The organism is Acinetobacter sp. WCHA55 (genome assembly GCF_002165305.2).
Classification (GTDB): Bacteria; Pseudomonadota; Gammaproteobacteria; order Pseudomonadales; family Moraxellaceae; genus Acinetobacter.
The window spans coordinates 1,730,148-1,960,833 of sequence record NZ_CP032286.1 but is presented as its reverse complement, the minus strand read 5'-3'; the positions used below and the strand labels follow the sequence as shown (position 1 = coordinate 1,960,833).

Genomic DNA, 230,686 nt, shown 5'->3' with positions numbered 1-230,686 from the left:
AGCATTAACTTCGAGTTTGCCAAAAACGTAGCACTTCGGGCTGAACGGGCAAAATTTGATTTTGTCTTTGTGGCTGATGGTTTATATATCAATGAAAAATCGATTCCTCATTTTCTCAACCGTTTTGAACCCATTACTTTACTTTCGGCACTCTCCAGTGTAACTAAACATATAGGTTTAGTCGGTACAGTATCAACTTCTTACAGTGAGCCATTTACGATTGCCCGCCAGTTTGCCAGTCTCGATCATTTAAGTGGTGGTCGTGCTGGGTGGAATGTAGTCACTACACCACTAGAAGGGACTGCAAAAAATCATACCCGCAAGCAGCATCCTGAGCACAGCCAACGTTATGAAATTGCAGATGAATATTTACAAGTCGCTAAAGGGCTTTGGGACTCATGGGGTGAAGGTGCTTTTGTTCGTAATAAAGAAACAGGACAATTCTTTGAACGCAGTAAATTACATACCTTGAATCATAAAGGAAAACACTTTGAAGTGGCAGGGCCACTCAATGTAGAGCGTTCGCCACAAGACCGCCCGATTCTATTCCAAGCAGGGGCATCAGGTGCAGGTCGTGCATTAGCCGCGAAACATGCTGATGCGATTTTTACCCATCAAGCCTCTTTGGAAGAGGCACAAGCATTTTACTTAGATGTGAAACAGCAAGTGATTAAGAATGGTCGTGATGCAGATGATTTGCTTATTTTCCAAGGGATTGGGGTCTTGATTGGAGATTCTGCTGAAGACGTAGAGCGTCAATATCTTGAAACTGCTGCTTTGGTCACGATAGAGGACGCATTAAATTATTTAGGTCGTTTCTTTGAACACCATGATTTTTCTCAGTATGACCTCGATGCACCATTTCCTGAACTGGGTACACTTGGAGAAAATAGTTTCAAAAGTGGTACTGATGAAATTAAGCGTAAAGCTAAAGCAGAGAATTTAACCCTACGTCAGGTCGCACTGCAATCGGCTACACCCCGGCCACCTTTTGCTGGCACAGTTGAAGAAGTGGCTGATCAGCTTGAACAATGGGTGAAAGAAGATGCCGCAGATGGCTTTATTATTGCTGGCGCAACACCAACAACTTTAGACACTTTTGTTGAAAAGGTCGTGCCCTTATTACAACAGCGTGGTCTATACCGCACTGAATATCCTGGTACAACGTTACGCTCAAGTTTTGCTTTAAAACGACCTAAAAATCAATTTGAACAATCTGAAAAGGAAAACATTCATGCGGTTGAATAAAACACCTGTGACGATTGGTTTAGCACTACTGCTAGGTGTTTCTCTGGTTGGATGCAGTAAGGAACAGGCCTCAACACAAGCAGCTAGCACAGCAGGTGAGCCTTCACAAACAGAAGATAAAACAGATTTTTACAGCCAAGAACTTGCAAAATTAAAAGCGAATATGACACCTATTCATGTGGCGCAAAACGAGCAAGCTAGCCAAAAAATCCCAAAAGATTATAAATTTGTGAATGCAGGTTATTTTACCGTTGCCACGATTTCAGGTGCACCACCATTAAGTGTCTTGGGACCAGATAACCAAACTTATATTGGAACGGAAATTGATATTGCTCGTTTGATTGCAGACAGCTTGGGCTTGAAACTGAAACTGGTTCGTACTTCATGGGAAGATTGGCCTTTGGGTGTCCTCAGTGGCAAATATGATGCCGCTATTGCCAATGTTACCGTAACCAAAGAGCGTAAAGAGAAATTCGACTTTGCGACCTATCGGCAAGACGTATTGGCATTTTATGTCGCAGAGAAAAGTAAAGTTAAAGCCATCCAAGGTCCTGATGATATTTCAGGTTTAAAAGTGATTGTCGGCTCTGGTACTAATCAGGAAAAAGTACTGTTGGACTGGATTGAAGATAACAAAAAGAAAGGGCTGCCACCAGCGCAAGCACTTTATTACGATGATGGTGCATCCGCAAGTTTAGCACTCCAGTCGGGACGGGTTGATGCTTTATTTGGTCCTAACGTTGCTTATGCATGGCAAGCAGCAAATGGTGCAAAAATCCGTTTAGCGGGTACAGCGCTGGGTGGTGGAACTCATCCCGCTGAATTAGGGGTAACCCTAAAAAAAGGCAGTGGCTTAGTTGATGCAGTACAAACTGCTTTAAATGGAGTGATTCAAACAGGTGAGTATAAAAAAGTCTTAGCTCGTTGGGGGACGCAGGCAGAAGCGATTCAGCATTCTGCAATTAATCCTCCAGGCTTGGGAGACTAACATGTACAAAGTTCAGACTATCGCGTTATTTGGTCTGACCCTGGCGGCTTTAAGCCTCACAGCTTGCTTTAACAATGAGAGTGCAACTCATACACAAGAAAATCGGTTAAAAACTGATTTTTCTGAAAAAGAGCAACAGACCTTAAGAAATAACATGGTGGCTATTCATAGTACTAAAAATGAAGAGGCAATTGCTCAATTGCCTCAGGGTTTTAAGTTTGTAAATGAGGGTTATTTTACTGTTGCTGTGGGAACAAACAGTTTTCCACCTCTACATGTTCTGGCAGAAGATAACCAAACGCGTATTGGTAGTGAAATTGATATTGCACAGTTAATAGCTGACAGTTTAGGTCTAAAACTTCAAGTGATTCCAACTTCTTGGGAAAACTGGCCACTCGGTTTGGCATCGGGAAAATTCGATGCCGTACTTAGTAATATTGCTGTCACAGAACAGCGTAAACAGAAATACGACTTTGCGACCTATCGCCAAGACATGTTGACTTTTTATGTGACCAAAGACAGTAAAATTCAAGCGATTCAAACGCCAGATGATATCGCGGGACTCAAAATTGTGGTCGGTTCTGGCACCAATCAGGAACGGTTGCTGCTGAAATGGATTGAAAATAATCAGCAAAAAGGGCTGAAACCAGCACAACCCATTTATTTAGAAGATGGTGCAGCAGCAGCTTTGGCATTGCAGTCAGGTCGTGTCGATGCCTACCTCATTCCGAATGTGATGGGCGTATGGCAACAGGCGAATGGTGCAAATATTAAAGCAGTAGGCACTTTAGATGGGTCATGGTCTGTTGCAGTTGCCGTCAAAAAAGGAACTGGGCTAGTCAATGCCATTCAAACATCCATTAATGCAGTGATTGCAAATGGCAAATATACCCAAGCTTTGACACGTTGGAATTTACAAAATGAAGGAATTTCAAAATCAGTCATTAACCCACTGATTCAGGATAAATAAGAGGTCATTATGCAAGAAAAATTTATCCAAATGCCCGTTGATGTGCCCGAAGCACAACCTTTGCTTGATCAGTTATTCGCTGAATATGAAGAAATCTATGGTGATTTTTTTGCGCGTCAGGATGCACAAGTGATTGATGAGCGTAAAAAAGCAACACATCGGGAGCGCTATGAAGGTGCGGAGGACTTTTTACCGCCACATGGATTATTCGTTGTGCTTAAACGTGATGATGAAGTCATTGCAATGGGAGCGTACAAACGTTATGACGCAGAAACCGCAGAGCTGAAACGAATTTGGTCACATCGCGACTTACGTAAACAGGGATTGGCCGCAAAAATAGTTAAAGAACTTGAACGAAGTGCGCTTGCTGCGGGATATAGCAAAATCTTTCTCACCACAGGGTTTAAACAAATTCCAGCAGTGAAATTGTATTTGAGTCTAGGCTATGAACCGCAGTTTGAAGTTACGCCAGATTTTAATTTTGATCGATACATTGGTGCGCCTTTACACGGTGGACTTCCTTTTAGAAAGACTTTACTGCAAAAGGAGGTCGCATGAGTTTAGAACACTATAAAATCATTCCAGCACGTCATCCGCTACGCTACATTGGTGTCGCATTTTCGATATTAATAATTGCTGTGGTCGCAGAATCGATATTTTCTAATCCAAACTGGGGCTGGCCTGTCTTTAGACAGTGGTTCTTTAACCCTGCGATTCTACAGGGTTTGATGATGACGCTGAAACTGACATTTTGGTCAATCGTTTTCAGTCTAATTTTAGGAACCATTGTGGCGATGATGAGATTGTCATCATCTTGGCTAATTCGCTCACTGGCATGGGTGTATATCTGGATGTTCAGATCATTACCACTGCTATTGGTGTTGATTATTCTCTATAACTTTTCTTATTTATATGAATATATCAATGTTGGTATTCCTTTTACCGACACGGTCTTTGCCCAGTTTAAAACCATCAATGCACTGGACCAGTTCTCAACAGCTTTAGTCGGTTTGGTGATTGTTCAAAGTGCCTATACTGCCGAAGTTATCCGTGGTGGCATTTTGTCTGTAGATCATGGTCAATTCGAAGCCGCAGCTGCACTAGGTTTGTCATGGTGGCGCCGGACTACACGCATTATTCTACCGCAATCGATTCGCAGCATCATTCCAGCCATTATCAACGAATGTGTAGGTTTATCTAAAGGCACATCAATTGTCTATGTTTTGGCAATGCCTGAACTCTTTTATACAGTACAAATGATCTATAACCGTAACCAAGAAGTGATTCCATTATTGATGGTCGCTGCCGTTTGGTATGTCATTTTAACGAGCGTATTTTCTCTCGTGCAGTGGTATATCGAAAAAATACTGGCAAAAGGAGAACGTAAGTCAGCAATTAATAGTTTTGCCTTTTTTAAGAAAGCACAGCCACACACGACTCAAGCACGGATAGGAGCTAGCTATGATAATTAATCAATCAACATCTCCTGCAAATGGTCATATTCAAGTGAGCCATGTATTTAAAAACTATGCAGGACATCCTGCATTACACGATATTAGTCTTGATATTCCAGCTGGCTCAGTGACGGTAATTATTGGCCCATCTGGGTCGGGTAAATCTACTTTATTGCGTACGATAAATCATTTAGAACGTGTAGATGCTGGATTTATTCAAATTGATGATGAGTTTATAGGTTATCGTAAAAAAGGCGATAAACTCTACGAATTAAAAGAACGAGATATTTTAAAACAACGCAAATCTGTGGGTTATGTGTTTCAGAATTTTAATTTATTTCCCCATTTAAATGTTTTACAAAATATTATTGAAGCTCCTTTAGCACATAAAAAGCTTAGTAAAGATCAAGCAATTTTAAAAGCCAATCAACTATTAGGTTTAGTCGGACTTCGGGACAAAGTTGAAGCATGGCCCAAACAGCTTTCTGGTGGTCAGCAGCAACGGGTTGCGATTGCCAGAGCATTAGCTTTAGACCCCAAAGTGATTTTATTCGATGAACCAACATCAGCTTTAGACCCTGAACTAGTTGGAGAGGTTTTGAATGTAATCAAAAGCTTAGCTAAACTAGGAAAAACCATGGTGATTGTGACACATGAAATCGGTTTTGCCCGAGAAGTTGCTGACCATGTGGTATTTATGGATCAAGGAAGAATTGTTGAGCAAGGTTCTGTTCAACAAGTACTAGAGCATCCCCATGAAGAACGAACCAAAAATTTTCTGTCACGAGTTTTATAGTATTAAATATTATTTTTTCATTATAAATAACGTTAATTTAAATAGAAAATCGTTGATTAATAATCTAATCAACGATTTTTTTATAATTCTAACATTATTTATAAGGTATGATTAAATCAATATAAATAGAATCAATTTTATCATCTATAATCATTTTAAATTAATTATTCTATAGAGATAAAAATGAGCAGACTTATTTACCTTGATTATGCAGCAACAACACCTATTCTCCCTGAAATCACTCAGGCAATTATTCGATGTTTGTCTATCGAGGGAGATTTTGGAAATCCTGCATCACAATCCCATCATTATGGTTGGGATGCTGCAAGACATATAGCAACATCTAGACAGCACGTTGCCAATTTAATTCATGCGAATCCTCAAGAAATTATTTGGACTTCTGGCGCAACCGAATCGAATAACCTCGCGCTGAAAGGAACATTAGATCAGTATAAAAATCAAAATAAACACATTATTACCAGTAAAATTGAGCATAAAGCTGTGTTAGATATCTGCGCAGACTTAGAAAATCTGGGATTTGAGGTGACTTACTTACAACCTGAATTCGGGACAGGACTCATTCATCCTGAACAGGTAAAACAAGCTATTCAACCCAATACCGTACTTATTTCCCTGATGATGGTAAATAATGAAATAGGGACTTTAACTGATATTCAAACCATCGGTAATATTGCACATCAACACCAAATTTTATTCCATGTCGATGCTGCCCAAGCCGCAGGAAAGACAAAAATTGATGTTCAGACGATGCATGTTGATTTACTCAGTTTATCTGGACATAAAATATATGGCCCCAAAGGCATTGGCGCATTATATGTTCGCCAAGACGTGCAAAAGCAAATAAAGACTCAAATCCATGGTGGGGGGCATGAGCAAGGGTTACGTTCTGGAACTTTAGCCACACATCAAATTGTAGGAATGGGGGAAGCTTGCAGACTGGCTAAAATTAATCTGGTTCAAGAACAACAGCGCATTCAAAATTTAAGAAAGAAATTTTTAACAGGTTTACAAGCACTGACCCCTGTAAAACTTAACGGACATCCTACTGAGCATGTTGCAAATTATTTGAATGTAAGTTTTTTAGGAGAACGAGCACAGGCTATTCTTTTTGCAATTAAACAAGTTTCCGCCGTTTCTAGTGGCTCTGCTTGCAATTCACATCATGCAGCTCCATCCCATGTATTAAATGCTTTAGGGCTTAATGAAGAGTTAGCTTCGAATACCGTGCGCTTTAGTTTTGGAATATATACCACGCAAGATCATATAGAAATATTATTGAAGCATTTAGTAATGGTTTTAAAGGAGCAAAAAGAAACAATACAGTTATCTTTTATCTAGACCTTAAATCTATAATTTATTTGGACTAGAGAACTAGAGTTTATTAGTAAAATATTCTCTAGTTTTTTTAACTGATAAAGATGATATGCAAATTTTGTGCAAGTGATGTTTATCCAGAAAAATACAAATTAGTTTTATTTTAATTTAGTACTTAGATGTATGGGTATCTAAAATAAAAAAAAGTGTGTGTGAAATCAAAATAGTGATTTTATATTTTTGACAATGGGTGGTACTTGGTGTGTGAGATATTGTGTTTTTAAATACAATAAATACATATTATTGTGATTTCGTTCTCAAAAATATCCATAAAAAAAATGTGCTTTTTATTCTTTATGTTACATAAAAAAACAATTATGTTTTTAATGTATATGTTTTTTTAAATATACATTTTTCAATTTATTAAAATATTTATTTGTATATATCTATTTGTTTTTAATTGAAAAAATAATTTTTAAAAAATCGGGTTTTTATTTTTTTTAAAGAAATATTGATAAGATATTTTAAAAAATCTTAATAAAATTTGTTGGTTTTGAGTGAGCTTATACATGTGTATTTTAAAGAATAATAAACTAGTGTAAAACTCTAAGAAGAAGAAGGAGTTTACTTTTAATACTCATTTTTTTATTTAATGAAAAATAAGAACGTACAGGCTATGAGTAGCTAAAAGTTGTTTAAGTTTAATAAGACCAAAAAAAAGTTTTTTTATTTTTGGACGGAAATAAAAAATCAATACCATTTCAGAGGGTTATTTGTATGGTTACTCAAATTTCAATAGTAGGTAAGGAATCTCATAAAGAAGCTGTGGCTAATATGGGAGGATCAAACAAAGTTCAGTTATCTAAAGAAAATCCTTCGGTAGTCAAGCTTCAGCTAAATAAAGATGAAGTTAAGAGTTTTTCAAAAGAAGGGAATGATCTCAAAGTTATTTTAAATAATGGAGAGGTTATAATAATTGTTGGTTTTTTCGCATCGGATAATAGTTTAGTTTTAGAAGGTAGTAATGCCTTAGTATGGGTAGATTTTGTTGCTAATGGCGATGCTATAAATGCAACATATTCAACTTTGAGTGATATTGAACCTTTGCTTTACGATGATAATGGAATGTCTGCATTAGCGTGGATTGCAATTCCATTAGCTGCGGGAGGTATGATCGCTTGGGCAGCAAATGATTCAGATGATGATTCAGGTTCTAGTTCTAAAGGTGCTACAGGTGAAACGGGTGCCACAGGTGAAACGGGTGCCACAGGTGAAAATGGATCTACTGGTGCTACAGGTGCTACAGGTGAAACGGGTGCTACAGGTGAATCGGGTGAAGATGGCAAGTCAATTTTAGACCTGCTTATCGAAGCTGGAGAGTTACCTGCAGATGCAACCATTACTGATTTAATTGAATATTTAAAAGGTGTGGATGGTGCGATTGGTGCGACAGGTGCATCAGGTGCAGATGGAAAATCAGCCTTAGAGTTATTGATTGATGCAGGTGAATTACCAACCGACGCGACTATTAATGATTTGATCAATTACCTGAAAGGGTTAGATGGAGCGATTGGTGCAACAGGTGCTACAGGTGCGGATGGAAAATCAGCCTTAGAGTTGCTAATCGATGCGGGTGAGTTACCACCGGGTTCTGATACGAATGACCTGATTGACTACCTCAAAGGTGCAGATGGAGCGACTGGCGCAACAGGTGCTACAGGTGCGGATGGAAAATCAGCCTTAGAGTTATTGATCGATGCGGGTGAGTTACCACCGGGTTCTGATACGAATGACCTGATTGACTACCTCAAAGGTGCAGATGGAGCGACTGGCGCAACAGGTGCTACAGGTGCGGATGGAAAATCAGCCTTAGAGTTATTGATCGATGCGGGTGAGTTACCACCGGGTTCTGATACGAATGACCTGATTGACTACCTCAAAGGTGCAGATGGAGCGACTGGTGCCACAGGTGCTACAGGTGCGGATGGAAAATCAGCCTTAGAGTTGCTAATCGATGCGGGTGAGTTACCACCGGGTTCTGATACGAATGACCTGATTGACTACCTCAAAGGTGCAGATGGAGCGACTGGTGCCACAGGTGCTACAGGTGCGGATGGAAAATCAGCCTTAGAGTTATTGATCGATGCGGGTGAGTTACCACCGGGTTCTGATACGAATGACCTGATTGACTACCTCAAAGGTGCAGATGGAGCGACTGGTGCCACAGGTGCTACAGGTGCGGATGGAAAATCAGCCTTAGAGTTATTGATCGATGCGGGTGAGTTACCACCGGGTTCTGATACAAATGACCTGATTGACTACCTCAAAGGTGCAGATGGAGCGACTGGCGCAACAGGTGCCACAGGTGCGGATGGAAAATCAGCCTTAGAGTTATTGATCGATGCGGGTGAGTTACCACCGGGTTCTGATACAAATGACCTGATTGACTACCTCAAAGGTGCAGATGGAGCGACTGGTGCAACAGGTGCTACAGGTGCGGATGGTAAGTCAGCACTAGAGTTGCTAATCGATGCGGGTGAGTTACCACCGGGTTCTGATACGAATGACCTGATTGACTACCTCAAAGGTGCAGATGGAGCGACTGGCGCAACAGGTGCTACAGGTGCGGATGGTAAGTCAGCACTAGAGTTATTGATTGATGCAGGTGAGTTACCACCGGGTTCTGATACGAATGACCTGATTGACTACCTCAAAGGTGCAGATGGAGCGACTGGCGCAACAGGTGCTACAGGTGCGGATGGTAAGTCAGCACTAGAGTTGCTAATCGATGCGGGTGAGTTACCACCGGGTTCTGATACGAATGACCTGATTGACTACCTCAAAGGTGCAGATGGAGCGACTGGTGCCACAGGTGCTACAGGTGCGGATGGTAAGTCAGCACTAGAGTTGCTAATCGATGCGGGTGAGTTACCACCGGGTTCTGATACGAATGACCTGATTGACTACCTCAAAGGTGCAGATGGAGCGACTGGCGCAACAGGTGCTACAGGTGCGGATGGTAAGTCAGCACTAGAGTTGCTAATCGATGCGGGTGAGTTACCACCGGGTTCTGATACGAATGACCTGATTGACTACCTCAAAGGTGCAGATGGAGCGACTGGCGCAACAGGTGCTACAGGTGCGGATGGTAAGTCAGCACTAGAGTTGCTAATCGATGCGGGTGAGTTACCACCGGGTTCTGATACGAATGACCTGATTGACTACCTCAAAGGTGCAGATGGAGCGACTGGCGCAACAGGTGCTACAGGTGCGGATGGTAAGTCAGCACTAGAGTTGCTAATCGATGCGGGTGAGTTACCACCGGGTTCTGATACGAATGACCTGATTGACTACCTCAAAGGTGCAGATGGAGCGACTGGTGCCACAGGTGCTACAGGTGCGGATGGTAAGTCAGCACTAGAGTTGCTAATCGATGCGGGTGAGTTACCACCGGGTTCTGATACGAATGACCTGATTGACTACCTCAAAGGTGCAGATGGAGCGACTGGTGCCACAGGTGCAGATGGAAAATCAGCCTTAGAGTTATTGATTGATGCTGGTGAATTACCAGTAGGTTCTACAGTTTCAGATCTAGCTGAATATTTGAAAGGTGAAACTGGTGCAACTGGATCTACAGGTGCCACAGGAGAAACTGGTGCTACAGGAGAAACAGGCGCCACAGGTGAAACGGGATCTACAGGTGCTACGGGCGAAACAGGATCTACAGGTGCCACAGGCGAAACTGGTGCTACAGGTGTAAGTGGATCAGCTGATTTGATTACAGGTATTACTTTAAATGCCGATGCAAATGGAAATGGAAAACTCAGTCAGCGCGAGCTTCTAGATGGGCCAAAAACAATAACGATTGGATTGGGTGCAGATGCCAAGGAAACGGATGTCATTATAGTAAATGGCACTCCATATGTGCTTACTCAACAAAATATTGATGCAGGAGAAATAGAAGTTTCTGTATCTGTATTGGAAGGGTTGAATTTCATACGTGTTGATGCCTCAAATAGCTATGGTCAGACAGATATAGACTTTAAATTCTTTGAAGTCGCTGATGGAAATTATATTGGTAATGTGAATGTCATAAGTGATACCAATGGAAATAACATTATTGATAACACTGAGCTAGGTGTAGGTAGTACGATCGATGTTCGTGTGCAGATTGGTGAGGATGTTCGCGTAGGAGATGTTGTTTCTTTGGGTGGTGTAGAACATACAGTAACGCAAGTTGACATAGATCAAAAATACGTAGAATTTTTAGATGTACCTGTAACACAAGGACAAACTGAGACGCTAGATGTCGATATTAAATCTAATACAGGGACTGAGTTGGATGATGCATCTAAAGATATAAAGATTGATGGTGCACCGCGTGACATCGTAAGTTCGATTGACTTCCCTAATGATGTAAATATCGTAGGTGGCGATGGCATACTGACTCCAACAGAGATGGGTGGTAAAAACTATACCCCTGTAAAAATTACATTAGGTGCAGATGCTCAGGTTGGAGATATCATTGTTGTCAATGGTGACAAATATATTCTGAATCCATTAGAGGTGAGCAGCCATACGTTAATAGTTAACGTATCAGTACGAGAGGGTCAAAATCCGATTGATGTTTCAGCAACGGATCAATGGGGTAATGTAGATCGAGTAACTGATTCAATCATTGTCGATCTATTACCACCTGTTGGAGGGGCTATCAGTATTTTTACACCTATTGCTGGTGATGATGTTATTGATACCAGCGAAGTTGGTGGGAATATTACGGTTACAGGGGCTGTAACGTTGCCTGCTGATACAGTCTCAGCAACAGTTATGGTAACGGTAAATGGTCAGGCATATCCTGCAACTCTAACCGGAAATACATGGACAGTATCTATTCCTGGCAGTCAGTTTGCTGGCGGTGCTGGTAATGTACATGCTGAAGTGACCTTTACTGACAGTGTTGGTAATACATCATTACCAGCAGTCGATAATGCAGCCTATACTTTAGATATTCCAGCAGTACTGAATGACTCAGTACTTGCAGGAGTTGGTGTAAATCCACCTGTTACAGGCAGCACTGTTAAAACAGGTACAAGCTTAGCTATGGATAGTACCTCAGCGCCAGTCACGGCAGTTGATGGAAATGGTACATCAGTGCAGTTGACTGTTGGCGGTGTCGCTTTGGTGTGGAGTGGAACTGGTACACTAGCAGACCCGTTTATTGCAACAGTAGCAGGTCTTGCAGAGCCAGCGCTGAGTATCACGATCAATAACAATGGCGATTACATTATTACGCAAAACCATAGTTTGGATCATGCATTAGTAGGTGCAGACAAAATCACGATTACTGTACCGGTTCTCAATGCTGGTCAACCGCATGATGTGCTAAAACTAGAAGTAGTGGATGGTATACCTGTTGCTTCAGCGGACAGTACAGCAGATTTAACGCAAACGATTACACAAGATGGTGAAACTCTAGTCGTGAGTGTTCCGCAAACTTATCGTGGTTCTGCTGTTGAAACTTTTGGTGGTGATGTTGAGGGAGCACATGTCAGTAAAGTGACTATTGAAGGTATCGCGTTTACTTATGATGGTACGACCGTGACGCCGCCTGCTAGCTTTGGTAACTCAGGAGTTGTTACGTCACATACTGTAACAGATAGTTCAGGTACATCTTTAGTTGTTAACACAGCTCGTGGTGAAACGGTTACAGTGAATTTAGACACTGGAAATTATACTGTAGAAGTTACAGGTCAAGGTCTAGCGACAAATGAAGCGCCTGTTGCGACCATTAATTCTACTGGTGGGTTACTGGGTATTGTTGATGCAAATGTATTGGGTGTAATTGATCTTTCACAAACACAAACTTTCTCAGTTTCGGATGCTAATAATAATTTAGTGAAGGTTGACGCTGGTTATGAAATACAAGGATTAATTGGAGCATTAGATACTGCAGTTAAGGCTGGTATTAGTGCAGCATTGAGTCCTATTCCATTATTAGGCAGTGTTCTTAGCAATATATTAGGCAGTAGTTTGAGTGCAGTATCAGCGTTGTTGGATACAACACTCGTTCGAACACTTTTGGGTAGTGCTATTCTAGATCCGTTGTTAGCGAATGTACAAACTGCTCTGAATGGTGAATTAAGGCTTGAATATGATGTTCAGCTAGCTACAGAGCTAGGGTTAAAAGTAACAGCTGTTCCTGCAAATAATAGTAATAGTTTCAAAGCTAGTTTGACAGTCGAGTCTTTGCAAGCTGGCGCAGAAGTAGATGCTTTAGCATTAAATCAATTTTTGAGTACAGTTCGAACCACAGATGGCCAAGGCGTTTTAGACTTGTTGGGTTCAGGAGTCCAACTCACAACAAATATGACACTAACAGCTGAAGATGCAAATGGTGCTGTGGGCTCAGCAACCCCATTGAGTACTTTGGTTGATGTTAATTTGATTACTGACGGAATCCAGTCGAATACTACTGTGATTAAAGATAACGGTTCCAATCTTAACCAAAGTGGTGCGACATCGTCTGTTCAAATCTTTGGCTTGGACGGCAACGATACCATCAAAGGCAGTGATTTTGCAGACATCATCCGTGGTGGTGCTGGAAATGACACAATTGATAGTGGTGCTGGAAATGACATTATCATTGGTGGAAAAGGCAATGACACGATGACAGGCTTCTTAGGTCGTGTGGTGTTCAAATGGGAAGCGGGAGACCAAGGAACTGTTTCATCGAAAGCTATAGACACAATTGTTGATTTTGATACTCGCTCTGTAGCACAGGGTGGTGATGCAATTGATCTATCTGGTTTGTTGTCTGGTGCGAGCCGTGTTGGCACGAACTCAATTAATATAGGACAGTACTTATACTTTGTTGAAGCTGGGGGGAATACAGAAATACATATCAGTTCAACAGGTGGTATTACAGATATTACAGCCTCCGATACGGTAAATGCAGTTGATCAGGTGATCGTACTTGACGATGTATCAGATCTGCTAGACCAGTTTAATAGCCAAGAAGAACTCATCAATTTCTTACTTAAATCTGGAAAACTGATCATTGGCGAACAAGTGCTTGACCAAATAACTTATGACAGTATTAAAGCTGATGATCAGCTGAATATCGATATTGAGATCAAAGATGGTGATGGTGATACTGATACACATAACGTGGACTTAACAGTTGGTAGTTTAGAAGACGCTAATCAATATCAGCCTAACTTTGATCCAAACAATGTTGCTCCTGAAATTAGCCTAGATGTATCGAGTCTTTTAGGTTTGATTGGTGTCGATGCGCTTGGCTTAGTGGATCTAAGTCGTCAGTCTTACTCAGTCATTGATCAAAACAACAACTTGCAACGTGTTGAATTGGTTTACCAACCTGTAGTTAATGTTGGCTTAACACGTGCTTACTTTAGCGTCAGTGCGGAGTTGGCTACTGAGCTAGGTTTGAAAGTGACCTCAGTGACAGATGGTGGTTTACTCAATCTACTCGGCTATAGCAATACATTAATCATTACGGCAGTCGATGGTGGAACAATCAGCAATTTAGCCATCAATGAACTTTTAGCAGCAGTTGAAATGCGTGCAGAAGATGGCACATTACTCACAGGTAATTTGTTGACTGCAAATGTACTTGATTCGGTTTCAATGACTGCTATTGATAGCCAAGGTGCCTCTTCAACGAAGAGTGGTGGAAGTTTAATTGATGTGAACTTACTCGATAGTTTCAGCAATGGTGATGAGTTTATATTTGAAGGCTCCAATGTCATTGATAATCTAAACCATTCTGCGGAAACAGAAGCTGTACGTTTATATGGCTATGCTGGAAATGACACATTAACAGGTGGTTCAGGTAATGATCTGTTACGTGGCGGAGATGGAAATGACACACTCATTGGTGGCGCAGGGAATGACTTGCTGATTGGAGGATCAGGCAATGACACACTCACAGGTGGTGCGGGTAATGACACTGCGCTATATGAACTTCTAGATAATTTAGATGCTAGAGGTGGTAATGGCACTGACACTTGGACTGATTTTACGGTTGGTTTGGGGGCAGATAAAATTGATGTTTCTGCGTTGCTCGATGGACATCAGACTGCGACTAATATAGGTAACTATATTTCTGTGACAACTGATGTAAATGGACATGCAGTGATTGCAATTGACAGAGATGGTAGTGGAACGAACTTTACTGTCAAATCAGACTTGTTGGTGCTAGAAAACATTACAGCCAGTAGTTTAGGCGCTACAGCAGAGGATCAACTTCAGACCTTATTAAATAATAATCAGATCATCTTCTAAACAGAAGGAAAGGAATAAAAAAGGATGCTTTGTGGGTTTAAACACAAAGCATCTCCTCTCTATGTATTTGATGAATTGGATATAAGTAATAAATGAAAAAGCATATTCGCCTAAATATGATTGTTAAAAATGAGGCGCATGTCATCTTAAGATGTTTGGCGTCAGTTAAACCTTGGATAGATTCATGGTGCATTGTAGATACTGGTTCTAGTGATGGTACTCAGGACATTATTCAAGACTATTTAAAAGACATTCCTGGGCAGCTATATGAACGGCCTTGGAAAAATTTTGGGTACAACCGTACAGAGGCACTACAGCTTGCTGTCTCAGAAGATCTGCCTGTTGCGGATTATCTCTTATTCATTGATGCGGATGAACAGTTACAAGCCGCTGAAGATTTTGTTTTACCTGCACTTACGGCGAAAGCCTATTATTTTCCAGTGATTTATGGCGCTTTGCGTTATCGACGTAATGCCATGATTTCTACAGCTCTAGAGTGGAGTTGGAAAGGGGTCATACATGAATATCTTCACTCACAGCAATTACATCGTTGGCAAACACTTGAAGGCTTGAACATATTTGTTCAGCATGATGGTGCTCGAGCAAAAAATAAAAATACATATCTCAATGATATTGCTTTGCTGGAACAAGGACTCATAGATGAGCCAGATAATTTGCGCTATGTTTTTTATTTGGCACAAAGTTACCGTGATGCTGGCATGTTTGAAAAAGCACGAGAGTATTTTTTAAAGCGTGCTGTAGCAGTTGGTTGGGAGGAAGAGCGCTGGATGGCCCAATTTCGGGCGGCACAAATGGCCGAACGTCTAGGGTTAGATGAAGACATCATTCATCGTGAATATTTAAAATCATGGATTTCAAATCAGTCGCGTGCTGAACCACTCTATGCTCTAGCACGTTACTATCGGCTAAAAAAAGACTTTGACTTAGCTTGCTATTTTGCTATGCAAGCTATCGATATTCCTAGCCCCAAAGACGGATTATTTGTGGATGCAAGTATCTATGAGTGGCGAGCATTAGATGAGTTGGCTGTTTCAGCAACCTATTGTAAAATATATAAAAAGAAAGGCCAGGAAGCCATGCAAAAATTGCTAACAGAAAAAAAGTACCCGAAGACACAGCAAGTGCGCATGTTGGCAAATGAGAAATTTTATAAATGAAAAAAAAGGAAATGATTCGCTCTGAATCAAAATCTGAATCCATCTTTTTAATGAACAAATGGTCGATTGCCGAAAAAAGAACGTATTTTATTTGTATGCTTAAGAATTCTGGTCTTTGGCACTCCTCTTTATATTTAAGTTTTGCTTTGTTGTTTCCCGTGACATTTGCAAGTGCCAACACAGAACAACCATCTTCTGTTAAAAGTAAAATCAATCAAATATGGCAGCCTAAACCTGACGATCAATCAAATACGATTAAAATTGATGATTTTAATCGTTTATTCACCAATACATCGTCAGTCCAAGAGTTACCCCAAATAACCGCCGCAGTGACGGCTGGCATACCAAGTAGTAGTGTAAGGTCTGTCGCTGTAACAAAAAGAAGCCAACTGGATTTTTTAGATGCGATTCGGCAGGCATTGCAACGTCGTCCGGAAATTACTCAAGGCATTGCGGAAGTTGCTCAGCAGCAAGCAAATATTGATACCGTCAAATCACAGTATTTTCCTCAAATTTCAGGAGGATTTAATACTGGTGACTTTACGACAGGAGAGCGTGGTCGACAAGTTTTTAGTATTTCTGCGACACAAATGCTTTATGACTTCGGCAAAGTAAAAAGTGCTGTGACAGTTGAACAAGCAAAGTTGATGCAAGACCAAGCGCAGTTATTACTTGAAATTGATGATATTTCATACCAAGTAGCCAATGCAATTGTGAACATCAAACGCTATGAAGAGCTCGTAAAAATTGCCGATCAACAAATTAGTGGTATTGGTCGTATCGCTGAAATTGCGCGATTACGTGCACAAGCTGGTATCAGTAGCCAAGCAGATCCGATTCAAGCACAGTCAAATTTAGAAGCAGCTCAATCGACCAAGGTGTTTCAGGAAGCCCAGTTGCATCAGTATCAACAAAAACTCAGAACTTTATTGGGATACGACGTTTCAAATATAAATGTAAATATGCCAAGTTTTTTAGTTGAAAAAGCAGGGTTATACGATGAAATTGATTTTAATAACGTTTCAAAAATGATGGCCGCACAAACGGCGGTTCAGATTGCAAAATTTCAGAAGCAACAAACCAAATTAAATGTTTATCCGACTTTTAATATTAAAGGCAGCCTAAGTCAGGCGGTAAATGGTCGTAATCCAAATAATAACGAAGATGATGGTTTTTATAATTCCATCATGCTCGAAGCTTCAAGCACCTTTTTTCAAGGTGGAGCAATTAGTGCGAGAAACCGTGCCGCTAGCTATGCAGAGGAAGCAGCCAAAGCACAAGTCAGCACTGTTTATTTAGATGTATTGGATCAAACTCGTTTGATTCAGACAGAAGTGGAAGGCAAGCAAAAGCAAATGGTGGTTCTTGCTCAACGACGTGAAACCACAAAACGAACCAAAGAACTCTATCAAGAACAATATAAATTAGGCACACGAACTGTTGTTGACTTGCTCAATGCTGAACAAGCAATACATGGCGCTGCTCAGGAAATTGAAGCTGCTCGCTATGATATTTATACAGCACTGATTCGATATATTGAAATTACTGGCCGTAGTAGAGCTGTTTATCAATTAAATAATACGCCTATTCAGGGACTTGAGGTGGTGTCATGAGCAGTTCATTAAATTACCAACCATGGCTAAAAGCAGTGCTTCGTATTGCAAAGCACTATCGTATTGAAACATCAGAAGAACAACTTCGTTTGCAACTCAACTGGAATCAAAGTGATTCTATCGTAGAGACTCTGACACTCATAACCCGTCAACTGGGGATGAGTTTACGTCAAGTACCATTCAGTCAAGATTTGCTCAATCCATGGTTATTACCTGTTGTTGTCGAGTTATCGGATGGACAAGTCGCTGTAATTGAAAAAGCAGATTCAGATGGCAATATCAGCATCCAATTCAGCGCTGACGAAGGGCTTACACAAACCTATACCATTACGAAGCTACAAGAACATATTCGCTTTGTTTATATCATTCGACCTGAAAAATCGGTGAGTGATGTCCGTGTCGATGAATACATCAAACCTTATGAAGCCAGTTGGTTTTGGAGCATCGTATTACAAGACTGGAAACGGTATATCGACATTATGTTTGCCTCTCTCATGGCGAATATCCTTGCATTAGCAACCGTCGTATTTTCTATGAATGTCTATGACCGTGTTATTCCAGCACAGTCAATCCCAACGTTGTGGGTACTGGCAGGTGGGGTATTAATTGCTGCAATTTTTGAGTTTTCGATACGCGTTGCACGGGTTTTCTTATCTGACATTATTGGTAAAAGAGCAGATTTAAAAATATCGGATCGGGTCTTTGGCCATGCATTACGCATTAAAAATAAAGAACGTTCAAAATCAACAGGGACATTTATTTCTCAAATTAGAGAATTAGAAGGGGTTCGTGAACTGGTGACTTCAACCACCATTTCAGCAATTGCCGATTTACCTTTTTTCTTGATGTTCTTAGTCATCTTCTGGCTTATTGGTGGCAATCTGTTTTGGGTCATGCTCGTGGTTGTTCCTTTGATGATTTTGCCGGGTCTACTGATTCAAAAGCCTTTAGCAAAACTAGCGAAAGAAGGTATGCGTGAAGGTGCAATTCGTAATGCTATGCTCGTTGAAGTGGTACAGGGTATTGAAGACATTAAACTGCTTAGAGCTGAGTCTCGGTTTCAAAATCAATGGAACCGCATGAATGAAATTTCTGCAGATATTTCCATGCGTCAGAGAAAGTTGGTGGGTGTGTTGAATGCATGGACACAGAAGATTCAAGGGTTGACCTTTGCTGTTGTCGTGTTAGTGGGATGTTTTGCGGTCATGAAAGGTGAAATGACAACGGGGGCATTGGTGGCATGTTCGATGTTGTCTTCTCGAATGCTTGGACCTATAGCCCAAATTGCAGGGGTACTTGGGCGCTTACAACAGGCAAAAGTTGCAAAAACAGGTCTAGATGAATTGATGAAACGTGCTGTTGATCAACCTGAACGGGGACATTTAATTCATCGACCTATGATCAATGGTGATTATGACTTAACAGATGTTAGCTTTAAATACAGCGATGGAGATGAAAAGCCCAACTTACACATTGCTAAATTGGTCATAAGAGCTGGCGAAAAAATTGCGATTCTTGGACGAAATGGTGCAGGTAAATCGACCTTATTACAGTTGTTATCGGGGATGCAAGAACCCACACAAGGCAAAATTAAACTTGATGGACTGGAATTAAAACTGATTGATCCCGCAGATGTAAGGCGAGATATGGGATTGCTCAATCAAAATGCACATCTCTTTTTTGGCACAGTTCGAGAGAATTTGACACTTGGGGCACCTCTGGCCAGTGATCAAGAAATTTTAAATGTCCTAAAAATCACAGGTGCACTCGATTTTATTCAAGCTAAAAAGGAAGGGCTCGATTTTCAAATTTTAGAAGGTGGTACAGGGTTTTCAGGTGGACAGCGTCAGGCTTTATTAATGGCACGCTTATTAATTTGTCAGCCGAATATTTTACTGCTTGATGAACCAACATCATTTTTAGATGAAGTCACAGAAAAACAACTAATTGATCATTTAAAGCACTGGTTAAGACCTAAAACTATGATTATTGCGACACATCGTCGTGCGGTCTTAGAACTTGTCGATCGGATTATTGTGGTGAACGATGGAAAGATCGTGATGGATGGACCGCGAGATCAGATTTTAAATCAATCAAAACAACAAAAAGCTGCTGAGGTGCTAAAGTCATGAGTCAAATGGAGTCGAGTAAAAAAAGCGTTTCGGCCCTCAACTTTCAACCGCCTTTACCGAGTGTCAGCAAGTTCATTTGGGTGATTTGTATTGGATTGCTCGTTTTACTGGCTTGGGCATGGTTTTTTGAATTAGAAGAAGTCTCTACAGGCTCAGGTAAAGTTATTCCATCGTCCAAAGAACAATCGATTCAGTCTTTAGAAGGCGGGATTTTAACTAAACTGTATGTCAGTGAAGGAGAGATTGTAAAGCAAGGGCAGGTTCTAGCACAGTTAGATCCAACGCGTTTTGCTTCAAATGTAGGTGAGTCAGAGTCACTCTTAATTGCGTCAAAAGCGACAGCGGCACGACTTCGTGCGGAGGTCAACGCTGCTCCCTTGGTGTTTCCAGAAGATGTACTAAAAATACCGAAGTTAGTCAGTGAAGAAACTGCATTATATCAATCTCGCCGTTCAAATTTAAATGATTCGGTATCTGGCCTAAGTCAGGCTTTGGTTTTGGTGGAACAGGAGCTTGCGATGACTGAACCCCTCGTCGCAAAAGGGGCAGCCAGTGAAGTAGAGGTGCTTCGTTTGAAACGAGAGGCCAATGACCTTCGAAATCAGATGAACGATATCCGCAATCAATATTATGTGAAAGCACGGGAAGAGTTGGCCAAGGCTAATATTGATATTGAAACGCAAGCACAGGTGATTAAAGGCAAAACCGATACCTTACAGCGTACTGTTTTCAAGTCACCTGTACGAGGTATTGTCAAAGAAATTGATGTCATGACCATTGGTGGCGTTGTTCCACAAAATGGAAAATTGATGACCATCGTTCCTTTAGATGAACAGCTTTTAATTGAGGCCCGCATATCGCCACGCGATATTGCTTTTATTCGACCAGATCAAGATGCTTTGGTGAAAGTGACGGCCTATGATTATTCAATTTATGGCGGTTTGCATGGAAAAGTGACGGTCATTTCACCCGATACATTAAGAGATGAAGTCAAACAAGATCAGTTCTATTATCGTGCTTATATCCGTACAGACTCTGACAAACTTATCAATAAGCAAGGTAAACAATTTAACATTACACCGGGTATGGTGGCAGTTGTGGATATTAAAACAGGGCATAAGACAGTGTTGGACTATTTAATTAAACCGTTTAACAAAGCCAAAGAAGCATTGCGTGAACGCTAATATCCACCCAACAGGTTTAAAGTAATTAAAGCCAACGACGACATTGCATACGTTGGCTTTTTTATTCAGTCATTGGTTTTAAAAATAAGAATCAGCGCTGAGAATTCGTTTGAAATAGACTCTATTGTTAAGAATTTAAGCTTTGGCTTTGGTTGAAACCCAACACAATAAAGCACCGAAGCAGACCATCAAAGCGCCCTGCCAAAAGCTGAAAGTTAAATGCGTACTTAAAATGACGGCCGAAACGACGGCCGAAAGTACAGGAATGAAATACGATGCGGCAGCCAATAAGGTGACATTGCCATGCAATATACCAATATTCCATGCACCATATCCCATCCCCATTGCAAAGGCTGCAAGGACTAAATAAATGGTGGGTTGCAGTTCAAAACTCAAAGAGCTTTCACCTAACAAAAACCATTTAACCCAAAGCACAATTGAAACTAAAATGAAAAAGAGAGTTACCCCATTTTTACCATTCGCCATTTTTGCAGTGAGGGTGCAATACGAAGCCCAAAGCACAGTACCGAGTAATGCCAAACAATAGCTAAGAGGGTTATTTTGCACATTGCTGAGCATGCCTTTAAAGCTTAATCCTTGATCGCCGCCCAGTACCCAACAAATTCCTACCAACGAGATAAAAAAGCCGGGTACGATGAGAAAATTGGCTTTTTGTTTATTAAATACAATCGCAAAGATAATGGTAAAGGTCGGCCACAGGTAGTTCACCATACCAACTTCAATGGCTTGTCGACTACTGGTTGAGTAACCAATGGACAGGGCAAGGCAAATTTCATAAGAGACAAACAGTAAACTTCCCCATATCAGATAAGGAAGAGGAAATTCTTTTAACCGAGGCCAACCAAATAAGAGCAACAAAAAAACAGAGGCCAACGAGTAAATGAGGGCGGCTCCACCAATCGCCCCAAAGCTATTGCTCACTTCCTTAATCAGAGCAATAATTAAACTCCATAATACAATGGCAGCTAGACCAATCCATGTTGCTTTTGTTGAGTTCATTTTGTTTGTAGTCTTTAACATATTCATTTAATTTGTAAATTCTGTTAAGTATTTCCATTGTTTGGTTTAAAACAGATTTACAGTGCAATTTTAAGGCCACTAAGCGCCGCCGACATTATACGAAAAAATGGGCGGCAGTCGCTTATAAACCTGATGATAAATCACGTGAATTTATTTCACATCAAACGGCTGTTCATGATGCTTAAGAACATGTGCCAAACTTTGTACAGCACGTTCGATTTGAATCAGCTCAAAATCTCCTAAACCAAGCACTAAACCAGAGCGTTTACGTTCCAAGGAAAAGGTTGGTGAAACTGCTTTAATTGCGATACCAGCATCCAGTACGTCTTGTGCGACTTTTCGATCATCCATGTAATGTGCAAGCCATAGCACCATATGCATGCCTTGATCTCCAGCTTGCAAATAGCCTAAGTGTTTTGGAATATAGCGTTCAATCATGTTAATCAAATATCTTCGGTTCTCTGCATAGGCATTGCGAATTCGTCGAATGTGGCGTTCTAAATAACCTTCTTGAATAAAGGCAGCCAGAACATGCTGATCAGCAGAGGGAGGATGACGATCGATCAAAACACGCAATCCACAAAAAGGAGCAACCAAAGCTTTGGGCAGTACGGCATAGCCGAGTCGCAGTGATGGGAAAAGTACTTTGCTAAATGTCCCTAAATAGATGACTTGTTCAGGTGCTAACCCTTGCAAGGCTGGAAAAGGCTGACCACTGTAGCGCAGTTCACTGTCATAATCATCTTCAATAATCCAAGCACTATGCTGTTTGGCCCACGTGAGTAATGCTGTACGTCTAGACAAACTCATCGGCATGCCGATTGGGTATTGATGAGAAGGAGTGACAAAGGCAGCACGGGCATTGGGCGCAAGGTTTATACCTGTATCGACCTGAATTCCTTCTTCATCCACGGGAACACGAACAATGTGTAAAGGTTGTATTGAGTTTTCTAGTAGAGCAGTTGTCCCTCTGTAAGCAGGGTCTTCGACCCAAACTTGGTCTTGTGCTTTAAATAGAATCTGACTACAGATATATAGAGCCTGTTGGATGCCACTGGTAATCACAATTTGCTCAGGTTCGCAGTGTACAGAACGAGAGCGTCGAACATAGTCAGCAATTGCAACACGTAAGGAAAATACACCTTGCGGATCATCATACCCAGAGGGTGCTGCGACGCCCCGTGCGCGGTAGCGATTGCCAAATTTTCTCCAAATATCATTTGGTTGGGTGCGACCAACAGGTACAGAGACTGCAAAAGGAAGATGGGGAAGCGGTTTAAATTCTTTCAATACTTCAGCATAGGCCTGAGCTGCGGTTGTTAGCTGAATGTGAGTAGGCAGAGTATTTCTCCGCTCCTGAGTTTGTTGAGACTTTGAATGCGATAAGGCATCTGAAACGAAAGTACCTTGACGCGCACGTGCCACTAAAACCCCTTCAGCTAAGAGTTGATCATACGCTTCAATGATGGTGCCACGCGAAACACTCAATGTCATCGCCAATTCTCGCGATGAAGGTAAAGGATCGCCTGCTTGTAAATCACCATTTTGTACTGCTTGTCGTAAGGCTTGAATCAGTTGGGCGGCTATTTGTCCCTGCATTTTATTAAGCTTTGCGATAGAAGGAAGTTCTACAACTTTTGCCATTCTTGCCATAATTCTGGTCTACTCAAAGTAATACATACTGGTACTTTTGAATAATCCAATTAAACCAGAGAATTTACAACAACAAATACAGCAATAACGAGCTCAAGGAGGCAAAGCTGTGTATATCCCTGCAGAATTTGAAGTCACTCAAGTTGAAGAGCTACATCAGCTCATACAGAATTATCCATTGGGTATTTTGTTTACCCATGGACGAAGTGGTTTAGATGCAAACCATTTACCTTTTGAGTTACAAGTCGATCATACAGAATTTGGGATATTACATGCTCATGTCTCTCGAAATAATCCTGTTTGGCAAGACCTGAAGAATGGTGATGAAGTGTTGGTGGTCTTTCGAGCTGGAGATGCGTATATCTCACCACAATGGTATCCGAGTAAACAAGAGCATCATCAGCAAGTGCCGACATGGAACTATCGAGTGGTACATGCTTATGGTCGTGTGACTATTCGGGATGATGAACGCTATGTGCGTGGTGTGGTGGCACGTTTGACACGAACTCATGAAGCAACACAGCCAGAGCCATGGAAAATGTCGGATGCACCTAAGGATTATCTTGAACCTATGTTAAAAGCAATTGTGGGGATCGAAATCGAAATTACTCAGTTGCAAGGCAAATTGAAACTCGGCCAAAACAAAGAACACCGAGATATTCTGGGTGTGGCGAATGCACTGAAAGAAACTGGGCAGGTTGAGATAGCAGATGCGATGCATTTGATTGCAACATCAAAAATTGAGTCAATCTAGCCACAGATTATCCAATTTAACGAATTAAAATATAAGGAATTAGCTATGCAGTGCTTCAAGCCTGTAGTTTTACAAGGTGAACGAATTACATTAAAACCGCTTAAGTTTGAACATGCACCAGCACTGTGTGATGCAGTGTGTGATGGCGAGTTGTGGAAACTGTGGTATACCCGTATTCCTTCACCTGAGCAGATGACGGCCGAAATACAACGTCGACTAGATTTACAGCTGCTGGGCAGTATGTTGCCATTTACGGTGGAAGAACGAGACAGTGGTCGGCTGTTAGGGATGACGACTTTTATGAATATTGAAGCCGAGCACCGCCGTGTTGAAATTGGTTCAACATGGTATAGCCAGTCCGCACAGCGCAGTTATGTCAATACGGAGTGTAAAAATCTGCTACTTTCGCATGCATTTGATACTTTGAATTGTATTGCGGTTGAGTTTCGTACGTCTTCTTTTAATTTTAAAAGTCGGGCTGCGATTGAGCGTTTGGGGGCAAAATTAGATGGGGTACTTAGAAGCCATCAAATTGTACAAAACGATATTTTAAGAGATACGTATGTGTACAGTATTTTAAAAACTGAATGGCCTGCAGTACAGAAGAATTTGAGGGCGCTCTTGAATCAGTAATAACGTTTTGTTTAGTTGACGCGTTTCATTAGAGAAAAATAATACATAAAAAAGCGGCATTATTTTTATATGAAAATAATGCCGCAGATATACAACTAAATGATCAATGATATTTGACCTATATTTACCAGTCGTATTTCAAACCCACTCTAAAGTTGGTTGGCGCACCATAATAGCTGTTGGTGGTCGATAGATGATATTTCTCATTAAACAGATTATTTAAATTGAAATTCACTAAAAGATTTTCATTGATTTTATAACGTGCCATCAAGTCAACCAATGCGTAGCTATCTTGTGTGAATCGAGTCTTAGTTGGCACATTATCTTGATAAATTTCACTTTGCCAGCGTAGTCCGCCACCGATTGTTAAAGCTTCGTCGAGATAAGGCAGGGTATAAGTGGTAAAAAATTTAGCGGTATTGTTTGGGATATTGGTATTTAAATTATTACCATCTTTGTCCTGAGAGATATTTCGTGAAAAGCTTGCAGAAACTTGCCATGTATCTGTTAGTTTCCCAGTAGCTTCTAACTCAAAACCGCGACTTTTTGTACCAGATTCTGTACGGTATGCTTGAGAGCCATCTGGTGCAGTTTCCCCCTCTATTGCAATGCTTTTATTCTCTTCTTGGGTTTGATAAATGGCAGCACCGACGTTTAGTTGGTTATCAAAGAATTCACCTTTAATCCCCAGCTCTGTACTATTTCCGACCAGTGGATCGATATAGCTACCTGTGGTGGTTTGCTTGTCTTGTGGTAAGAAAATATTGGTATAACTTGCATAACCTGTCCATTGCTCTGTTAAGTCATAAGTAATGCCCACATAAGGAATGAATTTATTTTTTTCTTCACGTATTGAGGTAACCAGTTTCTGATCAGAGTTGGTGTAGTCTTTATCTACGCGTTGCCAATTTTCTAAACGTGTTCCTAAAATCACAGCCAATGGATCTGCCAATTTTAAACGTATTGCACCAAATACTGACTGGCTTTTTTCATCATTGCTGTACCATCCTCCAATCGGCATTTCAGGGCGTGTAGGCGTATTTCCGTCCCATTCGAAAATATTATCTAAAGTACTTACACTCCAACCCGAATAGGTTGGACGTTTATTTTTACTTCTGGCATAGGTTGTACCTAAAACCACATCATGGGTTTGGTTGAGTAAGTCAAATGAACCATTTAAGGTTAAGTTAAATAAGTCCTGAGTTGGTTCATAGTCCCAATGAGATCCATAAAGTACAGCACCAGCCCCTGTTTCTTTATTAATTCCTGAGCGTGAGTACCCATAACCGACAATTTCATCAGATGCTGTGATCGTACGAGATATGACACCTTTGAGTTTCCAGCGTTCGTTAAACTGGTGTTCAATATCTGCAAAATAAGCTGTTGTTGTTCGATCGGACTCACTCCAACTTGCGGCATTTGAGTCTGAACGTGACCAATCAATTAAGGTGCCATCGGTATAAAATGAAGGTAAACCACCACGGGCAATACCTGAGATATCCATTTTTTGATAACTGAGGCCTAAACTGGCTTTAGTTTTTTCTGTAAGGTCTGCCTCAACAACACCATAGGCAATTTTACGTTCTTCACTATAGCGGTCGATATAAGAGTCGCCTGTTTGATAGGCTAAAACGGTACGTCCGCGAATCGTTCCTGTTTGGTTTAATGGAGATGAGACATCGACATCGGTACGATAAGTGTCCCATGAACCTGCGCTCGCACTGACCGAGGCTTTAAAGTCTTGTAAAGGTTTTTTACGTACCATATTAATACTGGCACTGGCAGAGCCTGCACCCGTCATTAAGCCATTGGCACCACGTACGACTTCAACTCGGTCAAATAAAGCGGTGTCCTGACTTTGGAAGATACTGCTATATGAACTCATCAGCTTTACGCCATCGAGCAAATAGTTATCAACCGTTTGACCACGTGCATAAATAGGCGATAAGTCACTACCAATGTTGCCGCTTTGGTTAATGGTTAAACCTGCGGCCTGTGAAACAACATCGGTCAGTTGCGTGAGGTTTTGATCTTCCATTTGTTGGCGGGTAATGACACTCACCAATTGTGGCGTTTCTTTGAGTGAAAGTGCCAAACCTGTCGAAGCTGTGGTGGCTTTGGCTGTATAAGAACCCGAGCCTTCAGTCGTTAAGTTATTGCCTGAGTTTGCTGTTAAAGAAATAGTCGCGAGCTGAGCCGTTGCATCTGCACTCATTACTTGACTACTATTTGCACCTGAAGCATTTTTGGCTTGGCTATGAATGGCTTCGAGTTGAACTTCTCTTGTTTGAGTTTGAACTCGTTGTTTTGCTTGAACACTATAGCCGCCATTGTTGACTTTGACTGCAAGCAAGGCATGGGGCTGCAATAACGCAGCCAACGCTTGATCGAGAGCATAATTACCTTTTAGCGCCTTCGCTTGCAAATTTGAAAGAGCCTTTGAGTCATAGCTGATGGTTGTCCCTGTTTGGATTGCGAGTTGTTTGAGTGCTTCATCTAAAGGGAGTTGAGTAAAGTTCACAGGATACGTTGTGGTAGCATAAACAGCAGTGGTAGCGAAGCTTCCTGCCATCAGTGGCATGCCCCATAAAACAGCGCGAATAGCCATCGCTAATCTACATTTTGCCTGATAATCCTTCATGCGGTGTTCTCGACTGGGAGTGTATTTCTGTATAAGTCGAGTCAGCTCAAAAAAAGGGTCATATTTTTATCTTTTTTTTATTTTTAATAGATATGAACTGTAATAATCCAGCTCAAGCTGATGAGTATAGGCCAAGTTCTCTAGACTTTGCTTTGGGCTTTTTAATGAAAACACCCCTGAAACACGAATTTTTTCTAACTCAGGATCAATAAAATAAGTTCCATTTTGATAACGATACAATTCATCCAATACTTTTTTAAGTGGCCATTGTTCTACAACCAGTAAATGTTGTGTCCAATAGGGTTGGTCATTTTGAAGCGGGTAGATGACTGAAATTGTATCGGCATCAAAACTGGTACGTTGGCCTTGTTGTAAAAGTTTGCGTGTATCTGTTTTGGCAGGATATAAGGCTACTGCATGTTCATAAACTTTGACTTTAGTGCGATATTCGTCTTCTTGGCGAACTGTAAACTGTGTACCTAAGGCTTCAATCTTTCCATCTTTGGTCGTGACTATAAATGGGCGATGCTTCGGATCTTTTGCCGTCTGAATATAAATCTCACCTTCAACCAATTCAACTTGTCTGGTTTGTTTTGAAAAGTCGATATTGACATAACTATTACTGGCTAAAATCAATTCTGTGCCGTCCGCTAAAGGCACAGTTTTAATTTCACCCACTTGACTATGGTAATCAGCTTGTAGCTTTGCCCAAGGGATACAATAAAGGCTTAAGCCAATAATGCAGAACCCTGATAATCCAAACAGCATATTGTGTTTTAAAGAGGTGCTAAATGTATGTTTAGACTTAACTAAGGTATCTGGTTGGAAAGAATTGGGTAAATCAGACAATCCTTGTGTAAAACGTTCAATCTGTGAAATAGCCAAAGCATGTTCTTTATTTTTTGACTTCCACTGCTCAAATTGCTCTCGTTGTTCCTCGGTTACCTCTCCAGAATGAATCAGTACTAGCCAATCGGCTGCTTCATCTAGGATATGATTAGGTAAAGAAGAGTGCTGTGGCATAAGTGTTATAATAAGATGAATTAATCAACAGGATTATAAAGACTTATACAAGCTAAAAAAGCCTGCTTCATATCTCTTTTTACCGTTGCCTCAGAAATATTCAATTTCTCACTAATCACCCGATAGGTGAGACCATCTAACTGGGACATTAGAAAGACCTGTGCTGTACGCGTTGGTAGCTTCTCAAGCATGCGATGTACTTGATAAAGCGTTTCTCGAATGCACACCTCATGCTCTGCCGAAGGGTAATAGTTTTCAGGTAACTGAGCCAAAGCATCTAAATACAACCTTTCAACATGTTGATGTCGCCAGTGATCAATAATCACATGTTTCGCAATACTCATGAGCCATGCTTGAGGCTCTTTAATTTTTTCAAAACAGTATTCACTTTTAAGTGCACGATAAAACACCTCCTGACTCAGGTCTTCAGACTGATGATGGTGTTGCAATTTATGTTTAAACCATGACAACAGCGTGGTTTGGTGTGTGCTGTATATCTGGCTAAACCACATTTTTTTTTGGACATTTAAGTTCATATTTTCAACTCATGACCCTAGAAAAATATCCTGAATCTCAGCAGTAAAAGTGGAATAAGCAAATGAATGCTTGAATATTAATGATAATCATTATTAAATGCAATTACAAAATGCAACATTTACTGTGAGCTTTTTTAGGTTTTCATACGTCTTACAAATAGATATGCGTGATTTGTAATAAGAAATTTCAATTTTTTAAATACTTAATTTGATCAAATTTTAAAAAATTGTATGTTCTTACCGTTTTGAACAGTACCTGTTGGGCGAGAATTTTTTGTAATGAATAGGAAATGTAATGAGTGAGCCATTGAACAATAACGACCCAGCAAAGCATTTTCTTCATCGTCGAACATATTGGATTGGATTGATTATTGTCATTTTGTTGTTAGGCATGGGAGGGCTGTATTGGAAAAATACTATGTCGCAGCCTAGCGAAGAATATAGTCAATGGGATAAACCTGTGCCTGTACGTGTTGTGCCTGTACAGCGACAAGACTTGCAGGTGGAAATTAAAGCCATCGGTACAGTTGTTTCGACCCATACAGTGAATGTGCAAACTCAGGTTTCTGGTGTTCTCAAGCAGATTTATTTTAAAGAAGGTCAGACAGTCCAGAAAGGACAACTTCTTGCTCAAGTTGACCCTGCACCATTTCAAGTGGCTTTGGCACAGGCAGAAGGCACACAACAGCAAAACTTAGCGCAACTCCGAAATGCAGAAACGGAGTTAGCACGTTATCAACTGCTTTTTAAGCAAGACTCAATTGCTAAACAACAAGTAGAGCAACAGCAAGCTCTAGTCAATCAGTTGAAAGGGCAAATACAGGCCAATCAAGCTGAGGTTGATGCAGCAAAATTACAATTGTCTTATACCAAAATTTATTCACCAATTAATGGTCGAGTTGGTTTTCAACAGAAAGATGCAGGTAATTTAATACAGGCCAATGACACGACAGGTTTGGTTAGCATCACTCAAGTTCATCCTATTTATGTACAGTTTTCAGTTGCTGAACATGATTTGGCTCATTTGCGTAACAACATGAAACAGGGACATCAAGTCCCAGTCAAGGCATGGGATAAAGCAGAACAAAAGCAACTTGCGGTTGGGCATGTACAGGCGTTGGATAACCAGATTGATGCCAATACAGGCACATTAAAGATCAAGGCCATTTTTGATAATCGTGATGATGTCTTATTTCCCAATCAGTTTGTCAATGTTCGTTTAAATGCACACACTATTCGAAACACTGTCAGTATTCCAAGTGACGCCGTGCAACATGGGGCCAAAGGGACTTATGTGTATATCGTTAATCCGAAGAAAAAAGCAGAAATTCGTATGCTCACATTGGGTTTGAGTTCTAACGGTCAGATTCAAGTTTTAACAGGATTAAACGGTACGGAGCAGGTGGTTTTAGAAGGGATTGATCGCCTTGCAGAAGGAAAAGAAGTACAAATTGTCTCGGATCAACCCCAAGTGATGGCAACATCAAGACCTGCTGTTGGATAAGACATGAATATTTCAAAGTTCTTTATTGTCCGTCCAGTCGCAACCACGTTGTTGATGTTGGCATTGCTGTTTAGTGGACTATTGGTTTGGCGACTTTTACCTGTGTCAGCCTTGCCACAGGTCGACTATCCGATTATTCAGGTCTATACCTTTCAGCCTGGGGCAAACCCTGACACGGTACAACGGACTATCACCGCACCGCTTGAACGGGAAATGGGCAAAATTGCGGGCTTAAAGCAAATGTCTTCGCAGAGTTCTGTCGGGGCATCTGTCATTACCTTACAGTTTGAGTTAAGTGCTGAACTGGGTGTAGTAGAGCAAGAAGTACAATCTGCACTAAGCACTGCCAGCAGTAAATTGCCAAGTGATTTGCCAACACCACCTGTATATCGAAAGGTCAATCCAGCCGATGTGCCTGTCATTACCTTAGCAATTAGTTCAGAAACTTTACCCCTCACCACGGTCTATGACATGGTGGATACTCGGGTGGCACAAAAACTGTCTCAACTCACGGGTGTGGGTATGGTGAGCCTTGCTGGTGGGCAACGACCAGCAATACGTGTGCAAATGAATCCTGCTGCACTTGCCGCTTATAAAATGAGTGCCGAAGATGTCCGTACCGCAATCAATGCCGCCAATGCCAGTCAACCCAAAGGCAGTTTTGATGGGCCATATCGCAGTACCATGCTGGATGCCAATGATCAAATTCGTTCAATTGGAGACTATGAAAGCCTTATTTTACGCTGGAATAACGGTGCCCCGATTCGATTAAAAGATGTGGCACAGGTGATTGAAGGCAGTGAAGACCGCTATATGGCGGCATGGGCAGACAGTCAAGCCGCCATTTTGGTGAATGTACAGCGCCAACCGAATGCCAACGTGATTCAAGTGGCCGATCAGATTAAGCAGTTGTTGCCTGAACTTCAAAAGAACCTGCCTGAAAACGTCAAAATTCGAGTACTGACCGATCGTACCGAGAGTATTCGTAGTTCAATCCACGATGTACAAAAGGAATTGGTTTTTGCCGTCTGTTTAGTCGTAATGGTGACTTTTCTCTTTTTGAGAAATTTATCTGCAACCATTATTCCGAGTATTGCTGTTCCACTGTCAATCATTGGTACGTTTGTACTGATGTATTTTTTAGGTTTTTCAGTCAATAACCTGACCTTAATGGCACTGACCATTGCCACAGGCTTTGTGGTGGATGATGCGATTGTGATGCTGGAAAATATTGCACGACATCGTGAAGCGGGTGAAAGCCTGATGCAAGCGGCATTCAAAGGGTCGAAGGAAATAGGTTTTACGCTCATTTCTTTAACTATTTCATTGATTGCAGTTCTCATCCCGCTACTGTTTATGGGGGATGTCGTCGGGCGTTTGTTCCATGAGTTTGCAGTGACTTTGGCGGCTGCAATTGCGATTTCTTTGGTTGTCTCTTTAACCTTAACGCCGATGATGTGTGCTTATTTGCTCAAAGGCAAAGCATCACTAAAAGAAGCAGAGCATCAAACTTCAGCGAATAGATGGAGTTTGGATGGCATCATTCAGCAGTATGGAAAAGCTTTGCAATGGGTATTTCAGCATCAAACCCTGACACTAACAGTTATGCTCAGTACAGTGTTATTCGCAGGGTTCTTGTATTGGATGATTCCGAAAGGCTTTTTCCCTGTGCAGGACAGTGGCGTTATCCAAGTAGTGACCGAAGCCCCAGACGATATTTCATTTCAAGCCATGAGTGAGCGCCAGCAAGCACTAGCGGCTGAAATTTTAAAAGATCCCGCTGTTGAAAGTCTGTCTTCATTTATTGGTATTGATGCCAATAACCCAAAACTCAGTAATGGCCGAATTCTTATTAACTTAAAGTCACATGCAGAACGAGAAGGTGCAGATCAAGTGATGGCACGTCTGCGTGAAGAGTTGGGTTATGTTCAGGGTATTCAAGCTTGGATGCAACCTGTGCAGGAGCTAAGTATTGAAGATAAAATTAGTCGAACTCAGTATCAGCTCAGTTTGACAGCAGCAAAAACCACAGACTTGGCGTTATGGACACCTGTCTTGGTAGATGCTTTACGCCAACAACCCGAGTTTGCAGAAGTGAGCAGTGAAAACGCTGGGCAAGGTTTACAGGCATATATTGATGTCAATCGAGATGCAGCAGCGAGATTCGGCTTAACAGTAGAAGACATTAGTTTGGCTTTGCAAAATCTATTTGCACAGCGACAAATTGCAACTTTATATACCCAGTCGAATCAGTACCGCATTGTACTCGAGCTGGCGCCAGAATTAACTCAAGGTATACAAGCTTTAGAGCAAACTTATATTCATACAGCCAGTGGAGAGCCGATTTTACTCAGTTCTGTGGCAAGCATTGTGCAAAAACGTGTCCCAATTATTTTACAGCAACAAGCTCAGTTTCCTGCCAATGGTATCTCTTTTAACCTTGCAACAGGCGTCGCTTTGGGAGATGCCATCCAAGCTATTCAACGTGTAGAACAGCAGCTCAATTTACCTGCTGAAGTTAAGCTTCAGCTACAAGGGGCGGCGGCTGCATTTGAAAACTCGCAGCAGCATACCTTTTGGTTGGTAATTGCAGCGATTGTGACCATGTATATTGTGCTTGGGATGCTGTATGAGAGCTTTATTCATCCCATCACTATTCTTTCAACCTTACCGTCTGCTGCAATTGGGGCTTTATTGGCGCTGTTTATGGTAGGTCGACCACTCGATATGATTGCTTTAATCGGCATTATTTTATTGATCGGTTTGGTGAAGAAAAACGGCATCATGATGGTGGACTTCGCTTTGGCAGCGCAGCGCCAAGAGGGTCTTTCGCCTCAGCAAGCGATTTATCAGGCGGCGTTGATGCGATTCCGCCCCATTTTAATGACGACACTGGCGGCATTGGTCGGTGCTATTCCACTCATGTTGGCATCAGGGTCGGGAGCTGAATTACGCCAGCCTCTAGGAATTGTCATGGTTGGTGGCTTGATTTTAAGTCAGGTGTTGACCTTATTTACCACGCCTGTGGTCTATTTGTTTTTTGACCGTTTACAGCATGCTTTTCAAAACCCAAAGCTACCTTTTGCTGAATTTGATGAAACAAGGAGCGAGTCTTGAAACTGCTCTCTGCTTTGGTTCATCGTCCTGTTACTGGTGTGTTATTGGGCATTGCAATTGTGTTGCTTGGTGTATTGGCGTATTTCCGCTTACCCGTGGCGTCTTTACCTCAGGCAGATATTCCGACCATTGTGGTGCGGGCCAGTTTACCTGGAGCAAGTCCTGAAAGTATGTCGGCAACTGTTGCAACACCTTTAGAACGGGCCATGATGGGCGTTTCTGGGGTAAAAGCGATTAATTCCTCTAGTAGTCAAAACGCAACGCAAGTCACTTTGCACTTTGACTTAGATACGGACATTAATGAAGCAGCGAGAGAAGTACAGGCTGCGATTAATACTGCAATGTCGCAACTTCCATCAGGGATGCCTAGCCCACCTGAATATTTCAAGGTTAATCCCAGCCAAAGCCCAATTTTTTATTTGGCATTGAGTTCAGAGCATTTATCTGCGGGTAAATTATATGAAATTGCCAGCAATCAACTCCAGCCCAATCTTGCGCAGATAAGTGGAGTTGGTGAAGTTGAAATTGATGGCGCGTCTATGCCTGCGGTGCGGATCACCTTAAATCCGAATGCACTCATTGCACAGGGCGTTTCATTGGAACAAGTCCGTACTGCAATTGAAAAAAGTAATACAGTACAAGCGTTGGGCGTGGTTGAAAGCGATCAACTTCGTTGGCAAGTTGCACTGTCGCATGATTTAAAACAAGCGCAAGATTTTGCCAACTTGGTGATTCATCGTAATGCTCAAGCAATTGTGCGTTTAAAAGATGTGGCTGAGGTGCAAGATTCTGTTGAAAACCGCTATGTCAGTGGTTTTCATAATGGTAAACCCGCGGTGATTATCAAAATCAGCCGTCAACCCAATGCCAATACCGTGGCAACCATTGATCAAATAAAAGAAAAACTGCCTGAACTAAAATCACTCATTCCTGCAGATGCACAATTGACTACGGTGATGGATGGTTCTGAAATCATTCGCGCAGGCTTAGCGGAAGCGCGAGATACGCTGTTGTTTTCCATGCTGTTGGTCATTATTGTCGTTGCTTTAATGTTAGGGCGTGTACAAAGCGCCCTTGTACCAAGTATTGCCATGCTGGTGACGTTGGTGGGTGCTTGTAGTTTGGTGTATTTGGCAGGCTTTTCGTTAAACAACCTCTCCATTATGGCGGTGATTGTCGCTATTGGATTGGTGGTGGATGATGCGATTGTGGTGCTAGAAAATATTGAGCGTCATATTGAGCAGGGAGACTCTCCTGTACAGGCTGCCATTAAAGGGATTCAGGAGGTGGGGCTGACTTTAGTGGCCATGAATTTGGCATTGGTGGTGATTTTCATTTCAGTGCTGTTTATGGGCGGTGTAATTGAGCGGCTGTTCCGCGAGTTTTCACTGACCTTAGTTTTTATTGTGCTGTTGTCCGTTTTTGTGTCCTTGGTGTTAACACCAAGCTTATCTGCACATTGTTTAAAACCGCTAGAGAGCGACCAACATCAACCTTTATATCAATTTAGCCATCGTTGCATGCAGCAGTTCAATCATGCTTATTTAACATCTTTAAAATGGATGCTAGCACATGGCTATGTCGTGATTTTATTTTGGCTAGGTGCGATAGGTGCTTCATTCTATGTCTATCAGCACCTCCCTAAACGAGTATTGCCTGAGCAAGATACAGGACGAGTTGAGGCTTTTATTCGTGGTGATGACGGGTTTTCTTTTCAAATTATGCAACCCAAAATTGCAGCCTTTAGCCAAAGCTTGCTGAGTGATCCTGCTGTAAAAGATGTGGTTGGAACTTCAGGGGGAGCAGGCGGAACCACCAATTCCTTTTTCATGGTGAGTTTAAAACCCAAATCGGAACGTGAGGGGCAAAGTTCACATGCCATTGTCGAGCGTATGAAAAAAAATGCGCCGTGGCAGGCTGGGGCAATTTTCTCAGCACGTGTGGAACAAGAATTAGAACTGGATGATCCTTTTTCAAGTGGCAGTGGTCAAGATTATATGCTGTTACTACAGTCAGATGAGGTTGCACAGCTACGCCAATGGGTGCCGAAAGTTGCACAGGCCATGCAAAAACTGCCTGAACTTGAGGAAGTCGAAACCATGGGGGATGAAGGTGCGCAGCATGTCACCCTAGATGTAGACCGTGAAGCAGCGCGTCGTTTGGGAGTCGACATTGAAAGCATTTCGAGTGTATTGAATAACTCATTTTCACAGCGTCAGATTTCAACCATTTATGATCAGACCCAACAGTTTCATGTGGTCATGGAAGTAGATAAGCACTTCACGGAATATCCTGAATCCTTAGCCAATGTACAAGTTCCCAATAAAAATGGACAGGCTGTGCCACTGCGTAACTTTGCGACATGGTCTTATGGAATTACCAATGATCGAGTGTATCGACGTAATCAATACGCCGCGATGGGTATTGGTTATGTGGTGAAACAGGGCTATAGCTATGAACAGGCTGATGCCGCGATCCGATCTGTCCTCACTGAAGTGATGTTGCCAAACAACGTTTTTATGACCACAGATAAAGATGTAGAGGCAGAAAGTTTACAAGCGGGATTAAGCACCCCCTTACTGATTTTTGCGGTGATTGTGCTGATTTATATCGTGCTTGGGGTGACCTATGAAAGTGTGGTGCATCCATTAACGATTTTATCGACCATACCGGCTGTGGCTTTGGGTGCACTGTTGACCTTATGGATATTTAACTTTGAGTTTACCCTGATTGCATTATTGGGCATGTTTTTACTTATTGGTATCGTAGTGAAAAATGCCATTTTATTGATTGATTTTACGTTATATGAACGGCGTGCAGGAAAGTCAGCGTATCAAGCTGTGTTGTCTGCTGCGGCGCTACGTTTTCGCCCAATTTTAATGACCAATACCGCAGCATTATTAGGTGCGATTCCGCTGGCTTGTAGTTGGGGTGAAGGGGCAGAGTTACGTCAACCTTTGGGTGTGGTCATTGTGGGTGGTTTGGTGCTTGGACAGCTTTTAACTTTGTATACAACGCCTGTTTTGTATTTGCTCTTTGAAAAATGGGCTGAATCTTGTTCAAGATTTAAACGTAAATTTATGCTGCAAAGATTAGGCAAATAGATAAAGAAATAGGAAAATAGAATGTCAGGTTTGGTTTATAAAAATGTCTTCAGCCTAAGTTGTGTATTGTTATTGACTGCATGTAGTTCTACGGCAGTCATACGTCCTCCTGAATATAAAACACCGATAATTCAAGTGGCTGATCAATACAAATATGCGGTGCTTAATTGGACAGAAACTGCAAAGTTAAAAGGTAAGGCTGTTGCATGGTGGGACATTTATCAAGACCCTGTTTTAAGTCAACTGTTGCAACAGTTAAATGCAGAAAACTTAAATCTAAAACAGGCCGAGGCACGCTATAGACAAGCCAATGCTTTACTTGAGCAGCAAAAAGCCAGTCGTTCTGTCAATCTAAGCTTAGAAGGTGCTGTCAACCGTAATGGCGCAAAGCATACTTCTCCAAATAGCCAGTTTAGTACAGGGGTTCAGGCCAGTTGGATTCCAGATGTGTGGGGACGTGTAGCGAAAGCGATAGAGGGACAACAGGCAAATTTAGAAGCGGTGCAGGCTGACTTAGCCGCAGTCAAGTTAAATCAGCAGTTATTGGCGACTGAGGCTTATTGGAACATTCGTGTTTTGGATGCGCAGCTTGATGTATTAAAGCAGACCCAAAAAAGTTACCTACGTTCGGTGCAAATTTTAAAAAATCAATATACAGCAGGGATGATTGCGCGGGCAGATGTGATACAGGCAGAAACGCAGTTGAAACAAGTGCAAATACAGCAAATCGAAACGCAGCGTGAACGCAATTTACAGGAAAATGTGCTGTCAGTCTTACAGGGTAAAAGTGTGACTGAGTTTCAATTGGCAAAACGTCAGCAACGTTTGAGTATACCTGCTGTACCTGCGCAGCTACCCAGTCGTTTACTCATTCAACGTCCCGACGTGATTCGTGCAGAGCGGGAGCTTGCGAGCACACATGCGCAGTTGGGTTTAGCGCAAACGGCTTGGTTGCCAGATATTAGTATTAGTCTTAATACGAGTTTAAATAGTCAAGTGTTGGGCCAACTGTTCCAAGCCCCTGCATACTTATGGTCTACGGGATTAGAAGCGGCTTCGGTTATTTTTGATGGTGGAAAACGTCAAGCTGAAATTGCCCAAGCACAGGCAAGCTATGACGAAAAATTAGCAGCCTATAAGCAAGCTGTACTTACGGGCTGGAAGGAAGTCGATGATGCCTTAATGCAGACTTCAAGTTTGAAGCAACAACAACTGGAACAAGCTCAGTTACTACAACTGAGCAAAGAAAATGAACAAGTGGTGATGCGACGTTATAACGCAGGTTTAGTCAGTTATTTGGAAGTGGTCACGGCGCAGAATTTAAGGCTACAAGCTGAACAGAGCACATTAGAGTTGCAACAAATCCAATTAAAAAATACAGCGCAATTAATCACTGCATTGGGTGGGAATATTTCCTAACCCTTGATTTTTTCACATGTTTATTGACTCAAATGGCAAAGCCTTGCATCTTGGTTTTCAGATGCAAGACTTAAACTATTTATTTGAAAGTAACGGTGAAACAGAAAGTATGTGTTATTGGATACTGATTATAATGAACAGACTGTTTATAAAAACAGTGCGCCTGATACTGCCCCAAAGAGCATGACCCACAGTGGATGAAGTTTTTTAACTAAGCTTAAACCAGTAGCGACGATAACGATTGCGATGAGTAACCAGTTCTGAGCAGATGCAGCGGCAATAATATAGGCACTAACCAAAACCAAGCCGACGGTAACTGGTTTCAACGCCTTTTCAAACACGCTACGTAGTGGGTGATCCTTAAACTGATTCCAAAATTTGAGTGCAAATACAGTCAGTACAGAAGAGGGACCAAACTTCGCTAGTGAAGTCACGAACAGTCCAGCAGGCCCAGCCACATGCCAGCCGACCAAAGGTACAATCATCATATTGGGGCCAGGTGCCGCTTGAGCCATGGCAAACATGGTGCTGAACTCTGTAGCAGTAAGCCAGCGATGCACTTCAACCACCTGATGTTGCATCTCAGGCAAAATGGCATTGCCTCCACCAAAGGCCAATATAGAAAGCTGGGTAAAAACGATGGCTAAGGTGAGTAAAATCATGCGTTTTTTCCTCTTTTTTTCAAGCTTAAGACAGCGACATTGATGCCTACTAAAATCAGTAAAGTCAGTGCCAGTGGAATTTTAATGATCAACATAAAGACGATGGTTAGCGCGATAGTAAAGATTGTGAGGTAGCTTTTCAGAATCGGATTCAACATTTTTAAACCCATGGCAAACAGTAAACCTGCTGCCGCTGCTGCCAATCCCTGAATCATGTGCTGAATCACGGGGATACTTTGAAATTGTGCATAGAGTTCATACAGCAAAATCACAATCACCGTCGGTGCAAAAATTAATCCGAGAACGGCACTAATCGCACCTTTAACTCCCTGAAATTCATAGCCAATCGCAACAGCCATATTGATGATGTTCCCACCAGGGAGAATTTGACAGACACCCAATAAGTGTGTGAACTCTTCCGTGTTGAGCCATTTTTGGTCTTCTACAACCATTTGGTGTGCAAGTGGCAATACACCACCAAAGCCCATGAGTTCCAGCTTCATAAAGCCTGCAAATAGTTCCCGAGAAGTCGGGTGGGTTATTTGTTCAGCAGGGAGCACTTCAGTGTTCATGTCTTTCACCTTTTGTTGAATGAGCTCAGTATGAACCTGTAGAGATATGTTGAAAAATGCTATTTTTGACGTTATATATACTGAAAAAGTATGTTTGATGGGGCAGACATGATTGATATCCATAAACTTAGAGCATTTGTTGCAGTGGTAGAAGAAAGTAATATTTCACATGCCGCTGTTCGTTTGAATATGCAACAACCACCGTTGACACGGATTATCAAAAGCTTGGAAGAAGAACTGAATGCTCAACTGTTAAAGCGTTTGCCGCGTGGTGTTGAGGTCACAGAAGCAGGTAAGGTTTTGTACAAAGAAGCCCTTGCGATATTGGCGCATGCACAGTTAATTCCCAAACGTGTGCAGGATATTTCTTTGGGGGTCGAAGGTCAGATTAATATTGGCTTTACCAACTCGGTTGGCTTACATCCATTTTTACCAGCGTTGCTGCGTAACTTTCGGGAAACTTTTCCACGTGTTTCAATTCATTTGGAAGAAGATGGCAGTAGCTCGCTGATTGATTCCATTAGCAATGAAAAAAATGACATTGTGTTCTTACGCAAACCTGCACCGATTGGCCTCGGTTTAACCAGTTTGCATGTACTGGATGAGCCGCTCATTGTGGCTCTACCCAACAATCATCCTTTGGCTGAGCAAGCCGAACCGATTCATTTGCTGGATCTTGAACCACATGATTTTGTGCTATACCGACGTTTAGCTGGGCAAGATTTATTCGATAATATTTTGGCCAGTTGTTATCAAGCAGGCTTTAGTCCAAAAATCGTACAAGAAGCACCACGTTTAACTTCAAGTTTAAATTTGATTGCTGCCGGAATTGGCTTATCCATCGTGCCTGAAGCCATCCGTGACTTTTGGAATAAGCAGATTGTTTATAAAGCGCTCAAGGCGAATAATCCGTGTATTGCACCCATTTATGCAGTGTATAAAGAAAATATAGACAATGTCCGTTTGCAGCACATCTTAAAGTTATTGCAATAATTCGTTGAATATTGAGCACTTTATTCTGCCTGACAAGCGCTGACTTAAAGTGTTAAGGTAGAGTATTGATGTGATGTATCCAAGTTTTATAGATATAACGAATGCTCGTACAGAGTAAAAATATAATATTTAGTGATATGAGGTGTTTAGCCCATGTTTTTTAATAAAGTTTCTTTTGCACTCTCAACTGTGCTTTCTTCCTCTGTGTTGTTGACAAGCGGTTGTACATCCAGTCCGTCTAGTACGGTTTCAAATACACAACAAATGAAAAATGCATTATTAGTCTATGGTGGCCCCATTTTAACCATGCAAGGCATGCAACCCAGCTATGTCGATGCCATGTTAATTCAAGACGGAAAGATTCGTTATACAGGCGCATTGTCTGAGGCCGAAAAGCTTGCGCCACAGGCTAAACGCTTAAACTTGAATAACAAGACCGTCATTCCTGGCATTATTGATGCACATAGCCATTTAAACTCTGTCGGTATGCAGCAAACTGTGGCTAATTTATATCCGCCACCAGATGGTAATGTGGTGAGTATTGCCACACTTATTCAAGCAATGAAGGCGTGGGCAAAGCAAAATCCACAGTTTATAAAAGCCACTTCTGGTTGGATTATTGGCAATGGTTATGATGACGCCCAGCTACAAGAGAAAGCCCATCCAACAGCCTCGGACTTAGATCAGATTTCAACGACTCAACCCGTGCTGATTTTGCATCAGTCTGGACATTTGGCTTCTGCAAATCACAAGGCACTCGAATTGTTAGGCATTAATGAAAAAAGTAGCAATCCTAGTGGTGGGGTGATTCGACGCGTGGTCGGGACAAATATTCCAAATGGTGTACTGGAAGAAAGTGTCGTGATTGAGGCAATGATGCAAGCTTTTAAAACCGTACCACCTGAAATCATGCAACAGATGGCATTGACTGCAGTACAGACCTATATGGCAAATGGCTATACCACGGTACAAGAGGGACGAGCTGATCGTGGCACTTCAGAGCTTTGGCGTAGTTTGGCCAATCAAAACAAATTAGCGATTGATGTTGTCTCTTATCCTGATATTAGTTCTGAACAGGCATATATGCTTGAAAAAGGAGTAAGTAAAAATTATGTGAATCACTTTAGAATTGGTGGCGTGAAAATTAGTTTAGATGGTTCGCCCCAAGGTAAAACAGCATGGTTAACCGAACCTTATGTGGTTCCACCTGAAGGGAAAGATAAGAACTATCGTGGTTATCCTGCATTTCCAGAACAAAAAACAGTTCAGCACATGATTGATTTGGCTTTCGAGAAACAATGGCCTATTTTGGCACATGCAAATGGTGATGCCGCGATTGATCAATACCTCAATGTGATTGCTAATGCGCAAAAGAAGTATGATGCTTCAAAGCGACGTGATGTGATTATTCATGCGCAAACCATGCGTGAAGATCAACTGGATCGGGCGAAACAGCTTCACTTGATCCCCTCATTTTTTTCTTTGCATACCTACTACTGGGGCGACTGGCATGTGGCGCAAACATTAGGTGAAAAGCGTGCTGAACATATTTCACCGACGGGTTCAGCATTAAGAAAAGGCATGATTTTCACCGAGCATCATGATGCTCCTGTCATCCCACCGAAAAGCATGATGGTACTGGATGCAACGGTTAATCGCACTACACGAACAGGCAAAGTTTTGGGTCAGGCGCAGAAAGTCAGCCCGTATATCGGACTTAAAACGATGACAGACTGGGCTGCATATCAGTATTTTGAAGAAGATATTAAAGGCACATTAAGTACAGGGAAATACGGTGACTTTGTTATTTTAAGCGCCAATCCAATCACTATTGAACCGTCTAAAATCAAAGACATCAAAGTCCTTGCAACTTATAAGCAAGGACAGTTGGTTTATCAAAGATAAAGTTGTTTAGCGGCGGCTAAACCTGCGACTGAAAAGGTCATGAGATGTTTGACCAAAAGCGCAGGTTCAACTTTCGAAACATTTTTAAGTGGCCCAGGTAAGTTTGAATCAGCGATAATCAGCATCATGCACGGTGCAACTGTGCTCAAAACGCAGGCGAATAATGCAGGGTGGTTTTCATCAATACCTGAAACTTGGCTAATGATCTTTTTGATTAATAGAAATTTTCTTGCGCCCTCAGTTTGCATAAAATCGTATAAATGTGTGGTGGGCGAAAAAAGTTCACGAATAAATACTTTGCTGTGCCACACATCCGTTTCAACCAATTTGCTGATCAGGGTTTCAAAAAAAACCTCTAGTTTTTCAGTTGGGGTGCGGGAGCTGTTTAATAAAGCCAACAGCTTTTCTTCATCAATATAATGCGTATGTGCTTCGGCTAATACGGCACGATATAGACCATCACGACCGTCGAAGTGATAGTTAATGGCAGCCAAATCGACTTCGGCAAGCTTCGCAATCGCTTTGCTGGTGGTTTTTGCAAAACCATTCTGAGCAATTAAACGACCTGCTGCATCCAAAATTTTCGACTTGGTTAAGTCACCATCGCTACGTCCAGCTCTAGACATTGTTTACTCTGCGTAAAAAATTATGAGAGGAGTATATCTTTTTTTACTTAATTATTGTAGTTTAAATTTAATTTAAATTTAAACTTGTATTAAAAATAAGCAAAGGTCTGGTGTGCATGAAAAAGAGTCACGTCGCGGTGCTGATTGGATTGGTCTTGCTTGGATCGGCAGTCGCATATTGGTGGTTGAATCGAGATAAGGACTATGCGCAGCACATCGTGTTGTATGGCAATGTTGATATTCGACAAGTCTCTCTTGCTTTTGAAACCGCAGGGCGTATTAAAAATATGACTGTTCAGGAAGGCGATCGTGTCAAAAAAGGCCAAGTGCTAGCGAATTTAAATACAGAATCTTTAAGTATCCAAGCCCAACAAGCCAATGCGCAATTGCAGGTTCAACAGCAAGCTTTAAATAAGCAAGCCGCAGGCAATCGACCTGAAGAGATTGCTCAAGCAAAGGCACAAGTTGGATCAGCTAAAGCACAACTCGAAAATGCCGATAAACAATATCAACGTCTAGCGGTGTTAAACAATAGTTCGCTAGGCCAAGCGGTGAGTAAACAAGAAGTTGATGCAGCTAAAAGCACTATGAAAACAGCCGAAGCGGCTTTGCGTGAAAGTGAAGCCAATTTGCAGTTGCTGTTAAAAGGGGTGCGCAAAGAAGATCGTGAAGCGGCAAAAGCACAATATGACTCGACTAAAGCGAGTTTGGATTTGATCAAATATCAAATTGCACAAAGTGAATTACGCTCACCTGTGGATGGTGTTGTACGGGCACGCTTACAAGAGGTGGGCGATATGACGACATCTAGCAAATCGGTTTATACCATTGCTTTAACTGATCCAAAATGGGTACGCGTCTATGCCAGTGAGACAGAGCTTGGACAAATCAAAATGGGGTCAACGGCCACCATTCTGCGTGATTCACAACCAGATCAGCCGATCATTGGAAAAATTGGTTATATCTCCTCTGTTGCTGAATTTACCCCGAAAACCGTTCAGACCGAAGACATTCGTACCACGTTGGTCTATGAAGTTCGTATTTATGTCAATGATCCGAATGACCAGTTGAAAATGGGGCAACCTGTGACGGTCCATATTGATCAATCTTCCAAAGCAAAAACAAGCGAGTAAGTCGATGTCTTCAGATTGCGTGATGATCGCTCAGGATTTAAAGCAAGTTTTCAAAGCTGAGCAAAAAGGCGCTGAAGATGTGTATGCGCTGCAAGGACTGAATATGCAAATCAAGGCAGGACAATTGGCTGCTTTGGTTGGGCCTGATGGCGCGGGGAAAACCACATTGCTGAGATTGATTGCAGGTTTGTATGAGCCTACTGCTGGAAGCTTGGAAGTTCTTGGGATTGATGTGGCCAAAGACCCTCAGTCTGTACAAGATCGTATCAGCTATATGCCTCAGAAATTTGGTTTATATGAAGATTTAAGCATTCAAGAAAATTTAGATTTATATGCCGACCTACATGGTGTACCTGCGGATGTACGTAAAGAACGCTTTGATCGCTTGCTTAAAATTACCGATTTAGCACGATTTTCAGAGCGACCTGCGGGGAAGTTATCTGGAGGGATGAAGCAAAAGTTGGGCTTGGCTTGTACTTTAGTTCGTTCACCAGAGTTATTACTGCTCGATGAACCCAGTGTTGGGGTTGACCCGCTATCACGCCGTGATTTGTGGATCATCATTGAACAGTTAGTGAAAGATGAGAACTTGAGTGTCATTATCAGCACAGCGTATATGGATGAAGCGGAACGTTGTCATGATGTGTATGTCATGTTGGAGGGGCAAGTCCTCAAACAGGGTTCACCTGAAGCACTGACAGACTATGCCAAAGGTCAAACATGGCAAGTGAAACCGAGTCAAGGGATGAAGGCGAGGGTGTTACAAGCACATTTACTGGATAATCACAAATACATTGCAGATGCAGTGCCTAAAGGCGATGTGGTACGTTTTATTACCCGAACTGAACATCCGATTCTTCCGCCTGATCAACTGCCACAAGGTGTTGTTGCAGAAGCGAGAGCAGCAGAACTTGAAGATGCATTTATGTTGCTTTTGCATGAAGCAAAGCATGTAGAAAAAAACACCGTAGACTCAGGTGCGGCTGAGAATAACGAACTGGCGATAACAGGATTAAACACAGATCAAAGCAATGTTCAAAGCTATGCCCAAAGTAATGCTCAAAGCATTAATGCGAACATCGTTCAGACCAAGCCGATCAATGCTGAAAAAGTCCCGAATACGAAAGTGCGTTTAGACAGCAACGCAGATTTAGATAGTAACGCAGAAGCACCTGTCATTGTGGTTCAGGATCTCGTGCGTACATTTGGTGATTTTACCGCCGTGGCCAGCACTTCGTTTAATGTATCACGCGGGGAAATTTTCGGATTGCTCGGGCCAAATGGTGCAGGCAAAACCACGACGTTTCGTATGCTGTGTGGTCTGCTTCCTGCCAGTAGTGGTGTACTCGAAGTAGCGGGGATGAATCTGCGTACAGCACGTGCACAAGCGAGAGCCAAAATTGGTTATGTATCTCAGAAATTCGCCCTATATGGCAACTTAAGTGTTTTGGATAACTTAAAGTTTTTTGGCGGTGCGTATGGATTATCAGGCAAACATCTAAAGCAACAAATTGATCAGGCATTACATCAGTTTGAACTCAAGCCACATGCTAAAAGTGGTGATTTACCCAATGGCTTTAAGCAACGTTTGTCGATGGCAGCAGCACTGTTACATCAGCCTGAAATTGTGTTTTTAGATGAACCTACCAGTGGTATCGACCCATTGGCGCGACGTGCGTTCTGGTACACCATTGGTGAGCTCGCCAATCAAGGCATTACTATTATTATCACCACACATTTTATGGAAGAAGCAGAATATTGCGATCGTATCGCGATTCAGGATGCAGGGAAAATGTTGGCACTTGGTACACCCAAAGACATCCGAAGTATGGTGCATGGTGAAGGTGTCAATGATATGAACAGTGCTTTTATTGCCATTGTGGAGCAATCTCGTGCGAATCAGCAAGCAAAAGAGGCGAGCGTATGAGACGAGATCAAATGAGGAGAGCTGTATGATTCATCGCTCAGCATTTTGGACAAGGCTCATTGCACTGACACGCAAGGAGACGAAGCAGTTATTGCGTGATAAAAGTAGCATGGCGATCGGTTTTATTTTACCCATTATTTTGATATTGCTTTTTGGATACGGCCTGTCTTTTGACTTGACCAATGGTCGTGTCGGTGTGGTCGATCAAAATCCGACACCACAAAGTAGCCAAGTCCTCAGTGGTTTAAACGGCTCGAAATATATCACGGTGATCCATTATCCAAGTTTTGCACAAGCGCAAGCAGCAATGGGGAATGATGATATTGATGCCATTCTCAATTTGCCCAGTGATTTTGCAGCGCAATATGCCAATGGTTCTGCCACGGTGCAGATTATCAATAATGGTCGTTCCACCAGTATAGCGTCTTCACTACAGGGCTATATTGCCAGTGCCTTAAATATGGCGAGTTCAATACAAGCTGACCGTACCAACAGCAGTTCAACTGCAGGTGTAATCAGTGTAGATCAGCGCATGTGGTTCAATGAGTCGGGCAATAGTACCTGGTTTTTAGTGCCTGGTTTGATTGTATTGATTTTGACTTTGGTCGGTGCATTTTTAACGGGGTTACTGATTGCACGTGAGCGAGAACGTGGCACTTTAGAAGCAATGTTTGTAACGCCCATTCGCCCGTTGGAAATTGTTTTATCCAAGTTAGCCCCTTATATCGTGATTGGTATGGTCGATATAGTGGTCTGTCTGTTGGCGGCATATTACTTATTTGAAGTTCCTATTCGCGCATCACTTTTATCGGTGATCAGTGCATCATTTTTATATTTAATGGTGTCTTTATTACTAGGGTTAATGATTTCAGGGGTATCGAAAAGTCAGTTCCAAGCCAGTCAAATGGCACTTTTAGCGAGTTTCATGCCTGCCATGATGCTGTCAGGTTTTGTGTTTGATACACGAAATCTGCCTTTAGTGGTGCAGATCATTAGCAATGTATTGCCTGCAACACATTATATGACCTTGATCAAAACCTTATTTTTAGGCGGAGATGACTGGTCTTTATGGCTCAAAGAATGTGGCATTTTGTTGATTTATATTGTCGTGCTCACTGTAATTACAGCGCATACATTGAAAAAGCGTCTGAGGTAAGAACATCATGCAACAACTCATGGCAACATTTCAGCGCTGGTTTCATTATCTTGTGGTGCTGACCAAAAAAGAATTTTTGACTATTTTGGTTGATCCTGCCAATCGGATAACATTGATTATTCCTATATTTCTGCAAGCTCTGCTATTTGGTTATGCTGCCAGTTATGATGTCAATCATGTAGATTATGCTGTGCTGGACCAAAGTCACAGTCAGGCTTCGCAGCAAATACTATCGCATTTGGATGGTTCGGGTGTATTTAAACGCACAGCAGATTTGCAGAATACCGCTCAGATTCAACAGGTTATCAATGACCGTTCAGCACTTGCAGTGATTACGTTTCCCGCAGATTTTGAGGATAAGCTCAATAAGAATGAATCCTCGGCAATCCAAGTGGTCTTGGATGGTCGGAATTCGTCTACAGCAGGCATGGCTGGCTCTTATATCAGCAGTATAGTCACTCAGGTCAACCAAGAGCGGTTGGGTTCAACGTCCTCAGTTACCGTTCAATCACGCACATGGTATAACCCAAATTTAGAGTCCAGATGGGGCATGATGCCATCTTTGATTGCAACATTAAGTATGATGCAGACGCTTTTACTTTCCGCGTTATCTGTGGCGCGGGAGCGGGAGCAGGGAACGTTTGATCAGCTCTTGGTGACGCCTTACACACCGACGCAGATTATGATTGGTAAGGCAATTCCACCTATACTGATTGGTGTGATTCAGTCTTCGATTATTTTAGCGATCATCCTGTTTTGGTTTCAGATCCCGATGAATGGTTCATTGTTGCTGATTTATTTTGGATTGTTTGCATTTAATATTGCAGTCGTTGGTGTTGGGTTGTCTATTTCGGCGATTGCACTGAATATGCAACAAGCCATGCTGTATACTTTTTTTCTGATTATGCCTTTGACGCTTTTATCAGGTCTGTTAACGCCAGTTCAAAATATGCCAAATGTGTTGAATTGGCTGACTTATGCCAACCCGCTACGCTTTGGCATTGACTTGGTACAACGAGTATATTTGGAAGGTGCGAGTTTTGCGCAAGTGAAATGGGACTTTGTACCGATGCTGATTTTGGCACTGATTACCTTGCCCTTAGCTGCATGGTTATTTAGAAATCGGCTGTCATAATATCGTGATATCTTTATGTCTCGTTTATCGATACAGACAGTGATCAGGCATTTGACGTTAAATAATGCAATCAATATCGGTTCATGATTAAAAAAAACGATTTTTGCATTGTATTTCTGGCTTAAGCTTTTTATTATTGCCCGCTTGTTTTCGCGATCAGCTTGGAATGGAACCTTGAGTAATTTTCTAACCGAACACCTGATTCATCGAGATGAAGACTTCATGGTCATCCATAAGCCTGCAGGTATACTCACCGTTCCAGGGAAGACAGAAGACTTACAAGATTGTATGATCAATCGTTTAGTCAAACTAGAACCGAAAACCCTACTGATCCACCGCCTTGATCGCGATACCTCAGGTATCTTGGTTTTTGCTCTCAGTCGTTGGGGACAAAAATCTATTTCTCGTCAGTTTCAAGAACGCCAAACCGATAAAACGTATCAAGCGATTGTGGCTGGCCATTTAGAGGGTCAGGGCACCGTTGATGTGCCTGTGATTTATGATTCATCCCGTCCACCGTTACATATTGCAGAGCCTAGTCATAACAAGCCCGCTGTGACAGAGTGGAAAGCCATTGAACACTTTGAGATACAGGGTCAGCCCGTGACTCGTGTGGCGCTCACCCCCATTACAGGACGTTCGCATCAACTTCGTGTACATATGCAGTTTTTAGGTCATCCTATCGTGGGAGATACGCTCTATGCTGTACCTGACCTGCAAAATTTGATGCCACGTTTGTGTTTACATGCAGAGCGTTTGAGTTTTCATCATCCCCAAACCGATGAACGTATCGAATTTGTTTGTCCAGTACCATTTTAAGTACGTGGAATCATCAAATTTGCTCACTTTTTTAGTGAGCTTTATGTCAAAATATATTGCTTAAAGGTGTATAATTTTGCTCAAATATCAAACAATGTTTGAGCATTAAATTTGCAGTCCTAACTTGTAGATAAAGGTGGAAAAATTGCAGCAGTTTGCTATTGGTCAACGTTGGTTATCAGATACTGAAACGGAACTAGGTTTAGGAGTTCTTATTGATGTAGATGAGCGATCTGTCAGCATCTTATTCCCTAAAAGTGATGAAACACGTGTTTATGCACGGAATAATGCACCTTTATCACGTATCATTTTTAACGTGAACGATGAATTACAAGATCAAGAAGGTACCAAGTGGACGGTTGAATCACATGAAGACCGTCATGGTGTGGTGCGTTATAACGTTGTACGTCGTTTAGAAGATGGCACGGAAGAGCGTAAATCACTGAATGAGACTCGCATTGGTGCTCAAATTCAGTTGTCTAAACCGCTTGATCGCTTATTGGCAAGTCAGATTGACTATAAAGAATGGTACGACTTACGTATTGAAGCGATGTTAATGCAAGCCAATATGAAGTCGAGCCCACTGCGCGGCATGGTCGGTTCACGTGTCGGTTTGATTCCTCATCAGCTGTATATTGCACACGAAGTAGGTCAGCGTTTTGCACCCCGTGTCCTTTTAGCCGATGAAGTTGGTTTAGGTAAAACCATTGAAGCTGGATTGATCATCCATCAACAGCTTAAAACAGGTCGTTCAGAACGTATCCTGATTTTGGTACCAGATTCACTGCAATATCAGTGGATGATTGAAATGCGTCGTCGTTTCAATTTGAACTTCTCATTATTTGATTTAACCCGTACAGCTTCAATCAAAGAACATGACCCTGAACTGAATCCATTCCTGACTGAACAATGCATTATTGCGTCAATTGATTTAATGATTGACCATGATGACTTGCGTGAACAAGCCCTAGAAGCTGGTTTCGATCTGTTGGTGGTCGATGAAGCACATCACTTGATGTGGAATGAAGAAGACGGTGGTAATGACCGCTACGACTTGATAGAAGAGTTAGCAGAAAAAACGCCGGGTGTTTTATTATTAACGGCAACCCCAGAACAGTTGGGTGTAGAAAGTCACTTTGCGCGTTTACGTTTACTTGACCCACAGCGTTTTAGTTCGCTGGATCGTTTCTTGGATGAAGAAACCCAGTATCAACAAACTGCAAAAATTGCTGAAGTACTGATGTCAGATATGCCACTTGAAGAAGGGCATTTAGCTGCATTAGAAGGTTTGCTAGGACATCGCATTGAAGATGCACCCGAACAACGCTTCCGTGCCATTCATGAGCTTTTAGACCGTCATGGTACAGGGCGTATTTTGTTCCGTAATACCCGTGAAGCCATTCAAGGCTTCCCAGGCCGTGACTGTCAGCCTGCACCTTTGCCTGCACCAGAAAACTGGTCTAAAGATGGTAAATTGCGTGAACAAATGTGGCCAGAAGAAGCACAGCTTGATGGTGCGTGGATGGAAGCTGACCCGCGCGTTATGTGGCTCATGGAAAAACTACGGACAGACTTAAAACACAAAAAAGTGTTGCTCATTGCACGTAGTGGTCCCGTGGTTGAAGCACTTGAAAATGTTCTCCGCTTACATGCGGGTATTCGTACTGCCATGTTCCATGAAGGTATGAGTTTACTTGAGCGTGACCAAGCGTCAGCTTACTTTGCTGAAGAATCTTATGGTGCACAAATTCTACTGTGCTCTGAAATTGGTTCTGAAGGTCGTAACTTCCAGTTTGCATCAGATTTGATTTTATTTGACTTACCTGCAAACCCAGATGTACTTGAACAACGTATTGGCCGTTTAGACCGTATTGGTCAAGAAAACCGGATTCAAATTCATGTGCCGTATCTAATTGGAACAGCACAAGAACGTATGTTCCGTTGGTATAACGAAGCATTAAATATTTTCAGTAATATCTCGCCAACTGCGCAAACTTTACAAGAAAACTTTATTGTTGAATTGAAAGATTGTTTACTGGCAGACAAAGGTCAGCAGTTTGATGACTTACTCGAAGCAGTTAGTGTACAACGTGAAGCCTTAGAAGCAGAGTTACAATCAGGTCGTGACCGTTTGCTTGAATACAACTCTTGTCGTCCAATTGTGGCGCAAGAAATTGTACAAGCGCTTGAGTCTTATGATGACAACACCACTTTGCCAATGTTTATGAAACGCTTTATGGCGTCGACAAACATTGATTTTGACGAGCAAAGCAACGGCACAGTCATCATTAAGCCAACTGATCAAATGCAAGTTCAAGGTTTAACCTTGGATGAAGAAGGCATGACGGCAACCTTCTACCGTGATCAAGCTCAGATACGTGAAGATGCTCAGTATTTAACTCTTGAGCATCCATTTACTGAAAGTGTGATGGAAATGATCAACACCCAAGGTTTTGGTAGTACCAACGTTGCAGTGTTGAAATCAGCAGCTTTACCACAAGGTTCGGTGTTGTTGGAAGTGTGGTTTAAGGTCGATGTAGTTGCACCAAAAGCACTGAATTTGCCTTCAAGTTTACCGCAGCAGTTGGTTCGTGTTTTGCTGAGTGAAAAGGGTCAAGATCTGTCGCAGAAAATTGCGCCTGAAATTTTAAAACCGTATTTGCATCATTTGGATGGTAATAGCTGTCGTCAAGTCGTGAAAGCACGCCGTGAAGTGATTGAACAGCGTTATGTGCAAGCATTAGAGCTTGCGCGTTCGGCTTTACCGAACTTCGTGCAACAAGCGAAAGAAGTCTACGGCAGTAAGTGGCAATACGAAATTGACCGCCTGACTTACTTAAAGCAGTTTAATCCGAGTATTCGTGAAGATGAAATTTCACGTCTACAAAAACTGCAAAAAGAGGGTCTTGGTTTGCTCGATGGCCTATCAGTGACACCAGAAGCAATTCAAGTGATGGTTGTGGTTAAACCATAATTGGAATTGCTGTATGAAAAGCACCTTCGGGTGCTTTTTTTCATGAATCCTTAAAAAACGACGTCTAAGTTGTATTTGAAAAGTAATCCATTGAAATTTTAAGCGCTTGCTTATGCTAGAATTTTTGCCATTAAAACTCTAATGTTTCGAACAATAAATTATGTCTAAAGCTCTAGTAACAATGGGTTCAAAAACAACACATGGTGGTATCGTCACTGAGTGTGAAAACAGTTTTGTGATCAATGGTATTGCTGTGCATTTAAATGGAATGAAGCATTTTTGTCCAAAGTGTCGAATGGTGGTTTCTGCGATTGCAGCAGATCACAGTACAACAGTCTTGGGGCGTGCTGTGGTAATTGCCGGAGACAAAACCAACTGTGGCGCTACTTTCTTAGGCAATCAAAGTCTAACTGTTTCTGCAAAGTGATCTCAGATCTATCACGGAATATTTTTAAAAAGTGGCCGAAGTGATCAAAGTCCATGACTTAGAATTCATCCTGCGCCATTTCGTTTAAATTAAAAAACGATTATGGTAAAGAAGCTATAAAAATAGATTTGAATGACATGAGCAAACCAGCCTTACACTTTACCCATGCAAATGGCATTCCCTCGGGCAGCTATCAAAAATTCTTCCAGTTTTTAAATAAAGATTTTGATGTTAAAGCGATCCCGATGATTGGCCTAGATCCACAGTATCCTGTGGAATACCGTTGGGAAGCGTTGGTGGATCAAGTTATTTTAGATATTGAGCAGCAGTTTCCACGGCAACAAGTGATTGGTTTAGGGCATTCTTTTGGCTCGTTACTCACACTTATGGCGGCTTATAAAAAACCTCAGTTGTTTTCTCAAGTGATTATCATGGACCCACCGTTTGTGATTGGTTCCAAGGCCTTTTTATTTGAAGCATTACAAAAGCTGGGATCGAAGTCCATAGAAAAACTTACCCCAGCTGCGGTGACCGTAAAGCGTCGTGATCATTGGGAAAGTATTGAGCAGGCCAGTCAGGCGCTCAGACCGAATCGTATTTTTAAAGACTTTGATGAACAGTGTTTTGCGGACTTTATAGCCTGTGGTTTAAAAAGTGATCCGACTCGAAATGGGGTGACGCTAACCATTCCCAAACATACTGAAGCTGAGATCTTCAGGACAGTGCCTGCATGGTGGTGGCGTACCCCACGCAAAGCACCTGATATGCCGATACATGTGTTGACTGCAAAAGACAGCCATTTCTATAAGCAAGGTTTACCTCAAGGGATGAAAAAAACCTATGCGATTGACTATAGCGTGCTTGAAGGTGGGCATATGTTTCCGCTAGAACAACCGAAGCAAACTGCTGAATTTGTGCAACAGCTCATTGAAAAACAACAGCGAAACAAATAATAAGATATTTCAGTGAATTTGTTGGGTGTAATCGCAGATTAGCGAATCATCGCTTCATCCAAATGACGTGAACCTTCCAAAATCATGCGAATCATGATCATGGTTTGTTCAGCCATTTTTTTACGTTCTACACTTGGCATATCAATCACTTTGGCACCCATATTGAAAACCAATTGGGTGATTGCCATGGATACTAATTCAGGATGGAAGAGTTTGCTATTATTTAAGCGTTCTAAACGAATTAAATCGTCTTTAAGTTCTTGCTGGAAATAATTCAATTGTCTTTCGACCGCATTTTTATAAGATGCTGAACCTGTATATGCTTCGCGTAATAGCAGGCTTAAGTTGCCGTCATCCGCATCCAGTTGCTCAATAAAAACTTCGACTGAGCTACGAATAATACTTTCTTGGCGAATAGCCTTAATACGTGCTTCATGCAAAATTTGACGTAGCACAACACCTGCACGTTCAATTAACTCGATAGCCAGTTCATCGGTATCTTTAAAATGACGATAAAAACTATTTGGCGCAATGCCTGCTTCACGTGCGACTTCGCGCAAGCTTAGGGATGCAATACTTTTTTCAGGACCAATCAAATTTAAAGCAGCTTGAAACAGTTCATCTTTTGTGATCGTTGCTTTTCGACCAACACTACGTGCAAGCACTGGTGCATGTTTTTTTGAAGCTTCATGCTCTGTGTTGGTTGTATGGGTTTGAATGGTGGTCGGTGTCATATTTATCAAGCAATTAAATCAATCAGTTCATTATAGCTCCACTGGTCGGCATTGTGAAACGAAACGAAACAATAAGAATATATATACAAATATATATACATGTGTATAATAATTCAAAATCAATGGCGTGGTCCTTTACTATGCAGATCCTTGAAAAAACTAAATCTCCTTTAACTGAGTATGCTGAGAGTGTTTTAGACCGACATACAGCTAACTTTTGGCTTCAAAAAATCAATCCACTTTGGTCGATACACCAAGCTTTAGGTAAAGTGGTAAAAAAAGAGCAAGTGGCAAACGATATGGTGAGTTTGACGCTGCAAACCAACCGCCATTTCCACATGGGGCAAGCGGGACAGCACCATCCTGTATATGTAGTGGTTCAAGGCGTACGTTATGAACGTACCTATAGTTTGACCCAGATTGATGGGCAACATGTCTTGCTGAATGTGAAAAAAGTAGACCAAGGCAAGGCAAGTCATTGGCTATGTGAACAGGCTCAAATCGGCGATATTTTAGAATTCGGCCAGCCTTATGGTGATATGCAATTAACCGTAAATGATCAACAGTTAATTTTACTTGCTGCGGGCAGTGGTATTACCCCCATGCTGAGTTTACTGAAACGTTTAGAGCAGACTGCCAAGCTGAAAAAGCAGCCTGTACATTTGATGTATTGGGTGAAAAAACATACTGATGCAGCTTTCAAAGCATATTTTGAACAGTTGGCAGCACAATACTCTGGCTTCACATTCAGCATGCTTTATACCCAAGAGTCAGATGAAGGTGAACGTTTAAACCAAAATCATATGTCTGGACTGGATCAGATTGAAAATGCAACGGTATATGCATGTGGCCCTTCAGGGTTTGTGGCTACGGTTGAGCAGCTTTTCGCTCATGCCAACACCTTAAAAACAGAAGCGTTCAGCATGAGTCCATTTGCAAATGATGATGTTGGTTTTGTGAATATTACCTTAACAAAGTCGAAGAAAATTTTAAGTATTCCCAAAGGCCAATCTATTCTTGCAAGTTTGGAACAGCAAAATGTCAAGCCTCAACATGGTTGCCGTATGGGAATCTGTAATAAATGTGCTTGCAACAAAGTGGAAGGTTCAACCAAAAACTTGGTCAATGGTGCACAAAATTCTGAGCCTGGTAATTTTCTAAAAATTTGTGTCAATACGGCACAAACTGATCTTATTGTTGATTTATAAGGGGAATAAATACAATGAATATGCCTGTTAAAGTTGAATATTTTAAAAACCCGAAGAATCGTGAGTTAACAACATTTGAGTTAGATGAGCTTGCACGTGAGCTAGATGCCATTAAGCAAGAAGTACTAGATGATATTGGCGAGAAAGATGCACAATATATTCGTCGTGTCTATGCAGCGGTGCGTTATGCGTCTATCGCAGGTCGTGCATGTTTGTTTGCAGGTTGGTTCCCACCAGCATGGGTGTTGGGCACTGGTCTACTGAGTTTTGCCAAGATTATGGAAAACATGGAGTTGGGTCATAACGTGATGCACGGTCAATATGACTGGATGAATGACCCTAAGTTTAATGGTCAAAATTATGAGTGGGACATCGTAGGTACAGCAGACAATTGGCGTCAGACTCATAACTATAAGCATCATACTTATACCAATATTAAAGGCATGGATGATGACATTGGCTATGGTCTGCTTCGATTATTCCCAGAACAACGTTGGAAACCAGGTTATTTATTACAACCGATTTATAGCATTCCATTTTGTTTGTTGTTCCAATGGGGCGTTGCGATCCAAAACTTGGAATTAGGCAAATACTTCAAGGGGCGTAAAAGCAAAGCGCAGACTTTAGCTGAATGGAAACCTATGCAGCGCAAAATTGGTAAACAATTGTTTAAAGATTATGTGTTTTTCCCACTCATTGCAGGACCTGCGGCGTTGCCTGTGTTTACAGGGAATTTGGTTGCAAATGGTATTCGTAATATGTGGACATTTAGTGTGATTTTCTGTGGTCACTTCACCAAAGATGTCGAAGTTTTCCCGAAAAAAGTATTGGAAAATGAAAGCCGTGGACATTGGTACATGCGCCAAATTCGTGGTTCGTCGAATTTAACAGGTTCAGAAGCATTCCATATTTTGACAGGCCACTTAAGCCATCAAATTGAGCATCACTTATACCCAGATGTACCTGCGCGTCGTTACCGTAAAATGGCACCGAAAGTACAAGCAGTGTGTGAAAAGTATGGCATTAACTATAACAATGCCAGCTTAGTAAAACAGTATGGTAGCGTCATCAAACGTATTGTGAAATATGCGTTTCCCTTTAAAAAGTAAGTAAAAAAGCCACTTCATTTGAAGTGGCTTTTTTGTTATTTGCTAAATTGACGTAATGTCTTTACCAGGTGATTGTAATCACCTTGTTTGGCGATATTGAGCACATGTTCGATTTCGTGTTTTAACCATTTTTGTTTTGAAGCATTAAAAGCGAACTGCGCCAATAACACAAAGGGACTTTCACCGAATTTGATCGAAAGACCTTTGACATACTTGGGTGGAGATAACTGTTCCATACTGATGCCTTTTTTATAATTTAAGTGGATTGGTTCTCAAAATATTTTTATTAGGTAAAATTTATCATAAATATATTTTTTGGTAAATAAAACATACTGAATTTTAATAACAAATATATTCAAAAAATTAATATGATTAATTATTAATCTAAGCTTAATAATTAGCTTATTTGACGATGATTTGATGTTTTTGACAAGTCGGGAAGGCTTAAATCTGTCCCTACCAAGTAGCTAAAATCGGCCAAAGATAACATTTGCTTATCTTCAATACTGTTTCCATAAGCATAAACGGCATGATAGCTATCCAGCTCATATCTTTCTTGGATACGTTGAGCTTTGTACTCACAACTACAGTCCGCAGTAAGATAACGCCCTGTATAGCGTTGTTGGTCTTGTTCAACTTGGGTGCAGATCAGATCAATTGAGAGTATTTCACACACATATTTTAAATAGATATCAATTGAGGCTGAGACCAAAACCACATCATCACCCAAACTTTGGTGTTGCTTCAGTTGGCTATAGAGTGCTGGGTTGAGTCCTTTGATTAAAAGTTCTGCATAGCGTTTTGCATAAGCGTCAATTTCGTTCACTTCCGCTTGCTTAAACATCGCATGGAAGAGTTTAGAGCGCATATGATGGGCAGGATAAAAACCCAAATAATAACTTTGAATATAAGGCAGGACTTTTAAGCCTTGTAAAGCAATATGCCGCTTTGAATGTACATAGAAAATGAACCCCGTAAAACTGTCTTTGTCATACAGGGTGCCATCAAAGTCAAATAAGGCTAGATTTTTATGTGCTTTGCACGTTGCATGCATGTTTGATAACGTCCATTGACACGAGTGGCAAACCAGTTGGTATTATAGTCACGGCTGAGCTTTGGACCAGAAATGACGACTTCTGGCATCATGGCATAGAAAGGTTCTTTTTTAGTGACTTCTTGATAAAGCTTAGTCACAGCGCGATAGGTTGCTGTATCTTCAAATTTTTTCTCTTTCTCTTTTTTCAGGTCAGAGCGAATTTGACGTGGAGTAACCAAAATATTATGCTGGGCGAAAACACTGATGAGTTCGCGTTCTGATTGACTCTTTGCAGATTTAGGTGAGCCATCTTTACCATAAAGTAACAAGTCACCGTCTAAATCAAGCTCAGCTTCAGTTAAGTCATTCAACATACTTTGGAAGGCTGCATTTCGACTTGAGTACATACCTGAATTATAGTCGGCAAAACGGTAAAGGGGTTTGTCATAGTCAGCAGGGTACATCATCAGTCGGTGGATGCCGTAGTACAGACCACCATATTGACTATAAAGGTCAGTACGTAAGTCAGCCATGCTGCCACCTTCACGTTTATTGTCTTTGGCATAACCGATGTGTACTTGCATTGAACCCAACGTGGTAATCGGATTCATTTTTTCACCCACGTCCTGACCGACAAGTTTCGCTGCGCCTGTGAGTGCGCTGACGTGATAATGCTTTGACATATAGTCAAAAATTTCACGGTACAGTTCATCCAGTTCACGTTCTGTTTTAACGCGGCGCATTTGACTTAAGTAGTTATCTTCAGGACTCGGTTGCTCTTTTAAAACCTGTTGGAAATAACCTGCGATGGTGCCACCAATGGCATCGCCGAGCTTATCTTTAAATTTTTCATCTAAACGATCTTGTACTTCTTTCACCGCTTTTTCACCCAAACCATAAACTTGCGGATCTGCAACAAAGTTAGACTCTTGATCAACCACGGCAATGATCGAACACATATTCTCTTTATTTTGCGGAATACCAAACTGCTCTGAAATATCGTAAATATCTTCAGCCCATGAACGGCGGTCATTTACACGTCCGGGAATGATGCGTGCGATTTGTTCAGCATTGAGCTTAGGCTCATCATCTGTCCACCATGAACGATCACCGCAGGCAGTTAAGCCTATAGATATGGCCAAGACACTTAGCGTTTTTAAACCAGAAGAAAGAAACAGCTTTTTATTCATAAACAGAGAACACATGATATAAGGTGAGCCGAAACAGCAGGTGCAGTATACTATGTCGGTCGAAAAAGTGATGAATTTATATGTATATTGGTCGGTATACGCTGTCAAATCATTTGATTATTGTTCCGATGTTAGGTGGGTTCGGTTGTTAAAAAGAATGAATATTATTCAGTCTGTTATCGGTTTTATTTTGGTACAGAATTTAAGCAATAGTTTAAGGGGAGCTTAACTCATGACGCTTCCATTTTTAAATATTCTTTTTTAATCAATCAAGCCCGAAATAGACTGTATGGACTCTCTAAAAAATTTGGGATAGCCCTGCTTTAATTTTTGGCGACATGCTGAAATGAAAATATAGGACGTTACCTATCAAGTTGAGTTGATACTAGTAAAAAACTACTAGCTAGAAGCTGTTAAACAAGCTTTTTTTGATTTTAGTGAAGATTTTCTTATCAATATGGATAAAAAAGCATTTCATGTGGAGTTAGGGGAGAGTAATAAAATAATATGTTAACACCTATCTATTACACAATAAAAAGCTTATAGTGACGGTATATCTGAATTATTTATTGTATTTACTAAAGTTATCTCGCACATTATTTGAATCTGCGGTTTACCCGATGTATATGATTTAAAATATTAATTCTTATATTTTTCAAAATTTAAGAGAATATTTATGTCAAACATTACAACTGGTACCGTTAAGTGATTTAATGAAACTAAAGGTTTTGGTTTTATTTCTAGCGATACTGGAGAAGACGTTTTTGCACACTTTAGCGAAATCCAGTCAAACGGTTTCAAAGTGTTGAATGAAGGTCAACGTGTTCAGTTTACGATTGTAGCTGGCAAAAAAGGCCCTCAAGCAAGCTCTATCACAGTAATCTAAAAAATACTGCGAATTAAAAAAACCCGCTACATAAAGCGGGTTTTTTAGTGGCAATTAATTTTATTGCTTGGTTGTTAAGGGGGCTCAATCTTTAGGGCGTAATGGCCTTACTGAAAAATGATATGAACAAATCTTAATTTGGTTATAAAAAATCTTTTGAAGGATTTATTAGCAATAGTAGAAAAATCCCTAGATAAAGGGATTTCAATGCCATGTAATCAATATGAGAATAGAAATGAGGTGAAATTGTGATATTTGCTATGACACCGTAAAAGACTCTAGGAACGAGTTTAGTGATGAAAGTGTAAGCTGACTCGGAAAAATGGAGTGATTTATGAGTATTGTTGAATTACATGAAGTGAAGCGCCACTTACACTATGCCGATGATAGCAATGATGTTTCATTAAAAAGCTTTATTGTTGCTGCTGACGCTATAATTAAAAATTATATTACAGATAATTTTGGATCAGAATATCCATCTGCCATTAAACAGGCTGCTTTACTATTAATTGAATACTGGGAGCAGCACAGAAAAGATGGGGGAGAGACTTCAGTGAATGGTAACTACCTACCGATACCTGTACTCTCTTTGCTTAATTTATATCGTAAGCCCGCTATTTTTGATAAGTGATGTAGAGCGTTTGCAATAGGGATGAGGAGGCACATTTAGGGTATTATGTTTAAAATTAAGATAATATTAATTGAGAATCATTTGTATTTAATGTGTTCTTACGTTAGATTTTTTTTAGAATAAAATAAAATTTGACAATGATATTTCATTAACCCAGTTCAATTGATTCTACAGAGGTTGTTTTTTCTCTACTTTAACAAAAAATAAAATTAGGTTAAATTGTACCGATCGTTAAAATAAATATGAGAATAGAATAAGATGAACAAAAAATTTGAACTACATATACTCAGCCAGATCTACGACTTTCTAATGGAAAGGGAGGGATTCGCCGCTCTGAATCTTCATTTTAAAGTTATGGAGTTTTTTAGGGAGTTACATGTGGGGGACAAGAGCGATTTTATTGTTTTGGCACCCAATATAATTTCAGGTAATTTCGGTGAGGTTACTCATATTCACTTATTAAATATTCCTCATTTCCATGAAAAGGACAAATTTATTCATTGGGCTCAGAAAGCTCTAAATCGCTAGGTACCTAATTTGTAAAGAAAGAGAATGAGGTTGTTTCATAAATTAAACATTCAAATTTTTAGATTTTGATAAGTTATATTTTTAAATCGTGCTAGGCAAAAATGATGAAAATATTTGCAATAGTAAGTTTAGTTTTAATGCTTGGATTAACGGCATGCCAAAAAAGAGATACAGATACGAAAGAGCAGGATAAAACCACAACACCACATTCTATGGATAAAGATCAATAAGAAAAAGCTTGCCAAATGGTGGGCTTTTTCAAGAGTTAAAATGGTATAGTGGGGCTGTCGTTTAAGTACTTTTTCTATGTCTGAAACCTATGAATACATTATACCCAAATAAGTATATTTGGTTTCTTGCCTACACATAAAGTTTTTATAAGTAGTGTAGGAAGGAAGACAAAATTAGTTTTCGCTGATAATACTTTTGTTTAAAGTACAGTTTCTGATTGGGCTTCAAGTAATTCGGGTCTTGATTTTAGGAAATCAATATGGTCTGAAGAGCGTAAGTCGTTTTTAGACAGTGAAAAAAACAAGATTAAGCACTTTTGAGCCTTTCATCACTGAAGCAAGTATTGGTTAAGCGCTAGTATTTTTATGCTGCTCATGTAATAACTGCTTATATTACAAATAAAGTTTGCTTTGTGTGTGCTTAGGGCGTATAAGGCTAACTCGTTGATGCGGGATGGAGTAGTCTGGTAGCTCGTCGGGCTCATAACCCGAAGGTCGTTGGTCAAATCCAGCTCCCTCTACCAACGAAAAGATTCAAAGTTTATAGCCTAGTCTTCACAGATTAGGCTTTTTTATGGTCGGTTAATTTTATACATAGCGGTTTTTAAGAACGTGCTTTTTATAGAAGTTACTGAAATGGTGTGTAAGCTATGAAACAACAGTATTTCTAGAAAATATTGGACTGTAAGTGACGTAAAACAGATTGAAGTTTTATTCTGATTCTAAAGGCATAATGGGTTTCCCAAATAAACCAATATTTTTATCCCCCCATTGTTTTAATGCAACCAAAATAGGTGCTAAAGAAGTGCCGAGTGTAGATAATCGATATTCTACTTTAGGTGGAACAACGGCATAAACCTTTCGTAGAATCAGTTGATCCTCCTCAAGTTCACGTAATTGTCTAGTGAGCATTTTTTGAGTGACATTTGGAATTTTCTTCCTCAGTTAGAGGTGGTCCCACTTGTTTGAACAACTAAAAGCGTATTTATAAGTGATATTCCGCTCTAGTTAAGCCACCTTGTTTTGTTGGGGTAGCTGATCATAGTAAAACTCATTTGGTGTCATTTTGTCTAGACTCGAATGAGGTCGTTTCAAATTATAAAACTCAAAATATGCACTTAATTGCTTTTTCGCATCTGTGACACTGCTATAAGCTTTGAGATACACCTCTTCATATTTAACGCTCCGCCATAATCGTTCAACCATCACATTATCTACCCATCGACCTTTACCATCCATACTGATTTGAATGCCATTTGATTTCAATACATCAATAAATGCATCACTGGTAAACTGGCTGCCTTGGTCTGTATTAAATATTTCAGGTCGACCATATTTTTCAATCGCTTCATTTAAAGCCGAAATACAAAAATCCACCTCCATACTAATCGATACCCTATGCGCAAGTACCTTGCGGCTATGCCAATCAATCACAGCACATAAATAAACAAAGCCTTTTGCCATAGGGATATACGTTATATCCGTAGACCACACTTGATTACTGCGCTGAATAGCCAACCCTTTGAGCAGATATGGATATTTACGGTGAGCTTGATTAGCCTGGCTTAAATTTGGTTTGCAATATAACGCCTGAATACCCATTTTCTTCATTAAAGTACGTGTATGACGTCGTCCTATATGATGTCCTTGACGATTCAACAAATCACGCATCATACGACTGCCTGCAAAAGGATATTGCATATGTAATTCATCAATACATCGCATCAGCTTCAGATCTGATGCACTCACAGGTTTTGGGCGATAGTAATAACAACCACGGGAGACTTTCAGCAGCTTAGCTTGCTTAGATACTGAAATCTGAAGTGAGTCGTCGATTAACTTTTGTGGTTGAAGCGGCCCAGTTTCTTCAACACACCTTCTAAAAAATCAATTTCTAATGCCTGCTCACCGATTTTTGCATGTAGTTTTTTTAGATCGATGGGTGGTTCTGTTGGAGCTTTTGATTGATCGAAAGCTTGCGAGGAAGCTGAGATCAATTGATTTTTCCAGTCAATAATTTGGTTTTGATGAACATCAAACTCAGCACTCAATTCAGCAAGTGTTTTTTCTGCTTTAATCGCAGCAAGTGCTACCTTAGCTTTAAAATCATTTGAATGATTTCTTCTTGGTCTACGTGCCATAAAATACTCCATATATTGATGTTTATAACATCATTTGAGGAGCAGAATATCACTTATAGGAGTTGTTCAAATTTACGGATCCATCTCTGTTCATTAAACCTTAAAACATCATCTTCTAATAAATGCCATAAGATAATACTCTTCCATTTACCATCAAGTAATCCTATAGCAGCTTCAACAGAGCATCCTGGTGTGCAATCAAAACGCGAATGTTTGAGCTTACCCATTTCAATAGTATCCTTTTGGTAACTATAAGACGAATTTGTCTGTATAACTTAAAAAAGAATATTAAGTAAACTTAAATAACAAAACAAGAGGATAAGTGAATGAAGGCTATTTCTTATATTGACGGTATGGATCATGGATTTCAAAATCCACTGATAGATATCGAAAAAGTGATACCGAGCTTAAATGATCGGGATTTGTTGATTAAAGTCAAAGCGATTTCGGTTAACCCTGTCGATACTAAGGTGAGGCGAAACCCTGTCGCAGCAGGCAACACACGTATCTTAGGATGGGATGCAGTGGGTGAGGTTGTTGAAGTCGGTTCTGGTGTGCAATATTTTAAAGTCGGAGATCCGGTCTGGTATGCAGGTGATTTAACTCGGGATGGGAGTAATGCTGAATATCAAGCAATCGATGAGCGGATTGTTAGCTTAAAACCCCAAAGCCTGAGTGATGCTGAAGCGGCTGCACTGCCATTAACCGCTATTACAGCGTGGGAAATGTTATTTGATCGTTTCAACGTTGATTTAGACAAAGCTGATAATATTATAGTGATTGGAGGCGCTGGAGGTGTAGGATCTATTGCGATTCAATTACTCAAAGCGAAGACAAATTTAAAAGTTATTGCTACAGCATCTAGGGAAGAGACTAAAGCATGGGTTAAGTCTTTAGGGGCTGACTATGTTATTGATCATACCGAAGATTTAAACACGCAAATCAAAGCATTGGGTTTAGATGCACCTCGATATATTTTTTCAACGAATCAAACAGAAACGTATATTCCTCAAATTTCTAAGTTAATTGCTCCACAAGGAAAGTTTGGCTTAATTGATGATCCGAAATCATTGGATATCAGTGCGTTTAAGTCTAAGTCAGTTTCTGTGCATTGGGAGTTTATGTTTACACGTTCAATGTTCAATACAACAGATATTGAACAACAATCTCAGCTCTTACATCAGGTTGCAGAATTGGTGGATAGCCATAAAATTAAAACTACGCTGAATCAGACTTTAGGTAAAATTAATGCAAAAAATTTAAAACTTGCTCATGAACTGATTGAAACTGGCCGAGCGAAAGGAAAAATCGTTTTGGAAGGCTTTTAACTAGTTTTAAGCTAAACTTAAATAAGTGGATTAATTTTTAAGTTAAACACTTGAAATTATACATTTAGGATCAATATTCTGAACAAGGCCATTCTGGGGTTCAGCGCACTAGGATGGCTTTTCTTCTTTTTGAAATAGTTTCATTTATACACAGAACAAAGAACCTCTAGAATACTTTTTTTAATTTATTAAATGTTATGTTATAACGTTTCTTTTATTAATGGGGTGAAAAATGAAACACACATCTTTGATGACGCTTATTTTGATGATTATTCAACAGGCACATGCAGAGCAAAATGTTAAAGCTTTAGATACGCTTGTTTTTCAAGCGGATAAGACCGAAAAGACTTCAGTTATTGTAGAGAAAGAGAGAATCGAAGTATCAAATACACTTGGAGATGCACTTAAACATATTTCAGGAGTGCAAAGTACATCCTTTGGTCCAAATGCTGGTGCACCCGTGATACGCAGTTTATCGGGTAATAGAGTGAGTATCCTTGAGCATGGCCAAACGATTAATGGGATGAATGCCATAAGTGGTGATATTAATATTCCATTTGATCCGCTCTTTACGAAAAGTGTTACCGTTCATAAAGGCACAAATTCAGTTAGATATGGAGGGAACGCCATTGGAGGTAGTGTTGATATTGATACTGGGCTGATTTCAAAAGAGTTGGAAGATAAAAGTCGAAGCTTAGATATCGCTTATAACAAAGGGTTTAATGATTTTAATGCACACGGTATTCGTTTAAATATAAACAATCAAAAAAACTTAAGCACAAATGTTCAGTTCTCAACTCAGAGTATTTCTTCGTATAAAATACCAGGATCAAGCAAAGCTACAGTATGTGATACAGCGGTTTTTCCGAGTACTGGAGGTGTAAACTCCGCATTAGCAAGTGCATGTCAAAGAGACTCTCGGATCTCAAATATGTTTAATAAAGCACATAATCAGTATTTAGATAAGCACGTTTTAGAGGATATCGCGAAGAACCCAGAAAATTTCTATGATTATTATGATGGTTTAGAGTCTGCTAAATACACAGATGAGGCAATCTCAAAACGGTATGTAAATGGTTCATTAAAAGAGTTTATTAATGATCCGAACCCAGATTATGTGCCTGGCACGGCTAAGTATGTACAGAATAAAATTAACAATGATGTAACGCCGAATTATAAAAAGAAACTGGGTAACAGCTATGCTAGAAATGAAAACATGGCGATAGGGACAACTTATTTCTTAAACAGTGGTTATATCGGCGTGAGTGCCGACTATAAAAGTAGTGAATATGGTGTTCCAGGTTTTTCTATGGAAAACAAATCTTTTCAGAGCTCTTATAGTGATGGCTTACCTGTGGGGGTAAAAATTGAACAGGATCGTTTCACCTTAGATTCACTGTTTAGAGAGCCATCAAATCTACTGAAGAGTGTTCACTTTAAAGCATCTAGACTGTCAAACACATCTGGAGAGTACATTGGTGCAAGTAAAGCCAATGAGTATAAATTTGATACTGATACTGCGGAGTTTCTATTTGAACACATACCTTATAAAAATCTCACTGGCGAAATAGGGACGTCTATAAATGCCAGACAGGTTAAGGGCACTGGTTCAGAACGTTATTTACCGAATGTGAATACAACTTCTCATGCGATATTCATTCAGGAAAAACTAGATTTCAATCAATTTTCATTTGATGCTGGTTATCGTGTCGAGAAAGTTAAAGATGAGATTCAGGACCAAAGCTTTAAGTTGGCGCGTAATGCTTCAAATAGCACGCTTGAAGATAAGTCCTTTGGTCTGAATAGTTTTTATATCGGATCAGAATTTAGAGTTACAGACTATTTGGGTTTCAGACTTCAGTACAGTGAGTCTGAACGAGCACCTGAAATCAATGAACTCTACGCCAGTAACCCTCACTACTCAGTGATGACCCAAGAAGAAGGAAATCAAAAACTCAACAAAGAAGTCATGCAGGGTGTAGAGTTTATAACCACTCTGAATTGGGGCTCGACCAATATTGTAGTTTCATTGTACCAAATGGATTTTGAGGACTATCTGTATTTGTCCCACTCAGGTGCCTCTATGCGGAACCGTTTACCACTGAAGTATTGGAAGCAAACCGATACAAAAGTGAATGGTTTTGAGTTGGATATGAACCATACATTTTCTCTCGACAACTTTGGGGATTTAAAAGTAGGTGGCTTTTCAGATTTGGTCAAAAATAAAGCGACAGATCCTGATCGTTTACGTTTAGCCAATGATGGAATCTATTTGCCCAATATGCCAACCAACCGCTATGGTGCAAATGTTGAGTGGACATTAGAAAATTGGTCAGCACGCCTGTCTAGTATTTATTACGATAAGCCTCGTTACCTAGGTAAAAATGTGGGGGAGGAAGTCCCATTGCCTGCATACAATCTGCTTGATTTAGACATTCGTAAAAAAGTGACGTTGAAAAACGCCAGTTTTGATCTTTTTATCAATGGCTCTAATTTGCTGAATGAAGATGCACGGCCGCAAAACTCTCCATTGAAATATATTGCACCCTTACCAGGCAGAGCTTTCCAATTAGGCATAACGATGCATATTTAATAGGCTTTGTTGCACAAAGCAATTCTTAAAGGCTTCTTCATCAATATAATTTCCAGATGAAGAAGCCTGCATCTAAAATTTATTGTACAACGAATTGGTCCTCATATAACCAAGCTCTAATCAAGCGATGAAATATTTCAATTTGGTTCGATCCTCAGACTAAATGGTATGCTCAGCCACAAGCTAAGCATGGAAGAAATCAAACCTATTTTGATACAGCAATTCAGTGCTGTTTGATGATCAAATCTATCTTTCGACTTTCTTTGCGTATGGTCACTGGCCTTGTGCAAAGCCTAATTCAACTCAGTGGGTTAAGTTGGACAGCACCGAATATCAGTGATATTCGTATTCCACACTTTGCCGACGACAAAAGTAGATTGATATTGCGATCAGCTATCAAAAAAGTCATGAAGGATTACATTTATTGATAGCCTCAACTGGCCTTAAATTTCTAGGCGAAGGTGAGTAGAAACGCAAGAAACATCAGCCTAAATATCGTCGGCAATCGCGTAAACTACATATTGGTATAGATGCTAAAACCTTGCAAATACGAGCTGTAAAGCTCACAACAAATCATGTCAGTGATTCACAAGTCTTGGATGTTCTGTTGAATCAAATCCCATCTGATGAGTGTATTGATTCTGTCTATACGGATAGAGCATATGACACGAAACAATGCCGACAGGTCATTGCAGATCGGAAAGCACATGCAGTGATTCCGCCCAGAAAAAATGTAAGACCATGGAAAGATAAGAAATTGGGATCTTTAGAGAGAAATGAGTTATTGAAAAGGATTAAACATCTAGGAAGAATGCTTTGGAAAAAGTGGACTGGTTATCATCGACGTAGTTTGGTCGAAATCAAGATGCATTGCATCAAATCTTACGAAGCAGTGCTTCTCAGGCGATAAACTCAGTGCAAGGAGTTTTGACAGTCAACTCAATGAAGTCCATGCACGTATAACCGTGTTAAATAAATTCACAGAATTGCGCCGACCTCATACCCAAGTTGTCACTTAAATTTGAGCAACTTAGAAAAGCTCTATCTTTTAAATCTTTATGCAACAAAGCCTATTTTGAGTATTTCATAGTCACAGAACACATGATAAAAGATGAGCCGAAAGTATAGATGCAGTATACTGTGCCGGTCGAAAAAGTGATGAATTCATATGTATATTGGTCCGTATCAACTGTCAAATAATTTGATTGTGGCTCCTATGGCAGGCGTAACTGACCGTCCATTTAGATCGCTATGCAAATACTTTGGTGCAGGGCATGCTGTCAGTGAAATGATGACATCAGATCAAACGTTACTGATGAGTAAAAAAAGCTTATATCGTGCTAATTTTGATGGTGAATTGGCGCCTATTTCAGCACAAATTGCAGGATCAGATCCCAAAGATTTAGCGAAAGCTGCACAATATCAGGTTTCAAATGGTGCTCAAATTGTGGACATCAATATGGGGTGTCCTGCCAAGAAAGTCTGTAATAAGCTGGCGGGTTCTGCACTTTTAAAAGATGAAGACTTGGTGGCTCGAATATTGGATGAAGTTGTGGCTGCAGTTGATGTACCTGTCACACTGAAAACGCGTTTGGGTTTCTTAAATGGGCATGAAAATATCTTACGTGTAGCGAAACGTGCTGAAGAGGCGGGTATTGCAGCGTTGGCATTGCATGGCCGAACCCGTGAAGACATGTATTTGAATACGGCTCGTTATGATTTGATTAAAGAAGTCAAACAGCTCATTCATATACCAGTGATTGCGAATGGGGATATTGATAGTCCAGAAAAAGCCAAATATGTGCTCGATTATACTGGTGCAGATGCAATTATGATTGGTCGCGCTGCGCAAGGGCGTCCATGGATTTTTCGTGAGATCGCGCATTATCTGGAGACGAGTGAACATTTGGCTGCACCAAGTATTCAAGAAGTAAAAGAAGTTCTACTTGGACATCTTGCTGAACTGTACACATTTTACGGGGAATACTCTGGTTGTCGAATCGCACGTAAACATATTGCTTGGTACACCAAAGGTTTACGTTCAAGTAATGAGTTTCGTCAGAACATGTACAAAGTGGAAAGTACAACTGAACAATTCAAAGTTGTCGCAGACTACTTTGACCAATTACTTATCCATGGTGAAACCATGAATGACGTACAAGTTGAACAGGTCAATTTGTTGGAAGCAAAATAAATAAAGCTCCATTTATGGAGCTTTGAGTAGATAGAGTGACTTAATAACTGACTTGTTGCATTTCAACCAACAGTTGGTTAATTAAGTCAGGGGCTTCCATGGCACGAATTTGCGAAACATTCGTACCTGCCCAAAATGCGCCAAAACCTTGATCACCTTGTTTGGTCGCTGCGGCATGTAATTGTTTCCCTAGATCATAACAGTATGGATATGCAGCAACCGTAGGGCGGTTTGGTAGATCAATTTGAGTATGCCAGTGACCGAGTAAACCCCGAGCGGGGCGACCTGAAATACTCGCACTAATTTGTGTGATGTGCTCATGGAAAAGTGCATGACGGTAGGCATCATTGGCATTTGATGTTTTACATTGTACGAAAGCTGTTCCCAACTGTACCGCACTCGCACCTAGACTTAACATTTGCTGAGCCTGTGTACCATTCATAATGCCACCTGCAGCAATAATAGGACACCGACAGTGCTGAGTCAGAAGTTGTACAAGGTCGACCGTACGTATTGCACTATCAAAATGTTCATTAAAAATCCCGCGGTGTCCACCTGCTTCTATGCCTTGAGCAATAATAAAATCAATTCCTGCTGCTTCAATAGCCCGCGCTTCCGCTAGGTTGGTTGCAGAAACCATAGTTAAAATGCCAGCGTCTTTTAGAGCCTGTATTTGATGCGGATGCGGAATACCGAAGTGGAAGCTCACGGCTTTAGGACGAGTTTCAAGCACGACATTTAAAAACTCATCGTTGTCCAAAAAGCTAGGATAAATACAGTGCAGTTGAGTGGGTGGTTCTGCATCATATTGTTCAAAATGAGGACTTACAAAATCAATCCATGTTTGTGCGACAGTTGGATCAAGTTCAACGCTTTGATGACAGAAAAAATTAACTTGAAAAGGTTGTTCAGTCAGTGCTTGGGTTTTTAAAATTTGAGTACGTGCGGCCTCTGCGGTGTTTGCACCTAATCCAAGTGAGCCTAGCCCGCCTTGATTTGAAACCTCCGCTGCAAGCTCTGGTGTAGAAACACCGGCCATCGGTGCAAGGAAGATAGGATGCTTAATTTCAAGGCGTTCTAATAATAAAGACATGTACTTGCTCCTTTTACATATAGACACTTTGCCCAAGCACTGCAAAATTGGCAAATAATATTCAGTATTTTTTCGAAAAATATCTAAAGCAATCACGTTTATTTTTCGGTTTTTAGCGACAAGCCATGTCGTTGGGTATGTGTATTTGCAATGCTTTTAGTCTGAAATTTTTTATACTTTTATTTTAGATTTTACCGAGGATCATCATGACCGATCGTATCCGTGAAAAGCTACAGATTCTAGCTGATGCAGCTAAATATGACGTGTCCTGTTCGTCCAGTGGTAGCAATCGTAAAAACAAAAACCAAGGTTTGGGGAATACTGGAAACGGTATTTGTCATAGTTATACAGAAGATGGTCGCTGCGTTTCATTACTTAAAATTCTCTTTTCAAATGTCTGTATTTTTGATTGTTCCTACTGTGTTTCTAGACGCTCTAACGATGTCAAGCGAGCCGCTTTTACTGTACAAGAAGTGGTGGATTTAACCATCAACTTTTATCGCCGCAATTATATTGAGGGGTTGTTTTTAAGTTCAGGTATTTTCAAGTCAGCTGATTTCACTATGGAGCGAATGCTAGAAGTGGTGAAAAAGTTACGCCTTGAAGAAAACTTTAATGGTTATATTCACCTAAAAACGATACCAGGTGCTTCCCAAGAGATTATTACCGAGGCGGGTTTATATGTAGACCGCATGAGTATTAACTTGGAAATGCCAACGGAAGTTGGTCTAAAGCAGTTTGCACCTGAAAAATCGCATGCAGAAGTACAAAAGGACTTAGGTATTGTACGCGATCGCTTAATTCAGTTAACGGATGAACGGCGTGTGATGCAGCATGTACCTAAGTTTGTACCCGCGGGACAAACCACTCAGATGGTGGTGGGTGCACATCAAGAAACAGACAAAGATATTATTTTAATGGCAGATCACCATTACAAAGTGTATCAGCTCAAACGAGTGTATTTTTCAGGTTATATCCCAATCAATGAACAAGAAAAAATGCTTCCTGTCGTGGGTTCTGCGCCACCATTATTAAGAGAAAATCGGCTGTACCAGTCGGATTGGCTCATGCGTTTCTATGGTTTTGATGCGCAGGAAATCGTGAATGATCAGTATCCGAATTTAGATTTGGACATTGACCCGAAGCTAAGTTGGGCATTGCGTAACCCTGAGCATTTCCCTGTTGATATTCAACATGCGGATTATCGTATGATTTTACGTGTTCCGGGTATAGGTGTTCAATCGGCTAAAAAAATTGTGCAAGCTCGGCATTTTGGGCAGATTCATATCGATCAACTAAAGCGTATGGGTATTGCTTACAATCGTGCACAGCATTTTATTCGCTGTGCAGACACGCCAAAGTTTAAAAAAGAGCAACAGGCGAACCAGATTCGGCAGCACATTTTGCAATCGGGGCAATCTAAATATCAAAAACAGCTTTCACCTCAACTGGGCTTTGGTTTTTAGTATGTCGATATATTGTTTTGATCAAAGCATGACTGGGTTGCTGAGTTGTGTGTATAGGAGCTTTCAGTTTAAAGATTTTGACGTCAAGCTTGCATCTAACAATTCCCAAGCCAGCTTATTTGATGAATGTATTGAGGTTACTTCAAATGATGAACACGCAGAGCGAGTTTGGCGAGGGTTAAAGCAAAAAATTACGGCTGAAAGTCTGCGATCTTTTTATTATTGCTTTCTGTCTGAGCAGGAGCAGGCGCATCAACAGCTTTTTAATTTCTGTATCTATGTGTTTAAAAATACTTATGCTGTAGATCGTAACTATGCGCATGCGGATGTATTGGCGGTTGCGCAGTGGGCCAAACAAGTGGGCAGAGAAAAGCACCGTATAGAAGCTTTTGTCCGCTTTAAAAAATGTCAGGATGGATTATTTTTAAGTTTGGTACAACCAGATTTTAATGTTTTACCGTTGATAGAGCGGCATTTTAGAAACCGATATCAAGATCAAAGATGGTTGATTTATGATGAAAAAAGAAATTTTGGCATTTATTATGATTTGATAACCGTCCATCAGGTGAAGATGGAGGTTGACCAAATTGATCATGCACACAAAGTCGGACACAGTCAGTTTTTTAGTGTTGAATTAGATGATGATGAGTTGCTGTATGACCAGTTATGGAAAGATTATTTTAAAAGTATCAATATTGAGGCAAGAATAAATATCAAACTACATGTGCAATATGTGCCTAAACGCTACTGGCGTTATATGAATGAAAAAACAATCTAGCGAGATACCAGTAAGACGTTGACTCATCATTTTCTATGGTGTTTTGGGTGTTATGGGAAGGAGAACAGACGTTAAGCAATTCATACTAATTAAAAAATAAGCTGTTGCACCAGTAGAATGGAACCCCAATCATCAGTAATAGTGCATCTGAGTAGTGGCTCAGAGAAAAATGTGCAAGCTTAAAATTGATGATAAATGATGCTGTAAATAGTAAAAAGCCCATTTAATCCATGGGCTTTTTACATTTTAAACAGGTAGTCTGCTATCGTTTATCGTGTTGTTGACGTTAAACATGCACATTAAACAGGGAGCCAATCCAACTGGCAAACAGCATTGCGAAAATCCCCCATAGCGTCACGCGAAATGCACCTGTCCATATAGAAGTCCCAGAAAAGTAACTCGATAAAGCCCCTAAACCAAATAACGATAGTACCCCTGTAAGAGCAACTGACTGAGTCAGATAGCCTTGAGGGCTTAAGACAATAGCCAGCATGGGAAACAGAGCACCTAGTGAAAAGGCGAGTGCAGAAGAGCCTGCGGCTTCAAGTGGTTTAGCACTGGTATTTTCATGGATGCCTATTTCATCACGGGCATGTGCAGACAGTGCATCATGTGCGCTGAGTTGTACTGCGACTTCATGCGCTAGTTCGGGTTCTAGTCCACGTTGTATATAAATTTGGGTCAGTTCTTTAAGTTCTAAGTGCGGGTTTTTATCTAACTCTCTGGCTTCATGTTTTAAGTCTGCTTCTTCAATATCTGATTGAGACTTCACCGAAATATACTCACCCGCAGCCATAGAGCTTGCACCTGAAATGAGCCCTGCAATACACGTGATGAGTAAGGTATGGCTGGTTGCGCCACTGGCTGCCATCCCCATAATCAAACTGGTCACTGAAATGATGCCGTCATTGGCACCCAAAACCGCTGCACGTAGCCAACCAGTACGATGAATTAAATGAGGTTCAACATGGTGAGAATAGGACATGACGATAGATTATCCTCAAATTTTAAAGTTATGATTTATTTAATAATGCACGTTTCATCTACTATAGCACAGACCATAAAAAAGCCTCCGAATGGGAGGCCTTTTTAAGCTTAGAAATATTATTGCGCTTTTTCTTTCACATCAGCAGCGCCTTGTTCTACTGCACCAGCAACATGAGCTGTTGCTTCTTTAGAGGCATTTTTAACATCTTCAGCAGCAGCTTCAGTTTTCGCAGCAGCTTCGTCAGCGGCAGCACCAATTTTGGCAGATGCTTCATCTGCAGCTTTTTGAGTGTCAGATACTGCTTCACTTGCAGCTTGGTTAATGTCATGACCTGCTTGTTCAGCAGCATTTTCAAGGTGTTCACCTGTCGTTGCACCTGTTTCAGGCGCTTTTTCTTTTGAACAACCTACTAAAACAACAGCAGCAGCAAGACCTAAAGCAATAAGTAATTTATTCATTTTCATATCCTTTTCGTTTTATACCCAAAAGCAGGGGGTGGGCAAAATATAATCTACTTTGAATGTAAAGCAGACTGCATTATTGTTAAAAAAATGTAATTTTTTATAAAAAACAGCGTGATAAAAGGCTTATAAGCAACACAGCTTATAAGCCTTTAGCAGAGAAGAGCCTGAGAGGATTACAGTCCAGAACGAATAATATAGTCAAAAGCAGACAGAGATGCTTTCGCACCTTCACCTGTAGCAATAATGATTTGCTTGTAAGGCACAGTCGTACAGTCACCTGCGGCAAATACACCTTTGACATTGGTTTCGTTGCGATCGTTAATCACAATTTCATTACGGTTTGAAAGCTCAACAGCAGTCTCTTTTAAGAAATCGGTGTTTGGCAATAAACCAATTTGTACAAAGATTCCTGCAAGCTCAACCGTATGTTCTACATCGGTTGCACGGTCTTTATATTTCAATGCCGTCACTTGCTTACCATCACCCACAACTTCGGTTGATAGGGCATTCAGGATGACTGTGGTGTTAGGCAAGCTATGCAATTTGTCTTGCAACACTTGGTCTGCACGTAGTTTGGTATCAAACTCAACCAAAGTTACATGTTCCACAATCCCAGCAAGATCAATCGCAGCCTCGACACCTGAGTTCCCCCCGCCAATTACAGCAACACGTTTGCCTTTAAACAGTGGGCCATCACAGTGTGGACAGTAAGCAACACCACGAGTGCGGTATTCTGCTTCACCCGGCACATTCATTTCTCTCCAACGTGCACCTGTTGAAAGGATGACTGTTTTAGATTCAAGCTTCGCACCATTTTCTAAAGTGACTTCAACCAAGCCATTCGCGGTCTCATCTGCACCTTTGATGTTAGAAACACGCTGTAAGTTCATGATGTCCACACCGTACTCACGTACATGTGCTTCCATTTCAGCAGCAAACTTTGGCCCTTGGGTCTTTTGAATCGAGGTGTAGTTTTCAATGTCCATGGTATCCATGACTTGACCACCCATACGTTCAGCCACGATTCCGGTTTTAATACCTTTACGTGCTGCATAGATGGCTGAGGTATTTCCCGCAGGACCACCACCAATCACTAAAACATCAAAAGCAGCTTTGGCATTGAGTTTTTCAGCTTCTTTGGCTGCTGAATTGGTATCCAGTTTGGCAATAATTTCTTCCAAAGTCATACGGCCTTGACCAATATGATTGTTGTCTTGGAACACCATTGGCACAGCCATGATTTTGCGTTCTTCAACTTCATCTTGGAAGAATGCACCATCAATCATGGTTGCTGTCGTACCCGGATTGTAAATGGCAATCAGGTTCAATGCTTGCACCACGTCTGGACAGTTATGACAGCTTAAAGAGACAAATACGTCAAAGTTAGACTGGATCGCTAAACCTTTGATTGAAGCCAAAACTTCATCCGATACTTTGGGTGCGTAACCTGAAGTTTGTAACAATGCCAAGATCAAAGAGGTAAACTCATGTCCCATCGGTAAACCGGCAAAGAAGACACGAGGCTCTTCCCCCGCTTTTGCTACACCAAAGCTAGGTGCACGTGAGTTCTGACCATCAAAACGTGCAGTCACTAGTGGAGACAGTGCTGCAACCTCTTCAACCAATTCTTTGATTTTGTCTGATTTCTCAGAACCGTTCAAAGTCGCAACCAATTCAATCGGACCTTCAAGGCGTTCAAGAAGTGTTTTTAATTGAGCTGAAGTATTTTGATCTAACATGGTTAAGCTCTCCAAAGCAGTCTGTAAAATTATTTGATAAAAGAATCATAGAGTAAATCTGAAAATAGATAAAACAGTTTGTTTTTATTTTAATAATCGGTTTTATAGATTTTAAGGTTTTTTTTTTATTATTTCATAAAGCTATATGGGGGATTTAAATGATTTTTCAACTGATTTGCAGTTTAGGCAGAATAAATTAGGTATGATCAAGACAATTAAAAAATAGGGAATCAAGTGATGCAATTACAACGCGGTATTTATCAGCATTATAAAGGGCAGTTGTATCAAGTTTTACATGTGGCTACGCATAGTGAAACCGAAGAAAAACTAGTGGTTTATCAGTGTCTATATGGCGATTACTCGATTTGGGTGCGTCCATTTGCCATGTTTACTGAAACGGTAATGCTAGAAGATGACCGTGAAGTTGAGCGCTTTAAATTGATTCAAGAAGTATAAACAACGCTAAGTAAAGTAGAGGGGGATTTGATCATGCATGCAGAATTTTTGAGTAAAGTATCGACCTTATATCATCGCTTTCAAGAACATGATAGTACGCAAACAGATCGTATTGCACGCTTTCGTAATATTGAGCCTGAGTCTGCACAGTTTTTGGCACAACTGGTTCATATTCAACAGCCTCAGCAGATATTGGAAATAGGAACATCAACAGGTTACTCAACCTTATGGCTGGCTTATGCTGCGCAGCAAGTGAATGCTCGATTAACCACTTTGGAAATTGATGCTGAGAGAAGTCAACAAGCAGCTAGCCATCTTGCGGATTTCAATTTATCCAATGGTGTTGAGTTTTGGGTGGGTGACGCAGCTGAATATTTGAAGCAGTCGCAAGTCACCTTTGATTTTATATTGCTAGATGCTGAGCGTGATGCTTATGTCGACTATTGGCCAGATTTGAAACGACTAATGTGTGTTTCACGCGGAGTTTTGGTGGTTGATAATGTTCTATCACATGTGGATCAAGTCACGGACTTCATCGCGCGTATTCAGCAGGATGAGCAGTTTAACTTGTCTACATTAGCGATTGGTGCGGGTTTGTTGGTAGTGACGTGGAATTATGAAAAACAATCAGGATAAATCCTGATTGTTTGAGTTTCAAAAATTAATGAATACTTAAGCGTGTAAAGTGCAAATCATATTCTAAATATTTATGAACAAAGGCTGTTTTATTATTACATCGAACTAAGTTGTTATAAATAAATTCAGGTACAGGGTGGTACAGCTCGCCTGAACCATCGGCATAGAAAATTTTTAAATAGCGTGTAGAAGCATTGTATTTCCAAGATGTTACCGCAATTGTCCCCATAAGCGACTCCCCATCATCTCAATGGAATCACAGCAAATGGCTGCTTCTTTTAAACTTATGCCAAACTTGAAAAGTGATGTATTACAGTTTTGTAAATAAAAAAACCGTACACAAAGTACGGTTTTTTTTAAGTGATCAATTAACGCATTTTCGCAAGGAAACGACCTACACGGGTAATGGCTTCACGTAGTTCATTTTCAGCAGGGAGGAATACCACACGGAAATGATCTGGTGTAGGCCAGTTAAAGCCTGTGCCTTGAACCAGAAGTACTTTTTCCGCACGAAGTAAATCAAGCATCAGTTTTTCATCATCTTGAACTGGATAGATTTCTGGGTCTAATTTCGGGAAACAATACATCGCGCCTTCAGGTTTAACACAAGATACACCAGGAATGTCATTCAACATTTGCCAAGCAATATTACGCTGTTCGTACAAACGACCACCTGGACGAATTAAATCATTGATTGATTGGTAACCGCCTAAAGCTGTTTGGATCGCATACTGTGCTTGGTGGTTGGCACACAAACGCATAGAAGCGAGCATGTCTAAACCTTCAATATAATCGACCGCACGAGACTTATCACCTGTGATGGCCATCCAGCCTGAGCGGTAACCCGCAATACGGTATGCTTTAGATAAACCATTGAATGAAATACAGAGTTGGTCACCCGCTAACGCTGCTACAGAAACATGCTCAATACCGTCATAAACGATTTTGTCGTAAATTTCATCTGCAAACAAAATCAAATCATGCTTTTTAGCCAATGCGACAATTTGCTCAAGTACATGACGTGGATAAACTGCACCTGTTGGGTTGTTAGGATTGATAATCACGATACCGCGGGTACGTGGTGTGATTTTACTTTCCATATCCACAACATCAGGATACCAAAAGTTTTCTTCATCACATTTATAATGAACAGCTGTACCGCCTGAAAGATTTACCGCAGCCGTCCAAAGGGGGTAGTCTGGCATAGGCACGAGCATCTCGTCACCATCATCTAACAAGCCTTGCATGGCCATCACGATCAATTCAGAGACACCATTGCCGATATACACGTCATTGACATGCATATCTAAGATGCCTTTTTGTTGATAGTACTGACAGATGGCTTTACGCGCAGGGAAAATCCCTTTTGAGTCGGTATAGCCCACTGCATTTGGCAGGTTTAAAGCAACATCATTAATAATCTCTTGAGGAGCTTCGAAACCAAACGGTGCAGGGTTACCAATATTAAGTTTAATAATTTTATGACCAGCTTCCTCCATTTCATTGGCCGCTCGTAACACTGGTCCACGGATGTCGTAGCATACATGCTCGAGCTTAGACGATTTTTTTATTTCGCGTGGGGTGTGGAGAGTGTTCGGCATTTTGATGTTCTCGGAAAGAGTGGAGGTCACTTTTGCATAACGGTATAAATAACTTTTAAATGTTTCAGTTGTCACCAGATCGAGATCATGTTCATCTCTGAGTAAGGCAACAATTTTTTCATGCGTAAAACCCACCTGTTGATATTGTTTAATCGTAGGCAGTAGATGTTTAAAAATAACGCTCTTTTTTTGCGACATTTTTTAATCCTAAGCAAGAATGTCAATAAGACTAACACTAAATTTGCTCACAAAAAAGCATTTAAGAAAATAAATTGCTTACCATTTTTATAAATTGCTTTCTTTTTGCTTTTATTGGAATTATAGGTCTTTTGTAAATTGTGAATTAAACACTAGAAATTTTAAGATGAATCACGTAAATATAGGATTATCCTATTTTAAATAGCAAGATAGAAAGGGAAGTAATCATGGGAAAACTCAATAAAACAGACCGAGAATGGCAAAGAGAGTTATCACCTGACGAATTTCGCATTACGCGACAAAAGGGGACGGAACCAGCCTTTACGGGGAAATATTGGAATACGAAACAAGCAGGCACTTATGTATGCCGTTGCTGTGGTACGCCATTATTTAATTCTGAAAACAAATATGACAGTGGTTGCGGCTGGCCAAGTTTTTATAAGCCACTCAATACGACTGTGATAGAAGAGCATCAAGATACAACACATGGCATGGTGCGTACCGAAATTGTATGTCATCACTGTGATGCTCATTTAGGCCATGTTTTTACAGATGGACCTGAGCCAACAGGTTTACGTTACTGTGTAAACTCGGCTTCATTAGAACTAGAAACACAAGAAAAAAGTGATGAGGATACTTATCCATGACCAACATTTATCAGTTTGAAGCGGAATTGTTAGATGGAAAAAATAAATCTTTTGCTGACTATGAGGGTGAAGTGCTGCTCATCGTCAATACGGCCAGTAAATGTGGTTTTACACCACAATTTGCAGGGTTAGAAAAAATTTACGAGCAATATCATGCGCAAGGGTTTGAGGTGCTAGGCTTCCCTTGTGATCAATTTGGGGGTCAAGATCCGGGTAGCAATGAGCAAATAGGAGCGTATTGTCAGAAAAACTATGGGGTGACTTTTCCCATGTTTTCCAAAGTCGATGTTAAAGGCCCAGAAGCCCACGCCATATTCCGGTATTTAACCAATAACAGCAAAGGGATTCTCGGCAGCGGCATTAAGTGGAATTTTACAAAATTCTTGATTGGTAAAGATGGTAAAGTAATTAATCGTTATGCGCCAACCACTAAGCCTGAAGCGATTCAGGCAGATATTGAAAAAGCATTACAACAATAATCGGTTGATGTGTCGTCTGTGATGAGAGAGCAAGGTACTTCAGTTGAATTTTGGAGTGATCCGTGCATGCCCTATGTGGAAACACGTCGGGCGTGTACAAGTCATGCTTGTTATAAAGCCCATAGTCATCCGACATTTTCAATTGGTGCGGTGGATCAAGGCAACAGTATTTTCACTAGCCACTTCGGTGGAACGCAACAAATAGATGCGGGTACCTTGGTATTGGTTCCTGCGCATGTAGAACATGCTTGTAATCCTGTTCTAGATCAGGCTTGGAGCTATCAAATGATGCATTTAGATGCACGTTGGTTGAACCAGTTATTACAAGAAACTAGACATGAGTATACTTGTCATGACATTCCGCAGTTCAAACCTATGTTGTATAAACAGCCAAAGATGTATCAAGACTTTAGCTGTCTTAACAGGCAATTATTTGATACTGAACTGTCGTATTGGGAAAAAGAACAAACTTTAATCACAACACTTACTGAGCTTTTATTTCCATATATTCAGCTAGAATTGCTTGCTCCCCAACACTATGCACAGCAAGAGTTTAAGCAGCTTTTATCGATGATTCAGGATGCTGATTTGTTTTTATCATTAGAGCAAATGTCGCAAGAAGTCCAGTTGAGTCGATATGCCATTATTCGGTTATTTAAATCATCTCTAGGTATGACGCCGCACGCTTATCAATTGAATCATAAAATTAATGATGCACGCACTTTTTTAAAACAAGGTATGGATATAGCACAACTCAGTTATACACTCGGCTTTAGTGATCAAAGTCATTTTCATCGTGTTTTTAAAAGTTTAACGGGTACCACGCCAAAGCTCTATCAAAAGCAACATCGCGCAATTTTATCCAAGAGTTGATCATTATCCGTCATTAGGCTTATCTCACTTTTAAAGAGGGATAAGTGATGGAACTTTTTATTGTTATTGCTGTGACGCATTTTGTGGCTTTACTTTCTCCTGGCCCCGATTTTTTCCTCATTCTGATGACGGCATTAAACAATGGTCAACGAAGGGCACGATATACAATTTTTGGTATAGTGGCTGGGAATGCTTTTATTCTAGCGCTGATTTTTACTTTACTGGGGTGGCTTGGACATATTCATGCTTATGTTCTGCTATTGTTACGCGGATTAGGTATTGCTTATTTATTGTATTTGTCTATGCAATGTTTTCGCTATAAGCATCATGAGAATGTTGAAGTTCAAGCGTGTGATCCTGCACCTCCTCAAACGAGAACTCTATGTTTTACTCAAGGTTTACAGTCAAGTTTGCTGAACCCTAAAAATATGATGTTCTATAGTAGTTTGATATTGCTGGTTTATTCAAAATTTGATGTTTATACCTTGCTTTTAATGAGTCTCTGGATGGTGACTGTGGTTCTGATGTGGAATCTATTGTTGCTTAAGTTATTGAGTTGGAAGCGCTGGAATCATTTTTTAACCCAGCGGCTCAACTGGCTTTATAAGTTGTCAGGGTGCTGCTTTGCCTTTTTTGCACTCGTTTTGCTATTAGGTTGACTAGTCAGATGAGAATCTTGAAGTAAAAGTAAATCAGTTGTCTGATGTCATAAGTTATAACAATGGAATAATTAATTCTCATTTGAATTTACAATTTAAATGAGAGTTAAATCAGTTTGATTAAGACCAATTCTCATTTACTATCAGGCTCGAATTTTAGATTGATGAAAAGGGTAGGAAATGGTTAAGCTGAAACCATTGGTGTTAATGATGGCATGTGTATCTGGCTACAGCATTTCATATGCTGCCGAAGCTCCAGTATTCGTTGAATCTGACTCCTCATCTCAGGCAAATGATGTGACAGCTTTGGAAACAATCCGTATAGTTGCGAGTGCTGATGCTTCTGCAAATGGTTTAATGGAGGCTTTCGCTGGTGGACAGGTTGCGACTGGCGGGCGAGTAGGTGTCTTTGGTAACCAGAAAAATTTAGAAAACCCATTTAGCTTAACCAGCTATACCAACCAATACATTCAAGAACGTCAAGCAAAGAGTGTTGGGGATGTTTTACAAGCTGATCCATCCGTTCGTTTAGCTAAAGGTTTTGGTAACTTTCAGGAAACTTATTTTATTCGTGGTTTCGTTTTGGCCTCTGATGATACAAGTTATAATGGCCTGTATGGGATTTTGCCACGTCAATACATTCCTACAGAATTATTTGAGCGAGTTGAAGTTTTCAAAGGTGCTTCGGCATTTTTAAATGGTGCAATGCCGGGAGGTTCTGGCATTGGTGGTTCTGTTAACTTGGTGCCTAAACGCGCAGCCAATGAACCGCTCAAACGTGTAACAGCAGGTACAGATTTTAATGGCGGTTACTTATCAACTGATGTATCTGAACGTTTTGGTGAAAATGATCAATATGGTGTACGTGTAAATACGGCATACCATGGCGGTGATACAGAAGTTGATAAAGAAGATAATTCGCTTGGATTGGCTTCGATTGCGCTTGATTATCGGGGTGATCAACTGCGTTTATCAGGTGATTTAGGATACAACAACAACCGTCTTAAAGAAAACCGTCCAAGTTTGCGTTTGACCAATGCGGTAACTTCGGTCCCAAGTGCATCACAATATGCGGATTATCATGGACAATCATGGACATATTCTAATGAGGAAGATGTCTTTGGTAGTTATCGTGCAGAATATGACTTTAATGATGCTATGACTGCTTATGCTGCTTATGGTTTCCGTGTTAGTGAAGAAGCGGGCGTATATTCTAGTCAGCAACTTAGTAATACGGACACGGGCGCTGCTTCTTTATCTGCCTCAACAATTTTACGAAAAGATAAAAACAATACGGGTGAAGTAGGTATTAAAACTAAATTTAATACTGGCACATTAAGCCATAATGCCGTTCTTTCTGGTTCGATATACCGAGCAGATAAGCGCTATAGTTATGGTTATGCTACAGGAGTGGCTGATAACTTCTATAACCCTATTTATAGTAATGAGTCTAATATTGATAAATGGCTAGGTTCTAAAGGAACTTATCCAAAAGCGAATGTGGCGACTTTAAGAAGTGTGGCTTTAGGCGACAATATTTCCGCTCTAGATGATCGATTAACGGTTATGTTTGGGGCGCGTTATCAAGAAATAGATCAAGATGTTTATTCATATGGGGTCTACAAGCACAACATTAATAAAGATAAAGTGACGCCTGCAATGGGTGTAAGTTATAGAATTACGCCTGAATTGGCGGTTTATGGCAACTATGTCGAAGCTTTGGTACAAGGTGATGGACTGTTAGACAGCAGTACTGGTAACTATTATGTTGCCGATCCTTTTGTGTCAAAACAAAAAGAAATTGGCTTGAAATATGAAAATGGTGCAATTGGTGGTGGTTTAAATTATTTTAATACTGAACGCCGCAAAGCTGCTGTAAATACGGCAGGTTCAGCCCAATTTACTGATGCGAAAAATATTCATCAGGGTATTGAATTTAATGCCTATGGTCAATTAACCGATGCAGTTCGCATCTTAGGTGGCGCAACGTGGATTGATACTGAGCAAAAAGAAACGTATCAAGGTTTGTTTGACGGTAACCAAGTGATTGGTGTGCCAGAGTTTCAGGCGAATGTAGAAGCAGATTGGAAATTACCTGTACCACAAGATGTTTCAATTAATGGTCGTGTGATTTATACTGGTAGTCAGTACGCAAATAATGCAAATACATTAAAATTAAACGATTGGACGCGTGTAGATGTGGGAGCGAATTATAAAACCCAGATTAATCAGGTTCCAACAGTAATTAATTTTGGTATTACCAACTTATTTGATAAAGAGTATTGGGCTTCAGCAAGTACCAATGATTATACATACTTAACATTGGCACAACCTCGTACATTTACTTTAAGTGCATCATTTGATTTTTAATCGAATGAAAAAGAAAACCTCCTTTATAGGAGGTTTTCTTTTTAGATGAGCTTGTTTACAAAATCGCTTTTAAGCGTTTAATCACTTGCTCACACTGTGCAAGATCTGCAACTAGTGCAAGACGTACATGGTTTTCGCCTGGGTTACCTTGCTCAGTATTTCGTGACAAATAACGTCCAGGAAGTACTTTGACATGTGCTTTTTCCATGAGCATTTTTGCAAAAGTTTCGTCATTATCTACTTTTAACCAGTAGTAAAAACCTGCATCTGGTTTTTGTAGGGGCAGTAAATGGCCTAATTCCTTTTGAAATAAATCAAATTTTGCGCGATATTGCACACGATTTTCTTCAACATGCGCTTCGTCATCCCATGCTGCAATCGAAGCCAATTGGTGCTGTACAGGCATCGCCGCACCATGATACGTACGGTATTGTAAATAAGGTTTGAGCAATGCTGCATCACCCGCGACAAAGCCAGAACGCATACCCGGTAAGTTTGAGCGTTTAGACAGTGAGTGGAATACGACACAGTTTTTGTAGTCGTCTCGCCCTATTTCAGCACAAACCTCGAGTAGACCCACAGGTGCAGTATCAAACCAAAGCTCTGAGTAGCATTCATCTGATGCAATCACAAAACCATATCGGTCTGACAGTGCGATTAATTTTTTGAATTGTTCTTTTGATAAAACCGCACCAGTCGGATTGCCCGGTGTACAGACAAATAACAGGGCAGTTTTCTCCCAGACTTCAGCAGGTACAGCATCAAAGTCACCGAGATAACCATTTTCTTCGGTGCAATTTACAAAGTATGGTTTTGCTCCAGCAAGTAAGGCTGCACCTTCATAAATTTGATAGAACGGATTAGGCATCACCACATAAGGCGCATCTTCACGATTCACCAATGCTTGCACAAAAGAGAAAATTGCTTCACGGGTGCCAGAAACAGGCAATATATTGTTTTCTGCACTAATCTGATTGAGTTGAAAACGACGGGTCAGCCAGTTTGCAATACTGGTGCGTAATTCGGGTATACCTTTACTGTTTGGATAGGTCGATAAATGCTGAAAATTATCGATAATGGCTTGTTTCACAAACTCGGGTGCAGGATGCTTAGGCTCACCAATCGAGAGTGGAATGAGGGGTAAGTCTGCGGGAGTAATATCCTGAAATAGTTTATTCAACTTTTCAAAAGGATAAGGGTGTAAAAGGGATAAACTCGAGTTCATGAAACAAAATACCAGTGTGTATTGTTAATGTTGACCGCAGACCTGACTAGAGGCTTCATCTAAGGCTGATTTTAGTTGTGCAGCAAAAGTTTCAGCTTCAGTTTCAGTCATGGGTTGACCATCTTTTTTGGTGACAAAGAAAATATCTTCGGCACGCTCACCTAGGGTGGCAATTTTAGCAGAGTGAATATCTAGACCTTGCATCATAAACAACCCGCCTACTTTGGCAAGTAAGCCAGGATGGTCAAGTGTTGCAATTTCGACCATGTTTTGTTGCAGTGCTTCATTCAACGTAATATCAACGGTGTTTTCAATGTCGAAATGGCGTAGCTGACGAGGGATGCGACGCTGCATGAGTCCTGGATATTTATCTGAATTGGCTAAGGCATCTTTTAATGCTGACAGCACTTTTGCTTCACGTTCAGGGTCTGTTAGCAGCGTACCAAAACGGTCAAGAACGACATAAGTGTCTAAGCTAAATGCTTTGGTCGCGGTAATAATACGTGCATCTTGTACGTCCAAATTCATACGATCTAGAATAGCAACCGTTGTTGCAAACAGATTGGGCTGATCTTGGGTATAAATAAAGATTTGTACTGCATCTTGAGCAAATTTACGCTGTGCACGCATTAAAACCAACGGTTCAGGGTTATCACCGTGCTGTAAAATAGCGCGTGTATGCCAAGCAATTTCATCGGCAGATTCTTTGAGGAAATATTCATCTCCCAGTTCTTGCCAGACTTTTTCGACATCATCTAGTGCAAACTCTTCGACTAGTTGTTCGCTGGCAGAAAACTTGGTGTCCTCGATGAGCATTTGATAATCCACAGGACGGCCTAAACCTGAGCGAATCACGTCACGTGCATGCGTATAGAGCTGACGCATCAGTGATGCGCGCCACGTGTTCCAAAGCGAGGGATTGGTGGCATTAATATCTGAAACAGTCAAGGTATACAGATAGTCGAGATGTTCCATGTCGCCCATTTTCTCAGCAAACGCTTTAACCACATCGGGGTCAGAAATATCTTTCTTTTGAGAAGTGACAGACATGAGTAAATGGTTTTGGATGAGCCATGCGACAAGGTTGCATTCACGTTCGGTAAAACCATGGCTACGACAGAATTCAATCGCATCGCTTGCACCCAGCTCACTATGGTCACCACCACGGCCTTTAGCGATATCATGGAAAATGGCAGCCAAATATACAATGTCACGACGTGCAAGACGTTGGAACACCGAACTCACGACAGGGAAGTCTTTGGCAAACTCAGGCTCTTTGAAACGGTTTAAGTTGCGCAGTAGCAGTAAGGTATGTGCATCAACGGTATAGATATGAAACAAGTCATACTGCATCAACCCCATAATCTGCCCAAATGCAGGAATATAGTTACCTAAAACGCCATAACGTTTCATTGCTACCATGGTTTCATATAAACGATGCGGGGAGCGAATGATGGCCATAAACAGGGCTTGATGTGCTGGATTATCTCTATATTTTTGGTCAATTCGTTTAGCTGCCAAAACTAATAGTCGTAGCGTACGCGCGCGAATGCCTGTAATTTCAGGTCGATTGGCCAATATATAGAAAATTTCTAAAATAGCACTTGGGTTTTCAGAGAAAATCTTATGGTGTTGAACGGCTAGCTTACCGTCAACTAGTTTAAAATTTTCATTGATTTCTTCAATGTTGCGCTCATAGTTCGGCAGGCGTGGGGTAATTACAGATTCATTGAAATAAGCCAATAGCATTTCATTCAGCGTGGTGACTTGTTGAGCGCTTCGATAATAACGCTTCATGAATTGTTCAATTGGATAATTCGGTGATTTGCCTTCTTCACGAACATAGCCAAACTTTGCGGCAATGTCACGTTGATAGTCAAACAGTAAACGGTTTTCATCACGTTTCGTTAGGCGGTGTAGGTGATGACGAATTTCCCAGAGGAAGCTTTCGGCTTCTTCTAATACACCTAACTCAAACTCCGAAATAAAGCCTAAATGCACCAAGTCATAAATACGATTGACGCGGAAATGCCGCTTGGCAATCCAACCAATTTGGTTAATGTCTCGAATGCCGCCCGGCGCATTTTTTATATCGGGTTCTAGGTTACTTTCCGTAAAGTTATGCTGTGCATAGCGCTTGGCTTGTTCTTCCATTTTTGCATCATAGAAGGTTTTGTCTGTCCATGTTTGCGAAACAATGCGACGAGGCCATTTGGCTAAGTGTTCATTGCCCGTAATTAAACGGGATTCGATGAGGGCGGTGGCAACAGTTAAGTCAGAGGTTGCTTGCTCAACACAGTTGGCAATGGTGCGCACACTAATGCCGGGCTTGAAATTGCCAACATCCCAAAGTGAAGAAATAAAGACAGAAATAAGTTTTTCTTGTTCTTCACTAAACTCATCTTCAGACAAGATCATGATGTCTACGTCTGAGTAAGGCAACATCTCGCGGCGACCATAGCCACCAACGGCAAATAAACTTAAGTCTGTCTGATCGAGTTTTGCATATTTCCATAGGAAAATAAGTGCTTCATCGGTCATATTTGAACGCGTTAAAATGACATCACGGATGGATTGGCCATGATCAAAACTTTCTTGTAATTGATTTTCGACATCACTACGCCATTGATTAATCGCTTTGATGTCGTGATTACTGCTGACATAGTTAAGCAGTGGAGAAGTATTGATCATGAACCGTATCCGTATATTTTAACAACGCTTAATTTTGATGAACGCTAACCAGTGTAGCAGCTTGTACAGCTAGTTCACGCGCTTGGTCAGTTGTTTCTGCACGTGCTGTCGCAACGCCCATACGGCGACGTGTAAAGCCTTCTGGTTTCCCAAAAATGCGTAAATCAGTATTTGGGTTTGCCAAAGCAAGATTTAAGCCAGAAAAAGATAAGTTATTTGCATCCATACCTGCATAGATCACGGCGCTTGCTGCAATGCTGTGACGAGCTGTATTTACAGGTAGGCCTAAAATTGCACGTGCATGTAGTTCAAATTCACTTTGGAACTGAGAGGCAAGCGTCACAAGACCTGTGTCATGTGGGCGTGGTGATACTTCACTAAACCACACTTTATCACCTTTGACAAAGAGTTCTACACCGAAAATACCACAGCCACCCAATGCGATGGTGACTTTATTAGCAATACGTCTTGCTTCGTCGAGGGCCACTGGTGACATGGCTTGAGGCTGCCAGCTTTCAACATAGTCGCCTGCGTCTTGGCGGTGACCAATTGGGTCGCAGTACGAAGTTTCAATATCACCTGTTTCAGGGTTTTTTGAACGGACTGTTAATAGCGTAATTTCAAAATCAAAATCAATTTGAGATTCTACAATTACTGTCCCTTGATTTACACGACCACCTGTTTGTGCATATTCCCACGCAGCATCAACTTCTGAGAATTCTTTTACGCGGGATTGGCCTTTGCCAGAAGAGGACATGACCGGTTTTACAAAGTTTGGATAACCAATGTCATCACATGCAGCACGGAAAGATTCTAAAGTATCTGCAAAACGGTAAGCTGAGGTTGGTAACCCCAGTTCTTCCGCAGCTAAACGACGGATGCCTTCACGGTTCATGGTTAAATTGACCGCTTTTGCAGAAGGGATGACGGTTGCAATATTATCTTGTTCGATTTCAACCAATACTTGCGTTGCAATGGCTTCAATTTCGGGAACAATGAGATTCGGCTTAATTTCCTGAATGAGCTGTTTCAGCGCTGCCGCATCTGCCATATTCAAGGTATAGGCATAGTGTGCCACTTGCATTGCAGGAGCATGGTCGTAACGGTCAGCAGCATGAACTTCTACACCTAAACGTTGTAAAGAAATCACAACCTCTTTCCCTAGCTCTCCAGATCCCAATAGCAGGACTTTAAATGCTGAAGGCTGAAGTGGAGTACCAATAGTAACGCTCATGTAAATCATCCATGCTTGATTTTATGGGCTTTTAGCATAGCAGAACTCTTAAAAGTGTTCAGGGTTCATTCACATAAATTAATGATATTGTCCAACAATTTTTTTTATAATGCTGTGCATTCCAACATCAAAATTTTCATGCAAAAGGATGCCAAATAAATTTTTTAAATCAAGCTGGAAATGACTTGCATAAATTGAATAGCATTAAAGAGCACTTCAAGTTCCGATAGATGTAAGATATGGGCTAAAAAGGCATAGGAATATAGGTATAGACCAAGCCATAGCTCAGTGCGGCGGTAAGTGTAGCAGGGACGATTTGCTTAAATTTGAAATAAAGCCCAGCTAATACAATAAAGCCGATCAACATGGCAAAACTTTTATTGGGCGTGTCTAATAAAGGAGGCAAAGTCGCAACCACGAGCATTGAAGTAATCGCCGCGATACCAATCGAACCCAATGCAATTTTCAACCATAAAGCACCGCGTTTCTGTGAACCTTGCTGGAACTTTTGAATGACGAAGAATGGGCCAAAACGAGAGGCAAAATTTGCAATACCCACTAAAATGCCGACCAAGATAATTTCGATATTCATGCTTGATCTCCCATATGTTCCGGGTCTGGATTTTTCAGTACATAATGCTTAAACAAACCTGCAAATATACCCGAACTAATACCAATAAAAATCGCAGCGGATAAGTCGATAAAATAGCAGGCAATGGCAGATACAAGAATGGTCACAGCCACAACAAAAGTGTGTTTCTTTTCAAAAGCTGCCAATAAGAAACTTAAGAACAGTGCAGGTAATAGAAAGTCTAGAGCGGCTTGTAAAAACTGGGGTAAATGACTGACTTGGTCTGAAAACATTCCACCCAGAAAAGAACCTGTAGCCCATGCGAGCCAACTAAACAGGCTTAAACCGAGCATCCAAGACTCAGACCACTCTTGACGACGTTGTGACAGTTTAATCATGCCTGAGGCAAAGACTTCGTCGGTTAGTCCCCATGACCAAATAGCGGTTTTTTTTAAGTTCAGTTTATCTTGAATTAAGTTTTGTAGCGCAGGGCCATAGAGTAAGTGACGAATATCTAGGGCAATGACAGTGAGGGCAGTCATCCAAATAGACGTGCCACTACCCAATAGTGCAACCACTAAAAACTGACTGGCCCCTGCATACATTGAGCAGGATAAAAATAAAGCCTCCCATGCACTAAAACCAAACTGGGTTGCAGATACACCAAAGGCAAAAGAAACAGGTAGATAGGTAAAGATAATCGCTTGGCTATCCTTAGCCCCTTGCCAAAAGCCAGCAGCTTGCGCAGAAGTGGGATTAAGTTCGGACACAACACACCTTGAAGAAGACTTTATCGATGGGTCAAAATTGATTGTGTATTGTAACTGAATTCACTAGCATAGTGCCCAATTGTTTGTTGAGGCGTTTAACCATGTTGAAGCTCGAATTACGTACTTTAGGGCTGACTGCTATAATTGTAAGCAGTTTACTTTTACAAGCTTGTGGACAGTCAGAGCAAGCTCCTGAACAAAAAGTAGAAATTAAGGCAGCGCCAAAAATTACCAATGACGCTACGGAATATGCCCAGCGTGCTTGGGTATTTATCAATGAAGTAGACGGCTTGGTCTATAACAAGCAACTGGATCAGATTGAAGCCAAAGTCCGTCATCCTGCACGTAAACTGAGTACGGACTGGCGTATCAATGTCAAAATGACAGATTCAGTAACCGAAGGGAAATACGCACTGTGCCGTAAAGCCTTGACCAGTTTAGAAGTATGGGCACGTGAGACTTTAGAGGGTTCTTCGAGTGTTGCACAGAAACAGAGCGATTATGAACGTGATAAAGCACAATGTCGGGGCGCAATTGATAACCCAAGTTTAGGCAATACGGACCCTAAAAAAGTAGGGGTTTAAGACCTAAATAGTGTGACCAAAAGCGAGTTTTTACAACTCGCTTTTTTATGGTTGTCGCTTTAATGAATACCACAATAAAATATTTGTATGCATTAAAATATAAGAATTAAGTCGAATTTTGTTGCGATGTGTGCACTAGTTGCTTGCCAAACACGGTGGCAGCAGTTTTAAGTTGGAAAGACAACTAGCCAAGACGTTAGGCCGTGTAGCAATATTTTTATACATCCTTTCTATCTGAATTGCGCTCTTAAGGCGCACACTTGATAGTCTATTCTGAGCTATGTGCCATTTTGTGTAGCTTTGCAGGATCTAAAATCTTAATCTTTTTAAAAGCAATTGCCAGTATCCCTTGTTTTTCTAAGTTTTGAAGTTCTTGGTTGATGGTTTGGCGTGAACACATCAACATTTGAGCCAGTTGCTCCTGTGATAAATGGATTTCATCATTGGTAATCGACAGATGGTTGCCATAGCCGCTTAAAATAAAAAGTAAGCGTTGAGCCAGTCGTTGACTGATATTTTGACTTTGGATTGCAATCAGTTCTAAAAAAGCGAGGCGTAACTTCTGTGAAGCAAGCTGTGCAACATGAAACCAAAATTCTGGGGTGGCTTGGATAAATTCTTCAACATCGCGTTTAGGTAGATGGAGCAGGGTACTTTTTTGAATAGCAATCGCATCGTGAGAACGTGGTTGCTGATCTATTAATGAAATTTCTCCAAACCACATAATCGGTTCTGCGATTGCTGCAACGGCTTCTTTACCTTCAATATCAACGTGACCTAAGCGAATTGCACCGTTCAAGACGGCATAGATGCCATCAAATAAATCCCCAGAGTGAAAAACAGCTTGGTCTTTTGCAACGTCAATATATTTGGCATGTTGCACAATATATTGTTGATAGGCTTGTGGTAGTTTGGCGAACCAATTGTTATTGAGTAATTGTTGTTGATGTTGAACTTCCAGCATTCCGCGTCCTTTCGTGATTGATCGAGCAATTTGTCAAGTCGACGACAACTTGATGGGCTGTTTTCCTTTAGAGTTATTCTATATCGTGATCAATATCATGCAATAAGGAAATACAGTATGAGTAAATTAGAAAAATTATTAAGTCAGTATGCCGCTTATCATCTTGATCATAAAAATATCGTGACCCACTTTGTCGGTATTCCGCTGATTGTGTTTTCAATTATGTGTTTAACCGCAAGAGCTGGCATGACTATTGGCAGTTTTGAAATTACTTTGGCGATGGTTTTGATCTTAGCGAATATTGTTTACTACTTGAGCCTAGATCGAGTTTTCGGTGTGATCATGCTGGTGATTTATGCGCTGGCTTATCCATTGGCGTATAAAATCGCACAGTTTGATTTGGGGCTTTGGTTAAGTCTCAGTATTGGTATTTTTGTGGTTGGCTGGGCATTCCAGTTTGTTGGGCATTTCTATGAGAAGAAAAAACCGGCCTTTATGGATGATGTGATTGGCCTAGCTATCGGTCCATTATTTGTTTTGGCGGAAATGGTGTTTATGCTTGGTTTTAGAAAAGACATCGAACAACGCATGTTGGATGAAGCGCGTAAACAGCGTGCAGCAATGGATAATAAGCATGTCTCTGTGACATCACATTAACTGAATTATTTTATCGATAAAAAAGCCAGTGAATTTCACTGGCTTTTTTATGCTGTTTTAAGATGTCTTCGCGACTTTATGTGTATCTAGTTGAGCTTTGGGTGTATTGGGGCTTGGAGCATCAGAATCTTTATGGGATTTATGGGTCATATCATTGGCTTTCATTGAATCATGTTTCACCATTTTATTTTGCTTCATAGCTGGATCATGTTTGGTCATTTTATCTTGTTTCATGGCTTGATCATGTTTTGTCACATTCATGGTTGCGACGCACTTACCACCCTTATGATTTGTACCTGTGCCACCCGACAGTGTTGTCCCTTGTGGGCATGCAAATGCTGTAGCGCTAAGTGTTGTGAATAAACCTGCTGCAATAAATGTGCTGATCTTTTTCATTTTCGTTTGTTCAATAAAGGCATTAGTGCCTGTGATTAAATTAGCGATAATACAAAAGAATAGAAGTTAGAATATTGTGTGAAATCCAAATGAATCAGGTGTTCATCTGTTATTTAATGCTGTTTTTAAGCTTGGTTTAAGCTTATAAAAAAACCCGATTGGTATCGGGTTTTTTTATATTCGAAATATCTTATACGTTAAAGCGGAAGTGTAGAACATCACCGTCTTGAACAATGTACGTTTTACCTTCTAAACGCCATTTACCTGCTTCTTTCGCGCCTGCTTCACCGTTGTATTGAACAAAATCGTTATAAGCAACACATTCAGCACGGATAAAGCCTTTTTCGAAGTCAGTGTGGATCACACCTGCCGCTTGAGGTGCAGTTGCACCGACTTTAACGGTCCAAGCACGAACTTCTTGTACACCCGCCGTGAAGTAAGTCTGTAAACCTAAAAGACCGTAGCCTGCGCGAATTACCACGTTTAGACCTGGTTCTTCCATACCTAAAGCTTCAAGGAACTCAGCACGGTCTTCGTCTTCAAGCAGTGAAATTTCAGCTTCGATTTGGTTACAAAGCGGAACAACGATTGCATTTTCTTCAGCTGCAAGTTTTTTTACAGCATCTAAATGCGGGTTGTTTTCAAAACCATCTTCTGCAACGTTTGCAATATACATGGTTGGTTTTAAAGTCATTAAACCAAAACCACGGACCAGTTTACGTTCGTCGTCGTCTAGGTCAGCAGCACGGGCAGGTTTGCCTTCATCAAGTAAAGGTAAAATTTTGTCTAAAACTGCTTTGGTTGCAAGCGCTTCTTTGTCTCCACCTTTTGCAGATTTTGCTAAACGAGTCACTGCTTTTGTTACAGTTTCTAAGTCAGCAAGTGCAAGTTCCGTGTTGATGGTTGCGATGTCATCAAGCGGGTCAATTTTACCGTTAACGTGTATGACGTTTTCATCTTCAAAACAACGTACAACGTGAGCAATCGCATCCGTTTCACGGATGTTTGCAAGGAATTGGTTACCCAAGCCTTCACCTTTAGATGCGCCCGCAACTAAACCTGCAATATCCACAAATTCCATTGTTGTTGGAATTACGCGCTGAGGTTTTACAATCGCTGTTAATTTGTCTAAACGTGGATCTGGCACAGGAACGATGCCTGTGTTTGGTTCAATGGTACAAAATGGGAAGTTTTCAGCAGCAATAGCAGCTTTAGTCAATGCATTGAAAAGTGTAGATTTACCAACGTTCGGCAAGCCGACAATACCGCAATTAAAACCCATGAAATAACTCACAACGTGTTATATAAAAATTGCCAGTGATTTTACATGAAAGCCATGACAAAGTCAGGTCTCAGGGGAGAAGAATCAAAGTTGTAAATCATGTTGTGGGCAGAACTTCCTCATTTATGCCCTCTGTACAAGTCTTTTAGGTCTTTTCCTTTAATAAAGAAACAAGATTTAAGAGATCAGTTGCATGTAGGTCATTGCCTATGTAAGGACTGGAATCTTTCATAAAAATGGCGTGAATTTCATATTGAAATTCCCTCCTTAGAAAAAGGAGGGTCTAAAAAACTTCAGTGGACAGTATAGACTCTGCTTTATATGGGAAATGGGATTAAACCTTCCTTTTATCGAGTTGATTTGCCAGATTGTCTCCAATCGCTTGTACACACATCACCAAAATCACGAGCACGACAATCACGGCCAACATGATCTGCATATCAAAACGCTGATAACCATAGCGATAGGCAATATCACCTAAACCACCTGCACCAATGGCACCTGCAATGGCAGAGGAGTTAATCATGGTCACAATGGTTACAGTAAAACCTGCGACAATTCCGGGTAGCGCTTCAGGTAACAACACATGCCAAATGATTTGAGTGCGGTTACAACCGATCGCTTGCGCAGCCTCAATCAATCCTTGATCTACTTCGCGTAAACTGACTTCTGCAATCCGAGCAAAAAATGGGGTTGCCGCCAAAGTTAAAGGAACAACTGCTGCCCAAACGCCATAACTTGTGCCTACAATCCAACGTGTGAGTGGAATGAGGGCCACCATCAAAATTAGGAAGGGAACGGAACGGGTGATGTTTACCAACCAGCCTAAGCTATGGTTAATACTTTTAGAGGGATAAATGCCATGCTCAGAGGTACTGACTAAAACCACCGCCATAGGTAGACCAATGAGTAAGGCAAAAAATGCAGATGCGCCGACCATGATTAAGGTGTCGATAGTACCTGTCAGTAATAAATCAATGAGTTGGTCGTGCATAGCCAAGTACCTCTACATGTGTCACATGCGCTTTTAGTTTTTGTAGTAATGATTGAATTTCTAGGCCCTGTGTGGGAACAGCAATAATCAATGTTCCAATTAAATGGTTTTGAATGGTGTCGACCTGACTTTGATATAAATGAACAGTTTGTGGAAAGTACTCCAAAATCTGTTTTAAGTCTGGTGGATGATGCGCATCTGAAGTCGAGCGAATTTTGAAAATGGCATGTGTATCGAGCTGCGTGAGTTCCGCATTTAAGCAAAAAGGCAAATCGAGTTGTTCTAGATTCAGCAGTTCTTGGGTAATGCCTTGTTGGGGTTGAGAGAACACAGACCAAACTTCACCTGATTCCACAATTTCACCACCATCAATGACCACTACCTGATCGCATATTTCCCGAATCACTTGCATTTCATGGGTAATCAATACAATGGTGATACCCAACTTTTGATTGATCTCTTTGAGCAAGGACAACACCACAGAGGTACTTTCTGGATCGAGTGCAGATGTTGCTTCATCACAGAGTAAAATTTCAGGATGGTGAACCAGTGCACGGGCAATACCGACACGCTGTTTTTGACCACCAGACAGTTGTGATGGGTAATGCTGAACCTTATCGCTCAGCCCAACCAACTGTAAAACTTCATTGACTCGTTGTTCGATGTCTTGTTTAGGATAGTTGGCAACGATGAGGGGCAGTGCGACATTTTCATAAACTGTTTTGGCAGACATTAAATTAAAATGTTGGAAAATCATGCCAATACGTTGGCGGAGCTGAATTAGTTCCGCATGACTCAATGTTGCCAAGTCTTGCTGATGGATATGAATATGACCTTCACTAATACGTTCTAAACCATTTAAGGTGCGGAGCAGGGAAGATTTACCCGCGCCACTTTTGCCAATAATGCCAAACACTTTCCCTGTCGGGATGTCGAGGTCAATATTTTTGAGTGCATGTACACTATGCCCTTGTACTGCATAGTATTTGTTTAAATTACGAATTTTGATATGTGGAGTGGAAAAATCCACATGAGAACCAAAGCTGACCATTCTTTTTCTCCTTATTTCCAGCCTTCAAACCACAGACCTTGGCCAAAATCACGGTCTAAAATTTCTTGAACATGTTTTGAGTTTTGGAATGCTTGCACAAAAGTCGCAAGTTTTTGGTTTTGATCTGGATAATCTTTACGTGTCACAAATAAAATGGCGTATTTCTTGTCTATCGGATCAAGAAAAAGAGCATGATGCGGATCTGTGACTTTGGCCATTTTTAAATAATGTGGGAAGCCAAAAATTAAATCGGCATCATTAAATGCATGGGCAGTTTGTGGTCCTTCTACTTCAATAAACTGAAGTTGTTTAGGATTGCTCACAATATCTTTTACGGTAGACAATTCATTGTTGATATCTTTGAGCTGAATCAAACCTGCACGATGCAGTAAAATCAGTGCACGTGCCGAATTCACAGGGTCATTGGGAATAACCACACGGGCTTGAGTGGGTAGTGCATCTAAGGACTGATATTTTTTAGAATATAGTCCGACATGACTTCCTGTTCCTGTGGCGAATGCATGCAGGTCATAATTTGTTTCGCGAATTGCATTGCGTAGAAAGACGCTTTGCTGAAAAAAGTTGGCATCAATGTCACCATTTTGCACGGCAACATTTGGCGCATGCCAGTCCGAAAATTCAACCAGTTTGACCTGAATACCTTGCTTTTTTACATCATCTGCCACGCTTTGCAGCAATTCGGCATAAGGTGGGCTAATGCCAATCGTTAAGACATCATCCTGCGCATGGCTTTTGCTATAGCGGTAACCCGCTAGAGCAAAAATTGCCACGATGACACTTAAGCCAATCATCCATTTTTTTCGATTTTGAGTGAAAGATTGCGTCATGGCTTATACTCACTTCCAACCTGGGAACCAAAGTTTTTCGCCAATTTCACTATTCAAAGTCTGTTTAACTTTGTCCGATGTTTGATAAATCTTGATGAACTTTTCAAGTTGAGCGGCTTTCTCTGGGTGTTTCTGTTGGTAGTCGTCACGCACCACAAATAAAATCGAATACAGGGTATTGGTGTTGTCATCTAAGATCAGCGCATCATTTGGGTCAATGGTTTTTGCAAGACGTAAATAATGTGGATAGCTAAAGACCAAGTCAGCATCATCAACGGCACGTGCAGTTTGTGGACCTTCAACTTCAATAAACTGAAGCTTTTTAGGATTGCTCACAATATCTTGCAGATTCGATAGATGATTGTTTGGGTCTTTTAAGCTAATCAATTTAGCCTGTTGTAACAGTAAAAGCGCACGGCCTTGGTTGACTGGATCATTTGGAATAACTGTACGTGCATTTTCAGGAATCGCATCAATCGAGTCATATTTCTTTGAATATAAACCGACGTGTGTGGTGACGCCTTTATCCAGTGCTTTCAGTTTAAATTGGGTTTCTTTGATGGCGTTATCTAAGAAGGGCTGATGCTGGAAATAGTTGGCATCAATATCACCATGGTTGAGCGTGATATTTGGAGTGTTCCAATCTGAGAATTCCACCAGTTTGACGTTGATGCCTTGCTGTTTTGCTTCTTCTACAGCCACTTTTAACGGATTTGCAAAGGGTGGGCTGATCCCAATCACCAGTTCAGTGTTACTCGATTTTTTATGATAAGACCAAGCCACTAGTGCGATGACGATAGCGGCGACAATTACCCCAATAATGGTAAATTTTGTTTTTGCAGTTTGAGCCATGATATTTCTCGTATTTTAAAATTTATGCGGTTTGTTTTTGCTGTGTTTGAGTATGAGGGGACGAGCTTTGACATCGATACTGCTGTACTGGGTGGTCTGCGGAGAGTCGGTCACCTTGAGCGAATAATTTGTGGCGTAAACTACCTGATTCATAGGCAGTTTTATAACGGCCACGCTCTTGTAACTCTGGGATGACCCAACGAATAAAGTCTTGATGTGACTCTGGAGCAACGGTTCGTGTAAGGTTAAAGCCGTCTACGCCAGTTTTATCTAATAGCTGAATGAGTTTTTCTGCTACGGTTTTTCCGCTCCCGACTATTAGCGGGTAGCGTCCTCCCAATACATGCTGGGCTTTTAAATCTGTTCGGGTAACTTTTTGCTCTTTAAATTTGTTATTGACCGAGGCAATGCTATTGGTTTGTTTATAGGGAATCGCTTCATCATCTGTGAACTGAGCCAAATCTATTCCGACTGAACTTGAAAAATGCGCCAAACCTGCTTCTGGACTGGCATAGCGAATATATTCAGCGAGTTTTTCTTGAGCCAACTCATCTGTTTCTGCCGTCACGACACTAATACCGACAAAGAGTTTAATAGCTTGCTCATCGCGCCCATGGCTGAATGCAAGGGCACGAATTTTATTGACTTGCTGTTTAAGTTTTTCAGGCGTGTCAGCACCAATAAACATGGCTTCAGCATGTTGGGTTGCAAAGGCTAAGCCTTTGCTTGAGGCGCCTGCTTGATAAAGCACAGGTGTACGTTGAATAGATGGGGAAACCTGAAAAACGCCCTGACTTTGGAAAAATTTGCCATGATGCTGAATGGCATGAACTTTTGAAGGGTCAGTAAAGACACGGTTTAACTTATCCTTTTGTACGGCACCGTCTTCCCAAGAACCTTCCCAAAATTTATAGCAAAGTTCGAGAAACTCTTCGGCTTGTTCATAGCGCAAGTCGTGATCTTTTAAACCTTTTTGACCAATTAACCGTTCTGCGCTGTCTAAGTAGCCGGTGACAATATTCCAGCCAATACGACCGTGGGTTAAATGGTCGAGGCTTGCAAAGCGCCGTGCAAATTGGTAAGGCGACTCATAGCTCAGATTCACAGTAACACCAAAACCTAAGTGCTGTGTAACGGCGGCCATAGCAGAAACGAGTGTACTAGGGTCATGGCTTGGAAGCTGAATCGACTCTTTTAGGGTTAAATCCAGACCATTTTGATAAACGTCGTAGACACCCGTAATGTCGGCGATAAATAAACCATCAAATAAACCGTGTTCTAAAGTTTGCGCCAAATCGGTCCAATAGCTGAGCTCATTAAAACGATGTGACTCATCGCGTGGGTGTGTCCACAAACCGTGATTGATATGACCTACGCTATTCATATCAAAGGCATTCAGAATGATTTGTTTCGGCTTGTTATTTTGAGATGATAGTGTCATTACAATGTCCCTCTGCGTGGCGGAAGTACCCCGTTAAGGAGATAATTAGCAATGAAGTAATATTTCCAACGTGATGCATCGTGTAGCGTGTGAACACGTGCATTACGCCAAAAGCGGTCTAGGCCATCTTCACGTTGACTACCACGACTACCTGCCAGTTCAATCAATTTCGAAGCAGCTTTTAAAGCCGTTTCTGTGCTGTGGGCACGAACTTTCGCTACATCCAGTGATGCTTTAGCAATGCTATCAGCGGTTGGATGGGGACGTGCTGTGTCAATGGAGCGTGCCGCTTGTTTGAGTAAGACTTCACTGGCACGCACATCGGCAACCACTCGTCCCAGTTCAAACTGTGTTAAAGGATCATCGGTTGCCTGTTCAACAGCAGAGTCAATCCAAGGACGAGCCTGACGCACACGAACCAGTGTTTCCTCAAAAGCAGCACGCGCAATGCCCGTTTCAATTGCAGCATGCATAATTTGAGCAAAAGGCCCTACCAGAGTCGGTCTGGAAAATGCTGTATCAAAAGGAATAATATCTTCTGCACCTACAGCGACATGATTAAATTTGACTGTACCGCTGCCTGTGGTACGTTGACCAAAACCTGACCAATCATCAATGAGTTCTAGTCCTGAGCTATTCCGTGGGATAAAGACCAGAAACTCTTTGTCATCGGCATCTTTGACTAAGGTCGGTATGCGGTCTGCAAACAGGCTGCCCGTGCAATAAAACTTTTCACCATTGACTTCATAGCCTTGTTCCGTTTGGCTCAGTGCAGTTTGTTTTTGTGTTGCATTTTTAGTTTTAAACTCAGCCAAGGCATTACCAAAGCGAGCGCCTTTGAGCACTTCTGCATAGAGTTTACGCTTTTGTTGTTCAGTGCCGTTATTACGTAAAACCTCTAAGGCATAGAAATGGTTCTGTGGAATTTGTCCAATCGAACCATCCACACCACTCATCAGCGCAATAATTTGCGCGACAGTATAACTGGAAACATCGGCTCCCCCGAATTCCTTCGGTACAGTAATGGCCCAGAGTCCAGATTGGCTATAGGCTTCAATTTCCTCAAAAGGCAAAATTCGTTCAGCATCGCGTTGGATAGCCTGCTGTTTAAACTGCTCAGCCAAATTTTTGGCAATTTCTAAGGCTTCAGCATCACTTTGAATGATATGTGCATACGCCGTGTCTTGGGATTGAAGAGGAAGAATGGGTTGAAATGAAGTCATTATGCTCTCCTTAAATCCAAGCGTGGCGGGCAGGGAAAGTGTTATTTAAATAGTAGTTACCCAGTGCATGCAGCTTCCAGCGGATCGGGTCGTGTAAGGTATGTACGCGTGCATTGCGCCAATGTTGATCTAAGTTATGTTGGCTTAGGCTCGAACGACTCCCACCAAGCTCTAGGAGTTTTTCAGAAATTTGTAGTGCAGCATCGTTAGCATAGACCTTGGCTTCGGCGACTAAAATAGAGGCTTTAGCTGCTTGTTCCGCACTGACAACGCTCAGTTGGTCGAGCTCATCTAAATATTCTGCAGCTTCATCGAGCAGTAGGATAGCGGCATCTAACAGGACAGCGAATTTGCCGACTTCTTGTAAGGTGTAATGTTCAAAACTGGCTTTCTCAACCTGCGCATCGACAATCGGTCGGGCTTTTTTAACTGCTGACAAAGTATCTTCAAATGCAGCTTCTGCAATACCGACATCAATCGCAACTTGCATTAACTGCGAGAAAGCACCACGGTAATTGACGTCTTCAACCAGTTTCCGCTCATCAAAGATAAGTCGTGGATCGACTTCAACCCGTTGTAACTTTACTGTGCCACTTGACGTTGTACGCTGACCAAAACCGTTCCAATTATCAATGATTTCGACACCTTGTGCTGCGGCATCAACAAGCGTCAGTACCACATAACCTTCAGGGTGAATGGCTTTAATGGCTAACCAATGGGCAAAGCTACTCCCTGTAGAATAGAACTTTTCACCATCGACATAGTAACGACCATTTTCAATGCTTAATTTTGTATTTAATGTTTTAGTGTCTTTGGTATTTCTTTCAGGGCCGCCATTGGCAAGGCGTTTACCTTTTAATATTTCATTAAAAATAAACTTTTTTTGTTGTTCGCTACCCAAGATATCAATCATGTTGAGTAGCGCAATTTGGTTTTGTGGAATTTGACCGACACTTGAGTCGGCTTTATTAATAATGCGAAAAACCTGAGCTAAAGTTTTATTGGAAACAAATGCACCTCCAAAAGCTTGTGGAATACGAATACCGCCTAATCCTTTTTGGCTAAATAACTCGATTTCAGCAAAAGGAAGTTGGCGGTTCTGATCACGTTGATCCCGACCTTCTAAGGCAAAGTCAGCGACATGATAGGCTGCATTAATCGCATCCTGATCATTTTGTATCACGTGAATATTTTTAGAGAGAGTATGAGACATAAAAGCACCTTTACTTAATCTCTATACGCTACTTGGGATTATTTGAATGATTAAATGAAGGATTTTGAATTACTTAGCAGCTAAAAATTTAAAAATAAAATATGCTAAGTTTAATCAATTAGATGAAATGCTAAGAATTTGAAAAATAAGGAATAACTAATTTAACGGAGGAGTGGATAGTACGATTAAAGCCTTGCTTATCAAGATTTGAGATATTGTAGAGAAAAAAACGTATAAATTTGATAAAGGCTGTTGAACATTTACTAGGCAGTTTTGAGTAAAAAGTACATTGTAAATCCTAAATACAGTGACTAAAGTATCCAACTGAAATAGATGGTTTTTCTGAAAAGCCAAAATAGAAAAATAAATGTGGAGCATTTATGAGAACTTTATACCAGTTTCCTTTATCTCATTTTTGTGAGAAAGCTCGCTGGTTGCTCGATCATAAAGAGCTAGATTTTGTTGCACAAAATGTGGTGCCTGGGGTTCACCGGGCTTTTGCACAATTAAAGACAGGGCAAAATAAATTGCCTATTTTACGTGATCAGGACAAATGGGTCGCAGATACCACCGAGATTGCATTATATCTGGATGAACGTTATCCAGAACATCGACTGTTACGTAATGAAGCACAGCTTCGTAAAGAGGCTTTAGATGTTAATGCACTATCCAACGACTTGGGATTGCATGTGCGTCGTTGGGGGTTGGCCCATGCATTATCCGATAACGATCAATCGTTACAGATTATGTTGGGCGAAAAGGGGTATTTACGTAAATTTGAAAAATACACCAAACCTTTAATGAAAACTTTGATGTCGAAAGGCTATGAGTTGAATGCAGAGAAAATAGAGCATTCCAAAGCCGAAATGCAGCGTTTAATTGAAGTATTAAATGAGAAGTTAATTGCTAATCATGGACGTTACTTTGTCGGGGATCGTTTAGGTTTGGCGGATATTGCTGTGTGTTCGATGTTAGCTCCTGTGCTGGAAATTAAAGGGACACCTTGGGAAAAAGACCATGAGGAAAGTCTATCTGAAGAATTCAGTAACTATAAAACATATTTAACCAATTTACCCTTGGGGCAGTATGTTTTAAGAGTCTATCAAACCGAGCGCAATGCCCGAGTCGACTGGCGTGGCATTTAGGATCAACTGTAGTCAAATAGGCAAAGGCGGACGTTATACATCAAGCCTTTGTCTGCTATTTAAAGAAAATGATGTGGTGTGTTGAATAGAAAGTTTCTCAGTCTATTTGTAATTTTTATAAAAAATTATAGCAATTTTTTGCCTAAATGATTGATATATTTTTATGAATTTGAAAATAAATGAAAAAATATGCAAATAAGTTTTATCTTTCATCTGAAAAGCTTAATATGAAATAAACAGCTATAAACATGATGCATTATGAGAGTTAAAAAATGGAATTAGACCGTTTTGATAAGCAAATTTTAGAAATTTTAAGTAATGAAGATATCAATCTAAACGAATTATCAGAGCGTATTAATTTATCGGTCAGTTCGGTGCATCGTCGTATTAAGCATCTGATTGATAATGCGATTATGACTAAAGTTAAGCGAGATATTAACTATCAAAAACTCGGGTTTAGTCTACATGTTTTACTCCAAGTATCTTTGAGTAAACATGATACCGACACTTTTTCCAAGTTCTTGGAAGAGTTGGAAAGCATTCCTGAAGTGACCAATGCCTTTTTAGTGACAGGGCAGTCAGCAGATTTTATTGTTGAAGTTGTGGCAAGAGATATGGAAAATTACAGTGATATTTTACTCAAACGCATTGGTAAAATTGAGCATGTGGTGGCACTTCATTCAAGCTTTGTGATTAAAGAATATAATGTATTTAACTGTAGCGGTTTGTTGAGTAAGGTTTAGCGTATGCTGAAGTTCTATGCAGCTACTGAGTATCAAGCATCTTGCCATCAAAAATTTGTATACTATCAGCGACAACTTTTAGCTCTCATACCCAAAGCACAGATTGAACATATTGGTTCATCTGCCATTCCTCATGCAGTTTCTAAAGGTGATTTGGATATTTATGTGGCTGTTGATGTTGTAGATTTTGACTCAGCCATCGCTAGTATTTCCAGTTTAGGTTTTGTTGAAAAGCTTGATACCTTAAGAACACATGAACTGTGTATGCTAGAGTCGCTACAGCAGGATGATGTTGCTATTCAATTGGTTGTGAAAAACTCTCAGTGGCAAAGTTTTTTGATCTTTCGTGATTGCTTGTTGAAAAATCAGAATTTAGTCATGGCTTATAATCAATTAAAACACGACAGCCAGCATTTAAGCATGGATAAATATCGTTGCAAAAAAGCAAAATTTATTGAAAGTGTATTAAATCAGACATAAAAAATGCGCTCCCAAAGTTATGTTTGAGCGCGCATTTTGATCAAGCAAAGATTAGGCGTCTAATTCTGCCAACACCGCATCAGAGAACTCAACGTTGGTATAAACGTTTTGTACATCATCTAAATCTTCCAGCATATCAATCATTTTCATGATCTTTTTCGCTTGGTCGATATCAGAAATTTCAGCTTTTGTTGAAGGGCTCATGACCACTTCAGCATTATCAGATTTTAAGCCAGCAGCAGTTAAAGCATCTTGCACATCACCAAAAGATTCAGGTGTAGTAATGACTAAGATTTCATCTTCATCCACTTCGATATCTTCGGCACCTGCTTCAAGGGCTACGTCCATGATTTGATCTTCTAAAGACACATCTTCAAAAGTGATCTCACCACGCTTTGTGAATAAGAAAGCAACTGAACCATTTGTGCCTAAGTTACCATCTGTTTTTGAGAAACAGTGACGCACATCCGGTACAGTTCGGTTTAAGTTGTCAGTCATGGTTTCTACAATAACTGCAACACCACCAACACCATAACCTTCGTAGGTAATTTCTTTTAAATCGTCGTTATCTTCACCACCAGCACCACGTTGGATTGCACGGTTGATGACGTCACGTGTCATATTCACAGAAAGTGCTTTTTCTACAACCGCACGAAGACGTGGGTTGCTTGCAGTATCAGCACCGCCAAGCTTTGCAGCAGTTGTTAATTCACGAATAAATTTGGTAAAAAGTTTACCACGGCTAGCATCTTGTTTTGCTTTACGATGCTTAATATTGGCCCACTTGGAATGACCCGCCATGCGAAATATGCTCCTTGTAGATTGGCTTTGTGCCTATCAAATTGTGCAAATTCTACCATAAGCACTTTTTTATGCGAAAGTAGGTGTTTTTCTGAAATGAGTCAGATTAAACAAAAAATAAATAAAATTGTTTGAAATAAAGTCAGTTATTTCAAATTTAGATTGTGAAGCAATTCATTTCAAAAATGAGCCCTCAGAAAGAATTGATTTAGACCTAAAAGAGAGGGGCTATTCACATTCTTTTAGGTCATTTAGATGAGCTTATTTGGGATCATTTCTAGGTTCGGGAATTTCGATATCTAAACCAACATGCTCTTTATAAAGTGCTTTAATGAGGGCTAAATCATGATCTAACTCTGTGGGATAGATTTTTCCAAAAATACCCCCTTGTTTGGTTTTTGAGTTCGCGTACATAAGTACAATAGGGACATTTGCGGCTTTTGCAATATGCCAGAAGCCTGTACGAATCGGTTTACGTGCTTCGCCTGTTTTTGCACGGGTTGCTTCTGGTGCAATCACCAAGTTGAATTTTTCATGTTGAGAAAAGTGTTCAACCATTTGCGACACGATGTCTTTATTTGACTTACGGTCAACTGCAATACCACCAATCGCCTCGAGTATCGGCTTCATTGGCCCTTTGAATAATTCTTTTTTAATTAGGGTATGGATTTTCATATCGTAGATTTGAAAAATGGCCAGAGACAAGACAGCATCCATCATAGAAGTGTGTTCAAATCCAATAATGACTTGCTTATCTTCTAAAACATTTGGTTCCACATGGTATTTCCAGCCTGCGAGCTTAAATGCAGACTCGCCAATCAGTTTCTTTAACATGAGCATAAATATACAAGTGTTCTTTAAAGTGGCTAATGTCTGCTTGTTTGGCGTTTGAGTCAAGCCCTAACTTAATTCTGATCAGACATTAGAGGTCAGATTTTTCCATTAGTAGGCTAAATAATTGTGATTAAAAGGTATGTAATAAGTCTTTATAGATATTTATTAATAGAAAATAAGTATAATTTTTTTAAAAATACTACTATTCATAATCGAAATGAAAGATTAGACTTTGGTCTAAGAAAAGAGTATGAACTTTCATGCTTTAACTTTGGTGTAACAAAGTTCAGGATTGTTAAAATGACTTATCTTTCGACTTTTTTATGGGCATTTGTCCTTTTCGGTTTGGTTGTTCTGTGGTCGGTTGTTGAATTTTTCATTGAGTCCCGTAAGAAAAAGGAAATCAGTATTTAGTAGTAATAATGTATAAATGCACTGATTTTTGATGCTAGCTATAAATAGCTTGATTGACTTAAAAATTTAATTTTCAATCATCTATAATCGTTGATAGCTATTATTCTAAATGAGATACTTTGTTAGAGCATCATGTTTAGATGCTTGAAATTTATACTTTCTAGCCATATATAGCCTGTTGGATGTTATGTTCACAGTTGTTCAATGCTTAACTTAGCCATATTTTTGTGAGTAGTGAGGCTAAGTGATTACAGGATAGGGTTCTGTAGGAGTGTATAGAAACAATGGGGCACGATCAGTCATGACGGCTTGACTCATATCATTTGAATCTATAGCTGCAAGTTTAGGCAAAGAATTTGTTAGAGTTATCGTCAAAATGCCTGAAAATAAGATTTGACAGGAAAATCTAAAGCAAAGACAAATTAGGTCGTGATTCTGAGAATGGTGAAGATTGGAAAGGATTGCTTAAATGAAAATTTCGAATTTTTTTTAAATAAGCAGAAACGACTAATACTTGAATTCAAAATGTTTATATAAAAATAGCCCATAAAAAACCACCTAGGATTAATGCACCTAAGTGGTTGTTTTATATGGTGGGCCCACACAGACTTGAACTGTGGACCAACGGATTATGAGTCCGCTGCTCTAACCAACTGAGCTATAGGCCCTAATATCTTGAATTTGTTATATATCAACAAGTTCAAGCGAAATGAATACTAGCGAAGATTTTTTAAAAAAACAAGCTTTTTCATACTTGGTTGTACAGTATCCCAACAATTAGAAGATTTGAATATTAATACGTAAGTAATTTAGAAAATGATGAATTTTTCAATGCTGTTGAATTAATTTATGCATCTAGCAAGTGGTGCTACTAAATTGTTTAGGTCAATACATCAAGTCGAACTAAGTATAGACATTCCTAATTCTGTGCAAATGCTGATTATGTAGGCTCTGACCCGCAATCAGTAGCAATAGAAAGGATATAGGGGACTTTGGCCAAAATCTAATGCCATCAGCCAAAAGGCTCTACTTTCATAATTTTAGACCTTATTTTTTAGCGGGTGAGAAGTACAGGGTCCTCAATGTTATAACCTGTTTCAAAAGGAATTCCGAGATATTGAACAGTCACCAGTGCTTTTTGTTGATGAGGAACCCTATAACTTTGCGAAATGCGCAGCCCATTTTTATAGTCCACTGCCTTGTGTACGGGACTTTTCAAATTGCTGTATTTCACTTGATATTGATAGCTAAACTTCGGGATGGAGATTTTAGGGTCATACCAAGAAGGTTCTTTTGAAGTCTTTTTACTGAGGACGTGAATTTTAACCTGCATGGGTTGAATCGGCGTTAACGCTTTGAGTCTTTTTTTTATTTTTGCAATGTCACGATCAAACTTCTGGCTGTCTTGATCATAGTCAATTTTTTGAGTTTTTGGATTGATATATAACGATTTTACTTCAATCAATTTAGAGGGCGTTTTGCTGTTAAGTTGATAATAATACAATTGTGGCAAACGACCACGACCATCTAAATAATGTCGCATCACATAAATTTTTTGATCAGCTTGGTCTAGTCCTAAAACTTCAATATTTTGTGGCCCTCCTACAGTTGCAAAACTGTGGCTTGAAAAAAATAAGGTACTGAAAAGTAGCGGGTGGATTATTTTCATCGTCATGATGCACTTCACATTTTTAGTCATTATGGTTCAATTTAAGAGTTGTAAATCTAAAAAAAAATCAAATTTAGCGTAAAGATTTAAGTATTTTGAACACGTTGAATGACCATTTGGGCTACGTTTTTTGTAAGTTGATCAAGTCGCCCGAGCGCAGTTCCTAGTAGCAAATACTGGTAGCTACTTAATGTATTTTGATAATCAATGGCGATATAAAAAGTGCCTTCAGGTTTCTCAGGCGTCGCACTTCCTCCAGGTTTCAATAATCCTGTACATGAGACAATGATATCGGCATGATGAAACAGTCGATGACCGTGAATAGCCATAGCTTCTGTGACTTCAATCGACTCTGCTGTATATTGCTGAATTAGTGCTGGATCTATTTTTAAAATTTCACATTTGATACTGGGATCGTAACTGACCAGTCCACCCAATAAAATGTCTGCGCCACTATGCTTATAAATAGAAAACTGACTGGACAAATAACCAGAACTGGCACTTTCGATAAAGGCAATGGTCAATTTTTTCTGTTCTAGGAGGTTGCAGCATTGTACTAATATTTGCACGTTTTTAACCTCCTGATGTTCATTAGGTTGATCTATTTTGTAGCTTAGTCATAAACACGATACACACCAACAAAACGATTACATGCTTTGTTTTCACTTTTTACAGAAAGAATGGCTTTTTGAAAGTTGAACTGATAATGGCAGTTGTTTTCATTGTCCGTGATGTTTTGTTTCTGATCTGGTGTAGTGTAGGCCAAAAATGAAATGGTTTGAGTCTCTATACGATTATTAGGATTACGGTAGGCGATCCCTTCAATCTTAATTTTATCTTTAGACAGTTGATGAACTTGTAGGTGCACAGGTTGCTTAGCAATCGTCCCATGTTCAAACTTTAAATAGTGTTGGGTCAAACTTTGATTAAGTGAAGTATAGAAATTCAGATCATCAATTCGAAAGTCCATCTGCTGCTGATAGCAGGCTAAGGATTTACACTGCTGTAGGCGGTTTAGCCATAGTTGATGGGTATCGACTAATAAACGCTGAGGCGCATCACTGATTAGAAAAGCAGTCACGGATTGAGTGTTTAAGTTTTGTCGAATATCTGCGAATTGATCACTACAGATCTTTTTAAGGCTAGATGAGGTCGGATCATCACAGTTAATGACTTGAGCATAGCTAAAGCTAGTACAAAGACAACTTAGACACACTAAAATACTAAATTTTTTCATAAGTTTTATGTCGGTTTTCAACAGCATGATCGCTTATACTTTCACTATGTTGCGCTGCTTGTAACTATAGCGAAAGAGAAAGCGTGAATACAAGATTTCTATCATTTATTTCTTAAAGGAAACTGAGCATGGTTGCACATATTCGAATTGGGCAGGGACTTGATGTACATGCTTTTGAAGAGGGTGAATTTGTCACACTAGCAGGTATTCAAATTCCGCATACACACGGCTTAAAAGCACATTCAGATGGTGATGTGGTTTTGCATGCTCTAACAGATGCATTATTGGGTGCATTGGCTTTAGGGGATATTGGTCAACACTTTCCAGATACTGACCCTCGTTTTAAAGGAGCAGACAGTCGTGTATTACTCAAACATGTCTATCAGCTCATTTTAGATCGTGGTTATCAGTTGAATAATGCTGACATTACTGTGGCATGCGAACGACCAAAGTTGGCCCCGCATAATTTAGCGATGCGCCAAAGCATTGCAGACGTTCTTGATGTTGAAATCACGCAGATTAGCATCAAAGCAACGACCACGGAAAAGTTGGGCTTTACGGGGCGTCAGGAAGGTATTTTATCTACAGCGACAGTGCTGATTTCTCACGCAAAATGATCAGGATTGATCATAGCCAGCTTTAATTCTTGACTTGCTTTACGACCTTGAAGTTGTACGGCAACAGCATGCGCCAAACCTGTCCATGTGTCATTTGGTTCCCAAATTTGATGCATGGCCTCGTGAGCCGTTGGCATATCGATATTCATATAATATTGACGATATAAATACATCAAACTACTGACTCGATAGTTTTCTGAACAATGGACCCAAATGGTTTGTTCTTGCACCAAATGATCAATCATATCTAAGACCAATAAGCATTGATCATCAGATGGTGTATCCCATGAAATAGGCACATGTATATAGTTTAAACCGAGTTCTAAACAGATTTGATCTTCATTCGCTAAATAGTTACCGCTATTACTGAGCGCAAGATTGATGACCGTGTTTACGCCATACTCTTTAATTTGCTGTAATTGCTCAGCAGTCGGTTGTCCAGAAGTAAACAAATGCTCGTGGATAAATTGAAAGTTAAGTGTTTGGCTTAAGTATGTTTCAATAGCGTTCATAATTATTTCTTAATCATAGAATGAAAAACGCCATCCGAAGATGGCGTTTTTTAAACTTATCGGTTCGGTAAAACGTCTTTGAGTGCTTCGTGCATCTCTAGTAATACCTTTTCTGTGGTATCCCAGTCAATACAACCATCGGTTACAGATTTACCATATTCGAGGTCGCATAAGTTTTCAGGAATTTCTTGACGTCCACCTTTAAGGTGACTTTCAACCATAATGCCAATAATAGACTTATTACCATCAATGATTTGTTCTGTAATATTTTTCAAAACAAGCGGTTGAAGGAACGGGTCTTTGTTCGAGTTTGCGTGACTGGTGTCAATCATGATTTTGGTGCTAACTTTCGCTTTAGCCAAGGCTGCTTCTGCTTCTGCTACAGAACCAGCATCGTAGTTTGGCTTGCCATTACCACCACGAAGTACCACATGCGCATACGGATTACCTGAAGTACGAATCACAGACACTTGGCCTTGGTTGTTTAGACCCAAAAAGTGGTGTCCATGTTTAACCGACTGCATGGCATTGGTTGCAACAGTTAAACCACCATCTGTACCATTTTTGAAACCTACAGGTGAAGATAAACCTGAAGACATTTCACGGTGTGTTTGGCTTTCAGTAGTTCGTGCGCCAATTGCTGACCAAGAGATTAAGTCTTGGTAGTACTGTGGTGAGTTTGGATCGAGGGCTTCGGTCGCGCACGGTAAGCCTTTTTCATTTAACTCAACCAAAAGCTTACGACCAATACGTAAACCTTTTTCAATGTTGAATGAGTCATTCATGTCAGGATCATTGATTAGACCTTTCCAACCCACAGTGGTACGTGGTTTTTCAAAATAAACACGCATTACGACATAGATTGAGTCTTTAATTTTATCGCTTAAAACTTTTAGACGGTCTGCGTATTCATGAGCTGCAACTGGGTCATGAATTGAACATGGACCAATCACTACAAAAATGCGTTTGTCTTTACCATCTAAAATATTGCGAATCGTTTCACGACCGTGAAGTACAGTTTGATATGCAGACTCAGTGAGAGGCAATTCAGTTTTTAATTCCGCTGGCGTAACTAGCGGATGAATGCTTTGTAAATTCACGTCATCGATGTCGTTTTGGGTAATAGAGTTTGACTGTAGAGTATTCATTGCCGTCACTGGTTCGATCGTATTAAGTTGCTTTATAAGCTGAATATAACACGGTTTAGCTGAGAAAAGGTTATAAAAAAGTCGAATGAATCTTTGAAAAAAAAGTGATGAATCTTAGGTTTATTTTAAATCAGAATGCCTACACTAAGGCATTCTTAACTGTTGAAATTTGAACAACTTGAGCAGTCTCTGCAGGCTTCACTGGTTTGGCTTTGATCGGATTCAACATGAAGTTCACACCTAGCGCAAACAGGGTAATACCTAACACCTTACGGATGATCTTTTCAGGAAGGCGTGAACTAATCAGTGTTCCAATAATAATTGCTGGAATAGAACCTACCAATAACCACATAAGGAGATGGAAGTCGACGTTGCCTGAAGTCATATGACCCAGACCTGCAACGAACGTAAGTAACACTGCATGCACAACGTCAGAACCAATAATACGGATCATCGGTAGGTTGGGGAACATAATGACCAAAGCCATGATTCCGAAAGCACCTGCACCAACTGATGATAGTGTCACGAAGACCCCAAGAACTACACCCATCATCACAATGTATTTACGTTTATTGCTGGTTTGAAGCTGAACTTTTTCTAAGTCTTCAGTCATATCTGGGAGTTCATCTTTACGTAATTTGTTGAAAAATTTTTCAATTTGATTACGGAAGACAATCGATAAACCTGTAATCGTCAACATGAAACCTAAAACCATGGTGAGCACGGCTTTATAGTGAGTAGATTGGCTCAAATAGTTGTCGAGTACCCAGTGCGTTGCAAAGGAAGCAGGAATACTGCCAATTGCAAGCCAAAGCACAATCGGCCACACAATGTTTAGCTTTTTGGCATGTACAAATGAACCACAGAATTTTGAAATTGCGGCATAAAGCAAGTCTGTACCAATAGCAATGTGAGGTTCAATTCTGAAAAGGCTAATGAGGATCGGCGTCATTAATGAACCACCACCCACGCCAGTAATTCCCACACAAAAACCGACTAAAACACCTGCGAGAATAAATTCGAGTGGACCAAACATTGTTATATGCCAAAATATCAAAAAACGTGCATATCTTATGATGTTTTCATATAAGTCGTTGTCTTGATTGTTGATTTACTTATTCTAAAAAGAGATATAGAAGTTATTGTTTGAGCTGTAGTCGCGCTTTTATTTTTATGCTTGCAATTGTTAGTAACCATAATAGATTAAGGCCTATCAGTGTTCGTATAACATAAAGAGGGGCTAGCTTATGCTTTTTCCATTGCTCAAAATCCGCTGTGGTCGAGCTATAGGTCATATCGAAGTGTTGCCGGCGTGGATCAGCTAATGTGATTTGATTGAATATTCTTATTCTAAGGGACAGCAAATTTAACAAAAAATGAAAAAGGAGCTGCATCTAATTTGGACACTTAAAAGGGTTCTCACAACTCATGTTATTCCTAAGTAGAAATGTCCTACCTAATAACCAAATAGAAATGTCCTATATGGACATTTCCAAGTCAAGCACAGGATTTAGATTTCGTTCTTGAATTGCTGTTTTCTGTGCACGTCTGCTTGGCATCTTTTGAGAACGATTACGTTTGTTTTGCTGTTCCAGTTCTTCATGCTGTTGTTGGATATGATTCAGAACAGCACCCAACCGTTTATTCTCAACAATCTCTCGCTGATTCAGCTGACTTAATTTATCGAAGAGGCTGTAATTGATCTTTCGGCTATTATGCATGATGGCTACAGTACCATCCGGGTATTCAAGGAACTCAAGATACTTACCGATCAACCTTTGATTTTCTTCGGTGTTTTCCAGGAGATATACGCATTTATCATAAGTAATCGTCAGACTATTCGTGACTCTGCGGGGTTCACGCCAAGTAAAAATATCATCTAATTCTTCGGCTGTTTCAGTGATAGACCGATGTAGATTCTTAGGATTAAAAGCCATCTTGGCGAACTTCTGATTGAACTCCTCAATGAAGCAGGGTAGCCAGACATTAGCTTGCTCAATCGAACAGATGCCTTTCAGGCGCATCTCCTTGATCAGACGGTCCTGAAGGGTTCTGTTGGCCCGTTCCACACGGCCTTTGGCCTGCGGTGAATTAGCGAAGATGATATCGATATTCAGGGTGCTGAGTACACGTCCAAACTGGGTAATCTTGGTGTCTTTCTTGCTGCTTTGATTCACTCTAAAGACTGAATGTTTGTCGCTGTAAAACGCTAAAGGCTTACCGTGCTGTTCGACATATAAGCGTGTTGAAATCATATAGTCAAAGGTTGATTCTGACTCACAGAAGCGTAAATGCTGCAATTTTCCTGTAGCATCATCGATAAACACCAGCAGACAGCATTTAGCAGCGCGTCCTTCAAACCAGTCATGGTGTGAGCCATCAATTTGGATCAGTTCACCAAAGCAATCCCGGTTGTAACGAGGCTGATACGGTCGTTTCAGGCGCTTGGATCTAGGCATCCATAAGTCAGCTGCAATCATCCAAGAACGCAGGGTTTCTACTGAAAGATCGAATCCATGTACGGTGGTAAGCTTTTCATGCGCTAAAGTGGGTCCGAAACCATGCAGTTGGTCAGAAACAATATTGAGGCACTTGAGTCTGAGTTCTTCAGGAAGTTTAGAATTGCTGATTTGGCCACGACCGGCATGGGCTAATGCAGATGGACCTTGAGCTTTGTATTTCTGCAGTAAGCGTCTGATCTGACGTTCTGAAATATGAAGTAGCTGAGCAGCCTGGGATTGAGTTATGCGTTGATCGCAGATTTCCTGCAAGACCGACAATCGTTTAAGTTCTTTATCCGACATAGACACCAACATATCAAACCGTCCGCTAAGGAAATTGCAGAAGTGCATATTCTAAAAGCGGACATTTTTACTTTGGAGAAACCGGACATTTCTATTTTGGAGTTACAACTCAAGTTCGTATAACCGCCATTATGTTAAATAGGATTTTTAAGCTATCGAAACTAGCCATTAGGATTTAATATCTAGACCAATTCATGCATATTAGATATAGGATCTAGTCTTATGAAAATAAAAGGTTTTCTTTTAAACCAAAATCCTATCTTTTTTGATGGAAATGCCCATATTTTCAAGAACTCTCCAACGCTAAAAATAGAAAAGCTCTGGGGTATGTGTAATAGAAATTTTAGTGATGTTGCTAATAAAAACTACGCTAAAGTAATTCAATCCGTTTTTTCTAAATATAAAGTAAAGGAGCAGGTTCACTCATTTGAGTCCACTGGGAGAATATTAGAGTTTGATATTTCATGCTCTATGTATGACTGTCTGGCATATGAAGAAACCAATGGATTCTTCGATGAGTGCGATTGTCCGCCCCCAGAATTTTGGATTGCTTATATTGACGATAAGTTATTTGCTTATATTCCAAAAGAATACCTAGATATAGCAAATTTAGGTATCGAAATATCTATGAGCGGGAGCTTGCAATGGGTCCAAACATTAGTAGATTAAATTTTTACTCGTTTATAAGATTTTCTAAAATTAACATAATGCACGTTATGCGAAATACTTGAAATTTTCCTATAAGCATCAACATCTTAGTCAAAGCTATTCTAGGGTTCAGTGCACTGGAATGACTTTTTAGTGATTTTTTATGCTCTATGGTTGATAAATGATCAAACTTTCACGGTTTTATGTAGTTTCATTTAACACTAAAACAGAAAAAAATGTCTAGATGAAATAACAACAGATGTCCAAGTAGTTATTGATTTTGCAATCTAATGAATAAATGCCTCCTTTTTGGCATTTTTTAGGTTCCAAAAAACACGCTCCACATAATAAAGATCGATCTGCTTTGCCGTAAATTGGTGACGATGTGATGACTGGTCACATAGTGTTTGAACAGGTTTTCCCATTAATGCACAGTTTGCGATCCATAAATGATGCTGTTGTTTGAATTTCAACGTACTCATCCGTCCTTTACCGACTTCAACAGTGATTTCACTAAAGGTTTTGCTCTGAATTTGAGTGGGAACCCAACTGCTCGGGAAACAAATAAAGACAGTTAGGTTTAAAAAGACCGAAATCAAAAGTGTCCAGCCAAAATGATGCTTCGACCAACTCCAGAGCCGTTGAAAGGGTGTGATGATTTCTTGTTGTAACCAATCTAAAGTTGAACGCAATGTTTGCCCTATGAAAAGGTGTATAAAAGTGCTTATTATTAAGCGTGTTATAACTAAAAAATCACGATGCTTCAACTTAAATGATTTTGATCAGTCTATAAAATTCTGTTGAGTTTTTTTGTTTATATTGAATCGCACGGCTTTTTATTTACCTCATGATCTAAATAAGAAGTGTGCGAGTTTAGAATAAATGCTTAGCTAGATTTGGTTGTTTTCTTGGGCTTTAAGTCATTGATGCGCAGAATCAGGATAAAAAGGATAGGGCTTGCAAATATAAAGAAACTAACACTTCCTACACCGCGACCCGTGTATTGAATCAATAAAGTTAATGCTACAGCCAATACAGCAAAAGCAAAATAGCGACAGATTTGATAATGTTCTGCACATTTCGACCAATGTGATTTGTGAGTTTTAGGTCGTTGCTTTTCACTCACCAGAAAAAGGATATAGCAGGATAATGCGATAAGGATCCCAGTAATGATATAGATCATGAGTGGGTCTCCTGAGCAGCAGTATTGGCATATTTTTTCTGAATTTTTTGTACAGCTTTTTGTTGAATGGGCTGGATTTTTTGATGTAAGAAAACAGCCAATATAGCAAGGATGATGATCATAAGATCTACTCGCAAGAATAACCAATATTCATGTAAGTCATGCACATATTGGTGGCTGATTAAATAGTAAAGATTGAAAATAGGCAAAGATACAGTCAGTAAAATGAAGACTTTCAGTTGAGTTTTCCAAAGGTGTTGCTGTGGAGTGAGTAATGCAATGACTAAACTGAGTAACCAAGTGCCGAAAAATGCGTAGATTTCGTAGTTGGGTTGACCAGCTTCTAACTGAAGTAAACGGTTTGCACAAAGATAGCTGAGCATGGCAATTGGCAAGCCAATGATGGCAGCCGTATTTAGGCGGTTAACCACATAATGTCCAAAGTGGAAACTTTGTTTCTTATTTTGTAGCTGACGTTTTAAGCTCCAGAGTAAAAGTCCAGACGCAATCATGGCACAGCCTAAAAGCCCTGAGAAGAATAATGCAAAGCGTAATAAGGGCTGCGCAAAGTGTGCCATGTGTAAACCATAAACTCCATTATTGAGCGTGGCAATTGCACTATTATTCCGAGTGTCACCGAGTAGGGCACCAGATTCACCGTTAAAACTAAGTTGAGCTTGGTTTCGCGTGATGCTTCGGTCAGTTGACTCAACCAAGTTCACTTGAGCGATATTGGTATTGGGGTGTTTGACCGTAATATTGTCAATCTCTGTTTTACCCCAATGTTTCTCAGATTGTTGTATGAAGTATTCAATCGGTCGCATCGTAGCAGGCGTCGGTTTAGCCTCAGAGCTGATGCTAAGATTTCTAATTTCATCAAAATATTGGAATGGTTGCTCTGGATAAAGTTTCTTCATACCATTGGGAAGAATGAGATAAAAGAAAATGGCTAAACCAGTGAATGTAATGGTCAGGAAAAAGGGCAAAGCAATGACAGAGGTGACATTGTGAAAATCTAAATACGAGCGTTGCCCCTTGAAGGCTCTTAGGGTAAAGAATTCGGTGAATATCTTTTTGTGTGTGATGATGCCTGAAATGAGGGTGATCAACATTAAGAAGGAAGCAATAGTGACTAAAAGCCTACCGATGAAATAGGGCACACCATACAACTGATAGTGAAAGCCATAGAAAAACTCACCGCCTTGAGTTGCAGATAAGGTAACTTCTTTACCTGTATTTGCATCCAAAGTCTTATTTTCGTAGCCTCCATCGGCCTTTTGCCAATAGATCTTATTAACAGGCGAGCTAGGACTAGCTACACCGATATACCAACTTTGCGCATCTGCGGCATTTTTTTGTAAGTATTGATATGCTGACTGTATCGCAGAGTCTTGTTTGACTTGCATGGTGGCAAATTGAGGTTGCATCCACAGATTTATTTCATGACGATAATAGGTCGCAGTGCCAGTTAAAAAAATTGCAAACAATAGCCAACCAAATGTCAGACCAAGCCAAGAGTGTAGCCATGCCATTGATTGGCGAACAGATTTTTGCATGGTTTAACCTACGAACTTCAGCAATAGAAAAAAGCAAAGGGAAAGCGAAAGGGTTGAAGCGCTTAACTTTTTCAGGGATTGAACACAAAAGCTTACAATGACAAAAATGATAAAGAAAATAAGGGATAGAAAAGCGGCCAAATAAATGGATTCTGCTTTAGCTAAGTGAGGGTGAAAACTAAGGGTAAGCAGTTCTGACAAGATAGATGTACATAAATAGCCTAAGCCAAATGCGATCAAAAACCGATACAAGACCTTTATAGGGTATTTAAGCTGACTTAGGGGCATAAAGATCACATGAATGAAGTCATAAAGGGAGCTTAAAGTTGTATTCACCATGCATTGAGCCTAAATTTAATATTTAAGCAAAGCACAATTATCTCTATTACGAATCTAAGCAATCTACGTAGTCAAAATACTGGGATTGAGCAGTGTAAATAGAGCAACCAAGCACAGATAAAAATAACGATAATGATTCTCAGTAATTCTATGTTCTTATAGGTCTCTAGCGCAATATTTAAATGATCGAAAATTTAAATTAACCCAACTTTTTTTCGTATTCTTTAGATGTGTCAAATTAGTCATTCATCTTATTTCTGCAGTTCAAATAGAAAGAGTCGACCAATACCCATCCCAAAAGACGCTATGTTATGATGCATGGGCTGAAAAATAAGGAATAGTACTTTGCAAAATCGGAAACTTAAAATTGGAATTGTAGTGGGTGAAGTATCAGGCGATACTTTAGGTGCTAAACTTATTCGCAGTTTTCGTGAGCAAGGAATTAATGCAGAATTTGAGGGCATTGGCGGCCCACAAATGATTGCAGAGGGTTTCAAGAGCTATTATCCGATGGACATTTTGTCTGTTATGGGGCTGGTTGAAGTTCTTAAAGACATTAAAAAACTTTTTGCTGTGCGTGATGGACTGGTAGACAAGTGGACTGCTCATCCTGTCGATGTATTTATAGGGATTGATGCGCCAGACTTTAATTTACGTCTTTCAAAAAGTTTAAAGCAAAAACAGCTACCCATAAAAACTGTGCAGTACGTTAGTCCTTCCGTTTGGGCATGGCGTCAGGGACGAGTGCATGGCATCAAAGCCTCCATTGATTTGGTGTTGTGTTTATTTCCGTTTGAAAAAGCATTTTATAAAAAATGGGATGTTCCTGCTGCGTTTGTAGGACATCCCTTGGCTAGCCAATTGCCTTTGGAAAACCCAATTTTACAAGCCAAAGAAGAACTGGGTTTAGATCTGACCCAAAAGCATATTGCTTTACTGCCGGGAAGTCGACGCGGTGAAATTGAAAAGCTCGGTCCACTGGTGTTAGATGCTGCAAAATTGCTCTATGCCAAATATCCAAACTACCGCTTTGTGATACCTGCGATCAACGATGCACGTAAGCAACAAATCGAAGCTTTGCTTAAGCAGTATCCAAAAGCACTGGTCGACCAAATTGATTTGCTTGAAAACTCAGGCACCGAGTCTAAAATTGGACGCCAAGTGATGAACGCCGCTAATATTGTGGCTTTGGCATCGGGTACAGCAACCTTAGAAGCTATGTTGTTACACCGACCAATGGTGACCTTCTATAAGTTGAATTGGCTCACCTATCATGTGGTGAAATTCTTGATCAAGATTCCTTATTACTCATTGCCGAATATTATTGCAGGCAAGAAAGTGATACAAGAGTTAATCCAAAAAGATGCAACGCCTGAGAAATTGGCGGCTGAAATTGAAAAATTAATGAATATTGAAACCGCACAGATTCAAGCCATGCAACACATTACGATGCATAAACAGTTACTTGCAGGCAATAGTGAAAACCCTGTACAGGCGATTTTAAATATTTTAGATTAATTTTCTTTAAAACATAGTAAAAGTGCAGTGAGAAACAACCCAAACGTATTTGGGTTGTTTCTTTTTATTTTAAGGTTTTAGTCCAACAGCTTTGGCACGTGCAGCGTGTAACTTTTTATAACTGTCGATTAAACGTAAGTGACGGTCTAAACCTTCAAGCTTCATACTGGTTTCTGTTAAACCATAGAAACGAATACGACCTTCAACTGTGCCTATTACCGCATCCATACGTTCGTCACCGAACATACGGCGGAAGTTGTCTTCATATTCTTCCAGTTCCATGTCATCATCCAACATCACTTCGAGCACGACATTCATACACTGGTAGAACAGACCACGTTCAACGGTATTGGTATTGTATTGTAAGAATGCCTCAACCAAGTCTTTTGCTTCCTCAAACTGCTCTAATGCAAGATAGATGAGTAGTTTAAGTTCTAGCAGAGTCAATTGCCCCCATTCGGTATTGTCATCAAACTCGATCCCGATCAACGTCTTGATCTCAGTATAGTCGTCTAACTCACATTCTTCTAAACGTTCAACTAGTGCTTCAAGCTGTTCGTCATCTAAACGGTGTAAGTTGAGGATGTCTTCACGGTAAAGTAGCGCTTTGTTGGTGTTGTCCCAAACCAAGTCTTCAACCAAGTAAATTTCTGAGTAACCCGGCACCAAGATACGGCAGGCTGTTGCACCCAAATGTTGGTAAATGGCCATATAGACTTCTTTGCCCATGTTTTCCAAAATACTGAACAGTTCATCAGCTTCATCAGCATTTGAGTTTTGGCCTTGATTGGTGAAATCCCACTCGACAAATTCATAGTCTGATTTGGCACTAAAGAAGCGCCATGAAACTACACCACTTGAGTCAATGAAGTGTTCAACAAAGTTATTAGGTTCGGTGACTGCATTTGAGCTGAATGTTGGGCGAGGTAAGTCGTTCAGACCTTCAAAGCTACGACCTTGCAGTAGTTCAGTTAAGCTACGCTCAAGTGCAACTTCAAAGCTTGGGTGTGCTCCGAAAGACGCGAATACACCACCTGTACGTGGGTTCATAAGGGTCACACACATGACAGGGTATTGACCGCCTAGAGAAGCATCCTTAACCAGTACAGGGAAACCTTGCTCTTCTAAACCTTGGATGCCCGCTAGAATACTTGGGTATTTCGCTAAAACCTCTTGTGGCACATCTGGCAGGGTCAGTTCACCTTCCAAAATTTCACGTTTAACCGCACGCTCAAAAATTTCAGATAAGCACTGTACTTGTGCTTCAGCTAAGGTGTTTCCTGCACTCATTCCATTACTGAGGTATAAGTTTTCAATCAAGTTCGATGGGAAGTAAACCACTTCAGCATCAGACTGGCGAACAAAAGGCAAAGCGCAAATACCGCGTTCAGTTTTCCCTGAGTTGGTATCGTATAAATGCGTACCTAATAGTTCTTCTTCAGGGTCATAAATTTCAAGTGTATATTCATCCAGAACGCCTTCTGGCATTTCACCATTTGGACCTGGCATGAACCATTTTTCATCTGGATAATGCACAAACTCGGCATTGGCAATGTCTTCACCCCAGAACTGGTCGTTATAGAAGAAATTACAATTCAGACGTTCAATGAACTCACCCAGCGCAGAAGCTAAAGCACTTTCTTTGCTTGAACCTTTACCGTTGGTAAAACACATTGGCGATTGAGCATCACGAATATGTAAAGACCATACATTCGGTACAATGTTACGCCAAGAAGCGATTTCAATTTTCATGCCTAGACCAGCCAAAATACCTGACATATTGGCAATGGTTTCTTCTAAAGGCAGGTCTTTACCCGCAATGATGGTGCTGGTTTCAGAAGCAAGGCTTGGAATAAGTAGAGCTTGTGCGTCAGCATCAATGCTTTCTACTTCTTCAATAATAAATTCAGGGCCTGTTTGAATCACTTTCTTAACCGTACAACGGTCGATAGAGCGCAAAATACCTTGGCGATCTTTTTCTGAAATATCCGCTGGGAGCTCAACTTGAATTTTGAAAATTTGTTTATAGCGGTTTTCAGGGTCAACAATGTTGTTTTGAGACAAGCGAATGTTGTCGGTTGGGATGTCACGTGCCAAACAGTACACTTTGACAAAGTAAGCCGCGCAAAGCGCAGAAGATGCTAAAAAGTAGTCAAATGGACCGGGTGCAGAGCCATCACCTTTGTAGCGAATCGGTTGATCGGCAATGACTGTAAAATCATCGAACTTCGCTTCTTGGCGAAGATTATCGAGATAATTAACCTTGATTTCCATGCTGGCACCTAAATTTTCTTATATGTCAGCATGGACATACAAGAGATGAAATATTGAAAAATAAGCCGAATCACGGATGAAAACTGGACTTAAAAAAGTGTGGCTAGAGCGAAAAAGAACAAACAAGCAGTGGTTTGAAGCCATCTCTAGCAAGGATGCGGGATATTATAGTGTGATTTTCACAAGATGCTAATCTTTGTCTGCAAGTTCAAGGTATTTATGTGGGCACAGAAAGACATAAGTAGAGTGAAGATTGCTATTAAATCATTACGGACGAGCATTCTAAGTTGGGTTTGGATGATTTCTATATTGGCTTGGGCTCATTTGATACTGTCGTTTAAAGCTTTGGCTAAACGCCGTTTCTGAGTTGTATCCGACCCGATGTGCAATTTGTTGAATTGTGCCTTGTCCATTGCGCAGGTATTGGGCGGCTAAACGCAGACGATGTTGTTGCAAATAAGCCAAAGGGCTGGTGCCTAAAATTTGGCTAAACAATGTGGCAAATTTAGATCGTGACATACAACACTGTTCTGCAAGGGACTCAACTGTCCAAGGCTGTGCAGGTTCTGCATGAATTTTAGCAAGGGCATTGGCTAGTTCAGGATGAGATAAAGCACTCAGCCAATTGTTCGAGTCTTGCAGCGCGTCAATATAATCACGTACGCATTCAATTAATAAAATACTCACCAAATGATCCAAAATTTTGTCGCGACCCGGGCGTATGCGTTGGACTTCTAGAGCGAGAAACTGCAATCCAATTTGCAACCATTCAGGAACCGTGCTGAGGTCTTGGTGTTGCAGGTGAATAAATGCGGGTAAGGCTTGTACCAACGGACGCGCCATAATAGGGTCCATATGTGCATGTAAGGCCAAGATTACGGTTTTTTGTTGTGTCGTATCACTTCCAAAAGTGACTTCTTTGTGTTGGTTTTGAGCAAATAAGTCAGAAATATCGAATACTTCTAATAGTTGGTCTTTGCTTGATGACCGACATTCATGACTTGGCCCCGAAGGGAGTAAGATCAGATCACCTGCTTCCACTCGTATGCTTTGTTTGTTTTCTAGGTAAATATTGAAATCACCTTGTAATACCGCATAGGCCATCATGGTGGATTGTTCGCTATAGCGAAAAGCCCACTCACCATACGGTTTAAGGTAGAGGTACTCAGATTGGTTGAGGTGTATATCTTCAAAAATTTTACTTAAAGCATCCATACGTTACGATTTCTATTCTTTATTTTTGGGTCTTGATATTTGATTTAGGGTCAATTTTAGTCATTTGAGGTCAAGGACGATTACGCTGTTTTCTTGGACGTTAGCAACTGTTTTTTATGTCCCATTTCTAGAAATATAAAGGCATAACAAGAAAATTGGAAGAATGGTAATGAATGCATCAGTGAAAATGACGAATTCTAGCGTAGTCGTTAAAAATGCAGCAGGGATGGATAAAAAGCGTTTTGGCTGGCTCTTGAGTCCTGGGCTTCCTGTGATTGGCATGGGCATTTTAGCGGGCTATCATTTTGGTCCAAAACCCACTAAGAAAATATTTGCCTTAGGTGGGCCACTATTATTACATGTCATCATTCCAGCGGTCGATGCTTTGGTTGGTGCAGATGAGAACAACCCTTCAGATGATGAAATTAAGGTCTTGGTGAATGACCCGTACTATGACCGTATTGTGAAATTGTTCATTCCGCTACAAATGGCAGCCAACCTGTTTGCAGGTTATGTGGTGACCCGCCAAAATGTATCAATGCTCGATCAAATATTATTGGGTGTCTCCATGGGGGCAATTAATGGAGTAGCAGTAAATACAGCACATGAGTTGTGCCATCGTCCTAAAAAATCAGATCATTATTGGTCACATATGACTTTAGCGCCGTTGGTCTACAATCATTTCCGTATAGAGCACCCTTATGGACACCATAAACGTGCTGCGACACCCGAAGATCCTGCTTCATCGAAAATGGGCGAGACTTTTTATGAGTTTTGGCCACGAACTGTTTTCGGCGGGTTGAAGTCAGCGGTTGAAATTGAACATAAACGCTTAAAACGAAAAGGACTGTCTTTTTTTTGCAAAGAAAATGAACTGTTTCATGGATGGGCAATGAGTGCGGGCTTTCATGCAATCATGTTGAAATTGTTTGGTAAAAAAGTAGCGCCATATCTGGTGACACAGGCATTTTATGGGGTGAGTCTGTTCGAAATTATTAATTATATTGAACACTATGGTTTAAAGCGTAGCCAAAAAGAAGATGGCAGCTATGCGCGAACCATGCCTGAACACAGCTGGAATAATAACAACATTGTGACGAATTTATTCTTATATCAGCTACAACGCCATTCAGATCATCATGCCTATCCAACCCGCCCATTTCAGGCCTTAAGGCATTTTGATGAAGCCCCAGAGCTACCGAGTGGTTATGCCACCATGTTGATTCCAGCATTAATTCCAAAGCTGTGGTTTAAAATGATGGATCAACGGGTGTTTGATCACTACCAAGGTGATTTGACCAAAGCCAATATCTTGCCTAAGCGCCGTGCTCAAATCTTTAAAAAATTCGGATTAAGTGCTGACTAGGCGACGATATTTCAGCGATAACAAGCTGAATACATGGTTGACATCGAACTTACAGTCATTGCTTTACTGAGTGCTTGTAAGTTCGATGCTCATGTAAGGGTCTACCGCTAAACATTCCTTTTTAAAAGGCTTATACTGCGATGTATGTAATGAAAATATTGAACAGTAATGACACCAGCAACCAAACTTTTGAAAGCCAATAAAATCGAATTTTCTATTCATGAATATGAGCATGATGCCAATGCCAAAAGCTTCGGACTCGAAGCTGCGGAAAAATTAAACTTACGTGTCGAAGAGGTGTTTAAAACACTGTTAGTGACCGATGAAAAAAACTATTTTGTTGCAATTCTTCCTGTACATCATCAGTTGAACTTGAAAAAAGTGGCGCAGGCAGTGGGGGCAAAAAAACTAAAAATGTCCGATCCTAAAGATGCAGAACGACTGACAGGTTATTTGGTCGGAGGGATTAGTCCTGTAGGGCAGAAAAAAAAGTTAAAAACTGTAATTGACCAAAGCGCGGAACAACTGGAAAAACTATATGTCAGTGGCGGTAAACGTGGATTGGATATCGGTTTAAAGCCTCAGGATTTGGCCAAAGTACTTTCTGCTAGTTTTGCTGATTTGTTGGATGAATAAACAGCGAATCTTGCGTTTACTTTTAGTTTATTTTAGAGCCCATTCAGGTCATCTGAGTGGGCTTTTTTCAATCTAAGATAGAGAAAATTTATAGTTCAGATCAATTATAAATTCATAAACTATCATTTAAAGCTATGGTGTAATTTCATATACTCTATATTTAAAAAACTGATTAATAATTTAAAATAAATATAAAACAATAATTTATGTTGTTTTTTATGTGGTTTTTCCAAAAGCAAACAAAATTGCAAAGATAAATGATAATAATTACCATTAGCATGTTTTACAGCGTTGGCCAACGTGAACACCTTTAAGAAACATAATTACATGAAATGAGCTTGGAATAAGCTTTTATAAGAGGATATGGTCAGATGAAAGAGCAAGCCAATCGCTTGGCGATGCAACATCTAGTCAATGCATACTCACAAGAAACAGGCAATTCTAATTTGCTTGAGAAGTATCAACAAAACTCAACTCAACTCGCGTTTAGCCAAGGTTTGACGCTGTTATCTTTACCACTCAATTTAATTCAAGCGCAGCTTTTTGTTCCGTTAAGCTATGTCAGCCGTGTTGGGCGGCATCGTATTGCTGCTTTGCCTCAAATTTTTCAAAAAGGTCAGAAGCTTAACTTTAGCTCAGTTGCAATGGTCAGTCTGCTACTAGAAGAGTTGGTTCAGCAAACCCAAGGTCAAGTAGACGCAGCCTCATTATTAGAGCGTTGGATCCAAAGCCGTGATGCTTTACAACAGTTTTTAAATATCCGAGCAGATGATTTTGACGAGCTTGTTCAGGCTGAGCAAAGTTTTATCGCATCTGAACAAGCTTTGATTTTAGGGCATAGCATGCATCCTGCGCCAAAAAGCAGAACAGGCTTTGTACATGAAGACTGGCAGAAATATTCACCTGAAGCCAGAGGACAAACTCAACTTCACTATTGGCTAGTAGCACCCGAATATATTGCTGAAGGAACAGCACTTGAGAACCCTTTTTCAGAACAATTGAAGCAAGAAATTCAATGGCATCTCTCAGAAGCCGAAAGAGTCACGCTGTCTACCTATTCACATTATAAATTATTACCCTTACATCCGTGGCAAGCCCGCTATTTACAAAGTAAAGCGTGGTTTAAACGTTTAAAAACGAAATTGAAAATTATCGACTTGGGTGAAAAAGCATGGCTCTTCTCACCAACAACATCTGTTCGCACTCTAGCTAGTTTTAGTGCGCCGTGGATGCTGAAACCTTCGCTTTCAGTGATGATTACTAACTCTATACGTGTCAACTTAGCCAAAGAATGCCATCGCGGTGAAAAGACGCATCGGCTTTGGCATAGTGAATTGGGCCGAGATATTTTAAAACAATGCCCAAGCCTAAAAGCGGTCAATGATCCTGCATGGATTGCTCTACAGCTAGATGGTGAAATTATTGATGAAACAATCTGTATCGTGCGTGATCAGCCATTTGATCTAAAACAGCAAGTGACATGTATTGCTTCATTATGTCAGGACCATCCTATAAAAGAACGCAATCGTTTTAACGCATTATTTGAGCAAATCGCAGTTCAACACAGGCGAGATGATAAAATACAAATTGCCCACGACTGGTTTAAGGCTTTCTTAAATATCAGTCTGAGCCCACTCATGTACGTTTATCATCGTTATGGTATGGCCTTTGAGTCGCATCAACAAAATGTCTTGGTTGAGTTGAAAGATGGCTGGCCACAGTGGCTATGGCTACGGGACAATCAAGGCTTTTATTATATCGAAGAGTTTGCAACTGAAATTTTACAACAGTTCCCAGAGTTGAATGACAAAGCTCATGCGGTTGGCCCAAAGGCATTTGTTGATGAGCGTTTTAGTTATTATTTTTTTGGTAATACCTTATTCGGCATCATTAATGCCATTGGTGCAACAGGCTATATAAGTGAACACGATTTACTTACAGTGCTTCAGCAATATCTATTGGAGCTTTTAAAACAATATCCAGAGAGTAGTTTAATTCAGAGTTTGTTGTATCAGCAGACTTTACCCTATAAGGGCAACTTGTTGACCCGATTATATGAACTAGATGAATTAATAGCAGCTGTTGAAAATCAGTCGGTCTATATTCAGTTAGCCAATCCGTTATGTATCAAACAAGAGGATGCTCTCTATGCTTGATTTTATTGCGATTGGCCTTGGGCCATTTAACTTAAGCCTTGCCAGTCTGTTGCATGAAAAGACGGAATTAAGCTATCTGTTCTTTGAGAAAAAAGCGCAGTTCGACTGGCATGCAGGTATGCAACTCCCCAATACAGTTTTGCAAGTTCCATTTATGGCAGACCTGGTGTCGATGGTCGATCCGACTAGCCCGTTGAGTTTTTTGAATTATTTAAAAACACAACAGCGCTTATATAAGTTCTACTTTCTTGAACAGCAACACATTCCACGTAGTGAATACAACCATTATTGCCAATGGGTGGCAGATCAACTCAGTCATATTCAATACCAATCAACAGTTAAGGCCATTTATGCTAAAAGTGAAGGTTATGAGGTCGTGGTTGAACAAGGTGGCCGTTTTATCCGTTACTTGTGCCGAAACCTAGTAATTGGTTCAGGTAACTTGCCTTATTTACCTGATTGTTTACATAAGTTACAGCAGCAAGTTCCTGAGAAATGTATTCATTCATCAGACTATTTGACACATCAAAAAGAAAAACTAAAAGGTAATGTCGTGGTCTTAGGTTCTGGCCAGTCTTCTGCTGAGGTTTTCTTGGATTTGTTCGATCAGCAGTATCAACATGATCGTACCAAAATAGCAGACTTCAAGTTGCACTGGCTGACGCGTTCCAATGGCTTTTTCCCGATGGAATATGCCCCTTTGGGGTTGGAACATTTTAGCCCGAACTATACCCAGCATTTTTACACGCTTTCGGAGTCACAAAAAGCTGCGCAGTTACAAGATCAAGCGTTGTTGTACAAAGGTATTAGTGCCAAAACCATACGAGATATTTACCAAAGGCTCTATCACCGTAGTATTGCATCTACCCCGCAAAAAACACATTTGCATGCGCAAATTCAGTTGCTTGATGCTGAGTTGATGGAAAGTCAGCACATCAGATTAAGTCTTGAACATACGGTAACTAAACAGCGCTTCTATATGGATGTTGACTTTGTGGTTGCATCCACAGGTTATTACAGCCCTGAGTTTTCATTTTTGAAATATTTAAAACCTTTGATTGCAACCGATCAAATGGGGCGCTGGAAAGTCAGTCAAGATTATCGTTTACAGCATAGTGCGATGGGCGAAATTTTTGTGCAAAACCAAGAGATGCATAGTCATGGTGTTGGTACACCAGACTTAGGACTTGGTGCATTTCGAGCAGCGACGATTGCCAATCAATTGCTCGGTTATCAGCTCTATGAAATAGGAAGTAATGAGCAGACTTTCCAGCACTTTAAACCTGAGTTAAACCCCGAAGTGTATGTGCAGCATGGCATATCCACTCAGAGGGTATCAGTTTCAGTTCATTCTTTATCCAAGTCCAAAAATACTGAACAGCAAAAAATACAAACAGGTCTACATCCATCTATGACGGCCTATACATTCGAGAAAATAATATGAACTTTGCACAACTTCAAGTGAATCAGAAACAGTGGCGTTCAGCAGGACAGCGTTTAATCGAAATGGCGATTGCTGAATTTTTATATGAAGAAATTATTCAAGTGACTCATTTAAGAGACCACAGCTATCAACTTCTTTTGGATGATCAAAGCTATACCTTTAAAGCTCAGAACTATTTATTGGGACATTGGCAAATTGAGGAGGGTTCGGTACGCGAGTTGGGTGCGGTTGAGGATATTCCTGCATGGAACTTACATACTTTTATTCGCGCCTTTTCAAATCAAACTGAAGTTAAGCCTTTTACTAAGGCGTATTTGATCAAAGAAATGAACAATACATGGTTAGCTGAAGCGCATTTATTTGATGAAAGTCGTTTAAGCAGTGTAGCGGTATTGACCGCATCGCATTATGAAATTGAAGGTATGCTCCGTGGTCATCCGTGGTTAATTATGAGTAAAGGTCGGATGGGTTTTGGTTATGATGACTACTTAAGTGCAGCTCCTGAACTTTCGCCAACTGTAAAAGTACTGTGGCTAGCAGTCCATCGTGATTTAGCAGAGTTCCGTTCTACCAAGGAGTGGCAAGCAGGGACACTTTATCAACATGAGTTAAGTGCAAAAGAACTTGCAAATTTTGAACAAAAATTACATGACAGAGGCTGTTCTTGTCGTGACTATTTCCTCATTCCCGTACATGCATGGCAGTGGCACCAATGGTTAATGCCAACCTATGCCAATGAAATTGTAGATCAGCGTATTATCGAGTTAGGTATTGGAGACGATGACTACGTGCCGATGCAGTCGATTCGCACGCTTTGCAATATTAGTCAGCCTGAGCGGCATTATGTCAAATTGCCTGTCAGTATCTTCAATACGGCGGTATATCGCGGGTTACCGTCTAAACGAAACTTAGCAGCTCCAGCCGTCACAGCTTGGTTAAAGCAGATTCAATCTCAAGATCCAGACTTGAAGCAGTCAGGCGTTGTATTTTTAGGTGAAGTTGCAACTTTGACTATTCATCAGCCTTGTTTCGATCAGATTGAAGGTGCGCCTTATCAGTTTAAAGAACTGTTTGGATGCTTATGGCGTGAAAGTATAGACCCAGTGATTGGAACTGGTGAACAGGCACTTTCTCAAGCGGCTTTATTACATCGTGACATCGACGGACAGTCAATATTAGCTGTGCTGGTTCAGGCCTCGGGTTTGAGTCCATTACAGTGGTTAAAACGCTTTGCCGAAGTATCGGTCACGCCACTCTTAATTTGCTTGTACAAATATGGCTTGGCTTTTTCTCCACATGGGGAAAATACCATGCTGATTCACGCCAATGGCGTACCGCAGAAAATGGTGCTGAAAGACTTTATTGATGATGTCAACTTGGTCGATGAAGACTTCCCAGAGTTGGCAGGTTTACCTATTGAGGGACAAATTTTACTGCGACATCCTGCGCAGGAACTCAGTCATTTTATTTTCACTGGGCTGTTTATGGTGCATTACCGCTATATCTGTAATGTATTCCTACAAGACTATCCTGAGCATAGTGAAGTTGAGTTTTGGCAGACCATTTCATCAGTGATTGAGGCGTTTCATCAGTCGCATCCAGAGTTGGCAGAACGTATTGAAAAATTTGCCATGTTTAGAGCCGAATTTGAAAAAATTTGTTTAAACCGAGTACGTCTATTTACTACTAGTTACAACGACGAAGCAGAACGTCCTGTCCCTGTATTTTTAGATCCAATTGCCAATCCAGTCAGCCCTGAAACCTTAAAACGCTGGTCAGAACAGGTGGCGAAATCAACAGAAGATACAACCACAAAGCGTATCGCATCGTAAAACACTAAAAAATTAGAAGGCTTCCACATGAAAACACTGTCACAGCAACTTCCCGATTTTTATGAATACTATGAGAATGAGACGCAATTTTACTTGCGCCAAGTGCAATACCCCCAGGACTTAGCACTGTTACATAAATGGATGCATGAGCCCCACGTTATACCGCAGTGGCAGCTGAATAAGTCGGAAATCGACCTTGCTGTTTATTTTGAAAAAATGCTGGCTGATGATCATCACCGTTTGTTGATCGTAGGGGTGGATGGGCAGGATGTGGGCTATACCGAAATTTATGAAGGCAAGCGTGACCGCCTTGGGCGTTATTACGATGGCGATGCTTTAGACCTTGGTTGGCACTTACTGTTTGGTGAAAAGTCAGCTTTCGGCAAGGGCTACTTGCGCCCAGTAATGCGCTTGTTGGGTTTTTACATTTTTGAGAATGCGCCATCCGAAAAAATTGTTGGTGAGCCTGACCATACTGTTAAACCTTATGCAGCAGTAGTGGAAGAAATGTGCTATGAGGCACAGCGCCTAATTCCGATGCCTGAAAAAACAGCCATGTTGTATTACTGCTTTAAACATAAATTCTATGAAAAATTTGGAGGGTATTTAACTCATTCAACTGCATTTATGCAAAACCACAACCCACTCAATAGGACTGAGGAATTTACATGAGCTATAGCTCAGAACATATACACATCATGAATATGCGATTTTCGGAGGATGTTACAGTCGCCGAATTTGAACAATGGCTCAGCCAAATTGAACGTTTTTTCTTAAAAAAACAGCACTTTGCTTTGGTCATGCAAACCGACGTTGGTACGGAATTTCCAGAAGAATACCGTCAATTGCAAGCGGCTTGGTACAAAACATACAAACAGCTTTTTTTTCAATATTGCTTGGGTTTAGTCCGAATCGCACAAGACCCGGCAGATCAACAACGACTGAATACACCCGCACTGCATGCTGCGTGGCGGGTGCCTTATTACGTCACGCTTGATCATTCTGATGCACTGCAATGGGCAGTGCAGAGGTGGATATGCAAAACCTAAATTCACAAAGAGCAACACGCCAAATCTCAGCTTTGAGCCTAGCCGTTGTTATTGTTTTATATCTGGCGCATGCCTTGCCTTTGTATTTTTACAATGTGGCATTACCCGCTATTTTGCGACATCAGGGGGTGGATTTACGTTGGATTGGAATGTTGTCACTGCTTTATATTCCATGGGCTTTTAAATTTTTATGGGCACCACTGATTGACCGACTCTATATCAAGAAGTTAGGGAAACGAAAAACATGGTTGCTTTTTACTCAAATAGCATTGGTTCTTGGCGTTCTGGCCTTGGCTTTTACCCAGTTCTTTTACGGATTGATCGTATTTGTTGTGATTGGTTTATGGATCTCAAGCTTTGCTGCGACTCAAGATATTGCTATTGATGGCTATACCGTTGAAGCTTTTTCAGAGTCCGAATACCGTCTAGGCAGTATGGCACAAAGTATTGGGGTCGCTTTGGGGAGTATGTTAGGTGGTGCGGCAACATTATGGTTGTACCAATATTACGGCTGGGAAAGCGCATTGGTGTGTTTAGCAGTCATGACAGCATTGACCATGTTTGCTGTTTTTTACATTCAAGAGAATGCAAGTGAACAGGCGAATATCGCTAAACAAGCTCCAAGCTTAATCCGTGCTTTTAAACGGCCAGAGATTTTATCGGCCTTAGCACTGATTTTATGCTATCGCGTGGTTGAAGCACCTGCAATGGCGATGCTCAATCCGATGCTCATTGACCAAAAATGGACGCTTGCTCAAATTGGGGTGCTGATGTCTGTGATTGGTGCAGGCATGGGTTTGCTCGCTGCCGTTACGGCAGCATTTCTTCTGAAAAAGTTGCAAGCTACTCAGTTGCTTATTTGGGCGGGGTGGTGTCGAACGGTGTTGTATGGAGTGATTGGCGCAGCCATTGTTTTGGGCTGGTTAAACCAGTGGCATTTACTCTTGGGGGGATTTGTGATTGTCATGCTTGCGATTCGTTATGTAGCAATGACTTCACTCTATGCCTATTTCATGCAGAGCAGCTCTAAAGAACAGGCAGGCACGGACTTCACCATTTTGGTGTGTTTTGAGCTGCTGGTTTATTTCATCGGGGGAGCTACATCGGGATTTTTAGCCAAATCACTCGGATATGGCAATTTTTATATGGTATTGGCGGTTGCGTCTGTGGTCAGTGTACTGCTGAGCCAATACATCATTTCACGTCATCAAAAAACTCAACAAAATTTTTGAATCAAGAAAATGAATAAAAGGAAAAAGATATGAGCCGTTTTATGTTACCTATGCAGTTGACTTGTTTAACACTTGCTGTATGTACACAGTTGTATGCACAAGATGATGTCACTACAACATTAGATAGCCAAACAAGCCGTGTTGAAGCTAAACAAAAAGAAGCTACACAACTGGCACCGATTGTGGTGACAGCAACTCGTTCTGCAAAGAGCATTGCGGATATTGCGGGGACAGTTTATAGCATTGATCAAGCTGAAATTGAAAAACAGGCCAATGCAGGAAAGAGTATTGCAGATATCTTGGGAATGTTAGTTCCATCTCTGACACCGAGTAGTGGAACGACCTCAAACTATGGTATGACCATGCGTGGTCGTGTGGTGCAATACATGATTGATGGTGTTCCGCAAACAGGTTATCGCGATGGGTCACGTCAGTTAAATAGCATTCAACCGTCTATGATTGAGCGTATTGAAGTGGTTTCAGGGGCGACCAGTATTTATGGCTCGGGAGCAACGGGCGGGATTATTAATATTATTACCAAACGTGGTGGTCAAGACCCAATTAGCTTTGAAAGCAAAGTTGGGGTGACAGCGGGTAATAACATTAAATCAGATGCTATGGCTTATGAAGCATCACAAAATATTTTGTTTAACCAAGGTGCGCTACAAGGGGCTTTCGGTGCCAGTTATACCACTCGTGGTGAAATTCAGGATAGCCATGGTAACCGTATTGGGCCTGAAGTTGCGCAAACAGACCGTCAAGATACGGATACATTGGATATTAATGGTCGTTTGACTTGGAATATTTCAGATAGTCAAAGTTTGAGTTTTGGTGCTCAATATTTTAATGACGAACAAGACAGCGAATATGGTCCTGACTATGGTCCGAGTTTAGCCTATTTAAGACGTGACCCAACCTATACTGCCAGTCTTGCTGCGGTCAAAGGCATGCAGTTAGAGACCCAACCGCAAACCGAACGCTACGCATTTAATACGCAATATGAAAATCAAAATGTATTGGGGCATACCTTAAATGCTGAAGCGTACTATCGGAATGAGCAAGCACGCTGGTTTCCTTCTGCTCAGGCTATGGGAGGTGGTTTATATCTTGTTTATCAGTCGGAAACAGATATTGATGTTTACGGTGCGCGAGTTGCCTTGCAGAAACAATTTGATTTAAATGGTCGGAAGTTGGGACTCAGCTATGGTATTGACTATGAAAATGAACAAGATGAACAAAATATTCAAATGTACGATAGTGCTGCATTTGTGGCTAGTAACGGTCTAAATTATAAGCCTTTTAATTATTATGCTTTTGGCCCAGATGTCGAAACAGAAAAGTTGGGTACCTTCATTCAAACAGACTTTGATGTGACAGATCGCTTAGGTTTAAAAGCAGGGGTGCGTTATGAACGTGTAGAAAGCCAAGTGGATGAATCAACGCCTTATTTAGAGGCAATTACCGCTGACTTGCAACCAGGCTACCAAGCCAAGACTTTAAATGGCGGTAAAGTAAAGCATGACGCGACATTGTTTAATGTGGGTGCAGTTTATCACTTAAGCGATGCTCAACAAATTTTTGCAAACTTTTCCCAAGGCTCAAATTTACCTGATATTCAACGTATGCTTCGTGATGTACCTGCAAGTTTTACAGTCAACAGCCAAACCATTGACCCAATTAAAGTGAATAACTACGAGTTGGGTTGGCGTGTGCAAGCTACAAATGGTCTAAATGCGGGCATGACCACTTTTTATAATGACTCAGATAAAAGTTTAAAGTTTGGTCGTCCAAACTATACCATTGAAGTTTTAGATACAGATGAGCGCGTTTATGGTGTAGAAGGAAATGCGTCATATCGACTACAGCCAAATTGGACAGTGGGTGGAACCATGGCGTATACCCGTGGACAGTTCAAAAATACTGCTGGGAAATGGCAAGAACTAGACGCAATTCGTGTTGCGCCACTGAAAGGCACAGCATTTTCTGAGTGGCAGTTTAGCAATGACATGAGTCTACGTGTTCAAGCCTTAGCTATTGGTGGTACGGATAAAGCTAAAAAAGATGCTATAAAATATGGCTCAACGGTTCCTGCGGAAATCAAAGGCTTTGCAACGATGGATGTTATTGCCAATGCAAAAGCAGGTCCTGGTACGGTCGGCTTTGGTGTGTATAACGTGTGGAATACAGACTACAAATCAGTCTATAGTCAATCGGTTGAGTCGGTTTATGGGGCTATTTCAAGCTTAGCAGCTCAAGGTCGAACCTATGGTTTGAGCTACACATTAAAATACTAACTGTATGTCTAGAGGTAGCGCTCAGCTACCTCTTAACTTTGTAGTCTCGCCTTAAAATATGGTTCAAATAATAAAATGAATAGCAATAACAATATTTTTATTGCAGGTAGTCTTGCTAATGGCGCCTGTTTCTCAATGATTTTACCTTTGCTTGCGCCCTTTATTCGGCAACTAGGGCTGACTGAGCTGCAAGGTGGTGCATTGGTGTCGGCTGGGGCATTAGTCATGGCAGTTTCTGCTATTTATATCGCTAAGCAAACCCAAAAATTCAGCATTTATCAACTATTAAGTGTTGGTTTCACTGGTATGGCGTTGACATGGGGCTTATTTGCAGGTGTTCTCAGTTACGGGCTGAGTTATTCCATGTCGTTTATTGTTTTGTTTAGCTTACTCATATTGACTCGTGCCAGTACGGGCTTTTTTATGGCAATGCCACAAATTGCACTGCAAAGTTATGTCATGACGACGTTTCAAAGTGAGCAGGAACGTAGCCAGAACATGGCCAAGTTTGGCGCACTAAACAGTATAGGTGTTGTCATTGGGCCTTTGGCGACGACATTATTACTGACATGGAGTATGTTGACACCACTTTGGGGTGCCGTAGCTATTTTAACGGGTATGGCGGTTTGGATTGTACTTGGTTTTCAAGCAAAGCAAGCGCCACAGGTACAGGAACAAGCGGATACTACGGTGAAATTAGACACTCTGCCGACAGAAAAATTGCAATGGTCAAAATTAGGGATTTGGTTGTTGCTGGGTTTTAGCTTATATGTTGCGATTGTCACCCTGAATTTAACCGCTGGTTTTTATATCCAAGATCGCTTCCATTTCGATACCTATCAAAGTGCAATGTATTTTTCTCAGTGTTCATTGATTGTGGGGATAGCACTCGTTTTGATGCAATTGGCGATTTCAAAATGGTTTAAATGGTCAATCAAACAATTACTTTGGGTAGGTCTTGTGACGATGGTTTTTGGTTTAATGCTTTCACTGAGTGCTAGTCAGATCTGGATTTTCCAAGCGGCTTATGTTTTTTATGGCATTGCCGTGGCTTGTTTAATCCCAGCTTTCACCACAGGTGCAGCTCAAACTGCACCAACCACGCTACAAACTAAAATAGCCAGTTTATGTACAGCTACGCAAGCACTGAGTTTTGTTTTTGCACCGTTATTAAGTACAGGCTTATATCAGTGGAAGCAGCATTTACCCTATTATTTTCTATTGGCGTTGATGACGGGGCTAATGCTGTACTTTAGCTTTAAACACATACAAGCAAACAAGGATCTCAGTAGCGTGGCATGAGATCCTTGATCAAGGATGCTTAACCAAGAAGATAAACGACAGCATGAATTAAACTTGGGCCAAACAGCACCATGAAAATACCGGCTAAAACCATACTGAGACAAGCCGCGACACCTTCTTCTTTATGACGTCTGAAAGCAGTACTGGTACCAAAACCATGTGCGGCACTACCCAAGGATGCACCTTGAGCAAATTTAGAATCCAGTTTTAGAACAAGCAATACGCTGTTAGCCAAGAGGCCACCAATGATACCCGTAATCACGGTGAATAAAATCACCAGTTCGACTGAGCCTCCGACGGCTTGCGTGACTTCCATGGCAAAAGGGGTAGAGATAGAGCGGCTCATCAAACTATAACTGGTCACAGCATCGAAATGGAACAAACGTGCCAAGTAAAAGGAGCTGATTACACCAACCAACATACCCACGATAATGCCTAAAGCAATCGAAAAAGCATGCTGCTGAATGACTTTGCGATATTCATAGATTGGGATGGCAAATGCGACCGTTGCAGGGCCTAACATCCAGACCAACCATTTGCTGTAGTACATATAGTTGTCATACTGAATGTTGAAAATTACTAGACATAAAATAATCAGACAAGGAATAAAAACCGCTGGTGAAAGCAACACATAAGGGTATTTCTGATAAAACTTTTTACCCCAAAGATAGGCCAGTATAGTTCCTATAAAACAGATTAAGGCAACGAAATGAATATGCATGATCGTTCCTTATATTTGACTATTTAGCTGAGGTGACTGTTTCGGCTTTTTTTGAAATTTAGCTTCAAGCTTAAAGCCCAATAAAACACAGTAAGCAGTACAGGTCATGACGCAAATAGTCCCAAGGAAAATGGATAAAACCAGTTGCCAACCTTGGGTGAGAAAAAGATGCTTATATTTGATTAAGCCAATAATACAGGGAATGAAAAACAACAACAGTTCAGCTAAAAGCAAATCCGAACCCGATTTAATCCAGTCCAGTTTAAATAGACCAGTTAACAGAATAATAAGCAAAAGCGTGAGACCCACAACCCCACCTGATACTGGTAAAGATAGGGCGGCTTGTATCAGCGTTCCGAGATACCAAATCCCAATCAACAAGCCTACTTGAAGAGTAGAACGATAAGGCAATTTGAACGAACGCATTGGAAGACCACAGAGTATAAGTTGTTGGTGTTATTTTAAGTTTGACCTCATCTTATAATTATGAATAATAAAATAATAATTATGCTTAATTGGAATAATTTTGGATTTTAAAGCGCTAAAAATATTTGTGCAACTGGTGAAAAGTCACAGTTTTAGTCTTGCAGCGGAGGAGCTATCTGTGACTCAACCCACTATTAGCAAATCTTTAAAACAATTAGAAGACGAGATAGGACTGCCTCTATTTCATAAAGGTGAAGCAGGGCGCAAGCGAGAAGTCAAACTGACCTATATGGGAGAACAGGTTTATCTACATGCTGTGCAGATTTTGCAGCAGGAGCAACAGATTTTTGAAGCGGCGGATCAAATTCGTGGGCTGAAACAAGGTGTGCTGAAATTGGGGTTACCACCTTTAGGTTCAGTACTACTGAGTTCTTTAATCGTTAAGTTTCACAAATTGTATCCCAACATTGAATTGAACTTTTTAGAAGTCGGTGCAACAGGCATTGAAGAAGCCATTTTGGCTAAAAAAATTGACGTTGGGATTTTATTGGGCGAGTTAAAACCCAGCATTCAAGGTATTCAAATTATAGATTCACCGTTGTATTTGCTTTCCAACTACGCTTCACAGTGGAGAAAGCGCGATGTGGTGCAATTCGCTGAACTCAAAGAAGAGTCGTTTTTACTATATGCAGACACCTTTAGTTTAAACCATGTGATTCTAGATGCTGCAATGGCGGCTGGTTTTGAACCTAAAGTGTTATGCAAAAGTAGTCAGTGGGACTTTATTGCCAAAATGGTCGAGTCAGGTGTCGGTATTGCTTTATTACCACAAATTTATTGTGAGCAGTTAGATCGCGCAAAATTCAGCGTTAGTCTAGTGGAACAGCCAAGCTTGCGGTGGAACTTAAATATGGCATGGAATTCTACAGTTGTGATGAATCCTGCAACTCGTGCATGGTTATCGATCATTGATGAATATAAAGATCAAATTCATTTTTAGATGTCTTGTTTTTAGAAATACTTTATTAAAAAATGACCATTATTGTTACAATTGGGTTACCCAATATTACTTAATAACTACAAAAAAATGTCTTAATACTAATTTTATGGTCAATAAATAAACAAATATGTTTCATAAAATCAGATCAGAGTCTCTGTGCCCGATTTTTGTATAGTCTAAGTGTAAACATAAAAACGGAGGCTAAATGTTTAAATTTAAGAATGATGTTGTGCATGGTGCGCTTTTTGACATGGATGGAACAATGTTTGATACTGAGCGTTTACGGTTTCAAACCTTGAAACAGGCGTCCAAAGAGCTGATTGGGGTAGAGTTTTCAGATGCCTACCTTATGGCATGTTTAGGCTTAAGTGCAAGAAGCGCGGAGGCCTTGGCGCAAAAGCAATATGGACAGGAAGTTCCCTATGCTGAGATTCGTAAGCGGGCAGATGAATTAGAATTAGAAACAGTACGCCAATATGGTGTGCCGATTAAAAAAGGTTTAGTACAAGTTTTAGAACGCTTACGTAAAGCAGGATTACGTATGGCTGTGGCGACCTCTAGTCGAAGAGCGATTGCTGAAGAGTATTTAATCAATGCCAATGTTTATAAGTTTTTTGACGTCTTAGTGTGTGGTGATGAGGTTGAAAAGGGGAAACCACATCCTGAAATTTTCTTAAGTGCGGCACAAAAGCTGAACCTCGCACCTGCACAGTGTTTTATGTTTGAAGACTCTGAGAATGGTATCCGCTCGGCACATGATGCTGGGGGGATTTGTGTCCTGTTCAAAGATATTAAAGAACCCAATACAAATATGTTGGCACACGCCAATTATTATTTTGAAAATATGTATGACTATCTAACGGAATTAGATATCTACAGCTCGCATCTGGAAATGCCCAATTTACAAGAAAGCTTTCCACAAACTCTAAATCAACTGACCGTGGGAATTCATGGATTTGGTGCCATTGGCGGAGGCTATATTGCACAAATTTTGTCGCATTGGGATGGTTATACGCGTCCTAAGAAAATTTATGCGTCTACCCGAAACAGTTTATACCGTTCAGCTGTAAACGCTTTTGGGGCGTATTGTATTCGCTATGGGCAAGTGTCTTATGATGAGCGTATTGAAAATATGCATATTATCGATGCTGAAGACTTGCAACAGATGCATGCCATGTACGTCGAGTCGAGTTTAATTGCGATTTGTTTGGCTGAAAATGCTTTAGCCAGTGAAGCTGCAACCATTGCACAGGGCCTCTATGCACGCTATCTGGCGCAAGACGAGCAAGTTAAAACTCCACTGACGCTGTTAATTATCTTAAATAAAATTGGTGCTAAGCAGTTAGTTCTTGAGCAGGTACGTAAAGCATTAGTTGAGTTAACAGACCATGCTGTAGCTGACTTTATTTTAGAGCAACACTATTTCTGCGATACAGTAGTGAACCGTATGGTGTCTAAGCTGAGCGATAAAAATCTATATCGTCAATTGTGTATTAAATACAATATTTTTAAGCAATATCAACTTGATGACGAGAGTAATCAAATTGAGGTTGAAGATGTTAGTAAGCTCAGTGTAGAACAAGAGCGCCGTGCCAGTGAATATGTAGAAGATTTAAGACAAAATTTCCAACCGAGTCATATTTTACAGCATATGGATTTAATCCTTTTCAACGCTGAAATGGATATGCCGATCTATGTGGAAAACAAAAGTCCCTTACTCAGCAAAATGCGTCAAATGATATTGGTAGATCAAATCTCAGATATTCAACTTATTAAAAACCGTTTATGGAATGGCGTACATGCCATGACTGCATGGTATGCAAGCCTACTCGGGCATCAGACTATTGGAGTAGCGATGGGCGATCCGCGAGTGCAGTATTATGTTGAAAAACTGCTTGCAGAAGTGACGCAGGGTCTGACGCATTACCTGCCAAAACGCAAAAATGATTTAACGCGCTTAGCGCGAAGTTTTGATCAGTCTTGCCAGTATGCCTATAAAGATCCGTGTAGTCGGGTTGGGCGTGATCCACTGCGTAAGTTGAGTGCATTTGAACGTGTATTTTCATCGGTCGCATACAATGTTTCGAATGGGTTTGCTTTTGAAGCGCTATTAAGTGGTGCGATTTTTGGCTATCTGTATTTGATGGAAGAAGAGAGTCAGCCTGTGGATGTGTTGTTAGGGCATCTGAAGCAGCAACTTCAACAGATGAACCTGTCAAAAGCGCACAAAAAAGCGCTGTATTATGTCATTCAAAAACGTCTCAATGAATATCAAAGTGGTGAGTTGGGAATGGAAGACTTTATGATCCCTGACCAACCTCAAAAGGCTGAAATGAGCTGTGCTTAAGTCTTCATAACGTTCAGATGTCTTTGAGCCGTCTTAAATGTGAAAAAAGCATAAGAAAAGCTTGATAAAAAGAGCTTTTCTTATGGTCTTAAATCTTTTAACGTTAGATATAAGAGATACTTGGTTTTTTTACAATGAAATGGGATGAGATCGGGGAACAACCGTGTTCAATTGCACGAACGCTGTCAGTGATTGGCGATCGGTGGACGATGTTGATTTTACGAAATGCATTCTTGGGTGCACGCCGTTTTGAAAGTTTTCAACAAAACTTAGGTGTCACACGTCATGTGCTTTCTGAGCGTTTAAAGCGCTTGGTTGAACATGATATTTTGGAGAAAAGACCCTATACAGATCGCCAAGAGCGCTTTGAATATTGTCTGACTGAAAAAGGTTTGGCTTTATACCCCGTGCTGATGTCCATGGCAACATGGGCCGATCAATGGATGGACGAGGGCTTAGGCCCTCCCGTGCAATTTATCCATAAAACCTGCGGACATAGCATTCAGCCACATTTGGTTTGTAACGAATGTGGTGATGCGATATATGCCAAAGATATCAAAGCGATACCGACACAGGTTTATGTCGATGCTTTAGCTGTTCAATCAGAGGTTAAACAAGCTTAAGTTTATAAACAGTTTGCAGGTTTTGGCACGCCTGCCAAACGACTCAGATGGCGCGCTACAAGCCCAGTATTAAACTTTTCTTGCAGTATGGCATTATTGATGTTTGCACTGACTGTTTTCATTAAAAACTTAATTAGTGGACGTGTTGCAGGTGAATGCCCAAATTGTTGGTAAAACTGACGTACTGCCATGAGGATTTCAAAGTGCCAATCAGTCAATTCAAGCTCTAAAGATTTTGCTAACTCTTTTGCAACCTCTTGATTCCAAATGGTGTAATCAACCAAATGACCATCTTGGTCTAATTCTAAATTCATCTAAACACTCAAAATTATTTCAAACTGATACAACGGCTATGGCTTAAACATAGTTCAGCAAAGCTAGTATAGCTGATGGTTTTTAGGTTACTCGGATAGTCAGCAGCAATATTTCCAGCATCCTGTTCAAGCACAAATACACAAGCTAACTGCTGAATAAAAGTATGCTTTATATAAAGAGCTGCATCTCCCATTAAAACCACATCATCCCCTGATTGATACAAGTTTAGTAGTTTGTTCAGGGCTTGCTCCGTTGCGGAAAATGGAGACTGCACGAGATAAAGTGTTTTGCTCATAACCTGTCTCCTTACCAATACAACACGTGGTCAAACTGTTGTATTAAATTTGCGTTGAGTTCAACACATTCAATTTCTTGCTCTGTTTGTTGAACATAGAAAGAAGTTTGATTTTTGCTTTCAATCCAAATTGGACTCAGATCATAAAATTCAAAGCTATCAACCATGTTTGAAGCCAGTTTAAAAGCATGTTTTAAGGGGTCAAAGGACTGAGCATTGTTGAGTAAACTGAGCGCTGCATCTTGTAATAAGACTTTGACTTCACAGCCAAAAGTCGCAAGAACCATGGTTGCAGAGAGGCTTTCATGCACCTGCAAAGAGTTCAAATTGGCTTGGGTTAAAATAACCAGTACAGATTTCACACAATATACCTTTTAAAAGCAACAAATTCTTGAAAACTTAGCACTCAGAATTGAATTAAGCGCCCTGCAGACTGAACAGCATCGGCCAGTTCCCCTAAGCCGACCAAGTCAAAACCTGTAGCCAGATTATGCTGTGCTAACTGATGACGCTGTGCATTTTCAGCATCGGTAATTCCTCGGGCCAAAGCTGCACTTACACAAACGGGCAGGCGAATGGCGAGTTTTTGCCACTCCGAACATAGATTTCGTTGGTCGTCAGGTACCCATTGCAGGGCATTGGCAACTTGAACAGCATCTTGGTAAAAAAACACTCGAAAGGGTTCATTTTTCACATGCAGTGCTTGTGCTAAACCTAGAGCATGCCATGCATGAATTGAGCTCGGTGCGGAGGTAATTAGTAATAAAGTACTCATTAAATTTCACTAGAGGAATGTCCAAAGCTTGCTTGGTACATTCAGACTTCATAATAAAAAGGTAGTATACAATGATTTTAGGTGGTATCTACAGAATTTAGCACTGAATATAAAAGTTATTTTAAAAATAAATGTTTAAAAACAGTAGTTTACTTTTTTGGTTAAAATATCAAAGTATAAAAAATGATTTTCAATCTGCACCAAATCTACACCAAGAAAAATGAAGCTTCCAAAACCAATACAACGTGTGGCAACTTGGCTTATCACTGTTACTTTTGACAAGCAGTGATACTCAGCGACGATAGATACAGCAAAAGACTGCGAGCACTGGGCATTAATCAAGCTGCTGGAGCTTTAAACAGGTAAGGTTAATCTAGAACAAGGAATAAAGCCAGCATACCTATTTCGCAAATTATGCGATAAGTATTATCAAGAACACGGCAGACATATGCGATCTGCTAGAAAAGTAAATTATTCACAAACCTCCTTCGGGAGGTTTTTCTATTGCCAAAAAATTAGGGGAATAAATGGAACTAGTGTCCACAAGTGGTTTTGCCGCGTTTTTAAAGTTCTACGTTGCAGGGATCATGGTCACTTTAGCGATAGCACTTGTTGCAACAGTTGTCATCATGATGCGTTTGCCACGCTCACCACAAGAGTGGGCTGTGGGTTTGATTTGTACGGTTGTATCGAGTCTAACTGGTGGAGCTTTCATTATCGTAAAGTGGGGACTACATGAGCGGGTAACAGGTATTTGAGGGATGATAGCTTTGTGTGGATTCTTCTTTGTCTGTGGGTTGCTGGGTTGGGCTGTTGTGCAGTGACCTTTAACTTCATCAATAAGCAGGAGGGGAAGGTCGTTATTGAAGTGGTTAAAGAACTTAAAAAATCAAAGGATGAGTTAACCAAATAAATTAATTGATTTTTATACATAAAATCATTCATGTTTTAAAAGTGAACAGTTTGAAGTATAAAAGAATCAACTACTTTATAAGAGTGAGTCATTGGAATGCACCCTATTATCGTTCTGTTCGTAGCTGGGTTTGGACCTATTACAAGAGTAGATCAAGAAAGCAAATTGCTCTACAGAGACACCTTCGATCTTCCAATTAAAGCAATGGAAGGCAATGAGTCATATATGAGTGCTGAAGAAGGTGAGCTAGGTGGCGTAAAGCATTTTGCACTATGGCCTTTAACTCAGGCAGCTGAGTCTTGTTTTGGTGTTAAAGAATGGCCTGAAGAACTTACCATACCCAGAGATGGATCCGTAAATTTGAACAACTCCTATAAGTGATATTCTGCTCCTCAAATGATGTTATAAACATCAATATATGGAGTATTTTATGGCACGTAGACCAAGAAGAAATCATTCAAATGATTTTAAAGCTAAGGTAGCACTTGCTGCGATTAAAGCAGAAAAAACACTTGCTGAATTGAGTGCTGAGTTTGATGTTCATCAAAACCAAATTATTGACTGGAAAAATCAATTGATCTCAGCTTCCTCGCAAGCTTTCGATCAATCAAAAGCTCCAACAGAACCACCCATCGATCTAAAAAAACTACATGCAAAAATCGGTGAGCAGGCATTAGAAATTGATTTTTTAGAAGGTGTGTTGAAGAAACTGGGCCGCTTCAACCACAAAAGTTAATCGACGACTCACTTCAGATTTCAGTATCTAAGCAAGCTAAGCTGCTGAAAGTCTCCCGTGGTTGTTATTACTATCGCCCAAAACCTGTGAGTGCATCAGATCTGAAGCTGATGCGATGTATTGATGAATTACATATGCAATATCCTTTTGCAGGCAGTCGTATGATGCGTGATTTGTTGAATCGTCAAGGACATCATATAGGACGACGTCATACACGTACTTTAATGAAGAAAATGGGTATTCAGGCGTTATATTGCAAACCAAATTTAAGCCAGGCTAATCAAGCTCACCGTAAATATCCATATCTGCTCAAAGGGTTGGCTATTCAGCGCAGTAATCAAGTGTGGTCTACGGATATAACGTATATCCCTATGGCAAAAGGCTTTGTTTATTTATGTGCTGTGATTGATTGGCATAGCCGCAAGGTACTTGCGCATAGGGTATCGATTAGTATGGAGGTGGATTTTTGTATTTCGGCTTTAAATGAAGCGATTGAAAAATATGGTCGACCTGAAATATTTAATACAGACCAAGGCAGCCAGTTTACCAGTGATGCATTTATTGATGTATTGAAATCAAATGGCATTCAAATCAGTATGGATGGTAAAGGTCGATGGGTAGATAATGTGATGGTTGAACGATTATGGCGGAGCGTTAAATATGAAGAGGTGTATCTCAAAGCTTATAGCAGTGTCACAGATGCGAAAAAGCAATTAAGTGCATATTTTGAGTTTTATAATTTGAAACGACCTCATTCGAGTCTAGACAAAATGACACCAAATGAGTTTTACTATGATCAGCTACCCCAACAAAACAAGGTGGCTTAACTAGAGCGGAATATCACTTATAAATACGCTTTTAGTTGTTCAAACAAGTGGGACCACCTCTCCCCAAAGTTGGATTGAATTTGAAGTTGAGGATATTGCTGAAGCTTCAGCTCATTTAGTCTCTAAAGGATATCAATTACTGGTTAATAATCGGATTGAGCCATGGGGGCAATCAGTTACTCGCTTTTTAAGTCCTGAAGGAATTTTAACAGGGTTAACAGTAACGCCTTGGTTACGCGAGAGTAATTAATAATCCAATCATCTTAATTTATTGTAAATGGCCATAAGTTAGTCACTTTTGTTTTATATGCCGCCTTAGGGCGGTTTTTTTAGCTAAAGGAAAGCGAAATGAAACTTATTGAAATTTGGCAACAGGCTTGGAAACTCAAGTCAGTACAAGTAAGCGCCTTTTTTTGATTGATTAGTCATGAAGGTGGTTACAGTGACGATAGACGTGATCTAGGTAATTGGACAAAGGACAAGGTTGGAGTCGGGATACTAAAAGGTACAAAGTTCGGTTTAGTTGCAAACACCTATCCAACCCTTGATATTAAAAACATTACATTAGCTCAAGCCAAAGAGATTTATAAAAAGGACTTGTGGGATAAATTAGGCGGTCACGGTCTACATTCAGCTATTACTTTTCAGCTTTGGGACTTTGCAATCGCGTTGTTGCACAAAGCTATTCTTAAAGGCTTCTTCATCAATATAATTTCCAAATGAAGAATCCTGCACCCATAATCTATCGTACAACGAATTGGTCCTCTTTTAACCAAGCTCTAATCAAGCGAGGAAATATTTCAATTTGGTTTGATCCTCAGACTAAATAGTATGCTCAGCCACAAGTTAAGCATGCAAGAAATTAACCCTATTCTGATACAGCAATTCAGTGCTGTTTGATGATCAAATCTATCTACGACTTTCTTTGCATATGGTCACAGGCTTTGTGCTATGGCTTATTCCATCCTTTGCAGATGACAAAACAGATTGATATTGCGATCAGCTATCAAAAAAGTCATGAAGGATTACATCTATTGATAGACTCAACTGGCCTTAAGTTTTTAGGCGATAAACTCAGTGCAAGGAGTTTTGACAGTCAGGTGAATGAAGTCCATGCACGTGTAACTGTATTAAATAAATTCACAAAATTGGGCCGACCTCATAGCCAAGTTGTCACTTAAATTTGAGCAACTTAGAAAAGCTCTATCTTAAAATATTTATGCAACAAAGCCATTTATGAATATAAAATCTAAAAGATAATAATTTCAATTAGGTTTATTTTTTGAAAAAAATCATATTAATAAATCGTATAATCTCAATATGTTGTTTTAAAACAAATTCAACATAAAAATTACAAATAAAATTAAAACAATTAAGTGTTTTTTAAGGTTTAAAACTTATTTTTTATTTAATCTATTTATGGAGATGATATATGACTGTATTCATCTTTGAACAAAGGCTTTTAACTAAAATAAATGATTTTAATTATCATTTATTGTGTCAGCGAAATACACAACATATAAAAAATACGCAGACGCTAAATCTGCCAAATTCATATAATATTTTGTCACTTCAAAAGAAAATACAGCTAAGTGTTCATGAGGCTGGGGTAGTAGATCACTTTGAGCGAAAAGAGATCGAAGAATACATTAGCTTAAAATATAGAGAAAAACATAATGCAACCTTAACGCATTTTTCTTCAACCTTATTCGTAGGTACATCTGAAGATCAGACACAGGTTGCTATTGGTATAGAACAACTCAAGACACATAAAGCTTTTTTAGAACAATATTTAGAACAGCCAATTGAACAAAGCTTGCAAAATATAACTCAACAATATGTATCAAGATCAAAAATTGTTGAGATAGGCAATCTGGCATCGGAAAATATGGAGTACGCCAAAATAATCGTAGCTTTCCTTGTGTTCTATTTAAGCTTGGAAGGCGTTGAGTGGGCTGTTTGTACGGGTACCATTGCGGTGAGGTATGTATTGCAGCAAATGGGCTTAAATTTCCATGTTTTGGAAAAAGCCAATCCAGATGTGCTCGGAGAGGCGAAAAAGCAATGGGGAAATTATTATGAACAAAAGCCATTGGTGCTTGCGATCAATGTAGCTGAATCCTTATCTGTAACGGAAAAAAATTATGACTTTAATGTCGGAAAAATATTAAAAACAGGTGGGTTCTTGCTATGAAAACGCTTTTTGACACAATCCGTCATCATGCGGTATGCCATCCAGATTTGGAAGCCATTATCACAGATTCAACGATAGTTACGTATAAAGAGCTAAATGATGTTGTAGATCAACTGTACAAAGAACTTTTGACACTCAATACTCAAAAACTTGCCATTTGGGGGATGAATAGTATTGATTGGATTTATATCGATTTGGCTGCTAAAAAGGCACAAATTTCAGTCATTCCAATACCATTATTCTTCAGTCCCAATCAAATTTTGCATCTCATTCAGGACAGCGCTGTTGATACCATTTTTATTGGATCTAACAAGATTGAAGCACTTGGAGTTGAAATGATGGAGTTTGACTGGCTTGAGACATTGTATGCTCAAAAACGGATTCATCACGATTTACAGGCGAAAAATGCTTCAGGCCGGTTTGTCAGTTTGAAAGTGGAACCTTCTGCGCAATTTGATCATGCAGGACCATCTAAAATCACGTATACCTCAGGCAGTACAGGCACGCCAAAAGGTGTTTGCTTGGGCGAAGATACCATTCAATCAATAACTGAGTCATTGAGTCATGCTTTAGTTTCGAGCAACTTAGGACGCCATCTGTGCCTAATTCCATTTGCAACATTATTGGAAAATATTGCAGGAATTTATGTGGCATTCAATATGGGGCGTTCAGTTGTGGTTGGTAATGTTAGTACGTTCGGCTTAGTCTCAAATCATGAGTTTAAGGTGGATAGGTTTGCTCATGCGGTGCAGAGCTACCAAATTGAAAGTGTGATTTTGCTGCCTCAGATGTTAAAGGCAATGGTGGAGTACATTCATCAATTTGGAGCTACGGCTTTTAAAAGTCTTAAGTTTATTGCTGTAGGTGGTGGCAAGGTTTCATCGGACTTACTGATGCAGTCAGAACAATTACACCTACCTGTATATGAGGGATATGGACTTTCAGAATGTGCTTCCGTCGTTAGTCTCAACCTGCCGAATGCTAGAAAAATTGGTAGCGTAGGAAAACCATAGCCTCATGTAAAAGTCAAAATTTCTGATCAGGGTGAGGTCGTGGTTCGAGGCAATGCTATGCAGGGGTATTTAAATGATGCCTCTATAGATCCATTGATTCATACAGGGGATGCAGGCTTTTTTGATGATGAGGGCTTTCTATTTATTACTGGTCGCATCAAACAAATTATTGTCAGTAGTTTTGGCCGAAATATTTCACCAGAGTGGGTGGAGTCAAATGGCTCAACGGAACCCGAAATCAATCAAATCGCTATTTTTGGTGAAGCACAACCTTATTTGTCTGCAGTTATTTACGCTAAAGAAGACGTCAGTGACAGTATGTTGGAACACGCTATTCATAAAGCGAACAGCCGCATGCCTGATTATGCACAGATTAAGCAATGGTGTAGATCGAGAGAGCCTTTCTCTTTAAGTAATCAGATGCTTACAGACAATGGAAAACTTCGACGAATTGAAATCCAAAAACAGTTTGCACTCTATTTATGAGGGTTGTGCTTAAGCTATAGATAGAGATTTTTGAATCGAAGAAGAACGATTCTGACGAACATGAAAGAACACTTCAAAATATAGGGAGTAAAGAATATGAGTATAAAACAAATAATCTTTGAGCTAGATCATAACCATAGACATCATCATACAAACCATGCAGTGATCAAAAATACTTTACGTGAACAAGGTTGGATACTTTTAAGAGGTGAGTATTATGATGTTCGGCGTTTCAGTCAGTTGATGTCCAAATTGTGCAAAAATCTGACTTATGATCCTGCACGCGAAAATATCACTCAACAATCGCAGAAAGTAGACGCAGGAACACAAGCGGTTGGCTTGCATATTGAAAATGGAACGACACCATTACCACCAGATATCATTGCTTTTTTTAGCCAAACCAGTGCAACTCTGGGGTCACAAACAACGGTTTGTGATGGGCATGCCGTATGGAAAAGCTTACCAGATCAATTGAAACAAAAGTTTACTGCTCCGATGACGATTAGCCGATATCTACCGAAACAGATTTGGCAGAAATATGTGGCGAGTGCTTTCAATATTGAGCATGCGGAAACAGTCACATGGGAGGATTTGAACAAGTTTATTAAAGCAATACCTGGGCAATCAATTAGCCCAGCGAAAGAAGATGGCGTGGAATACCACTTACAAATGCCTATGATTCGTCAAGATAACTTAAAAGGTGTCCCTGCATTTGCCAATACTTTATTGGGGCCATCATATAACTATGAAAAGCCCAAGTTTAGTTTTGCTGATGGAAGTCTTATCAGCGAAGATTTGCTTGGGGACCTTTCAATCCTTTGTGAAAAACATACGTATGAAATTGACTGGCAAGATGGTGATGTTGCAATTATCGACAATAAGAGATTTATGCATGGTCGCCGTGAAATTTTAGTACCTTTGGAGCTTCGCAAGCTTTATATCAGTATGGGTTTAGGCCTGAGTGATACTTTTTAATCTTTCTTGATTCAACAATTATAGTGAGTATATCTATGTCAAATTTAACAGCGGTAATTGTCGGAGCGACGGGCGGGATTGGAAAAGCGATTGCTGAGAATTTGTGCACCCATAACGTAAATGTAATTTTGGTTGCGCGTAATGTTGAATCTTTACAGCAAATGCAGAAGCAATTAAGTGGAGAGTTTCCTTTATTAAAATTAAGTAATCTTTGTTGTGATCTGAGTGATGCTATAAGTCGGGAGGAATTTATTCAGGCATTAGCACAGCAAAATGTAACGATTAACTATTATATTAACAATGCAGGGATTAATGATTTCTCATTATTTAGTCATCAGTCAGCCGAAGTGATTGAACAAATGATGATGGTTAATGTGGTTTACCCACTAGAAATGATTCAGAAAATAATCCCGTTAATGTCAAAAGATGCACCAAGCCAAATTATTAATATGGGCTCAACCTTTGGCAGTATTGGTTATCCGGGTTATGTGAGTTATTGCGCAAGCAAGTTTGCTTTACGTGGCGCAACAGAAGCTTTAGCACGAGAATATTCAAACTCAGCAATTCTGTTTAAATATTTTTCTCCGCGGGCAACGGATACAGCAATGAATAGTCCTGTTGTCGTAGAAATGAATGCTAAACTGGGTGTGAAAATGGATAGTCCTGAGTTTGTTGCAGAAGAGCTTTATCAATTTTTACAAAACGATAAGCTTTATTATCAGGTAGTGTTCAAAAAACTGTGTCATTTCCTTAAACTGTTAAAAACAGGAATGATGCACTATGGCAACTACATTTGATTTTGAAACAGCCTTAAAACAACTCCAGTCAGGACAAGCACTGACTGGAGAAAATGGCATACTCACCCCTTTAATTAAACAGCTGACCGAAGCTGCTCTTGAAGCAGAAATCGAGAATTACATTGAAGCGAATCCGAAACAAGGTAATCGCCGCAATGGCTATACTCGCAAGACAGTAAAATCTACATCAGGTTCATTTGAGCTTGAAACCCCTAGAGATCGAAATGGTGAATTTGAGCCACAGTTAGTTAAAAAGAACCAGACCAAATTATCAGAAGAAATTGACAATAAAATCATATCACTCTATGCACTTGGTATGAGCTATCGTGATATTCAAAAGCATGTTGCTGATATGTATGGATTGGAGATTTCAGATGGTGCTATCACCAATATTACAGATAAGCTCCTCCCTCAGTTACAAGCATGGAAACAACGCCCACTCGATACAATTTATCCCTTTGTTTGGTTAGATGCCATACATTACAAAGTGAAGGATAAAGGTGTTTATGTGAGCAAAGCGATCTATACCATTTTAGCTTTAAATGTTGAAGGTAAGAAGGAACTACTCGGCTTGCATTTGTCGGAAAGCGAAGGGGCGAACCATTGGCTTAGTGTACTGACAGACCTACAAAATCGTGGTGTTCAGGATATTCTGATTGCCTGTGTAGATGGACTAAAAGGTTTCCCCGAAGCCATAGCAGCGATTTACCCTCAAACAGAAATACAACTGTGTATCGTTCATCAAATCCGTAATTCTTTACGCTATGTTGCCAGTAAAGATCAGAAGGCATTTATGGCTGATTTAAAGCCAATTTACCGTGCTGATACCAAAGGGGCGGCAGAAGTAGCACTGGATGAGCTAGAAGAAAAATGGGGCGAAAAATATGGTGTGGTCATTCAGTCATGGCGTACCAAATGGCATCTACTATCCGCCTATTTCAAATACCCTAAAGCGATTAGGAAGCCGATTTACACCACCAATGCCGTTGAAGCCGTACATCGTCAATTCCGCAAACTAACCAAAACCAAAGGAGCTTTCCCCAATGAGGATAGTCTGATGAAATTACTGTATATTGGTATTCAACAGGCATCAGAAAAATGGACAATGCCTATTCAGGAATGGGGACAAACCATTACTCAATTATCCATTTACTTTGAAGGTCGATTAGATGATATAATTAAAATCTAGTCAAATTTACTGACACAGAACTTTGAACGCCCTCTATTATCAAGTCGGATATCCTGAAAAAATATTTGTGAAAGTGAATCAGATTTTACCGAATATTGTTTCAAATTCAATTGAGAAAGATATTGAAAAAATACAAAATTTCGCTCAGTTAAATCATGCTAAACCCAATTCTGCTTTATGATGCATATTCTTATATAACTCTACCACCCATTCCTGTTCGTACCCTACCAGTCATTCTAGTTCTAAGTAGGCCATCTTAAATTTTTTATGTAATAATCGAAACTAGCAGAAATTTAGATAGTAGATAGAAATAAGATTGAAATTACTCAATGTATGAATAAATTTTGTATTAAAAGTATCCTTCAATCAAAATACTTTGAGTTAGCCATATCTTTATTAGCCGAATAGTTCATATTATAATTTTGCGAAAGAAACTCTATGCTTATGAGGCATCAATCATTTTCTATAACAGAAATTGGCCATAGTATTGAAAATTATCACTTCTGAGAGTTTTAGATATGCCAACTAGAAAGCCAACATCTGAGCGAGATATCGCTAAAGCAGCTGCTTATATATTGCGAGAAAGCTTTATTAAAGCCGCCCGTAGTGGAAAAGTACTTTACGTAGAGAATGATATTCTCTGGAGTATGACTCCACATGGTCAACCAGTTTTCATTAAAAAATTGTCTGGTCGAAACCCTAGTCTTTCCAAAGGAATGACTAATCGAAGAACATTTAAAATTAAAAAACGGAATGTTAAAGTAGTAACTTAGTAAATAAAAATAAATCAAGATAATAAAACACTTAGTATTTTATTTGCATATTCTTATTAATTTGAACAGGTAGTCTCGTAATTTAGTGGATGCCTGTTCTTATCTAACCTAGACATTCTTAGACTATGAAGTTAACTTTTCCTCATAAGCACTTTTTAATTCTGTTAGGGCATTTATCAACTCATCTATCTTTGAGATATTTTGTGTGATGTTTCTCTGTTCTTTGTCGTGAGTAGATTGTTCACTATAAAATTTGCTAAATAAAGTTTCATATGCATCTAACGCTTCTAATTGTTCAATTAACTTGGCAACTTCTTCGTTATCTTTTTCATTGAGCGCATACCCTTTGAGTATGCAATTTCTTATCAATAGCCTTGATGCTTTATCAAGTTCAAGAGCATAGTTGTACCAATACTCAGGACTAGTTTGATTTTTATTTTTTTCTGTATCTCTATAATTACGCAAGGGTGTATAGAAATAATCATCATTATCTAAATTTAACTTCTTTAATGTTGATACCAATGATTCTATATTCTTAAAGCTACTTTGAGAGTGAGCTTGTTCGTAGCGAAATTCCCACAGCTTAAAAATAGTATCTCTGATATCGACAGATACTGTACGCTTTTCTTCAGGAGAAGTAGATAGATCATATCGTTCAAATAACTCTGCTAAATAGTGAAGCATCCATTGAGATAATGTATCTGTTTTATCCTCTAGTTTGAATTCTAGTACTAGTTTCTTTCCTAATTCAATGAGGCTTTCAGTAGACATAGATTTCTCCATTTTTCTTCATTAAATAAACTCGTTTACTACTTGGCAAATATTCATCAAGTCCTTTTGAATCTTGTTTGTATTCATAACTACCATATCTATGTCTACGATCGATATCTACTGAAATGATCATATCCATATTAATTTTATCAAGAAGATTGACAATAAATTCTTTATTAACTTTTAGCTTGTAACCATTTGAATATTCATAATCTTCACTTTTATATTTACCCCAAATGATGTGGCTTATAACTTTTTCATCTTCATAAAACCAATCTTTTCCTAATGTATCCGAATTCATATTCATTAAAGAAATAATATCTTCTGATGGTTTAGTTATTTCATATCTTAATGAAGCTGCCCATAAATCATCATCAAAATTTGATAGATCAATTTCTTGCTCATTAATCCAACCTAATAACTGAAAATTATCTTCTTGAAATTCTAACCTCTCATCATTAGCACTAGGTAAATGATAATCATAACTTGATTCAGTACATTGTAAACTTCGCCACAAAGCATTTGATGTTTCTGGACTTACTAGACTTGAACGGATACGAATGTCTTTTGCTTGGTTATAGTTCTGCACTTCTGACCAAACACCCCATAAACAAAGTTCAAAATCGCTGTGATAAATGACATCATCATAATCAACGGGAGAACAACTATAAGACCAGTTTAAGGGATTTTTTCTATCTTCTTTAGGCCATTCTGTCGTTATTCGAGGACATGGATCTTTAAAATCACTCAGCCAATAAGGTTCTAGAGAAGATAAATCATGTTGTTTAATCCAGTCATCAAACTTTCTCCATGAATATTCACTTTCAAGTAATGGTTTTGTTTGGATTAGTTTATCTGCGGTGATCATCATTGCATGGTAAGACAGATAAAAATCTAAATCTTCAACTTTTGGACTTGAACTATGATCAAGCCTTGTTTGCTTCCAGTCATAAATTTTCATTTTATGGCGCACATCATTGGCTTTACGCTTCTTCTCTGTAAACCCAATTTCATTCTTTAATGTTTGAGTTGTCTCAAAGTAGATATGCTTAGGATGCAACCCAAACATCGCACCCAATGGATCAAGCCAGTAAGGACCAAAATCAATACCAAATGAATCAATTTCATCTTGATTCATATCTGAATATTTTGAAAGATCGATAGCTTCTCGTTCTACTTTACTAAAATTAGATTTACCAACTCCCTGATAAGTTTTAATTTCTTGTTGATTTAGATTTATAAGCTTTAAATTAAATAGATTTAGAAGAATTTTTGATGCGAGAAGTCGAATCATCAAATGTGGGCGATTTGGATTTGCTAACTGCTTAAACGTTTCAACATGCTCAGCCAAAAAGTTATTCGGGCTATAAGATACTTTTAGTAAAGCATTAAATAACCATTGAGTAGCAGAGTATTGATAAAATTCAAATTTGTGATCGTAAAAACTTCGGTAATTTTTATTACTAATAAAATTAATTAAATTAGACAACAATTCTCTCTGCTCATAATCACAAAGTAACTTAACTGTATGGGCCGCTTGCCATTTAACAGTATTGAAAGGAGATGCTAGGCAAGACCAAATATAACCTGATATAGATTCTATTATATTCTCTGGTGGTGCTAATTCCTCACGCCATTGCCCGTCTGCGATATCTGATCCCAAATCACTTTCCAGTAAGCCTAGACCATACTCTAAAACCTCACAGGATTGATTTGGTGCGTAAGCATCCGCTGAACGCCATCGCCAAGTTTTAACGGGGTTCAGGTTTCCAGCGGTGAGGTAGTAATTCTTCTATTTGGGGCACTTTATGTGTTGGCAACCTTTTCAGCACATCACTTAAATAGGCATACGGATCCAAGCCATTCAGCTTTGCTGACTGGATTAAAGTCATGATATTGGCAGCTCGTTGACCACTGCGCAGCGAACCTGCAAATAGCCAGTTCTTACGCCCCAAGGCCCAGGGACGCATTTGGTTCTCTATCCAATTATTGTCAATGGGTAGATTGCCATCATCCAGATAGCGGCTTAAAGCAGTCCAACGTTTTAGGCTGTAATTGATCGCCCGGGCGGTTGGAGAACTCGATGGCACCGTCAGCTGATGTTGGTTGAGCCATTCATATAGTTGTTGCATGACCGGTTGACTATGCTGTTGTCGGTATTCGCAGCGGTCTTCCGCTGTACCATCCGTCTTTTTTCTTAATTCTGCTTCTATCGCATATAATTTCTGAATCAGCACTAATGCCTGTTCAGCGACCTGACTTTTCTTGGTCACATGTAGTTCATGGAATTTACGACGTGCATGTGCCATGCAGCCCACCTCAATGACCTGACCTGATCTAAAGCGTGCTTTATAACCACTGTAATCATCACAGACCAAATGACCCTGCCAGCCTTTCAGGAAGTCTTCAGCATGCTGGCCAGAACGGCTATCTTGAAAGTCATAGATCACTGCCTGAACTGGATTGTACTGTGTGCTGGCATAGGCCCAGACATAACCTTTTTTGGGCTTTTTCTCATTTTCACCCATCTGCATGACCGTCACCGGTGTTTCATCTGCATGGATCACCTGCTGTTGCAGTACCACCTGTTTTAAGGCATTGGCCAGAGGTTCCAGTTCCACCCCACAGCGGCCAATCCAGTCAGATAACGTTGATCTAGACAGATCAACACCTGCGCGTAGAAAGATTTGACGTTGACGGTACAAAGGCAAATGATCGGCATACTTTGACACCAGCACATGGCTAAGCAATTCAGGTGAAGCAATGCCTTTATCAATCACATAGGCTGGCATCGCTTGCTGAGTCAGAGTGTCACACTGATCACAGACCCATTTACCACGCACATGCTGTTCCTTATAGAACTGTGCCGGTCTGAAATTCAGTTTTTCACTGACATCTTCACCGATACGACGCAAGGTACAGCCACAACTGCATTGTGTTGATTCAGGTTCATGCTCAATACGGAGGGTGTGTAGATGATCTGGCAACAGCCGACGTTTAGGTTTGTTGACTGGGGCTTTCTGTGCAGCTGCATTGGTTTTATCTGCATTCAGTCGTTCCAGTTCCAGATCAACCGCTGCAATATCTTCTTCAACCGCTTCATCCCAGAGATGGATTTGTTTTGCGGTTAGATGTTCGTTTTTACTGCCGAATTTATGCTGTTTAAATAGTGCAAGCTCATGCTCGTATTTTTGATTGAGAATAGAAAGATGTTGAACTTTAGAATCTAATTGCTGATTGGTGACTTCAAAATGTTGAACTCTGGCATCTAATTGCTGATTTGATTGTTCCAGTTGTTGTTTAGATTGTGCCAGAGACTGATGCTGCATCGCCAACTGTCTGGTAAATTCCAGCAGTTGTTCATGGGTCAGTTGGCTTAAATCAGGCAGCGTATTCATGACCGCAGTATGCCTGAGGTCATGATGCAGAGGAAATAGAACGTTTGGAGAATAGCAGAATGGATGAGCCTGGTTTAGAGCATTGTTACCACTTGCTGCAGTCCGATTCTTTGCCAGGGCAAACCCTGGATCAGTGCCTGTAACTGCTCCGGGCTGATCGCCATACTTTCACCCTGGTGAACTTTAGCCCAGTGGAATTTCCCCTGTTCCAGCCGCCGGGCACACAGCCAGATACCCAGTCCATCATGCACCAGCACTTTCATACGATGGCCACGCTTATTACAGAACAGGTAAGCGCAATGCGGTTTGATGTAGCCAAAGGCTCTCAGCACCTGAGCCATGGCTGTATCCATCCCTGCACGCATGTCCATCGGCTGGGTAGACAACCAGATCTCATCAATACGAATCATTGAGTCAAACCCTGGATCAGCAACAGTAATTCAGTTACTGACTCCACCGGCCAGTCGATCTCGATCATCTGATCCCTTGCGGAACTTGGTGCCTCATGTAATGGAATCCTGATATGAGCGACAGCTTTCTTCTCTGGCACAGGTGGTAGAGGTGCTTCTTGTTTGACTGGAGTCGGGTGAAGAATGACCGGAAGAAAGTCAGTCTGTGGAATGGATGGGGTTTTTAATGCAGGGGGCATTGATCTGGACTGACGAATCCATTTATGTAGCAGATTGGCATTGATCTGATGTTGCATTGCTACCTTGGCCACTGATGTATCTGGCTGCTGGCATTGCTGAATAAGTTGATGTTTAAATTCAGCTGTGAAGGTTCGACGGGGCTTTTTTAGCGTTGGTGCACTGTCTATAACTGTCTTTAAATCCATAAATAGGTGTCCACTTAAATTTAAGTGGACACTATCGCGGTATTAATGAGTTAGAAAAAGTGGGGTTCAGCGGACGCTTACTTTGGTGCAATCATAGGTGTAAGTAAATGAGCAATCCTAAATAAGCTTTCACTTTCTAGAGTAATAGAGCTTTCACTCATACCCTCTAAGAGAGATTGAATGTAATCAGTCTTAGGTTTCCCTGTTAACTCACTTAAAATATGTAATTTCAGATTACTTCCATAAGTATCTATATAAATATCAGCATGATGTGTTCTCAAAAATTGTTTTATTCTCGAATCTAAAACTGCTAAAAATGACATTCTTCTTTTAAAGCGAGATGGTATAGCTTTTAGGAGATCATCTAAGTCATACATTCCATTTCTAGGATCATCGAACCACCAATTAATCAGTGGTATCGCTTGTGAAGCACTTATTCTTTTTAAAAGCTGTAAATAGAGGGCTTTTCTAATCCAATACTTATTTTCCAATTTCTGAAAATCATTATAAGCTGAATCAAAATCGACACTTCGATTTGAATCAGTGTAATTTTCAAAAAACACATCCCAATCAAACTTTTCTTGGTCGTAGGTTGAAGAATGAGGTGCTTCTTCTACCTGAACATAAACCTCTGAATTACAAATGGATAAGAAAAAATCTTGAACAGTTTGATCTGTTATATGAAATGCCTCGACCAAATCTCTAAGGCGATTAATATGTCTTTCTGATGGATTTGGTACAACAATATAAAGATAGAAGCTTTGTAAAACTTTTCTTTTTAGTTCATCACTTAAAGCTAATGATTTAATAGAGCTTAATAGATTATCTAAGTCATATGTAGCTCCCATCGCTTTGAAAGCCAATGGTATCAATGGTGATAAAAGTTGTTCTTTAAGTAACTTATCCAGCAAATTGCCCAATATTCTATCTTCATCACCAAATCTACGATCACGCCAACGGCTAGCAATAGCAAATGCTGAGTTAGGATCTAAATCGTAAATTGCATCAACTGTGTAATCCCATGGAAAATGTTTATCTCTATGTACATATTTATATGTCAATTCAGCACATTGACTAAAACGATAGCATAGCTGTGGTTTTCTATTATTTTGCTCCTGTCCAGCTCTTACGCCATAGCAAAGTAATGCATTCCATCGTTGTAGATTTTCTTCACCTAGGTTACTACTTACTTCAATGGCTTTATTTAATATCGTAGTAGCTTCAGCTTGATCTAAAGGGAAAATTGATTGAGCAATAGACATATAGTCACTCACCAATGTTTCTGCATGATCATCACTATTCTCAAGAGCTTTTAAGTTTTTTTCTATATTTTCATAACAATAATCTTCTAATTCACATTTTTTCTGCAAAGCCAAAATAAGCGTGAAATGATTACGTGTATTAATATAAATTTTTTCCTTGAAATGCCTTTCTATCTCTGGATAAGTTTCTTGGCTAAGATGATTATTTAAAATTAAAATATCGAACCAAATTTTTGCAATTTCATTTTCTAGATGATTACCATATTCCCGATAAGAATATCCTTTAGCTTTCTGGGAGTCTGATTTCGCTTGTTCAATTAGTTGATCGAGTTCCTTAATGCAAATCTTCTCTATGATTGACCGAGCATACAATTTGTACCATGGCAAAACTGCTGCTACATCTCGTTTTAGCGTAGTAATTTCCTCGGATGAACTATAAGACGTATCCTTTAAAAATTCCTCTTTTAATCTTTCAGTTACTAAATCAACTAGTTCTAATGACTTACTTTCCCATGTTTTATGTAAAGCATAAGCTTTCATATAACTTACTCTATCTGAGTGTCCATATCGATCTGTAATTTCATACGGTATTTGGGGGGGGATATATTTCGATAAAATCTGATGTGCTTCTGTAGAAACACAAAGTTGTTGCTTAAAAACTACTTCTAAAAAACAAAGAATTGGGGTTAGACCAATATCAAGTTTTACTTTGTCATAGCTCAATAATCTTAAAATTCTTGAAAAATTATCAGAATGGATAACACAATGATTTAATTTAAGTATCTCTATAACACCTAAAGTCAAAAATATGTTATTACCTGATTTATCTAATATTTGTTGTATAACTTCACGCTTATTCAGTTTAATCAGTTCTTCAGTTGCAATTTTAGCTACTTTATAACTTACACTTTTTGGACGCCATCTACGAAGCCAATTAATTGCATAACCCACACCCTCTAAATTGATTAAGGTAGTAAAACAATCACTAATCTCCTTATCTTTTATTTCCTGATGATGTTTATGATCTTCCGGAAGTTCAAACCAACTAGTTAACCAGTGATTTGCAATGCGAAGCTTACTACGTGATTCTCCACGGAACTCTTCTCGATATGAGAGAAGTTTAGCCTCAGTAATATATTTCGAGCCATGCCATGACCCACCTTTAAATACTTTTTCAGAGATTAACTCTAGAATTTGATTATCATTAAAAGTTGTACCAACTAGCTCAACATTTTTTTCAAGTAATTGATGTTGTCTAGTCTCTGCGGCAACTTCTCCACCAGCCTTTAATGACAACTTCGCAACATCTGTATATTTACCAAGTTTTAGGCCAGCTTTAATTGCAAATTGTAGGCGTTGCAATTCGACCTTTCTTTTTTCTAAGGTGGAATTCGTTGGTAACATTTCAGAATTTAAAGATAGTTCAACTAATTCCTCAAAATTACCTGCATCCATCAAAATTTGGGGTAGTACAGAAGCAGCATATACAGAATTTACAGCGAGAGGTTTAAGCTTCTGAATGAACTCATTCAGCAAGCTAGTATCTTTTGGTTTATAAATTTCACGGAACCAAGACTCAGTTGGCTCATCTACAAATTGAATATTATTGTCGCTAAGACGAATTGGATGACCACCGATATCAGAAATAATACTTCTTATTTGATCAGCCCTGATATTAGTTAAATCAGATAAAATTTGCAGTGGAATTAATGGGCGTAAAATAGCAATTGAAGTGAGCAGTAAATCAATTTCTTCTGATTCGGAATAGTTTTGTTCTTTAAAACTGAAAATTGCCTTATTTAACAAATCCTTAATTGTGTCTTCTACGCTTTTAGGCGTTCCACCGAAAAATGAAAGAATCTCATGCAAAGTCAAATTTTGTTCTAAAGCAATACTTTGGACTCGTGGATTGCCACTGGTAAGTCGATGAAATTCAATCACGTCTTGTGTCGAAACATCAGGATAATAGTTGAATAGATGTTGTTTTGTTTCATTTTCACTAAAGCCTTCTAAATCAAGAATTTCGATATCTTGTTTAGGTATTAAAAGCCCAACCCTATAAGGTCTCGCTAAAGCAATTATTTTAATATTTTGCGGTAGGGTTTCTTGCAATAAATCAGTTATAAAAGATCGACCATAATTAAATTCATCTGCTGCCATTTGTGAGTTATCAGCAGCATCAATAACAATGAATAGCTGCTTACTTTCATTGGAGAACCTTTCAGAAACCTGCTTTAATCTAAACAAAAATGCTTTTATGTACTCGCTAGGACCGGCACTCGTTGTTGGTATTAGTGGATGGCATAAGCCTAATCCAGCTAATTCATTTGCAATTTGAACTAATGCTATTTTATGTGTATGTCTCGCCGATGAGGATTGTCTGTAGTCACCATTACCAAAGCAGTCATAGACAATCGACAATGATCCAGAAGGGATATAGTTGTGTATTTGTGTACTTAAGATTGATTTACCTACACCACCTTCAGCTTGAATAATAAATTTTTGACTATGTGATTCATTAATAGTATCTATCAGTGTTCTTACGATAGGTCTATCTACGATATTTTCTAACTCTTTTATTAAGTTCTTTACTGGAAACAGATCATCTGGGTTGGTTTTAAGTGCACGGAGTACATCGTATCGTGTAATTTCTGGTTTTTCTGTATTTTCACTAAGTGCTTTACGGGTGATAAGTTCCTTTAATTCATTCGGAGCATTAACATCATCCCCTGGTAGGTAATAAGCGATGTCTTGAGCAAGAATCTCACGTTGGGCTATATAGTTAGGCTCTTGTGATGGGAATTTCACAAGCTTAATAAATTCTTCTAAAGCTTGACCATCTAAATCGGTATAGTCTTTTAATTTTTGAAGATTCTGAGTTTTAGTAACATGTCCTGTTTCTTTAAGTTCATTAATTGACTTATAGAACTCATCATTGATCGCTCTATTTGAAACGAAGTGAAATTCTACTTTTTTTAACACCTCATCCTTAGACTTTTTTTCTATCAATCTGCGGTATCTTTGAGAAAAACCTTCAATAGTATTACGTAGTTTACTAGGCTCAAACGGTGTTTGTGCATGTAATGTTGAGTGCTTAAGTTGAGTGTAAATAATTTTAGAAGAAGCAGAAAAATCATTACTAGTGTAGTATTCTCCCACATCTACAATTTCTTCACCTTCTTCTACTTCTTCGTTAAATTCAGATTTACTAGGACCTTCAATAGTCAGAGTATGTAATCCAGATAAAGGGTTCAAAAGTAGAAGTGCTTTTCTTGCAGCCCATAAGTAATGAAACTGATCTCCATCTCGACTTGCTCTAACTAAATCTGCATTTCCCATTGCCTTACCTGTTTTATAAGATGTTATAAATCATAATTAAAATATTTTTTAATTTTATCAGTGGTTTAATATTTATAGAATCATAAAGTTAATACTTTTACTCTTAATTAGGGTAATAGGCTTTTAGCCTCAACTTCTAAAGCATGCGCAATATCATATAGTTTTTCTACTGTAAGATTTACCTCACCCCGTTCGATACGCCCCATATAGCTCCGATCAATGCAACATTGGAGAGCAAGCGACTCTTGTGTGGTCTTTTTTTCAATTCTCTTTTTGCGGATTAATTGACCAATCGTAATTGATAATTCTGACATTTGAAACCAACTGCTCAAAAAACAGAAATATCAACAATTGAGGACTATATATCCACGGACTATAATCCGTATTTATTTTTGTTAAGATTCAGCGATGTCAAAATCAATTACCTTACCTTTATATGATGAATTCTTAAAAATTTTTATTAATCATGAAATTAAAAATTGGCAAGCAAAACATTTTTGGGAAAAAATGGGCCTTAATCAGCCCTATAGAGCTAAACGCTGTAAGCGTCTCATGTATGTAGGATTAAGAATCCTACTTAGATGCAAGTATCTTGAAATTGATGTTACTCAATCTTCAAAAAAAGCATTCAGTTATAAAGAAACTCCTAGATTAAATGAACTAAGAGATAAATATAAAAAACAAAAACTCGAAGCTATTTTTTCAATAAAAAAATCTGAATTTTTAAATCAAATTAAAGATAAAGAAAATAATATTGAATTTATAGAATCACTATTATTAGATGATAAAACATTAGAGAAATATTTTATTAATCATAAAGAAAAATTAGAAACTGATATAAAAAATATTAAGTCAAACATTAAATTTATGGATGGTTTTATGAGTTAAAAACCATAAAAATATTAAAAATACTACAATAAAATCAAAATATTAAATTAATATTATTCTGGTTGACTTGAGCATTTTTCTTCTATATTTTTTCGTCAAATTTACTCAAAATTCGTCTAATTATGGTCAAATCAATAAAACAAGTTAGAGAGGAATTTTTTTCTTCAGGAACTTCTATTGCCGAATGGGCAAGAGCTAATAATTTCTCACCTGATTTGGTATATAGAATACTAAAAAACAATCAAATTCCACAACGTGGTAAAAGCCATGAAATCGCAGTGAAACTAGGTATCAAAGAGTAGAAAATTATGAATTAATTAACTTTATTTTTTTATTTAACTGCAGAAAGTATAAAGACCCATGCGCCAGCATGAGTCTTTATGAATTGTCTTTTACTTGGTCGTGCAAGACATATTCATTCTAAAAGACATTGCTAAATTAAGCAATGTTGAGGGTGCTTTTTGCCTCATTTTATTATTAGAGGTATTTATGCGCTTAGACACTGATAAAATTCGACAAACTGTCAGACTGCTAAATTTACAATACAGTCAAAGAGAAACCGCTAAGCAAGTCGGTATTTCTAGAGAGTCTGTGAAAGTGCTCTATGAAAAGTTAAAAATTTTTCCAATTCACAATAATGAACTTAATTTATTTACCAACATTGAATTACTCGACTATTTTGAAATCTCACGTAATACAAGTTATCCGTCGAGAAAAATTTATCCTGACTTTGAATATATCAATCAAGAATTAAAAAAACGGGATATGACCATTGAATTACTTTGGCAAGAATACATTGCTCAATATGAAAATGGCCTTTCATATTCTCGTTTTTGTGAAGTATTTAGAAATTTTCAAAAGAAACGATATTCCTCAATGCGACAAAATTTTAAAAGTGGTGAAGCACTATTAGTAGATTTTTGTGGTAGAACAATGGAAATTACTTCTCCATTAGATGGATCAAAAAGTCATGCTTCTATATTTGTGGGAGTATTAGGGGGATCAGCGTATACATTTGCATATGCAGTTCCAAGCCAGAAAGTTGAGCACTGGTTGGAATGCTTTATTCAAGCATTTAAGCATATCGGTGGTGTTCCAGAAACAATAGTAACAGACAATTTAAAATCAGCTGTCATCAAAAATAATAAGTTCGGATTGGAGTTCCAAAAAGACTTTGAAGATTTTGCAGCACATTATGATTTTGCAATTATGCCAACTCGACCACGCCATCCAAAGGATAAAGGTCTTGTAGAAGTCAGTGTGCAGATTGTACAACGTTCAGTCCTAGCATCTATACGCAATCAAAAATTTTTATCTATTGATGAATTAAATCAAGCCATTCAGCAGAAAATGGACACAATTAATCGTAAAACCACTCGTCGATTTACTATTAGCCGTTATGAACAATTTTTAGCTTTGGATAGTAAAGACCTCAATCCGCTACCGCTTTATCCATATGAACTATGTACATGGAAACGGCAGGTACGGGTCAGTGAATTTTATCGAATTGAGTATCAATCTAATCAATACTCTGTTCCGTATACATATACGCATTTAAAAGTCGATATTAAAATCACGCACTCAGCAATTCATATTTTTTATGAACGTGAAAAAATAGCTGAACATATTATCAACTCCCATATACACCAAGATATCTGCTTGGATGAACATATGTCACCTGAACATCTTGCTCAAAAAGGTCTCTCAAAAGATGAAATTACTTTCTGGGCAAATCGTATAGGTCAAAGTACATCACAGTATGTTGATTATATTCTCAATCAAAAAAGAGATCTTGCCAAAAACATTAAGTCCTTAAACAAGTTTAGAAAATGGGTCATGGATAATCAAAAATCTAATTACCTAGAGGATGCTTGTCAATTTGCCATGGAACGAAAAATTTTCACACTCAAGCGACTTGAAAGCATTATTTCAAACAATGCTCATCTCATACCACAAGCGCCAGATATACAGCCTCGTATAACAACCCCACATCATAATATTCGTGGCATTAATTATTATTTTCAAGATTAAGAGATAACAAAACATGCTTAAACAATCTGTCAAAGAGAAATTAGAACAGCTTAAACTTAAAGGCTTTCTTCGTTCAGCAGAAAGTTCACTTGATCAAATGTTAGGTCAGGGCGCTAGTATAGAAGACTTTTTAGACTATTGCCTCGATGCAGAATTAAATGATCGCTCTAATCGAAGAATTGAACGACTATTATCTCAAGCCAAATTCCGTTATCCAAATGCAAGGGTGGAACACATAGATTATGCAGTAGAACGAAAACTTAAAAAAGCAGACATCCATCGCTATGCTAATTGCGAATGGATTAATGAAGGTCGTGGGTTGATTATTTCAGGCTCAACAGGTGTTGGTAAATCATGGCTAGCTTGTGCACTAGGAGCTGAGGCCTGTCATCTTGGCTATAGCACGATATATTTTAATGCTATTAGCCTTTTTGATGAAATTGCAAATGCAATTACTTTAGGGGAAATTAAAGATTTTAAGAAAAAAATATGTGCTGCAAAATTGCTTATCATTGATGATTTTGGATTAGGAGGCTTTAATCAGGCACTTGCCCCATCTTTTTTGGAAATGATTGACAAACAATCTCAAAGTGGAGGTCTTCTAATTACTAGTCAAGTTCCAAAAAAATTGTGGTTCGAACAGTTTCAAGATCCAACAATCGCAGATGCAGTGATGGATCGAATTTTACATAGATCCTATGAGCTAGAGATTTTAGGTAGGTCTTACAGAGAAAAAATTTTTTCTTTAGAATAAATGTTTTTAACAGGGGTGGCCTACTTGGAATAGGAATAAGTGGTAGACCACCAACTGGAATGAGTGGCCGACTTATTCAGTATTTTGCATTATGATGAATATGGGTGGTTTGCTCTTAATTTGATTAAAATATCAGAATAAGGAAAGCTCTATGATTGTATCAACTAAAAAATTTCCTCATTTGGTAATATTGACCCACTGGATAACATTACTCTTTGTCCTTGTTGCATATTTCACAAGCCAAAGTCCAATTGAGGATCAGTGGCTTGGGCAGACCCATGTAATTGCGGGTAGTTTGGTTTTTATCATTTTCTTCATCCGCATTTTTTTATACATGAGGTTTAAGACCCAGTTTCCTGAAGTTTCATTTAAGTCTGAAATACAAAAAAAGGCTTTTCAGTTGATGAAAGTATGCCTATATATCTGTTTATTTACCGTTCCTTTTTTGGGGTGGTTTACATTGGCTTCAACACAGGCATCTTTCAGTTTATTGGGTATGGATCTGCCACAAGTGCTTTTTTCTAGTAATGCTGATCTTGGTGATATTCATCCTATTATTGCAAATATTTTTATTACATTGATTGGGTTGCATGCTTTGGCCGCACTAATTCATCACTTCATATTGAAAGATGATGTTTTAAAGAGTATGAGATTGAAATAGAACCTATTCAAAACCACTCACGTCTAGAAATAAATTTGTCATTATTAGCTCTCTAGCTTGTGGGGTCTAATTACAAATTTGATTATAAAGATGATATTGAAGTAAATATTAATGATAAGTTTTTGGATGTCTGCATGACGTATTCAAAAAACTTAACCTCTACAATCATTTAAACAGTAGAGGCTTCTTATAATTCATAGTAAAAGTTGGATTTTTTTCAAGAAATATTTTACTAGTGTTTTCTTTGAATTCTTTCTGTAGGTTGAATACTCTGAATAAAAAATCAGATATTGGCTAGTGCTTCAAGATGTTCATTAAAGCTAGATTCCACTCCAACAGCATTTACATGGTCAAAGTACTTATACCAACCACTCGCTTTGATGCCTGCAAGTAGGGCATTACAAACTTCTTGATTTGGGAAGTGCCAAACAGCTAAAAATTGATGGTCGCTGCTTTGATCAATTTTAGAGTTAATTTGAGTGAGTGTTAACGCTTTAACTCCAGCATCAGACAATCCAACCATTGCAGCCCCAACATTATTTAAATAATTTTTGCGCTCATCGAATGATAAGGCTTTCCAAGCTGAATTTGGGGTATAAAGTTCGATAAGGTAGTGATTCATGGTTATTCCTTATTGGTGAGGTTGTTTGAGACTTTTTTTAATAACTGGGTAAATTGTTCGCGTTCTTCAAAAGAAAGATTGCCAAATAAGCCAGAGATCCAGCGACTATGTTGGTCAAAAACTTCTTTAGCTACTATCTTTCCTTTTGATGTGAGTTGTATTTTTAAAGCACGACGATCCTCTGTGTCCGCTTGTCGTTCTATTAATCCTTCACGTTCTAGGCCATCAAGCAAGCCTGTTACTGTTGCGCGGGTGATTCCAGCTTGTTCTGCAAGAGTTTTAGGGGCTATTCCTTCACCATTTGCTTCAAGTAGAAATAGAAGAATGAATCGTCCTTCAGATAGACCATGAACAGAGAGTTGATTTGCGCAATCACGATCTATACTGGATGCAAGTGAAAGAGTCATAAAACAAAGTTGTATTCCTTCGATATCAGGTAATTTTCGCTTTTTTGCTTCACCCAAAAGTGCTTTGTATTTTTGATCAAGGTTCATTTGATTAGCTGCAATATAGTAAGTCGCCTAACTATATAAAAAGAGAAAAATATTGTCAATTCAATTGAACACACTTTGAAAAAATCACGTAGCAAAATTTCGAGCTACACAATTCCTTCAATAAGTTTTTTCTTTTCATAAACAATATACAGTTCATAGGTATAACTGTAACACATACGATATTCCTAACCTTTAAAATGGTGATATAGTGCTCTTGCAGATTAGCCGACTCAAGAGAATTTTGAGTCGGTTTTTTGCGTTTAATATCTGTGAATAAGTCATTTGAAACACCATAAATACACCAATAAAACGCAACTTGCTGATTATTATAAGGAGTATGTATACAATGATTTTAGTGACTGGTGGTTTAGGCTTTATAGGCTCTCATATTGCTTTGAGCTTTATGGCGCATGGGCAAGAAGTCATTGTTGTAGACAATTTATCCAATGCGAACTTACAAACCCTTGAACGATTAGAATTTATTAGTGGCATGTATGTGCCATTTGTCAAAATTGATATACGAAATACGCCTGCTTTAAACAAAGTTTTTGAGCAGTATTCCATCGATGCAGTGGTGCATGCAGCAAGTTTTAAATCGCTTGAAGAATCTGTATTGAAGCCTTTGGAATACTATAACGATAATGTCAGTTGTATCATGAGTTTACTGCGTGCCATGCAGCGAACTGGTGTCCGAACTTTGGTTCATCTTTCAAGCCTTGCGATCTATGGTGAATCGAGCCTACATCTAGAAGAAGATTTAGAACTGAATTACGGCTATCCAAATCCGTATATCAAATCGCAGCAAATGGTCGAAGAAATTATTCGAGATACAGCAAAAACGGATAATGAATGGAAAATTGCAATTTTAAGAATGGGCAATGTCGCAGGTGCATTTGAAAATGGGATGCTTGGAGAATTGTTCCCGCCTTTACCGAAAAATATTATTCCACTGTTGATGCAAGTCGCTGCAAAACAGCGTGATCACATTGAACTTAGAAAAAGTGCACAAACCATAGACCATACCGTAGAGCGTAGTTTTTTACATATCCTCGATGCCTGTGATGCCATTGCCGCGTCGTTACAATGGTTAAGTACTCAACAGTTTGCTTGCGAAGCCTTTAATATTGCAGGTCAAAGTGTTTCGATACAGCAGTTGGTTGAAAAAGTTGAAAGCGTGACGCAAAGTGACATTGCTACAGTTGATGTTGTGGATTCGAACATCGTGGAATTAGATCAGGTCGCAGCAGAGTGTAGTAAAGCGAAAAAAGTTTTACACTGGGAAGCGAAGCGCAGTTTAGAACAAACCCTTGAAGATGGATGGCGATTCTACCGACAAAGTTTAGATGGCCGTTAATTAATTTATCGATAACAATTATCATTTACATATTTTTGCTTAATCATTAAGATAAGGAAAACAAGCGCAAAATAATCATTTTGCAATTCACTTAAAAAGGAAGAGGTTAAAATGCAAACACGTATTGAACACGACACAATGGGCGAAGTTGAAGTACCGAGCGAAGCACTTTGGGGTGCACAAACTCAGCGTAGTTTGCAAAACTTTAAAATTGGCAGTGAACGTTTACCACGTCCAATGATTCGTGCCATGGGCTTAGTGAAAAAAGCAGCAGCACAGACCAATGCAGAGCTCAACCAAATTCCACAAGAATTGGCGCAATACATCTTCGGTGCTGCAGATGAAGTGATTGCAGGGCAGTGGGATAGTCAGTTTCCTTTGGTGGTATGGCAAACTGGTTCAGGCACACAAAGCAACATGAATTGTAATGAAGTGATTGCCAATATCGCCAATCAGAAACTTGGCAATCCTTTAGGCGCACAAAAACCTGTACACCCGAACGATCACGTGAACCGTGCTCAGTCGACCAATGACTCGTTTCCAACGGCGATTCATGTCGCAGCAAGTATTCAGATCAATGAATTACTGATTCCTGCGGTGACGCAGCTTCGAGACACTTTAGAGGCAAAATCTCAAGCATTTTCAGACATCGTCAAAATTGGCCGAACTCATTTACAAGATGCAACACCCTTAACCTTAGGCCAAGAATTTAGCGGTTATGTTTCTCAGCTTGATCACGGCTTAAAGCGTTTACAACAAGCACTTTCAGGGTTGTATGAACTACCTTTAGGTGGAACAGCTGTAGGAACAGGACTGAATGCTCATCCTGATTATGCAGAAAAATCAGCGGAGCAACTGGCGCGGTTGACTGGACTACCTTTTGTGACTGCACCAAATAAATTTGAAGCATTGGCTGGACGTGATGCAGCAGTGTTTGCCTCAGGTGCACTAAAAACGCTTGCGGTAAGCTTGAACAAAATTGCCAATGACATTCGCTGGTTGGCAAGTGGCCCACGTTGTGGTTTTGGCGAGTTACGTATTCCAGAAAATGAACCAGGCTCAAGTATTATGCCGGGGAAAGTGAACCCAACTCAAAGTGAAGCGATGACTATGGTGGTGGCTCAAGTCTTAGGTAATGACACCACGATTAATGTTGCGGGTGCATCGGGTAACTTTGAACTGAATGTATTCATGCCAGTGATTGCGTTTAATTTGTTGCAGTCGATTCAGCTTCTGGGTGACGCATGTAATAGCTTCAATGATCACTGTGCAGTGGGTATTGAGCCAAACCGCGAAAAAATTGATCACTTCTTACATGATTCATTGATGTTAGTTACGGCTTTAAACCCAGTGATTGGCTATGAAAATGCAGCGAAAGTTGCCAAAACGGCCTATAAAGAAGGGAAAACGTTAAAACAGGTGGCTGTAGAGTTGAACTTAGTCACGGCTGAACAGTTTGATGAAGTGGTACGTCCAGAGCAAATGATTTCCCCAAATGTAAAATAGCCCTTGAGCCAGATGCTCAACTAAAGAGCAAATGAACATCAGCGGTTTTTATCTTTGGGCGAAGTCGGTACAATAGTCGACTAAAGATAAACTGCTGATGAGTTACCATGCTTGATATTTATTTGACAGATGTTCAGAAAAACGTGCAATTTAATGATTATCCGGGTGAGCATCCTGTTAAATTTGTTTTAAATTTCAAAAAGATTTTCCCAAGTGTTATGGAGTTATTGCTTCCTGTTTTACCTGAAAATGAAAATCTTGAAGAAATGACATGGGAATCAACCACGGCTGACTTTGAACTTTTCAAACTGTTATTGAGTGGTTGGGGCGTGATTGAGTTACGTTTAAACGCAATCAAACAGTTTAAAGATAAAGATTTTGCAGATGCTTTGGTGAAACGTGCACAACAAAAGCGCAAAGACTTTGCAAAAGCACAGCAACAGTTGAAAACAGTTGAACTCGATTATTTATTTATGCATGAGATTCATGCATTGATCGATGCAGAATTGGTTGAACTGGGTGAAAAGTTCTATTTACCTATTCTTCGCGATTTATGGAAAAATAAAATTCCAACTCAAGTCTTAGAAGCCAAATTTTAAATCATTCAAAAAATCCTCCAAACGGAGGATTTTTTATATCGATAGCAAAATTATGTATTTGTGAGTACTAGAAAGTCTTTAAACTGCATCTAAAGCACTAAATTTTATTATTTGGTCAAATATTGGAATTAATATTGCTTGGTACATTGAGTCACCAGTCATCGTATAACCGTAAGGATTTTATAATATGTCAAATCAGTTCATCGAATTAATCACAAAGCGTCGTACCATTTATGCCATTGGTAAAAAAGTCGAGCACAGCCCTGAATTTTTAACTGATTTGATTCAAACAGCTATTAAACAAAGCCCATCATCATTCAATTCACAGTCATCTCGGGCGGTAATTTTATTTAATGCGGAACATGAAAAGTTCTGGACTTTTGTGGCTGAAAAACTGAAGTCTTATGCTAAAGATGAGGAAAGCGCGGCTAAAACAACGGCAAAAATGGCCAGTTTTGCAGCAGGTGTGGGAACAGTTTTATTTTTTGAAGATCTGGATGTCATTCAGAGCTTACAAGAGCAATTTCCATCTTATGCTGAGAACTTTCCTATTTGGGCAGAGCATTCAACTGCAATAGCGCAATTTGCAACGTGGACTGCGTTACATACCTTGGGTCTAGGTGCATCTTTACAGCATTACAATCCAATTGTGGATGAAGAAGTCCATGCTGAGTGGGAGGTGCCTGAAAGTTGGAAACTGCGTGCACAACTGGTCTTCGGCTCGGTTGAGGGGGAAGCCAAAGAAAAAGGCTTCGTGGATGATGCTGTACGCTTTAAGGTCTTCAAATAATCAATGAAAAAGCCGCTTTATATGGAGCGGCTTTTTAGACTTGGTCTTTACAGATCGACTACTTCTTCAGTTTGCGGTAGTCACTCGGGCGAATAGGGCGAGTCCCGCGCCATAATCCTTTCTTGTGCTTTTTCGCATGGCTTTGTAAAGCATTCATATGTTTCAAATGCTTTTTATCCTTAATATAGTCCTCATAGACCCATGCTGCACCACGTTTGACCATCTCCTCATTCATACTTTTCCGAAAACGGTAGATTTCACCTACACAGCGACCATAACGGTCAATGTCTGTAATACGAACACGAACCACTTTTCGATAAACCATTTTTTTGATTAAGCGTTTGGATTCAGGCGCATCAATATAGGCAAAGCGTAATTTGGTTTCAGAGCGTCGAAAGTTAAAGCGATAACATGTCAGCGTATCACCATCACTTATCGCCGTAATTCGGCACCAATAAGTTTTACCTTTTTTAAAAGGATGGAGGAATTGGCTAAGGGCATTTTGTATTTTATAGAAAATAAATACCATTATCAGACAAAGGACGAAGCCAAGACCGATAAGCCAGCAATTGGGCAGGTGATCAAACATAGAGGAGAGCAATGGAAAATATAAATATCAAAAAGACATTGTATGGCAGATACACTATTTAAATTCTTTGAGTGATCTCAAGTGTTTACTTTTCATAATAGAATAGATGTTTAATTAAACAAGGCTTTGTTGCATAAAGATTTTAAAGATAGAGCTTTTCTAAGTTGCTCAAATTTAAGTGACAACTTGGGTATGAAGTCGGCCCAATTCTGTGTATTTATTTAATACAGTTACACGTGCATGGACTTCATTGACCTGACTGTCAAAACTCCTTGCACTGAGTTTATCGCCTAAAAACTTAAGGCCAGTTGAGTCTATCAATAGATGTAATCCTTCATGACTTTTTTGATAGCTGATCGCAATATCAATCTACTTTTGTCGTCGGCAAAGTGTGGAATACGAATATCACTGATATTCGGAGCTGTCCAATCTAAACCACATAGCTTAATGAGGCTTTGCACAAAGCCAGTGACCATACGTAAAGACAGACGGAATAAGGATTTAATCATTAAGCAGCACTGAATTGCTGTATCAGAATAGGTTTGATTTCTTCCATGCTTAGCTTGTGTCTGAGCATACCATTTAGTCTGAGGATCGAACCAAATTGAAATATTTTCTCGCTTGATTAGAGCTTGGTTATAAGAGAAACAATTCGTTGTACGATAGATTTTAGGTGCAGGATTCTTCATCTGGAAATTATATTGATGAAGAAGCATTTAAGAATAGCTTTGTGCAATAATGCCATTCACACAAAATAGCCTAAGCAAAAATTTTATAAATTTCGCCCCTCAAAAAATGATGTCTTTTATTTTCCATTAAATTTTTATGCCAATAAATCCCAATATTCATTTGCGGCAGTTTTACAGGAACATCAAAAATATTGAGCAGAGGGGAAACATGCAAATGGCTCAAAATATTTTGAGGAATTGTTAAAATTGCATTTGGATATTGCTCTAAAATTTGTAGCGCAGTGGAATAGTGCTGACAACGTAAAAAAATCTGCCTAGACAGTTGCTTACGATTTAAATGAACATCTTCAACCAAAACACCAGTACGCCGCGAAGATACACCAATATGCGGTGAAGCAAAATACAATTCAGCATTGATTTGCTGGAGCTGAGTACAAGCCACAAACTGGTCTTTGACCAAGCTCTCAAATTGAATTTTATCGCCAAAGTTTTGTTCCAAATCAATCACAAAATCGATTTGTTGAGAAACTAAATCAGCATCTACCGTTTTACGGTCAAGCTTGCTACTCATGAACTGAATACTTAGTCCAAGTTTCTGAAAGTGAGCGACTAACTTTGGAAAAACAATCGGTTCGATTTCATCATGAATCGCAATTTTTAGACTATGAACCATGTTTGGATCGAAGCTTTGCTGTTGCATAGAAATACTTTGTATTGCTATTAAAGCATTTTTAATAATCAGGTAATTTTGCTCAGCAAAAGGCGTTGGAAGCATTTGGCTGCCAGAGCGAACAAATAAATCATCTTTTAAATGGCTACGTAGGCGCTGCAAGGCATGACTGGCAGCAGACTGCGTAATCGACAAGATTTGGGCTGCTTTTGAAATATTTTTTTGCTCATAAATCGCAATAAAAAGCGGGTATAAATTGATATCGATGCGATGAAAAAGCCCTATATCAATGAGTGACTTACTATGAATACTGTTCATGCTGATCTATAAAATAAAATCATTTTGTTCATATTAGTTTTCAGGTTATGTTGATGTAAAGCGAAAATATCAAAATAGATCGATCGAAGGAAGTAGCCATGTTTGAACTCTCAGCACGTGCTCAAGATTATGTAGAACGTACCAAACAATTTATTCAAAATGAAATTGAACCTATCGAAACTGACTTTTGGCATGAGGTACATGAACTGAACCAAGGTGGCGACTGGACCAAATGGCAGTGGCCCGCACAACTTGAAATGCTAAAAGCCAAAGCAAAAGCTGCGGGTTTATGGAATATGTTTTTGCCTTGTCCTGAATTGGGCCAAGGTCTATCAGTTCAAGAGTATGCTCATATTGCAGAACTTACAGGTCGGAGCCTCCTTGCGCCGACCGTGTTTAACTGTAATGCGCCTGACAGTGGCAATATGGAAGTATTATGGCGTTATGGCTCTGAAGCTCAAAAGCAAGAGTGGCTTAAGCAGCTTTTAGATGGAAAAATTCGCTCTGTTTTCTGCATGACAGAACCAGCTGTTGCTTCATCCGATGCGACCAATATGCAAGCAACAGCCGTGATCGAAGGCGATGAAATTGTGTTAAATGGCCGTAAATGGTGGTCATCAGGCTTAGGTGACCCCAACGCCAAAATTATTATTTTTATGGCGCATACACCAGATGAAACCAAAGATCGCCATCATCAACACTCGATGGTTTTAGTGCCTGTTGAAACGGCTGGAGTCAAAATAGAGCGAATGTTACCAGTCTTTGGTGACTACGATGCACCGCATGGTCACGGCGAAATTAGCTTTAGTAATGTTCGTGTACCTATTTCCAATTTTATTGGTGGCGCAGGTCAAGGTTTTGAAATTGCCCAAGGTCGTTTAGGCCCGGGGCGTATTCATCACTGTATGCGCTGTATTGGTGCTGCGGAAAAATCTTTAGAGTTGATGATCGATCGTGGTATGAGTCGTACTGCATTTGGCAAAGAAATTTTAAAATTAGGTGGGAACCTAGAGCGTGTAGCTGATGCACGTGTTGCAATTGATCAAGCACGTTTATTAACCTTGTATGCTGCGTATAAAATGGATACTTTAGGGAATATGGCAGCGTTAACCGAAATCTCTGCGATTAAAGTCGTTGCGCCAAGTGTGCTTGAAAAAGTGGTTGATATGGCGATTCAAATTCACGGCGGAGCAGGTGTGTCGCGTGATACGCCTTTGACAGGTTTCTTCGCTCAAGCACGTTCACTACGTCTAGCTGATGGACCGGACGAAGTGCATAAAGGTATGATTGCAAAATTAGAACTGGCAAAACGCGGCTATAGTACACGTCGTAAAAAATAATAGAGGAGAAGATCATCTCTTTGATTCATCGTGTTGAAATAAGAATAGATGATCTTCTAAATTATAAAGAAAAGATTGATAGTTTGGGAAAAAAGAATGTCAGCGATTGATGTAGGTGGAACAGTTCGAGCAGGTGAAGAACTGGATGCTGTAGCTGTGGAAAATTGGCTTAAAGCACAAGGTGTCGATCTACAAGGGCAGGTTGAAGTCACGCAATACTCTGGCGGGGCATCTAACTGGACGTATCGGTTGAAATACGACAATGTCGATCTAATTCTACGTCGCCCACCTAAAGGTACCAAAGCCAAATCTGCACATGACATGGCACGTGAATATCATGTACAAAAGAACTTAAGTCCTTTTTATCCTGTACTTCCCGAAATGGTCGCATTGTGTCAGGACGAATCTGTTCTTGGCTGCGACTTCTACGTGATGAAACGTGTAGAAGGCATTATTCCACGAGCCAATTTACCGAAAGAGTTAGATTTTAAAGAAGCCCAAGTTCGCGAGTTGTGTATCAATGTGATTGATAAACTAATCGAACTTCATCAAGTTCCCTACCAAGGTACAGAACTTGAGAACCTTGGCAAAGGTGATGGATATTGTCGTCGTCAAGTGGAAGGTTGGGACGCTCGTTTTGAAAAAGCCAAAACCATTAACGTCCCTTCATTTAAATATGTGCGGAAATGGCTGAAAGATAACATTCCAGCAGACTCAAAAACTTGTGTGATTCATAACGATTGGCGTTTTGATAATATCATTTTAGATCCGAATCATCCGACACAAATTATTGGTGTTTTAGATTGGGAAATGGCAACGCTTGGTGATCCACTCATGGACTTGGGGTCTGCTTTGGCATATTGGGTTGAAGAGTCGGATAGTGCACTTTTTAAAGCGACACGTCGTCAACCGACAAATCTAAAAGGCATGTTCACACGTAAAGAAGTGGTCGATTATTATTTAGAACAAACGGGTTTAGAAGTAGAAAATTGGACTTTTTATGAGGTCTTTGGCATTTTCCGTTTAGCCGTGATTGCCCAACAAATTTATTATCGCTATCACCATAAACAGACGAATAACCCTGCCTTCAAAGATTTTTGGATTTTAATTCATGCTCTCCATATTCGCGCACTTAAATTGATTGGTTTACAAAAAATTGAAGCCAATGAAGTTGCTCAAAAATACATTGTTAAAATGAAGGAAATATTAGGCAAATGACCACTATTTATTTCATTCGCCACGGGCAAGCATCTTTTGGTGCAGAAAGTTATGATCAACTCTCTCCCAATGGTGAACTCCAAGCCAAAATTTTAGGTCAATATTTTGATCAGATCTTAAAAGAAGCGCCTGTGGTGGTGTCAGGCTCTATGAAGCGACATCAGCAAACGGCATGTATTTCTTTGGCTGAATGTTTTCCTGAAGTGGATGTCTTAACAGATTCAGCATGGAATGAGTTCAATCATCAGCAAGTCTTTGCTCATTACGAACCGCGTTTTAACGAGCCACATTTACTAAAAGCCGATGTAGCTAAAGAGTCGAACCCACGTGAATATTTGGCCAAGATATTTGAAGGGGCAATTGAACGCTGGACAGGTGGCGACTATCACCATGAATACGATGAGTCATGGCCTTCATTTAAAAGTCGAATTGAACTTGCTTTACAGAGTTTGTGTGATGAACTGGCTCAAAGTAAACCTCGTTATGCTGTGGTGTTTACTTCAGGTGGTGTAATTTCAGTGGTTGCAGGTAAGCTCTTAGGTTTAAGTCCAAATAAAACCTTTGCACTTAATTGGGCCATTGCCAACAGCAGCATGACTACATTACGACTGGTGGGCAATGAACCGCAACTTTTAAGTCTCAATGAACATCATTTCATTAAAGCCGAAAACTCAAACTTACTGACATGGATCTAAGGACAGGATTAAGACATGGCTAAAACAATTTTAATCACAGGGGCAAGTTCTGGCATAGGTGCAGGTATGGCGCGTGAATTTGCACAAAAAGGCTATAACTTGGCAATTTGTGCACGACGCTTAGATCGCCTTGAAAGTTTAAAGCAGGAACTTGAGAGCAAATACGGTATAAAAGTCATCCCTAAAGTTTTAGATGTGACCAATTACGATCAAGTGTTTGAAGTCTTTCGTGCATTTAAACAAGAATTTGGCCATTTAGACCGTGTGATTGTGAATGCTGGAATTGGAGATGGCCGTCGAATTGGTAAAGGCAGTTTTGCGATTAATAAAGCCACGGTTGAAACCAACTTTATTTCAGCTCTAGCACAGTGTGAAGCCGCAGTCGAAATTTTCCGTGAGCAAAATGCAGGGCATTTGGTTGTGATATCTTCTATGAGTGCAGTCCGCGGTATGCCGAAACATTTGACAGCCTACGGTGCAAGTAAAGCGGGTGTTGCACATTTGGCCGAAGGTATTCGTGCAGAACTGCTCAATACCCCAATCAAAGTCACCACAATCTTCCCTGGCTATATTCGTACAGAAATCAATGAGGGTGCAAAACCACTACCTTTTGAAGTGGATGAAAAAACAGGGTCACGACTCTTGGCAGCAGAAATTGAAAAAGCGCCTGTAAAAGCCTATGTGCCTAAATGGCCTTGGTTACCACTGGGTTTGGCGATGAAAGTTTTACCGCTCAAATTGGTCAATAAATTGGGTTAATGATTGAAATAAAAGGCTGTAAATCAGCCTTTTATTTTTTCAATATCCAAGCCTTCTAAACACGAACTGCTATTTCCAGATGACCATTTGAATGAATTCACGAGTTGGTCATAAAATCGAGGTAGTATTGAAGAAAAAAGGTGATCAAGATGTCCGCACAATTCGACTTTGTTTCAGTTAGAAAAAAGCCTAATGTTCATTTTGGTGGGCGCTCAATCAGTCATGTTATTCAATGTGAAGATGGTTCACAAAAGACTCTAGGGGTTATTTTGCCTACAGATCAACCGCTGACTTTTGAAACGCATGTCGCAGAGCATATTGAAATTGTTTCAGGTCAATGCCAAGTTAGAGTTGGACTACACACTGAAATGAGGCTGTATCATGCAGGTGAAAGTTTTGATGTTCCTGCCAACAGCCGCTTTAGTATGATGGCAAGTGAAGTTGTAGATTATATTTGCCACTTAGAAAAGTAGTTAAAAAAAGACTTACAATGACTATAACAACATTAATTCTTGTAGGACTATGATTTAATGTGGTTTTCATTATTAACTTGCAGCAATGTTTCTGAAGAATATTTAATTCTGTGTACCGATACAATTCAACGTATACTATTTTCATCTCTCAGCTAGCTTAGACTCAGTCACTGAATATGCGATTAAAAATTTATACTTTGGCTTTGATTCCAGTCATTCTTTTTCAGGGCTATGCTGTCAAAAAAAATACACCAAAATTGGACGAACCTGAAGGTGCGCGCATTGGACAAATGGGCGTGGGTAAGTCGCTTTCCTTGCTCATTTTGGGGGATTCAGCGGCGGCTGGTGTCGGTGTAAATGTTCAAGATGATGCGTTATTGGGTTCAATCTTAAGAGAGCTATCATCTGAGTTTAGTATTCAATTCTATTTACATGCAACGACGGGCTTCACTACAGATCAGGTCATTCAGTCCATCCAAACGCTTGAAACACAGCATTTTGATGTCATCATTACTTCTGTCGGCGTAAATGACATTACAAAATTCACTTCGCCAGTGGCTTGGATCGCAAAACAGAAGCAACTTTATCAAATACTCAAACATAAATTTAGTCCGCAATTAACGCTTGCTTCGAGCGTACCTCCTATGGATCAGTTTCCAGCACTTCCAAACCCACTTGCATGGTTGTTTGGTCAATATGCCAAAGCGATGAACTTAGAATTAAGTCAATTTGTCGCACAGCAAAAACAGATGGATTGGATTGAGTACGATTTAAAAAAGTTTTTGGCTTTGAACTTAGATATGGCCGAAGACGGTTTTCATCCCAGCAGAGAAATTTATCAGTATTGGGGTAAACAAGTGGCTGAAAAAATACGCCAATCTTTTTAAAATGTGGTAAAGATAAATTTTCTATCGCTTATGACACATTCAGTTGAAATTGAAAAACATCCACTTAAGCCGTTCCTCCCATCTAATGCCAAATTATTGATGCTGGGTAGCTTTCCACCACCTCAGACTCGCTGGAAAATGGACTTTTACTATCCAAACTATCAGAATGATATGTGGAAAATATTTGGCCTGTGTTTTTTCCAAGATAAAAATTATTTTCTCAATATCGAACAGAAGACATTTAAAGAACAACAAATTCGTACATTTTTAAATGAACGGGGCATTGCAATTTTTGATACAGCCTATGAAGTGATCCGTCAAAAAGGCAATGCTTCAGATAAGTTTTTGCAGATTATTACCCCAACCAATATACAACATTTACTTGAACAAATGCCTGATTGTCATAGTGTGATGACGACTGGTGATAAAGCTACTGATACGCTCATGCTGTCTATGCCTGCAGCTACGTTAAAACCACAAATTGGCATGCAGTCTGAGACACATTTTGCTGGGCGAGACTTGAGGCTTTATCGGATGCCATCTTCTTCTCGTGCCTATCCTTTGGCTTTAGAGAAAAAAGCTGAGGCTTATTACAACTTATTTTCTGAAATAGGCTTACTTTAGATAACTATCTGGATTATTCACATGACTGAATGTTCCAGCCATTCCTAGATGGTTGGCCTGCTTTAGTCGTCGTACTCAACATAGTCCCAGAGATTAAGCCGTGCTTTAATTTGTTTACGTAGTTGTGGCAGCATAGGAAATAATGTTCCATCAATCCATAGGCTGAGTGCACCTGCCGAAAGTGGCTGTTGCGATTCATCGATCAATTGAGCCCCTTTCACCAAAACAAAAGTCTCTTTGCTTACAGCTGTTTCGATTCCTTTAAACTGAACCAAAAGTTCATGACCTGTATCTTGGATTTGCCACTCTAGTTCAATTTGGATATTTTGATTGGATTTTAAAACGGCTTGTCCTTCAACCATGTCATTGTCAATCAAGCAGTCATGTTCAACACGCACTTTACTTAGAAACCATTCTTGTTGGGCAAGATCTTCTAGTGTTTTGTATGGTGTTAAAATATTGCTGAGATTAAACTGACGACTTAAATCAAAAAATTGCATTACTAAACTTTATAAGGGAGAGATAAAAAAGGAGGGCTGCATGTTAAATCAAAGTGTGTACTGAGTAAAACTTTTCAAGCCTTTGAGTGAATTTAGGTATGAGATAAAATTATTCTGTTCGAGTCTTATATTTAACGGCGTTTATTAAAAAAATAGCAACAGATAAAATACTTCCGAGCTGAGCCTAAAACAAAACAACTCAGCCTAAACAGAAAGCTATCATACATTAGAGAATATGGATAATGTCATTCATCTGTAATTACATCATCCATTCAATTGGTAGGTATGATACCGCTTTCATCATAAAACGCTGAAATTTTGTGGTTTCGGGTTCTGTTTGATGTTTAATGACACTCCCATCTTTTTGATGTTCAAACCAAATGATATCACCTTGAGGGTTGAGTTTTAACTCATATGCAATATGCGGGAGAAATTCATCTAACTTATGTGAGATTGCATTTTGCAATTGATCTGACTCCACCACCAAGCCCACTTCTGTATTCAAATGGGCTGAACGTGGGTCAAAGTTAAACGAACCGACAAAGACTTTTCCATCTATATCAAAAAATTTTGCATGGAGCCGTGAGGAACTTCGACCTTTAGCTGGAATCACATGACCAGTTGCCACTTCATACCATGTGTATTTCTCTCGTTCGATATACGGTTTAAACTCATACAATTTGACGCCATTTTCGAGCAAACTACGGCGATATTTTTTATAAAATGCATGCACAATGGCAACATCATTAGCCAATAACGAATTGGTTAAGACTCGAACTCGAGTTCCTTTTTTTGCCAAATTGGAGAGATAGTCGGCACCTGCTGTGGTTGGAACAAAATATGCGGAGACCAACTCCATATGCTTTTCAGGTTTGCCCATCAAATCAAACATTTGCTTGACAATGATTTCATCAGGCTTTGCTTCACCACGAATTTTATTGGGAGAATCGGCAATGAAATGAGCCTTTGCCCAGTTAACAGGATGTTTGGTTAGATCTGAATCAACTTGTATACGAGCCAAATCAATTTTCTGTTCAATCACATTTTTATTTAAGGCATCTGCCTCATAGTGCTGTCTTAATTGAGCAAGTTCTTCTTTTGTCCCACGACCCACTAATTGGGGAATTGGATAACTGAGATCATCATTCCAGAAATTTAAAAATACGCTGTTAGCATGCTCTACCGCTTGCCCGTAAAACAAAATGTCCAAATCAGTAAATTGGAATTTTTCACTGGCATCGAAGTATTCACTGCTGATGTTACGACCACCTGTTACCGCAATTGCACCATCAGCAATGATGAGCTTGTTATGCATACGATGGTTAATGTGATTAAAGCGGAAAGCATAATCAATCACACGTAAATGACGGTATTTATAAGGATTAAACAATTTGATTTCAAAGTTGGGATGAGCTGCCAGCTTTTTGAAAGTTTCATCAAGTGCAGTACCGTTTTGGTCATCAATCAATAAGCGTACTTTTACACCACGATCCGCAGCATTTAACAGTTCATGCAACATCATATGGCCTATAAAGTCATCTCCCCAAATATAGTATTGGACATCTAGACTGTGCTTGGCCTCTCGTATCAAGTGCAGGCGCGAGGCAATGCTCATAAACGCTTCGTCTAGAGCTAAATAGGCCGTAAGACCCTGTTTTTGCTGTGCCGATGCATCTTGACCATTGAGCCAATGCTCTGCATATATCTCTACAGGGTCTGAAGGCTTAGCTTGATTGGGGGCGAGTTGACATCCCGCCAGTGTCAAAGCGGTGCTCAGTAAAATCATCGGTCGACAATGAGTTGGTATCCGCATATTTATTTTAAAGACCTAATTTTTATACGTTATATATTTCACATGTTATAGGTTGAAACAGAGAATAAAAAGCGGTTACTGTAGCGCATCTGTTAAAGACCTGTTAAGGATAGCAAAAATGAAATCACGTGCAGCTGTTGCCTTTGGACCTGGACAACCTCTGGAGATTGTAGAAATTGATGTTGCTCCACCGCAAAAAGGTGAAGTTTTAGTCAAGATTACTCATACAGGTGTATGCCATACCGACGCATTTACTTTATCTGGAGATGATCCTGAAGGTGTTTTTCCAGCCGTTTTAGGCCATGAAGGTGCGGGTATCGTAGTTCAGGTCGGTGAAGGCGTAACCAGCGTTCAGCCAGGTGATCATGTTATTCCACTGTATACGGCTGAGTGCGGCGAATGCTTATTCTGTCAGTCAGGCAAGACCAATCTATGTGTTGCAGTCCGTGCGACGCAAGGTAAAGGTCTGATGCCAGATGGCACAACGCGTTTTTCTTATAATGGGCAACCAATTTATCACTACATGGGCTGCTCAACTTTTTCTGAATATACCGTTGTAGCAGAAGTGTCTTTGGCTAAAATCAATTCAGATGCTAACCCTGAACATGTGTGTTTATTGGGTTGTGGAGTAACTACTGGTTTAGGTGCAGTCAAAAATACAGCCAAAGTACAAGAGGGAGATACCGTTGCAGTCTTTGGTTTAGGTGGTATTGGCCTCGCTGTTGTGCAAGGTGCAAAAAAAGCCAAAGCCAGCCGTATTATTGCGGTTGATACGAACCCTGACAAATATAAATTAGCAGCAGAATTCGGGGCAACTGATTTTGTAAACCCAAAAGATTATGACCGTCCTGTACAGGAAGTCATCGTTGAAATGACGGGATGGGGGGTTGATCACTCATTTGAATGTATTGGTAACACCAATGTCATGCGTTCAGCACTTGAATGTGCACACCGTGGTTGGGGCCAGTCGGTGATTATTGGCGTGGCGGGTGCAGGTCAGGAAATTTCAACGCGCCCATTCCAACTGGTTACTGGTCGCACCTGGAAAGGGACGGCTTTTGGTGGCGTAAAAGGTCGTTCACAATTGCCAGGCATGGTTGAAGAAGCAATGGCTGGTGACATTCGTTTGGCCCCATTTGTTACACATACCATGGGTCTTGATAAAATCAATGAAGCCTTTGACTTAATGCATGATGGAAAATCAATCCGTACAGTGATTCATTTTGAAGATTAATTCGCTGTAATATGTTTAAAAAAACCAAGCTGCGGCTTGGTTTTTTGTTTTTGATTAGAAGAAAAGTGAATTGGCAAAACTGTTCATGTTGTTAGACAAAAATGATAAAAAATGTCAATTTGTTAGATTTTGTCCTTTTATGACATAGTCGAAAATAGGTTCTTATCTTATCTTGATGGCTCAATAATGCACACTTGTATAAAAATAAACTAAAGCAGAGGGTGACTATGGAAAAGCATGTTGAATACCGTCCTGAATGGGTACGTGAGGATTTTCTCGATTTTCTGGCTGAAAAAGTCAATCCGCTATGGGCATGGAAAAAAGCCAAAGCACGGATTGTTACAAAGCATCATTTGTCAGATGACTTCGTGTACATGCAGTTACAGCCAAATCATCATTTTAAAACACCTGACTATCAAGCAGGGCAAAGTATCTTAGTGACGGTGCTCATTGCTGGTGTACGTTGGCAGCGCAGTTATTCAATTGTCGAGATTTTAGAAAATGGCAATCTTGTGATTGCTGTCAAACAACAGGGCAAAGTCTCAAATGCACTCACTCAACAGCCTGTAAAAAGTATAGTTGAAATTTCCCAAACGCAGGGCGAATTTGTTTTAAAAACACAGCCTCACTCTGCACTCATGATTGCCTCTGGGAGTGGTATTACTGCAATTTACGCATTGATCAATGCAGCATTAAAACGCCCACAAACAGTTTCCAGTATCGATCTCATTTACTTTACACGGGATGATGCTTTACATGCAGAACTACAACTTTTAGCGGAACATTATCCGCAGTTTAAATATCACCATATTAATACACTGACTCATAAACAACATCTGAGCCAAGACTTACTTAACCAAAAGGTTGAAGGTTTTGAACACCGCGAATGCTATGCCTGTGGTGCTGCCAATATGATGCAAAGTCTGACAGAAATTTATCAGGCTTTAGACTTGGTTGAGTATCTGCATACCGAATACTTTCAAATTGTTGTCGATCACGCCCAAAGCGCTCAATTGGTCACGTTTCAACGTTCGCAACAACAGTTTAAGGCCAAAAGCAATTTATTAGACAGTGCAGAACAGGCGGGTTTACGTCCCGCACATGGCTGTCGTATGGGCATTTGTAATACTTGTTCATGTACCAAAGTTCAGGGTGTAGTGCGGAATCTGCTCACAGGCGAGCTTGATCAAAACAATAACACACAAATTAAGTTATGTATTTCACAGGCGGTTAGTCCTGTTGTAATCAACCTTTAAGAAGGTATAGATATGAATCTTCCCGTATATTTTAATGAAAGCAGTAAATCCAAATATTTAAGTCCTACACAAATCGAAGAGTTTGGCTCAAAGGTTGAAGCGATCCGCCGTGAAGTGATGGAAAGCCTCAATGAAAAAGATGCTGAATATATTTACAAAATCCGAGATTTTGTGCGCTATAGCGAAATAAGCGCACGTGCAATGCTCATGTTTGCAGGATGGCTACCTCCAGTATGGCTTTTGGGCACTGGTTTATTGGGGGTATCTAAAATCGTAGAAAATATGGAGCTTGGGCATAATGTCATGCATGGACAGTTTGATTGGTTGAATGACCCGAGTCTCAATGGGGCAAATTATGACTGGGATACTATGGCCACGGGCCCCGATTGGAAACATACGCATAATTATATCCACCATACCTACACTAATATTGTGGGTATGGACCATGATGTCGGCTATGGCTTAGTCCGTGTGAGCGATGCACAGGTCTGGGAACCTCGCTTTTTGCTGAATCTACCTTTAGCTGCACAGTTGATGGTATTTTTTGAGTGGTATGTTGGTATACAAAATCTGCATATAGAGGATGTGGTGGCCTATAAAACAAAAACTTGGCGCGAAGTTTGGGTAGAGTCATATGATTTTAGACAGAAAATGAAACGCCAAGTGATTAAAGACTATGTATTTTTTCCCATCATTGCAGGGCCAAATGCACTGCCAGTCTTTGCAGGAAATGCGGTTGCCAATGTCATTCGTAGTTTATGGGCATCCGCGGTGATTTTTAATGGTCACTTTACCGAAGACGCTGAAAACTTTGAAATGGACAATATCGACAATGAAACACGGGCCGAGTGGTATTTGCGTCAAATTCGAGGCTCAAGTAATTTTAGTGGGACACAGGGCTTACATATCTTAAGCGGGAACTTAAGTCATCAAATCGAACATCATCTTTTTCCAGACATGCCAGCCAATCGCTACGCACAAGTCGCACCCAAAATTAAAGCACTGTGTGCAGAGTATGGAATTCATTATAATGAAGCGAGCTTTATCAAACAGTTTTCATCTGTTTGGGTGAAGTTAGCTAAATACTCACTGCCAAATGAATGTTATGAAAAGAGTAACTCTACACAGTCTTTTCTGAAACATAATTTGAGTTTATTGAAGAAAAAAATATTTAAATCATAGCTCATAACTATTTACTTGATCAGAAGCCTGATTGGATAATATTTATTAATGAGGCTTCTGCTTTTTTTGCACAAAAGTAGGTCATAAAACTCCTATGAATGGCGTCTTTATGTAAATAGAATAAATTTAATTATTATGTGTATTGTCGGTCTTTATTTAAAATAATATATTGTTATTATTGGATTTTTAATGAATTTTTTTTGACTTTGTAGTGTCGCTTAAATGAATGCTCATTTGCTATTGAAAACAGCGATCAGTTATTTGTCTGAATTGTGTAATAGTTGCAAATTTTCATTGGTATACGCTTATATAAGTTGTATATGATGCATATTGTGATGGTAATCATGCACTGTCGTCATACTTATATTTTTTTTGTTTTTCATTTTTTTTTCATGACTTTGCTTGATTTCTTTTTTAAACAATATGTCTGGTTATGGACTAAACCAGCGAGTTTAAGTTGCAGATAATTATTATGTCTCGAACCCATTCACAGCCTAAAATTAAATCTAATAATATTGCCTATGATCAAAAGGTAGGGAAGAGTTCTACTTCTAAAAAAGACCACCATCTGATTGATATTATTCCTCAACTTTTTTTCATTCATAATGATAACTGCAAATACTTAAATTTACCCTTACGTCAGTATGTCGGGGGGATGGATTTATCCGCAGATCGTTTCAATTTAATCGAATACATTCACCCAGAAGATGTGTCAGCATTAGATGAATTTTTACATCAACCGATCATAATTGAGTACACATTTGAAAAAACCTGCCGGATTCGTAATCATCAGGGCCAGTATCACTGGTTCTTAGTCCAAGGTGAGATAGACCCTTCTACGGCTGGATTCCAATTGAGTTGCACTGATATTCATCAGGGTATGAAAATTTATATCGAGTCTTTGGCGTTATTACGTGCTCATTCGGATATGTTAAATGCCAGTGTAGACTGCATTATTGTGGTTGAACCAGATAGTACCGTCACGCATATGAATAAGTCTGCATGTGTCATGTTGTTGGGAAGTGCCGATGTTAAAGACTTTGGTATGTCATGGGTCGAGCTTTTGCCTCCTGCGGTGCGTAAAAAAGCCAAAAAAGCATTGTATAGTGCGAGCCAAGGCCAAATTTCCCATTTTAATGGCATGAGTTTATCAGACGGAAAAGTTTATTATTGGGATAATGTTCTGACTCCTGTACTGGATATTAATGGAAAGACCCAGAGTATTTTATGTGTATCACGTGATATCACACTGCAATATTTGGCCGAACAAAAATTAAAACAAGGCAGTGAACGTGATGAGTTAACGGGTTTGAATAACCGACGTGCGTTTAAAGAAAAAATCAGAAAACTGTATAACAATGCACGTGACAAAAAGCAGAAGTTAGCCGTCATGCTGATGGACTTAGATCACTTTAAAACCATCAATGACACACTGGGTTATGCCGCAGGCGATCACTTGTTAAGGATTCTATCGAAACGTTTAAAACAAATTCTAGAAGGGCGAGCTTTCTTAGCACGCCTTGGTGGGGACGAATTTGGGGTAATTATTCCGCATGTGCAGGATATAGGCGAACTCAATCAGATTGCCCAGCAGATTTTGCAACAACTTGAATTTCCCATTACTTTTTCGGGTAATTACATTAATGGTGGCATGAGCATTGGATGTGGTCTATATCCAGATGATGCCAATGACCTCAGTGAGTTACTCAAATGTGCCGACACAGCACTTAATGATGTTAAAGCACAAGGCCGTGGTGGTATGCGCATGTTTGATCAGGATATGTTTAATGCAGTACGGGAACAATCTGAACAACTGAATTGTGCGCACCAAATTATTCGTAATGTTGCAATTGAGGCTTTCTTCCAGCCAAAAGTGTGTTTAGATTCAGAAAGAATTATTGGTTATGAAGCGCTATTGCGCTGGCGTGATGATCAAAATAACATTCAAAGCCCTGCACGAATTGCAGCAGCTTTTAATGATTATGAGTTATCCAGCCGTATTGGTGAGATTATGCAGCATCAGGTTTTCAAGCAGATTACTGAATGGCGTGCAAAAGGCTTACAGATTGTACCTATTTCAATAAATGCAGCACCTGTTGAGTTTATGCGTGATAATTTTGCTGAGATCTTTTTAAAACGTCTCAAAGCCTACCGTATACCCTCGAAATTTGTTGAAATTGAGGTTACTGAATATCATTTGGCTGAACGCGGCTATGAATATGTTGTTCGCGCCCTTAAAAAACTCAAAGCAAATGGTGTACGAATAGCGCTGGATGATTTTGGTACGGGGCATTCTTCTCTTACTCATTTGCGCGACTATCCAGTTGATATTATTAAAGTTGACTGCTCTTTTGTACAGCGCTTAAGTGATGATAAATCGATTTATGCCATTGTCGAAGGCTTAGCCAAACTCGGCCCGATTTTATCAATGGATATCGTTGCCGAAGGGATTGAAACCGAAACACAATTGCAGCTTTTAAGAGATATGGGCTGTCATATTGGGCAAGGCTATTTGTTTAGTCCGCCTGTTTGTGCTCAGCAGGCGGAAATACAATTACTAAAGCTTCACTAGGCTTGGCTTTATATTGCAGCTATTCTCATGAGCTCAAATATGATTAGGCCATTCAGTTAAAAGTGAAGATAGTAGCTTAAATGATATAGAACTGAATTTTTGCATAAAAAAGTGTTGTAAAAGCAAAAAAATCAGCGTATTTTAAATTTCAGATGACATATTTTTGAAGATATAAAAATGTTAAAGCAACCTGTAACCTCTAACGCAACTTATTACTTTTGGCAATTTAGATAATTGCCTGAATGCGTTCGGGCATCAAAAAGGTTGCCCACCTAGTTAATACCTGATCGGCAACCCTGATCAGGTTTTTTTATATCTGCTGTTTTAATAAATTTTGGAGTACTTCATGAAAACAACTAACTATTCATACTTTAGCAACTTTTATTGGTTTTACTTTAGTCAATTTATGACTTTAGCCCAGCAATCCATTAGACCCATAACGCTCAAATAAAAGATCGGACTGAAGACTACAGTCCAAAGGATACAAACCAATGAATGTTCTAAATACTGCACTACAAAGTACTCAAACGACAGCTCAAGAAACACTTTTAAGTTTGCCACAGCAACTCAAAGCACAGTTACCACTTTTAGCACCATTAAAATTACAAATTGCTGAACAGCGTCAAACCATTCAAAATATATTAGAGGGCAAAGACCCTCGTTTAATGGTCATTACTGGCCCGTGTTCCATTCATGACCCTATTGCGGTTTTAGAATATGCTGAAAAATTAAAACAACTACAAACCAAAGTTTCAGATCAGATTTTCTTCGTAATGCGAGCTTATATTGAAAAACCACGGACAACAGTGGGTTGGAAAGGTTTTTTATACGATCCTCTACTCGATGGATCTTCCAATATGCAGTTGGGATTAGAGCAGTCTCGAGCATTGTATTTAGCTATTATTGAAATGGGCTTACCAATTGCTACAGAAATTTTAAGCCCGGTGGCGACTGCTTATTTCGATGATCTGTTGGCATGGGGAGCTATTGGAGCACGTACCAGTGAGTCGCAGATTCACCGTGAAATTTCGAGTCATATGCCGTTCAGCATTGGTTTCAAAAATGGCACAGATGGTTCAATTCAAATTGCATTGGATGCGATTCAGTCTGCATCAAACCCGCACCAGTTCATGGGAATTGGGCAGCAAGGCATGGCATGTATGCTTCAGTCTCAAGGAAATCCAAAGCCGCACTTGATTTTACGTGGTGCGAACTCAGGGCCTAACTATGCCTTAGCAGATATTCGCCGTATACAAGATAAAGTCCAAGGTGGATTACCCGCTTTGGTTATTGACTGTAGCCATGGCAATAGTAGTAAAAATCCACTCAATCAACCCGATGTACTGCGTAGCATTGTTGCGGAACGCAAGCAAAGCAAAGTGTGTGGGGTCATGCTTGAAAGTCATTTGGTTGATGGCAATCAGAAAATTTCAGATGACATGATCTATGGTCAGTCTGTTACCGATGGCTGTTTAGGTTGGGAAAAAACCGAGCAAGTCCTCTTAGAGATTGCTGATACATTACGCTGCCATGCCATTCAACGTAGTGCTTAATAAGTTCAGCAGAAAAGACCTTTCATTGAAAGGTCTTTTTTTGTGATACAGTTCAATAAATGAAGATAGTAAATTGAAAATTAAGCAAAAGTTATTTAGTAAACCATAAATTAGGTTGAGCTAGAGCATAAACTTATGCAAAATCAGTAACCTGAAAGAACACGATAAAAGATTGTATTTTGAATAAAAGAAATGCTTTTTAAGTCAGCTATTTGCACTAATTTTTAGAGAACACTATGTATTCTGCAGAACTTTTAGAAGAAGCCCGTCGGATGATGTTTCACATGCTTAGCAAAGTGGTTGAGTATGGTGGTTCAGACTTATTTATATCTGCAGACTTTCCGCCAAGTATTAAGCATCAGGGCCTCATGAAGCCGCTCGGTCAACAAAACTTGCCATCTGATCAGACCAAACTCTTTGCTTATAGTTTAATGAATGAGAAGCAACGATTAGAGTTCGAAACCGAGCTTGAGTGTAATTTTGCAATTAGCGTTCCCAATGTTTCGCGTTTTCGTGTCAATGTTTTTCAGCAGCAACTGCATGTAGGTATGGTGATTCGTACGATTACTGCGGAAATTCCTAACTTCACTAAATTACAACTTCCAACGTCTTTAAAAGACGTAATTATGGAAAAACGTGGTTTAGTACTCGTTGTTGGTGGTACAGGGTCAGGTAAATCTACGTCTTTGGCAGCGATGATTGATCATCGAAATGAGAACTCGGCAGGGCACATTATTACAGTTGAAGACCCAGTGGAGTATGTTCACAAACATAAGAAATCGATGATTACTCATCGAGAAGTAGGTGTGGACTGTCACTCTTGGCACAATGCTTTGAAAAATACTCTGCGCCAAGCACCCGATGTCATTTTAATTGGTGAGATTCGTGACACGGAGACTATGGAGCATGCTATAGCTTTTGCAGAAACAGGCCACTTATGTCTTGGGACACTGCATGCCAATAATGCAAATCAGGCTTTAGATCGTATTATTAACTTTTTCCCAGATGAACGTCGCAATCAACTTTTGATGGACTTATCCTCCAATATGAAAGCGATTATTTCACAGCGCTTGGTACGAACTGAAGATGGACGTGGCCGCCGAGCAGCAGTTGAAATCATGCTCAATACGCCGTTGATGTCAGACTTGATCCTTAAAGGGAATTTCCATGAACTGAAAGAAGTGATGTCAAAATCACGAGAGCTCGGTATGCAGACCTTCGACCAAGCTTTGTTTGATTTATACAATCAAGGTGCAATCTCTTATGAAGAAGCGCTACGAAATGCGGACTCGGTCAATGAATTACGCCTACAGATTAAATTAAAGAGTAGTCGTGCCAACCCGCAGTTAAACTCAAATAGTGCTTTGTCTTTTGATCAAGCGGTTGCTGAAAAGAACAAAGAAGCTGAAGAGGAGAAGGCTGACGCCTAAATTCCTGAGTCCGTATGTTCTTTCCTATACGCATACGGACTGGTATTTTAAGCGGGTTTCTTTCTATTCGCGATAAAGGCATAGAAAAATAAACTTAAAACGGTCGTCAGTGCACAGAACATATAGCTGAAGCTATAACCTTGCTTAGAAATGAGTATACCCAACAATACAGACCCAAGAGCAATACCTAAGTCATACATAGTAAAGAACGTGGAGGTTGCATGACCAATCCGCTGCTTTTCTGCACTTTGAATAGCTAAAGTTTGCAGACAAGGCTGTGCAGAACCAAAACCCATGCCTACACATACAGCTGCAACTAGCAAACCTGTCAGAGATTGAATCTGACTAAGAATCACAAGCCCTAAGCTAAATAATATAATCGCTGGGTAAATCACATAACTTGCACCGTGACGGTCATAAACTTTGCCTGTAAAAGGGCGTAGACTCATCATGGAAATTGCAAAGACGATAAAAAATAGGCTCGCATAGTTCAGCAGATGTTTAGACTCTGCATAAGTTGAAATGAACGACATGATACTGGCATAGGAAAAAGAAACCATCATGCCCATAATTGAAATATTCAAGGCTTTGGTTTCAACAAAGTCATGGATACTGAGCTTGCGTTTCACGGCGGGTGTCAATTTTTGAGTGGCCTGCTGAATTGGGATAAAGAAGCAAAACAAGAAACCGAGACAGACACTAAACGCCAAAATCCCTGCGACCAGTGGGTAGGATACAGACTGGATCAAGGTTAAACCGAGGAATGGCCCAAGTACAATCCCTAGATTAATCGACATGACAAAATAGCCCATGCCTTCGCCTTTACGTTTTTCTGGAATAAACTCATTAACGATAGGTACGGCAACTGTGGTGACGATACTGAACCAAATGCCCTGCAGAAAACGAATCAGTAACAACAGTTGTAAATTATCGGCAAATAAATAGGCCAAGGAAAACAAACAAAATAGGGCTTCTGCGATAAAAAGCGTTTTCTTATTGCCAAATTTTTCAATAATGAGTCCGCTAAAAGGACGAACTGCAATAGACGATGCCATGAACAAGGTCATGGCTAAGCCTGCTTGTGCAAGGTTTCCACCCAAATCATTCAAAATATAGATTGGGAGGATTGAGGTCTGCGAAAAATAAAAAATGAACAAAAACAGATTATTAGCTAAGCAAAGAATAAAAGATTTATTCCATAGCGATGATGAATTAAGAGCAGACATGCAGAACCTTTGGTTCGAAGATGAGGCCACAGGGCGTGAGCTGTTGCTATTATTTTATGCAGGAGCTAGGTCACGGCTGTGATATTAGAATAACCAAATTATAAGATAATGCACGTGAAAAGTATAATTATAGTAATAAACGCTGGTGTTTAAGCGAGTTGAATATGTAAATATCGAGTGAATTTATCAAAATAAGACGATAGTTGTAAAAAATCAGTCCGCAGACTGATTTTTTGAGCTATAAATATGAATACTAGCCTTATAGACCTGCTTCATAGGCCGTGCTTGAAAGGAGCTGTTCTACATCTGCGATATTATCTGGTTTAATTTTATAAATCCAACCTTTCCCATAAGGGTCATCATTGACGAAGTCAGGATCATCTTCCAGATTGGTATTGATTTCTACCACGGTACCAGAAACAGGTGCATGAATATCAGAAGCTGTTTTTACAGATTCAACTACACCTGCTTGCTCGCCCGCAGTGATTTGTTGACCAACTTCTGGTGTTTCAACATAGACTAAATCGCCTAAAGCATCCTGTGCATGGTCTGAAATACCAGTTACAACAAGATCACCTTCAATACGCACCCATTCATGTGTACTTGCATACTTCAATTCTGAAGGATGATTCATGAATAACTCCTTAAAATACAAAAATCATTTTTCGCATGATTTATACATGCTTTTCTACCAAAACAAAAGATCTATAAATACGGATCTTTACGCCAATTGCTCGGGCTACGTCCACTCCAACGCTTAAAGGCTCGGCTAAAATTCGCCACATCACTATATCCCAGTTCATCCGCAATTTGTTCTAAGCTGTAGTCTGTCCGTGATAAAAGTGATGTGGCATGACGGTAACGTACTTCATCCACAATGGTGGAAAAGGACGTGCTTTCAGCAGCCAATTGGCGTTTCAGTGTACGATCAGACATGTGTAAGAGGTCTGCTACGTGCTCGATGCTTAAATAGTGTTGTTCTGAGTGCGTCAAAATGTCACGAACACGCATCGATAATCTTCGACGTTCGCCCATGGCTGAGAGTTCAGCTTCACATTGATTAATGGCTATTTGGCTTGCAAGTGGGTCAGCATTAACCATTTTAAAGCCTAGATAATGCTTATCAAAACTCAAAAGTAGATGTGGTTGATCAAAGCGAACACTATGGTTAGGCAGCTTTGCACGATAGCGATCAAAGCCTTCAGGTTCTGGAAAATCAAAATCAATTTCCCCAGCCAGATTTTCAATGCCAGTGAGTGCCTTACTCATCGAAACAATACCAAAGATAATACTGATCGCAATATCGGTACGCAACGGCTCTATATCGACATCACAGCGTAATTGTAAAGTCGCTTTTTCCCCAAAGGTGGAAAAGAAAAGCTGCAAAAAAGGCATGCGCAGTTGAATAAAACGGTTAGCGAGTACCAAGGCTTCGCCAATATCATGAGTTGTCATAATGGCGTAGCCAATGAAGCCATGAATTGAAATACGCATTTGCGTGCCTAGATGGTAGCCAAGCGTGGGCTCACCAGTGAGACGACTGGCCAACTTCACAAGTTCATTGGCAGTATGAACGGGGATGCGAAAGTCAGGCTCCGCGAGTTGTTCACTCGTAAGTTGAAAAGGGGAAAATAGGGTCTCTGCGTTATAGCCCCAACGAGACACAACATCTAACAACAATAAGCCATAGACACCAGGAATTCCTTGATCTTGGCGAAGTGAAACTGTTTTCATGCGCGATCCATTGCATTTTTCTTTCTTTTCTAACTGAAGTTATATTGGCATGAATATTTCAAATTCATGGAGCATATTGTTGGACAATATGCTCCCAGCCTTAGCAATTCAGTATCCTTTTCATTTTTGATTTAGTGGAACGATATTATAAATATCATAAATTTCTGAGCAAAAATATAAGTCTCACAATAAAAATCAACGCTCAGTAAATGATACTCAAAATTACGTAAAATCTTTTCAAAATCAGCACGCTTAAATTATTGGGATAATGATCTAAGCATGCTGAAAATAGAAACTAAAGTTAGGCTTCTTTCTTTTTAATCGGATGCTGTTCCGTTAAAAATCCACCTGTTTGACGCTGCCAAAGGTGAGCATAGATACCATTTTTTTGAATCAGTTCTTCATGTGTGCCTTGTTCTGCAATATGACCTTCATCAAGTACAATCAAACGATCCATTTGGGCAATGGTTGAAAGACGGTGAGCAATCGCAATCACCGTTTTATCTTGCATTAAGTCATCAAGGCTAGATTGAATTGCGGCTTCAACTTCCGAGTCTAGGGCACTGGTGGCTTCATCTAAAATTAGAATCGGTGCATCTTTCAAGAATACACGAGCAATGGCGATACGCTGCCGTTGGCCACCTGAAAGTTTCACCCCACGTTCACCAACATAGGCTTCATAACCTGATTTACCACGTAAGTCAGTCAGTTGAGGAATAAACTCTTCTGCTTTGGCCTTACGTACAGCAGCATACATTTCTTCATCACTGGCATTTGGACGGCCATATTTAATATTTTCTGCGACACTACGGTGTAGCAAGGAGGTGTCTTGAGTCACTAATGCAATATTACGACGTAAACTGTCTTGGGTGATATCTTCGATATTCTGTCCATCAATTAAAATTTCACCCTGTTTCAATTGATAAAAATGCAGTAATAGTTGAATCAGTGTTGATTTCCCTGCACCAGAACGACCCACGATCCCAATTTTTTCCCCAGCTTGAATACGTAGGTTTAAATTATCGATGACATTTTTACTGTTGTATGCAAAAGTGACATCTTTAAACTCAATCACACCTTGTTTAACCTCAAGATCTTTGGCATCAGGTTTGTCTTGAATCGTGATTGAACGACCGAGAGTTTTCATGCCGTCTTGAATGGTGCCGACACTTTCAAAAAGTGCTGAGGTTTGCCACATGATAAATTCGGCAATACTGCTCAGTTTTAAAATCATAGCCGTTGCAGCAGCAATAACACCGAGTTCAACTCGCCCGTTCATCCATAACCAAACTGCAGTACCCAGTACACCTGCATAAAGCACTATGTTTAAAAATAGGATGCTGATTTCATATTTAGCACCTAAACGCATTTGTTTATAGACGGTGACCATAAACTCCTGCATCGAGGCTTTAGCATATAAGCTTTCACGTCCTGCATGGGCAAAAAGCTTTACTGTTTGGATATTGGTATAAGCATCGGTAACACGGCCAGTCATCACAGCTCGGGCATCAGCCTGTTCATTTGAAACTTTGCTCAAACGTGGGATGAAGTAATTTGCTGCGCAGATAAACAATGCCAACCAGACTAGTAAAGGCAATATTAGGAGTGGGGAAATAGCGGCAAGCACCAAATTGACTGTGACAAAATAAATCAACACATATGCCAACATGTCACCCAAAATGACCCAGAACTCACGGATTGCCAGTGCGGTTTGCATGACTTTTGCGGAGAGTCGCCCTGCAAAATCATTGTGAAAAAAGTCGAGACTTTGCTTCAGTAATAAATTATGAAAGCGCCAGCGCAGACGCATGGGAAAAGTGCTAAATAATATTTGGTGCTTAATAATCGACTGTAAACTGGCAAATAAAATATTGGCCAGTAAAATACAGAATAACAGGACTAAATTTGAACCATGTTCCGCTAATAGTGTTTCTGGCTGGCTTTTACTGAGCCAGTTCACTAAGTCACCAATTTTGGCATAAAACAAGGCTTCAAAGCTGGCAGCACCAGCCGTGAATAGAATCAAAATCAGCAAATAGCCACGCACACCTTTAGCTGCCTGCCATACAAACGGAAAGAACGTGGTCGGTAAAGGTTGGTTTAAACCTTCTTCTGGATAGGGATCAACACGTTTTTCAAACCATTTGAACATGAATAAAACCTTCTAAAAATAAGCCATTTATGAGGTAATGACTTGTTTTATAAATAAGCAGAGTTTGAAAATTTTAGCATGAAAAGACCTCGGCGGTCTGTGTAAATTGCGGGAGACTAAACGTGGTTGTTGCAGTATTGATGCCAAGAAGTGTAGATGAATAGATATAAAAAGTCTGAGAAATATGGTAGATGAAAGGGAACCCAACCAAGTGAATCCCCCAAGATGCTTAAAGCATTAGTTTGCTTGAGCTTCTGATGCCGCAACCGCATCAGATGCAGTAGCTTCTGAAGCAGGTGCTGCGTTTTCAGTTGTAACAGTAGCTTGAGTGGTTTCTACAACTTGAGTTTCTGCTGCAAAAGAAGATGTCGCTGCTACAGCTAAAAGGGCAGCACATAAAGATTTATTTAAAGTATTCATTTTAGAAAGTCTTACAAAGTGAAAAGGAGTGGCTAATTTAATGAAGAGAAAAGGTTGATATTGTGATATTGCGGTATATTTCATGTAAATAATAACATAAATAACTTACATAATACACAATGTAAATAACACAGTTGTTGAAAAACTAATGTTATGTATTTTCAGAATTTTTATTCTAGAGTGGGTGATTTAGAACATATGTTGAAACGCTTATTCTGCATTTTAAGACTTTGGGTATGCCAAAACTGGAGTAGTTTTAGCATACCAAAGTGAAAAAATTACGGGTTTGACATTGCGATTTGCATGTCATATCCCGATGGCGCTTGGTAAATTTTGAGACCAAATTCGGGAAGAATGGCAATTAAATGATCGAAAATATCCGACTGAATCGCTTCATAGTCTTTCCATGCAATTTGATTGCTAAATGCATAAATTTCTAGTGGCAAGCCTTTTTCAGTCGGCTGTAGCTGTCGTACGATTAAAGACTGGTGTTTTGAAATGTTTGGATGCTGATTGAGGTACAACTCAACATACGCACGGAAGGTCCCGATATTGGTTAAACGACGCTGATTACAAGGAGATGTATTGCTCAGTTTTTGATTGAACTCAACTAGCTCTGTACTTTTGTGATCCAAATATTGGTCTAATAATAAGAACTCTTTAAGTTTGCTTTGTTCTGCTTCAGACATAAAGTGAACGCTACTTTGGTCAATATAAAGTGAGCGTTTGATACGACGTACGCCTGCCTGTGACATACCTCGCCAGTTTTTAAAAGTATCTGTGACCAATTTGTTGGTTGGAATCGTGGTAAAGGTTTTATCAAAGTTCTGTACAGTGATGGTATGTAATGACATATCAATGACATCACCGTCTGCATTTAGAGATGGCATTTCAATCCAATCTCCAATACGAACCATGTCGTAGGATGAAATCTGAACAGAAGCCACCAAAGACAAAATGGTGTTTTGGAAGACCAACATTAGCACTGCCGCCATTGCACCGAAGCCCGCCAGCAAGGTGAAGACATCTTTTTTCAGGAAAGTCCCTAAGATCATCAAACCACAAACGATGAAAATAATCAGTTTGATTAGCTGTAAATAGCCTTTGATGGGTTTATTTCTAGACTTTGGATTACGTTGATAAACCAAATTGAATATATTTAGTAATTCACCAATCGCGAGTGCAATGGTTAAGAAAATAAAAGCCTGTGCCGCCATTTGGACAAAGCTGACCATTTTCACAGACAGGTGAGGAACGGTGACGATACCATTCATAATGACGATTGCTGGGACAATGTTCGCAATTCGACGGATCACGCTATGCTGCGACATAATGTCATGATTGGCAAATTTTAGCTTAGTGATGAGATGCCGAATACCACGAACGACAACATGCTTGGCAATAATATACGCCAGTACTGCCACTAGAATGAGTATGCAGAATCCTGTCAGCATTTCGATCCAAGGATACTGATCTGACCAGTCTTTTAAACTCTGTATGAAATGAAAATTATCCAAAATGCGATCTTCTTTTGATTAAAACACTGTAAATAGTGTAATCAGCTATACGAATTAAGCAAATTGTGTCACTAAGTTTATACATGTTTTCAACGACTTGTTTATTTACTCTCTTAAATTTGGTTTTCAACTTGTTATTTGGACTTCTTGATGTATAGATTATTGGTGATCGGGATGTATTAGGTCAGTGAAATGGTAAATTAGTTTTATAATGAATTAGAAAAAAAAGAAGCTTCCGATAAGGAAGCTTCTGATGGTTTAAATTACCACATGAGATCATCAGGGATCACGTACGCAGCGTACGGATCTTCCTCATCGGTGACTGCTTCATTTGTCTCTGAGTTATTTACGATAATAAAGCCTTCAAGTTTGGCATTAATACGATCAGCTAAAGCCTTAGGTAAAAAGGCATAGCTTTCATGATCACGTGCAATCACGAGGCTCCCAGCCACCAAGGCATTATAAATTTGTTGATTGATATATTGTTTTTTGATTTTGCCATCGTCAATAAATTGATAGGTCACATCACCATTGGTATCCCGGATTTTATGCTGCGTGATCATTTGAATGATCGTCGCTTTGAGCTCTTTTTCTTGCAATATTGCTTTCTTCTCAAGTTCAATAGCTTGATCTTTGGCCTGTTTTTGCTGTTTGTCTTGTGCGATTTTTGCCTTGATCTCAGCTTCACTGCTTTGACCTGTTCTTTGCTCATGCACTGCTTGTTTAGAAAGTTTTTTGGCCTTTTTGTTGTCAACTAAACCGGCTTTGAGTAACTGAGCCTGTAATGCATTTTTTACCATAGCGAATTCCACAACTGCGTTTAAAAACGACGATAACGAAAGTAAATGATCCAATATACAACACTAAGGATCAAGCTTAATGCTGTTGGAACTAAAAAAGAATTGAGTTTTAAATAGGGATACATCCAACTTGCACAGAGTCCGCCGATCAAAAAGCCACTTAAAATCAAAAGATGTAAAACTACGCGCCGACGTTCAACCATGAGTCCGCGCATACGATAACCAAACGCTAAGCCGAGGTCGGTAAGGACACCTGATAAATGTGTAGTGCGAATGATGGTGCCTTTATAATGGCTAACCATGGCATTTTGCACACCCATTGCGACGCAAGCCCACAGTAAAGCATAGCGCGGAAAATAAGGCAGAAAGAACCAACATAGGAAAATAAAAAAAGCCACTAAACTGAGTGGTACGCCATAGCGGCGTCCCAATCGAAAGTGACTATTTCCCAGAATTACACCGCTATAAAATGAACCGATGACATAGCAGAGCGTTACTAATAGCAAATATAAAATGCTTTCGGATTGCCAATGTACAAGCGACATCGCTAAAACACTTACATTACCAGTCATATGGGAAACAGACTGGTGCAAAACAGTCACCAGCCCTAAGACATTAATCATTCCTGCATTCACTGCAAGAAAGAATGCCCCCAGTTGAATCCAAAGTGGTAAGTGTTGAAATGGCATAACTTCAAAAAAGAAATAATATACTGATTCTACAATATATTATTTTGAAGCGCGGTCAACTGCTGCTGTAAATAATACGTCAGTTGATGAGTTCAATGCTGTTTCAGTAGAGTCTTGTAGTACGCTAATCACCATACCAATTGCAACCACTTGCATTGAAATATCAGATGAAATACCAAACAGTCCACACGCAACAGGGATCAACAGTAAAGAACCACCAGCAACACCAGAAGCACCACAAGCTGAAACTGTTGCAAGCACAGATAAAATCATCATGGTGGTAAAGTCGACATTAAGACCTAGTGTATTGACTGCTGCCAGTGTAAGCACAGTAATAGTCACTGAGGCGCCGGCCATGTTAATGGTCGCACCGAGTGGAATGGCTACACTCGCTGTAGATTCAGCAACACCCAAACGTTTTGCAAGATCTAAGTTCACAGGAATGTTCGCAGCAGAACTACGCGTGAAGAAAGCAGTGATACCACTTTCACGTAAACATTGAAATACCAAAGGATATGGATTGCTACGTGTTACCACAGCAACCATAAGCGGGTTGATGACTAAGGCAACGAACGCCATTGTGCCAAGTAAGACGGCCAATAAGTGTGCATAGCTTGCTAATGTGCTTAAACCTGTTTCTGCAAAGGTTACTGCCACTAGACCGAAAATACCGATAGGCGCAAAGTTAATCACCAAACGAATCACGCTATTTACTGCGTGTGCAGTATCATTGAGTAAGTCTTTGGTTGAGTCTTTGGCATGACGGAATGCAGTACCCAAGGCCACAGCCCACGCTAAAATACCAATGAAGTTTGCTTCACTAATAGCAGTTACAGGGTTAGCAATAAAGCTCAGAAGTAGGTTCTTAAAGATTTCAATCAAGCTACTTGGTGGTTGTAAGTCAGTATTTGCAGGTAAGTTTAAGAATAAAGTACTTGGGAAAGCGATGCTGACAGCAACTGCTGAAAAAGCAGCCAGTAACATACCCACGGCATACATGATGATGATAGGACGCAGATTCGCACTATGACCAACTTTAAAATTTGCAATAGAAGCAAGAACTAAGACAAATACAAGTACAGGCGCGACAGATTTTAACGCTTTAATAAATAAGTCGCCTAGCAGGCTCAAATAAGGTGCAACACCTGGGAAAACAAGGGCTACACCAATACCCAAAATAATGGCAATAATAATTCGAGTAACTAGACTCATTCGCGCTAAAACAGAAAACATAGAGGCGCCTTGTTGAAATTACGAGGACAAAATACGGATTTTAAGTGCGCCATTTTATACCTAAATTGCTAACTGACTGAAAAATATTTAAATATAAAAATTAAGTTATTGTAATTCCAGTTTTTATTATTCATTTTAATTCATAAAAATGACATTTTTAATGGATTTTTATCATAAATGCCTGCTTGATATTTCTCACTATATTGAAAAATTGCAAGCAGGCATTCTGTATCTTATGAGGTTTTAAGCAGCTGAGGGGAAAGGGTTTGAATGGCTTGATAGTGAGTTAAAAAGACATTCCCACTCAAATGTTTCAATAACTTTGAGTTTTGTAGTCGATCCATCACAGGGCCTTTTATTTCGGACAAATGTAGCTGAATGTTTTGCTTGGCCAGTTCTAGATTGATATCTTCCAGCATTTCTAATGCACTCAAGTCGATACTACTCACACTGGAGCAATTAATGACGACATGGGCTAACTCAGGTTGTTGACTCACAGCATTGATCAGCTCACCTTTCAATATATTGGCATTTAAGAAAGTTAGGCTTTCATCTATACGCATCGACAGTACTTGTGGCGTTGTTTGAACTTGATGGCGTTCAACATTGCGAAAATGTTGTGTCCCCTCGACTAAGCCAATTACAGCGATATGTGGTCGGCTAATCCGCCAAAGTAATAAAAGAAAGGTTGAGATCATGCCAATAATCAAACCCGTTGAAATATCAATACAGATAACACCAAAAAAGGTAATCCACATCGCGATACCATCTGCTTTGGAATACTTCCATGCTTCGATGAAGGGTTTAAAGTCCACAAGTTTCCATATCGAGACGATAATCGTTGCAGCCAAAATAGCTAAAGGAAGATCCTGAAAGAAACCGGTAAAGTATAAGCTCACTACAATAATCAACAGCGAAGAGAGCACACCAGCCATAGGGGTCTGAGCGCCTGCATCTGCATTTACGACAGTACGAGAAAGGCTGCCTGTTACAGGAAAGGCTGAACTGAAACCTGCACTGATATTGGCTAAACCTAAAGCGATAAGTTCTTGGTTGCTATTAAGTTGGCTTCGGTTTTGTAACGCCGTAGCTTGAGCAATGGAAAGTGATTCAACAAAACTGATCATCGCGATCATGGTTGCACCTGGCAAAAGTTGAAGAACTAAAGACCAGTTCCAATACGGCATGTCGAGTGGAGGCATACCAGATGGAATGATTCCAACCGTTTTTATTCCAAGCGTTTGCAGTTGGAAAAAATAGACCAAGGCAATCGAAGTAACTACTAAAAATAAAGGAATGGTACGCGAAAGTAATACGGTCGATCCGAACCAACCTTTTAAGGCATTAGTATTCAGCAACTTTGGTACATAAATTAGAAATGCGATTGCACACAGTCCAAACAGCAGCGTACCTATGTGAGTTAAACTGATGTATTGCCAAACACTTACCACAAACTCGGGGATATTGTTGGCTTTTAAAGGTAGATCGACAATAAACTTCAACTGACCCAAAGCAATCAGCAAAGCAGACGCAATAATGAAACTTTGGATGACGGGGTGGCTAATCAATTGGATGAGGAAACCAAAGCGAAATAAACCCAACAGCAGGGAAATGACACCGACCATCAGAGCCAATAAACATGCCGCTTGTATATAAACAGGTGAACCAACTTCAAACATCGAGTTCAAAGTTGCAAAGGTCATCATCGAAATGATAGCAACAGGGCCAATGGAAAGTGTGGGGCTACCACCAATGATGGCATAAATAATCATTGGGATAATGCTGGCATATAACCCTGTGATTGGTGGTAAGCCTGCCAACATGGCATAGGCCATGCCTTGAGGAACCAACATGGCAATGACAATAAACGATGCAAGTAAATCTGACTTAAACGTCGGCGTGTCATAGTGCTTGAGCCACTGCCATGCGGGGAGATAAAGGCTTAGACGACGATTCCAATCAGACATAAAAAAAATCTAAATCACAAATTTAGATATATTATGCATAAAAAATGCTAAGAAGTCTTAGCATTCATTTTTATAGTACAGAAATATAGCTGTGATTTGGTTTAGAGGCGTGGTTTTGGGCAGTACAAGTTGTACAAAGTATTTAAAACTTCAATCATGCGTTCATCTTTTATGGAGTAGTAAATTTGTTTACCATCACGGCGCGTATTTACCACATCACTTTTACGTAGCATCATTAATTGTTGGGAAAGAGTCGGCTGTTTGATATCGGTAATTTCTTCAATTTGAGAAACATTAAGTTCTTGTTGCGACAAATGACACAAAATTAATAAACGATCAGTATTGGCTAAAGATTTTAAAATACTCACAACAACTTCAGCAGAGTCGCGCATAGACGTTATTTCAAGTCCTGTGTTCATTTAAAACCTACTCATAAAACAAAAACAACTGTGCGCTTAGTATAAAACCAAGCTGTTCATAATGCTGTGTTTTCAAGTCCAATATGCATGGCTTTTAGTGAAATAAAATATTAGTTAAAGTTATATATACTGAATATTCACATCAAAATTAGTTATTCAAAACATCACTTAAGTTCTCGATATTTATATAATTTAAGAAGATTATTTAAAATAAAATTTTCATTCTTTATGATTATTTATAATAAGCTTTGAATATTTTATCATATAGACAGTCATATTGTTATATTTATAGTTACCTTTAAAATATCATTATAAATTAAAAAAATACAACCATTTATTAAAAGGCATAATTATTGCTTCATAATATTTTTGACCAAAAAGTAAACTTTAAGATGAATGTAAACATTTTTCCATCTCATATCACCGATGCTGATTATGTGGTTTTATCATCAGGTTTAGGTGGGCATGCGGAGTTTTGGCAGCCACAAATTCAAGCCTTACAAACCAAATTTCATGTCTTAACCTATGATCAAGAAGGTTGTCATGAAAACAGTACATTATTAAAACTAGATTATTGCATACATGATTTGGGACAGCAGCTTTTGCTGATTTTAAAGCAACAGCATATTCAACGATTTCATTTTATTGGTCATGCATTGGGCGGCTTTATTGGTGCCGAATTAGCATGTTTATGTCAACTGACAGCGTATCGTATGTTGTCAATCACGATTTTAAATGGCTGGGATACGCTAGATGCACATACTTATAAATGCTTTGAAACACGAATCAATCTTTTAAAATGTGCTGGAACAGAAGCTTATGTCAAAGCGCAAGCATTGTTTTTATATCCACCAGCTTGGATTTCAGCAAATATAGAAAGTATTCAAAAACAAGAACAGTTACAAATTCAAAATTTTCCACCGCATGAAAATGTATTGCGACGGCTAAGTGCTTTAATGGGCTTTCAACTGAGCGAAGAGATACGAGCGACTTTACAGAACATACCGATGCATTTAATTGCAAACCAAGATGATTTTCTCGTGCCTTACCAACGTTCACTGGGCTTAAAACAGCTATTCCCTCATGCTCGACTGACGCTTTTAGCGCGTGGTGCTCATGCAGCGACTGTAACCGAAACAGTACTGATGAATAAGGAAATGTTGGGCTTTTTAACCGTGCAGGAATGTTTTGTTTAGATTATTGATGGTTTAATTGGTCTTTACAAAGTGAAGGTGTATAGGTTCTAAAATCTATACACTTTTTTAATTGGGCTAAAAAATATAAAAAATCTAGTTTGGATCATTTTTCGCACAACAATTGATCACTCTTCACAGGGATAGTGCATGAAGTAAAAAATAATTTTACTTTTTGGTAAAAAATAAAAATTAGTAAAATTAATTAATTAATTGAAAAATAATAATAAAAAATAGTTGGCATGGCTTATGCAAATATATTTTTATCAAACAAAAGGTCAAAAGTGTTGTTGTATCTAGCTTTTGATGTTCTGCAAAGAATTAAATAAGTGTAGAGGATAAACGAGATGAAAATAGGTGTATTTTGCCCGATTGGAAATAATGGCTGGCTGCTTTCGGAAACCGCGCCACAGTACATGCCTTCATTTGAACTAAATAAAAAAATTGTTCAACGTGCTGAACATTATGGCTTTGACTTTGCTTTGTCGATGATCAAACTACGTGGCTTTGGCGGGAAAACAGAGTTTTGGGATCATAACCTAGAAACATTTACCTTGATGGCTGGGCTCGCTGCGGTGACCAGTAAAATCCAAATCTATGCAACAGCAGCAACGTTGGTGATGCCGCCTGCAATTGTGGCACGTATGGCATCAACCATTGATTCCATTTCAAATGGCCGTTTTGGATTAAATGTGGTGACAGGCTGGCAAGCACCCGAATATACGCAAATGGGGATGTGGCCAGGAGATGAATATTTTGCACAGCGCTATGAATATCTTTCTGAATATGTAGAAATTTTGCGTGAACTCTGGGTGACAGGTCGTTCAGATTTTAAAGGAGAGCATTTTACTATGCAGGATTGCCGTGTGAGCCCACGCCCACAATCGGATATGAAGATTATTTGTGCGGGCCAGTCGGATACAGGGCTTGAGTTTTCTGCCAAATATGCCGATTACAACTTTGTTTTCGGTAAAGGGCTGAATACACCGACAGCCTATGCAGAAATCAATGAGCGTTTAAAGCAGCAAACCGATAAAACAGGGCGTGATGTGCAAACCTATGTGCTGTTTATGGTGATTGCTGCAGAAACAGATGAAGAGGCCCATGCGAAATGGCAAACATATAACGCTGGTGCAGATATGGAGGCCATCAATTGGCTGATGAACCAAGGGGGTAAAGATACCAAATCTGGAACAGATACCAATATTCGCCAAATGGCCTCTTCGGTTTCGCCTGTGAATATCAATATGGGAACCTTAGTCGGTTCTTTTGAACATGTTGCACACATGTTAGATGAAATTGGTGAAATTCAGGGGACTGAAGGTATTTTGCTTACCTTTGATGATTTTGTTCAAGGGGTTGAAGACTTTGGTCAGCGTATACAACCTTTGATGAAATGCCGTGAACATATCGTGGTTGAAGCGGATGCGCCACGCGTTATTTTGGAGAAAAGTGCATGAATGAATCTATAGTCTGTGCAGAATTTACTAAACAAAGTCTGAACACAAAAACATTAAAAGCAGAACCTGAACAGATTGTCTTAGCACCTGAACACACGGCATTGATTGTGATTGATATGCAAAATGCCTATACCTCAGTAGGTGGTTATTTGGACTTGGCTGGGTTTGATGTATCTAAAACAAAACCTGTGGTTGAAAACATTCAAAAAACCATTACTGCGGCACATGCAGCTGGCATTCAGGTGATTTACTTTAAAAATGGTTGGGATGACCAGTACCGTGAAGCAGGAGGCAGTGATTCGCCAAATTTCCATAAGTCGAATGCTTTAAAAACCATGCGCAAAAATCCAGAGCTACAGGGAAAGCTACTGGCAAAAGGTGGTTGGGATTTTGAGTTGATTGATGCACTCAAGCCTGAACCACAAGACTTGGTGATTGAAAAGCCTCGTTATAGTGGATTCTTTAATACTGCACTGGACAGTATGTTGCGGGTGAGAGGAATCCGAAATTTAGTTTTTGTTGGTATTGCGACCAATGTCTGTGTCGAGTCGACTTTAAGGGATGGTTTTTTCTTGGAGTATTTTGGGGTCGCTCTTAAGGATGCGTGCTATCAAGCTGGGCCTATCGAAGCACAAGAAGCAAGTCTCTATAACATCAAAACTTTTTTTGGTTGGGTGTCTGATACACAAAGTTTTGTAAACACCTTTCAGACCTCAGGCAATAAGCCTCTGGCAAGAACAGCATAAGTCAGTCATACGAAAGATAGAGAAAACCTCATGCCTAAAGAAATTATTGTGCCTGAAGGCACAGCGAAACCACTTGCACCATTTGTACCTGCAACTAAGGCTGACAATATCGTCTATGTATCAGGCACCTTGGCCTTTGATGAACATAACAACGTTGTTCACGTTGGTGATGCAGCAGCACAGACTCGACATATTTTAGAAACCATTAAACGAGTCCTTGCAACCGCAGGTGGCACAATGGATGACGTCACTTTTAATCATGTCTTTGTGAAAGATTGGGCCGATTATGGCGCGATTAATGCTGTATATGCCGAGTATTTTCCAGGCGATAAACCTGCACGCTATTGCGTACAGACTGGACTGGTCAAGCCGGAGGCTTTGGTTGAAATCGCTTCGGTTGCACATGTGGCTTAAGTGGAATAATCAAATTTTGATGTCCTGATATACGATTTTTTAGGGCATGGAGAATACGATGAATGCAAAACTGATGAATAAAGACCAAATTGAAACCATGCTGAATAACAAAGCACCAGAGGCAATGTTGGATCAACACACGTTTCGTCAAGGTATGGCGAATCTGGGAGCTGCGGTCAATGTGATTACAACAGATGGGGGGGCGGGTCAGGCAGGCTTTACGGCATCGGCAGTATGTAGTGTGACCGATACACCGCCAACGTTATTGGTGTGTTTAAATCGTTCATCTTCTGTGTTTGATACATTTAAAACAAATCAAGTACTGTGCGTGAATACGCTATCAAGCCAGCAACAACATTTATCTAATCTGTTTGGGGGTAAAACCCCAATGCCTGAACGTTTTGCTCAGGGCACATGGTCCACACTTTTGACCAATGCACCTGTATTGGAGGACGCCTTGGTGAGTTTTGATTGTGAAGTGGTACAGACCATGTCTGTGGGTAGCCATGACGTGCTTTTTTGCCAAGTCAAAGCTATGAAGCAAAGTTATGGGCTAAATGCGCTGATGTATTTTAACCGTGGTTATTGCGAGCCATTACCAATGTGCTAATTCAAAAATTCCTACTTTTACATGGAGGGGAAACCCATGCAAACAAAAGAATCATGGTTTCCAAAATTTAAGCCTTATCAAGGTGATTTAGATACAACGCCTGTGCAAACAGATGAATACTTACCCGTAGGCAAAAGCATTATCTTAGGATTACAACATGCTTTTGCTATGTTCGGTGCAACTGTACTTGCACCATTGCTAATGGGCTTTGATCCGAATCTAACGATCTTCATTACAGGCATAGGTACGATACTCTTCTTCCTCATGACTGGTGGACGTATGCCAAGTTATTTGGGGTCCAGCTTTGCCTTCATTGGAGCAGTAGTCGCAGTTACAGGCTACACGGGTGTCGGATCAAATCCAAATCTTTCTTTAGCACTGGGTGGAACCATTGCTTGTGGCGTATTGTACGCGTTAATTGGCTTAATTGTGATGCGTACAGGCACAGCATGGATTGAAAAGTTGATGCCACCTATTGTGACAGGCGCCATCGTAATGATCATTGGTTTACACCTCGCACCTGTTGCAATTAAAAGTGTATCAGCCAATCAATTTGACTCTTGGATGGCCTTAATCACAATTATTTGTATTAGTGTGATTGCGGTATTTACCAAAGGGATGGTGCGCCGCTTATTGCTTCTTTTAGGCTTGGTTGCATCCTATTTTATTTACTTCTTACTGACCAATGTCATGGGTTTTGGTACTGCAATTGACTTTGCCAAAGTTGGCCAAGCAGCATGGTTTGGTTTACCAACTTTCCATAGCCCAACCTTTGATGTGAATGCCATGATGTTGATTGCACCTGTTGCGATTATTTTGGTGGCGGAAAACTTAGGACATTTCAAAGCTGTTTCAGCGATGACAGGGAAAAATTTATCTCCTTATATGGGACGTGGGTTCTTTGCAGATGGTGTGTGCACTACGCTTTCAGCGTCAGTTGGTGGCACAGGTATGACGACTTATGCTGAAAACATTGGAGTGATGGCGGTCACTAAAGTTTATTCAACCACAATCTTTGTTTTTGCTGGTGTGTTTGCCATTTTATTGGGGCTTTCGCCAAAGTTTGGTGCAGTGATTAGTACAATTCCTGTTGCACTCTTGGGTGGTGCATCTATTGTTGTTTTCGGTTTGATTACTGTTGCGGGCGCAAAAATTTGGGTCGATAACAAAATTGATTTTACCAAGAATAGTACTTTAATGATTGGTGCGGTGTGTCTGATTATGGGAACTGGTAATTACAGCTTACAAATTGGTAGTTTTGACCTAGGTGGTATTGGCACCGCAACACTAGCAGCTATTCTTCTTAATCTTTTCTTAAACCGAGGCAGTGAAAATGAGCAGGCTGTAGAAAAGTCGGATGATCAAATCAATAGCACTATTGCACACGGTTAGGAGTACGTTTTGAGTCTGAATATTGCATTTATAGGACTTGGGGCAATGGGTTGGTATATGGCCTCCCATTTACCAAAACTGGGTCATAATGTTTGGGTGTGGAATCGCACAGTGGAAAAAGCGGTTTTACATGCACAAACCTTTGGCACTGAGCCCGTTCAAATCCAACAAGCGGTGCAAGCCGATATTATATTTTCATGCTTACCGACCAGCGCAGATGTTGAAGCTTTAATTGCATTACATCCACCTAAGTCTGGAAGTTTATGGGTGGACTGTACTAGTGGCGTGCCTATGTCTGCGCAGCAAATTTCCACTGATTTGGCAGCACGTGGTGTAACTTACTTAGATGCACCTGTTTCGGGTCAAACCATTGGTGCTGAACGCGGTACTTTGACAGTTATGGTAGGTGGCACCATCGCTGGATTTGAAAGGGCAAAACCGCTCATTCAGGCATTTGCGGGGCTGATTGAATACGTCGGGGAAAGTGGTGCAGGCTTTGCAGTTAAGGCGGTGAACAATACACTCATGGCAACACACTTATGGGCTCTGTCTGAGGGTTTGTCTATATTGAAGTATCAAGGCGTTGACTTAGCTGGCGCGTTGAGTTGTATCAATCACTCTAGCGGTAAAAGTACCATGTCTGAAACAGTGATGGCGCAAAAAGTTTTGAGCCGAACTTTTCAAAAAACTTTTGCTTTAAATCTGTTGCAAAAAGATATTGGCATTGCGTTGGATTTGGTGGAGGAAGGACAGATGAAAACTCCTATTTTTCATACAACGCAGGAACTGTTTCTAAAAACAGACCGAGAACAGGCTACACAAATGGATTTTAGCGCGGCAGTCACGGAGTTGGAAAAGTGGAATAGCCTAACACTAATATAAGTGGCTCACTTGCTACTAAAAGTATGGGGAAACCCATACTTTTTCCGTTTAAATGATTTATTTATCAAATAAAAACATATGCACGACCAAATGTCAGTTTGCATTTAAAAATCAGGGTATGATAATCAATACATCATTAAAAACAACATAGGAAACATTGCTATGACTACGGATTCAGCTTTTCCAACGCCTCATAATTTAGGGATAGCGGTTTATAGTAATAACGCAGAAGCGATTGGTAATACCCCATTGGTTCGTATCAACCGAATTATACAAAGCCCAGCAACCGTTTTAGCCAAAGTTGAAAGCCGTAACCCAGCATTTTCAGTCAAATGCCGTATCGGGGCCGCACTTATTGCAGATGCTGAAGCACGTGGTGTACTTAAAGAGGGAATGCACATCGTAGAGCCTACCAGTGGGAATACAGGGATTGCTTTGGCATTTGTTGCTGCGGCAAAAGGTTATGCATTAACCCTGACTATGCCATCAAGTATGAGTATCGAACGCCGTAAAGTAATGAAAGCTTTGGGTGCTAACTTGGTGCTTACCGACCCTGCAAAAGGCATGCGTGGTGCGGTAGAAGAAGCACAACGTTTAGTAGATGAAAACCCAGAAACTTATTTCTTACCACAACAGTTTGAAAATCCAGCAAACCCAGCTATCCATGAAGCAACTACAGGCCCTGAAATTTGGGAAGCAACAGGTGGTAAAGTTGATATTTTAGTTGCTGGTGTTGGAACAGGCGGTACGATTTCTGGGATTTCAAGTTATTTTGAGAAAGTAAAAAAACAAGCCTTGTACTCAGTTGCGGTAGAACCTGCTGAGTCGCCGATTATAGGGCAAACTAAACGTGGCGAAACCTTAACACCTGGACCACATAAGATTCAGGGCATTGGCGCTAACTTTATTCCTAAAAACTTAGACCTTGATTTGGTCGATGAAGTGATGCCAATTGATGCTGGAACAGCAATTGATTGGGCGCGAAAAACAGCAAGTCAAGAGGGTATTTTGGTGGGTATTTCAAGCGGTGCCGCGATGGCAGCAGCAGCTGAACTTGCTGCACGTCCTGAAAATGCAGGTAAAACTATTGTGGTGATTTTACCTGATGGTGGTGAGCGTTATTTATCTTCAGTTTTGTTTGAAGATATTTCTGCAGACTAATTTGCTGTATGAAAAAAAAGCTAAACATAAAATGTTTAGCTTTTTTTATGCCGTTTTAGAAGCTTAAAGGGCTGCGTGTGAAATTTTATCGGGTGTCATGAGGGCTTGGTTGACGTACAGTTTAATCAGACGCTCACGTGAACCGATTGATTTTTGATAATGCGTTGAATTGAGTAACAATGACGCACCATAGGTCACTGTCCATACATAAGATAAATAGTCACGAATGGACATTGCGCTGTCTAAAGACTTTAAGTAGTCAGAGGTCATGTCTTTAATTTCAATAATACGTTGTTCACGTATTTGGTAGAGTTTCTCAAAAAGCTCTTTGAGTTTACGTTCGTTATTGGTTAAACGTTCTTCAATAACGTGCAGTAAAATCGTACGGTTAGAGTTCAACATATTATAAAGCATGTATTCGGAAACATACGTTTTAATATCGTTGTTATGTTTTTGAGAAATTTCTAGCAGACGAGTTTCATTCAAGATGATCAACTCTAAATAAAGTTGATTTTTACTTTTGAAATGCTTGTAAATTGTACCCTTTGCAATATCGAGTTCCGTTGCTAATTCGCTTAAGGTGATGTCTTGATTATTATCTAATAACAAAGTCTCAGCCATAGCTAAAATTTTCTCTTTGCGTAATAGAAAATTCTGTTGGCGTACTGAAGTCATTGGCTTTTCCAGTATATTTTATGAGAACTATAGAGAGGCTATTTAACTCGGTTCAATATTTAAATTCAACTAAGGTCTTGGATATTACTACAATCGCTTTAAAAATATCCACTTGTTCAACAATAGAAATAAATTCAGATGCATTTTCGCATTTTTGTCCATAAATTTGATCTCTAGAGATCAAATTTGGGCCATTGCATTCCTTTTTCGTGATTTTTACACTATTGTCAGTATAGCCACTGTGTTCTTAAAGACGAGAACCTTTAGTGCTGAGGCCTTGAATGCATTGTGGGTTGATAAATAGATCATCTGTCATGTGGATAGATGTTTTATTCACGTGTGTTTATTTTAATGTCTTTATAGATGACTCGCTTTGAGACGGTAGCACTATGAAAAACATTAAAATAAGATCTGAAACGATTAACCCTTTTGTAATATGAAAAAATAGATAGGGAATGTTTTTAAGTCTCTTAATTGGGCTTAAAGCAAATAAACTGCAAAAAAGGATGAAATAGAAAATGATTGTTATTGTAGACGGTGTACGTACAGCAATGGGTGGTTTTCAGGGTTCACTGTCAAGCTGTACAGCACCTGAACTTGGTGCGGTGACAATTAAAGAAGTGCTAAACCGTTCTGGCTTACAACCTGCTGATGTAGACGAAGTCATTTTTGGTTGTGTCCTTCCAGCGGGGCTTAAACAGGGCCCTGCACGTCAAGCAATGCGCATGGCAGGTCTACCAGACTCAACAGGTGCAACAACCATCAATAAAATTTGTGGCTCGGGGATGAAAGCCGTTATGCAAGCGGCTGACGCGATTAAAGCAGGTTCAGCCGAGATTGTGGTGGCGGGTGGTATGGAATCAATGTCAAATGCGCCGTACTTACTTGAAAAAGCACGCGCGGGATATCGTATGGGGCATGGTAAAACAACTGATCACATGTTCCAAGAAGGTTTGGAAGATGCTGAAACAGGTCTGTCGATGGGTGTCCTTGCTCAAGAAATAGCAGATAAAAAAGGCTATACCCGTGAACAGCAGGATCAGTATGCCATTGGTTCCTTAAATAAAGCCGTTGCTGCGATTCAAGGTGGCTACTTTAAAGATGAAATCGTGCCTGTGACGGTGAGTAGCCGTAAAGGTGATGTTGTAGTTGATCAGGATGAACAGCCACTCAATGCCAAAGTGGATAAAATTCCAACTTTACGTCCGGCATTTAAAAAAGACGGCACGATTACCGCGGCAAATTCGAGCTCTATTTCGGATGGGGCTTCTGCATTGGTTGTAACTTCATCCGAAGTTGCTGACGCGCGTGGTCTAAAACCATTGGCAAAAGTTGCGGCTTATGCAGGTAATTCTCAGCATCCATCTGAGTTCACCATTGCACCTGTAGGTGCCATTGAGAAAGTTTTAGCCAAAGCAGGCTGGTCTGCGAGTGATGTGGACCTGTGGGAAGTCAATGAAGCTTTTGCGATGGTCACAATGCTTGCCATTGATGGTTTTCACTTAGACCCTGCCAAAGTCAATGTGAATGGTGGCGCTTGTGCACTTGGCCATCCATTGGGTTCATCTGGTTCTCGTATTATCGTGACTTTACTGCATGCTTTGAAACGTACTGGTGGGAAAAAGGGTGTAGCTGCTTTATGTATCGGTGGTGGTGAGGCGACTGCTATTGCAGTAGAGTTGCTAGACTAAAACTTTAATATCCTTACTGCGGCTACTGGAAAAATGATTTAAATATCTATAATTCGGCATGGTTGATTTCATCAAAGGTTCGATTGATTCGGACCTTTTTTGTTATGTAATATACGTACAGATCATGCGACATAAATGTTCAGGAAAAGCATCCATTGTTCAGTACAGCTAAAGGTATAATTAATGTGCTTTTATTGCTGAAATGTCTGATATTAACCCAGATGCTTATAAAAGTAAGTTTTGAGCATTGGATCATCGCTATAATGGGTAGATGATGGATCGTCTACCATCACCATACATATAAGGAACATTTTTTTCGTGTTTGAACTGGACTGTAAATTACTCAGTATCTTTTTTTACGTTTATAAGTTTAAAAGTGTGTCACTGGCGGCTGATCATCTAGAAATGAGTCAACCGACGGTGAGTAACATTCTGAATAAAATTCGCCAACATTATAATGATCCGCTGTTTTTGCGGATTGGCAATGAAATGGTGCCAACTGAACTGTCGAAACAGCTATTTCCATTGGTCAGTGAAGCTTTAAACAAGGTTGAAATCATCAATAACTTCACGATTGATTTTGACCAAGCGACTTCACAGCAACAGTTTAGTTTGGCCATGACCGATGTTTCGCATTTGGTGCTATTGCCGAAAATTTCGCAATACTTAAAGAAACATGCGCCTCATATTCGTTTGAATATCCGTCCGATCACCTCTGAAACCAGTTATCAAATGGCCAATGGGGAGATTGATTTGGCACTGGGTTTTTTACCTCAATTGGAAAATGGCTTTTATCAGCAGCAACTGTTCGAGCAGTATTACGTGGTGATTGCCGCCAAAGATCATCCGCGTTTGACAGGGGACAGTATCAGCACAGCGCAGTACTTGGCTGAGTCACATATCGATATTGATGCAGGGATGGGACATTACCATATTGAAAACGAACTGCTTAATTTAGAACTAAAGCGTGATATTTTAATGCGTTTACCGAGCTATTTGGGGGTAGGCTTGGTGGTACAAGAAACAGATGCAATCGCCACAGTTCCATACTATTTGAGTGAAGTTCTACTTTCACGTGGCAATTTAAAGATCTTTAATGCGCCAATTGCCTTCCCAAGTTATGGGGTGAAGCAATATTGGCATATGTCCTGCCATCATAAAACCAGTCATCAGTGGCTGCGTCACATGTTCCATGAAATTTTAATGAAGTAATTCTTAAAATTTGATGCTTTTTAGTGCGTATAGCGAAAATATGCGTGCTTGAAATCTAAAGTGCCCATTTATTGCTCATAAATAGTATTACGAAGTTTAAAAATCGTAACACTAGATTGGCACAGCCTTTGCATTATCTAATCTGAAAGAGTGATCTAGGGTTCCGATACATTTTTGATGTATGTCTGCGACCGAGAGTTCACGGTTCGTAAGAACTACACGGAGGGATAAAAGCCCGGGAGGTAAACAGTTACGATTTAGGCAGAAGCGCATGAGCACAATAACTTATCACGACGATAACGCACTATGGACTGAACTTTTACCGGGTGGGCATCACTGGTCTGGGCGTATTCAACGCGGCACAGTGTTACAGTTCAGAGCATTGGGAGCACAAGCTAACGTTTCACTTTTCTGTGTCAACAGCGAAGACAAGCTTGAACGCTTTAATATGCCAGATAGCTTAAAGGCACAGCATACGGCATTTCTAAGTGCAGGACATGTGCTGTATTCAGACTTAGGTCGGGTTATGGCCTCAATTGTTCAAGACGATCATGGTTGGAATGATGCCTTATGTGGTCCGAGCCGCACAGAACAAATCCAAAAACAATTCGGCACTCAAACTTTTCAAGATGCAAGAAATGAGATGTATCGGAGTGGACGAGACAGTCTGTTACTTGAAATGACCAAGTTTTCATTAGGTCAAGCCGACCTGTCAGCTACGGTCAACCTATTCTCTAAAGTTTGTCCTGATGATGCGGGCAACTTATCTTATGTTGATACTGACAATACCCATCAAATCATTGAACTGCGTTTTGAGATGGACTGTTTGGTGTTCTTATCTGCCGCACCACATGGTTTAAGCCAAGTTGTAAAATATCAGCCTGCCAATATTCAAATGAGTTTATTCAAAGCCTCCACTTTAACAGCACATGATATTTGTCGTGACTCATGCCCACAAAACCAACGCGGTTTTCAAAACAACGCGCGTTATTACGCATTTGATGCTGTTTAAGCCCGAGGAGAGTACGCATGACCAGTTTACAAGCATTTGATCAAGCTGTTTTGAATGAAGTCTGTCCAGCGGGTGAGGCATGGATGGGTGAAGTCAAGCAAGGGCAGTATTTCTGCATTATTGATCTCGAAGGCAACCAAGCGGTCGATACTTTATTTATTTCTGCGAGTAACCCTGAAGAGCGTTACAGTGCAACTGATACTTTAGCTATTAACCAGCAGATTTATCTCGAAAAAGGCACAGCTCTATATACCAACTATGGCAATAAAATCGCCACGATCCATGATGATAACTGTGGTCGTCATGACACCTTGGGTGGCGCTTGTTCATGTGAAAGTAACACCGTACGTTATGCACACGACACATTTCCGATGCACAGCTGTCGCAATAACTTTATGACAGCTTTAGCTTTGCACCCAATTGCGAAAAAGCATGGACTGAATGTTCGTCATATTGGGCCGAATATTAATTTCTTTATGAATGTTCCTGTGAGCAGTGAGGGACATCTCAAATTTGATGATGGAATATCAGCGCCTGGTAAATATGTTGAAATTCAAGCGGAGATGGATCTTATCGTGCTGATTTCTAACTGCCCGCAGCTGAACAATCCATGTAATGCCTATAACCCGACCAAAATTCAACTGATTGTACGTGAAGGCAAGGAGTAATCTGCATGTTTAAAAAAGTTCTCATTGCCAACCGTGGTGCAATTGCCTGCCGAGTAATTCGGACATTAAAGAATTTAGGCATTCAGTCTGTTGCAGTGTATTCAGAAGCAGACCGTGATTCCTTGCATGTGACTTTGGCTGATGAAGCGGTATTTATTGGTGATAGCCCAGCCAGTCAAAGTTATTTAAATATTGAAAAAATTTTACAGGTTGCCAAAGAGACGGGTGCTGAAGCTATTCATCCGGGTTATGGATTCCTGTCTGAAAATGCCGAATTTTGTGACTTGTGCGAGTCACAGGGCATTGTGTTTTTAGGGCCAAATTCTGCACAAATGCGTAGTTTTGGTTTAAAGCATACCGCACGTGAACTTGCCATTCAGGCGGATGTGCCATTGTTACCGGGTAGCCAGCTTTTAGCAGACGAAGCGGAAGCATTGATCGAAGCAAATCGTATCGGCTATCCCGTTATGCTGAAAAGTACCGCAGGTGGTGGCGGTATTGGTATGCGTTTGGTGTGGAACGAAGTTGAGTTGAAAGATGCTTATGCAACCGTATCTTATTTGGCACAAGCCAATTTTAAAGATGCAGGTTTGTATTTAGAAAAGTTTGTGCAAAATGCGCGGCATATTGAAGTCCAAATCTTTGGGGATGGTAAAGGTTTGATTTTGGCTTTGGGAGAGCGGGACTGTTCAGTACAGCGCCGTAATCAGAAAGTAATTGAGGAAACTCCAGCACCGCATTTAAATGATGAACAACGTGATTATATTCAAGGTGTTGCAATTCAACTGATGCAGTCAGTGAATTACCGTTCGGCAGGTACGGTTGAATTTGTGATGGATACTGACACCCAAAAATTCTATTTCTTAGAGGTGAATACACGGTTGCAAGTTGAACATGGTGTGACCGAGCAAGTGTTTGGTGTAGACCTTGTGGAATGGATGGTCACTTTAGGTAGCGGTGACTGGACTGCACCAACAGAGGTGCTTAAATCTAAAGGCCATTCGATTCAAGTCCGTTTATATGCCGAAGATCCAATTAAGAACTTTCAACCTAGTGCAGGCTTGCTGACTTATGTCGACTTTGACCCACAAGCACGCAATGAAACATGGGTGGAAACAGGTTCAAATGTATCTTCCTTTTATGATCCGATGATTGCCAAAATCATTGTGACCTGTGAGAACCGTGAAAGTGCAATTCAGGCCATGAGTGATACTTTGGCAAAAACCTCAGTGGCAGGAATTGAAACCAATCTTGAGTATTTACAAAACATTATTGACTGTGAAGTGTTTAAAACAGGCACACAGACCACACGTTTTTTAAATACTTTTGCATGGAAAACCCAAAAAATTGAGGTATTACAAGCAGGTATCCAAACCTCAATACAAGACGTCAATGGTCGTTTGGGTTACTGGGATGTTGGTGTTCCACCATCGGGTGCGATTGATCCTTTGTCTTTAAATGTAGCTAATCAACTATTGGGGAATCCATTTAATACGGCAGGGCTAGAATGTACATTACAAGGCCCAACTTTAAAGTTTCACTGTGATAGCCAAATCGTGATTACGGGTGGCGACATTCTTGCAACATTGGATGGTGTTGATGTTGCTATGTGGCAGACCATCAATGTTAAAAAAGGGCAAATTCTTAAAACGGGTAAAATTACCACAGGTTGTCGTAGTTATATTGGCATTAAAGGCGGGTTCAATGTGCCTGCTTACTTAGGCTCACAAGCGACTTTTACTTTAGGTCAGTTTGGTGGTCATGCAGGACGCAATTTACTCATTGGAGATATGTTGCCCATTACAGCCTATACCTCCGCAGAAACTGTTGCACTCAGCGCAGCACAAGTACCAAGCTTTAGTAATACTTGGAACATCGCGGTGATGTACGGACCGCATGGAGCGCCTGACTTTTTCACCAAACGCGATATTGAGCGCTTCTTTGAGCAAGAGTTTGAAATTCACTTTAACTCAAGTCGTACAGGCATCCGCTTAGTCGGTGAAAAACCTGAATGGGCACGTGCCGATGGTGGTGAGGCAGGACTACACCCTTCGAATATTCATGATAATGCTTATGCCATTGGTGCGATTGATTTCACTGGAGATATGCCAATTATTTTAGGACCCGATGGCCCAAGCTTAGGGGGGTTCGTTTGCCCAGCGGTAGTGGTTAGTTCAGAACTATGGAAAATTGGTCAGCTTAAAGCGGGCGATAAAGTTAAATTTATCCCAGTTTCTTATGATCAAGCGCATGTATTGAATCAAAAATATAGCGCAACGTTAACAGTAGATACGGCTGAAAATGTAGATTTTGACCCAAGCTTCCATGCTGAAATGGACACACTCTCAGACGCAGTTTTGGCGACTCTAAAAGGTGTGAATGCTGCACCTGATGTAACCTATCGTCCCGCAGGGAACAGTTATTTATTGATTGAATACGGAGAGTTGGTCTTAGACCTCAATTTACGTTTCCGTATTCATGCTTTAATGCAATGGGTCAAAGGTCAAAGTATCGAAGGAATTATTGATTTAACCCCAGGAATTCGTTCGCTACAAATTCACTTTGACTCATTAAAACTAGATCAAAAACACTTATTGGCTCTTTTGCAGAAAGCAGAAAGTGAATTGCCTGACGTGACCGCAATGGAAGTGCCGTCGCGTACAGTCTATTTACCTTTGGCTTGGGAAGACTCGCAAACCCAGCTGGCAACTGAGCGCTATATGCAAACAGTACGTCCTGATGCTCCGTGGTGTCCTGACAATATTGAGTTTATTCGTCGCATCAATGGACTAGAGTCAAAACAAGCGGTGAAGGATGTTGTATATAGTACCAATTATTTGGTGATGGGCTTGGGAGATGTGTACTTGGGAGCACCCGTGGCAACGCCGCTTGACCCACGTCATCGTTTAGTGACGACCAAATATAATCCTGCACGTACATGGACACCTGAAAATGCAGTCGGCATTGGTGGAGCGTATATGTGTGTCTATGGCATGGAAGGCCCCGGCGGTTATCAGTTTGTTGGACGTACAACCCAAATGTGGAGTCGTTACCGCAAAAACCCCGACTTTGAACAAGGAAAACCATGGCTACTGCGCTTCTTTGATCAAATTAAATTTTATGAAGTGTCTGAAACAGAACTGATGCAAATGCGGGCAGACTTTAAAGCGGGGCGTTTAAAGCTTCGTGTAGAAGATGGGGTATTAAATCTAAAAGAATACAATGACTTCCTCATTGAAAATGCGGAATCCATTTCGAGTTTTAAAGCGGTGCAGCAAGCGAACTTTGAAGATGAACGCCGTCGCTGGCATGAGGCTGGTTTGGCTGAATATGTTTCTGAAAGTCTAGATACTGTTTTAGATGACAGTGAAATTCAAATTCCTGAAGGTGGTTGTGCAGTCGAGTCGCACATGCCTGGTTCTATTTGGAAAATTGAATGTAACTCAGGAGACATAGTGGAAGAAGGAGCAACTTTGGCTGTGATTGAAGCCATGAAAATTGAAATTCCTATTATTGCACCTGAACGGATGAAGGTTGAGACCATTACCATTGAAAAAGGGCAAACGGTAAAGACAGGTCAGGTGCTGTTTACACTGGCGCCTGTCGCCTAAAGTCCAATATTTCTCCCTACAAAAAAGACTGCTTAAGCGGTCTTTTTTTTATTTTGAAAATAGGATTTATCTGGTGCTGGCAATGAATCGTTTTGTTAAATTAAGATTACAACCCATAACAAAAAATAGATTGTTATGAAATGGTTATAAAATGATGTTTTGAATCAAAATATGCTAATTTAGTGAGACGCTTAAAAACATTATGGCTTGTATGAAAAAAACATTACTCGGCATGTTATTCATGTTAACTTCATCAGTGATTATGGCAAATACGCCAAGTCAGACTGAGGATACTCAAGCATCAAATCAAAATAATATTCGTGTAACGACTCGCCCTGAAATTGTGGGCTTATGGGGAATGGAAATTCCAAATAATCGTAAATGCGTTGAATACTATAATTTTAAAAGTAATAGTGATGTTGTGATTAAAAGTGGGGAAGAATGGTCTACCGGAATTTACGATTACCAACCATCAACCGACAAAAATGTGCAACTGCCTGCTTTGATTTTACAAGTTAAATTTGACAATAACCAAGTAGATTGTTCTGGATCGCAAGAAGATCAGACAGGTGAAATGTCTCAGTATTTTGTGAAATGGCAAGGTCCATCGATCATTAATTTTTGTGCTAATGATAAAGCACAGCAATGCTTTGCAACGCTACGTCGTGTATTACCTTAGTTAAATTGTTTTATAACTTAGATTCTCAAATGAAGTGCAACAGAGATTAAATTATTGGAAAGAAGCAAGATGAGCTAGCATTTTGCTTCCGACCGACCAAAGTCAAAGTTGCATCATGAACTATACTCATCTTACCCAAGAAGAACGATATCAGATTTATACATTGTTACGTGAAGGTTTTTCTAAACGTTATATCGCTTGGAGACTGAATCGTTCACCTTCAACCATTTCTAGAGAAATCAAACGTAATCGAGCTAGAAATGGCTATTTCGCTAAACATGCCAATAAAGTAGCTCGAAGACGACATTGTCCTAATCCTAAAAGAATCCCTTGTGAAATGTGGGCACATGTCATCTCTTATCTTGATCTTCAATGGAGTCCTGAACAGATTGCTTCTCATGTTCCAGTCAGTTTGCATTCAATTTATCGCTTTATACGACAGGATAAAAACAATGGCGGTACACTCTTTCATCACCTACGTTTCAGAAATCAAAGAAAGAGGAAATACGGCTCTCCTGAAACCCGTGGTCAGCTGAGTAATCGTAAAAGCATTCATGACAGACCTATCGAGATTGAGCGGCGGAATCGCTTTGGTGATCTGGAAATAGATACGATTGTTGGTAAGAACCATCAGCAATCATTGGTCTCTATTGTGGATCGGAAGACAGGTTATTTATGGCTGAAAAAGTGTAGCTCACGCAAGGCAGAGGAAATTTGCCAAACAACCATCAGCCTTCTTAAGCCAATCAAAGATCAGCTAAAGACTATTACCGCAGATAATGGTAAGGAGTTCAGTCTGCATAAGTATGTTGCTCAAGAATTAGAACTAGACTGGTATTTTGCTGATCCTTATAGCGCTTGGCAACGAGGCACGAATGAAAATACAAATGGTTTAATCAGACAATACATTAAAAAAGGCAGTAATTTAAATGCCTATACGGATGAATATATCTCAGAAATCACTCAACGTTTAAATCATCGCCCAAGAAAAAGACTCAGCTTTAAAAGTCCGAGTCAGGTATTATGGCAACAACATGGTGTTGCACTTCAAATGCTAATCTAAGTAAATAAAAAAACCGCGATAAATCGTGGTTTTTTTATTTAAGGATCAAGACAATTATTTGTCTTGATTACCTTCAATTTGCTTTAACAAATGCTTTTCAAGGTAGTGAATATCCATTGCTTGTTCACAGAATTTTTCATCTTGAAGAATCAAATCTTTGTGTAATGGAATATTGGTTTTAATACCAGTCAAAATCATTTCATCAAGCGCTTGACGCATGCGAGCAAGTGATGTTTTACGATCCTTACCATGTGCAATCAGCTTTGCAATCATCGAGTCATAGTATGGTGGAATGCTATAGTCTTGATAGATATGTGAATCAAGACGAATACCTGCACCACCTGGCACATAAAAATTCTCAATTTTACCTGGTGAAGGTAAAAAGGTCGTAGGGTCTTCAGCATTGATACGACATTCAATCGCATGGCCTTTGACTTCAACTTGATTTTGTTCAATTTCAAGACCTAAACCACCAGCAATGCGGAGCTGTTGTTCAATAATGTCGATACCTGTCACCATTTCAGTTACAGGGTGCTCAACTTGAACACGTGTATTCATCTCAATAAAGAAGAATTCACCATCTTCAAACAAGAACTCGAATGTACCTGCACCGCGGTACTGCATTAATTTACAAGCATTTACGCAAGCTTCTAAAATGTCAGCACGTGCTTGTTCAGGTAAATTCGGCGCTGGCGCTTCCTCTAACACTTTCTGATGGCGACGCTGTAAAGAGCAGTCACGGTCATAAAGGTGAATCGCGTGGCCATTACCGTCAGCAAGAACTTGAACTTCAACGTGACGAGGTTTTTGCAGGAAACGTTCCATATACACCGTGTCATCGCCAAACCACATTTCAGCATCACGCTGTGCAGCTTGAACTGATTCAAGCAGGGTGTCGACACGTTCTACAATACGCATACCACGACCACCACCACCAGAAGCAGCTTTCACGATCAATGGGAAACCAATTTCCTTAGCTTCAGCCAGCGCATTTTGGGGTGTAACCGCATTTGCAGAACCCGGTACGGTTGGTACACCTGCTTTACGCATTGCAGTAATGGCAGAAACTTTGTTACCCATCAAACGGATGTGTTCAGGGCGTGGTCCAATAAAAATGAAACCAGAATTTTCTACAATTTCAGCAAATTCAGCATTTTCTGATAAGAAGCCATAACCTGGGTGAATGGCATCTGCACCTGAAATTTCAGCTGCTGTAATAATTGCAGGAATATTCAAGTAGCTTTCACTGCTCGCACCTGGTCCAATACATACAGCTTCGTCTACAAAACGTAGGTGCATTAAGTCTTTGTCGGCATCTGAATAGATCCCTACAGTCTTAATCCCTAAAGTTTTGCAGGCACGGGTGATGCGCAGGGCAATTTCACCACGGTTTGCAATTAAAACTTTTTGCAACATTATGAGTCCCCGTCTATTACGCGCGATAGCGGAATAATGGTTGACCGAATTGGATCACTTCGCCGTTTTTCACTAAAATTTCTTCAACCACACCGCTTTGAGTTGCTTCAATCGGGTTCATGATTTTCATTGCTTCGATAATACCAAGTGTCTCACCAGCAGTGATTGTTTGACCAACTTTAACAAATGGTGCTTCACCTGGGCTTGGAGCCGCGTAGAACACACCAACCATTGGAGACGTTTCTACTGCGCCACGTGGTGTTTTAGCCACTGGAGCTTGAGCAACAGGAGCTGCCATAGCAACAGGAGCACCAGCTGCAACAACTGGACTACGACGAGTCAGTGCAATCGATTGATCGCCTTCTTTAACTTCAATCGCTTGTAAGTCAGATTCAATCATCAGGTCGATGAGTTTCTTGATTTTACGAATATCCATGTGACAGTATTCCTAATTATGATTGCGTAGAGGGTTGAATTTTAGTGAGAGCGTAATTGAGCGCAGCGCTATAACCTTGAGCACCTAAGCCACAAATAACGCCAACGGCTTTATCTGATAAATATGAATGATGTCTAAACGCTTCACGCGCATGAACATTCGATAAATGAACTTCAATAAATGGTATGGCCACACCAAGTAGAGCATCACGTAGAGCAACAGAGGTATGCGTGAGTGCAGCTGGATTAATAATAATAAATTGGATGCCATCTGCTTGGGCTTGATGAATACGGTCGACAATGGCACCTTCCCAATTACTTTGGAAAGTGTCGAGAGAAATTGAAGCATTTTCAGCTTGTGCAATGAGTTGCTGATTGATGTCATTCAGCGTTAGAGAACCATAGACTTCTGGTTCACGCATTCCTAGCAAATTTAGATTCGGTCCATGAATAACCAAAATGGTCGAACTCATTTAGCTTGCTCCATTTATAAATTGCAATAAATCTTTGCAAGATGGCTGCAAAGTTTGCGTATTATGGCATAAAGTTCTACATTTTTTTTATAGTTTGTTTGAATTGACGTAGATGCTTAGTGCCAAACTTCGGCAATATAATGTGAATTTTGCAAGGAATTGGCAATGTTAAAAGATTACAAATTTTCGGATTATTACTCTTTTTTACATTGTAAGCCAAATTGACCAAAAGCAGCAGATTTGTTTTCGTTTTTGCCACAATTGCAACTCAAGTCTTAAAAAGAGGGCAACTCAGATTCTTGAGTCGGTCGCTCAGTCTGCATCCCATCTAGATCAATTCTTATATGGCTAAAATGTATATCAAAATAAAACTGAAGTCTGATATGGTTTGTATCTGTGCATGATCAGATCAATTTATTCTAGCTCTTTTGGTTGGCTTGACGACCATGATTAATTTAGTTGCTTAGCTTTATTGAATCAATATTGAACTTGAGAAATATCACTTTCATCAATTAAAACATCAACTTGTTACGTGAAAGTGTATATGGATGATTTTGTCTGTTGTTAACGTCTATTGAGATGAAGTCGCGATCTTTTAGAAAAAAAACAAAAAAACGTGCAACAGTAAGAGATGAATTCAGCTTTTTAAAGGGGCTTTTCAGCATCCTCCTCGCTGAGAAATTTTGCTGTTAAATAAGTAAAAGACTGTAGAAAAATTGCTGAGTCGCAGAATGTATTGAAAAATATCCTCCTATTGCGTATGGCCTTTCGCTGTGCGAGAAAATTTATAAAAAAAATGATTGGCTATTTTGCTCATTTTAGCTATGTAAATTAGGCTTTACATGATGGGATCTAGTGAGTTTAGGATTGGCAATAAATGAAATTCTGAAGATATAATTTTGAAATCATAATAATTTCAGTTTGTTTTATATACAGTTTTTGAGTTTTGATGATTTTAAGATGAACAATAGAATGAGCCAAAGCCAACATCTTTATAATAACTACTTTTACGCATTCTTATCGTTTTCTTTAAATAAAAAAATAACAGCCCATTTTGGGCTGTTTTGAGTTCAGATCTAACGTATTAAGCAATAAAGTCTAAGATAGCCTGATTGAAGGCTTTGGGCTGTTCGATATTTGAAATATGAGAGGCATCGATTTCAAATAGGGCACTACTTCGAATGTGATTTACCATGTATTGTGCATCTGAGACTGTTGTTACTGGATCTTTACGCCCTGCAATCACAAGTAAAGGTACGTGAATACTTTCGAGTTTTTCACGTAAATCCGCTTTAGCCAAAGCTTCACAGCAGCTCGCATAACCTTCTGGGCTGCCAGCACCTAAGTCGTTTGAAAGCGCTGCTACAGTTGCTGCGTTGCTTTGGATAAAGGGTTCGGTAAACCAACGGCTCGCAGCCGTCGATGCAATGGGTTCTAAACCTTGGGTACGTACTAATGACGCGCGATCATTCCATGATTGTTCATTGCCAATTTTGGCTGAGGTATTACATACAATGGCGCGGTGAAAACGTTCAGGTTTATGAATGACTAACCACTGACCTGTAAGTCCGCCCATTGAAATACCACAAAAAATGGCTTTCTCAATGTTTAAATGATCCAGTAAATGTATCAGGTCTAGACCAAGTAGTTCAATATCATAAGGTCCTTGAGGTGCAGAAGACTGACCATGCCCACGAGTGTCATAGCAAATCACGAAATAATTTTTCTGGAAAAAATTAATTTGTGGTTTCCACATGTTGAAGTTTGTGCCTAGCGAGTTTGAAAAAACGATCGCGGGATTTTTTGAGTCACCAAAGGTCTGATAGTGAATTTCGGCATTATTTGAAGTAAAACTTGGCATAAGTTCTTCCTTAATTCATTAAAAATTTTCAGTGTTTCTACTGTTGTTATCAGCAAAACGTGTTATGAGCAGAAACACCACGTCAGATTAGAAGGAGAGTTAAACCCGCTGAATAATCAACGCAATACCTTGACCAACCCCAATACACATTGAACACAGTGCATAAGTGCCACCCGTCTGTTCTAACTGGTTTAAAGCCGTGGTGACTAAGCGAGCACCTGAAGCACCCAGTGGATGACCAATCGCAATCGCACCACCATTCGGATTGACCTGAGTCGTATCATCTGCCAAACCCAAATCACGGGTCACCGCCAATGCCTGTGCGGCAAAGGCTTCATTCAGCTCAATCACATTCATCTGCTCGATGGTGAGATTGGCTTGTTTCAGTAATTTCTTGATTGCAGGTGCTGGGGCAAAGCCCATGATGCGAGGTTCAACCCCTACAGCCGTAGAGGCAATAATCTTGGCACGGGGTTTAAGTTGGTATTGTTCTACTGCTGCTGCTGAAGCAATCAGTACAGCAGCAGCACCGTCATTGATGCCTGACGCGTTTCCCGCTGTGACGGTGCCTTCTGCTGTAACGACTGGCTTCAGTTTCGCCAAACCTTCTAAAGTGGTCGATGCACGTGGATGTTCATCCGTGTTGATCACAATCGGATCACCCTTACGCTGAGCAATACTCACCGGGATGATCTCATGTTTAAAAAAGCCTTGAGCTTGCGCGGTTGCTGTGCGCTTTTGACTCGTCAAGGCAAACTGGTCTTGATCTGCACGATCAATCTTAAATTGTTGTGCCACATTCTCTGCGGTTTGTGGCATGGTTTCTACACCATACATGGCTTTCAGCTTTGGATTGATAAAACGCCAGCCCATAGTAGTGTCTTCAATCTTCTGGCTACGTCCATAGGCTGTTTCTGATTTGCCCATGACAAAGGGTGCGCGTGACATACTTTCCACACCACCGGCAATGATCAGGTTGGCTTCACCTGCTTTAATGGCACGGGCTGCCATGGCAATCGCATCGAGTGATGAGCCACATAAGCGATTCACAGTCGTGGCAGGAACTTCAACCGGTAAGCCAGCAAGTAATGCCGACATACGACCCACATTACGGTTGTCTTCACCCGCTTGGTTGGCGCAGCCGTAGATCACGTCATCGACTTGAGTCCAATCCACTGTTGGATTGCGTTGCATCAAGGCTTGAATTGGCACTGCACCCAAGTCATCGGCACGAACTGGGGCTAAACCACCCGCATAACGGCCGAATGGAGTACGGATGGCATCAATGATGTAAGCGTTTTTCATATTTCATTTTCCCTTTATCTAAAATCCCTCCCAACCTCCCTTTATCAAAGGGAGGAGTTCCCCTCTTTTTAAAGAGGGGTTAGGGGAGATTTATTATTCCTGCGTCGCATCCACTAAAGTTGCACCCGTCATGGCCTGCAATTCTGCAAAGCTTAAACCGTCGACTTTCTCAATCACTTTTAAACCCTCTGCGGTGACATCAATCACACACAGGTCGGTATAAATACGGTCTACACACTTCAAACCTGTCGCTGGATAGCTCAGTTCAGCCACGATCTTCGGTTCACCTTGTTTGGTCACATGGTCGGTGGTGATAAAGACTTTCTTGGCACCGACCGCTAAGTCCATTGCACCGCCAACCGCAGGAATCGCATCAGGTGCACCAGTATGCCAATTGGCCAAGTCACCATTGGCTGCGACTTGAAAGGCACCGAGGACGGCTATATCTAAGTGACCACCACGCATCATGGCAAAAGAATCCCCATGATGGAAAAAGGCACCGCCTTGCAGCATGGTCACATATTCTTTCCCTGCGTTGATCAGTTCAGGGTCTTCTTCACCTGCGGCTGGCGGTGGACCAAAAGCCAATAAGCCATTTTCAGAATGTAAGAACACGTCTTTGTCTGACGGTAGATAACTGGCAATCTTGGTCGGTAAGCCAATCCCAAGATTCACATAAGCCCCATCGGGAATGTCTTGTGCCACACGTTCTGCAATTTGGTTACGGCTGAGTTTTTGATAGCTCATGATGTTCTCCCGATTACACAGCAACAGGTTCAGGTTGAACCTGCACCACGTGTTGAACAAAAATACCTGCGGTGATGATGTGTTCAGGGTCTAAAGCCCCTAAGTCCACCACTTCAGAGACTTGTGCAATGGTCACACTGGCAGCCATCGCCATAATCGGGCCGAAGTTACGTGCCGATTTGCGGTAGACCAAGTTACCCCAACGGTCGCCTTGCTGAGCTTTAATCAGAGCAAAATCGGCTTTGATTGGATATTCCAGTACATAATCTTTACCGTCGATGTGACGGGTTTCTTTGCCTTCGGCCAATAAAGTACCGTAGCCTGTAGGCGTGAAGACTGCACCCAGTCCCATACCTGCGGCTTGGATACGACAGGCCAAGTTACCTTGAGGCACCAGCTCTAACTCAATTTTGCCTGCACGATAGAGTTCATCGAAGACCCAAGAGTCGGACTGACGTGGGAACGAACAAATAACTTTTTTCACAGCACCCGCTTTGAGGAGCTTGGCTAACCCATAGTCGCCATTGCCAGCATTGTTACTGACGATAGTGAGGTCTTTGATCCCGAGTTGAATCAAGCCATCAATCAGTTCAGCAGGTTGTCCTGCTGTGCCAAAACCACCAATCATAATGGTTGAGCCATCCTTTATTTGCGAAAGTGCTTCTGTTAAAGAAGCTGAACTTTTATCAATCATAATATTGTCCTAGGTACAGCGTACCTATTAACTTTTAGAACTTGAATTGGAGCGTGAAGCTAAAGCTGAAACTTCAGGACTACGTTTGGTTAAAATCAGATGCGCAGTTAAACCAATGACGATGCCCCAAAAAACTGAACTTAGGCCTAAAAAATGCATACCTGAAGCTGTAGCCAAAAAGGTAATGAGGGCAGAATCGCGTTGAGATTCATCTTTCATGGCTACAGCAATATTGGTTGAAATCGCTCCCAATAAAGCCAAGCCAGCCAAAGCAGCAACAAGCTCTTTTGGCAGCAAGCTGAAGAGCAGAACGATACTGCCTGCGAACAAACCACCTAAAATATAGAAAATGCCGTTAGCAACGCCTGCGATATAGCGTTTTTCTTTTAACTCATGCGCATCTTTGCCCATGCACAGTGCAGCCGTAATCGACGCTAAAACAATGGTGATACCGCCGACACATGCAACAGCTAAAGAAGCAATACTAGTGGTGGTAATAATCGGCTTGGCAGGCATGTCGTAACCGCTCAGTTTCATGATGGCCATGCCTGGTAAAAACTGTCCTGTCAGGCTGACTAAAATTAAAGGCAGGGCAAGGTTTAAGGTGGAGTGCCAAGTCCATTCGGGACTGATGAATTGAGGAATAGCAAGTTGAAAATCTAAACTCACTGCATTCATTTCACCAAGCCCAAAGCTCAAGGCCACACCTGAAAGCAGAACCCAAAGCATGCTATAGCGTGGTGAAATTCGTTTTGCGACTAAAAAGACAAACAGCATGCTAAACACAATAATCGGCATACTGTTCGTTGCGCTAAATAGGCCTAAACCAAACTGAAATAAAATACCTGCCATCATCCCCGCGGCTACCGACTGCGGAATCCATTTCAATAATTTATCGAAGTAACCACTGATCCCGATCAGGAAAATTACCACTGCTGAGGTGATATAAGCGGCTACAGCTTCATTCAGGCTAATATTTGGGAACAGTGTGACCAATAAAGCTGTACCCG

200 protein-coding genes, 2 tRNA genes, 9 pseudogenes and 1 riboswitch (2 of these 212 only partly in view) are annotated in these 230,686 nt (G+C 40.1%); of the genes and pseudogenes, 119 read left to right on the top strand and 92 right to left on the bottom strand.

Features of this window, described 5'->3' with window-relative positions; genetic code table 11:
- The 12 genes from CDG62_RS12305 to CDG62_RS12235 all read left to right on the top strand — a co-directional run.
- Positions 1-1,248 carry the 3' portion of an LLM class flavin-dependent oxidoreductase gene (locus CDG62_RS12305; RefSeq protein WP_087527888.1) on the top strand. The gene continues 96 nt to the left of window position 1, outside the view, so 1,248 of the gene's 1,344 nt are visible here — the last part of the coding sequence; its start codon lies off the left edge, out of view; its stop codon occupies positions 1,246-1,248.
- On the top strand, positions 1,235-2,236 hold the full coding sequence (locus CDG62_RS12300) for an ABC transporter substrate-binding protein (protein ID WP_087527887.1): 1,002 nt from the start codon (positions 1,235-1,237) through the stop codon (positions 2,234-2,236). Before CDG62_RS12305 ends, CDG62_RS12300 begins: the two co-directional genes overlap by 14 nt.
- Before the next feature lies 1 nt (position 2,237).
- Positions 2,238-3,206, top strand: a complete 969-nt coding sequence (locus CDG62_RS12295) for an ABC transporter substrate-binding protein (RefSeq protein ID WP_087527886.1) — start codon at positions 2,238-2,240, stop codon at positions 3,204-3,206.
- A 9-nt stretch (positions 3,207-3,215) separates the two neighbouring features.
- Complete coding sequence (locus CDG62_RS12290; RefSeq protein ID WP_087527885.1) at positions 3,216-3,764, top strand: GNAT family N-acetyltransferase; 549 nt, start codon at positions 3,216-3,218, stop codon at positions 3,762-3,764.
- Positions 3,761-4,678 carry an amino acid ABC transporter permease gene (locus CDG62_RS12285; protein ID WP_087527884.1) on the top strand — a complete coding sequence of 306 codons (918 nt, stop codon included), beginning with the start codon at positions 3,761-3,763 and terminating at the stop codon, positions 4,676-4,678. The genes CDG62_RS12290 and CDG62_RS12285 overlap by 4 nt, the downstream gene beginning before the upstream one ends.
- The gene (locus CDG62_RS12280) at positions 4,668-5,456 is read left to right on the top strand and encodes an amino acid ABC transporter ATP-binding protein (RefSeq protein ID WP_087527883.1); all 789 of its coding nucleotides are present in this window, start codon (positions 4,668-4,670) and stop codon (positions 5,454-5,456) included. The genes CDG62_RS12285 and CDG62_RS12280 overlap by 11 nt, the downstream gene beginning before the upstream one ends.
- A gap of 183 nt (positions 5,457-5,639) precedes the next feature.
- The gene (locus CDG62_RS12275) at positions 5,640-6,815 is read left to right on the top strand and encodes a cysteine desulfurase family protein (RefSeq protein WP_087527882.1); all 1,176 of its coding nucleotides are present in this window, start codon (positions 5,640-5,642) and stop codon (positions 6,813-6,815) included.
- Positions 6,816-7,568: 753 nt separating this feature from the next.
- Positions 7,569-15,095, top strand: a complete 7,527-nt coding sequence (locus CDG62_RS19465) for a type I secretion C-terminal target domain-containing protein (RefSeq protein ID WP_213070677.1) — start codon at positions 7,569-7,571, stop codon at positions 15,093-15,095.
- A gap of 92 nt (positions 15,096-15,187) precedes the next feature.
- Positions 15,188-16,273 (top strand): glycosyltransferase, encoded by a 1,086-nt coding sequence (locus CDG62_RS12250; protein ID WP_087527880.1) that lies wholly within the window; start codon positions 15,188-15,190, stop codon positions 16,271-16,273.
- The gene (locus CDG62_RS12245; protein WP_087527879.1) at positions 16,270-17,886 is read left to right on the top strand and encodes a TolC family protein; all 1,617 of its coding nucleotides are present in this window, start codon (positions 16,270-16,272) and stop codon (positions 17,884-17,886) included. The genes CDG62_RS12250 and CDG62_RS12245 overlap by 4 nt, the downstream gene beginning before the upstream one ends.
- Positions 17,883-20,018, top strand: coding sequence for a type I secretion system permease/ATPase (locus tag CDG62_RS12240; protein WP_087527878.1), 2,136 nt, complete (start codon positions 17,883-17,885; stop codon positions 20,016-20,018). The genes CDG62_RS12245 and CDG62_RS12240 overlap by 4 nt, the downstream gene beginning before the upstream one ends.
- The gene (locus tag CDG62_RS12235) at positions 20,015-21,202 is read left to right on the top strand and encodes an HlyD family efflux transporter periplasmic adaptor subunit (RefSeq protein ID WP_087527877.1); all 1,188 of its coding nucleotides are present in this window, start codon (positions 20,015-20,017) and stop codon (positions 21,200-21,202) included. The genes CDG62_RS12240 and CDG62_RS12235 overlap by 4 nt, the downstream gene beginning before the upstream one ends.
- Before the next feature lie 135 nt (positions 21,203-21,337).
- Here CDG62_RS12235 and yddG read toward each other — a convergent pair whose 3' ends face one another.
- Together yddG and CDG62_RS12225 are read right to left on the bottom strand one after the other, a co-directional pair.
- A complete protein-coding gene (gene yddG / locus CDG62_RS12230; protein ID WP_087527898.1) occupies positions 21,338-22,222 on the bottom strand; it encodes an aromatic amino acid DMT transporter YddG in 885 nt (294 codons plus the stop codon).
- Between the two features lie 171 nt (positions 22,223-22,393).
- Positions 22,394-23,896, bottom strand: coding sequence for a PLP-dependent aminotransferase family protein (locus tag CDG62_RS12225; RefSeq protein ID WP_087527876.1), 1,503 nt, complete (start codon positions 23,894-23,896; stop codon positions 22,394-22,396).
- Positions 23,897-24,005: 109 nt separating this feature from the next.
- Between CDG62_RS12225 and CDG62_RS12220 the strand changes: the two genes are divergently transcribed.
- Positions 24,006-24,650, top strand: a complete 645-nt coding sequence (locus tag CDG62_RS12220; protein ID WP_087527875.1) for an FMN-binding negative transcriptional regulator — start codon at positions 24,006-24,008, stop codon at positions 24,648-24,650.
- A gap of 45 nt (positions 24,651-24,695) precedes the next feature.
- The gene (locus CDG62_RS12215; protein ID WP_087527874.1) at positions 24,696-25,283 is read left to right on the top strand and encodes a GNAT family N-acetyltransferase; all 588 of its coding nucleotides are present in this window, start codon (positions 24,696-24,698) and stop codon (positions 25,281-25,283) included.
- Between the two features lie 124 nt (positions 25,284-25,407).
- On the opposite strand, the gene CDG62_RS12210 is transcribed toward CDG62_RS12215, so the two are convergent.
- The 3 genes from CDG62_RS12210 to CDG62_RS12200 form a co-directional block, all read right to left on the bottom strand.
- Complete coding sequence (locus CDG62_RS12210) at positions 25,408-27,924, bottom strand: TonB-dependent siderophore receptor (protein WP_087527873.1); 2,517 nt, start codon at positions 27,922-27,924, stop codon at positions 25,408-25,410.
- A 66-nt stretch (positions 27,925-27,990) separates the two neighbouring features.
- Positions 27,991-28,947 (bottom strand): FecR family protein, encoded by a 957-nt coding sequence (locus tag CDG62_RS12205; RefSeq protein WP_087527872.1) that lies wholly within the window; start codon positions 28,945-28,947, stop codon positions 27,991-27,993.
- A gap of 20 nt (positions 28,948-28,967) precedes the next feature.
- The gene (locus CDG62_RS12200; RefSeq protein WP_087527871.1) at positions 28,968-29,483 is read right to left on the bottom strand and encodes a sigma-70 family RNA polymerase sigma factor; all 516 of its coding nucleotides are present in this window, start codon (positions 29,481-29,483) and stop codon (positions 28,968-28,970) included.
- A 295-nt stretch (positions 29,484-29,778) separates the two neighbouring features.
- Between CDG62_RS12200 and CDG62_RS12195 the strand changes: the two genes are divergently transcribed.
- Genes CDG62_RS12195 through CDG62_RS12180 form a run of 4 tightly spaced genes read left to right on the top strand, consistent with a single transcriptional unit; the run spans position 29,779 to position 38,627 of the window.
- Positions 29,779-30,987 carry an efflux RND transporter periplasmic adaptor subunit gene (locus CDG62_RS12195; RefSeq protein ID WP_087527870.1) on the top strand — a complete coding sequence of 403 codons (1,209 nt, stop codon included), beginning with the start codon at positions 29,779-29,781 and terminating at the stop codon, positions 30,985-30,987.
- 3 nt (positions 30,988-30,990) lie between these two features.
- Positions 30,991-34,104, top strand: coding sequence for a multidrug efflux RND transporter permease subunit (locus tag CDG62_RS12190; protein ID WP_087527869.1), 3,114 nt, complete (start codon positions 30,991-30,993; stop codon positions 34,102-34,104).
- Positions 34,101-37,208 carry an efflux RND transporter permease subunit gene (locus CDG62_RS12185; RefSeq protein WP_087527868.1) on the top strand — a complete coding sequence of 1,036 codons (3,108 nt, stop codon included), beginning with the start codon at positions 34,101-34,103 and terminating at the stop codon, positions 37,206-37,208. Before CDG62_RS12190 ends, CDG62_RS12185 begins: the two co-directional genes overlap by 4 nt.
- Before the next feature lie 21 nt (positions 37,209-37,229).
- Complete coding sequence (locus CDG62_RS12180; RefSeq protein WP_087527867.1) at positions 37,230-38,627, top strand: efflux transporter outer membrane subunit; 1,398 nt, start codon at positions 37,230-37,232, stop codon at positions 38,625-38,627.
- 146 nt (positions 38,628-38,773) lie between these two features.
- Here the strand turns inward: CDG62_RS12180 and CDG62_RS12175 are convergent, their stop codons facing one another.
- Positions 38,774-39,289 (bottom strand): chromate transporter, encoded by a 516-nt coding sequence (locus CDG62_RS12175; RefSeq protein ID WP_087527866.1) that lies wholly within the window; start codon positions 39,287-39,289, stop codon positions 38,774-38,776.
- Entirely contained in the window at positions 39,286-39,861 is a 576-nt protein-coding gene (locus tag CDG62_RS12170) for a chromate transporter (RefSeq protein WP_087527865.1), read from the bottom strand. Before CDG62_RS12170 ends, CDG62_RS12175 begins: the two co-directional genes overlap by 4 nt.
- A gap of 108 nt (positions 39,862-39,969) precedes the next feature.
- On the opposite strand from CDG62_RS12170, the gene CDG62_RS12165 reads away from it, so the two are divergent.
- A complete protein-coding gene (locus tag CDG62_RS12165) occupies positions 39,970-40,854 on the top strand; it encodes a LysR family transcriptional regulator (RefSeq protein WP_087527897.1) in 885 nt (294 codons plus the stop codon).
- 153 nt (positions 40,855-41,007) lie between these two features.
- On the top strand, positions 41,008-42,759 hold the full coding sequence (locus CDG62_RS12160; RefSeq protein WP_087527864.1) for an amidohydrolase: 1,752 nt from the start codon (positions 41,008-41,010) through the stop codon (positions 42,757-42,759).
- On the opposite strand, the gene CDG62_RS12155 is transcribed toward CDG62_RS12160, so the two are convergent.
- The gene (locus tag CDG62_RS12155) at positions 42,750-43,385 is read right to left on the bottom strand and encodes a TetR/AcrR family transcriptional regulator (protein ID WP_087527863.1); all 636 of its coding nucleotides are present in this window, start codon (positions 43,383-43,385) and stop codon (positions 42,750-42,752) included. The two genes, CDG62_RS12160 and CDG62_RS12155, sit on opposite strands and share 10 nt — an antisense overlap.
- 116 nt (positions 43,386-43,501) lie before the next feature.
- On the opposite strand from CDG62_RS12155, the gene CDG62_RS12150 reads away from it, so the two are divergent.
- From CDG62_RS12150 to CDG62_RS12115, 8 genes are all read left to right on the top strand, one after another.
- Complete coding sequence (locus CDG62_RS12150) at positions 43,502-44,518, top strand: HlyD family efflux transporter periplasmic adaptor subunit (RefSeq protein WP_087527862.1); 1,017 nt, start codon at positions 43,502-43,504, stop codon at positions 44,516-44,518.
- A 4-nt stretch (positions 44,519-44,522) separates the two neighbouring features.
- Positions 44,523-46,445, top strand: a complete 1,923-nt coding sequence (locus tag CDG62_RS12145) for an ATP-binding cassette domain-containing protein (protein ID WP_087527896.1) — start codon at positions 44,523-44,525, stop codon at positions 46,443-46,445.
- Positions 46,446-46,470: 25 nt separating this feature from the next.
- Positions 46,471-47,601 (top strand): ABC transporter permease, encoded by a 1,131-nt coding sequence (locus CDG62_RS12140; RefSeq protein ID WP_087527861.1) that lies wholly within the window; start codon positions 46,471-46,473, stop codon positions 47,599-47,601.
- A 19-nt stretch (positions 47,602-47,620) separates the two neighbouring features.
- Positions 47,621-48,736 (top strand): ABC transporter permease, encoded by a 1,116-nt coding sequence (locus CDG62_RS12135; RefSeq protein WP_087527895.1) that lies wholly within the window; start codon positions 47,621-47,623, stop codon positions 48,734-48,736.
- A 174-nt stretch (positions 48,737-48,910) separates the two neighbouring features.
- Entirely contained in the window at positions 48,911-49,555 is a 645-nt protein-coding gene (locus CDG62_RS12130; RefSeq protein WP_087527860.1) for an RluA family pseudouridine synthase, read from the top strand.
- 136 nt (positions 49,556-49,691) lie between these two features.
- Entirely contained in the window at positions 49,692-52,529 is a 2,838-nt protein-coding gene (gene rapA / locus CDG62_RS12125; RefSeq protein ID WP_087527859.1) for an RNA polymerase-associated protein RapA, read from the top strand.
- 160 nt (positions 52,530-52,689) lie between these two features.
- On the top strand, positions 52,690-52,956 hold the full coding sequence (locus CDG62_RS12120) for a PAAR domain-containing protein (RefSeq protein ID WP_087527858.1): 267 nt from the start codon (positions 52,690-52,692) through the stop codon (positions 52,954-52,956).
- Between the two features lie 137 nt (positions 52,957-53,093).
- Entirely contained in the window at positions 53,094-53,909 is an 816-nt protein-coding gene (locus CDG62_RS12115) for an alpha/beta fold hydrolase (protein WP_087527857.1), read from the top strand.
- 38 nt (positions 53,910-53,947) lie between these two features.
- On the opposite strand, the gene fabR is transcribed toward CDG62_RS12115, so the two are convergent.
- Positions 53,948-54,643 carry an HTH-type transcriptional repressor FabR gene (fabR, locus tag CDG62_RS12110; RefSeq protein WP_004693528.1) on the bottom strand — a complete coding sequence of 232 codons (696 nt, stop codon included), beginning with the start codon at positions 54,641-54,643 and terminating at the stop codon, positions 53,948-53,950.
- Between the two features lie 140 nt (positions 54,644-54,783).
- On the opposite strand from fabR, the gene CDG62_RS12105 reads away from it, so the two are divergent.
- Positions 54,784-55,851, top strand: coding sequence for a ferredoxin reductase (locus CDG62_RS12105; RefSeq protein ID WP_087527856.1), 1,068 nt, complete (start codon positions 54,784-54,786; stop codon positions 55,849-55,851).
- 14 nt (positions 55,852-55,865) lie between these two features.
- Positions 55,866-56,960 (top strand): fatty acid desaturase family protein, encoded by a 1,095-nt coding sequence (locus tag CDG62_RS12100; RefSeq protein ID WP_087527855.1) that lies wholly within the window; start codon positions 55,866-55,868, stop codon positions 56,958-56,960.
- A gap of 35 nt (positions 56,961-56,995) precedes the next feature.
- On the opposite strand, the gene CDG62_RS12095 is transcribed toward CDG62_RS12100, so the two are convergent.
- The 3 genes from CDG62_RS12095 to CDG62_RS12085 form a co-directional block, all read right to left on the bottom strand.
- On the bottom strand, positions 56,996-57,196 hold the full coding sequence (locus CDG62_RS12095; protein WP_010326552.1) for a hypothetical protein: 201 nt from the start codon (positions 57,194-57,196) through the stop codon (positions 56,996-56,998).
- A gap of 161 nt (positions 57,197-57,357) precedes the next feature.
- Positions 57,358-58,014 carry an HAD-IB family hydrolase gene (locus CDG62_RS12090; protein WP_087527854.1) on the bottom strand — a complete coding sequence of 219 codons (657 nt, stop codon included), beginning with the start codon at positions 58,012-58,014 and terminating at the stop codon, positions 57,358-57,360.
- A complete protein-coding gene (locus tag CDG62_RS12085) occupies positions 57,981-59,186 on the bottom strand; it encodes a DUF1615 family protein (protein ID WP_087527853.1) in 1,206 nt (401 codons plus the stop codon). Before CDG62_RS12085 ends, CDG62_RS12090 begins: the two co-directional genes overlap by 34 nt.
- Positions 59,187-59,862: 676 nt before the next feature.
- Between CDG62_RS12085 and CDG62_RS12075 the strand changes: the two are divergent.
- The 5 genes and pseudogenes from CDG62_RS12075 (at position 59,863) to CDG62_RS12055 (ending at position 61,985) form a co-directional block, all read left to right on the top strand.
- Positions 59,863-60,072: pseudogene (locus tag CDG62_RS12075) on the top strand (cold-shock protein).
- Between the two features lie 334 nt (positions 60,073-60,406).
- Complete coding sequence (locus CDG62_RS12070) at positions 60,407-60,703, top strand: head-tail connector protein (RefSeq protein ID WP_087527852.1); 297 nt, start codon at positions 60,407-60,409, stop codon at positions 60,701-60,703.
- 258 nt (positions 60,704-60,961) lie between these two features.
- Positions 60,962-61,231, top strand: coding sequence for a hypothetical protein (locus CDG62_RS19785; protein ID WP_087527851.1), 270 nt, complete (start codon positions 60,962-60,964; stop codon positions 61,229-61,231).
- 104 nt (positions 61,232-61,335) lie between these two features.
- The gene (locus CDG62_RS19645) at positions 61,336-61,461 is read left to right on the top strand and encodes a hypothetical protein (protein ID WP_017397253.1); all 126 of its coding nucleotides are present in this window, start codon (positions 61,336-61,338) and stop codon (positions 61,459-61,461) included.
- Between the two features lie 450 nt (positions 61,462-61,911).
- Positions 61,912-61,985, top strand: a tRNA-Met gene (locus CDG62_RS12055).
- Between the two features lie 187 nt (positions 61,986-62,172).
- On the opposite strand, the pseudogene CDG62_RS12050 reads toward CDG62_RS12055, so the two are convergent.
- The 3 genes and pseudogenes from CDG62_RS12050 to CDG62_RS12040 form a co-directional block, all read right to left on the bottom strand.
- Positions 62,173-62,406 (bottom strand): annotated as a pseudogene (locus CDG62_RS12050) (winged helix-turn-helix transcriptional regulator); the annotation flags it as partial.
- A 63-nt stretch (positions 62,407-62,469) separates the two neighbouring features.
- A protein-coding gene (locus tag CDG62_RS12045) for an IS3-like element ISAba14 family transposase (protein ID WP_223155595.1) occupies positions 62,470-63,602 on the bottom strand; the annotation gives its coding sequence in 2 pieces (ribosomal slippage) (positions 62,470-63,350 and positions 63,350-63,602; 1,134 coding nt in all).
- An 83-nt stretch (positions 63,603-63,685) separates the two neighbouring features.
- Positions 63,686-63,829 (bottom strand): annotated as a pseudogene (locus CDG62_RS12040) (MarR family transcriptional regulator); the annotation flags it as partial.
- Positions 63,830-63,928: 99 nt separating this feature from the next.
- Between CDG62_RS12040 and CDG62_RS12035 the strand changes: the two are divergent.
- The 4 genes and pseudogenes from CDG62_RS12035 (at position 63,929) to dusB (ending at position 69,717) form a co-directional block, all read left to right on the top strand.
- Positions 63,929-64,930: a zinc-binding alcohol dehydrogenase family protein gene (locus CDG62_RS12035; protein WP_087528400.1), complete on the top strand. Its 1,002-nt coding sequence runs from the start codon at positions 63,929-63,931 to the stop codon at positions 64,928-64,930.
- A gap of 232 nt (positions 64,931-65,162) precedes the next feature.
- Positions 65,163-67,523 carry a TonB-dependent receptor gene (locus tag CDG62_RS12030; protein ID WP_087528401.1) on the top strand — a complete coding sequence of 787 codons (2,361 nt, stop codon included), beginning with the start codon at positions 65,163-65,165 and terminating at the stop codon, positions 67,521-67,523.
- A gap of 56 nt (positions 67,524-67,579) precedes the next feature.
- A pseudogene (locus CDG62_RS12025) lies at positions 67,580-68,542 on the top strand (IS5 family transposase).
- Between the two features lie 149 nt (positions 68,543-68,691).
- On the top strand, positions 68,692-69,717 hold the full coding sequence (gene dusB, locus CDG62_RS12020) for a tRNA dihydrouridine synthase DusB (protein ID WP_087528402.1): 1,026 nt from the start codon (positions 68,692-68,694) through the stop codon (positions 69,715-69,717).
- Positions 69,718-69,757: 40 nt separating this feature from the next.
- Here the strand turns inward: dusB and CDG62_RS12015 are convergent, their stop codons facing one another.
- Complete coding sequence (locus CDG62_RS12015; protein ID WP_087528403.1) at positions 69,758-70,810, bottom strand: NAD(P)H-dependent flavin oxidoreductase; 1,053 nt, start codon at positions 70,808-70,810, stop codon at positions 69,758-69,760.
- Positions 70,811-71,016: 206 nt separating this feature from the next.
- Between CDG62_RS12015 and CDG62_RS12010 the strand changes: the two genes are divergently transcribed.
- Together CDG62_RS12010 and CDG62_RS12005 are read left to right on the top strand one after the other, a co-directional pair.
- The gene (locus CDG62_RS12010) at positions 71,017-72,276 is read left to right on the top strand and encodes a putative DNA modification/repair radical SAM protein (RefSeq protein WP_087528404.1); all 1,260 of its coding nucleotides are present in this window, start codon (positions 71,017-71,019) and stop codon (positions 72,274-72,276) included.
- A 1-nt stretch (position 72,277) separates the two neighbouring features.
- Entirely contained in the window at positions 72,278-73,054 is a 777-nt protein-coding gene (locus tag CDG62_RS12005; protein WP_087528405.1) for a TIGR03915 family putative DNA repair protein, read from the top strand.
- A gap of 286 nt (positions 73,055-73,340) precedes the next feature.
- Here CDG62_RS12005 and CDG62_RS12000 read toward each other — a convergent pair whose 3' ends face one another.
- The 3 genes from CDG62_RS12000 to ahpF form a co-directional block, all read right to left on the bottom strand.
- On the bottom strand, positions 73,341-74,039 hold the full coding sequence (locus CDG62_RS12000; RefSeq protein ID WP_087528406.1) for a VIT1/CCC1 transporter family protein: 699 nt from the start codon (positions 74,037-74,039) through the stop codon (positions 73,341-73,343).
- 119 nt (positions 74,040-74,158) lie between these two features.
- Entirely contained in the window at positions 74,159-74,500 is a 342-nt protein-coding gene (locus tag CDG62_RS11995) for a hypothetical protein (RefSeq protein ID WP_010326567.1), read from the bottom strand.
- Positions 74,501-74,679: 179 nt separating this feature from the next.
- Complete coding sequence (gene ahpF / locus CDG62_RS11990) at positions 74,680-76,245, bottom strand: alkyl hydroperoxide reductase subunit F (RefSeq protein WP_087528407.1); 1,566 nt, start codon at positions 76,243-76,245, stop codon at positions 74,680-74,682.
- A gap of 237 nt (positions 76,246-76,482) precedes the next feature.
- On the opposite strand from ahpF, the gene CDG62_RS11985 reads away from it, so the two are divergent.
- Together CDG62_RS11985 and CDG62_RS11980 are read left to right on the top strand one after the other, a co-directional pair.
- Positions 76,483-76,701 (top strand): DUF1653 domain-containing protein, encoded by a 219-nt coding sequence (locus CDG62_RS11985; protein WP_086209344.1) that lies wholly within the window; start codon positions 76,483-76,485, stop codon positions 76,699-76,701.
- 33 nt (positions 76,702-76,734) lie between these two features.
- Positions 76,735-77,337, top strand: coding sequence for an O-methyltransferase (locus tag CDG62_RS11980; RefSeq protein WP_416232128.1), 603 nt, complete (start codon positions 76,735-76,737; stop codon positions 77,335-77,337).
- 25 nt (positions 77,338-77,362) lie between these two features.
- Here CDG62_RS11980 and CDG62_RS11975 read toward each other — a convergent pair whose 3' ends face one another.
- Complete coding sequence (locus CDG62_RS11975) at positions 77,363-77,566, bottom strand: KTSC domain-containing protein (RefSeq protein WP_004980128.1); 204 nt, start codon at positions 77,564-77,566, stop codon at positions 77,363-77,365.
- A gap of 139 nt (positions 77,567-77,705) precedes the next feature.
- Positions 77,706-79,136 (bottom strand): pyridoxal phosphate-dependent aminotransferase, encoded by a 1,431-nt coding sequence (locus CDG62_RS11970; protein ID WP_087528408.1) that lies wholly within the window; start codon positions 79,134-79,136, stop codon positions 77,706-77,708.
- A 227-nt stretch (positions 79,137-79,363) separates the two neighbouring features.
- Between CDG62_RS11970 and msrB the strand changes: the two genes are divergently transcribed.
- From msrB to CDG62_RS11945, 5 genes are all read left to right on the top strand, one after another.
- Entirely contained in the window at positions 79,364-79,783 is a 420-nt protein-coding gene (gene msrB, locus CDG62_RS11965; RefSeq protein ID WP_005399615.1) for a peptide-methionine (R)-S-oxide reductase MsrB, read from the top strand.
- Complete coding sequence (locus CDG62_RS11960) at positions 79,780-80,262, top strand: glutathione peroxidase (protein ID WP_087528409.1); 483 nt, start codon at positions 79,780-79,782, stop codon at positions 80,260-80,262. Before msrB ends, CDG62_RS11960 begins: the two co-directional genes overlap by 4 nt.
- A gap of 21 nt (positions 80,263-80,283) precedes the next feature.
- Positions 80,284-81,135 (top strand): AraC family transcriptional regulator, encoded by an 852-nt coding sequence (locus CDG62_RS11955; RefSeq protein WP_171405752.1) that lies wholly within the window; start codon positions 80,284-80,286, stop codon positions 81,133-81,135.
- A gap of 47 nt (positions 81,136-81,182) precedes the next feature.
- Positions 81,183-81,794, top strand: a complete 612-nt coding sequence (locus tag CDG62_RS11950; protein WP_087528411.1) for a LysE family translocator — start codon at positions 81,183-81,185, stop codon at positions 81,792-81,794.
- Between the two features lie 180 nt (positions 81,795-81,974).
- On the top strand, positions 81,975-84,164 hold the full coding sequence (locus CDG62_RS11945) for a TonB-dependent receptor (protein WP_087528412.1): 2,190 nt from the start codon (positions 81,975-81,977) through the stop codon (positions 84,162-84,164).
- A gap of 55 nt (positions 84,165-84,219) precedes the next feature.
- Here the strand turns inward: CDG62_RS11945 and dapC are convergent, their stop codons facing one another.
- The 5 genes from dapC to CDG62_RS11920 all read right to left on the bottom strand — a co-directional run bounded on the left by dapC (position 84,220) and on the right by CDG62_RS11920 (position 90,655).
- Complete coding sequence (dapC, locus tag CDG62_RS11940; RefSeq protein ID WP_087528413.1) at positions 84,220-85,389, bottom strand: succinyldiaminopimelate transaminase; 1,170 nt, start codon at positions 85,387-85,389, stop codon at positions 84,220-84,222.
- Positions 85,390-85,413: 24 nt separating this feature from the next.
- Entirely contained in the window at positions 85,414-88,080 is a 2,667-nt protein-coding gene (glnD, locus tag CDG62_RS11935) for a [protein-PII] uridylyltransferase (RefSeq protein WP_087528414.1), read from the bottom strand.
- Between the two features lie 28 nt (positions 88,081-88,108).
- A complete protein-coding gene (gene purT, locus CDG62_RS11930; protein WP_171405711.1) occupies positions 88,109-89,323 on the bottom strand; it encodes a formate-dependent phosphoribosylglycinamide formyltransferase in 1,215 nt (404 codons plus the stop codon).
- A 235-nt stretch (positions 89,324-89,558) separates the two neighbouring features.
- Entirely contained in the window at positions 89,559-89,906 is a 348-nt protein-coding gene (gene ygaH / locus CDG62_RS11925; protein WP_087528416.1) for an L-valine transporter subunit YgaH, read from the bottom strand.
- Positions 89,903-90,655: an AzlC family ABC transporter permease gene (locus CDG62_RS11920; RefSeq protein ID WP_087528417.1), complete on the bottom strand. Its 753-nt coding sequence runs from the start codon at positions 90,653-90,655 to the stop codon at positions 89,903-89,905. The genes ygaH and CDG62_RS11920 overlap by 4 nt, the downstream gene beginning before the upstream one ends.
- A 101-nt stretch (positions 90,656-90,756) precedes the next feature.
- Here CDG62_RS11920 and CDG62_RS11915 point away from each other — a divergent pair, with 101 nt between their 5' ends.
- Positions 90,757-91,239, top strand: coding sequence for a hypothetical protein (locus CDG62_RS11915; RefSeq protein WP_087528418.1), 483 nt, complete (start codon positions 90,757-90,759; stop codon positions 91,237-91,239).
- A gap of 268 nt (positions 91,240-91,507) precedes the next feature.
- Here the strand turns inward: CDG62_RS11915 and CDG62_RS11910 are convergent, their stop codons facing one another.
- Positions 91,508-92,203, bottom strand: coding sequence for a Crp/Fnr family transcriptional regulator (locus tag CDG62_RS11910; protein WP_087528419.1), 696 nt, complete (start codon positions 92,201-92,203; stop codon positions 91,508-91,510).
- Between the two features lie 117 nt (positions 92,204-92,320).
- On the opposite strand from CDG62_RS11910, the gene CDG62_RS11905 reads away from it, so the two are divergent.
- A complete protein-coding gene (locus tag CDG62_RS11905) occupies positions 92,321-92,860 on the top strand; it encodes a DUF962 domain-containing protein (protein ID WP_087528420.1) in 540 nt (179 codons plus the stop codon).
- A 57-nt stretch (positions 92,861-92,917) separates the two neighbouring features.
- Here CDG62_RS11905 and CDG62_RS11900 read toward each other — a convergent pair whose 3' ends face one another.
- The 9 genes from CDG62_RS11900 to CDG62_RS11860 all read right to left on the bottom strand — a co-directional run bounded on the left by CDG62_RS11900 (position 92,918) and on the right by CDG62_RS11860 (position 102,160).
- Positions 92,918-93,256 carry a hypothetical protein gene (locus tag CDG62_RS11900; RefSeq protein WP_087528421.1) on the bottom strand — a complete coding sequence of 113 codons (339 nt, stop codon included), beginning with the start codon at positions 93,254-93,256 and terminating at the stop codon, positions 92,918-92,920.
- Between the two features lie 190 nt (positions 93,257-93,446).
- Positions 93,447-94,538: a redox-regulated ATPase YchF gene (gene ychF, locus CDG62_RS11895; RefSeq protein ID WP_004693442.1), complete on the bottom strand. Its 1,092-nt coding sequence runs from the start codon at positions 94,536-94,538 to the stop codon at positions 93,447-93,449.
- A 334-nt stretch (positions 94,539-94,872) separates the two neighbouring features.
- Positions 94,873-95,532 carry a methionine ABC transporter permease gene (locus CDG62_RS11890; protein ID WP_004693438.1) on the bottom strand — a complete coding sequence of 220 codons (660 nt, stop codon included), beginning with the start codon at positions 95,530-95,532 and terminating at the stop codon, positions 94,873-94,875.
- Entirely contained in the window at positions 95,513-96,583 is a 1,071-nt protein-coding gene (locus tag CDG62_RS11885; protein WP_087528422.1) for a methionine ABC transporter ATP-binding protein, read from the bottom strand. Before CDG62_RS11885 ends, CDG62_RS11890 begins: the two co-directional genes overlap by 20 nt.
- A gap of 11 nt (positions 96,584-96,594) precedes the next feature.
- A complete protein-coding gene (locus CDG62_RS11880; protein ID WP_087528423.1) occupies positions 96,595-97,431 on the bottom strand; it encodes a MetQ/NlpA family ABC transporter substrate-binding protein in 837 nt (278 codons plus the stop codon).
- Positions 97,432-97,440: 9 nt separating this feature from the next.
- Complete coding sequence (locus tag CDG62_RS11875; protein ID WP_087528424.1) at positions 97,441-98,283, bottom strand: MetQ/NlpA family ABC transporter substrate-binding protein; 843 nt, start codon at positions 98,281-98,283, stop codon at positions 97,441-97,443.
- A gap of 22 nt (positions 98,284-98,305) precedes the next feature.
- Positions 98,306-99,724 (bottom strand): LLM class flavin-dependent oxidoreductase, encoded by a 1,419-nt coding sequence (locus tag CDG62_RS11870; RefSeq protein WP_087528425.1) that lies wholly within the window; start codon positions 99,722-99,724, stop codon positions 98,306-98,308.
- Positions 99,724-100,947 carry an SfnB family sulfur acquisition oxidoreductase gene (locus tag CDG62_RS11865; RefSeq protein WP_087528426.1) on the bottom strand — a complete coding sequence of 408 codons (1,224 nt, stop codon included), beginning with the start codon at positions 100,945-100,947 and terminating at the stop codon, positions 99,724-99,726. The genes CDG62_RS11870 and CDG62_RS11865 overlap by 1 nt, the downstream gene beginning before the upstream one ends.
- A 10-nt stretch (positions 100,948-100,957) precedes the next feature.
- Positions 100,958-102,160: an SfnB family sulfur acquisition oxidoreductase gene (locus CDG62_RS11860; protein WP_087528427.1), complete on the bottom strand. Its 1,203-nt coding sequence runs from the start codon at positions 102,158-102,160 to the stop codon at positions 100,958-100,960.
- Between the two features lie 380 nt (positions 102,161-102,540).
- Between CDG62_RS11860 and CDG62_RS11855 the strand changes: the two genes are divergently transcribed.
- The 3 genes from CDG62_RS11855 (at position 102,541) to CDG62_RS11845 (ending at position 104,528) form a co-directional block, all read left to right on the top strand.
- On the top strand, positions 102,541-103,305 hold the full coding sequence (locus tag CDG62_RS11855; RefSeq protein ID WP_087528429.1) for a glutathione S-transferase family protein: 765 nt from the start codon (positions 102,541-102,543) through the stop codon (positions 103,303-103,305).
- A 272-nt stretch (positions 103,306-103,577) separates the two neighbouring features.
- Positions 103,578-104,048 carry an Lrp/AsnC family transcriptional regulator gene (locus CDG62_RS11850; RefSeq protein ID WP_086209319.1) on the top strand — a complete coding sequence of 157 codons (471 nt, stop codon included), beginning with the start codon at positions 103,578-103,580 and terminating at the stop codon, positions 104,046-104,048.
- Positions 104,049-104,054: 6 nt separating this feature from the next.
- The gene (locus CDG62_RS11845) at positions 104,055-104,528 is read left to right on the top strand and encodes a GrpB family protein (RefSeq protein ID WP_087528437.1); all 474 of its coding nucleotides are present in this window, start codon (positions 104,055-104,057) and stop codon (positions 104,526-104,528) included.
- A gap of 51 nt (positions 104,529-104,579) precedes the next feature.
- Here CDG62_RS11845 and CDG62_RS11840 read toward each other — a convergent pair whose 3' ends face one another.
- From CDG62_RS11840 to CDG62_RS11810, 6 genes are all read right to left on the bottom strand, one after another.
- Positions 104,580-105,329: a YebC/PmpR family DNA-binding transcriptional regulator gene (locus CDG62_RS11840; RefSeq protein WP_087528430.1), complete on the bottom strand. Its 750-nt coding sequence runs from the start codon at positions 105,327-105,329 to the stop codon at positions 104,580-104,582.
- A gap of 261 nt (positions 105,330-105,590) precedes the next feature.
- Positions 105,591-106,163, bottom strand: a complete 573-nt coding sequence (locus CDG62_RS11835; protein ID WP_087528438.1) for a 1-acyl-sn-glycerol-3-phosphate acyltransferase — start codon at positions 106,161-106,163, stop codon at positions 105,591-105,593.
- Between the two features lie 1,005 nt (positions 106,164-107,168).
- A tRNA-Ile gene (locus CDG62_RS11825) sits at positions 107,169-107,245 on the bottom strand.
- 386 nt (positions 107,246-107,631) lie between these two features.
- A complete protein-coding gene (locus CDG62_RS11820) occupies positions 107,632-108,252 on the bottom strand; it encodes an aminotransferase (RefSeq protein WP_087528439.1) in 621 nt (206 codons plus the stop codon).
- A gap of 80 nt (positions 108,253-108,332) precedes the next feature.
- Complete coding sequence (locus CDG62_RS11815) at positions 108,333-108,815, bottom strand: CinA family protein (RefSeq protein ID WP_087528432.1); 483 nt, start codon at positions 108,813-108,815, stop codon at positions 108,333-108,335.
- A 44-nt stretch (positions 108,816-108,859) separates the two neighbouring features.
- Entirely contained in the window at positions 108,860-109,510 is a 651-nt protein-coding gene (locus tag CDG62_RS11810; protein ID WP_162904033.1) for a hypothetical protein, read from the bottom strand.
- A gap of 101 nt (positions 109,511-109,611) precedes the next feature.
- Between CDG62_RS11810 and ispF the strand changes: the two genes are divergently transcribed.
- On the top strand, positions 109,612-110,100 hold the full coding sequence (gene ispF, locus CDG62_RS11805) for a 2-C-methyl-D-erythritol 2,4-cyclodiphosphate synthase (RefSeq protein ID WP_004979990.1): 489 nt from the start codon (positions 109,612-109,614) through the stop codon (positions 110,098-110,100).
- On the opposite strand, the gene CDG62_RS11800 is transcribed toward ispF, so the two are convergent.
- From CDG62_RS11800 to CDG62_RS11775, 4 genes are all read right to left on the bottom strand, one after another.
- Positions 110,088-110,612 (bottom strand): protein tyrosine phosphatase family protein, encoded by a 525-nt coding sequence (locus CDG62_RS11800; protein WP_087528434.1) that lies wholly within the window; start codon positions 110,610-110,612, stop codon positions 110,088-110,090. The genes ispF and CDG62_RS11800 overlap by 13 nt on opposite strands.
- Before the next feature lie 56 nt (positions 110,613-110,668).
- Complete coding sequence (locus CDG62_RS11795) at positions 110,669-111,760, bottom strand: 3-deoxy-7-phosphoheptulonate synthase (protein WP_004693350.1); 1,092 nt, start codon at positions 111,758-111,760, stop codon at positions 110,669-110,671.
- Between the two features lie 139 nt (positions 111,761-111,899).
- On the bottom strand, positions 111,900-112,796 hold the full coding sequence (locus CDG62_RS11790; protein WP_087528435.1) for a sulfite exporter TauE/SafE family protein: 897 nt from the start codon (positions 112,794-112,796) through the stop codon (positions 111,900-111,902).
- Between the two features lie 442 nt (positions 112,797-113,238).
- Positions 113,239-114,564 (bottom strand): ISNCY family transposase, encoded by a 1,326-nt coding sequence (locus CDG62_RS11775; protein WP_020899627.1) that lies wholly within the window; start codon positions 114,562-114,564, stop codon positions 113,239-113,241.
- 222 nt (positions 114,565-114,786) lie between these two features.
- On the opposite strand from CDG62_RS11775, the gene CDG62_RS11765 reads away from it, so the two are divergent.
- Positions 114,787-115,233, top strand: coding sequence for a hypothetical protein (locus CDG62_RS11765; RefSeq protein ID WP_087528633.1), 447 nt, complete (start codon positions 114,787-114,789; stop codon positions 115,231-115,233).
- A 266-nt stretch (positions 115,234-115,499) separates the two neighbouring features.
- Here the strand turns inward: CDG62_RS11765 and CDG62_RS11760 are convergent, their stop codons facing one another.
- The 3 genes from CDG62_RS11760 to CDG62_RS11750 all read right to left on the bottom strand — a co-directional run bounded on the left by CDG62_RS11760 (position 115,500) and on the right by CDG62_RS11750 (position 117,951).
- Entirely contained in the window at positions 115,500-115,904 is a 405-nt protein-coding gene (locus CDG62_RS11760; protein ID WP_228254390.1) for a hypothetical protein, read from the bottom strand.
- 194 nt (positions 115,905-116,098) lie between these two features.
- The gene (locus CDG62_RS11755) at positions 116,099-116,395 is read right to left on the bottom strand and encodes a hypothetical protein (RefSeq protein ID WP_086209249.1); all 297 of its coding nucleotides are present in this window, start codon (positions 116,393-116,395) and stop codon (positions 116,099-116,101) included.
- Complete coding sequence (locus tag CDG62_RS11750) at positions 116,392-117,951, bottom strand: PepSY-associated TM helix domain-containing protein (protein ID WP_087528634.1); 1,560 nt, start codon at positions 117,949-117,951, stop codon at positions 116,392-116,394. The genes CDG62_RS11755 and CDG62_RS11750 overlap by 4 nt, the downstream gene beginning before the upstream one ends.
- A gap of 684 nt (positions 117,952-118,635) precedes the next feature.
- On the opposite strand from CDG62_RS11750, the gene lpxB reads away from it, so the two are divergent.
- Positions 118,636-119,808, top strand: coding sequence for a lipid-A-disaccharide synthase (lpxB, locus tag CDG62_RS11740; protein ID WP_087528635.1), 1,173 nt, complete (start codon positions 118,636-118,638; stop codon positions 119,806-119,808).
- Positions 119,809-119,877: 69 nt separating this feature from the next.
- Here the strand turns inward: lpxB and CDG62_RS11735 are convergent, their stop codons facing one another.
- Together CDG62_RS11735 and CDG62_RS11730 are read right to left on the bottom strand one after the other, a co-directional pair.
- On the bottom strand, positions 119,878-122,082 hold the full coding sequence (locus CDG62_RS11735; protein ID WP_087528636.1) for an OsmC domain/YcaO domain-containing protein: 2,205 nt from the start codon (positions 122,080-122,082) through the stop codon (positions 119,878-119,880).
- 282 nt (positions 122,083-122,364) lie between these two features.
- Positions 122,365-123,297 (bottom strand): AraC family transcriptional regulator, encoded by a 933-nt coding sequence (locus tag CDG62_RS11730; RefSeq protein WP_087528637.1) that lies wholly within the window; start codon positions 123,295-123,297, stop codon positions 122,365-122,367.
- Positions 123,298-123,466: 169 nt separating this feature from the next.
- On the opposite strand from CDG62_RS11730, the gene CDG62_RS11725 reads away from it, so the two are divergent.
- From CDG62_RS11725 to CDG62_RS11680, 10 genes are all read left to right on the top strand, one after another.
- Complete coding sequence (locus CDG62_RS11725; RefSeq protein ID WP_087528638.1) at positions 123,467-124,663, top strand: alkane 1-monooxygenase; 1,197 nt, start codon at positions 123,467-123,469, stop codon at positions 124,661-124,663.
- Between the two features lie 168 nt (positions 124,664-124,831).
- Entirely contained in the window at positions 124,832-125,299 is a 468-nt protein-coding gene (gene ybaK, locus CDG62_RS11720; RefSeq protein ID WP_087528639.1) for a Cys-tRNA(Pro) deacylase, read from the top strand.
- 371 nt (positions 125,300-125,670) lie between these two features.
- A complete protein-coding gene (locus CDG62_RS11715; RefSeq protein WP_087528640.1) occupies positions 125,671-127,455 on the top strand; it encodes an IucA/IucC family protein in 1,785 nt (594 codons plus the stop codon).
- On the top strand, positions 127,448-128,899 hold the full coding sequence (locus tag CDG62_RS11710; protein WP_087528641.1) for a lysine N(6)-hydroxylase/L-ornithine N(5)-oxygenase family protein: 1,452 nt from the start codon (positions 127,448-127,450) through the stop codon (positions 128,897-128,899). The genes CDG62_RS11715 and CDG62_RS11710 overlap by 8 nt, the downstream gene beginning before the upstream one ends.
- The gene (locus CDG62_RS11705) at positions 128,896-130,731 is read left to right on the top strand and encodes an IucA/IucC family protein (protein ID WP_087528642.1); all 1,836 of its coding nucleotides are present in this window, start codon (positions 128,896-128,898) and stop codon (positions 130,729-130,731) included. The genes CDG62_RS11710 and CDG62_RS11705 overlap by 4 nt, the downstream gene beginning before the upstream one ends.
- 27 nt (positions 130,732-130,758) lie before the next feature.
- Positions 130,759-131,403: a GNAT family N-acetyltransferase gene (locus tag CDG62_RS11700; RefSeq protein WP_087528643.1), complete on the top strand. Its 645-nt coding sequence runs from the start codon at positions 130,759-130,761 to the stop codon at positions 131,401-131,403.
- Positions 131,400-131,780 (top strand): hypothetical protein, encoded by a 381-nt coding sequence (locus CDG62_RS11695; protein WP_087528644.1) that lies wholly within the window; start codon positions 131,400-131,402, stop codon positions 131,778-131,780. Before CDG62_RS11700 ends, CDG62_RS11695 begins: the two co-directional genes overlap by 4 nt.
- Complete coding sequence (locus tag CDG62_RS11690) at positions 131,768-133,012, top strand: MFS transporter (RefSeq protein WP_087528645.1); 1,245 nt, start codon at positions 131,768-131,770, stop codon at positions 133,010-133,012. Before CDG62_RS11695 ends, CDG62_RS11690 begins: the two co-directional genes overlap by 13 nt.
- Before the next feature lie 29 nt (positions 133,013-133,041).
- On the top strand, positions 133,042-135,306 hold the full coding sequence (locus CDG62_RS11685; protein ID WP_087528646.1) for a TonB-dependent receptor: 2,265 nt from the start codon (positions 133,042-133,044) through the stop codon (positions 135,304-135,306).
- Positions 135,307-135,381: 75 nt separating this feature from the next.
- On the top strand, positions 135,382-136,608 hold the full coding sequence (locus CDG62_RS11680; protein ID WP_087528647.1) for an MFS transporter: 1,227 nt from the start codon (positions 135,382-135,384) through the stop codon (positions 136,606-136,608).
- A gap of 19 nt (positions 136,609-136,627) precedes the next feature.
- Here CDG62_RS11680 and CDG62_RS11675 read toward each other — a convergent pair whose 3' ends face one another.
- Together CDG62_RS11675 and CDG62_RS11670 are read right to left on the bottom strand one after the other, a co-directional pair.
- Positions 136,628-137,329 (bottom strand): LrgB family protein, encoded by a 702-nt coding sequence (locus tag CDG62_RS11675; protein ID WP_087528648.1) that lies wholly within the window; start codon positions 137,327-137,329, stop codon positions 136,628-136,630.
- Between the two features lie 9 nt (positions 137,330-137,338).
- A complete protein-coding gene (locus CDG62_RS11670) occupies positions 137,339-137,755 on the bottom strand; it encodes a CidA/LrgA family protein (protein ID WP_087528649.1) in 417 nt (138 codons plus the stop codon).
- A 100-nt stretch (positions 137,756-137,855) separates the two neighbouring features.
- Between CDG62_RS11670 and CDG62_RS11665 the strand changes: the two genes are divergently transcribed.
- From CDG62_RS11665 to CDG62_RS11655, 3 genes are all read left to right on the top strand, one after another.
- Positions 137,856-138,755: a LysR substrate-binding domain-containing protein gene (locus CDG62_RS11665; protein WP_087528650.1), complete on the top strand. Its 900-nt coding sequence runs from the start codon at positions 137,856-137,858 to the stop codon at positions 138,753-138,755.
- A gap of 205 nt (positions 138,756-138,960) precedes the next feature.
- Complete coding sequence (gene mtlD, locus CDG62_RS11660; protein ID WP_087528651.1) at positions 138,961-141,102, top strand: bifunctional mannitol-1-phosphate dehydrogenase/phosphatase; 2,142 nt, start codon at positions 138,961-138,963, stop codon at positions 141,100-141,102.
- Positions 141,103-141,236: 134 nt separating this feature from the next.
- Complete coding sequence (locus tag CDG62_RS11655; RefSeq protein ID WP_087528652.1) at positions 141,237-141,725, top strand: winged helix-turn-helix transcriptional regulator; 489 nt, start codon at positions 141,237-141,239, stop codon at positions 141,723-141,725.
- 2 nt (positions 141,726-141,727) lie between these two features.
- On the opposite strand, the gene CDG62_RS11650 is transcribed toward CDG62_RS11655, so the two are convergent.
- Genes CDG62_RS11650 through tusD form a run of 4 tightly spaced genes read right to left on the bottom strand, consistent with a single transcriptional unit; the run spans position 141,728 to position 143,110 of the window.
- Complete coding sequence (locus tag CDG62_RS11650) at positions 141,728-142,039, bottom strand: TusE/DsrC/DsvC family sulfur relay protein (RefSeq protein ID WP_087528653.1); 312 nt, start codon at positions 142,037-142,039, stop codon at positions 141,728-141,730.
- Between the two features lie 14 nt (positions 142,040-142,053).
- The gene (locus CDG62_RS11645; RefSeq protein ID WP_087528654.1) at positions 142,054-142,335 is read right to left on the bottom strand and encodes a DsrH/TusB family sulfur metabolism protein; all 282 of its coding nucleotides are present in this window, start codon (positions 142,333-142,335) and stop codon (positions 142,054-142,056) included.
- Between the two features lie 11 nt (positions 142,336-142,346).
- Complete coding sequence (locus CDG62_RS11640; protein ID WP_087528655.1) at positions 142,347-142,697, bottom strand: hypothetical protein; 351 nt, start codon at positions 142,695-142,697, stop codon at positions 142,347-142,349.
- Between the two features lie 44 nt (positions 142,698-142,741).
- Positions 142,742-143,110, bottom strand: coding sequence for a sulfurtransferase complex subunit TusD (tusD, locus tag CDG62_RS11635; protein ID WP_087528656.1), 369 nt, complete (start codon positions 143,108-143,110; stop codon positions 142,742-142,744).
- Positions 143,111-143,637: 527 nt separating this feature from the next.
- Here tusD and CDG62_RS11625 point away from each other — a divergent pair.
- The 13 genes and pseudogenes from CDG62_RS11625 (at position 143,638) to CDG62_RS11570 (ending at position 153,013) form a co-directional block, all read left to right on the top strand.
- A pseudogene (locus CDG62_RS11625) lies at positions 143,638-144,023 on the top strand (hypothetical protein).
- Positions 144,024-144,119: 96 nt separating this feature from the next.
- Complete coding sequence (locus tag CDG62_RS11620; RefSeq protein ID WP_228254389.1) at positions 144,120-144,404, top strand: hypothetical protein; 285 nt, start codon at positions 144,120-144,122, stop codon at positions 144,402-144,404.
- A 49-nt stretch (positions 144,405-144,453) separates the two neighbouring features.
- A protein-coding gene (locus CDG62_RS11615; RefSeq protein WP_223155595.1) for an IS3-like element ISAba14 family transposase occupies positions 144,454-145,586 on the top strand; the annotation gives its coding sequence in 2 pieces (ribosomal slippage) (positions 144,454-144,706 and positions 144,706-145,586; 1,134 coding nt in all).
- 417 nt (positions 145,587-146,003) lie between these two features.
- Positions 146,004-146,252: pseudogene (locus tag CDG62_RS11605) on the top strand (glycosyl hydrolase 108 family protein); the annotation flags it as partial.
- A gap of 53 nt (positions 146,253-146,305) precedes the next feature.
- A pseudogene (locus tag CDG62_RS19835) lies at positions 146,306-146,535 on the top strand (transposase); the annotation flags it as partial.
- A pseudogene (locus tag CDG62_RS19830) lies at positions 146,516-146,656 on the top strand (transposase); the annotation flags it as partial. The pseudogenes CDG62_RS19835 and CDG62_RS19830, both read left to right, overlap by 20 nt.
- A gap of 362 nt (positions 146,657-147,018) precedes the next feature.
- A complete protein-coding gene (locus CDG62_RS11595) occupies positions 147,019-147,780 on the top strand; it encodes a thermostable hemolysin (protein ID WP_087528896.1) in 762 nt (253 codons plus the stop codon).
- Positions 147,777-148,793: an AMP-binding protein gene (locus CDG62_RS11590; protein WP_322900175.1), complete on the top strand. Its 1,017-nt coding sequence runs from the start codon at positions 147,777-147,779 to the stop codon at positions 148,791-148,793. Before CDG62_RS11595 ends, CDG62_RS11590 begins: the two co-directional genes overlap by 4 nt.
- A 57-nt stretch (positions 148,794-148,850) precedes the next feature.
- On the top strand, positions 148,851-149,279 hold the full coding sequence (locus tag CDG62_RS19775; RefSeq protein WP_322900174.1) for a hypothetical protein: 429 nt from the start codon (positions 148,851-148,853) through the stop codon (positions 149,277-149,279).
- A gap of 96 nt (positions 149,280-149,375) precedes the next feature.
- On the top strand, positions 149,376-150,254 hold the full coding sequence (locus CDG62_RS11585) for a TauD/TfdA family dioxygenase (RefSeq protein ID WP_087528897.1): 879 nt from the start codon (positions 149,376-149,378) through the stop codon (positions 150,252-150,254).
- 35 nt (positions 150,255-150,289) lie between these two features.
- A complete protein-coding gene (locus tag CDG62_RS11580; RefSeq protein WP_087528898.1) occupies positions 150,290-151,051 on the top strand; it encodes an SDR family NAD(P)-dependent oxidoreductase in 762 nt (253 codons plus the stop codon).
- Entirely contained in the window at positions 151,035-152,240 is a 1,206-nt protein-coding gene (locus CDG62_RS11575; protein WP_004973108.1) for an IS256 family transposase, read from the top strand. The genes CDG62_RS11580 and CDG62_RS11575 overlap by 17 nt, the downstream gene beginning before the upstream one ends.
- 518 nt (positions 152,241-152,758) lie before the next feature.
- Entirely contained in the window at positions 152,759-153,013 is a 255-nt protein-coding gene (locus tag CDG62_RS11570; protein ID WP_087528915.1) for a hypothetical protein, read from the top strand.
- Positions 153,014-153,136: 123 nt separating this feature from the next.
- On the opposite strand, the gene CDG62_RS11565 is transcribed toward CDG62_RS11570, so the two are convergent.
- The 7 genes from CDG62_RS11565 to CDG62_RS11535 form a co-directional block, all read right to left on the bottom strand.
- Positions 153,137-153,784, bottom strand: coding sequence for a hypothetical protein (locus tag CDG62_RS11565; protein WP_087528916.1), 648 nt, complete (start codon positions 153,782-153,784; stop codon positions 153,137-153,139).
- Positions 153,774-155,447: a hypothetical protein gene (locus tag CDG62_RS11560; RefSeq protein ID WP_228254388.1), complete on the bottom strand. Its 1,674-nt coding sequence runs from the start codon at positions 155,445-155,447 to the stop codon at positions 153,774-153,776. Before CDG62_RS11560 ends, CDG62_RS11565 begins: the two co-directional genes overlap by 11 nt.
- A gap of 88 nt (positions 155,448-155,535) precedes the next feature.
- Complete coding sequence (locus CDG62_RS11555) at positions 155,536-157,182, bottom strand: IS66-like element ISAba17 family transposase (protein ID WP_087528919.1); 1,647 nt, start codon at positions 157,180-157,182, stop codon at positions 155,536-155,538.
- Positions 157,183-157,256: 74 nt separating this feature from the next.
- A complete protein-coding gene (tnpB, locus tag CDG62_RS11550) occupies positions 157,257-157,592 on the bottom strand; it encodes an IS66 family insertion sequence element accessory protein TnpB (RefSeq protein ID WP_000618090.1) in 336 nt (111 codons plus the stop codon).
- Positions 157,589-158,017, bottom strand: a complete 429-nt coding sequence (tnpA, locus tag CDG62_RS11545; protein ID WP_000364662.1) for an IS66-like element accessory protein TnpA — start codon at positions 158,015-158,017, stop codon at positions 157,589-157,591. The genes tnpB and tnpA overlap by 4 nt, the downstream gene beginning before the upstream one ends.
- Positions 158,018-158,094: 77 nt before the next feature.
- Entirely contained in the window at positions 158,095-162,618 is a 4,524-nt protein-coding gene (locus CDG62_RS11540; RefSeq protein WP_228254387.1) for a hypothetical protein, read from the bottom strand.
- Between the two features lie 107 nt (positions 162,619-162,725).
- Positions 162,726-162,932 (bottom strand): helix-turn-helix domain-containing protein, encoded by a 207-nt coding sequence (locus CDG62_RS11535; RefSeq protein ID WP_087528055.1) that lies wholly within the window; start codon positions 162,930-162,932, stop codon positions 162,726-162,728.
- Between the two features lie 94 nt (positions 162,933-163,026).
- Here CDG62_RS11535 and CDG62_RS11530 point away from each other — a divergent pair, with 94 nt between their 5' ends.
- The 5 genes from CDG62_RS11530 (at position 163,027) to CDG62_RS11510 (ending at position 166,952) form a co-directional block, all read left to right on the top strand.
- A complete protein-coding gene (locus CDG62_RS11530; protein WP_087528056.1) occupies positions 163,027-163,506 on the top strand; it encodes a hypothetical protein in 480 nt (159 codons plus the stop codon).
- Positions 163,507-163,628: 122 nt separating this feature from the next.
- Positions 163,629-163,808, top strand: coding sequence for a DNA-binding protein (locus tag CDG62_RS11525; RefSeq protein ID WP_087528057.1), 180 nt, complete (start codon positions 163,629-163,631; stop codon positions 163,806-163,808).
- A gap of 187 nt (positions 163,809-163,995) precedes the next feature.
- Positions 163,996-165,537, top strand: coding sequence for an IS21 family transposase (gene istA / locus CDG62_RS11520; protein WP_087528058.1), 1,542 nt, complete (start codon positions 163,996-163,998; stop codon positions 165,535-165,537).
- 13 nt (positions 165,538-165,550) lie between these two features.
- Positions 165,551-166,291, top strand: coding sequence for an IS21-like element helper ATPase IstB (istB, locus tag CDG62_RS11515; protein WP_087528059.1), 741 nt, complete (start codon positions 165,551-165,553; stop codon positions 166,289-166,291).
- A 151-nt stretch (positions 166,292-166,442) separates the two neighbouring features.
- A complete protein-coding gene (locus CDG62_RS11510) occupies positions 166,443-166,952 on the top strand; it encodes a cytochrome b (protein WP_087528060.1) in 510 nt (169 codons plus the stop codon).
- A gap of 283 nt (positions 166,953-167,235) precedes the next feature.
- Here CDG62_RS11510 and CDG62_RS11505 read toward each other — a convergent pair whose 3' ends face one another.
- On the bottom strand, positions 167,236-167,574 hold the full coding sequence (locus CDG62_RS11505; protein ID WP_087528061.1) for a DUF6616 family protein: 339 nt from the start codon (positions 167,572-167,574) through the stop codon (positions 167,236-167,238).
- Between the two features lie 2 nt (positions 167,575-167,576).
- Complete coding sequence (locus CDG62_RS11500) at positions 167,577-168,068, bottom strand: MarR family winged helix-turn-helix transcriptional regulator (protein WP_087528062.1); 492 nt, start codon at positions 168,066-168,068, stop codon at positions 167,577-167,579.
- 346 nt (positions 168,069-168,414) lie between these two features.
- On the opposite strand from CDG62_RS11500, the gene CDG62_RS11495 reads away from it, so the two are divergent.
- From CDG62_RS11495 to CDG62_RS11480, 4 genes are all read left to right on the top strand, one after another.
- A complete protein-coding gene (locus CDG62_RS11495) occupies positions 168,415-169,422 on the top strand; it encodes an SDR family NAD(P)-dependent oxidoreductase (protein WP_087528063.1) in 1,008 nt (335 codons plus the stop codon).
- 111 nt (positions 169,423-169,533) lie between these two features.
- Positions 169,534-170,928 carry a class II fumarate hydratase gene (fumC, locus tag CDG62_RS11490; protein ID WP_087528064.1) on the top strand — a complete coding sequence of 465 codons (1,395 nt, stop codon included), beginning with the start codon at positions 169,534-169,536 and terminating at the stop codon, positions 170,926-170,928.
- A gap of 107 nt (positions 170,929-171,035) precedes the next feature.
- On the top strand, positions 171,036-171,527 hold the full coding sequence (locus CDG62_RS11485) for a hypothetical protein (RefSeq protein ID WP_087528065.1): 492 nt from the start codon (positions 171,036-171,038) through the stop codon (positions 171,525-171,527).
- A 187-nt stretch (positions 171,528-171,714) separates the two neighbouring features.
- A complete protein-coding gene (locus CDG62_RS11480) occupies positions 171,715-172,317 on the top strand; it encodes a nitroreductase family protein (protein ID WP_087528066.1) in 603 nt (200 codons plus the stop codon).
- A gap of 58 nt (positions 172,318-172,375) precedes the next feature.
- Here CDG62_RS11480 and CDG62_RS11475 read toward each other — a convergent pair whose 3' ends face one another.
- The 3 genes and pseudogenes from CDG62_RS11475 to CDG62_RS11465 form a co-directional block, all read right to left on the bottom strand.
- Entirely contained in the window at positions 172,376-172,906 is a 531-nt protein-coding gene (locus CDG62_RS11475) for a thermonuclease family protein (RefSeq protein ID WP_087528067.1), read from the bottom strand.
- Between the two features lie 285 nt (positions 172,907-173,191).
- A pseudogene (locus CDG62_RS11470) lies at positions 173,192-173,595 on the bottom strand (transposase); the annotation flags it as partial.
- Positions 173,596-173,665: 70 nt separating this feature from the next.
- Complete coding sequence (locus tag CDG62_RS11465; RefSeq protein ID WP_087528068.1) at positions 173,666-174,583, bottom strand: LysR family transcriptional regulator; 918 nt, start codon at positions 174,581-174,583, stop codon at positions 173,666-173,668.
- 98 nt (positions 174,584-174,681) lie between these two features.
- On the opposite strand from CDG62_RS11465, the gene CDG62_RS11460 reads away from it, so the two are divergent.
- The 7 genes from CDG62_RS11460 to CDG62_RS11430 all read left to right on the top strand — a co-directional run bounded on the left by CDG62_RS11460 (position 174,682) and on the right by CDG62_RS11430 (position 180,579).
- Positions 174,682-175,923, top strand: coding sequence for an acyl-CoA dehydrogenase family protein (locus tag CDG62_RS11460; RefSeq protein ID WP_087528069.1), 1,242 nt, complete (start codon positions 174,682-174,684; stop codon positions 175,921-175,923).
- A 96-nt stretch (positions 175,924-176,019) separates the two neighbouring features.
- The gene (locus tag CDG62_RS11455; protein ID WP_087528070.1) at positions 176,020-177,141 is read left to right on the top strand and encodes a phosphotransferase family protein; all 1,122 of its coding nucleotides are present in this window, start codon (positions 176,020-176,022) and stop codon (positions 177,139-177,141) included.
- The gene (locus tag CDG62_RS11450; RefSeq protein WP_087528071.1) at positions 177,138-177,836 is read left to right on the top strand and encodes a histidine phosphatase family protein; all 699 of its coding nucleotides are present in this window, start codon (positions 177,138-177,140) and stop codon (positions 177,834-177,836) included. Before CDG62_RS11455 ends, CDG62_RS11450 begins: the two co-directional genes overlap by 4 nt.
- 15 nt (positions 177,837-177,851) lie before the next feature.
- Positions 177,852-178,595 (top strand): SDR family oxidoreductase, encoded by a 744-nt coding sequence (locus CDG62_RS11445; RefSeq protein ID WP_087528072.1) that lies wholly within the window; start codon positions 177,852-177,854, stop codon positions 178,593-178,595.
- 149 nt (positions 178,596-178,744) lie between these two features.
- Positions 178,745-179,068 carry a pyrimidine/purine nucleoside phosphorylase gene (locus CDG62_RS11440; RefSeq protein WP_087528073.1) on the top strand — a complete coding sequence of 108 codons (324 nt, stop codon included), beginning with the start codon at positions 178,745-178,747 and terminating at the stop codon, positions 179,066-179,068.
- Between the two features lie 176 nt (positions 179,069-179,244).
- Entirely contained in the window at positions 179,245-179,955 is a 711-nt protein-coding gene (locus tag CDG62_RS11435) for an SGNH/GDSL hydrolase family protein (RefSeq protein WP_087528074.1), read from the top strand.
- 30 nt (positions 179,956-179,985) lie between these two features.
- Complete coding sequence (locus tag CDG62_RS11430; protein WP_087528075.1) at positions 179,986-180,579, top strand: uracil-DNA glycosylase family protein; 594 nt, start codon at positions 179,986-179,988, stop codon at positions 180,577-180,579.
- Between the two features lie 62 nt (positions 180,580-180,641).
- Here CDG62_RS11430 and CDG62_RS11425 read toward each other — a convergent pair whose 3' ends face one another.
- Positions 180,642-181,079, bottom strand: a complete 438-nt coding sequence (locus CDG62_RS11425; protein WP_087528076.1) for a hypothetical protein — start codon at positions 181,077-181,079, stop codon at positions 180,642-180,644.
- Between the two features lie 259 nt (positions 181,080-181,338).
- Complete coding sequence (locus CDG62_RS11420) at positions 181,339-182,892, bottom strand: phospholipase D family protein (protein WP_087528077.1); 1,554 nt, start codon at positions 182,890-182,892, stop codon at positions 181,339-181,341.
- Between the two features lie 118 nt (positions 182,893-183,010).
- On the opposite strand from CDG62_RS11420, the gene CDG62_RS11415 reads away from it, so the two are divergent.
- The 4 genes from CDG62_RS11415 to CDG62_RS11400 all read left to right on the top strand — a co-directional run bounded on the left by CDG62_RS11415 (position 183,011) and on the right by CDG62_RS11400 (position 189,136).
- Entirely contained in the window at positions 183,011-184,126 is a 1,116-nt protein-coding gene (locus CDG62_RS11415) for an S-(hydroxymethyl)glutathione dehydrogenase/class III alcohol dehydrogenase (RefSeq protein WP_087528078.1), read from the top strand.
- Positions 184,127-184,353: 227 nt separating this feature from the next.
- On the top strand, positions 184,354-185,382 hold the full coding sequence (locus CDG62_RS11410; protein ID WP_087528079.1) for a flavin reductase family protein: 1,029 nt from the start codon (positions 184,354-184,356) through the stop codon (positions 185,380-185,382).
- Positions 185,383-185,394: 12 nt separating this feature from the next.
- Positions 185,395-186,564, top strand: a complete 1,170-nt coding sequence (locus CDG62_RS11405) for a fatty acid desaturase family protein (protein WP_087528080.1) — start codon at positions 185,395-185,397, stop codon at positions 186,562-186,564.
- A gap of 472 nt (positions 186,565-187,036) precedes the next feature.
- Positions 187,037-189,136 (top strand): EAL domain-containing protein, encoded by a 2,100-nt coding sequence (locus CDG62_RS11400; protein ID WP_087528081.1) that lies wholly within the window; start codon positions 187,037-187,039, stop codon positions 189,134-189,136.
- Between the two features lie 399 nt (positions 189,137-189,535).
- Here CDG62_RS11400 and CDG62_RS19825 read toward each other — a convergent pair whose 3' ends face one another.
- Complete coding sequence (locus tag CDG62_RS19825) at positions 189,536-189,649, bottom strand: hypothetical protein (RefSeq protein WP_157843581.1); 114 nt, start codon at positions 189,647-189,649, stop codon at positions 189,536-189,538.
- Between CDG62_RS19825 and CDG62_RS11395 the strand changes: the two genes are divergently transcribed.
- Positions 189,628-190,689: a 3-deoxy-7-phosphoheptulonate synthase gene (locus tag CDG62_RS11395; RefSeq protein ID WP_087528082.1), complete on the top strand. Its 1,062-nt coding sequence runs from the start codon at positions 189,628-189,630 to the stop codon at positions 190,687-190,689. The genes CDG62_RS19825 and CDG62_RS11395 overlap by 22 nt on opposite strands.
- Before the next feature lie 236 nt (positions 190,690-190,925).
- Positions 190,926-192,119, top strand: coding sequence for a PilT/PilU family type 4a pilus ATPase (locus CDG62_RS11390; protein ID WP_087528083.1), 1,194 nt, complete (start codon positions 190,926-190,928; stop codon positions 192,117-192,119).
- A 47-nt stretch (positions 192,120-192,166) separates the two neighbouring features.
- Here CDG62_RS11390 and CDG62_RS11385 read toward each other — a convergent pair whose 3' ends face one another.
- The 11 genes from CDG62_RS11385 to CDG62_RS11335 form a co-directional block, all read right to left on the bottom strand.
- Positions 192,167-193,345, bottom strand: a complete 1,179-nt coding sequence (locus CDG62_RS11385; protein ID WP_087528084.1) for an MFS transporter — start codon at positions 193,343-193,345, stop codon at positions 192,167-192,169.
- A gap of 259 nt (positions 193,346-193,604) precedes the next feature.
- Positions 193,605-193,979 (bottom strand): glycine cleavage system protein GcvH, encoded by a 375-nt coding sequence (gene gcvH / locus CDG62_RS11380; RefSeq protein WP_087528085.1) that lies wholly within the window; start codon positions 193,977-193,979, stop codon positions 193,605-193,607.
- Positions 193,980-194,050: 71 nt separating this feature from the next.
- Positions 194,051-195,079, bottom strand: a complete 1,029-nt coding sequence (locus CDG62_RS11375) for an AraC family transcriptional regulator (protein ID WP_087528086.1) — start codon at positions 195,077-195,079, stop codon at positions 194,051-194,053.
- Between the two features lie 301 nt (positions 195,080-195,380).
- On the bottom strand, positions 195,381-197,231 hold the full coding sequence (locus CDG62_RS11370) for an ABC transporter ATP-binding protein (RefSeq protein ID WP_087528087.1): 1,851 nt from the start codon (positions 197,229-197,231) through the stop codon (positions 195,381-195,383).
- A gap of 237 nt (positions 197,232-197,468) precedes the next feature.
- Positions 197,469-197,735, bottom strand: a complete 267-nt coding sequence (locus CDG62_RS19350; protein WP_162904009.1) for a hypothetical protein — start codon at positions 197,733-197,735, stop codon at positions 197,469-197,471.
- A gap of 194 nt (positions 197,736-197,929) precedes the next feature.
- On the bottom strand, positions 197,930-199,168 hold the full coding sequence (locus CDG62_RS11360) for a mechanosensitive ion channel family protein (protein WP_087528088.1): 1,239 nt from the start codon (positions 199,166-199,168) through the stop codon (positions 197,930-197,932).
- 263 nt (positions 199,169-199,431) lie between these two features.
- Positions 199,432-199,968, bottom strand: coding sequence for a DUF2058 domain-containing protein (locus CDG62_RS11355; protein WP_087528089.1), 537 nt, complete (start codon positions 199,966-199,968; stop codon positions 199,432-199,434).
- 20 nt (positions 199,969-199,988) lie between these two features.
- On the bottom strand, positions 199,989-200,657 hold the full coding sequence (locus tag CDG62_RS11350; protein ID WP_087528090.1) for a YoaK family protein: 669 nt from the start codon (positions 200,655-200,657) through the stop codon (positions 199,989-199,991).
- Between the two features lie 39 nt (positions 200,658-200,696).
- On the bottom strand, positions 200,697-201,890 hold the full coding sequence (gene sstT, locus CDG62_RS11345) for a serine/threonine transporter SstT (RefSeq protein ID WP_087528091.1): 1,194 nt from the start codon (positions 201,888-201,890) through the stop codon (positions 200,697-200,699).
- 233 nt (positions 201,891-202,123) lie between these two features.
- Positions 202,124-203,857 (bottom strand): SulP family inorganic anion transporter, encoded by a 1,734-nt coding sequence (locus tag CDG62_RS11340; RefSeq protein WP_087528092.1) that lies wholly within the window; start codon positions 203,855-203,857, stop codon positions 202,124-202,126.
- Between the two features lie 101 nt (positions 203,858-203,958).
- Positions 203,959-204,276, bottom strand: coding sequence for an ArsR/SmtB family transcription factor (locus tag CDG62_RS11335; protein WP_087528093.1), 318 nt, complete (start codon positions 204,274-204,276; stop codon positions 203,959-203,961).
- A 392-nt stretch (positions 204,277-204,668) separates the two neighbouring features.
- Here CDG62_RS11335 and rutD point away from each other — a divergent pair, with 392 nt between their 5' ends.
- The 8 genes from rutD (at position 204,669) to cysK (ending at position 212,134) form a co-directional block, all read left to right on the top strand.
- Entirely contained in the window at positions 204,669-205,472 is an 804-nt protein-coding gene (gene rutD / locus CDG62_RS11330) for a pyrimidine utilization protein D (RefSeq protein ID WP_087528104.1), read from the top strand.
- A 344-nt stretch (positions 205,473-205,816) separates the two neighbouring features.
- A complete protein-coding gene (rutA, locus tag CDG62_RS11325; protein ID WP_087528094.1) occupies positions 205,817-206,929 on the top strand; it encodes a pyrimidine utilization protein A in 1,113 nt (370 codons plus the stop codon).
- On the top strand, positions 206,926-207,675 hold the full coding sequence (gene rutB, locus CDG62_RS11320; RefSeq protein ID WP_087528095.1) for a pyrimidine utilization protein B: 750 nt from the start codon (positions 206,926-206,928) through the stop codon (positions 207,673-207,675). The genes rutA and rutB overlap by 4 nt, the downstream gene beginning before the upstream one ends.
- A 30-nt stretch (positions 207,676-207,705) precedes the next feature.
- A complete protein-coding gene (gene rutC / locus CDG62_RS11315) occupies positions 207,706-208,089 on the top strand; it encodes a pyrimidine utilization protein C (RefSeq protein WP_087528096.1) in 384 nt (127 codons plus the stop codon).
- A 73-nt stretch (positions 208,090-208,162) separates the two neighbouring features.
- The gene (rutF, locus tag CDG62_RS11310) at positions 208,163-208,699 is read left to right on the top strand and encodes an NADH-dependent FMN reductase RutF (RefSeq protein WP_087528105.1); all 537 of its coding nucleotides are present in this window, start codon (positions 208,163-208,165) and stop codon (positions 208,697-208,699) included.
- Between the two features lie 36 nt (positions 208,700-208,735).
- On the top strand, positions 208,736-210,091 hold the full coding sequence (gene rutG / locus CDG62_RS11305; RefSeq protein WP_087528097.1) for a pyrimidine utilization transport protein G: 1,356 nt from the start codon (positions 208,736-208,738) through the stop codon (positions 210,089-210,091).
- A gap of 45 nt (positions 210,092-210,136) precedes the next feature.
- Positions 210,137-210,973: an NAD(P)-dependent oxidoreductase gene (locus CDG62_RS11300; RefSeq protein ID WP_265936536.1), complete on the top strand. Its 837-nt coding sequence runs from the start codon at positions 210,137-210,139 to the stop codon at positions 210,971-210,973.
- Positions 210,974-211,135: 162 nt separating this feature from the next.
- Positions 211,136-212,134 carry a cysteine synthase A gene (gene cysK, locus CDG62_RS11295; protein WP_087528098.1) on the top strand — a complete coding sequence of 333 codons (999 nt, stop codon included), beginning with the start codon at positions 211,136-211,138 and terminating at the stop codon, positions 212,132-212,134.
- A 63-nt stretch (positions 212,135-212,197) separates the two neighbouring features.
- Here cysK and CDG62_RS11290 read toward each other — a convergent pair whose 3' ends face one another.
- Complete coding sequence (locus CDG62_RS11290; protein ID WP_004693224.1) at positions 212,198-212,809, bottom strand: TetR/AcrR family transcriptional regulator; 612 nt, start codon at positions 212,807-212,809, stop codon at positions 212,198-212,200.
- Between the two features lie 518 nt (positions 212,810-213,327).
- Between CDG62_RS11290 and CDG62_RS11285 the strand changes: the two genes are divergently transcribed.
- The 7 genes from CDG62_RS11285 to CDG62_RS11255 all read left to right on the top strand — a co-directional run bounded on the left by CDG62_RS11285 (position 213,328) and on the right by CDG62_RS11255 (position 222,745).
- Complete coding sequence (locus CDG62_RS11285) at positions 213,328-214,500, top strand: thiolase family protein (protein ID WP_087528099.1); 1,173 nt, start codon at positions 213,328-213,330, stop codon at positions 214,498-214,500.
- A gap of 318 nt (positions 214,501-214,818) precedes the next feature.
- Positions 214,819-215,712, top strand: coding sequence for a LysR substrate-binding domain-containing protein (locus tag CDG62_RS11280; RefSeq protein WP_004979763.1), 894 nt, complete (start codon positions 214,819-214,821; stop codon positions 215,710-215,712).
- Between the two features lie 144 nt (positions 215,713-215,856).
- Positions 215,857-215,956, top strand: a riboswitch (guanidine-I (ykkC/yxkD leader).
- Between the two features lie 27 nt (positions 215,957-215,983).
- On the top strand, positions 215,984-216,724 hold the full coding sequence (locus CDG62_RS11275) for an urea amidolyase associated protein UAAP1 (protein WP_087528100.1): 741 nt from the start codon (positions 215,984-215,986) through the stop codon (positions 216,722-216,724).
- Positions 216,725-216,741: 17 nt separating this feature from the next.
- Positions 216,742-217,392, top strand: coding sequence for an urea amidolyase associated protein UAAP2 (locus tag CDG62_RS11270; RefSeq protein WP_087528101.1), 651 nt, complete (start codon positions 216,742-216,744; stop codon positions 217,390-217,392).
- Positions 217,393-217,397: 5 nt separating this feature from the next.
- A complete protein-coding gene (uca, locus tag CDG62_RS11265; RefSeq protein ID WP_087528102.1) occupies positions 217,398-221,003 on the top strand; it encodes an urea carboxylase in 3,606 nt (1,201 codons plus the stop codon).
- A 241-nt stretch (positions 221,004-221,244) separates the two neighbouring features.
- Positions 221,245-221,682: a hypothetical protein gene (locus CDG62_RS11260; protein ID WP_228254385.1), complete on the top strand. Its 438-nt coding sequence runs from the start codon at positions 221,245-221,247 to the stop codon at positions 221,680-221,682.
- Between the two features lie 115 nt (positions 221,683-221,797).
- Positions 221,798-222,745, top strand: coding sequence for an IS30 family transposase (locus CDG62_RS11255; RefSeq protein ID WP_119496091.1), 948 nt, complete (start codon positions 221,798-221,800; stop codon positions 222,743-222,745).
- 54 nt (positions 222,746-222,799) lie between these two features.
- Here the strand turns inward: CDG62_RS11255 and accC are convergent, their stop codons facing one another.
- The 8 genes from accC to benE all read right to left on the bottom strand — a co-directional run.
- Positions 222,800-224,161, bottom strand: coding sequence for an acetyl-CoA carboxylase biotin carboxylase subunit (gene accC / locus CDG62_RS11250; protein WP_087527494.1), 1,362 nt, complete (start codon positions 224,159-224,161; stop codon positions 222,800-222,802).
- A 16-nt stretch (positions 224,162-224,177) separates the two neighbouring features.
- Entirely contained in the window at positions 224,178-224,597 is a 420-nt protein-coding gene (accB, locus tag CDG62_RS11245) for an acetyl-CoA carboxylase biotin carboxyl carrier protein (protein WP_087527493.1), read from the bottom strand.
- Positions 224,598-224,613: 16 nt separating this feature from the next.
- Positions 224,614-225,069 carry a type II 3-dehydroquinate dehydratase gene (gene aroQ / locus CDG62_RS11240; protein WP_087527492.1) on the bottom strand — a complete coding sequence of 152 codons (456 nt, stop codon included), beginning with the start codon at positions 225,067-225,069 and terminating at the stop codon, positions 224,614-224,616.
- 1,084 nt (positions 225,070-226,153) lie between these two features.
- Positions 226,154-226,930: a 3-oxoadipate enol-lactonase gene (pcaD, locus tag CDG62_RS11235; protein WP_087527491.1), complete on the bottom strand. Its 777-nt coding sequence runs from the start codon at positions 226,928-226,930 to the stop codon at positions 226,154-226,156.
- Between the two features lie 99 nt (positions 226,931-227,029).
- On the bottom strand, positions 227,030-228,235 hold the full coding sequence (gene pcaF, locus CDG62_RS11230) for a 3-oxoadipyl-CoA thiolase (protein ID WP_087527490.1): 1,206 nt from the start codon (positions 228,233-228,235) through the stop codon (positions 227,030-227,032).
- A gap of 93 nt (positions 228,236-228,328) precedes the next feature.
- On the bottom strand, positions 228,329-228,982 hold the full coding sequence (locus tag CDG62_RS11225; RefSeq protein WP_087527489.1) for a 3-oxoacid CoA-transferase subunit B: 654 nt from the start codon (positions 228,980-228,982) through the stop codon (positions 228,329-228,331).
- A gap of 13 nt (positions 228,983-228,995) precedes the next feature.
- Complete coding sequence (locus tag CDG62_RS11220; RefSeq protein ID WP_087527488.1) at positions 228,996-229,676, bottom strand: 3-oxoacid CoA-transferase subunit A; 681 nt, start codon at positions 229,674-229,676, stop codon at positions 228,996-228,998.
- A 27-nt stretch (positions 229,677-229,703) separates the two neighbouring features.
- Positions 229,704-230,686, bottom strand: the 3' portion of a protein-coding gene (benE, locus tag CDG62_RS11215; protein WP_087527487.1) for a benzoate/H(+) symporter BenE. Its footprint extends 244 nt past the window's final position; only the last 983 of its 1,227 coding nucleotides appear in the window; the start codon falls outside the window, past its right edge; the stop codon is at positions 229,704-229,706.

What these genes read in the sequence shown, in the direction of transcription:
- CDG62_RS12280 (WP_087527883.1), top strand. Translation starts at nt 4,668, where the DNA reads ATGATAATTAATCAATCAACATCTCCTGCAAATGGTCATATTCAAGTG.
- CDG62_RS12160 (WP_087527864.1), top strand. Translation starts at nt 41,008, where the DNA reads ATGTTTTTTAATAAAGTTTCTTTTGCACTCTCAACTGTGCTTTCTTCC.
- CDG62_RS11955 (WP_171405752.1), top strand. Translation starts at nt 80,284, where the DNA reads ATGAGAGAGCAAGGTACTTCAGTTGAATTTTGGAGTGATCCGTGCATG.
- CDG62_RS11645 (WP_087528654.1), bottom strand. Translation starts at nt 142,335, where the DNA reads ATGAGCAAAACACTTTATCTCGTGCAGTCTCCATTTTCCGCAACGGAG.
- dapC (WP_087528413.1), bottom strand. Translation starts at nt 85,389, where the DNA reads ATGAACTCGAGTTTATCCCTTTTACACCCTTATCCTTTTGAAAAGTTG.
- CDG62_RS12100 (WP_087527855.1), top strand. Translation starts at nt 55,866, where the DNA reads ATGAATATGCCTGTTAAAGTTGAATATTTTAAAAACCCGAAGAATCGT.
- CDG62_RS19645 (WP_017397253.1), top strand. Translation starts at nt 61,336, where the DNA reads ATGAAAATATTTGCAATAGTAAGTTTAGTTTTAATGCTTGGATTAACG.
- CDG62_RS11820 (WP_087528439.1), bottom strand. Translation starts at nt 108,252, where the DNA reads ATGACGATGAAAATAATCCACCCGCTACTTTTCAGTACCTTATTTTTT.
- CDG62_RS11650 (WP_087528653.1), bottom strand. Translation starts at nt 142,039, where the DNA reads ATGAATTTAGAATTAGACCAAGATGGTCATTTGGTTGATTACACCATT.
- CDG62_RS12030 (WP_087528401.1), top strand. Translation starts at nt 65,163, where the DNA reads ATGAAACACACATCTTTGATGACGCTTATTTTGATGATTATTCAACAG.
- CDG62_RS11735 (WP_087528636.1), bottom strand. Translation starts at nt 122,082, where the DNA reads ATGGAAATCAAGGTTAATTATCTCGATAATCTTCGCCAAGAAGCGAAG.
- CDG62_RS11485 (WP_087528065.1), top strand. Translation starts at nt 171,036, where the DNA reads ATGCTTGATATTTATTTGACAGATGTTCAGAAAAACGTGCAATTTAAT.
- CDG62_RS11580 (WP_087528898.1), top strand. Translation starts at nt 150,290, where the DNA reads ATGTCAAATTTAACAGCGGTAATTGTCGGAGCGACGGGCGGGATTGGA.
- CDG62_RS12015 (WP_087528403.1), bottom strand. Translation starts at nt 70,810, where the DNA reads ATGTCTTTATTATTAGAACGCCTTGAAATTAAGCATCCTATCTTCCTT.
- CDG62_RS11435 (WP_087528074.1), top strand. Translation starts at nt 179,245, where the DNA reads ATGCGATTAAAAATTTATACTTTGGCTTTGATTCCAGTCATTCTTTTT.
- CDG62_RS12175 (WP_087527866.1), bottom strand. Translation starts at nt 39,289, where the DNA reads ATGATTTTACTCACCTTAGCCATCGTTTTTACCCAGCTTTCTATATTG.
- CDG62_RS11865 (WP_087528426.1), bottom strand. Translation starts at nt 100,947, where the DNA reads ATGACTTCATTTCAACCCATTCTTCCTCTTCAATCCCAAGACACGGCG.
- CDG62_RS11525 (WP_087528057.1), top strand. Translation starts at nt 163,629, where the DNA reads ATGGTCAAATCAATAAAACAAGTTAGAGAGGAATTTTTTTCTTCAGGA.
- CDG62_RS11905 (WP_087528420.1), top strand. Translation starts at nt 92,321, where the DNA reads ATGAGTAAATTAGAAAAATTATTAAGTCAGTATGCCGCTTATCATCTT.
- gcvH (WP_087528085.1), bottom strand. Translation starts at nt 193,979, where the DNA reads ATGAATCATCCTTCAGAATTGAAGTATGCAAGTACACATGAATGGGTG.
- CDG62_RS12275 (WP_087527882.1), top strand. Translation starts at nt 5,640, where the DNA reads ATGAGCAGACTTATTTACCTTGATTATGCAGCAACAACACCTATTCTC.
- CDG62_RS11840 (WP_087528430.1), bottom strand. Translation starts at nt 105,329, where the DNA reads ATGGCGGGTCATTCCAAGTGGGCCAATATTAAGCATCGTAAAGCAAAA.
- CDG62_RS11670 (WP_087528649.1), bottom strand. Translation starts at nt 137,755, where the DNA reads ATGCGTTCGTTCAAATTGCCTTATCGTTCTACTCTTCAAGTAGGCTTG.
- rutA (WP_087528094.1), top strand. Translation starts at nt 205,817, where the DNA reads ATGAAAATAGGTGTATTTTGCCCGATTGGAAATAATGGCTGGCTGCTT.
- CDG62_RS11620 (WP_228254389.1), top strand. Translation starts at nt 144,120, where the DNA reads ATGCACCCTATTATCGTTCTGTTCGTAGCTGGGTTTGGACCTATTACA.
- CDG62_RS12210 (WP_087527873.1), bottom strand. Translation starts at nt 27,924, where the DNA reads ATGAAGGATTATCAGGCAAAATGTAGATTAGCGATGGCTATTCGCGCT.
- CDG62_RS11430 (WP_087528075.1), top strand. Translation starts at nt 179,986, where the DNA reads ATGACACATTCAGTTGAAATTGAAAAACATCCACTTAAGCCGTTCCTC.
- CDG62_RS11850 (WP_086209319.1), top strand. Translation starts at nt 103,578, where the DNA reads ATGGAATTAGACCGTTTTGATAAGCAAATTTTAGAAATTTTAAGTAAT.
- CDG62_RS11960 (WP_087528409.1), top strand. Translation starts at nt 79,780, where the DNA reads ATGACCAACATTTATCAGTTTGAAGCGGAATTGTTAGATGGAAAAAAT.
- CDG62_RS11395 (WP_087528082.1), top strand. Translation starts at nt 189,628, where the DNA reads ATGAATGTTCTAAATACTGCACTACAAAGTACTCAAACGACAGCTCAA.
- CDG62_RS11875 (WP_087528424.1), bottom strand. Translation starts at nt 98,283, where the DNA reads ATGGCTCAAACTGCAAAAACAAAATTTACCATTATTGGGGTAATTGTC.
- CDG62_RS11710 (WP_087528641.1), top strand. Translation starts at nt 127,448, where the DNA reads ATGCTTGATTTTATTGCGATTGGCCTTGGGCCATTTAACTTAAGCCTT.
- CDG62_RS11835 (WP_087528438.1), bottom strand. Translation starts at nt 106,163, where the DNA reads ATGTTAAAGAAACTGATTGGCGAGTCTGCATTTAAGCTCGCAGGCTGG.
- CDG62_RS11985 (WP_086209344.1), top strand. Translation starts at nt 76,483, where the DNA reads ATGCAATTACAACGCGGTATTTATCAGCATTATAAAGGGCAGTTGTAT.
- CDG62_RS11970 (WP_087528408.1), bottom strand. Translation starts at nt 79,136, where the DNA reads ATGTCGCAAAAAAAGAGCGTTATTTTTAAACATCTACTGCCTACGATT.
- glnD (WP_087528414.1), bottom strand. Translation starts at nt 88,080, where the DNA reads ATGATCAATACTTCTCCACTGCTTAACTATGTCAGCAGTAATCACGAC.
- CDG62_RS11540 (WP_228254387.1), bottom strand. Translation starts at nt 162,618, where the DNA reads ATGGGAAATGCAGATTTAGTTAGAGCAAGTCGAGATGGAGATCAGTTT.
- CDG62_RS11300 (WP_265936536.1), top strand. Translation starts at nt 210,137, where the DNA reads ATGGGTTGGTATATGGCCTCCCATTTACCAAAACTGGGTCATAATGTT.
- dusB (WP_087528402.1), top strand. Translation starts at nt 68,692, where the DNA reads ATGTATATTGGTCCGTATCAACTGTCAAATAATTTGATTGTGGCTCCT.
- CDG62_RS12225 (WP_087527876.1), bottom strand. Translation starts at nt 23,896, where the DNA reads ATGGCAAGAATGGCAAAAGTTGTAGAACTTCCTTCTATCGCAAAGCTT.
- fumC (WP_087528064.1), top strand. Translation starts at nt 169,534, where the DNA reads ATGCAAACACGTATTGAACACGACACAATGGGCGAAGTTGAAGTACCG.
- CDG62_RS11340 (WP_087528092.1), bottom strand. Translation starts at nt 203,857, where the DNA reads ATGTCTGATTGGAATCGTCGTCTAAGCCTTTATCTCCCCGCATGGCAG.
- ygaH (WP_087528416.1), bottom strand. Translation starts at nt 89,906, where the DNA reads ATGAATATCGAAATTATCTTGGTCGGCATTTTAGTGGGTATTGCAAAT.
- CDG62_RS11290 (WP_004693224.1), bottom strand. Translation starts at nt 212,809, where the DNA reads ATGACTTCAGTACGCCAACAGAATTTTCTATTACGCAAAGAGAAAATT.
- CDG62_RS12035 (WP_087528400.1), top strand. Translation starts at nt 63,929, where the DNA reads ATGAAGGCTATTTCTTATATTGACGGTATGGATCATGGATTTCAAAAT.
- CDG62_RS11775 (WP_020899627.1), bottom strand. Translation starts at nt 114,564, where the DNA reads ATGTCGGATAAAGAACTTAAACGATTGTCGGTCTTGCAGGAAATCTGC.
- CDG62_RS11420 (WP_087528077.1), bottom strand. Translation starts at nt 182,892, where the DNA reads ATGCGGATACCAACTCATTGTCGACCGATGATTTTACTGAGCACCGCT.
- ybaK (WP_087528639.1), top strand. Translation starts at nt 124,832, where the DNA reads ATGACACCAGCAACCAAACTTTTGAAAGCCAATAAAATCGAATTTTCT.
- CDG62_RS11570 (WP_087528915.1), top strand. Translation starts at nt 152,759, where the DNA reads ATGCCAACTAGAAAGCCAACATCTGAGCGAGATATCGCTAAAGCAGCT.
- CDG62_RS11980 (WP_416232128.1), top strand. Translation starts at nt 76,735, where the DNA reads ATGCATGCAGAATTTTTGAGTAAAGTATCGACCTTATATCATCGCTTT.
- CDG62_RS11355 (WP_087528089.1), bottom strand. Translation starts at nt 199,968, where the DNA reads ATGGTAAAAAATGCATTACAGGCTCAGTTACTCAAAGCCGGTTTAGTT.
- fabR (WP_004693528.1), bottom strand. Translation starts at nt 54,643, where the DNA reads ATGACACCGACCACCATTCAAACCCATACAACCAACACAGAGCATGAA.
- CDG62_RS11495 (WP_087528063.1), top strand. Translation starts at nt 168,415, where the DNA reads ATGATTTTAGTGACTGGTGGTTTAGGCTTTATAGGCTCTCATATTGCT.
- CDG62_RS11285 (WP_087528099.1), top strand. Translation starts at nt 213,328, where the DNA reads ATGATTGTTATTGTAGACGGTGTACGTACAGCAATGGGTGGTTTTCAG.
- CDG62_RS12290 (WP_087527885.1), top strand. Translation starts at nt 3,216, where the DNA reads ATGCAAGAAAAATTTATCCAAATGCCCGTTGATGTGCCCGAAGCACAA.
- istA (WP_087528058.1), top strand. Translation starts at nt 163,996, where the DNA reads ATGCGCTTAGACACTGATAAAATTCGACAAACTGTCAGACTGCTAAAT.
- CDG62_RS12235 (WP_087527877.1), top strand. Translation starts at nt 20,015, where the DNA reads ATGAGTCAAATGGAGTCGAGTAAAAAAAGCGTTTCGGCCCTCAACTTT.
- CDG62_RS11995 (WP_010326567.1), bottom strand. Translation starts at nt 74,500, where the DNA reads ATGAATAAATTACTTATTGCTTTAGGTCTTGCTGCTGCTGTTGTTTTA.
- CDG62_RS12155 (WP_087527863.1), bottom strand. Translation starts at nt 43,385, where the DNA reads ATGTCTAGAGCTGGACGTAGCGATGGTGACTTAACCAAGTCGAAAATT.
- CDG62_RS11575 (WP_004973108.1), top strand. Translation starts at nt 151,035, where the DNA reads ATGGCAACTACATTTGATTTTGAAACAGCCTTAAAACAACTCCAGTCA.
- CDG62_RS11810 (WP_162904033.1), bottom strand. Translation starts at nt 109,510, where the DNA reads ATGCTGTTGAAAACCGACATAAAACTTATGAAAAAATTTAGTATTTTA.
- CDG62_RS11370 (WP_087528087.1), bottom strand. Translation starts at nt 197,231, where the DNA reads ATGTTCAAATGGTTTGAAAAACGTGTTGATCCCTATCCAGAAGAAGGT.
- CDG62_RS11390 (WP_087528083.1), top strand. Translation starts at nt 190,926, where the DNA reads ATGTATTCTGCAGAACTTTTAGAAGAAGCCCGTCGGATGATGTTTCAC.
- CDG62_RS12005 (WP_087528405.1), top strand. Translation starts at nt 72,278, where the DNA reads ATGTCGATATATTGTTTTGATCAAAGCATGACTGGGTTGCTGAGTTGT.
- CDG62_RS12295 (WP_087527886.1), top strand. Translation starts at nt 2,238, where the DNA reads ATGTACAAAGTTCAGACTATCGCGTTATTTGGTCTGACCCTGGCGGCT.
- CDG62_RS12140 (WP_087527861.1), top strand. Translation starts at nt 46,471, where the DNA reads ATGATTCATCGCTCAGCATTTTGGACAAGGCTCATTGCACTGACACGC.
- sstT (WP_087528091.1), bottom strand. Translation starts at nt 201,890, where the DNA reads ATGTTTTCTGTTTTAGCGCGAATGAGTCTAGTTACTCGAATTATTATT.
- CDG62_RS11400 (WP_087528081.1), top strand. Translation starts at nt 187,037, where the DNA reads ATGTCTCGAACCCATTCACAGCCTAAAATTAAATCTAATAATATTGCC.
- CDG62_RS11880 (WP_087528423.1), bottom strand. Translation starts at nt 97,431, where the DNA reads ATGACGCAATCTTTCACTCAAAATCGAAAAAAATGGATGATTGGCTTA.
- CDG62_RS11535 (WP_087528055.1), bottom strand. Translation starts at nt 162,932, where the DNA reads ATGTCAGAATTATCAATTACGATTGGTCAATTAATCCGCAAAAAGAGA.
- CDG62_RS12215 (WP_087527874.1), top strand. Translation starts at nt 24,696, where the DNA reads ATGCAGTGCTTCAAGCCTGTAGTTTTACAAGGTGAACGAATTACATTA.
- CDG62_RS12245 (WP_087527879.1), top strand. Translation starts at nt 16,270, where the DNA reads ATGAAAAAAAAGGAAATGATTCGCTCTGAATCAAAATCTGAATCCATC.
- CDG62_RS11585 (WP_087528897.1), top strand. Translation starts at nt 149,376, where the DNA reads ATGAGTATAAAACAAATAATCTTTGAGCTAGATCATAACCATAGACAT.
- CDG62_RS12165 (WP_087527897.1), top strand. Translation starts at nt 39,970, where the DNA reads ATGATTGATATCCATAAACTTAGAGCATTTGTTGCAGTGGTAGAAGAA.
- rutD (WP_087528104.1), top strand. Translation starts at nt 204,669, where the DNA reads ATGAATGTAAACATTTTTCCATCTCATATCACCGATGCTGATTATGTG.
- CDG62_RS11415 (WP_087528078.1), top strand. Translation starts at nt 183,011, where the DNA reads ATGAAATCACGTGCAGCTGTTGCCTTTGGACCTGGACAACCTCTGGAG.
- yddG (WP_087527898.1), bottom strand. Translation starts at nt 22,222, where the DNA reads ATGAACTCAACAAAAGCAACATGGATTGGTCTAGCTGCCATTGTATTA.
- CDG62_RS11510 (WP_087528060.1), top strand. Translation starts at nt 166,443, where the DNA reads ATGATTGTATCAACTAAAAAATTTCCTCATTTGGTAATATTGACCCAC.
- CDG62_RS11595 (WP_087528896.1), top strand. Translation starts at nt 147,019, where the DNA reads ATGACTGTATTCATCTTTGAACAAAGGCTTTTAACTAAAATAAATGAT.
- CDG62_RS11530 (WP_087528056.1), top strand. Translation starts at nt 163,027, where the DNA reads ATGTCAAAATCAATTACCTTACCTTTATATGATGAATTCTTAAAAATT.
- CDG62_RS12105 (WP_087527856.1), top strand. Translation starts at nt 54,784, where the DNA reads ATGCAGATCCTTGAAAAAACTAAATCTCCTTTAACTGAGTATGCTGAG.
- CDG62_RS11555 (WP_087528919.1), bottom strand. Translation starts at nt 157,182, where the DNA reads ATGAATACGCTGCCTGATTTAAGCCAACTGACCCATGAACAACTGCTG.
- CDG62_RS11910 (WP_087528419.1), bottom strand. Translation starts at nt 92,203, where the DNA reads ATGCTGGAAGTTCAACATCAACAACAATTACTCAATAACAATTGGTTC.
- CDG62_RS11260 (WP_228254385.1), top strand. Translation starts at nt 221,245, where the DNA reads ATGTTAACTTCATCAGTGATTATGGCAAATACGCCAAGTCAGACTGAG.
- pcaF (WP_087527490.1), bottom strand. Translation starts at nt 228,235, where the DNA reads ATGAAAAACGCTTACATCATTGATGCCATCCGTACTCCATTCGGCCGT.
- CDG62_RS12135 (WP_087527895.1), top strand. Translation starts at nt 47,621, where the DNA reads ATGGCAACATTTCAGCGCTGGTTTCATTATCTTGTGGTGCTGACCAAA.
- CDG62_RS11385 (WP_087528084.1), bottom strand. Translation starts at nt 193,345, where the DNA reads ATGTCTGCTCTTAATTCATCATCGCTATGGAATAAATCTTTTATTCTT.
- CDG62_RS11800 (WP_087528434.1), bottom strand. Translation starts at nt 110,612, where the DNA reads ATGAACGCTATTGAAACATACTTAAGCCAAACACTTAACTTTCAATTT.
- CDG62_RS11225 (WP_087527489.1), bottom strand. Translation starts at nt 228,982, where the DNA reads ATGAGCTATCAAAAACTCAGCCGTAACCAAATTGCAGAACGTGTGGCA.
- CDG62_RS12010 (WP_087528404.1), top strand. Translation starts at nt 71,017, where the DNA reads ATGACCGATCGTATCCGTGAAAAGCTACAGATTCTAGCTGATGCAGCT.
- ychF (WP_004693442.1), bottom strand. Translation starts at nt 94,538, where the DNA reads ATGGGTTTTAATTGCGGTATTGTCGGCTTGCCGAACGTTGGTAAATCT.
- CDG62_RS12180 (WP_087527867.1), top strand. Translation starts at nt 37,230, where the DNA reads ATGTCAGGTTTGGTTTATAAAAATGTCTTCAGCCTAAGTTGTGTATTG.
- CDG62_RS19350 (WP_162904009.1), bottom strand. Translation starts at nt 197,735, where the DNA reads ATGAAATATACCGCAATATCACAATATCAACCTTTTCTCTTCATTAAA.
- CDG62_RS12170 (WP_087527865.1), bottom strand. Translation starts at nt 39,861, where the DNA reads ATGAACACTGAAGTGCTCCCTGCTGAACAAATAACCCACCCGACTTCT.
- aroQ (WP_087527492.1), bottom strand. Translation starts at nt 225,069, where the DNA reads ATGAGTTCGACCATTTTGGTTATTCATGGACCGAATCTAAATTTGCTA.
- CDG62_RS11425 (WP_087528076.1), bottom strand. Translation starts at nt 181,079, where the DNA reads ATGCAATTTTTTGATTTAAGTCGTCAGTTTAATCTCAGCAATATTTTA.
- CDG62_RS12145 (WP_087527896.1), top strand. Translation starts at nt 44,523, where the DNA reads ATGTCTTCAGATTGCGTGATGATCGCTCAGGATTTAAAGCAAGTTTTC.
- CDG62_RS11690 (WP_087528645.1), top strand. Translation starts at nt 131,768, where the DNA reads ATGCAAAACCTAAATTCACAAAGAGCAACACGCCAAATCTCAGCTTTG.
- CDG62_RS11755 (WP_086209249.1), bottom strand. Translation starts at nt 116,395, where the DNA reads ATGATCTATATCATTACTGGGATCCTTATCGCATTATCCTGCTATATC.
- CDG62_RS12085 (WP_087527853.1), bottom strand. Translation starts at nt 59,186, where the DNA reads ATGAATAAAAAGCTGTTTCTTTCTTCTGGTTTAAAAACGCTAAGTGTC.
- CDG62_RS11870 (WP_087528425.1), bottom strand. Translation starts at nt 99,724, where the DNA reads ATGACACTATCATCTCAAAATAACAAGCCGAAACAAATCATTCTGAAT.
- CDG62_RS11275 (WP_087528100.1), top strand. Translation starts at nt 215,984, where the DNA reads ATGAGCACAATAACTTATCACGACGATAACGCACTATGGACTGAACTT.
- CDG62_RS11220 (WP_087527488.1), bottom strand. Translation starts at nt 229,676, where the DNA reads ATGATTGATAAAAGTTCAGCTTCTTTAACAGAAGCACTTTCGCAAATA.
- CDG62_RS12240 (WP_087527878.1), top strand. Translation starts at nt 17,883, where the DNA reads ATGAGCAGTTCATTAAATTACCAACCATGGCTAAAAGCAGTGCTTCGT.
- CDG62_RS11500 (WP_087528062.1), bottom strand. Translation starts at nt 168,068, where the DNA reads ATGAACCTTGATCAAAAATACAAAGCACTTTTGGGTGAAGCAAAAAAG.
- CDG62_RS12150 (WP_087527862.1), top strand. Translation starts at nt 43,502, where the DNA reads ATGAAAAAGAGTCACGTCGCGGTGCTGATTGGATTGGTCTTGCTTGGA.
- CDG62_RS12115 (WP_087527857.1), top strand. Translation starts at nt 53,094, where the DNA reads ATGAGCAAACCAGCCTTACACTTTACCCATGCAAATGGCATTCCCTCG.
- CDG62_RS11765 (WP_087528633.1), top strand. Translation starts at nt 114,787, where the DNA reads ATGAAAATAAAAGGTTTTCTTTTAAACCAAAATCCTATCTTTTTTGAT.
- CDG62_RS11675 (WP_087528648.1), bottom strand. Translation starts at nt 137,329, where the DNA reads ATGCATATTCATTTCGTTGCCTTAATCTGTTTTATAGGAACTATACTG.
- CDG62_RS12090 (WP_087527854.1), bottom strand. Translation starts at nt 58,014, where the DNA reads ATGCATGCAACGTGCAAAGCACATAAAAATCTAGCCTTATTTGACTTT.
- tnpA (WP_000364662.1), bottom strand. Translation starts at nt 158,017, where the DNA reads ATGGATTTAAAGACAGTTATAGACAGTGCACCAACGCTAAAAAAGCCC.
- CDG62_RS11460 (WP_087528069.1), top strand. Translation starts at nt 174,682, where the DNA reads ATGTTTGAACTCTCAGCACGTGCTCAAGATTATGTAGAACGTACCAAA.
- CDG62_RS11725 (WP_087528638.1), top strand. Translation starts at nt 123,467, where the DNA reads ATGAATGCATCAGTGAAAATGACGAATTCTAGCGTAGTCGTTAAAAAT.
- CDG62_RS11270 (WP_087528101.1), top strand. Translation starts at nt 216,742, where the DNA reads ATGACCAGTTTACAAGCATTTGATCAAGCTGTTTTGAATGAAGTCTGT.
- CDG62_RS11890 (WP_004693438.1), bottom strand. Translation starts at nt 95,532, where the DNA reads ATGCACGACCAACTCATTGATTTATTACTGACAGGTACTATCGACACC.
- mtlD (WP_087528651.1), top strand. Translation starts at nt 138,961, where the DNA reads ATGTTTAAATTTAAGAATGATGTTGTGCATGGTGCGCTTTTTGACATG.
- CDG62_RS12285 (WP_087527884.1), top strand. Translation starts at nt 3,761, where the DNA reads ATGAGTTTAGAACACTATAAAATCATTCCAGCACGTCATCCGCTACGC.
- CDG62_RS11565 (WP_087528916.1), bottom strand. Translation starts at nt 153,784, where the DNA reads ATGTCTACTGAAAGCCTCATTGAATTAGGAAAGAAACTAGTACTAGAA.
- CDG62_RS12250 (WP_087527880.1), top strand. Translation starts at nt 15,188, where the DNA reads ATGAAAAAGCATATTCGCCTAAATATGATTGTTAAAAATGAGGCGCAT.
- CDG62_RS11255 (WP_119496091.1), top strand. Translation starts at nt 221,798, where the DNA reads ATGAACTATACTCATCTTACCCAAGAAGAACGATATCAGATTTATACA.
- CDG62_RS12300 (WP_087527887.1), top strand. Translation starts at nt 1,235, where the DNA reads ATGCGGTTGAATAAAACACCTGTGACGATTGGTTTAGCACTACTGCTA.
- tusD (WP_087528656.1), bottom strand. Translation starts at nt 143,110, where the DNA reads ATGAGTACTTTATTACTAATTACCTCCGCACCGAGCTCAATTCATGCA.
- CDG62_RS11505 (WP_087528061.1), bottom strand. Translation starts at nt 167,574, where the DNA reads ATGAATCACTACCTTATCGAACTTTATACCCCAAATTCAGCTTGGAAA.
- CDG62_RS11795 (WP_004693350.1), bottom strand. Translation starts at nt 111,760, where the DNA reads ATGAATACTCTACAGTCAAACTCTATTACCCAAAACGACATCGATGAC.
- CDG62_RS11700 (WP_087528643.1), top strand. Translation starts at nt 130,759, where the DNA reads ATGAAAACACTGTCACAGCAACTTCCCGATTTTTATGAATACTATGAG.
- CDG62_RS11375 (WP_087528086.1), bottom strand. Translation starts at nt 195,079, where the DNA reads ATGAAAACAGTTTCACTTCGCCAAGATCAAGGAATTCCTGGTGTCTAT.
- CDG62_RS12070 (WP_087527852.1), top strand. Translation starts at nt 60,407, where the DNA reads ATGAGTATTGTTGAATTACATGAAGTGAAGCGCCACTTACACTATGCC.
- CDG62_RS11730 (WP_087528637.1), bottom strand. Translation starts at nt 123,297, where the DNA reads ATGGATGCTTTAAGTAAAATTTTTGAAGATATACACCTCAACCAATCT.
- CDG62_RS11900 (WP_087528421.1), bottom strand. Translation starts at nt 93,256, where the DNA reads ATGAAAAAGATCAGCACATTTATTGCAGCAGGTTTATTCACAACACTT.
- pcaD (WP_087527491.1), bottom strand. Translation starts at nt 226,930, where the DNA reads ATGCCAAGTTTTACTTCAAATAATGCCGAAATTCACTATCAGACCTTT.
- CDG62_RS11695 (WP_087528644.1), top strand. Translation starts at nt 131,400, where the DNA reads ATGAGCTATAGCTCAGAACATATACACATCATGAATATGCGATTTTCG.
- CDG62_RS11455 (WP_087528070.1), top strand. Translation starts at nt 176,020, where the DNA reads ATGTCAGCGATTGATGTAGGTGGAACAGTTCGAGCAGGTGAAGAACTG.
- CDG62_RS12195 (WP_087527870.1), top strand. Translation starts at nt 29,779, where the DNA reads ATGAGTGAGCCATTGAACAATAACGACCCAGCAAAGCATTTTCTTCAT.
- CDG62_RS12120 (WP_087527858.1), top strand. Translation starts at nt 52,690, where the DNA reads ATGTCTAAAGCTCTAGTAACAATGGGTTCAAAAACAACACATGGTGGT.
- accC (WP_087527494.1), bottom strand. Translation starts at nt 224,161, where the DNA reads ATGTTGCAAAAAGTTTTAATTGCAAACCGTGGTGAAATTGCCCTGCGC.
- CDG62_RS11405 (WP_087528080.1), top strand. Translation starts at nt 185,395, where the DNA reads ATGAATCTTCCCGTATATTTTAATGAAAGCAGTAAATCCAAATATTTA.
- CDG62_RS11475 (WP_087528067.1), bottom strand. Translation starts at nt 172,906, where the DNA reads ATGTTTGATCACCTGCCCAATTGCTGGCTTATCGGTCTTGGCTTCGTC.
- ispF (WP_004979990.1), top strand. Translation starts at nt 109,612, where the DNA reads ATGGTTGCACATATTCGAATTGGGCAGGGACTTGATGTACATGCTTTT.
- CDG62_RS11860 (WP_087528427.1), bottom strand. Translation starts at nt 102,160, where the DNA reads ATGTCTCATACTCTCTCTAAAAATATTCACGTGATACAAAATGATCAG.
- CDG62_RS11975 (WP_004980128.1), bottom strand. Translation starts at nt 77,566, where the DNA reads ATGGGGACAATTGCGGTAACATCTTGGAAATACAATGCTTCTACACGC.
- CDG62_RS12095 (WP_010326552.1), bottom strand. Translation starts at nt 57,196, where the DNA reads ATGGAACAGTTATCTCCACCCAAGTATGTCAAAGGTCTTTCGATCAAA.
- CDG62_RS11750 (WP_087528634.1), bottom strand. Translation starts at nt 117,951, where the DNA reads ATGCAAAAATCTGTTCGCCAATCAATGGCATGGCTACACTCTTGGCTT.
- CDG62_RS12000 (WP_087528406.1), bottom strand. Translation starts at nt 74,039, where the DNA reads ATGTCCTATTCTCACCATGTTGAACCTCATTTAATTCATCGTACTGGT.
- CDG62_RS19465 (WP_213070677.1), top strand. Translation starts at nt 7,569, where the DNA reads ATGGTTACTCAAATTTCAATAGTAGGTAAGGAATCTCATAAAGAAGCT.
- CDG62_RS11705 (WP_087528642.1), top strand. Translation starts at nt 128,896, where the DNA reads ATGAACTTTGCACAACTTCAAGTGAATCAGAAACAGTGGCGTTCAGCA.
- CDG62_RS11465 (WP_087528068.1), bottom strand. Translation starts at nt 174,583, where the DNA reads ATGAACAGTATTCATAGTAAGTCACTCATTGATATAGGGCTTTTTCAT.
- CDG62_RS11655 (WP_087528652.1), top strand. Translation starts at nt 141,237, where the DNA reads ATGAAATGGGATGAGATCGGGGAACAACCGTGTTCAATTGCACGAACG.
- CDG62_RS11680 (WP_087528647.1), top strand. Translation starts at nt 135,382, where the DNA reads ATGAATAGCAATAACAATATTTTTATTGCAGGTAGTCTTGCTAATGGC.
- CDG62_RS19785 (WP_087527851.1), top strand. Translation starts at nt 60,962, where the DNA reads ATGAACAAAAAATTTGAACTACATATACTCAGCCAGATCTACGACTTT.
- tnpB (WP_000618090.1), bottom strand. Translation starts at nt 157,592, where the DNA reads ATGATTCGTATTGATGAGATCTGGTTGTCTACCCAGCCGATGGACATG.
- CDG62_RS11590 (WP_322900175.1), top strand. Translation starts at nt 147,777, where the DNA reads ATGAAAACGCTTTTTGACACAATCCGTCATCATGCGGTATGCCATCCA.
- CDG62_RS11445 (WP_087528072.1), top strand. Translation starts at nt 177,852, where the DNA reads ATGGCTAAAACAATTTTAATCACAGGGGCAAGTTCTGGCATAGGTGCA.
- CDG62_RS11950 (WP_087528411.1), top strand. Translation starts at nt 81,183, where the DNA reads ATGGAACTTTTTATTGTTATTGCTGTGACGCATTTTGTGGCTTTACTT.
- CDG62_RS11790 (WP_087528435.1), bottom strand. Translation starts at nt 112,796, where the DNA reads ATGTTTGGTCCACTCGAATTTATTCTCGCAGGTGTTTTAGTCGGTTTT.
- CDG62_RS11915 (WP_087528418.1), top strand. Translation starts at nt 90,757, where the DNA reads ATGTTGAAGCTCGAATTACGTACTTTAGGGCTGACTGCTATAATTGTA.
- CDG62_RS11885 (WP_087528422.1), bottom strand. Translation starts at nt 96,583, where the DNA reads ATGGTCAGCTTTGGTTCTCATGTGGATTTTTCCACTCCACATATCAAA.
- rutF (WP_087528105.1), top strand. Translation starts at nt 208,163, where the DNA reads ATGAATAAAGACCAAATTGAAACCATGCTGAATAACAAAGCACCAGAG.
- CDG62_RS12190 (WP_087527869.1), top strand. Translation starts at nt 30,991, where the DNA reads ATGAATATTTCAAAGTTCTTTATTGTCCGTCCAGTCGCAACCACGTTG.
- CDG62_RS11450 (WP_087528071.1), top strand. Translation starts at nt 177,138, where the DNA reads ATGACCACTATTTATTTCATTCGCCACGGGCAAGCATCTTTTGGTGCA.
- CDG62_RS11440 (WP_087528073.1), top strand. Translation starts at nt 178,745, where the DNA reads ATGTCCGCACAATTCGACTTTGTTTCAGTTAGAAAAAAGCCTAATGTT.
- CDG62_RS11335 (WP_087528093.1), bottom strand. Translation starts at nt 204,276, where the DNA reads ATGAACACAGGACTTGAAATAACGTCTATGCGCGACTCTGCTGAAGTT.
- CDG62_RS11855 (WP_087528429.1), top strand. Translation starts at nt 102,541, where the DNA reads ATGAGAACTTTATACCAGTTTCCTTTATCTCATTTTTGTGAGAAAGCT.
- CDG62_RS12205 (WP_087527872.1), bottom strand. Translation starts at nt 28,947, where the DNA reads ATGCCACAGCACTCTTCTTTACCTAATCATATCCTAGATGAAGCAGCC.
- CDG62_RS19775 (WP_322900174.1), top strand. Translation starts at nt 148,851, where the DNA reads ATGCAGGGGTATTTAAATGATGCCTCTATAGATCCATTGATTCATACA.
- CDG62_RS11480 (WP_087528066.1), top strand. Translation starts at nt 171,715, where the DNA reads ATGTCAAATCAGTTCATCGAATTAATCACAAAGCGTCGTACCATTTAT.
- CDG62_RS11715 (WP_087528640.1), top strand. Translation starts at nt 125,671, where the DNA reads ATGAAAGAGCAAGCCAATCGCTTGGCGATGCAACATCTAGTCAATGCA.
- CDG62_RS12200 (WP_087527871.1), bottom strand. Translation starts at nt 29,483, where the DNA reads ATGAACTTAAATGTCCAAAAAAAAATGTGGTTTAGCCAGATATACAGC.
- rutC (WP_087528096.1), top strand. Translation starts at nt 207,706, where the DNA reads ATGCCTAAAGAAATTATTGTGCCTGAAGGCACAGCGAAACCACTTGCA.
- CDG62_RS11350 (WP_087528090.1), bottom strand. Translation starts at nt 200,657, where the DNA reads ATGCCATTTCAACACTTACCACTTTGGATTCAACTGGGGGCATTCTTT.
- accB (WP_087527493.1), bottom strand. Translation starts at nt 224,597, where the DNA reads ATGGATATTCGTAAAATCAAGAAACTCATCGACCTGATGATTGAATCT.
- uca (WP_087528102.1), top strand. Translation starts at nt 217,398, where the DNA reads ATGTTTAAAAAAGTTCTCATTGCCAACCGTGGTGCAATTGCCTGCCGA.
- rutB (WP_087528095.1), top strand. Translation starts at nt 206,926, where the DNA reads ATGAATGAATCTATAGTCTGTGCAGAATTTACTAAACAAAGTCTGAAC.
- cysK (WP_087528098.1), top strand. Translation starts at nt 211,136, where the DNA reads ATGACTACGGATTCAGCTTTTCCAACGCCTCATAATTTAGGGATAGCG.
- rutG (WP_087528097.1), top strand. Translation starts at nt 208,736, where the DNA reads ATGCAAACAAAAGAATCATGGTTTCCAAAATTTAAGCCTTATCAAGGT.
- CDG62_RS11685 (WP_087528646.1), top strand. Translation starts at nt 133,042, where the DNA reads ATGAGCCGTTTTATGTTACCTATGCAGTTGACTTGTTTAACACTTGCT.
- ahpF (WP_087528407.1), bottom strand. Translation starts at nt 76,245, where the DNA reads ATGTTAGATCAAAATACTTCAGCTCAATTAAAAACACTTCTTGAACGC.
- istB (WP_087528059.1), top strand. Translation starts at nt 165,551, where the DNA reads ATGCTTAAACAATCTGTCAAAGAGAAATTAGAACAGCTTAAACTTAAA.
- CDG62_RS11410 (WP_087528079.1), top strand. Translation starts at nt 184,354, where the DNA reads ATGGAAAAGCATGTTGAATACCGTCCTGAATGGGTACGTGAGGATTTT.
- purT (WP_171405711.1), bottom strand. Translation starts at nt 89,323, where the DNA reads ATGATTTACATGAGCGTTACTATTGGTACTCCACTTCAGCCTTCAGCA.
- msrB (WP_005399615.1), top strand. Translation starts at nt 79,364, where the DNA reads ATGGGAAAACTCAATAAAACAGACCGAGAATGGCAAAGAGAGTTATCA.
- CDG62_RS11945 (WP_087528412.1), top strand. Translation starts at nt 81,975, where the DNA reads ATGGTTAAGCTGAAACCATTGGTGTTAATGATGGCATGTGTATCTGGC.